Annotated in this window: 207 protein-coding genes, 1 tRNA gene, 1 pseudogene and 1 riboswitch (2 of these 210 only partly in view); of the genes and pseudogenes, 107 read left to right on the top strand and 102 right to left on the bottom strand. The window is 68.0% G+C overall.

Annotation, left to right across the window (positions count from 1 at the left end; translation table 11 throughout):
* The 6 genes from CAL11_RS23510 to CAL11_RS23485 form a co-directional block, all read left to right on the top strand.
* Positions 1–2,251: the 3' portion of a hypothetical protein gene (locus CAL11_RS23510; RefSeq protein WP_244172883.1), read on the top strand. The gene continues 128 nt to the left of window position 1, outside the view; the window shows 2,251 of its 2,379 coding nt (coding positions 129–2,379); its start codon lies off the left edge, out of view; it ends in the stop codon at positions 2,249–2,251.
* 55 nt (positions 2,252–2,306) lie between these two features.
* Complete coding sequence (locus CAL11_RS23505; RefSeq protein ID WP_086094420.1) at positions 2,307–4,943, top strand: glycosyltransferase; 2,637 nt, start codon at positions 2,307–2,309, stop codon at positions 4,941–4,943.
* Between the two features lie 100 nt (positions 4,944–5,043).
* Positions 5,044–6,954 (top strand): asparagine synthase (glutamine-hydrolyzing), encoded by a 1,911-nt coding sequence (gene asnB, locus CAL11_RS23500; protein ID WP_086094419.1) that lies wholly within the window; start codon positions 5,044–5,046, stop codon positions 6,952–6,954.
* Positions 6,955–6,982: 28 nt separating this feature from the next.
* Positions 6,983–7,924, top strand: coding sequence for an NAD-dependent epimerase/dehydratase family protein (locus tag CAL11_RS23495; RefSeq protein ID WP_003807090.1), 942 nt, complete (start codon positions 6,983–6,985; stop codon positions 7,922–7,924).
* A gap of 4 nt (positions 7,925–7,928) precedes the next feature.
* Positions 7,929–8,861: an NAD-dependent epimerase/dehydratase family protein gene (locus tag CAL11_RS23490; protein ID WP_003818383.1), complete on the top strand. Its 933-nt coding sequence runs from the start codon at positions 7,929–7,931 to the stop codon at positions 8,859–8,861.
* Positions 8,862–8,865: 4 nt separating this feature from the next.
* On the top strand, positions 8,866–9,939 hold the full coding sequence (locus CAL11_RS23485; protein WP_086094418.1) for an SDR family oxidoreductase: 1,074 nt from the start codon (positions 8,866–8,868) through the stop codon (positions 9,937–9,939).
* Between the two features lie 374 nt (positions 9,940–10,313).
* On the opposite strand, the gene CAL11_RS23480 is transcribed toward CAL11_RS23485, so the two are convergent.
* The 3 genes from CAL11_RS23480 to asnB (CAL11_RS23470) form a co-directional block, all read right to left on the bottom strand.
* Entirely contained in the window at positions 10,314–11,498 is a 1,185-nt protein-coding gene (locus CAL11_RS23480) for a transglutaminase domain-containing protein (protein ID WP_086094417.1), read from the bottom strand.
* Positions 11,499–11,612: 114 nt separating this feature from the next.
* Positions 11,613–12,506, bottom strand: coding sequence for a hypothetical protein (locus CAL11_RS23475; RefSeq protein WP_244172882.1), 894 nt, complete (start codon positions 12,504–12,506; stop codon positions 11,613–11,615).
* Between the two features lie 163 nt (positions 12,507–12,669).
* Positions 12,670–14,556, bottom strand: coding sequence for an asparagine synthase (glutamine-hydrolyzing) (asnB, locus tag CAL11_RS23470; RefSeq protein ID WP_086094416.1), 1,887 nt, complete (start codon positions 14,554–14,556; stop codon positions 12,670–12,672).
* Between the two features lie 61 nt (positions 14,557–14,617).
* On the opposite strand from asnB (CAL11_RS23470), the gene CAL11_RS23465 reads away from it, so the two are divergent.
* Positions 14,618–15,718: a glycosyltransferase gene (locus CAL11_RS23465; RefSeq protein ID WP_086094415.1), complete on the top strand. Its 1,101-nt coding sequence runs from the start codon at positions 14,618–14,620 to the stop codon at positions 15,716–15,718.
* Positions 15,719–15,818: 100 nt separating this feature from the next.
* A complete protein-coding gene (locus tag CAL11_RS23460; protein WP_244172881.1) occupies positions 15,819–16,925 on the top strand; it encodes a glycosyltransferase in 1,107 nt (368 codons plus the stop codon).
* A 32-nt stretch (positions 16,926–16,957) separates the two neighbouring features.
* Here CAL11_RS23460 and wlbL read toward each other — a convergent pair whose 3' ends face one another.
* From wlbL to wlbA, 11 genes are all read right to left on the bottom strand, one after another.
* On the bottom strand, positions 16,958–18,832 hold the full coding sequence (gene wlbL, locus CAL11_RS23455; protein WP_033465923.1) for an O-antigen biosynthesis protein WlbL: 1,875 nt from the start codon (positions 18,830–18,832) through the stop codon (positions 16,958–16,960).
* A gap of 48 nt (positions 18,833–18,880) precedes the next feature.
* Positions 18,881–20,191 carry a hypothetical protein gene (locus tag CAL11_RS23450; protein WP_244172880.1) on the bottom strand — a complete coding sequence of 437 codons (1,311 nt, stop codon included), beginning with the start codon at positions 20,189–20,191 and terminating at the stop codon, positions 18,881–18,883.
* Positions 20,178–20,882 carry an O-antigen biosynthesis protein WlbI gene (gene wlbI, locus CAL11_RS23445; RefSeq protein WP_086094413.1) on the bottom strand — a complete coding sequence of 235 codons (705 nt, stop codon included), beginning with the start codon at positions 20,880–20,882 and terminating at the stop codon, positions 20,178–20,180. Before wlbI ends, CAL11_RS23450 begins: the two co-directional genes overlap by 14 nt.
* Positions 20,879–22,051 (bottom strand): O-antigen biosynthesis protein WlbH, encoded by a 1,173-nt coding sequence (gene wlbH / locus CAL11_RS23440; RefSeq protein ID WP_208617567.1) that lies wholly within the window; start codon positions 22,049–22,051, stop codon positions 20,879–20,881. The genes wlbI and wlbH overlap by 4 nt, the downstream gene beginning before the upstream one ends.
* Before the next feature lie 195 nt (positions 22,052–22,246).
* A complete protein-coding gene (gene wlbG / locus CAL11_RS23435) occupies positions 22,247–22,840 on the bottom strand; it encodes an O-antigen biosynthesis protein WlbG (RefSeq protein WP_086094411.1) in 594 nt (197 codons plus the stop codon).
* On the bottom strand, positions 22,837–24,024 hold the full coding sequence (wlbF, locus tag CAL11_RS23430) for an O-antigen biosynthesis aminotransferase WlbF (protein WP_157668874.1): 1,188 nt from the start codon (positions 24,022–24,024) through the stop codon (positions 22,837–22,839). The genes wlbG and wlbF overlap by 4 nt, the downstream gene beginning before the upstream one ends.
* 62 nt (positions 24,025–24,086) lie before the next feature.
* Positions 24,087–25,346 (bottom strand): O-antigen biosynthesis protein WlbE, encoded by a 1,260-nt coding sequence (gene wlbE, locus CAL11_RS23425; RefSeq protein ID WP_086094409.1) that lies wholly within the window; start codon positions 25,344–25,346, stop codon positions 24,087–24,089.
* A gap of 23 nt (positions 25,347–25,369) precedes the next feature.
* Positions 25,370–26,458, bottom strand: a complete 1,089-nt coding sequence (wlbD, locus tag CAL11_RS23420) for an O-antigen biosynthesis protein WlbD (protein WP_086094408.1) — start codon at positions 26,456–26,458, stop codon at positions 25,370–25,372.
* Between the two features lie 7 nt (positions 26,459–26,465).
* A complete protein-coding gene (gene wlbC, locus CAL11_RS23415) occupies positions 26,466–27,566 on the bottom strand; it encodes an O-antigen biosynthesis protein WlbC (RefSeq protein WP_086094407.1) in 1,101 nt (366 codons plus the stop codon).
* Positions 27,567–27,569: 3 nt separating this feature from the next.
* Positions 27,570–28,145 (bottom strand): O-antigen biosynthesis protein WlbB, encoded by a 576-nt coding sequence (gene wlbB / locus CAL11_RS23410; protein ID WP_086094406.1) that lies wholly within the window; start codon positions 28,143–28,145, stop codon positions 27,570–27,572.
* Positions 28,146–28,148: 3 nt separating this feature from the next.
* Complete coding sequence (gene wlbA / locus CAL11_RS23405; protein ID WP_003807115.1) at positions 28,149–29,201, bottom strand: O-antigen biosynthesis protein WlbA; 1,053 nt, start codon at positions 29,199–29,201, stop codon at positions 28,149–28,151.
* Positions 29,202–29,331: 130 nt separating this feature from the next.
* Between wlbA and waaC the strand changes: the two genes are divergently transcribed.
* Both waaC and CAL11_RS23395 read left to right on the top strand, forming a co-directional pair.
* Positions 29,332–30,339: a lipopolysaccharide heptosyltransferase I gene (waaC, locus tag CAL11_RS23400; protein ID WP_033465942.1), complete on the top strand. Its 1,008-nt coding sequence runs from the start codon at positions 29,332–29,334 to the stop codon at positions 30,337–30,339.
* A 1-nt stretch (position 30,340) separates the two neighbouring features.
* On the top strand, positions 30,341–31,627 hold the full coding sequence (locus tag CAL11_RS23395) for a 3-deoxy-D-manno-octulosonic acid transferase (protein WP_086094405.1): 1,287 nt from the start codon (positions 30,341–30,343) through the stop codon (positions 31,625–31,627).
* A gap of 16 nt (positions 31,628–31,643) precedes the next feature.
* Here CAL11_RS23395 and CAL11_RS23390 read toward each other — a convergent pair whose 3' ends face one another.
* The 3 genes from CAL11_RS23390 to CAL11_RS23380 are packed head-to-tail and all read right to left on the bottom strand — an operon-like array spanning position 31,644 to position 33,490.
* On the bottom strand, positions 31,644–31,799 hold the full coding sequence (locus tag CAL11_RS23390) for a hypothetical protein (protein WP_033465948.1): 156 nt from the start codon (positions 31,797–31,799) through the stop codon (positions 31,644–31,646).
* Positions 31,800–31,823: 24 nt separating this feature from the next.
* Positions 31,824–32,627 (bottom strand): type III pantothenate kinase, encoded by an 804-nt coding sequence (locus tag CAL11_RS23385; protein WP_033465950.1) that lies wholly within the window; start codon positions 32,625–32,627, stop codon positions 31,824–31,826.
* Complete coding sequence (locus CAL11_RS23380) at positions 32,624–33,490, bottom strand: biotin--[acetyl-CoA-carboxylase] ligase (RefSeq protein WP_086094404.1); 867 nt, start codon at positions 33,488–33,490, stop codon at positions 32,624–32,626. Before CAL11_RS23380 ends, CAL11_RS23385 begins: the two co-directional genes overlap by 4 nt.
* 74 nt (positions 33,491–33,564) lie before the next feature.
* On the opposite strand from CAL11_RS23380, the gene CAL11_RS23375 reads away from it, so the two are divergent.
* The 10 genes from CAL11_RS23375 to lipA all read left to right on the top strand — a co-directional run bounded on the left by CAL11_RS23375 (position 33,565) and on the right by lipA (position 42,176).
* Positions 33,565–34,695: an MlaE family ABC transporter permease gene (locus CAL11_RS23375; protein WP_167382572.1), complete on the top strand. Its 1,131-nt coding sequence runs from the start codon at positions 33,565–33,567 to the stop codon at positions 34,693–34,695.
* On the top strand, positions 34,695–35,534 hold the full coding sequence (locus tag CAL11_RS23370; protein WP_086094402.1) for an ABC transporter ATP-binding protein: 840 nt from the start codon (positions 34,695–34,697) through the stop codon (positions 35,532–35,534). The genes CAL11_RS23375 and CAL11_RS23370 overlap by 1 nt, the downstream gene beginning before the upstream one ends.
* On the top strand, positions 35,521–36,468 hold the full coding sequence (locus CAL11_RS23365; RefSeq protein ID WP_086094401.1) for an MlaD family protein: 948 nt from the start codon (positions 35,521–35,523) through the stop codon (positions 36,466–36,468). Before CAL11_RS23370 ends, CAL11_RS23365 begins: the two co-directional genes overlap by 14 nt.
* Positions 36,468–37,073 (top strand): ABC-type transport auxiliary lipoprotein family protein, encoded by a 606-nt coding sequence (locus tag CAL11_RS23360; protein ID WP_015064729.1) that lies wholly within the window; start codon positions 36,468–36,470, stop codon positions 37,071–37,073. Before CAL11_RS23365 ends, CAL11_RS23360 begins: the two co-directional genes overlap by 1 nt.
* 29 nt (positions 37,074–37,102) lie before the next feature.
* A complete protein-coding gene (locus CAL11_RS23355) occupies positions 37,103–37,756 on the top strand; it encodes an alpha/beta hydrolase (RefSeq protein ID WP_015064728.1) in 654 nt (217 codons plus the stop codon).
* A gap of 132 nt (positions 37,757–37,888) precedes the next feature.
* Positions 37,889–39,145: a D-alanyl-D-alanine carboxypeptidase family protein gene (locus CAL11_RS23350; RefSeq protein WP_015064727.1), complete on the top strand. Its 1,257-nt coding sequence runs from the start codon at positions 37,889–37,891 to the stop codon at positions 39,143–39,145.
* 47 nt (positions 39,146–39,192) lie between these two features.
* Entirely contained in the window at positions 39,193–40,092 is a 900-nt protein-coding gene (locus tag CAL11_RS23345) for a D-amino acid aminotransferase (protein ID WP_208617566.1), read from the top strand.
* A 75-nt stretch (positions 40,093–40,167) separates the two neighbouring features.
* Positions 40,168–40,443, top strand: a complete 276-nt coding sequence (locus CAL11_RS23340; RefSeq protein WP_015064725.1) for a YbeD family protein — start codon at positions 40,168–40,170, stop codon at positions 40,441–40,443.
* A 7-nt stretch (positions 40,444–40,450) separates the two neighbouring features.
* Positions 40,451–41,113, top strand: coding sequence for a lipoyl(octanoyl) transferase LipB (gene lipB, locus CAL11_RS23335; RefSeq protein WP_086094399.1), 663 nt, complete (start codon positions 40,451–40,453; stop codon positions 41,111–41,113).
* A gap of 61 nt (positions 41,114–41,174) precedes the next feature.
* Positions 41,175–42,176 carry a lipoyl synthase gene (gene lipA / locus CAL11_RS23330; protein ID WP_033470725.1) on the top strand — a complete coding sequence of 334 codons (1,002 nt, stop codon included), beginning with the start codon at positions 41,175–41,177 and terminating at the stop codon, positions 42,174–42,176.
* A 14-nt stretch (positions 42,177–42,190) separates the two neighbouring features.
* On the opposite strand, the gene rfbC is transcribed toward lipA, so the two are convergent.
* The 5 genes from rfbC to CAL11_RS23305 all read right to left on the bottom strand — a co-directional run bounded on the left by rfbC (position 42,191) and on the right by CAL11_RS23305 (position 46,375).
* The gene (rfbC, locus tag CAL11_RS23325) at positions 42,191–42,739 is read right to left on the bottom strand and encodes a dTDP-4-dehydrorhamnose 3,5-epimerase (protein WP_033470722.1); all 549 of its coding nucleotides are present in this window, start codon (positions 42,737–42,739) and stop codon (positions 42,191–42,193) included.
* A 57-nt stretch (positions 42,740–42,796) separates the two neighbouring features.
* Positions 42,797–43,693, bottom strand: coding sequence for a dTDP-4-dehydrorhamnose reductase (rfbD, locus tag CAL11_RS23320; protein ID WP_086094398.1), 897 nt, complete (start codon positions 43,691–43,693; stop codon positions 42,797–42,799).
* Positions 43,690–44,751, bottom strand: a complete 1,062-nt coding sequence (rfbB, locus tag CAL11_RS23315; protein WP_086094397.1) for a dTDP-glucose 4,6-dehydratase — start codon at positions 44,749–44,751, stop codon at positions 43,690–43,692. The genes rfbD and rfbB overlap by 4 nt, the downstream gene beginning before the upstream one ends.
* A 35-nt stretch (positions 44,752–44,786) precedes the next feature.
* Complete coding sequence (locus CAL11_RS23310) at positions 44,787–45,347, bottom strand: cob(I)yrinic acid a,c-diamide adenosyltransferase (protein WP_033465971.1); 561 nt, start codon at positions 45,345–45,347, stop codon at positions 44,787–44,789.
* Positions 45,348–45,442: 95 nt separating this feature from the next.
* The gene (locus tag CAL11_RS23305; RefSeq protein WP_086094678.1) at positions 45,443–46,375 is read right to left on the bottom strand and encodes a dihydrodipicolinate synthase family protein; all 933 of its coding nucleotides are present in this window, start codon (positions 46,373–46,375) and stop codon (positions 45,443–45,445) included.
* A 363-nt stretch (positions 46,376–46,738) separates the two neighbouring features.
* Here CAL11_RS23305 and CAL11_RS23300 point away from each other — a divergent pair, with 363 nt between their 5' ends.
* On the top strand, positions 46,739–47,044 hold the full coding sequence (locus CAL11_RS23300) for a copper-binding protein (RefSeq protein WP_033465973.1): 306 nt from the start codon (positions 46,739–46,741) through the stop codon (positions 47,042–47,044).
* Between the two features lie 42 nt (positions 47,045–47,086).
* Here the strand turns inward: CAL11_RS23300 and hslU are convergent, their stop codons facing one another.
* The 5 genes from hslU to CAL11_RS23275 all read right to left on the bottom strand — a co-directional run bounded on the left by hslU (position 47,087) and on the right by CAL11_RS23275 (position 51,633).
* Positions 47,087–48,421 carry an ATP-dependent protease ATPase subunit HslU gene (gene hslU / locus CAL11_RS23295; RefSeq protein ID WP_015064722.1) on the bottom strand — a complete coding sequence of 445 codons (1,335 nt, stop codon included), beginning with the start codon at positions 48,419–48,421 and terminating at the stop codon, positions 47,087–47,089.
* A gap of 21 nt (positions 48,422–48,442) precedes the next feature.
* A complete protein-coding gene (gene hslV, locus CAL11_RS23290) occupies positions 48,443–48,982 on the bottom strand; it encodes an ATP-dependent protease subunit HslV (RefSeq protein WP_033465975.1) in 540 nt (179 codons plus the stop codon).
* Positions 48,983–49,131: 149 nt separating this feature from the next.
* Positions 49,132–49,596, bottom strand: coding sequence for an RNA polymerase-binding protein DksA (dksA, locus tag CAL11_RS23285; protein WP_003807164.1), 465 nt, complete (start codon positions 49,594–49,596; stop codon positions 49,132–49,134).
* A 142-nt stretch (positions 49,597–49,738) separates the two neighbouring features.
* A complete protein-coding gene (locus tag CAL11_RS23280) occupies positions 49,739–50,854 on the bottom strand; it encodes a CobW family GTP-binding protein (protein ID WP_015064721.1) in 1,116 nt (371 codons plus the stop codon).
* A 275-nt stretch (positions 50,855–51,129) separates the two neighbouring features.
* Positions 51,130–51,633, bottom strand: a complete 504-nt coding sequence (locus tag CAL11_RS23275) for a Fur family transcriptional regulator (RefSeq protein WP_015064720.1) — start codon at positions 51,631–51,633, stop codon at positions 51,130–51,132.
* A gap of 327 nt (positions 51,634–51,960) precedes the next feature.
* Here CAL11_RS23275 and aztA point away from each other — a divergent pair, with 327 nt between their 5' ends.
* The 6 genes from aztA (at position 51,961) to CAL11_RS23245 (ending at position 58,325) form a co-directional block, all read left to right on the top strand.
* Positions 51,961–52,683: a zinc ABC transporter ATP-binding protein AztA gene (aztA, locus tag CAL11_RS23270; RefSeq protein ID WP_033470713.1), complete on the top strand. Its 723-nt coding sequence runs from the start codon at positions 51,961–51,963 to the stop codon at positions 52,681–52,683.
* Complete coding sequence (locus CAL11_RS23265) at positions 52,680–53,576, top strand: metal ABC transporter permease (protein WP_033470710.1); 897 nt, start codon at positions 52,680–52,682, stop codon at positions 53,574–53,576. Before aztA ends, CAL11_RS23265 begins: the two co-directional genes overlap by 4 nt.
* Positions 53,573–54,544 carry a metal ABC transporter substrate-binding protein gene (locus tag CAL11_RS23260; RefSeq protein WP_086094396.1) on the top strand — a complete coding sequence of 324 codons (972 nt, stop codon included), beginning with the start codon at positions 53,573–53,575 and terminating at the stop codon, positions 54,542–54,544. The genes CAL11_RS23265 and CAL11_RS23260 overlap by 4 nt, the downstream gene beginning before the upstream one ends.
* 47 nt (positions 54,545–54,591) lie before the next feature.
* Positions 54,592–55,173 (top strand): DUF1007 family protein, encoded by a 582-nt coding sequence (locus CAL11_RS23255; protein ID WP_235202704.1) that lies wholly within the window; start codon positions 54,592–54,594, stop codon positions 55,171–55,173.
* Positions 55,164–56,132: a nickel/cobalt transporter gene (locus CAL11_RS23250; protein WP_033467266.1), complete on the top strand. Its 969-nt coding sequence runs from the start codon at positions 55,164–55,166 to the stop codon at positions 56,130–56,132. The genes CAL11_RS23255 and CAL11_RS23250 overlap by 10 nt, the downstream gene beginning before the upstream one ends.
* 108 nt (positions 56,133–56,240) lie before the next feature.
* Entirely contained in the window at positions 56,241–58,325 is a 2,085-nt protein-coding gene (locus tag CAL11_RS23245; RefSeq protein WP_050485083.1) for a TonB-dependent receptor domain-containing protein, read from the top strand.
* Between the two features lie 11 nt (positions 58,326–58,336).
* Here the strand turns inward: CAL11_RS23245 and xerC are convergent, their stop codons facing one another.
* Genes xerC through CAL11_RS23220 form a run of 5 tightly spaced genes read right to left on the bottom strand, consistent with a single transcriptional unit; the run spans position 58,337 to position 62,757 of the window.
* A complete protein-coding gene (gene xerC, locus CAL11_RS23240) occupies positions 58,337–59,317 on the bottom strand; it encodes a tyrosine recombinase XerC (RefSeq protein ID WP_015064714.1) in 981 nt (326 codons plus the stop codon).
* Positions 59,318–59,331: 14 nt separating this feature from the next.
* A complete protein-coding gene (locus CAL11_RS23235; RefSeq protein ID WP_015064713.1) occupies positions 59,332–60,024 on the bottom strand; it encodes a DUF484 family protein in 693 nt (230 codons plus the stop codon).
* Positions 60,025–60,050: 26 nt separating this feature from the next.
* On the bottom strand, positions 60,051–60,962 hold the full coding sequence (gene dapF / locus CAL11_RS23230) for a diaminopimelate epimerase (protein WP_033470704.1): 912 nt from the start codon (positions 60,960–60,962) through the stop codon (positions 60,051–60,053).
* Positions 60,963–61,003: 41 nt separating this feature from the next.
* Positions 61,004–61,894 (bottom strand): lysophospholipid acyltransferase family protein, encoded by an 891-nt coding sequence (locus CAL11_RS23225; protein ID WP_033467274.1) that lies wholly within the window; start codon positions 61,892–61,894, stop codon positions 61,004–61,006.
* Positions 61,891–62,757 (bottom strand): lysophospholipid acyltransferase family protein, encoded by an 867-nt coding sequence (locus tag CAL11_RS23220; protein ID WP_033467277.1) that lies wholly within the window; start codon positions 62,755–62,757, stop codon positions 61,891–61,893. The genes CAL11_RS23225 and CAL11_RS23220 overlap by 4 nt, the downstream gene beginning before the upstream one ends.
* Before the next feature lie 282 nt (positions 62,758–63,039).
* Here CAL11_RS23220 and metK point away from each other — a divergent pair, with 282 nt between their 5' ends.
* From metK to metF, 6 genes are all read left to right on the top strand, one after another.
* Positions 63,040–64,203, top strand: a complete 1,164-nt coding sequence (metK, locus tag CAL11_RS23215) for a methionine adenosyltransferase (RefSeq protein ID WP_033467280.1) — start codon at positions 63,040–63,042, stop codon at positions 64,201–64,203.
* A 111-nt stretch (positions 64,204–64,314) separates the two neighbouring features.
* Positions 64,315–64,563: a DUF1289 domain-containing protein gene (locus tag CAL11_RS23210; protein WP_033470701.1), complete on the top strand. Its 249-nt coding sequence runs from the start codon at positions 64,315–64,317 to the stop codon at positions 64,561–64,563.
* A 79-nt stretch (positions 64,564–64,642) separates the two neighbouring features.
* Positions 64,643–65,683 (top strand): glycosyltransferase family 4 protein, encoded by a 1,041-nt coding sequence (locus CAL11_RS23205; RefSeq protein ID WP_033470698.1) that lies wholly within the window; start codon positions 64,643–64,645, stop codon positions 65,681–65,683.
* A gap of 57 nt (positions 65,684–65,740) precedes the next feature.
* Positions 65,741–65,861: riboswitch (S-adenosyl-L-homocysteine riboswitch) on the top strand.
* 101 nt (positions 65,862–65,962) lie between these two features.
* Positions 65,963–67,381 carry an adenosylhomocysteinase gene (ahcY, locus tag CAL11_RS23200; protein ID WP_033467289.1) on the top strand — a complete coding sequence of 473 codons (1,419 nt, stop codon included), beginning with the start codon at positions 65,963–65,965 and terminating at the stop codon, positions 67,379–67,381.
* Positions 67,382–67,451: 70 nt separating this feature from the next.
* A complete protein-coding gene (locus CAL11_RS23195; RefSeq protein ID WP_033467292.1) occupies positions 67,452–67,787 on the top strand; it encodes a phage holin family protein in 336 nt (111 codons plus the stop codon).
* Entirely contained in the window at positions 67,787–68,629 is an 843-nt protein-coding gene (gene metF, locus CAL11_RS23190; protein ID WP_086094395.1) for a methylenetetrahydrofolate reductase [NAD(P)H], read from the top strand. The genes CAL11_RS23195 and metF overlap by 1 nt, the downstream gene beginning before the upstream one ends.
* 39 nt (positions 68,630–68,668) lie before the next feature.
* Here the strand turns inward: metF and CAL11_RS23185 are convergent, their stop codons facing one another.
* The 5 genes from CAL11_RS23185 to CAL11_RS23165 all read right to left on the bottom strand — a co-directional run bounded on the left by CAL11_RS23185 (position 68,669) and on the right by CAL11_RS23165 (position 74,191).
* A complete protein-coding gene (locus tag CAL11_RS23185) occupies positions 68,669–69,676 on the bottom strand; it encodes a tripartite tricarboxylate transporter substrate-binding protein (protein ID WP_050485082.1) in 1,008 nt (335 codons plus the stop codon).
* 127 nt (positions 69,677–69,803) lie between these two features.
* Positions 69,804–70,775 carry a LysR family transcriptional regulator gene (locus CAL11_RS23180; protein ID WP_033467297.1) on the bottom strand — a complete coding sequence of 324 codons (972 nt, stop codon included), beginning with the start codon at positions 70,773–70,775 and terminating at the stop codon, positions 69,804–69,806.
* 64 nt (positions 70,776–70,839) lie between these two features.
* On the bottom strand, positions 70,840–71,859 hold the full coding sequence (locus CAL11_RS23175) for a histone deacetylase family protein (RefSeq protein ID WP_033467299.1): 1,020 nt from the start codon (positions 71,857–71,859) through the stop codon (positions 70,840–70,842).
* 1 nt (position 71,860) lies between these two features.
* Positions 71,861–73,234 (bottom strand): MFS transporter, encoded by a 1,374-nt coding sequence (locus CAL11_RS23170; RefSeq protein ID WP_086094677.1) that lies wholly within the window; start codon positions 73,232–73,234, stop codon positions 71,861–71,863.
* A 276-nt stretch (positions 73,235–73,510) separates the two neighbouring features.
* A complete protein-coding gene (locus tag CAL11_RS23165) occupies positions 73,511–74,191 on the bottom strand; it encodes a 5-formyltetrahydrofolate cyclo-ligase (protein WP_086094394.1) in 681 nt (226 codons plus the stop codon).
* 12 nt (positions 74,192–74,203) lie between these two features.
* On the opposite strand from CAL11_RS23165, the gene CAL11_RS23160 reads away from it, so the two are divergent.
* Both CAL11_RS23160 and CAL11_RS23155 read left to right on the top strand, forming a co-directional pair.
* On the top strand, positions 74,204–76,324 hold the full coding sequence (locus CAL11_RS23160; RefSeq protein WP_086094676.1) for a transglycosylase SLT domain-containing protein: 2,121 nt from the start codon (positions 74,204–74,206) through the stop codon (positions 76,322–76,324).
* Positions 76,321–77,415: a CCA tRNA nucleotidyltransferase gene (locus tag CAL11_RS23155; RefSeq protein ID WP_086094393.1), complete on the top strand. Its 1,095-nt coding sequence runs from the start codon at positions 76,321–76,323 to the stop codon at positions 77,413–77,415. Before CAL11_RS23160 ends, CAL11_RS23155 begins: the two co-directional genes overlap by 4 nt.
* Before the next feature lie 14 nt (positions 77,416–77,429).
* Here CAL11_RS23155 and CAL11_RS23150 read toward each other — a convergent pair whose 3' ends face one another.
* The 6 genes from CAL11_RS23150 to CAL11_RS23125 form a co-directional block, all read right to left on the bottom strand.
* Positions 77,430–78,689 carry a class I SAM-dependent methyltransferase gene (locus tag CAL11_RS23150; protein ID WP_086094392.1) on the bottom strand — a complete coding sequence of 420 codons (1,260 nt, stop codon included), beginning with the start codon at positions 78,687–78,689 and terminating at the stop codon, positions 77,430–77,432.
* Positions 78,690–78,708: 19 nt separating this feature from the next.
* Entirely contained in the window at positions 78,709–80,481 is a 1,773-nt protein-coding gene (locus CAL11_RS23145; protein ID WP_086094391.1) for a DEAD/DEAH box helicase, read from the bottom strand.
* 236 nt (positions 80,482–80,717) lie between these two features.
* The gene (locus CAL11_RS23140) at positions 80,718–81,470 is read right to left on the bottom strand and encodes a uracil-DNA glycosylase (RefSeq protein ID WP_086094390.1); all 753 of its coding nucleotides are present in this window, start codon (positions 81,468–81,470) and stop codon (positions 80,718–80,720) included.
* 36 nt (positions 81,471–81,506) lie between these two features.
* Positions 81,507–82,199, bottom strand: a complete 693-nt coding sequence (locus tag CAL11_RS23135) for an HAD family hydrolase (protein WP_033467318.1) — start codon at positions 82,197–82,199, stop codon at positions 81,507–81,509.
* Between the two features lie 90 nt (positions 82,200–82,289).
* Positions 82,290–82,511 (bottom strand): DUF7661 family protein, encoded by a 222-nt coding sequence (locus CAL11_RS23130; RefSeq protein ID WP_086094388.1) that lies wholly within the window; start codon positions 82,509–82,511, stop codon positions 82,290–82,292.
* The gene (locus tag CAL11_RS23125; RefSeq protein ID WP_086094675.1) at positions 82,508–83,248 is read right to left on the bottom strand and encodes a 5'-methylthioadenosine/adenosylhomocysteine nucleosidase; all 741 of its coding nucleotides are present in this window, start codon (positions 83,246–83,248) and stop codon (positions 82,508–82,510) included. The genes CAL11_RS23130 and CAL11_RS23125 overlap by 4 nt, the downstream gene beginning before the upstream one ends.
* Positions 83,249–83,405: 157 nt before the next feature.
* On the opposite strand from CAL11_RS23125, the gene CAL11_RS23120 reads away from it, so the two are divergent.
* Positions 83,406–84,221 (top strand): DUF899 domain-containing protein, encoded by an 816-nt coding sequence (locus tag CAL11_RS23120; protein WP_086094387.1) that lies wholly within the window; start codon positions 83,406–83,408, stop codon positions 84,219–84,221.
* Positions 84,222–84,312: 91 nt separating this feature from the next.
* Here CAL11_RS23120 and nhaA read toward each other — a convergent pair whose 3' ends face one another.
* A complete protein-coding gene (gene nhaA / locus CAL11_RS23115; protein WP_086094386.1) occupies positions 84,313–85,509 on the bottom strand; it encodes a Na+/H+ antiporter NhaA in 1,197 nt (398 codons plus the stop codon).
* A gap of 190 nt (positions 85,510–85,699) precedes the next feature.
* On the opposite strand from nhaA, the gene CAL11_RS23110 reads away from it, so the two are divergent.
* Positions 85,700–86,050, top strand: coding sequence for a hypothetical protein (locus CAL11_RS23110; protein WP_086094385.1), 351 nt, complete (start codon positions 85,700–85,702; stop codon positions 86,048–86,050).
* Entirely contained in the window at positions 86,034–87,167 is a 1,134-nt protein-coding gene (locus CAL11_RS23105; RefSeq protein ID WP_086094384.1) for a glycosyltransferase family 4 protein, read from the top strand. Before CAL11_RS23110 ends, CAL11_RS23105 begins: the two co-directional genes overlap by 17 nt.
* Before the next feature lie 9 nt (positions 87,168–87,176).
* On the opposite strand, the gene CAL11_RS23100 is transcribed toward CAL11_RS23105, so the two are convergent.
* The 4 genes from CAL11_RS23100 to CAL11_RS23085 form a co-directional block, all read right to left on the bottom strand.
* Positions 87,177–87,641 (bottom strand): HIT family protein, encoded by a 465-nt coding sequence (locus tag CAL11_RS23100; protein ID WP_033467334.1) that lies wholly within the window; start codon positions 87,639–87,641, stop codon positions 87,177–87,179.
* Positions 87,638–88,087, bottom strand: coding sequence for a GNAT family N-acetyltransferase (locus CAL11_RS23095; protein ID WP_033467336.1), 450 nt, complete (start codon positions 88,085–88,087; stop codon positions 87,638–87,640). Before CAL11_RS23095 ends, CAL11_RS23100 begins: the two co-directional genes overlap by 4 nt.
* Before the next feature lie 32 nt (positions 88,088–88,119).
* Positions 88,120–89,586: a polyphosphate:AMP phosphotransferase gene (gene pap / locus CAL11_RS23090; RefSeq protein ID WP_167382569.1), complete on the bottom strand. Its 1,467-nt coding sequence runs from the start codon at positions 89,584–89,586 to the stop codon at positions 88,120–88,122.
* Between the two features lie 70 nt (positions 89,587–89,656).
* Positions 89,657–90,526, bottom strand: coding sequence for an MBL fold metallo-hydrolase (locus tag CAL11_RS23085; RefSeq protein WP_086094382.1), 870 nt, complete (start codon positions 90,524–90,526; stop codon positions 89,657–89,659).
* Between the two features lie 105 nt (positions 90,527–90,631).
* Between CAL11_RS23085 and CAL11_RS23080 the strand changes: the two genes are divergently transcribed.
* The 3 genes from CAL11_RS23080 to CAL11_RS23070 are packed head-to-tail and all read left to right on the top strand — an operon-like array spanning position 90,632 to position 91,813.
* On the top strand, positions 90,632–90,967 hold the full coding sequence (locus CAL11_RS23080; RefSeq protein WP_086094381.1) for an ArsR/SmtB family transcription factor: 336 nt from the start codon (positions 90,632–90,634) through the stop codon (positions 90,965–90,967).
* The gene (locus CAL11_RS23075; RefSeq protein WP_033467343.1) at positions 90,964–91,395 is read left to right on the top strand and encodes a YeeE/YedE family protein; all 432 of its coding nucleotides are present in this window, start codon (positions 90,964–90,966) and stop codon (positions 91,393–91,395) included. The genes CAL11_RS23080 and CAL11_RS23075 overlap by 4 nt, the downstream gene beginning before the upstream one ends.
* Position 91,396: 1 nt before the next feature.
* The gene (locus tag CAL11_RS23070) at positions 91,397–91,813 is read left to right on the top strand and encodes a DUF6691 family protein (protein WP_086094380.1); all 417 of its coding nucleotides are present in this window, start codon (positions 91,397–91,399) and stop codon (positions 91,811–91,813) included.
* A gap of 19 nt (positions 91,814–91,832) precedes the next feature.
* Here the strand turns inward: CAL11_RS23070 and CAL11_RS23065 are convergent, their stop codons facing one another.
* The 7 genes from CAL11_RS23065 to CAL11_RS23035 all read right to left on the bottom strand — a co-directional run bounded on the left by CAL11_RS23065 (position 91,833) and on the right by CAL11_RS23035 (position 100,300).
* A complete protein-coding gene (locus CAL11_RS23065; protein ID WP_086094379.1) occupies positions 91,833–93,098 on the bottom strand; it encodes a phenylacetate--CoA ligase family protein in 1,266 nt (421 codons plus the stop codon).
* A 68-nt stretch (positions 93,099–93,166) separates the two neighbouring features.
* The gene (locus tag CAL11_RS23060) at positions 93,167–93,997 is read right to left on the bottom strand and encodes an ABC transporter ATP-binding protein (protein WP_086094378.1); all 831 of its coding nucleotides are present in this window, start codon (positions 93,995–93,997) and stop codon (positions 93,167–93,169) included.
* 60 nt (positions 93,998–94,057) lie between these two features.
* Entirely contained in the window at positions 94,058–95,389 is a 1,332-nt protein-coding gene (locus tag CAL11_RS23055; protein ID WP_167382568.1) for an ABC transporter substrate-binding protein, read from the bottom strand.
* Between the two features lie 118 nt (positions 95,390–95,507).
* Positions 95,508–96,572, bottom strand: a complete 1,065-nt coding sequence (locus tag CAL11_RS23050; RefSeq protein WP_033467357.1) for a branched-chain amino acid ABC transporter permease — start codon at positions 96,570–96,572, stop codon at positions 95,508–95,510.
* 10 nt (positions 96,573–96,582) lie between these two features.
* Complete coding sequence (locus tag CAL11_RS23045; protein ID WP_086094376.1) at positions 96,583–97,512, bottom strand: branched-chain amino acid ABC transporter permease; 930 nt, start codon at positions 97,510–97,512, stop codon at positions 96,583–96,585.
* A 10-nt stretch (positions 97,513–97,522) separates the two neighbouring features.
* Entirely contained in the window at positions 97,523–98,320 is a 798-nt protein-coding gene (locus tag CAL11_RS23040; RefSeq protein ID WP_086094375.1) for an ABC transporter ATP-binding protein, read from the bottom strand.
* A 3-nt stretch (positions 98,321–98,323) separates the two neighbouring features.
* Positions 98,324–100,300, bottom strand: a complete 1,977-nt coding sequence (locus CAL11_RS23035; protein ID WP_086094374.1) for an AMP-dependent synthetase/ligase — start codon at positions 100,298–100,300, stop codon at positions 98,324–98,326.
* 166 nt (positions 100,301–100,466) lie between these two features.
* Here CAL11_RS23035 and CAL11_RS23030 point away from each other — a divergent pair, with 166 nt between their 5' ends.
* Positions 100,467–101,177, top strand: a complete 711-nt coding sequence (locus tag CAL11_RS23030) for a Crp/Fnr family transcriptional regulator (protein WP_033467367.1) — start codon at positions 100,467–100,469, stop codon at positions 101,175–101,177.
* A gap of 2 nt (positions 101,178–101,179) precedes the next feature.
* Here CAL11_RS23030 and CAL11_RS23025 read toward each other — a convergent pair whose 3' ends face one another.
* Positions 101,180–101,815 (bottom strand): LysE/ArgO family amino acid transporter, encoded by a 636-nt coding sequence (locus tag CAL11_RS23025; protein ID WP_033467369.1) that lies wholly within the window; start codon positions 101,813–101,815, stop codon positions 101,180–101,182.
* 129 nt (positions 101,816–101,944) lie between these two features.
* Here CAL11_RS23025 and CAL11_RS23020 point away from each other — a divergent pair, with 129 nt between their 5' ends.
* The gene (locus CAL11_RS23020; protein WP_086094373.1) at positions 101,945–102,844 is read left to right on the top strand and encodes a LysR family transcriptional regulator ArgP; all 900 of its coding nucleotides are present in this window, start codon (positions 101,945–101,947) and stop codon (positions 102,842–102,844) included.
* Between the two features lie 112 nt (positions 102,845–102,956).
* Complete coding sequence (locus CAL11_RS23015) at positions 102,957–103,442, top strand: copper chaperone PCu(A)C (RefSeq protein ID WP_033467374.1); 486 nt, start codon at positions 102,957–102,959, stop codon at positions 103,440–103,442.
* Positions 103,443–103,487: 45 nt separating this feature from the next.
* Here CAL11_RS23015 and CAL11_RS23010 read toward each other — a convergent pair whose 3' ends face one another.
* Positions 103,488–104,453, bottom strand: coding sequence for a Bug family tripartite tricarboxylate transporter substrate binding protein (locus tag CAL11_RS23010; RefSeq protein ID WP_033467377.1), 966 nt, complete (start codon positions 104,451–104,453; stop codon positions 103,488–103,490).
* 235 nt (positions 104,454–104,688) lie between these two features.
* Positions 104,689–105,468 carry a YggS family pyridoxal phosphate-dependent enzyme gene (locus CAL11_RS23005; RefSeq protein ID WP_086094372.1) on the bottom strand — a complete coding sequence of 260 codons (780 nt, stop codon included), beginning with the start codon at positions 105,466–105,468 and terminating at the stop codon, positions 104,689–104,691.
* 221 nt (positions 105,469–105,689) lie between these two features.
* On the opposite strand from CAL11_RS23005, the gene CAL11_RS23000 reads away from it, so the two are divergent.
* Positions 105,690–106,931 (top strand): PLP-dependent aminotransferase family protein, encoded by a 1,242-nt coding sequence (locus CAL11_RS23000; protein ID WP_033467379.1) that lies wholly within the window; start codon positions 105,690–105,692, stop codon positions 106,929–106,931.
* A gap of 113 nt (positions 106,932–107,044) precedes the next feature.
* Positions 107,045–108,061: an amino acid ABC transporter substrate-binding protein gene (locus tag CAL11_RS22995; RefSeq protein ID WP_033467382.1), complete on the top strand. Its 1,017-nt coding sequence runs from the start codon at positions 107,045–107,047 to the stop codon at positions 108,059–108,061.
* A 34-nt stretch (positions 108,062–108,095) separates the two neighbouring features.
* Here CAL11_RS22995 and CAL11_RS22990 read toward each other — a convergent pair whose 3' ends face one another.
* From CAL11_RS22990 to CAL11_RS22975, 4 genes are all read right to left on the bottom strand, one after another.
* Positions 108,096–108,572: a membrane protein gene (locus tag CAL11_RS22990; protein WP_033467385.1), complete on the bottom strand. Its 477-nt coding sequence runs from the start codon at positions 108,570–108,572 to the stop codon at positions 108,096–108,098.
* A 141-nt stretch (positions 108,573–108,713) separates the two neighbouring features.
* Positions 108,714–109,622: a hydroxymethylglutaryl-CoA lyase gene (locus tag CAL11_RS22985; protein ID WP_003807291.1), complete on the bottom strand. Its 909-nt coding sequence runs from the start codon at positions 109,620–109,622 to the stop codon at positions 108,714–108,716.
* Positions 109,623–109,739: 117 nt separating this feature from the next.
* Positions 109,740–110,852: a DNA-processing protein DprA gene (dprA, locus tag CAL11_RS22980; RefSeq protein WP_086094371.1), complete on the bottom strand. Its 1,113-nt coding sequence runs from the start codon at positions 110,850–110,852 to the stop codon at positions 109,740–109,742.
* A gap of 100 nt (positions 110,853–110,952) precedes the next feature.
* The gene (locus CAL11_RS22975; protein WP_033467391.1) at positions 110,953–111,438 is read right to left on the bottom strand and encodes an Lrp/AsnC family transcriptional regulator; all 486 of its coding nucleotides are present in this window, start codon (positions 111,436–111,438) and stop codon (positions 110,953–110,955) included.
* Between the two features lie 137 nt (positions 111,439–111,575).
* Here CAL11_RS22975 and kynU point away from each other — a divergent pair, with 137 nt between their 5' ends.
* From kynU to fmt, 3 genes are all read left to right on the top strand, one after another.
* On the top strand, positions 111,576–112,826 hold the full coding sequence (kynU, locus tag CAL11_RS22970; RefSeq protein WP_086094370.1) for a kynureninase: 1,251 nt from the start codon (positions 111,576–111,578) through the stop codon (positions 112,824–112,826).
* Between the two features lie 100 nt (positions 112,827–112,926).
* Entirely contained in the window at positions 112,927–113,439 is a 513-nt protein-coding gene (def, locus tag CAL11_RS22965) for a peptide deformylase (protein WP_068924580.1), read from the top strand.
* 65 nt (positions 113,440–113,504) lie between these two features.
* On the top strand, positions 113,505–114,443 hold the full coding sequence (gene fmt / locus CAL11_RS22960) for a methionyl-tRNA formyltransferase (RefSeq protein WP_086094369.1): 939 nt from the start codon (positions 113,505–113,507) through the stop codon (positions 114,441–114,443).
* A 22-nt stretch (positions 114,444–114,465) separates the two neighbouring features.
* Here fmt and CAL11_RS22955 read toward each other — a convergent pair whose 3' ends face one another.
* Genes CAL11_RS22955 through CAL11_RS22940 form a run of 4 tightly spaced genes read right to left on the bottom strand, consistent with a single transcriptional unit; the run spans position 114,466 to position 116,938 of the window.
* Positions 114,466–115,092: a pyridoxamine 5'-phosphate oxidase family protein gene (locus tag CAL11_RS22955; protein ID WP_033467403.1), complete on the bottom strand. Its 627-nt coding sequence runs from the start codon at positions 115,090–115,092 to the stop codon at positions 114,466–114,468.
* On the bottom strand, positions 115,089–115,745 hold the full coding sequence (locus CAL11_RS22950) for an HAD hydrolase-like protein (RefSeq protein WP_086094368.1): 657 nt from the start codon (positions 115,743–115,745) through the stop codon (positions 115,089–115,091). Before CAL11_RS22950 ends, CAL11_RS22955 begins: the two co-directional genes overlap by 4 nt.
* Positions 115,742–116,344, bottom strand: coding sequence for a hypothetical protein (locus CAL11_RS22945; RefSeq protein ID WP_033467409.1), 603 nt, complete (start codon positions 116,342–116,344; stop codon positions 115,742–115,744). Before CAL11_RS22945 ends, CAL11_RS22950 begins: the two co-directional genes overlap by 4 nt.
* Positions 116,345–116,350: 6 nt before the next feature.
* Positions 116,351–116,938 carry a TIGR00730 family Rossman fold protein gene (locus tag CAL11_RS22940; RefSeq protein WP_033467412.1) on the bottom strand — a complete coding sequence of 196 codons (588 nt, stop codon included), beginning with the start codon at positions 116,936–116,938 and terminating at the stop codon, positions 116,351–116,353.
* Between the two features lie 208 nt (positions 116,939–117,146).
* On the opposite strand from CAL11_RS22940, the gene CAL11_RS22935 reads away from it, so the two are divergent.
* Positions 117,147–117,689 (top strand): ferritin-like domain-containing protein, encoded by a 543-nt coding sequence (locus CAL11_RS22935; RefSeq protein WP_033448365.1) that lies wholly within the window; start codon positions 117,147–117,149, stop codon positions 117,687–117,689.
* A gap of 70 nt (positions 117,690–117,759) precedes the next feature.
* Here the strand turns inward: CAL11_RS22935 and rimO are convergent, their stop codons facing one another.
* Together rimO and CAL11_RS22925 are read right to left on the bottom strand one after the other, a co-directional pair.
* Positions 117,760–119,079, bottom strand: a complete 1,320-nt coding sequence (gene rimO / locus CAL11_RS22930; RefSeq protein WP_015064698.1) for a 30S ribosomal protein S12 methylthiotransferase RimO — start codon at positions 119,077–119,079, stop codon at positions 117,760–117,762.
* 106 nt (positions 119,080–119,185) lie between these two features.
* Entirely contained in the window at positions 119,186–119,377 is a 192-nt protein-coding gene (locus CAL11_RS22925; RefSeq protein WP_015064697.1) for a 4-oxalocrotonate tautomerase, read from the bottom strand.
* A 250-nt stretch (positions 119,378–119,627) separates the two neighbouring features.
* Here CAL11_RS22925 and CAL11_RS22920 point away from each other — a divergent pair, with 250 nt between their 5' ends.
* The 3 genes from CAL11_RS22920 to CAL11_RS22910 all read left to right on the top strand — a co-directional run bounded on the left by CAL11_RS22920 (position 119,628) and on the right by CAL11_RS22910 (position 122,825).
* Positions 119,628–121,001 carry an NAD(P)/FAD-dependent oxidoreductase gene (locus CAL11_RS22920; RefSeq protein ID WP_086094367.1) on the top strand — a complete coding sequence of 458 codons (1,374 nt, stop codon included), beginning with the start codon at positions 119,628–119,630 and terminating at the stop codon, positions 120,999–121,001.
* A gap of 72 nt (positions 121,002–121,073) precedes the next feature.
* On the top strand, positions 121,074–122,066 hold the full coding sequence (locus tag CAL11_RS22915) for a tripartite tricarboxylate transporter substrate binding protein (protein WP_086094366.1): 993 nt from the start codon (positions 121,074–121,076) through the stop codon (positions 122,064–122,066).
* 84 nt (positions 122,067–122,150) lie between these two features.
* On the top strand, positions 122,151–122,825 hold the full coding sequence (locus tag CAL11_RS22910; protein WP_068924586.1) for a GntR family transcriptional regulator: 675 nt from the start codon (positions 122,151–122,153) through the stop codon (positions 122,823–122,825).
* Positions 122,826–122,857: 32 nt separating this feature from the next.
* Here the strand turns inward: CAL11_RS22910 and CAL11_RS22905 are convergent, their stop codons facing one another.
* Entirely contained in the window at positions 122,858–123,706 is an 849-nt protein-coding gene (locus CAL11_RS22905; protein WP_086094365.1) for a VOC family protein, read from the bottom strand.
* Between the two features lie 133 nt (positions 123,707–123,839).
* Here CAL11_RS22905 and CAL11_RS22900 point away from each other — a divergent pair, with 133 nt between their 5' ends.
* Both CAL11_RS22900 and CAL11_RS22895 read left to right on the top strand, forming a co-directional pair.
* Positions 123,840–124,616: an aspartate dehydrogenase gene (locus CAL11_RS22900; RefSeq protein WP_086094364.1), complete on the top strand. Its 777-nt coding sequence runs from the start codon at positions 123,840–123,842 to the stop codon at positions 124,614–124,616.
* Between the two features lie 137 nt (positions 124,617–124,753).
* A complete protein-coding gene (locus CAL11_RS22895; protein WP_033467425.1) occupies positions 124,754–125,656 on the top strand; it encodes a LysR family transcriptional regulator in 903 nt (300 codons plus the stop codon).
* Here CAL11_RS22895 and CAL11_RS22890 read toward each other — a convergent pair.
* The 4 genes from CAL11_RS22890 to CAL11_RS22875 all read right to left on the bottom strand — a co-directional run bounded on the left by CAL11_RS22890 (position 125,653) and on the right by CAL11_RS22875 (position 130,403).
* Positions 125,653–127,416 carry an IlvD/Edd family dehydratase gene (locus CAL11_RS22890; protein ID WP_033467428.1) on the bottom strand — a complete coding sequence of 588 codons (1,764 nt, stop codon included), beginning with the start codon at positions 127,414–127,416 and terminating at the stop codon, positions 125,653–125,655. The two genes, CAL11_RS22895 and CAL11_RS22890, sit on opposite strands and share 4 nt — an antisense overlap.
* A gap of 55 nt (positions 127,417–127,471) precedes the next feature.
* Positions 127,472–128,473 carry a Bug family tripartite tricarboxylate transporter substrate binding protein gene (locus CAL11_RS22885; RefSeq protein WP_068924590.1) on the bottom strand — a complete coding sequence of 334 codons (1,002 nt, stop codon included), beginning with the start codon at positions 128,471–128,473 and terminating at the stop codon, positions 127,472–127,474.
* Between the two features lie 230 nt (positions 128,474–128,703).
* Positions 128,704–129,687 carry a 2-hydroxyacid dehydrogenase gene (locus CAL11_RS22880; protein WP_086094363.1) on the bottom strand — a complete coding sequence of 328 codons (984 nt, stop codon included), beginning with the start codon at positions 129,685–129,687 and terminating at the stop codon, positions 128,704–128,706.
* An 86-nt stretch (positions 129,688–129,773) separates the two neighbouring features.
* Positions 129,774–130,403 (bottom strand): LysE family translocator, encoded by a 630-nt coding sequence (locus CAL11_RS22875; RefSeq protein ID WP_033467436.1) that lies wholly within the window; start codon positions 130,401–130,403, stop codon positions 129,774–129,776.
* A gap of 107 nt (positions 130,404–130,510) precedes the next feature.
* Between CAL11_RS22875 and rsmB the strand changes: the two genes are divergently transcribed.
* The 7 genes from rsmB (at position 130,511) to CAL11_RS22840 (ending at position 138,988) form a co-directional block, all read left to right on the top strand.
* A complete protein-coding gene (rsmB, locus tag CAL11_RS22870; protein ID WP_033467439.1) occupies positions 130,511–131,845 on the top strand; it encodes a 16S rRNA (cytosine(967)-C(5))-methyltransferase RsmB in 1,335 nt (444 codons plus the stop codon).
* A gap of 18 nt (positions 131,846–131,863) precedes the next feature.
* Entirely contained in the window at positions 131,864–132,475 is a 612-nt protein-coding gene (locus CAL11_RS22865; RefSeq protein ID WP_080704187.1) for a DUF4390 domain-containing protein, read from the top strand.
* Complete coding sequence (plrS, locus tag CAL11_RS22860; protein WP_086094362.1) at positions 132,472–134,781, top strand: two-component system sensor histidine kinase PlrS; 2,310 nt, start codon at positions 132,472–132,474, stop codon at positions 134,779–134,781. Before CAL11_RS22865 ends, plrS begins: the two co-directional genes overlap by 4 nt.
* 10 nt (positions 134,782–134,791) lie before the next feature.
* Positions 134,792–135,481: a two-component system response regulator PlrR gene (gene plrR, locus CAL11_RS22855; RefSeq protein WP_003818497.1), complete on the top strand. Its 690-nt coding sequence runs from the start codon at positions 134,792–134,794 to the stop codon at positions 135,479–135,481.
* A complete protein-coding gene (gene trkA, locus CAL11_RS22850) occupies positions 135,478–136,857 on the top strand; it encodes a Trk system potassium transporter TrkA (protein ID WP_033448375.1) in 1,380 nt (459 codons plus the stop codon). Before plrR ends, trkA begins: the two co-directional genes overlap by 4 nt.
* A 48-nt stretch (positions 136,858–136,905) precedes the next feature.
* Complete coding sequence (locus CAL11_RS22845; RefSeq protein ID WP_086094361.1) at positions 136,906–138,375, top strand: TrkH family potassium uptake protein; 1,470 nt, start codon at positions 136,906–136,908, stop codon at positions 138,373–138,375.
* A gap of 145 nt (positions 138,376–138,520) precedes the next feature.
* Positions 138,521–138,988, top strand: coding sequence for a MarR family winged helix-turn-helix transcriptional regulator (locus CAL11_RS22840; protein WP_370448380.1), 468 nt, complete (start codon positions 138,521–138,523; stop codon positions 138,986–138,988).
* 7 nt (positions 138,989–138,995) lie between these two features.
* Here the strand turns inward: CAL11_RS22840 and CAL11_RS22835 are convergent, their stop codons facing one another.
* On the bottom strand, positions 138,996–139,991 hold the full coding sequence (locus tag CAL11_RS22835) for an XdhC family protein (RefSeq protein WP_086094360.1): 996 nt from the start codon (positions 139,989–139,991) through the stop codon (positions 138,996–138,998).
* Positions 139,992–140,073: 82 nt separating this feature from the next.
* Between CAL11_RS22835 and CAL11_RS22830 the strand changes: the two genes are divergently transcribed.
* The 6 genes from CAL11_RS22830 to CAL11_RS22805 all read left to right on the top strand — a co-directional run bounded on the left by CAL11_RS22830 (position 140,074) and on the right by CAL11_RS22805 (position 145,322).
* Positions 140,074–140,724 (top strand): nucleotidyltransferase family protein, encoded by a 651-nt coding sequence (locus CAL11_RS22830; protein WP_086094359.1) that lies wholly within the window; start codon positions 140,074–140,076, stop codon positions 140,722–140,724.
* 323 nt (positions 140,725–141,047) lie between these two features.
* Positions 141,048–142,010: an amidohydrolase family protein gene (locus tag CAL11_RS22825; protein ID WP_086094358.1), complete on the top strand. Its 963-nt coding sequence runs from the start codon at positions 141,048–141,050 to the stop codon at positions 142,008–142,010.
* Positions 142,011–142,035: 25 nt separating this feature from the next.
* Complete coding sequence (locus tag CAL11_RS22820) at positions 142,036–142,788, top strand: maleate cis-trans isomerase family protein (protein ID WP_068924594.1); 753 nt, start codon at positions 142,036–142,038, stop codon at positions 142,786–142,788.
* Positions 142,789–142,807: 19 nt separating this feature from the next.
* On the top strand, positions 142,808–143,629 hold the full coding sequence (locus CAL11_RS22815) for an alpha/beta fold hydrolase (protein ID WP_086093414.1): 822 nt from the start codon (positions 142,808–142,810) through the stop codon (positions 143,627–143,629).
* A gap of 27 nt (positions 143,630–143,656) precedes the next feature.
* The gene (locus tag CAL11_RS22810) at positions 143,657–144,688 is read left to right on the top strand and encodes a 2,5-dihydroxypyridine 5,6-dioxygenase (RefSeq protein ID WP_033464892.1); all 1,032 of its coding nucleotides are present in this window, start codon (positions 143,657–143,659) and stop codon (positions 144,686–144,688) included.
* 16 nt (positions 144,689–144,704) lie between these two features.
* On the top strand, positions 144,705–145,322 hold the full coding sequence (locus CAL11_RS22805; RefSeq protein WP_086093413.1) for an isochorismatase family protein: 618 nt from the start codon (positions 144,705–144,707) through the stop codon (positions 145,320–145,322).
* 68 nt (positions 145,323–145,390) lie between these two features.
* Here CAL11_RS22805 and CAL11_RS22800 read toward each other — a convergent pair whose 3' ends face one another.
* Genes CAL11_RS22800 through CAL11_RS22785 form a run of 4 tightly spaced genes read right to left on the bottom strand, consistent with a single transcriptional unit; the run spans position 145,391 to position 148,824 of the window.
* Entirely contained in the window at positions 145,391–145,906 is a 516-nt protein-coding gene (locus tag CAL11_RS22800) for an aromatic-ring-hydroxylating dioxygenase subunit beta (protein ID WP_033460118.1), read from the bottom strand.
* Positions 145,907–145,920: 14 nt separating this feature from the next.
* A complete protein-coding gene (locus CAL11_RS22795) occupies positions 145,921–147,210 on the bottom strand; it encodes an aromatic ring-hydroxylating dioxygenase subunit alpha (RefSeq protein WP_086094357.1) in 1,290 nt (429 codons plus the stop codon).
* Between the two features lie 35 nt (positions 147,211–147,245).
* The gene (locus CAL11_RS22790; protein ID WP_086094356.1) at positions 147,246–148,508 is read right to left on the bottom strand and encodes an NAD(P)/FAD-dependent oxidoreductase; all 1,263 of its coding nucleotides are present in this window, start codon (positions 148,506–148,508) and stop codon (positions 147,246–147,248) included.
* A gap of 4 nt (positions 148,509–148,512) precedes the next feature.
* Positions 148,513–148,824, bottom strand: coding sequence for a non-heme iron oxygenase ferredoxin subunit (locus CAL11_RS22785; RefSeq protein WP_033460111.1), 312 nt, complete (start codon positions 148,822–148,824; stop codon positions 148,513–148,515).
* 468 nt (positions 148,825–149,292) lie between these two features.
* Between CAL11_RS22785 and CAL11_RS22780 the strand changes: the two genes are divergently transcribed.
* From CAL11_RS22780 to CAL11_RS22735, 10 genes are all read left to right on the top strand, one after another.
* On the top strand, positions 149,293–150,396 hold the full coding sequence (locus CAL11_RS22780; protein ID WP_033460109.1) for a TRAP transporter substrate-binding protein: 1,104 nt from the start codon (positions 149,293–149,295) through the stop codon (positions 150,394–150,396).
* Between the two features lie 29 nt (positions 150,397–150,425).
* The gene (locus tag CAL11_RS22775; RefSeq protein ID WP_086094355.1) at positions 150,426–152,804 is read left to right on the top strand and encodes a xanthine dehydrogenase family protein molybdopterin-binding subunit; all 2,379 of its coding nucleotides are present in this window, start codon (positions 150,426–150,428) and stop codon (positions 152,802–152,804) included.
* The gene (locus CAL11_RS22770) at positions 152,801–153,637 is read left to right on the top strand and encodes an FAD binding domain-containing protein (RefSeq protein WP_086094354.1); all 837 of its coding nucleotides are present in this window, start codon (positions 152,801–152,803) and stop codon (positions 153,635–153,637) included. The genes CAL11_RS22775 and CAL11_RS22770 overlap by 4 nt, the downstream gene beginning before the upstream one ends.
* Positions 153,634–154,815 (top strand): xanthine dehydrogenase family Fe-S subunit, encoded by a 1,182-nt coding sequence (locus CAL11_RS22765; protein ID WP_086094353.1) that lies wholly within the window; start codon positions 153,634–153,636, stop codon positions 154,813–154,815. Before CAL11_RS22770 ends, CAL11_RS22765 begins: the two co-directional genes overlap by 4 nt.
* 34 nt (positions 154,816–154,849) lie before the next feature.
* A complete protein-coding gene (locus CAL11_RS22760; protein ID WP_033460101.1) occupies positions 154,850–155,878 on the top strand; it encodes an ABC transporter substrate-binding protein in 1,029 nt (342 codons plus the stop codon).
* Complete coding sequence (locus tag CAL11_RS22755) at positions 155,875–156,663, top strand: ABC transporter ATP-binding protein (RefSeq protein ID WP_033460099.1); 789 nt, start codon at positions 155,875–155,877, stop codon at positions 156,661–156,663. The genes CAL11_RS22760 and CAL11_RS22755 overlap by 4 nt, the downstream gene beginning before the upstream one ends.
* Positions 156,660–157,433: an ABC transporter permease gene (locus CAL11_RS22750; protein WP_033460097.1), complete on the top strand. Its 774-nt coding sequence runs from the start codon at positions 156,660–156,662 to the stop codon at positions 157,431–157,433. The genes CAL11_RS22755 and CAL11_RS22750 overlap by 4 nt, the downstream gene beginning before the upstream one ends.
* A gap of 31 nt (positions 157,434–157,464) precedes the next feature.
* A complete protein-coding gene (locus CAL11_RS22745) occupies positions 157,465–158,094 on the top strand; it encodes a TRAP transporter small permease subunit (protein WP_068924604.1) in 630 nt (209 codons plus the stop codon).
* A gap of 2 nt (positions 158,095–158,096) precedes the next feature.
* Positions 158,097–159,755 (top strand): TRAP transporter large permease, encoded by a 1,659-nt coding sequence (locus tag CAL11_RS22740; RefSeq protein WP_086094352.1) that lies wholly within the window; start codon positions 158,097–158,099, stop codon positions 159,753–159,755.
* 348 nt (positions 159,756–160,103) lie between these two features.
* Entirely contained in the window at positions 160,104–161,345 is a 1,242-nt protein-coding gene (locus CAL11_RS22735) for a YbdK family carboxylate-amine ligase (RefSeq protein ID WP_033462757.1), read from the top strand.
* Positions 161,346–161,360: 15 nt separating this feature from the next.
* Here the strand turns inward: CAL11_RS22735 and CAL11_RS22730 are convergent, their stop codons facing one another.
* Entirely contained in the window at positions 161,361–162,338 is a 978-nt protein-coding gene (locus tag CAL11_RS22730; protein ID WP_167382566.1) for a methyltransferase domain-containing protein, read from the bottom strand.
* 36 nt (positions 162,339–162,374) lie between these two features.
* On the opposite strand from CAL11_RS22730, the gene CAL11_RS22725 reads away from it, so the two are divergent.
* On the top strand, positions 162,375–163,106 hold the full coding sequence (locus CAL11_RS22725; protein ID WP_347876362.1) for a phosphoribosyltransferase family protein: 732 nt from the start codon (positions 162,375–162,377) through the stop codon (positions 163,104–163,106).
* A gap of 76 nt (positions 163,107–163,182) precedes the next feature.
* Positions 163,183–163,653: a tRNA (cytidine(34)-2'-O)-methyltransferase gene (locus tag CAL11_RS22720; RefSeq protein WP_033462755.1), complete on the top strand. Its 471-nt coding sequence runs from the start codon at positions 163,183–163,185 to the stop codon at positions 163,651–163,653.
* 35 nt (positions 163,654–163,688) lie between these two features.
* On the opposite strand, the gene CAL11_RS22715 is transcribed toward CAL11_RS22720, so the two are convergent.
* From CAL11_RS22715 to CAL11_RS22695, 5 genes are read right to left on the bottom strand one after another with little or no spacing between them, the layout of a single operon-like run.
* Positions 163,689–164,684: a Bug family tripartite tricarboxylate transporter substrate binding protein gene (locus tag CAL11_RS22715; protein ID WP_086094349.1), complete on the bottom strand. Its 996-nt coding sequence runs from the start codon at positions 164,682–164,684 to the stop codon at positions 163,689–163,691.
* A 54-nt stretch (positions 164,685–164,738) separates the two neighbouring features.
* Positions 164,739–165,794: an NAD(P)H-dependent glycerol-3-phosphate dehydrogenase gene (locus tag CAL11_RS22710; protein WP_086094348.1), complete on the bottom strand. Its 1,056-nt coding sequence runs from the start codon at positions 165,792–165,794 to the stop codon at positions 164,739–164,741.
* A 15-nt stretch (positions 165,795–165,809) separates the two neighbouring features.
* Positions 165,810–166,337 (bottom strand): protein-export chaperone SecB, encoded by a 528-nt coding sequence (secB, locus tag CAL11_RS22705; protein WP_033462752.1) that lies wholly within the window; start codon positions 166,335–166,337, stop codon positions 165,810–165,812.
* Positions 166,338–166,390: 53 nt separating this feature from the next.
* On the bottom strand, positions 166,391–166,651 hold the full coding sequence (gene grxC / locus CAL11_RS22700; protein ID WP_033462751.1) for a glutaredoxin 3: 261 nt from the start codon (positions 166,649–166,651) through the stop codon (positions 166,391–166,393).
* A 33-nt stretch (positions 166,652–166,684) separates the two neighbouring features.
* Positions 166,685–167,107 (bottom strand): rhodanese-like domain-containing protein, encoded by a 423-nt coding sequence (locus CAL11_RS22695; RefSeq protein WP_068924610.1) that lies wholly within the window; start codon positions 167,105–167,107, stop codon positions 166,685–166,687.
* Between the two features lie 151 nt (positions 167,108–167,258).
* Between CAL11_RS22695 and gpmA the strand changes: the two genes are divergently transcribed.
* The 6 genes from gpmA to CAL11_RS22665 all read left to right on the top strand — a co-directional run bounded on the left by gpmA (position 167,259) and on the right by CAL11_RS22665 (position 174,104).
* The gene (gene gpmA, locus CAL11_RS22690; RefSeq protein WP_086094347.1) at positions 167,259–168,011 is read left to right on the top strand and encodes a 2,3-diphosphoglycerate-dependent phosphoglycerate mutase; all 753 of its coding nucleotides are present in this window, start codon (positions 167,259–167,261) and stop codon (positions 168,009–168,011) included.
* A gap of 3 nt (positions 168,012–168,014) precedes the next feature.
* The gene (locus CAL11_RS22685; RefSeq protein ID WP_086094346.1) at positions 168,015–169,580 is read left to right on the top strand and encodes a murein hydrolase activator EnvC family protein; all 1,566 of its coding nucleotides are present in this window, start codon (positions 168,015–168,017) and stop codon (positions 169,578–169,580) included.
* Positions 169,581–169,606: 26 nt separating this feature from the next.
* Complete coding sequence (gene cptA, locus CAL11_RS22680; protein ID WP_033465405.1) at positions 169,607–171,052, top strand: protease CptA; 1,446 nt, start codon at positions 169,607–169,609, stop codon at positions 171,050–171,052.
* Positions 171,049–171,843 (top strand): HesA/MoeB/ThiF family protein, encoded by a 795-nt coding sequence (locus tag CAL11_RS22675; protein WP_086094345.1) that lies wholly within the window; start codon positions 171,049–171,051, stop codon positions 171,841–171,843. The genes cptA and CAL11_RS22675 overlap by 4 nt, the downstream gene beginning before the upstream one ends.
* Before the next feature lie 136 nt (positions 171,844–171,979).
* On the top strand, positions 171,980–172,675 hold the full coding sequence (locus tag CAL11_RS22670; protein WP_086094344.1) for a FadR/GntR family transcriptional regulator: 696 nt from the start codon (positions 171,980–171,982) through the stop codon (positions 172,673–172,675).
* A 16-nt stretch (positions 172,676–172,691) separates the two neighbouring features.
* Complete coding sequence (locus CAL11_RS22665; RefSeq protein WP_086094343.1) at positions 172,692–174,104, top strand: FAD-binding oxidoreductase; 1,413 nt, start codon at positions 172,692–172,694, stop codon at positions 174,102–174,104.
* A gap of 88 nt (positions 174,105–174,192) precedes the next feature.
* Here CAL11_RS22665 and thiC read toward each other — a convergent pair whose 3' ends face one another.
* Positions 174,193–176,106: a phosphomethylpyrimidine synthase ThiC gene (gene thiC, locus CAL11_RS22660; RefSeq protein ID WP_086094342.1), complete on the bottom strand. Its 1,914-nt coding sequence runs from the start codon at positions 176,104–176,106 to the stop codon at positions 174,193–174,195.
* Between the two features lie 318 nt (positions 176,107–176,424).
* Here thiC and CAL11_RS22655 point away from each other — a divergent pair, with 318 nt between their 5' ends.
* Together CAL11_RS22655 and CAL11_RS22650 are read left to right on the top strand one after the other, a co-directional pair.
* Positions 176,425–176,994 carry a SecDF P1 head subdomain-containing protein gene (locus CAL11_RS22655; RefSeq protein ID WP_033465395.1) on the top strand — a complete coding sequence of 190 codons (570 nt, stop codon included), beginning with the start codon at positions 176,425–176,427 and terminating at the stop codon, positions 176,992–176,994.
* A gap of 64 nt (positions 176,995–177,058) precedes the next feature.
* Positions 177,059–178,063 carry a HindIII family type II restriction endonuclease gene (locus CAL11_RS22650; protein ID WP_086094341.1) on the top strand — a complete coding sequence of 335 codons (1,005 nt, stop codon included), beginning with the start codon at positions 177,059–177,061 and terminating at the stop codon, positions 178,061–178,063.
* Between the two features lie 14 nt (positions 178,064–178,077).
* Here the strand turns inward: CAL11_RS22650 and CAL11_RS22645 are convergent, their stop codons facing one another.
* From CAL11_RS22645 to CAL11_RS22635, 3 genes are all read right to left on the bottom strand, one after another.
* Entirely contained in the window at positions 178,078–180,273 is a 2,196-nt protein-coding gene (locus CAL11_RS22645; RefSeq protein ID WP_086094340.1) for a DUF1156 domain-containing protein, read from the bottom strand.
* Between the two features lie 72 nt (positions 180,274–180,345).
* Positions 180,346–180,789, bottom strand: coding sequence for a helix-turn-helix domain-containing protein (locus CAL11_RS22640; protein WP_208617565.1), 444 nt, complete (start codon positions 180,787–180,789; stop codon positions 180,346–180,348).
* Between the two features lie 118 nt (positions 180,790–180,907).
* Entirely contained in the window at positions 180,908–181,351 is a 444-nt protein-coding gene (locus tag CAL11_RS22635) for a helix-turn-helix domain-containing protein (RefSeq protein ID WP_033465389.1), read from the bottom strand.
* A gap of 62 nt (positions 181,352–181,413) precedes the next feature.
* On the opposite strand from CAL11_RS22635, the gene CAL11_RS22630 reads away from it, so the two are divergent.
* Entirely contained in the window at positions 181,414–182,208 is a 795-nt protein-coding gene (locus CAL11_RS22630; protein ID WP_086094338.1) for a response regulator transcription factor, read from the top strand.
* A 170-nt stretch (positions 182,209–182,378) separates the two neighbouring features.
* Here CAL11_RS22630 and proB read toward each other — a convergent pair whose 3' ends face one another.
* From proB to rplU, 4 genes are all read right to left on the bottom strand, one after another.
* Positions 182,379–183,515 (bottom strand): glutamate 5-kinase, encoded by a 1,137-nt coding sequence (gene proB, locus CAL11_RS22625; RefSeq protein WP_033465385.1) that lies wholly within the window; start codon positions 183,513–183,515, stop codon positions 182,379–182,381.
* Between the two features lie 71 nt (positions 183,516–183,586).
* Positions 183,587–184,720, bottom strand: coding sequence for a GTPase ObgE (gene obgE / locus CAL11_RS22620; protein WP_033465383.1), 1,134 nt, complete (start codon positions 184,718–184,720; stop codon positions 183,587–183,589).
* A 150-nt stretch (positions 184,721–184,870) separates the two neighbouring features.
* Positions 184,871–185,131, bottom strand: a complete 261-nt coding sequence (gene rpmA, locus CAL11_RS22615; RefSeq protein WP_033465381.1) for a 50S ribosomal protein L27 — start codon at positions 185,129–185,131, stop codon at positions 184,871–184,873.
* Positions 185,132–185,165: 34 nt separating this feature from the next.
* Positions 185,166–185,477 (bottom strand): 50S ribosomal protein L21, encoded by a 312-nt coding sequence (rplU, locus tag CAL11_RS22610; protein WP_003807462.1) that lies wholly within the window; start codon positions 185,475–185,477, stop codon positions 185,166–185,168.
* 413 nt (positions 185,478–185,890) lie between these two features.
* On the opposite strand from rplU, the gene CAL11_RS22605 reads away from it, so the two are divergent.
* The 3 genes from CAL11_RS22605 (at position 185,891) to CAL11_RS22595 (ending at position 188,241) form a co-directional block, all read left to right on the top strand.
* Complete coding sequence (locus CAL11_RS22605; protein WP_086094672.1) at positions 185,891–187,039, top strand: fumarylacetoacetate hydrolase family protein; 1,149 nt, start codon at positions 185,891–185,893, stop codon at positions 187,037–187,039.
* A gap of 114 nt (positions 187,040–187,153) precedes the next feature.
* A complete protein-coding gene (gene ispB, locus CAL11_RS22600) occupies positions 187,154–188,119 on the top strand; it encodes an octaprenyl diphosphate synthase (protein ID WP_033465379.1) in 966 nt (321 codons plus the stop codon).
* A 45-nt stretch (positions 188,120–188,164) separates the two neighbouring features.
* Positions 188,165–188,241: transfer RNA gene (locus CAL11_RS22595), tRNA-Pro, on the top strand.
* Between the two features lie 144 nt (positions 188,242–188,385).
* Here CAL11_RS22595 and CAL11_RS22590 read toward each other — a convergent pair.
* Complete coding sequence (locus CAL11_RS22590) at positions 188,386–189,297, bottom strand: LysR substrate-binding domain-containing protein (RefSeq protein ID WP_086094337.1); 912 nt, start codon at positions 189,295–189,297, stop codon at positions 188,386–188,388.
* A gap of 131 nt (positions 189,298–189,428) precedes the next feature.
* Between CAL11_RS22590 and CAL11_RS22585 the strand changes: the two genes are divergently transcribed.
* The 5 genes from CAL11_RS22585 to CAL11_RS22565 all read left to right on the top strand — a co-directional run bounded on the left by CAL11_RS22585 (position 189,429) and on the right by CAL11_RS22565 (position 197,466).
* Complete coding sequence (locus tag CAL11_RS22585; protein ID WP_086094336.1) at positions 189,429–191,477, top strand: hydantoinase/oxoprolinase family protein; 2,049 nt, start codon at positions 189,429–189,431, stop codon at positions 191,475–191,477.
* A gap of 17 nt (positions 191,478–191,494) precedes the next feature.
* Positions 191,495–193,492: a hydantoinase B/oxoprolinase family protein gene (locus tag CAL11_RS22580; protein WP_086094335.1), complete on the top strand. Its 1,998-nt coding sequence runs from the start codon at positions 191,495–191,497 to the stop codon at positions 193,490–193,492.
* Positions 193,493–193,526: 34 nt separating this feature from the next.
* Positions 193,527–194,864, top strand: a complete 1,338-nt coding sequence (locus CAL11_RS22575) for an NAD(P)/FAD-dependent oxidoreductase (RefSeq protein ID WP_086094334.1) — start codon at positions 193,527–193,529, stop codon at positions 194,862–194,864.
* Between the two features lie 92 nt (positions 194,865–194,956).
* The gene (locus tag CAL11_RS22570; RefSeq protein ID WP_244172878.1) at positions 194,957–195,931 is read left to right on the top strand and encodes a Bug family tripartite tricarboxylate transporter substrate binding protein; all 975 of its coding nucleotides are present in this window, start codon (positions 194,957–194,959) and stop codon (positions 195,929–195,931) included.
* A 53-nt stretch (positions 195,932–195,984) separates the two neighbouring features.
* The gene (locus tag CAL11_RS22565; protein WP_033465371.1) at positions 195,985–197,466 is read left to right on the top strand and encodes an NAD-dependent succinate-semialdehyde dehydrogenase; all 1,482 of its coding nucleotides are present in this window, start codon (positions 195,985–195,987) and stop codon (positions 197,464–197,466) included.
* A gap of 9 nt (positions 197,467–197,475) precedes the next feature.
* Here the strand turns inward: CAL11_RS22565 and CAL11_RS22560 are convergent, their stop codons facing one another.
* From CAL11_RS22560 to CAL11_RS22520, 9 genes are all read right to left on the bottom strand, one after another.
* Positions 197,476–198,936: an N-acyl-D-amino-acid deacylase family protein gene (locus tag CAL11_RS22560; protein ID WP_086094332.1), complete on the bottom strand. Its 1,461-nt coding sequence runs from the start codon at positions 198,934–198,936 to the stop codon at positions 197,476–197,478.
* Between the two features lie 78 nt (positions 198,937–199,014).
* Positions 199,015–199,926, bottom strand: a complete 912-nt coding sequence (locus CAL11_RS22555; RefSeq protein ID WP_086094331.1) for a MurR/RpiR family transcriptional regulator — start codon at positions 199,924–199,926, stop codon at positions 199,015–199,017.
* Between the two features lie 4 nt (positions 199,927–199,930).
* Positions 199,931–201,202 (bottom strand): amino acid deaminase, encoded by a 1,272-nt coding sequence (locus CAL11_RS22550; RefSeq protein ID WP_086094330.1) that lies wholly within the window; start codon positions 201,200–201,202, stop codon positions 199,931–199,933.
* Positions 201,203–201,253: 51 nt separating this feature from the next.
* Entirely contained in the window at positions 201,254–202,225 is a 972-nt protein-coding gene (locus tag CAL11_RS22545; RefSeq protein WP_086094329.1) for an ABC transporter ATP-binding protein, read from the bottom strand.
* Positions 202,222–203,265 carry an ABC transporter ATP-binding protein gene (locus CAL11_RS22540; RefSeq protein ID WP_086094328.1) on the bottom strand — a complete coding sequence of 348 codons (1,044 nt, stop codon included), beginning with the start codon at positions 203,263–203,265 and terminating at the stop codon, positions 202,222–202,224. The genes CAL11_RS22545 and CAL11_RS22540 overlap by 4 nt, the downstream gene beginning before the upstream one ends.
* Positions 203,262–204,128 (bottom strand): ABC transporter permease, encoded by an 867-nt coding sequence (locus tag CAL11_RS22535; RefSeq protein WP_015064674.1) that lies wholly within the window; start codon positions 204,126–204,128, stop codon positions 203,262–203,264. The genes CAL11_RS22540 and CAL11_RS22535 overlap by 4 nt, the downstream gene beginning before the upstream one ends.
* Positions 204,125–205,078, bottom strand: coding sequence for an ABC transporter permease (locus CAL11_RS22530; RefSeq protein WP_086094327.1), 954 nt, complete (start codon positions 205,076–205,078; stop codon positions 204,125–204,127). The genes CAL11_RS22535 and CAL11_RS22530 overlap by 4 nt, the downstream gene beginning before the upstream one ends.
* A gap of 18 nt (positions 205,079–205,096) precedes the next feature.
* Positions 205,097–206,656, bottom strand: coding sequence for an ABC transporter substrate-binding protein (locus tag CAL11_RS22525; RefSeq protein WP_086094326.1), 1,560 nt, complete (start codon positions 206,654–206,656; stop codon positions 205,097–205,099).
* 309 nt (positions 206,657–206,965) lie between these two features.
* Positions 206,966–207,526, bottom strand: coding sequence for a toxin-activating lysine-acyltransferase (locus CAL11_RS22520; protein WP_086094671.1), 561 nt, complete (start codon positions 207,524–207,526; stop codon positions 206,966–206,968).
* Positions 207,527–208,030: 504 nt separating this feature from the next.
* On the opposite strand from CAL11_RS22520, the pseudogene CAL11_RS22515 reads away from it, so the two are divergent.
* The 10 genes and pseudogenes from CAL11_RS22515 to CAL11_RS22470 form a co-directional block, all read left to right on the top strand.
* A pseudogene (locus CAL11_RS22515) lies at positions 208,031–213,155 on the top strand (anthrax toxin-like adenylyl cyclase domain-containing protein).
* A 73-nt stretch (positions 213,156–213,228) separates the two neighbouring features.
* Entirely contained in the window at positions 213,229–215,367 is a 2,139-nt protein-coding gene (gene cyaB / locus CAL11_RS22510) for a cyclolysin T1SS permease/ATPase CyaB (protein ID WP_086094325.1), read from the top strand.
* Positions 215,364–216,689 carry a cyclolysin T1SS periplasmic adaptor subunit CyaD gene (gene cyaD, locus CAL11_RS22505; RefSeq protein WP_086094324.1) on the top strand — a complete coding sequence of 442 codons (1,326 nt, stop codon included), beginning with the start codon at positions 215,364–215,366 and terminating at the stop codon, positions 216,687–216,689. The genes cyaB and cyaD overlap by 4 nt, the downstream gene beginning before the upstream one ends.
* A gap of 1 nt (position 216,690) precedes the next feature.
* A complete protein-coding gene (gene cyaE / locus CAL11_RS22500; protein WP_432206079.1) occupies positions 216,691–218,109 on the top strand; it encodes a cyclolysin secretion protein CyaE in 1,419 nt (472 codons plus the stop codon).
* Positions 218,110–218,199: 90 nt separating this feature from the next.
* Positions 218,200–219,108: a LysR family transcriptional regulator gene (locus CAL11_RS22495; RefSeq protein WP_015064671.1), complete on the top strand. Its 909-nt coding sequence runs from the start codon at positions 218,200–218,202 to the stop codon at positions 219,106–219,108.
* A gap of 63 nt (positions 219,109–219,171) precedes the next feature.
* The gene (locus CAL11_RS22490; RefSeq protein ID WP_033465363.1) at positions 219,172–220,086 is read left to right on the top strand and encodes an amino acid ABC transporter substrate-binding protein; all 915 of its coding nucleotides are present in this window, start codon (positions 219,172–219,174) and stop codon (positions 220,084–220,086) included.
* Positions 220,087–220,167: 81 nt separating this feature from the next.
* Positions 220,168–220,926, top strand: coding sequence for an amino acid ABC transporter permease (locus CAL11_RS22485; RefSeq protein WP_086094322.1), 759 nt, complete (start codon positions 220,168–220,170; stop codon positions 220,924–220,926).
* Positions 220,923–221,606 (top strand): amino acid ABC transporter permease, encoded by a 684-nt coding sequence (locus CAL11_RS22480; protein ID WP_033465360.1) that lies wholly within the window; start codon positions 220,923–220,925, stop codon positions 221,604–221,606. Before CAL11_RS22485 ends, CAL11_RS22480 begins: the two co-directional genes overlap by 4 nt.
* A 16-nt stretch (positions 221,607–221,622) precedes the next feature.
* Positions 221,623–222,366, top strand: a complete 744-nt coding sequence (locus CAL11_RS22475) for an amino acid ABC transporter ATP-binding protein (protein WP_086094321.1) — start codon at positions 221,623–221,625, stop codon at positions 222,364–222,366.
* 29 nt (positions 222,367–222,395) lie between these two features.
* Positions 222,396–222,867, top strand: partial view of a D-amino acid aminotransferase gene (locus tag CAL11_RS22470; protein WP_086094320.1) — the 5' portion only. 389 nt of this gene lie beyond the right edge of the window; the window shows 472 of its 861 coding nt (coding positions 1–472); its start codon is at positions 222,396–222,398; the stop codon falls past the right edge of the window.

Below are 222,867 nucleotides of genomic sequence, written 5' to 3'. Positions count from 1 at the left end.
CAACGCGATGACGGTCTATCGCGCGAGCGGGGGAGGCGTTGCGGTAGGCGCTGGCGCGACGGTCGCGCTTCGTGAGGCGGCGACCTTGTTCCGCCAGGCTATGCCCCGTTATGTGCATCTGCTTGTCGCGACCGATGAGCACGTAGCGGCCACCTATCGCCGGTATGGGGAGTATGCGGGTCGTATCGAGGTATTGGCGGATGCCTACGGGTCGAATTTCGGTCAATATCTGAGCGTACCGCAGGAGGCAGTACCGTCGAGATCGGTTCTTTACCATGGCCCGATCGACGACGCGCTCGACTATGAACTCTTGCATCAATTGGTGCATCTGCTGCCCGACTGGAAATTCGTTTTTTGCGGCGCCGCCGATGATCAACTGCCGGCTTGGCGGGGATTGGTTGCGCATGACAATGTGTCACATACGCCAACGCCGAGCGCTGCGGATTTTGGCGCGCAGTGTGCGGATGCCATGGCTGGCATCCTGCCTTTCAACATGGACGCTCGTTGGACGTCGCGTCGGAGGGCTGCACGGGCTTTATATGAAGCGGCCGGGCTGCCAGTCCTGGATAGGGCCGAGGGTGAGTGCCAGTTGCAGGCGCAGGCGTGGGTGGCGGCGCTGCATAGCTCGTTGGCGGAAGGGCGGGCGGAGGCAGGTGCCGATCAGGAGCCCGGCTCCTCGTTGCTGGATGCGACAAGCCATGGCGCGGTGCTTGGCGCAATGGTGGAGGACGCCTACCTGGCATTGTTGCGGCGGCCTCTCGATCACCGCCTGAACATTCTTGTGTTGTACGACGATCGTTGGACGCATATTGGAACCGTCGAAGAGCACCTGGGTTCTTTTCAGAAATATTCCCGCCACAACATATTCTATCTCCCGGTGACTCGACAGTCGCCCGAGCAGGATCGGCGCCTGGCGGCGGAGATCGACCTGTCGGTTTTCGATGTGGTCATCATTCATTATGCCGTTCGCCTGTCGTTGAAGGATTATTTGCCCGAGCCCATGGCGCTGCGAATCCGGCGCTTCACCGGGCTGAAGGTCCTCTTCATCCAGGATGAATACGATACGACCAATACGGCGAAGGCCTGGATCAAGCGCCTGGCTCTCGACATGGTCTATACCTGCGTGCCGCCGGCTGGCCGCGAATATGTCTACCCCGCCAGCGACTTCCACCGGACCGAGTTCCTGTCTACCCTGACGGGCTACGTGCCCGAGGATCCATCGCTGGGTCAGTACCTGCTTCCTCTGCGTGAGCGCGAGATCCTGGTGGCATATCGCGGCCGAATGTTGCCATATTTCTATGGCAGCCTGGGATGGCAAAAGTATCGGATAGGTGTGGACGTGAAGGCATTGGCGCAAGAGCGCGGGTTGCCGGTCGATATCGAGGTCGACGATACAAAGCGAATCTACGGTACGGACTGGTATCGCTTCCTGGGTTCGGCGCGCGCAACGCTGGGTACGGAAAGCGGATCCAACGTCTTTGATTTCGATGGCAATGTGCGCAGCGAGATAGAACGGCGTCTCGCGCAGAATCCCGATCTGCCATTCGCGGAACTCTATAACGAGTTGCTCGAGCCGCTGGAGCGGAATATCCGCATGAACCAGATTTCGCCCAAGATATTCGAGGCGATTCGTTTGCGAACGGCATTGGTCCTGTTCGAAGGGGAATACTCTGGCGCGCTGACGCCCGGCGTGCACTATATTGCGCTGAGCCAGGACTACGCCAATATCGATGAAGTCTTCGCGCGCCTGCAGGACCTGGATTTCCTGGAAAGGATGACGGAGCGGGCCTATGAGGACATCGTGGCCAGCGGGAGATACTCGTACCGCAGTTTCGTGGAAGGGGTGGACGCGGATATCGAGCAACGGTGGCTGTGCGGGCCGCGCGCCCGCATTTATGCGGCGCCGGTACTGGCTACAGACCGGCACGGCGCTGCCCATGTGATCATGCCCTCCGGCACGTCCGGCTGGTGCCTGTCCACTTCCATTCTGTCAGGTAGCCTGCAGCGCGAGCAACTGGCTGGACATATGTCCACCGCCATGGGGAATTGGGCGCAAATCATGCTTGCCGAACGCAAAGCGGCCCGGCGCGCATACTTGCGCGCACAGCCGCGGCGATATGCCGGGGCGGCTTACCGTCGCAGCATTGCATTGGCAAGGAGGGTATGGCATCGCATCCCGATGCCGGCGGCCTTCCGTCGCCAGGTCGTACGTGGCGTACGTGCCGTTAAAACCCGCTTGATGGGGCGCTGAGCATGTGCGAAGGCCAAGCTGAACTCGATGGCGCGCCACGCGGGAGGATGGCGCGATGAGACGCGTGGAACGTTTGCTGCTCGTCTGCTACTACGATCCAAATGGGATCGAAACCGTTCTCGACAACATCGGGTACGTCAAGGCGTATTCGGCCTTCCACGTCGATATCCTGAATCTCTTTGGCGCCGCCTCCGCCCTGACGCGCGGTGAAGGATATCGTCTGGAGGCCTATGATGGCGTCATTATTCACAACACGATTTCCTACAATCCTGCCAACCTCGAGTCGATAGACCGCCAGTTTGTTCCGGCATTGAGTCAGTATGAGGGCGTGAAGATAATCTTCAAGCAGGATGAGCAATATCGCACCCTTGCGGTGGCCGAGTTCATCGGCAGCCGCGCTTTCGATCTGGTGTTCACCTGTGTGGACGCGCAGGAACGTGCCAAGGTATATCCTCCTGACGTGGTTGGCGACCGGGTCGTTTTTCGGCAGATGTATACCGGATACGTGACGCCGAAGCTGCGTGCCCGGACGACGACCGGAGTTGAACGCGACATCGATATTTCTTATCGTGGCTCGTTGCAGCCGCTGTATTTTGGCCGGCTGGCATACGACAAGCGCCGCATCGGCGACGAGGTCTTGCATGCCGCGCAAGGCACCGGCCTGAAAACGGATATTTCGAGTCGCTGGGAAGACCGGCTCATGGGCGAAGACTGGTTTCGCTTCCTCGCTAGATCGAAGAGCACGCTGGGTGTTGAATCAGGAGCCAGCATCTTCGACTTCGATGGTGCGGTCGAGAAATTGTGCGGCGAGTTGGAGCAGCGTCGCGGCGATTTCACGGACGAACACAAGTACAGTGAATGGGTTCTGCAGCAGCTGGAGCCCTACGAAGGAAACGTCTACTACAACCAGATATCGCCGCGCCACTTCGAGGCGGGCGCTGCCCGTACATTGCAGGTCATGTACGAAGGCCGCTATTCCGACATTCTCCAGCCGTGGAAGCATTTCGTGCCGCTGCGCAAGGATCTCGGTAATTTCCAGCAGGTGTGCGAGTATGTGCTCGATCCACGGCTACGGGGTGAAATCGTCGATCGCGTCTATGACGAAATTATCGCCAATCCGATCTATTCGATGAAGCATTTCATCGGGGAGTTGGATCAGGCTGTGGCCGAGGCGTTGGAGCGCAAGCCGAACCGCGCGGCGCCTACTCGGCGCGTGCCGGCTGACGGGCGTGACAACGTGTTGTTGCTGTGTGCGCATCCGCCCGCCGCCGACCCACGGATAGGCTGGGTTGCCGATTTCGCGCCTGCCGGCATTCGCGTGCATGTGATGGGGGTGGCGGACGATATCGCCGTTCCCCTTGTCCGCCAACGCGCGCAGGGCGGGTTGGAAATCACGCAGCCCAGGGGCACTGGCGCCGACTGGGAGCGGTTGGCATTGATGCAGGATGAGCAGGGGGCCGGATTGGATGTCCTTTGCCGCTTGCGGATGCTGGAGCAGATGTCGCAAGCCCAGTTGAACGTGCTGGTGGACGGCGGTGTGACCGCTGAGCGGGCCTATGAGTTCAACTGGATGTGCAGTTATTTGCGCCGTACGAGCCAGGCGCTTATTGCTGCCGCAATGAATGCGTCCGGATACTCGGCAATAGTCGCTGCAGATTTCGACTCCTTGATCGCCGCTGTCGTGCTCAAGCGGCTGTATGGCATCCCGGTCCTGTACGACGCGCACGAGTTCTGGCCTACTTCACTGGGACCTGCCACGGCGCCCTGGGAGGTTGCATTGTGGCAGCGCCTCGAGCGTCGCCTGCTGTCGGAAGTGGACAAGTCGATTTCGGTGTCGCCTCAACTGGCCGCGCACATGTCGAATTTTTATGGCCATTCCTTCGAGGCGGTGCCCAACTGCGAGCCACTCCAGGCCGCAACGGAGGCGGCGCCGCACCATGCGCCAAGGGACGAGTGCGTGTTTCTGTTTCAGGGGAACTTCATGCCCGGCAGGGGGCTGGCGTTGCTCATCGAGGCGTGGGGCCGTACCCATCCGAGTGCGATCCTGCAATTGCGCGGACCGGACCGGCCCTATAAGCGCGAACTGGAGCGGTTGGCCGAGCGGACAGGCTTGCTGGGTACCCGGATATTCTTTCCCGAGGCTGTTGCCGAAAACGCATTGGTCGCGGCAGCAGCGCAGGCGGATGTCGGGCTGGTGCCGTACGAGCCGACTACGTTGAACAGCAAATATTGCAGTCCAAACAAGCTGTCGCAGTATATGGCGGCGGGCTTGCCCATATTGGCCAATAGGTTGGAGTTCGTGGCGCAGGAGATTTCCCTGGCGGGGTGTGGAAGCGTTGTGGATTTTGCGCACGGTGACGAACTGGTGCGCGTCATCGACCATTACGCTGTCGACTCCCAATTGAGACAGCGCGAGGGCGAGTGTGGCCGGCGATACTTCCGGCAGCATTTCCACTGGGAGGCGGTAAGCGCGCCGCTGTACACTGCGTTGGCATCTCTGTCGGCCCTGCCAGGAAAGCATGAGTCGTTCAGTATCAATGTGGCCGGTATTGGGGACGGAGTTGGCGCTGGTGTCGATCCTCGCCAGGTCTGGAAGCGCACCCTGTCCCGCTTGTGGGGGATGTTACCGACGCCGGCCAAGTCGGCGTTGAAGCCAATGCTGTTGAAATTGATCGCCAGGTTTCGCGGCTAGCCGCTGCCTTACAGGATCGGACGACTTGCTACACTCGTGCCTGCCGTGGCCTGAAAGGGCTGGCAAGCTATTTTCAGACAATCAGCCTTATTGACAATATATGTGCGGAATATTCGGCGCTCTTTGGCACCAGGGGAAGTCGGTCAGTGCGATCGAACAACAGCTTCAAGTAGGTATAGCACGCCAGCAGCATCGAGGCCCCGACGGGCATGGCACATGGATAGACCCGCAGGGGCGATTGGGCTTGGCACATGTGCGTCTGTCTATTATCGACCTGGTGTCGGGCGCGCAACCCATGCGCGGCAATTCGGGTAACGTCATAACGTATAACGGCGAAATCTATAACTATATAGAATTGCGTCGAGAACTCGGTGAGGACAGTTTCGAGACTACCTCGGATACTGAAGTCATTCTGCGTGCGTACGAGAAGTGGGGCGAACGCTGCGTGGATCGTCTGGAGGGTATGTTCGCCTTCGCGATCTGGGATGCGAAGCGCGGTGAGATGTTCGTGGCGCGCGATCGCTTCGGCATCAAACCTTTCTACTATGCCTGTGTCCAGGGCGGGTTCTATTTTGGATCGGAGGTCAAAGCGCTGACGCCGTTCCTGAATCGCGTCGAGACTGATGCCAATGCGCTGCATGACTATTTTGCCTTTCAGTTCTGTCTGGGTGAGAAGACGCTATTTGCTGGTGTGCGCCAGCTCAAACCGGCACACTGCGGCTATGTTGGGCGCGACCTGGAACTGAAACAGCGGCAATACTGGGAAGTGCAATACGATCTCGACTGGGATCATACCGAAAAGTATTTCGTCGAACAGGTGCGAGAGAAGCTGCAGCATTCGGTCGATATGCACATGCGCAGCGACGTCGAGGTTGGCGCCTATATCAGTGGTGGTGTCGATTCGAGCCTTGTCGCGGCGATGGCGCGTCATGGGCGTAGGAGCTCCCGTTTCCAGGGATTTACGGGGAAATTCGCTCTGGGCGACGCCTTCGACGAGTCTCGTTATGCGCAGGCCCTGGCGGACGAGCACGATATCCTGTTGCATCAGGTGGACATCACCGAAGACGACTTCGTCAACGATATCGCGAAGGTAATTTATCACCTTGACCAGCCGGTGGCCGGGCCTGGTTCGTTCCCCCAATACGCTGTGTCACGCCTGGTCAAGGATCATGTCAAGGTGGTATTGGGCGGACAGGGCAGCGACGAGATGTTCGGGGGTTATGCCCGGTATCTGATCGCATACTGGGAACAATGCATCAAGGGTGCCTTGGACGGCACCATGCACAACGGCAATTACATCGTCACCTATGAATCCATCATTCCAAATCTGCGTACGCTGCGCAATTACAAGCCCCTGATTCAGGAGTTCATGGCTGAGGGGATTTTTGATTCACGGGACAAGCGCTATTATCGTCTGATCAACCGCTCCAATACCTTCGGAAACGTCGTCAACTGGGGGATGTTCGAGGGTATCGCATCCTCGTTCGATGATTTCAAGCAGATATTCTGGGGCAAGAATGTCGGCAAGGAATCATACTTCGATTCGATCACCCATTTCGATTTCAAGACGCTGCTGCCAGCCTTGCTGCAGGTAGAAGACCGGATGAGCATGGCGCACGGCATCGAGTCGCGCGTGCCGTTCCTTGATCACAAGCTGATCGAATTGGTCGCGACGGTGCCCGCCAATGTGAAATTCCAGAACGGCGAATTGAAGCGCCTGCTGCGCGTCGCTTTCCAGGATATGCTTCCCCAGGCGATCCGTGAGCGCAAGGACAAGATGGGATTCCCCGTTCCGCTGCAAGTCTGGATGCGCAAAGGCGGCAAAGCGCGCGAGTTCATTCTTGACACGTTCCGGAGCCAGAATGCGCGCAGCCGCGCCTATTTGGCTCCCGGTTTCGATATCGAGAAAATGATGGAGCAAGAGGGGCTGTTCAGTCGCAATATCTGGGCATTCCTGAGCCTGGAACTTTGGCAACAGCAGTTCCATGATGTACACAGGCAAACAATCTAGGCAACAAATCAAGCATTGAGGCACAGTCATGAAGAAAGTATTTATTACGGGTATTTGCGGCCAGATCGGCTCGCACATCGCGGAGCTCCTGCTCGAGCGTGGCGACAAGGTGGTTGGGATCGATAATTTCGCCACCGGCCGTCGCGAGCACCTCAAGGACCATCCCAATCTCACGTTCGTCGAAGGGTCGATTGCCGACCACGCCCTGGTCAACCAGCTGATCGGCGACCTGCAGCCCGACGCAGTCGTGCATACCGCCGCGTCGTACAAGGATCCCGACGATTGGTACAACGATACGCTGACCAATTGCGTCGGCGGTTCGAACGTCGTTCAAGCGGCGAAGAAGAACAATGTCGGCCGCTTCGTGTATTTCCAGACCGCCCTGTGCTACGGCGTCAAGCCGATCCAGCAGCCGGTGCGCCTGGATCATCCGCGCAACCCGGCCAACAGCAGCTATGCGATCTCCAAGTCGGCGAACGAGGATTATCTGGAGTATTCGGGCCTGGATTTCGTGACTTTCCGCCTGGCCAACGTGGTCGGTCCGCGCAACGTCAGCGGCCCGCTGCCGATCTTCTTCCAGCGCCTGTCCGAAGGCAAGAAGTGCTTCGTGACCAAGGCCCGCCGTGATTTCGTCTTCGTCAAGGACCTGGCCCGCGCGACGGTGCGTGCCGTCGACGGCGTCGGGCACGGCGCCTATCATTTCTCGTCGGGCACCGACGTCGCCATCAAGGAACTGTACGACGCCGTCGTCGAGGCAATGGCCCTGCCGTCCTATCCGGAACCCGAGATCCGCGAGCTGGGGCCGGACGATGCGCCGTCGATCCTGCTGGATCCGTCGCGCACCATCCAGGACTTCGGCAAGATCGAGTTCACGCCGCTCAAAGAGACCGTCGCCGCCGCTGTGGCGTATTTTCGCGAGTATGGTGTTTCGGGCGGCTACACCCATTTGAAGATCAACGAGAACAAGTGATCCCATGCGTATTCTGATCACCGGAGGCGCGGGTTGCCTGGGCTCGAACCTGATCGAGCACTGGTTGCCGCAGGGCCACGAAATCCTGGTCATCGACAACTTCGCGACCGGCAAGCGGGAGGTTCTGCCGCCCGTGGCCGGATTGAGCGTCATCGAAGGCTCGGTCACGGACGCCGGCTTGCTCGAACGCGCGTTCGATTCGTTCAAGCCGACGCATGTCGTGCACAGCGCGGCCGCGTACAAGGATCCCGACGACTGGGCCGAGGACGCCGCGACCAATGTGCAGGGCACGATCAACGTGGCCAAGGCGGCATCGAAGGCCGGCGTGAAGCGCCTGTTGAATTTCCAGACCGCGCTGTGCTACGGACGCCCGGCGACGGTACCGATTCCGATCGACAGCCCGACGGCCCCCTTTACCAGCTACGGCATTTCCAAGACGGCAGGTGAAGCGTTCCTGATGATGAGCGACGTGCCCGTGGTGTCGCTGCGCCTGGCCAACGTCACCGGGCCGCGCCTTGCCATTGGCCCGATCCCGACCTTCTACAAGCGCCTGAAGGCGGGGCAGAAGTGTTTCTGCAGCGATACGGTGCGCGACTTCCTCGATATGTCGGATTTCCTGGCGATTGCCGACCTGAGCCTGGAAGAGGGCCGGCCGACGGGCGTTTTCAACGTATCGACGGGTGAAGGGCATTCGATCAAGGAAGTGTTCGACGTTGTGCTGGACTATGTCGGCGCTACCTTGGCGGAGCCCGTGCCTGTCGTTCCTCCCGGGGCCGATGACGTGCCCAGCGTGGTCCTCGATCCTTCCAGGACCGAAGCCGAATTCGGCTGGAAGGCCAAGGTCGATTTCAAGGACACGATTACCGGGCAACTGGCCTGGTACGACAAATATGGTGTGACGGACATTTTCAGCCATCTGTCCGCGCCCAAGACCTGAAGAGTTGCCAGTCATCATGAATGCATCGAAATTAGCCAATACCAACGTCATGGTCGTCGGCGGCGCCGGCTTCGTGGGAAGCAATCTGGTCAAACGCCTGCTCGAGCTGGGTGTGAACCAGGTGCACGTCGTCGACAATTTGCTGTCGGCCGAGAAAATCAATGTGCCGGATCACCCCGCCGTGCGCTTCTCCGAAACGTCCATTACCGACGATGCCCTGCTCGTGTCGCTGCAGGACGAATACGACTACGTGTTCCACCTCGCGACCTATCATGGCAATCAGAGTTCCATCCATGATCCGCTGGCCGATCATGAGAACAACACGCTGACGACGCTGAAGCTGTATGAGCGCTTGAAGCATTTCAAGCGCTTGAAGAAAGTCGTGTATTCGGCCGCGGGTTGTTCGATCGCGGAGAAGACCTTCGACGACGCCAAGGCAACCGAAGAAACCGACATAGTGTCGCTGCACAACAACGACAGCCCGTATTCGATGTCGAAGATTTTCGGCGAGTTCTACTCCGTCTATTATCACAAGCAGCACCAATTGCCGACGGTGCGCGCGCGCTTCCAGAATGTGTACGGTCCGGGAGAAATCCTGGGTGCGGGCCGCTGGCGCGGCACGCCCGCCACGGTGTGGCGCAACGTGACGCCGACCTTTGTCTACAAGGCTCTCAAGGGAATGCCCTTGCCGTTGGAGAACGGCGGCGTGGCGACTCGCGACTTCATTTTCGTCGAGGACGTGGCCAACGGGTTGATCGCCTGTGCGGCGGACGGCACGCCGGGCGGTGTCTACAACATCGCCAGCGGCAAGGAAACCAGCATTGCGGATCTGGCTGCCAAGATCAATGAGATTACCGGGAATGAAACGGAGCTGGATCGTCTGCCGAAGCGTCCCTGGGATAATTCGGGCAAGCGTTTTGGCAGCCCGGAGAAGGCGCGTCGTGAGTTGGGTTTTGCCGCCGAGGTGTCAATTGACGAGGGCCTGCGCAGGACCATTGAGTGGACCAAGGCTAACTTGGCCATAATCGAACGGATTATGCAGAAGCATAATTCGGAGTTGGCCGCTTACGGCAAGTAAGAGTCCGGGATAGACTCCGGAGCCCGAACAGTTCCCGGCCCGGCAAACTCAGCATGGTCTTCTCAAGAAAGAGGAGGCATGCCATGATGGCCTGGGTCCGGGGGCGCATCAATGATCTGGCGCTCAGGGATAAGCTGCTTTGGATGCTGGGTTGCCGGGGAGACGAATGAACGACGACCGGAAGGCGCCACGCGGGCAAATTGTGTGGAGGCCGGTCCCATCTTGCTGACGTAAAGCGGCGCACAAAGTCTCACCCAGAGCGGCGCTGGCAACGTCGACTTGGCGATGGGTAGGAGGCCCGGCCCTACCCGAACCGTCGCGCTTCCTGCTCTTCGCAGATAGACGGGGTTCATGCAGGAGTGGCCCTGGCCGACCTAGTGCTGGGCGCTAGCGCGTTTCACCGATCGTACTGACTCGATCGACGAGAGGACAACGTAACAATGTGGATCGGGGCCATCGATCGAAATACGATCCTGCTGTTGGAACGTATTGGTACGTATGGTACCGGGGCGAATATCGAACTTCTCGTCGCCGATCTGTAGATACGACTGCGTACAGCCTGCCATGCCCGAAATACTGACCTGCAGTTCAGCGTTTTTGCGGCTCGATGAGACCTGCATTTCCAGCGGGGCGCGTTCCGGGACGGTGCCCACATAATTCGGCATGTGCGCAAATTTCTCTGCTTGGTCAGCCAGCCTTATTTGAAGTAAACCCCCTCCATCTCGCGTTATCTGCAGGTCGCGACCTTTCATGTAGATGAAGGGGTCGTATTTGACCATTCGTTGCGCGATATACCAGACATCCGTGGTTCCAGTAAACCGATGACCTTTGCCGGCCAGAACCTCGTCCAACGAGATGGCCGACAGTAAATCATTTTGTTTCGCGAGCCATAGCGAACCCCAGGTAATGTCTACATAGCGCCATTTCTTGTCAATGAATACCTCCGCCGCTGCATGACTGGCTCTGCTATTGGAATTGGGGTCTGTGTACCAGAATCCTACCGATCTGGCCTCTATGCCGAGGCGTTGCATGAACTCGAGAAAGAGGTATTGATGGTTGCCGCAAATGCCAAAGCCACCGTCCAGGCAAATTTCCTGCTGGGACATGTTGGGCTTGATGAAATCTGCGCCTAGCGTGCTTTGATTCCAGCTGTAGCGTGCGCTGCTGGCCAGTGTGCGGATAAGGTTCATCGCTTCCGTTACCACAAACATCTGTGCCAGAGGCGTGATGCTGCCTGGTTCGCTCTTGCCTCCGGGCGTAACGTTGGCTGCACCTTCGCCCGCAGTTCTGATCAGACAAGCGTAGCGTTCCATCGATTCCTTCTGAGTACAGGGGAGCCGACTGCCGTCATAACCTGAAGGCATGGCAAGTCCGGGCCCCGGTAGGGGAGCGCCGGTGTGCACACCATCGGAGGCAGTGGATTCAGCCGTGGTGGCCGGCGCCGTGGAATCGGATGCGGCGGGCGTTGCTGATGTGGCGCGTTGAACAGCGTAGCCGCCGAAACCGGAACAGACCAGTAGAGTCAGCAGCAAGCCGATGGTGTAGCTCTTGCGATTCATGGTAGATACAGTATTGAGAGCGTTGAGACCGACGCTCTTTAAGCCTAGAAATGATCCTGATCGTCAACGCCAAGCACGCCACTAATACAGGCTGCTCAATGTCCGTCGCATTAGCTAGGGAGTTGCCTGCTTGTGCTGAGCTTGGGCTTTTGCCAGCGAAGCTGCGCCCGGGGTAGGGAACCGCAAGAGTGGCGGGTATGTATTTCTTAGTTGAGTAGCGGGAATAATTCCATTGAAGGCCATGAAATATTCGGGGCTAAAAAAGTAATACAACAAATCGGATGGCTTGTACAGGCCATTGTAGACAGAGTTGGAGATTCTTTTCATCACGGCGGTAATGCCGGGGTCGTCGTGCATATAGGCGATTACGAAGTCGCGCGCTGCGGCCCGGTGACCACTCAACAAATCGTCGAATCCGATTTTCACTACCATCCCGACGGTGGGGTCGAGCAGCAAACTGGTTCCCGCGAGGCTGATCATCCCTTGCGCATAATTGCCCGCCGCGCCGCCGTCAAAGCCTAGCATTCGCATTTGGCCTCGCCTGGGGGTCACGTGCAGAGCGTCCAGATAGTTGCCGAGCAACAGCAGATAATTGTCCGAGGTCAAAGAGGGCGCCGTCAGCAGATCGGGTAGCTTATAGGCGGAGAAGCTCCCAAAAGGTGCCGAAGCGTTTGTGGCGATAGTGGCGAAAACCACCCGATGGCCCAGATCGTCGAGTTCCATATTCTTGGTGCGCTCGATGATTTCGGCACGGCACTCATTATAGGCGTCGGTGATATTGGGGAGATCGGTTTTGATTTGCCGAACCAACTCCGGGGTCATACAGCTCAACCCTGCCGTGTCGACGGTCAGCGTTTTCATGGAACGGCTGGAACCCTGGCCTGAGCGGTCGTCTTGCGCCTCAAGGGCCGGTGCGGTCAGAAGGCCCATCAGCAGAAGCCCCACGGCGATAATTGTTGCCACAACAATGGCAGGTTGGCTGGATGGGGTGAGTTTTTGCAGTTTCATGTCTCCTCCTATTTCGCTTTATTCGGCGAACTTGTGCATGGATTCGACAACGAAATCCTCTGCCTTGGCGGCGTATGAGCAGGCATCAGCGCCGTTCCCTTGCGTTCGATGCGAAGACACCGGTTTTTCGCCGGCTGCCCGTCGCTGTGCAGCCGTACTTGCCTTAGGACAAAACCGCGGCGTGCTGCATCCACCGCTGGAAATTCACCCAGCGCCATGCCTGCCAGGAAAACGGCGTTGCGCCGGCGATCATGGCGTCGAACTGCGTCGTGACTTCGGCGTTGCGCAGAAATGGAATGTCCGCGGCGTCCACCAGCCATTGGCGCATCTGGGGCGCTGTAGCCTGCATCCACTGTTGCTCAGGGGTCGCGAAGCCGATTTTATCATCCCTATCCAGGATCAAATCCGGAACAATCCCACGCATTGCCTTGCGGAAAATGTGCTTGGTCTGGCCGTCGTCAGAGACGAGGTAGCGTTCCGGAAGGCCAAGGGAGAATTCCGCCAGATCCTGGGTGAGAAAGGGCACGCGGCTTTCGACGGAGAAGCGCATGGAGTTCCTGTCGCCATGCCGCAGCAGGGCGCCCAGGCCGCGGTGATACAGCGAATGCGCCAGTTCGTTGGCGAGGCGGCGCCCGCGCCGGGGCGTGGCGGCTGCCCAGGCATGCACGGGTTCGCGCATGATCACGCCATGGTCGCGCAAGACCCGCGCATCCAGCCATGAGGGAGCGTGTTGTCTTCCCGTGGCATGCCGCAGGTTGGCCAAGTGGCGGCTGCCGGCGGCCAGGGCGGCGGCCTGCGCCAGGCGGGCGGCCGCGCCGCGGCCTTGCTGCCTCAGCAGTCTGGCGGCGGCGCCAAGGCGGCCGGTCTCCAGAAGGCTGGCGAGACGCTCGGTCGGGTATCCGCCGTACCCGCCCAGCAGTTCGTCCGCGCCCTGGCCATCCAGGGTCACGACGACGCCATGTTCGCGCGCCAGTTTGAAAACCCGGTACTGGGCGTAGATGCTGGTGCTGCCCACGGGTTCGCCCTGCACGCGGATGAGGTCGTCCAGATCGTCCAGCAGTTCGTGCGGGGCAATATGTATCTTGTGGCCGGTAGCGCCGCAATGCTGGTTCACCAGGTCGACCCAGCGCTCTTCCGAGCGACGCGTATCGCCGGAGATGAAGCTGAACGTCTGGATGGGCAGGTCAGGTTCCAGCCAGCGCATGGCACATACGATGGCCGACGAGTCGATACCGCCGGACAGCGCCGCCCCGATCGGGACGTCGCTGCGCAAGTGCAGGCGGACATTGTCCAGGAAGCGGGCGCGCAGTTCCTCGGCCGCCTCCTGGAACCCGATGGGCCGGCATTCCTGCGACGCCGGGGTATCCCACGCCATGGGTTCGTCCGCCTGGCCCGTGCGCAGGTCCAGCGTCAGCAGGTGGCCGGCCGGCAGTTGTCGGATGCCGGCGATGAAGGTATCCGGCGGCTGGTCGTACTGTCCATACGCCAGGTAGTCATAGGCGCGTTGCCAGTTCAGGCGCGGGGCGTGCGGCAGCAGGGCCTGGACGGCCGGCAATTCCGAACCGAACAGCAGGCGTTCCGGGGCCGCGTGGTAGTACATCGGCTTGATGCCGAAGGCATCCCGCGCCAGGGTGAGCGTCTGTTGCCGGCGATCGTACAGCGCGAAGGCGAACATACCCTTGAAGCGGCGTAGCGCGGCGGCGCCCCACTGTTGCCAGGCTGCGAGCAATACCTCTGTGTCGCTGTCGCCGCGGAAGATTGCGCCAATTTGTTGCAGCTCGGATCGCAGTTCCCGGTAATTGTAGATTTCACCGTTGAATACGACGGTCAGGCGATCGGCGTCGCCATGCATGGGTTGGTGGCCGGCTGGGCTCAGGTCGATGACCGCCAGCCGGGTATGGCCCAGCGACAGGCGTCCGCTGGGCGCTGCAAACTGTTCGCTGCCGCAATCGTCGGGGCCCCGGTGGGCCAGCTTCCGTAGTCCGGCGGCAAAGCGCGCGTCGTCGCGATCGTCGTGGTGTCGCCACCAGGCGCCCAATACACCGCACATGATTTCAGGACGTAAGCAAGGAGATGTCGGCCATTGAGTAGGAAATGGGCCTGTATATTGAGTGAGCGATGCTATCATGGCCGGGCTTTGCTGGCGCGGCGACATGAGAATTGCGTACCTGACCTTCGAATTGCCGGACACCCGGACGGGCGTTGGTAAAAAAATACTTGCCCAGGCAAATTTCTGGCGCGCAGCTGGGAATCAGGTGCGGCATTTCGTGCTGCGTTCGCCGGCCTCGTCGGCTCTCGGTGAGGTTGAGTTTCTTTGCCAGCGCCGCCCAGGTGGTCCGATGGTGGGGGCCATGCTGTCCAGCGGGCGTATCTCCGACTCCCTACAAGCCTGGCGGCCTGACGTGATTTATGCTCGGCAAATGCTGTGGTGGCCGGGGGCGTTGCGCGCGCTGCGGGGCGCGCCGCTGATAATCGAATACAACTCGATTGCCAGGAACGAATATCGTTCCAGTTCGAAAATCAAGTATCTGCTGGAAATTATTTCGTCAAAGTATTTTCCACGGCAAGCGCGGGGTATTATCGCGGTCACGCCGGAATTGCTCGCCACGGTGCCGGCGACGCAGGCGGAAGGCGTGGTCATCAGTAATGGCTACGATTTTACGGCGGCAGTGCCGCGCGCCGCGCCGATTAATACGCGAGCGAGGCTGTTGCTGGTGGGCTCTCCTGGCCAGCCGTGGTTGGGAGCGGACAAGATGGTACGCCTGGCAACGCTCATGCCTGAATATGATTTTGACGTGGTGGTTCCTGGTCTGAAGCTGGCGGGCCCGCCGAATCTGTATTTCCACGGCGCGTTGTTCGACGAAGACCTGGCGGCCCGCTATGCCACCACCGACGTTGCGCTGGGCACCTTGGCCTTGCACCGCAAGGGCATGGAGCAGGCCGCGCCGTTGAAGACACGCGAATATCTGGCGCATGGAATTCCGGTGGTGGGCGGTTATGATGACCCGGATCTCGACGGCGCTGCCTATTGGTTGAATATAGGCAATACTGAAGACAATATTGATCGGAATATTGAGAACGTCCGCAATTTCGTGACGCAATGGCGAGGCAGATTGCCTGATCGCGGGGACATCGAGTCCCGGCTGGGTTTTTCGGGCAAGGAGTGCGCGCGGTTAGATTTCTTTGAGCGAGTCCGCCAGCATGCCGGTTAGACGCATTGCGCTGATTACCAATGGATACCCCGACATCTATGCACGGGAGCGGTCGTTCATCCTGCCGGAACTGAGGGCATTGCTGGCGTATGGGCACCAGGTGACGCTCGTCCCCGTGCGCGAGGTGACCGAGGTCGATCCGGACCTGCCCGAAGGGGTAGGGGTGGAACGGCGTCTGGCGCACTTGTACCGCCCTTGGCAGCTACCCGCTACGGTCCTGTGGATGATGTTCCGCGGTTATTTCTGGCGCGAGGCCTGGCGGTGCCTTGGACGCGGCCGGCTGCGCTACCTCGGGCACTTTTTCAAGGAAAGCGTGCGGGCGACCAACACGTTGCGCATGCAGTCGGCATTGCGCGACTACGACGTGCTGTACACATACTGGTTCAAAGGGGAGTCGACTGGCATATCGCTGCTGCCGGGAACCCACGCGCGGCGGCTGACCCGTGCGCATGGCTACGACTTGTACGAGGATCGCCCCAATAATGAAGGTTATATCCCCTACCGTGAAATGACGCTACCGCGGCTGGACCGGGTCGTGGTGCTATCCGAAGAGGCGCGTGCCTATCTGGAGCAGCGCTACCCGGCCTCGGTGGGCCGCACCGTGGTTTCTCCGCTGGGCGTTGCGCACGAGTCGGACGAGAACCCCGGCCCGGAAGCGGGCCGTATCGTGCTGGTTTCCTGTTCGTATCCCACGCCCAATAAGCGCCTGCCCTTGATCGGTCAGTTGGCGGCGGCCGTGGCCGAGGCTCAACCGTCGGTCAAGGTGGTATGGGTGCATTTCGGTTGCCGGCGCGAAGAAGCGGGTCTGCCCGTGGATTTCGCGGGCCCCGCCAATCTGTCGGTGCAGTTTGCCGGCGAGGCCCCCAACGAGCATATCCGCCGCTGGTATGCCACCCGGCCGGTCAGCTTTTTCGTGAACCTGAGCCAGTCCGAGGGGCAGCCGGTTTCGATCATGGAGGCGATGGCGTTCGGCATTCCCGTCATGGCCACGGGCGTGGGGGGCATACCCGAGATGCTGCGCCACGGTGGCGGCCTTACGCTGCCCGAGCAGCCCGATGTGGACGCCGTGGCGCGCGAGATGCTGCACCTGCTGGACGACCCGCAGCGCTACCAGGCGATGCGCGAGGCGGCTCGCGAGACCCAGCTGGCCTATTTCAATACCAGCGCCAATCACCGGACCCTGGCCGACCTTATCGGCGAGTTCTAGGGCCTTGCGCGGGGGTGGCGAAGCCTGGCTGGCTAGGCGTACGTGACCGAAGCATATTCCCGTACGATCTGGCCCAGCAATTCCGCCGCTTGCCGCGGACTGCACATTTGCAGCGAACGATCGAGCATGCGCAATTGCCCCATGAGGGTTTCGTACGGAAGGCTGTATTCCGTGGCGCGCATGATGCGGGGATGCAGGGTTTCGCGGGAGTCTTCCCCGATCAGCAGTTCTTCATACAGCTTTTCCCCGGGCCGCAGGCCGGTAATGCGGATCTCGATATCGCCATCCGGCTGGTCCGAGTTCTTTACCGTCAGTCCGTACAGGCGCACCATGCGTTCGGCCAGCTCCCGGATCAATACCGGTTCGCCCATGTCCAGCACGAATACCGAGCCGGATTCGCCCATGGCGCCGGCCTGCAATACCAGTTGCGCGGCTTCGGGTATGGTCATGAAGTAGCGCGTGATCTCGGGGTGGGTGAGCGTGATCGGCCCGCCGTCCAGGATCTGGCGCCGGAACAACGGGACGACGCTGCCGGAGCTGCCCAGCACGTTGCCAAAGCGCACCATCGAGAAGCGGGTCTTGTCCTGGATCTGCGCGTGCGCCTGCAGGATCAGTTCGGCCAGGCGCTTGGAGGCGCCCATGACATTGGTGGGGCGCACGGCCTTGTCGGTGGAGATCAGGACGAAATCGAGCACGCCTGCCTGGATGGCGGTTTCAGCCATGTTGAGCGTGCCGAAGGCATTGGTGCGTATGCCCTCGGAGACATTGTGCTCGACGATGGGCACGTGCTTGTACGCGGCGGCGTGATAAATGGTCTGTACGCCGTGTTCCTGCAACTGGGCCAGGCAGTGGGCCGCGTCGCGCACCGATCCCAGCACGCCGGCGATTTCGATGTTGCGCTCGCCGACGCGCTGCCGCAGATCCTGTTCGATGGCGTAGAGCGCCGGTTCGGCGATCTCGAAAAGCACCAGCTTGCGGGGCCGCAAGGCCAGGATCTGGCGGCACAGTTCGGAACCGATGGAGCCGCCGGCGCCCGTGACCATGACGACCCGGTCGGTGACGCAGCGGCCCAGCAGGGTGTCGATGGGCGCGACCGGATCGCGTCCGAGCAGGTCCTCCACCTGTACGTCGCGCAGGCGCACGCCGTTGGTGGGGTCGATGAGTTCGCGCATGCTTGGCACCAGCCGGATGCGCAGGCGATACGGCTCGGCGGCCTCGACGATGCTGCGGATCTGCTTGGGGGGCGCCGAAGGCATCGCGATCAGCAACTGTCGGATGTTGTGGCGGTCGATCAGCTTGGGCAGCTGCTCGGGCGGGTAGACCCGCAGGCCGTTGACGACCAGGCGGTGCTTACGCTTGTCGTCGTCCAGCATGGCGACGGGACGGTAATGCGGCCCCGCGCGCAGCGCCATGGCCAGCTGCGACCCGGCCCCGCCCGCGCCGTAGATCAGCACCGGCGTGCGCGGATCGGCCATGTGGTGGTCGGCGGGAAACAGCAGCTTGCGGGCAATCAGCCGCACCCCGATCAGGCCCACCAGGGCGAGCGCGGCATACAGGACCAGCACGCCACGCGAGATGGTGGCCAGTTGCAGGAAGGTGTTCCCGGCGGTCACGACCATGACCGAGACCACGATTCCCCCCAGGATGGCGGCCAGCACCCGCTCGCTCATGTAGCGCAGGATATAGAGGTAGACGCCGAACGCCGCCAGGGCCGCAATGCCGCCCGCGCAGGCCAGCAAGGACAGGAACAGATACTGGTCGGTCAGGAAGAACAGCTCGAAACGCAGCCATAGCGCCAGGTGGAAAGTACCCAGCAGGATTACGGCATCCAGCACGATCGCCAGCATCTGCTTGAACGGTCGCGGCAGGTCGACGAAGAGGCGCCGGATGGCATAGGGGAGAGTCATGACTGCGGCGAACGATGCGATAAGGGGGAAGCAAGCGGTTTGCGGATTTTACCGACTAGCGTGCTGTGGAAATGCGCCTGGACGGGCCGGGGCGCCATTTTTCTGTGGCAAGACCGCCACGCAGACGCCGACCAGAAACCAGAAGGGCTGCAGGTAAATCATGGAACTCGGGGCCATGCCGGCAATCGCGGCGGTTATCAAACAGATGCGTCCGGTACTGTCCGAGCGCACCAACAGCCACCCAAGGAATACCACCCACAGCAGGCCCAGATGAAAAAACATTTCGAACCAAAAGAAATGGGGCGATGCCCATTGGGCGTCCGTCGCCGGCCACATCAGGTTCAATTGTCCCAGGCCCAGGCCCAATGCCCATTGCCACCACGGCATCTCGCGGATTTGCGCGTACATGTCCAGCAATAGCTGGACCCGATAAGCGGTCGAGTGGTCGCCGTTATTGGCGACTACGCCGATCTTGTCCACGGGAGGCATGTCCTCGCTGGCCTGAACGGATTGGACTGTCTCGCTCGCGGCGGCGGTGGATGCCGGCGTCAGTACGGCGCCGGCCCCCACCTGGGCCCTGGGCGCCAGGGAGGGGAGGGTGCCGAACTGGAAGTTGCCATGGTGCAGCACCAGGGCCGCGGCCGAGGTCGCAAGCAGCGCGCCGGCCAGCAGCGCCCGGTTGCCGTGTCCAAGGCGCCGCGCGTAGCCCAGCAGGTACAGCAGCCCCAGCACGCTTGCGGCCAGCAGGATGGTGCGGCGGTTCATGGCCAGGGCATAGAACCAACAGGTTAGGTACAGCGGGAACGACAGCTTGCGCTTGATCAGGAGCCAGATGAGATTGGCGAAAACCAAGGCCGTGGCCATGTCGTTGATGTTGTACCAGACGCCGCCGGTCAGGGGATAACTCATCCGGAAGCGGCCGGAACCGGTCCAGGCGTCGTAGATGGGTATGGCGGCTGTGATCAGCCAATAGAGGACAATGGGGTACAGGCCCTCCACGAAATCAACGCGGCGGCGGACCATTGCGTCGGCGAGCACGGCGTAGCAGGCGCCTGTCAGCAGGAAGGCCAGGAAACGCAGATAACGGTCCGTATGCTCCACCCACAGCAGCTGGATCAGCAGGACCGCGGCGGTTGCCGCCAGCCAGCGGGTCAGGGCGCTATCGAGGACGGCATGGCGCCATTGCCGGTCCAGCGCGATCAGGGCCAGGATCAGCGCGGCGCCGAAATGAAAGGGTCGCAGCGGCGCCAGCACATAGATGGACGAGCCGGAAAAGCCCAGTGCGACGGCGCACAAGGCCAGTGGCGTGGACAGGTTCGGCCAAGCCAGAGCTCGGGTCGGCGCGCTAGACAAAGCCAATACAAACTCCGAAGAAAAGAGCGGGCGCCAACAAACCGATCGCGATCAAGCGGCCATTCAGCATGGCCTGGATGGCATGGTAGACGTCATGGGTCGGGCGCGCGTCCACGATGCCGGCAATGCGGGGTTCCAGGACAAAGGTGAGCAGGACGGTCGCAACACCGTTGATCAGCCCCGACAGTTGCGAAATCGTACTTCGATACTCGTGAAATACCAGCGCGAAAAAGTATGAAAGTAATACGCCCAGGCAATAGCAAAGGAAAACGATTGCGGCCAGCAGGGCGATGCGTTTCTTCGGCAGGCTGGCCGGCGTCTCCAGCGCGGCCCGGATTTCTTCAACGCGCAGCGGCGCCTGCCCCGCGCGTTTGCGCACGGCATTGGTCAGCAGCGCGATCCAGGAGTAGCGCAGCCAATAGCCCACCAGGGACAGCAGCGCCGCGCCAAACATGGCGGCCAACCCCATTTGCAGGTAGAGCGAGGTGGGCACCTGCTTGTCGACCAGGAAACCCAGCAGCGGCATCAGGGCGAGGTAGAAGAACCGGGTGATCGTGGTGGTGGCGTTCTGGATGGCATAGCCGGTGACGGGCTTGCCCGCCATGCGGCCCGCGACGCGCGCGTAGTAGCTCAGATACTCGAGCAGGTGAATGATCGAATAGCTGGCGATGACCAGCAGGGGAAGCAGGGTCATCATACGGAGGCGGGCTGGTTCGCACGGTAAAGCCTGGCTGTTTCGGCGTAGGCGTCCAGCATCATGTCCAGGCTTTTGCTCCAGGTATATTCGCGGAGCACGCGGGCTCGTCCGGCGGCGCCCAGGCGTTGCCGCAGCTCCGGGTCCAGGACCAGTTCCTGCAGCCTGTCGGCGGCGGCGTGGGCGTCCTCCCGGGCCACGATGTAGCCCGTCTGGCCGTCCACCACGACCTCGGCCGGGCCATCGGCGTTGGACACCACGACCGGCAGGGCGCACGAGCAGGCCTCGAGAATGGCGACGCCGAAGCTGTCCATGCGGCTCAAGGCCACATACACATCCAGCGCTCGCAAGGCTTCGGGCACATCGGCGTGCGGGATGCGTCCCTTGAATTCCACCAGATGCGCGATGTGGGCGGCCTGGGCCTGCTCGCGCAAGCGCTGCAACTGGCTTCCCGCGCCATAGATGCGCAACACCAGGCGTTCGGCCATGTCGGGCTGGCTGGTCGCCAGGGTCTGCCTGAGCAGCGCAAAGGCCTGGATCAGCGTGTCGATGCCGTAGTGGGTTTCCAGCGCCTTGACGGTGCCTATCACGATGGGACCGTCCGCGGCCGGCGCCTGGGCGGATTGGGCCGGTTGAAACAGCGCTTCGTCGATGCCGAACGGGGTGACAAAGATCGGTCGTCTCGTCAGGCCGCGCATTTCGCGCTGCATGGCGTGACTGGTGGCCGCCAGGGCGGTCGCATGGTCGAGATTGCGCTGCAGCAATGCCTTGTGCCACGTGCTGGCGTTCGGAAACTCGTAAATGTCGCTGCCCCAGGCGGACAGCAGCACAGGGGAGAAACGGGCGCGGCGCGCCAACAGGCCGTAGCCGGTGGCGTAGTGAACGTTGAGCAGGTCCGGTTCGATGCGTTTGAGCAGCGCCCGCAGGCGCGGCGCGGCTAGAAAATAGCCCAGCGGCGCGCGCCAGGGAAGCCGATACTGCGTGATGCGTTCGTCGTACAGCGAGGGATCGGGTGTTTCCAGCGAAAGCAGGTGCACTTGCAGGCCGCGACGAGCCAACCCGTTTGCCCAGCGGATGGTATGGATACTGCGCGCCGGCCCCAGCAAGGCAATCCTGGCAGGAGTGCCTTGCGCGAAGTCTGGCGACTGGCGAGTGGGTGCGTTACTTAGCAAGATTAATCGTCGAACCATCGTGGGCGCGCACGGCCGAGCACACCCTGAGGAACGCTGGATGGGGGGAAGCCGCTGCATTGGCACGCAACGACACGGCACTGCCGGGAGCGCGCCATCGAGTGCGAGTCAAATTAACACAATCTCCAGAAAGCGGCGTGCCGTACCCACGAAGTAAGCGTATCAAATAGTTTCCGATTATCTGGCGACGGCCAGCAGGGTTTGCGCAATTATTTTCAGATCACCTGAAAAGGTCCGCGTGCGGACATATTCGGCCTGGATGCGCAGCTTTTCGGGAAGTATGACCTCGCGGTATGTGCGCTCGGGGTCCGCCGATTGACCCAGGATTTCGTTTTCGTTGCGAAAACGTATCGACGCGGGGTCGGTAATTCCCGGACGCACCGAGAGAACCAGGTCGCGCAACGCGTCCGGATACAGGGCCACATAGCGGGGCACTTCGGGGCGCGGGCCGACCAGGCTCATGCTGCCGGTGAAGACATCGATCAATTGGACCAGCTCGTCCAGCTTCCACTTGCGGATCCACTTCCCTATGCGGGTTATGCGTGGGTCGGCGCCCACCGTGATCTGCTTCGCCTGCGGGTCCTGGCGCACGCTCATGCTGCGCAGTTTGTGGATGCGAAATGGCACGCCGCCCTTGCCGACACGTTCCTGGCGGAAAAACACCGGTCCCGGGCTGTCCAGCTTGATGGCAATCGCGATCAGGGCGAGCAACGGCAGAAGCGCCATCAGACCGAGGCCCGAGCAAACGACGTCAAACAGCCGTTTGATCATGGGCGCAGAAGCTGCCGTACCGATTCGGTGACCCGCCGCACGTCGGCGTCGCTCATGCGCGAGTAGATCGGCAGGCTGACCATGCCTTCGAACGCGGCCTGGGAATGCGGATACATGTCCGGCGTCAGTCCATATCGGTCGCGCCAATAGGGCTGCAGGTGCAGCGGCACGTAGTGCACGCTGCAACCGATGCCGTTCTCGGTCATGCGCACGATGAAGTCGTCACGCTTGAGCGGCGCCTCTCGGTGGATGCGGATGGCATACAGGTGCCACGAGTGCTCGTCGTCGCCGCGGTGGGCCACGCGTTCGACGCCCGGCGTGCGGCCAGGGCAGGGGGGCAGCGTCAGCGGCAGGTCGGCGAAGGCCTGGTCATAGGCCGCGGCGATCCGCGCGCGCCGGTCGCGCATTTGCTGCACGCGTCGCAGCTGGACCCGGCCCATCGCGGCGGCCGTGTCGGTCATGTTGTACTTGAAGCCGGGGGCGACGATTTCGTAGTACCACGCCGGCTTCTTCGAGGTGAAGCGATCGAAGGCGTCGCGGTCGATGCCATGCAGCCGCATGACACGGCAGCGCTTGGCGAGGGCCGGGTCGCGCGTGACCACCATGCCCCCTTCGCCGGTGGCCAGCGTCTTGGTGGCGTAAAAACTGTAGACGGTCAGATCGCTTCGCAGGCTGCCGATACGCTGGCCTTGCCAGGAGGCCGGCAGCGCGTGGGCGGCGTCCTCGATGACCTTCAGGTCGTGCTTGCGGGCGATGGCCAGGATGCTGTCCATGTCGCAGGACAGGCCGCCGTAGTGCACCGGCACGATGGCGCGGGTGCGCGGCGTGATGGCGCGTTCGATGGCGGCGGGCGAGATGCACAGCGTGGCCTGGTCGATATCGACCAGGACGGGTTCGGCGCCCAGGTAGCGGGCGACTTCGGCGCTGGCGGTGAATGTATGCGTGGTGGTGATGACTTCGTCGCCTGGTCCGATGCCGATGGCTTCCAGGGCCAGGTGCAGGCCGGCGGTGGCCGAGTTGACGGCCACGGCCTCGACGTCGGCGCCGACGTAGCTCGCGAACTCGCGTTCGAATTCGCGGGCATTGGGGCCGGTGGTCAGCCAGCCCGAACGCATGGATTCGGTGACCGCTTGGATTTCGGCCTCGCCGATATCGGGCAGGGCAAAGGGCAGGAAGTCGCTCATGGTGCTGGATCGCTGTAGAAGTGAGGGGCGCGCCGCCGGCGGCACCGGCCAATTCTCGCAGATTAGCGCGAGGCTGCGCGCCGTGGCGTGACAGATTGCACGGCGTCGAGGAATTGTTGCGCCAGTACCGGGTAGTCGTGGTGCGCGAGCACGTAGTCACGGCCGCGCCGGCCCATGGCATGGCGCTCGGCGGCGGGCAGGGCGCGCAGGCCGTGCAGGGCGGCGGCCAGGGCGGCCGGGTCTTCCGCGGGCACGGACACGCCGCAACCGGCGTCGGCCACGATATCGTTGCCGCTTTCGATCGATTGCACCACCGGGCAGGCCGACAGCATGTAGTCGAACAGCTTGTTGGGGCTGACGCCGAACTGGAACAGCGGGCTGCGCCGCAGGCCGATATAGGCCGCGTCGATGTCGGCCATCACGGCCTGCACGGCGGGGCGGGGCACCGGGTCGGCGAAGGCGATGTTGCGCAGGCCGAGCTGGCCGGCCAGGCGCTTGAGCTCCGGCTTGTCGGGGCCGTCGCCCAGCAGCAGGAGGCCGATGGGTTGGTCGCGCAGGCGCGCCATCGCCTGCAGCAGCATGTCCAGCGCATTGGCGTGGCCGTGCGTGCCGGCGTAGGCAAGCACGAAGTCGCATTGTTCGCGCAGTTGGCGGATCTGTTCGCGCACCCGCAGGTAATCGGGATTATCGAAGTCGGGCGAGCTGTACTCCGCCACCGGCACGCCGTTGGGCACGTGCGCATACCGCCGCGGGTCCAGCCCGCGCTCGCGCATGTAAGGCAGCGCGCACGGCAGCATGGAAACGGTCAGGTCGGCGTGCCGGTATGCGTAGTCTTCCGCGTACTGCATCGACGCGATCATCGGATGCCAGGCCTTGAAGCCGCCCAGCAGCCTGGGCGTGAGCGGCCACAGGTCGTGCACTTCGAACACCAGGCGGGCGCCAGTCTGGCGGGCCAGGCGCGCCGCCGGCAGGACGTCGTAGGGGTGCGTGGAGGAGGCAATGACAATATCCGGCCGCCAGTTGCCAAGGTCGCGGCGCAGCCCGTAGAGGCGCGCGCTGAACTGCAGCATATTGAGCAGGCGGCGCGCGCCGTTGCCTTGGTAAGGCAGCGTGGCATACCAGAGATACTCGATGCCATCGACGTCCTCGCGCGTGAGCCGGCCGGACGCCTGGGGGGCGCGCGCCCGGATGTGCGAGACGGTGCTGGCCGCCACTTTCACCTGATGTCCCCGCTCGATCCATTCGCGGCCGAAGTAATACGGCCGGAACTCCATGCCATAGCGGGGCGAGCCTGCGTAATGGTTGATCAGCAGGATATTCATGGCGGTGCGTGTACTGCGTTGGATCAGCGGGCGGCCAGGGCGTCCACGATGCGCCGTGCGGCCTGGCCGTCGCCGTACGGCTGCACGTCGCGCGGCTGTTCGCTCAGCGCGTCCTGGACCGCTTGCGCGACAACGGTGCTGGACACCGGCGGCGCCAGGCGATTCCAGCCGGCCTCGACCAGCTCGGTCCATTCGGTTTCGTCGCGCAGCGTGACACAGGGAATGCGATGGAAAAACGCTTCTTTCTGCACGCCGCCGGAGTCGGTGGCGATGAGGGCGGCGTACTTTTCCAGCTGGACCATGTCCAGGTAGCCGACCGGTTCGAGCAGGGTGACGGTGGACGCCAGCTCGTCGAGCAGGCCCATGCGGGCCAGGATGCCGCGCGTGCGCGGGTGCAGCGGCCAGACGACCTGGCGTTCGGCGGCCAACGCCTGCAGCGCGCGCACGATGATCGTCAGGCGTTGCGCGTCGTCGGTATTTTCCGCGCGGTGGATCGTGGCCAGCACATAGCCGCCCGGCTTCAGGCCGTGGGCCGCCAGGGCCCGGCCGTCGGCGGTGACCCGCGCGCCGTGGTGCAGCGCAACGTCGTACATGACATCGCCGACCTGTACGACTTTCTCGCCCGATTGGCCTTCCGCGGCCAGGTGGCGCGTGGCGCTGTCGGTGGGCGTGAACAGCCAGCGCGAAATGCGGTCGGTCAGGATGCGGTTGACCTCCTCGGGCATGCGCAGGTTGAAGGAACGCAGGCCGGCCTCCACGTGGGCGACCGGAATATGCAGCTTGACCGCCGCCAGCGCGCCGGCCAGGGTCGAATTGGTGTCGCCATAGACCAGCACCACGTCCGGCTTTTCCGCCTGCATCACCTGTTCGAGCGCGATCAGCATGCGGCCGGTCATGTCGCCATGGCCGCCGCCGTGGATGTCCAGTTGATGGGCGGGCGCCTGCATGCCCAGTTCGTCGAAGAAGACGTCGGACATGTTGGCGTCGAAATGCTGGCCCGTGTGGACCACGACTTCCGTCAGTTCCGGGCGCTGCGCAATGGCTGCGGAGACGACGCTCGCCTTGATGAATTGCGGGCGGGCGCCCAGTACGGTCAGTATCTTCTTCGGCATGACGAAATCAGTTCAGGGCCTGGCGCAGCGCGGCAACAATCTTGTCCTGGGTGGCTTCGTCCAGATCCGGGTGCATCGGCAGGCTCATGACGCGCGCGGCCAGGTCGTCGGAAACCGGCGTGGCGCCGGCGCCCTCGGCGTACTGCTCATAGGCCGGTTGCGCGTGGATGGGACGCGGATAGTGCACGGCGGTGGGAATGCCGGCTTCCTTGAGCTGGGCGATGACGGCTTCGCGGTTGGGCACCATGACGGTGAACTGGGCCCAGACACTGTCGCGGTCGGGGCGCACGGTCACGGTACACGCGCCGTTGGGCAAATCGGCCAGCAGTTGCTGGTAGCGCGCGCCGATCTTGATGCGTTGGGCGATTTCCCAGTCGAAGCGCTCCAGCTTGCCCAGCACCACGGCGCATTGCAGCGTGTCCATGCGGCCGCCCACGCCGATGCGGGTGTGGTAATAGCGGCCCGATTGGCCGTGCACGCGGATTTCGCGCATGGCTTGCGCCAGCTCGTCGTCGTTGGTGAACAGCGCGCCGCCGTCGCCGTAGCAGCCCAGCGGCTTGCTCGGGAAGAAGCTGGTGCAGCCGATGGTCGACAGGTTGCAGCTCTTGCGGCCCTTGTAGCTGGCGCCGAAGCTCTGCGCGGCGTCCTCGATGACAGGCAGGCCATGCTTGGCCGCGATCGCGTTGACCTCGTCCATGTCGCCGCATTGGCCGTACAGCGACACCGGGATGATGGCCTTGGTGCGCGGGGTGATCTTCGCCTCGATCTCGGACGCCTTGATGTTGCAGGTGTCCGGTTCGACGTCGACGAACACGGGCTTGGCGCCCAGCAGTGCGATGACTTCAGCGGTGGCCACGAAGGTGAACGACGTGGTGATGACTTCGTCGCCGGCCTTCACGCCCAGCGCCATCAGCGAGATCAGCAGCGCCTCGGTGCCCGAGGCCACGGTGATGCAGTGCTTGGCGCCGGTATAGGCGCACAGGGCGGCCTCCAGTTCCTTGACTTCCGGGCCCATGATGAACTGGCCGTGGTCCAGGACGGCCTGGATGCGCGGGTTGATGGTGTCGCGCAGCGCTTGGTATTGGGTTTTCAGGTCAATGAATTGCATGTCTCACTCGCCCAGCCGGCAGGCGCCGTTTTCCAGGATGTAAAGGTCGCCCGTATGGGGGCAGCGCGCCTGGCCATTGCCGGTCAGGGGCAGGTCCAGCTGTTCGCCGTGGCGGCTCATCCAGCCGATCTGGCGCGCCGGCACGCCGACCACCAGCGCGAAATCGGGGACGTCCTTGTTGACGACCGCGCCGGCGCCGACAAAGGCGTAGCGGCCCACGGTCGCACCGCAGACGATGGTGCAGTTGGCGCCCAGCGTGGCGCCCTGGCGCACCAGCGTGTCACGGTATTCGTTCTTGCGTTCGATGGCGGCGCGCGGGTTGTAGACGTTGGTGAACACCATGCTCGGACCGCAGAACACGTCGTCTTCCAGGACGACGTTGTCGTATACCGACACGTTGTTCTGGATTTTCACGCGGTCGCCGATCCGCACGCGGTTGCCCACGAAGACATTCTGGCCCAGCGAGCAGCCCGCGCCGATTTCGGCGCCGCCGCAGACGTGGACCCAGTGCCAGATGCGGCTGTTGGCGCCGATGCGGGCGCCGTCATCGACAATGGCGGTCGGATGGATGGTGGTCATGCTTCAGTCCAGCGGCAGGGGAATGCGCACGCCGTCGCGCGCGGAACGGTAGATGGCGGTCAGCAGGGCCAGCGATTGCAGGCCTTCGCGGCCATCGGTTTCGGGTTCGCAGTCGCCGCGCAGGCAATTGATGACATTGTCGTAGTACAGCGGGTGCCCGAAGCCGTAGACCGAGGTGGTCTCGTAGTTGGCTTCGCGGATCTTGTCATCGTCCGGGTGCGGTTCGGCAAACTTCCACTCGTCGATGCGGTTGACCGCAACGCCTCCCACGCGAACCGTCCCCTTTTCGCCGAGAATGGTGATCGAACCTTCCAGGTTCTGCGGATAGGTCAGCATGGTGACGTTGATCGAACCCATCGCGCCGTGGCGCCAGCGCAGCGCCGCCACGCCGGTGTCCTCGGCTTCGATGCGGCGCGCCAGCGTGGCCGTGTAGGCGTATACGCTCTCGACCGGGCCGACCAGCCAGTCCAGCAGGTCCACATAGTGGCTGGCCTGGTTCATGAAGGCGCCGCCGTCCCATTCCCACTTGCCGCGCCAGCGGGCGGCGTCGTAATACTCCTGCGGCCGGGTCCAGAAGACGTTGACCGTCACCATGTAGATACGGCCGAAGCGGCCCTGCTCGATGGCTTTCTTGACCAGTTGCAGGGTGGCGTTGCGGCGGTTCTGCTTGACCACGAACAGGCGCACCCCGGCTTCGTCGCAGGCCTTGACCATGCGCTTGCCGTCTTCCCAGCGGGTGGCCATGGGCTTCTCGCTGACCACGTGGCGGCCGGCCTGGGCGACTTCGATGGCTTGCCACGGATGCAGTCCGGACGGCGTGGCCAGCACCAGTGCGTCGGCATTGCCCTGGGCCAGCATGTCGCTCAGCGAGGAGAATGGCCGCGCGCCGGTGGCCGCCTCGGCGGCCTGCAGCGCCTCGGGGTTGGTGTCGCAGATTTCGACCAGCTCGGCGCGGTCGCCGTGCTGCGCGATCGCGCCGATGTGGTTCTTGGAAATGCGGCCGCAACCAACTAAGCCGAAACGGATTTTTCGATCGGTGATGGGAAGTGAGCTCATGAACGCCGAGGTATTGAGGTAAATTGCCGAAATTCTTCTTATGCCGCCCCGGACAGCAGCGGGCGAAAATAAGCGGCAATAATACCGCGAATCCCGTAGGGATTTTCCTGACAAATCTCGTTGGTTATTGATGCCAAATCGTATTCTCATCGTCCGCACCTCGTCGCTTGGCGACTTGGTGCACATGCTGCCCGCTATTTCCGATATCGCTCGATACGTTCCCGATACCCAGATCGACTGGGTTGCGGAAGAGGCTTTTGCCGATATCCCGAAATGGCATCCGGCGGTCAATGAGGTGATCAAGGTGGCGCATCGGCGCTGGCGCAAGGCCTGGTGGTCCGAGCCTGTGCGCCAGGAACGCCGCGCGCTGGCCGAGCGCCTGCGCTCGGTGGCCTACGACGTCGTGCTGGATATGCAGGGGCTGCTGAAATCGGCCTGGCTGGTGCGGCAGACCCGCGGTGTGCGCCATGGCCTGGACTGGCGCTCCGCGCGCGAACCGTTGGCGTCGCTGTTTTACAACGTCCGGCACCGGGTGGAGTTCTGGCAGCCGGCCGTGGTGCGCCAGCGCAAGCTGGCCGCGTTGACCTTTGGCTACAACTACGCGGGCGCGCCCGACTTCGGCTTGCAGGCATTCGGCCGGGCCGCGCAGCCCGACGATGCGCCGGCCGATTCGGGCCGCCGCATGCTGCACCTGGCGGCCGACCGGGGTTATGCGGTGATCATGCCGTCGGCCAGCCGCGACGACAAACTGTGGCCCGAGGACGATTGGCGTGCCGTATTCCGGCGGCTGCAGGATGCCGGCTGCGCCCTGCGCCTGCTGGCCGGCAACGAGCAGGAGGCCGAGCGCGCCCGCCTGCTGGTCGCCGGCATGGAGGGCGTGGAAGTGCTGCCGCGCATGGATTTGACGTCGGTGGCGCAGGTGCTGGCCGGCGCCCGTCTGATGGTGGGGCTGGATAGCGGCCTGACGCACCTGTCGGCGGCGCTGGGCCGTCCCACCATCGGCATCTATCGCGCCTCGACGCCGGTGCGCACGCCGCTGGTGGGGCCCAACTACACGGCCAGCCTGGGCGACCGTGGCGCCTCGCCATCGCGCGAGGCCGTGCTGGCCTCGGTCGAGCAGGCCCTGGCGGCGGCCTGATATGGGCCGCGGCGTCTATACCCTGGCGTTGCGGGGCCTGGCGCCATTGATCTGGCTATGGATGTGGCGCCGCGCGCGGCGCGCGGGTGGCCAGTGGGAGTTGTTCGCGCCGGCCCGCTTCGGCCGCGCCGGTTCGCGCGAGCCCGCGCCGCTGGCCGCGCCCGTCTGGGTGCACGCGGTCAGCCTGGGCGAGACGCGCGCGGCGCAGCCGCTGGTCCAGGCCCTGCTGGAACGGGGCCTGCCCGTACTGTTGACCCATACCACCGCCACCGGCCGGGCCGAGGGAGCGCGCCTGTTCGGCCCGGCGCTCGAGCGCGGGCAATTGCAGCAGGCCTGGCTGCCCTACGATTTTCCTGGCGCGACGCGGCGCTTCCTGGCGCGCCATGCGCCCCGCTGCGGCCTGCTGATGGAGCGGGAAATCTGGCCCAATCTGCTGGCGGCGGCGCGCGCGCAGGGGGTGCCGATGGCGCTGGTCAGCGCGCGCTTTTCCGCTGCGTCGCTGCGCCAGGCCGGCTGGCTGGGCCAGGCGCTGCGTGAAGCCCTGGCGGGGCTGGACCGGGTGCTGGCGCAGACCGAGGAGGATGGCGCGCGCCTGTGCCAGGCCGGCGCGAATGCCTGCACCGTGACCGGCAGCCTGAAGTTCGACGTGGCGCTGCCCGAGGCGCAATTGCGGGTCGGACACGCCTGGGCCGGGGCGACGGGCCGGCCCGTGATCGCGCTGGCGAGCACGCGCGAGGGCGAGGACGCCATGTTCATCGAGGCGATAGGCGCCTTGCAGACACATCGCGCCGCCACGCCGCGGCCGCTTATCCTGCTGATTCCCCGCCATCCCCAGCGTTTCGACGAGGCGGCCGCCCGGTTGCAGGCCGCCGGCCTGGCCTATGCGCGGCGCTCGGCCGGCTCGGGCGAGCCCGGACCGCATATCGACGTGCTGCTGGGCGATACCCTGGGCGAAATGCCGTTCTACTACGCCGCCGCCGATGTCGCCATCGTGGGGGGCAGCTTCGCCAGGCTGGGCGGGCAGAACCTGATCGAGGCCTGCGCGGCCGGCACGCCGGTCATCGTCGGCCCGCATACGTTCAATTTCAAGGATGCCGCCCGGGACGCCATCGCGGCGGGGGCGGCGCTGCGCGCGCCCGACGCGCGCACCGCGCTCGATTGGGCGCTGCAGTTGCTGGCCGAACCGGTCCGCCGGCAGGCCATGAGCGAGGCCGCGCGCGCCTGGACCGCCGCGCATGCCGGCGCCACGCGGCGCACGCTGGATGCGCTGGAGGATTGGCTGGGATAGTCCGCCGTGCGGGCCGTCAGGACCGCAGCACCTTGACCTGGTCGGCCTTCATTTCCTGGTTCAGGCGTGCCGCGTCGCGCCCTTCGTCGGCGGGACGCAGGCCCAGCCAGCCCTGGCCTAGCGCATAGACCCACAGGTTGGCCGCGACGATCAGGAGGAACAGGATGCGCATGGGTAGTCCGCCAGGTGTGGAGGGTCAGGCCGTTGGCGCGCCTTGCGCGGCGAGCGCCGCCAGGCCGTCGAGCACGGGGCTGTCGAGATAGGTGGGCCGCGGCGTGGCGCCGAAGGCGGCGCCGGTGGCCGCCAGCAGGCGTTCGGCTTCCTGCCGCACCTCGGGCCACCCGCCGCCGGCGACATAGATCTCCGGCGCCTGGCCGTAGCGTTGGCGGCCGGCCAGCCATTGCCGCACGATCGCGCCGGCCTGGGCGGCGGCGATGCCGCTGGCGATGGCCTGGTGGGTGTCGACGGGGTAGTCGGTAACCAGGCCGTCGGCCAGGGGCAGGTGGGCGGTGCCGTGGGCCAGCGCGCCGCGCATCATGGCGGGGCCGGGCAGGATCAGCCCGCCCGGAAAGACATTGTCGGGCCCGATGGTATCCAGCGTGGTGGCGGTGCCGAAACTGGCCACCAGCAGCGGCGGGTGCACGGACGGCTGGCGCGCCAGCACGCCCACCATGCATGCCCAGCGGTCGGCGCCCAGCTGGTCGGGATTGCGATAGTCGTTGCGCAACCCCATGGCCAGGGCTTGGGCCCGCAGCCACCGGATGTCGCAACCGCCCGCGCGCAGCGTGGCGGCAATGGCCTGGCCGCGGGCCAGGCCGGCGACGTTCACGCCCAGCGCCCGTTGCGGGCGCCTGGGCAGCGTGGCCAGCCAGCGGCCCAGCGCGTCCAGGTCGAGATTGTCGAAGGCGACGGGGGCGGGCTCGCGCGCGGCCTGCGGCGCGTCCGGGTCAAACCAGCCAACCTTGAGGCGGCTGTTGCCGGAGTCGATGAGAATAATCATGCTTGGGGCCGGATCGAAATTTCGCCCACGGAAACGGGACGCAGGCCGTCGGCGGCCCGCACCAGCAGGCGGCCATGGTCGTCCACGCCGCTGGCCGCGCCGGTGTAGAGGATTTCGCCGCGGTCGATGACGTTGACCGGCCGTCCGGCCAGGGCATCGACCCGGGCAAAGCGCGCGCCGAAGGCGGCAAAGCCTTCGCGCTGCAGCGTATGGGCGGCGTCCTGCCAGGCTCGCGCCACGGCGGCGACCAGCTCGGCCGCCGCGTCCGGGCCTTTTTCGCCGGGGCCGGCGACGTCGTTCCAGTCGGCCACCGCACGCTGCAACGCCTGCGACAGCGCATCGCCGCCATGCAGGTTCAGGCCCATGCCGATGACGACGGTGTGGCCCGCGCCGGCCGGATTGCGGACCGATTCGACCAGCACGCCGGCCAGCTTCGCGTCGTGCCACTGCACGTCGTTGGGCCACTTCACCAGCAGGCCGGCGGGTTGGCCGACCAATTGGCGCAGCGCCTCGCAGGCTGCCATGCCGGCCAGCGGCGACAGCGCGGGCAGTTGCGACGGCGGCAGGTCCACGTCGAAGGCGCACGAGAACATAAGGGCCGCGCCCACCCGGTTCTGCCAGGGGCGGCCGGCGCGGCCGCGCCCGGTTTCCTGCAGGTGCGCGCCGAGCAGGCAGGGCCGCGCCCCGCCGCCGGCGCGTGCGCGCGCCAGCAGGTCGGCATTGGTCGAGCCGGTGCTTTCGACCCAGGAGACACCCTGGAACGCAGGCAGGCGAGCGGCGATGGCCCGGGCCAGCGCAGCGGGCTCGGGCAGCGAGAGGGAGCGGACTTCGGCTGGCATGGGCGCGATTGTAATGGCACCCATTGCCGGGGCGGGACGTATATCATTCGTTACGATCGTTCGAATTCCTGTGTATCCGCGCATTTCCGCGATTGCCTATGCCTAGTTTGCCGAGTACCGCCGGCGCTGCCGCATTGCCGTTGAATCTGGACCATGGCGTATGCCATGTGTCGGGCGACTGGTCCATGCAGGCGCTGGCAGCCCCGGGTGAAGTGGCGCGCCGCCGCGCGGCGCTGGCCCGCGTCGGCGCCGACCAGCGCTGGGATTTGCGCGGGGTCGAGCGGCTCGACACCATCGGCGCCCACTTGCTCTGGGGCGCCTGGGGGCAGCAGCTGCCCGAGCGCGTGCGCTGGTCCGACGGCCAGCGCGAGGTGTTCCAGACGCTGCAGCGCAACCGCGGCGAGGCGCTCCCGGCGCCGGCGCCGGCGGACCGCTGGAGCTGGGTGCGCGCGATCGGCGACGCGGTCTTCGACGCCGGCCGCAATGGCCGCGCATTGCTCATCATGTTCGGCCAACTGGTGCTGGACCTGGGCGCGTTCCTGCGCCGCCCGTCGCGCGGGCCGTGGCGCGAGATTTCGGCGCAGGTCTACCGCACCGGGGCGCAGGCGCTGGGCATTACCGCCCTGGTCGGTTTCCTGATCGGCGTCGTGCTGTCCTACCTGTCGGCGCAACAGCTTCAGATGTTCGGCGCCGACCGCTTCATCGTCCGTTTGCTGGGCGTTTCCATCGTGCGCGAGCTGGGGCCGGTGCTGGCGGCCATCCTGGTGGCGGGGCGATCCGGTTCGGCCATCACGGCCCAGATCGGCGTGATGCGGGTCACGCAGGAACTGGACGCCATGCTGGTGATGGGCATCTCGCATGGCCAGCGCCTGATCCTGCCGCGCGTGATCGCCCTGGCGATCACCATGCCGCTGCTGGTGGTCTGGACCGATGCCATGGCACTGCTGGGCGGGATGCTGGCGGCGCAGATGCAGCTGGGCGTTTCGGCGCAGTGGTTCCTGACCTCGCTGCCGGATGCCATTTCGCTGACCAATTACTGGATCGGCATGTTCAAGGGCGTGTCGTTCGGCATCCTGATCGCGCTGGTGGCCTGCCATTTCGGCCTGTGCATCCAGCCCAATACCGAAAGCCTGGGACGCGGCACCACCACCTCGGTGGTGACCTCGATCACGGGCGTCATCCTGGTCGACGCACTGTACGCCGTCATTTTCAGCTCGATAGGCATCTGATGGGCAGCGTGGCACAGCAGAACCTGTTCAGCGCGACCGACCTGGCCGTGGCGCCAGTCATCGCGGTGCGCGGCTTGCGCACCGCGTTCGGCGACCACGTGGTGCACGACAATCTGGACCTGTCGGTCTACCCGGGCGAGATCCTGGCGCTGGTGGGCGGCTCGGGCACGGGCAAGACGGTGCTGCTGCGCCAGATCATCGGCCTGGAGCGGCCGGCCGCCGGCACCATCGAGGTGCTGGGCCGCCGGGTCCAGGAGCTCGAGCCGGCCGAACGGCGGCGCCTGTCGCACCGCTGGGGCATGTTGTTCCAGGCCGGCGCGCTGTTTTCGTCGCTGTCGGTGTTCGATAATGTGGCCCTGCCGCTGCGCGAGCTGCGCACCGTGCCGGAAGACCTGGTGTGCGACGTGGTGATGTGCCGGCTGGCGATGGTGGGCCTGACGGCCAAGGACGCCGACAAGCGGCCGGCCGACCTGTCCGGCGGCATGGTCAAGCGGGTGGCGCTGGCGCGCGCCCTGTCGCTCGACCCCGAACTGTTGTTTCTCGACGAGCCGACGGCGGGCCTGGACCCCCTGCGCTCGGACGAATTCGTCGACCTGGTGCGCAGCCTGCACCGCCAGTTGAGATTCACCGTGGTCATGGTGACCCACGATCTCGACACCTTGCTGGCGCTGGCCACGCGCGTGGCCGTATTGGCCGACAAGCGCGTGATCGTCTGCGACACCGTGCGGGAAGTGCTCAAGGTCGACCACCCCTTCATCCGCAGTTTCTTTCTGGGCGAGCGCGGCCGCCGCGCACTGGGAGATCTTGCACCTAAGGAAACGGGCCATGGAAAACCGTAGTCATGCCCTGCTGGCGGGGCTGTTCACGCTGGCGTTGCTGGTCGCCGCCGCGCTGGTGGCCATATGGGTCGGGCGCGATCGCGCCGCCCTCAAGCCCTATGTCATCGTCTCGTCCACCTCGGTCAGCGGGCTGTCGGCCCAGTCCACCGTGCGCTACCAGGGCGTGCCGGTGGGCAAGGTGCAGTCGCTGGGGTTCAACCCCGACAAGCCCGCCCAGGTCCGCATCAGCATCGGCGTGGCGCCCAGCACTCCGATCACCGAGTCCACCTGGGCCGAACTGGGCGTGCAGGGCGTGACGGGGTTGGGCAATATCGAGCTGCGCGACGACGGCACCTCGACCCGCAGGCTGGCGTCCAGCGCTGCCATGCCGGCCACCATCCCGCTGCGGCCGGGTTTTTTCCAGCGCTTCGAGCAGCGCGGCGGCGAGATCCTGCACAACGTCGAGCAGGTGTCCGCGCGGCTCGAACGCCTGCTCAGCAATGAGAATGTGCAGGCCACGACGGCCACGCTGCAGAACATCGCCGCCATCACCACCGACCTGCGCCAGGCGGCGACCGACCTGCGGCCGGCGCTGGCGCAGGTGCCGCCGCTGGTCGATTCGCTGCAGGCGATGTCGCGCAACACCGGCCAGGCGGCCCGGGAGATCGCCGGCCTGGCACAGTCGGCCCGGCAGGCGCTGGCGCGGCTGGATGCGCCGGACGGGCCGCTGGCCATGGCCACGCGCAGCATGCGCGATATTGCCTGGGCGGCCGCCCGGCTCGACGCGCAGACCCTGCCGGCGGTCTCGGGCATGGCCAGCAGCATCGATTCGGCGGCCCGCAGCGCCACCACGACATTGCGGCGCGTGGGCGATACGCCCCAGTCGCTGCTGTTCGGCCCGCCGCCTGCCGTGCCCGGGCCGGGCGAGCCGGGTTTCGCGGGATTCGGGAGGTAATGGATATGAAGAAGGCCATCATCGTGTTGTCGACCCTGTTGCTGGCCGGCTGCGGCGCCGGCCGCATGGCGGCGCCGCCGGCGCTGTTCGACCTGGGGGCCGACGTGGCGGCCACGCCCGCCTTGCCGGCGCGCCAGCCGATCGTGCTGGCGTACGAGGCGGTGCCGTATCTGTCCGATACCGGCGTGATCTGGCGGGTGGGCGACAGCGCCAGCCCGCACGCTTACGCGCGTTCGCGCTGGGCGAGCGCGCCGGCCGAGCTGGTGCGCCAGCGGCTGGTCGAGCGCCTGTCGCGCCAGGGACCGGTATTGGGCGCCGGCATGGGGCCCGGCCTGGCGCAGGTGCAGGTCACGCTGACGCGTTTCGAGCAAGTCTTCGCCGCCGACGGGCAGGCCAGCGTCGGCCATGTGGCGATGCAGGCCGTGTTGCTGCAGGATCGCCAGGTGGTCGGCCAGGTGCGCATCGCGCGCGAAGCGCCGGCCGCCACCCAGGATGCCGCCGGCGGCGTGCAGGCCTTGCGCCAGGCCACCGATGCCGCGGCCGACGAGCTGGCCGGCTGGCTGGCTGGCCGCGTCGCGGCCGCCGGCGCGCGCGCCGGCAGTTAACATGCCCTTTTGTTCCACTTGGCTCCGTCATGTCCGCACGTACCGAAACCCAAATATTCACTGGCGCCGCCGGCAGCATCGACTGCGCCATCGATTGGCCCGCCCATGCGCCGCGCGGCTGGGCGCTGGTGTTGCACCCGCACTCGCTGCAAGGTGGCGCGCGCGACAACAAGGTGGTCACCACGGTGGCGCGCGCCTGCGTGCAGCACGGGCTGGCCGCGGTGCGGCCGAATTTCCGCGGCGTGGGCGAGTCGGCCGGCGAGTTCGACAAATCGATCGGCGAGACCGAGGACATGCTGGCGCTGGTGGCGCAGGTGCGCGAACGCTATCCGGAGTTCGCCGCGTCGCCGTGGGTGCTGGGCGGGTTTTCCTTCGGCACCGCGGTCGCCGCGCAGACCTATGCGGCCCTGGCCGCGGCCGGCGATCCGTCGCTGCCGCGCGCGCTGATGCTGATGGGGCCGGCGGTCAACCGTTTCGAGCGCTCGGCCACCGAGGTGCCGGCCGATACCATGCTGGTGCATGGCGAAGAGGACGACGTGGTGCCGCTGACCGAAGCCCTGGACTGGGCGCGGCCGCGCTCCCTGCCGGTGGTGGTCGTGCCGGGGGCCTCGCACTTTTTCCACGGCAAGCTGCTGGTGCTGCGGCAACTGGTGCAGGATCGCCTTCGCATTGCGCTGGATTGACCCGGTTCGCGTTGCATCGCGTTGCATGTTTGTAAGCGCAACGGAACGTTCTCGCCAGGGGCGTGTCGGATACGCTGCCTATAATTGTGGGCCTCTACCTGCCCTGGCGGGCCCCACCTGAACTCCTAGCCGATGAAGACCTTGCCTGATACTGCTATTGCCCCCGTCGTTCTTTCCCGTCGCGTATTGGCCAGCGCCGTGCTGGCCGCCATGCTGGCCGCTTCGGCGCCGGCCGGGGCCCAGCAGCAGGCCGCGCCCGCCGCGCCGGTTGCCGCCGCCGCGCCCGCCGCGGGCAGCGCGGTAGGCGCCGTGGGAGAGCTGGCGGCCGTGCCGGTGCCGACCATCGCCGCCAAGGCGTGGATCACCGTGGACGTCAACAGCGGCCAGGTGCTGGCAGCCTCGAACGCCGACATGAAGGTCGAGCCGGCGTCGCTGACCAAGATCATGACCGCCTATGTGGTGTTCAACGCGCTGCAGGAAAAGCGCCTGACGCTGGAGCAGCAGGTTCCGGTATCCGAGCACGCATGGCGCACCGGCGGCTCGCGCATGTTCATCGAGCCGCGCAAGCCGGTGACGGTCGACGAACTGAACCAGGGCATGATCGTCCAGTCGGGCAACGACGCATCGGTGGCGCTGGCCGAGGCGGTCGGCGGCAGCGAAAGCGCCTTCGCGGCCCTCATGAACCAGGAGGCGCAGCGCCTGGGCATGCGCAACACGCATTTCATGAACTCCACCGGTCTGCCCGATCCGCAGCACGTCACCACGGCGCGCGACCTGGCCACGCTGGCGGCGCACCTGATTTCGGATTACCCCGACTACTACCACTACTACAAGCAGAAAAGCTACACGTACAACAAGATCACCCAGCCCAACCGCAACCGCCTGCTGTGGGCCGATCCGTCGGTCGACGGCATGAAGACGGGGCACACCGATTCGGCCGGCTACTGCCTGGTGTCGACCGCCATGCGCGGCGACCGCCGTATCCTGACCGTGCTGGTGGGCGCCGACAGCGAAGCCACGCGCGCCGAGGAAAGCCTCAAGCTGCTCAATTGGAGCTTCCAGAACTTCGATACGGTCAAGCTGTACGACCAGAGCCAGCCCGGGCTGGACGCGCGGGTCTGGGAAGGCAAGGTCGAGAACGTCAAGCTGGGCCCGCCCAACCCGGTGTGGCTGGCGGTGCCGCGCGGCAAGGCGGCCGAGATCAAGCCGGTCGCGCAGCGCACCGACCCGCTGGTGGCGCCGCTGACCAAGGGACAGCAGGTCGGCACGCTGCAGCTCACGCTCGACGGCAAGACCTTGCGCGTCGAGCCGCTGGTGGTCCAGGAAGACGTCGAGCGCGCCGGTTTCTTCGGCCGCATGGCCGACACCGTGAAGCGCTGGTTCCAGTAACCATGAAAGCCGCGCCGGTGGCGGCGCGGCGGCACCGGCGGGCTGCCATGTCCGCCCCTATCCTCTCCAAGGAGCTCCCCATGATTCCGGGCATGCCGGGCGACAGCCAGGTATATCTCAACGGCGAATTCACGCGCCTCGACGAAGCCAAGATTTCCGTGCTCGACCGCGGTTTCATCTTCGGCGATGGTATCTATGAAGTCGTGCCGGTCTACGACGGCAAGGTGTTCCGCATGACCGAACACCTGAATCGCCTGGACCGCAGCCTGGCGGCGCTGCGCATCGTCGCGCCGATGGACCGCGCGGGATGGGAGTCGGTGATCGCCGGGTTGATCGCCCGTTCGGCCCAGCCCACCTGCATCATCTACCTGCAGGTCACGCGCGGCGTCTGCAAGCGCGATCATGCCTTTCCCACCGAGCCGGTCGCGCCCACGGTGTTCGGCATGGCCGCGGCCTTCAGCCCGCCGGGGGCCGCGCAGCGCACCCAGGGCCTGAGCGCGATTGCCATCGACGACGAGCGCTGGCTGCATTGCGAGATCAAGTCGGTTTCGCTGCTGGGCAACGTGCTGGCCAAGCAGCAGGCCGTGGACGCCGGCGTCGACGAGGTGGTGCAGTTTCGCGACGGTTGGCTGACCGAGGGTTCGTCGACCAATATCTGGGTGGTTTCCGGCGGCAAGCTGCTGGCCCCGCCCAAGAACAACCTGATCCTCGAGGGCATCCGCTATGGCCTGATGGGCGAGCTGGCCGAGGCGGCCGGCCTGCCGTTCGAGGCGCGCCGGATCTCGCGCGAGGAAGTGGCCGCCGCCGACGAATTGATGCTGACCTCGGCCACCAAGGAAGTGCTGCCTATCGTGCGCCTGGACGGCAAGGCGGTGGGCGCGGGCAAGCCCGGCCCCGTTTATGAGCAGTTGCGCGCGGGTTATGATGCGCGTATCGCCGCCCTCTAGCGGCCGGCAGGCGGGCGGCCTTGGCGCCGCCCGCGTTTCGCGTCCTTCACGACGCCGCCATCCAGGCAGACGCAGATGCACAATATTCCCCCGGAAGAGTCCCTGATCGAGTATCCGAGCGACTTCCCCATCAAGGTAATGGGCAAGCAGCATCCGGAATTCGCCCAGACCCTCACAGAAGTCGTGCTGCAGTTCGACCCGGGTTTCGATCCGGCCTCGGTCGAGATGCGGCCCAGCAAGGGCGGCAACTACATGGGGCTGACCTTCACGGTGCGCGCGACCTCGCGCGAACAGCTCGACTCGCTGTACCGCGCCCTGCACGGCCACCCCATGGTGTCGATCGTCCTGTAGCCTTGTCATGATCAAGTGGCTTGCGCGCCCGGCCGACTACGGCGCGGTCTGGGACGCCATGAAGGCGTTCACCGCCGCGCGCGGTCCCGGCACCCCCGATGAAATCTGGCTGTGCGAGCATGCGCCGGTCTACACCCTGGGCCAGGCTGGGCGGCCCGAACACCTGCTCAATCCCGGCCTCATCCCGGTCGTGCACTGCGATCGCGGCGGCCAGGTCACCTATCACGGCCCGGGCCAGGTGCTTGCCTACACCTTGTTCGACCTGCGCCGCGCCGGGCTGTACGTGCGCGAGTACGTCGACATGCTCGAAGAGGCGACCCTGGCCACGCTGCGCGAGCTGGGCCTGGAGCAGGCCTGTCGCAAGCCGGGCGCGCCCGGCGTCTACGTGCCCCAGCCGGGCGGCGAACTGGCCAAGATCGCCGCCCTGGGCGTGAAAGTGCGCAATGGCTACGCCTATCATGGCCTGGCGCTGAACATCGATATGGATCTGTCGCCGTTTCTCGGTATCAATCCCTGTGGCTACGAAGGCCTGCGCACCATCGATCTGGCTGCCTGTGGCGTGCGCACCAGCGTGGAGCAGGCCGGCGAATTGCTGGCCGCGCAGCTGGCGCGAGCCCATGGCCGGGCGGTGCGGCAGCGCGCCGCGGCGCTGGCGGGCGTGCCGGGATAGTAGAATGGCTTTTTTGTCTCGAACCGGACCGCGCCTGGCGTTCCGGTTGTGAAGGTGCTCAATGTCCACGCTCGTCGAGTCCCCCGTCCCCTCGAACGACTCGCAGGCCGCCGCGCCGGCCGCCTACGATCCCACCCAGAAGCAGAAATCGCAGGCCAAGACCGCGCGCATTCCGATCAAGGTGGTCGCGGCCGAGAAGCTGAAGAAGCCGGAATGGATCCGCGTGCGCGCCGCTGCGCCGGGGTCGCGCTTCTACGACATCAAGCGCATCCTGCGCGAGCACAACCTGCATACGGTGTGCGAAGAGGCATCCTGCCCGAACATCGGCGAATGCTTCGGCAAGGGCACGGCCACGTTCATGATCATGGGCGACAAGTGCACGCGCCGTTGCCCGTTCTGTGATGTGGGCCACGGCCGTCCCGATCCGCTGGACACGCAAGAGCCCGAGAACCTGGCGCGCACCATCGCCGCGCTCAAGCTGTCCTACGTGGTCATCACTTCGGTCGACCGCGACGACCTGCGCGACGGCGGCGCCGCCCACTTCGTCGACTGCATCGCCAAGGTGCGCGAGTATTCGCCCAGCACCCGCATCGAAGTGCTGGTGCCCGACTTCCGCGGCCGGCTGGATCGTGCGCTGCACATCCTCAACAGCGGCCCGCCGGACGTCATGAACCACAACCTGGAAACCGTGCCGCGCCTGTACAAGCAGGCCCGCCCGGGCTCGGACTACGCGCATTCGCTCAAGCTGCTGGCCGAGTTCAAGAAGCTGCACCCCGAAGTGCCCACCAAGTCGGGCCTGATGCTGGGCCTGGGCGAGACGGACGAGGAAATCCTGCAGGTGATGCGGGACATGCGCGAGCACAACGTCGACATGCTGACGATCGGCCAGTACCTCCAGCCGTCGGAGCACCATCTGCCGGTGCTGCGCTACGTGCATCCGGACACCTTCGCCATGTTCGAGCGCGAGGCCTACGCCATGGGCTTCACGCATGCGGCCGTGGGCGCCATGGTGCGCTCGTCGTACCACGCCGACGAGCAGGCGCACGCCGCCGGCGTCAACTGAAGGCGCGCGGGCCGCTACGCATAGGTATCGGCCCGCGCCAGCGCCACGCCCTGGCGGTCTTTCACCGACAGGATGGGCGCCCGGCCCTGCAGCGGCCAGTCCACCTTGAGCTGCGGGTCGTCCCAGCGCACGCAGCGCTCGTGCTCGGGCGCGTAGTAGTCGGTGGTCTTGTACAGGCACTCGGTATCGTCGGACAAGGCCAGGAAGCCGTGCGCAAACCCTTCCGGGATCCACAGCTGATGCCGGTTGCGCGCCGACAGGTAGGCGCCGGTCCAGCGCCCGAAGGTGGGCGAGCCGCGGCGCAGGTCCACCGCCACGTCATAGGCCTCGCCCGCCACCACGCGCACCAGCTTGGCCTGTGGCTGCAGGATCTGGTAGTGCAGGCCGCGCAGCACGCCCGCGCGCGAGCATGAGTGGTTGTCCTGCACGAAGCGGATGCGCCGTCCCAGTTGCGCGTCCAGGCGGTCCTGGTTGAAGCTCTCGAAGAAACAGCCGCGTTCGTCGCCGAACACTTGCGGTTCGATCAGCACGACGTCCGCGATGGCCAAGGGGGTGAGTTTCATGACGCCTCCGAAATCTTGCCCGGCGGGTTTACTGTAATCCCGGCGCCGGGTGCGGCGCTACAGGGCATGCGCACGCGCGGCCAGCGCATCCACGACCGTATCCAGGTCGAGCTGCCATTCGGGCAGTTCGGGCTCCAGGGCGTCGCGCAGCGCGCCGCAGTCCAGCCGCGAATTGGCCGGCCGTGGCGCCGGTAGCGGATATTGCGCCGCCGTGACGGGCCGGATGTGCGCCGGGTCCAGGCTCAGCGCCAGCCCGGCGCGCCGGGCCCGCGCCACGATGTGGCAGGCCAGCCCGTGCCAGCTGACATGGCCGCCCGCGCTCAGGTGCCACAGGCCGTCGGGCAGGCGGCGGCGCCGGTGCGCATCGATCGCCTGCCAGGTGACGGCGGCGATGCGGCCGGCCCAGGTGGGGGCGCCGTGCTGGTCGGCGACGACGGACAGCTCGGCGCGGGTGCGCGCCAGGCGCAGGATGGTCTTGACGAAATTGGCGCCATGGCTGGCGTAGACCCAGCTGGTGCGCAGTACCAGGTGCGGGCAGCCGCTGGCCGCGATGGCCTGCTCGCCGGCCAGCTTGGAGCGGCCGTAGGCGTTCAGCGGATGCGCGGCGTCGGTTTCCCGGTAGGCGCGGGCGCGCGTGCCGTCGAATACGTAGTCGGTGGAATAGTGGACCAGCAGGGCGTTGTTGCGGCGCGCGTAGTCCGCCATGACCGCCACCGCCTGGGCATTGATGCGCAGCGCCAGCTCCGGCTCGGCCTCGGCGCGGTCGACTTCGGTATAGGCGGCGGCATTGATCAGTATCCGCGGCGCGTAGGCATCGAGCACGGCGGCCAGCCGGCCCAGGTCGCGCAGGTCGGCCTGGCGGCGGTCCAGCGCGGCCAGCCGCGCCCATGCCGGCGGATGCGCCAGCAACGCGTCGCCGATCTGTCCGGTGCGGCCCAGCAGCAGGATATTCATGTGCCGTAATGCGTATCGAGCCAGTGGCGGTACGCGCCGCTGGCGATGTCCGCCACCCATTGCGGATGGTCCAGGTACCAGCGTACCGTCTCGCGCAGGCCCGCCTCGAACGGGGTCGCGGCCCGCCAGCCGAGCTCGCGCTGTATCTTGCCGGCGTCGATCGCGTAGCGCCGGTCATGCCCGGGCCGATCGGGAACGAAGGCGATGCCGCCGGCATGCGGTAGGCCGTCCGGGCGGGCGCGCCATTGGTCCAGCAGCGCGCAGACCGCGTGCACGACTTCCAGGTTGGTGCGTTCGCAGTGCGCGCCGATGTTGTAGGTCTGCCCGGGCTGACCGTCGCGCAGCACGCATTGGAGGGCGGCGCAATGGTCGGCCACGTACAGCCAGTCGCGTACGTGCATGCCGTCGCCATACAGGGGCAGCGCGCGGCCGGCCAGCGCATTGTGGATCACCAGCGGGATCAGCTTCTCGGGGAACTGGCGCGGGCCGTAGTTGTTGCAGCAGTGCGTGGTGATGGCGGGCAGCCCGTAGGTGTGGCGGTACGAGCGCACCATGTGGTCGCTGGCCGCCTTGCTGGCCGAGTACGGGTTGTTCGGCTGGTAGGGATGGTTCTCGGCGAAGGGGGCGGCCTGGGGCGCCAGCGACCCGTACACCTCGTCGGTGGAGACATGCAGGAAGCGGAAGGCCGCCGCCGCGGGGCCGTCCTGTTCGGCGCAATAGGCGCGCGCGGCCTCCAGCAGGGTGAAGGTGCCCACTACATTGGTCCGCACGAACGCATCGGGGGCCCGGATGGCGCGGTCGACATGCGATTCGGCGGCGAAATTGACGATGGCGCGCGGCCGGTGTTCGCGCAGCAGGCGGCGCACCAGGGCCGCGTCGGCGATGTCGCCATGCACCAGCAGATGGCGCGGATGGTCGCGCAGCGCGGCCAGGTTGGCCGCATTGCCGGCGTAGGTCAGCAGGTCCAGGTTGACAACCGGCTCGTCGCCGCTGGCCAACCAGTCCAGCACGAAGTTCGAGCCGATGAAGCCGGCGCCGCCGGTGACGAGAATGCTCATGCAGCGATTTTACGGCCGGCATGCCGGCCGTGGGGCTAGTCGGCCGGACGGGCGTGGCGGCTGGCCCAGTACACGTCGCGCGCGCCCTGCGCCTGGTTGACGTGGCGCGCCAGGACGAACAGCAGGTCGGACAGGCGGTTGAGGTACTGGCGGACGGGCGCGTTGACCACTTCGGCGCGCGCCAGCGCCACCACGCTGCGCTCGGCGCGGCGGGCCACGGTGCGGCCCAGGTGGCACAGCGCGGCGGCGCGCGAGCCGCCGGGCAGGATGAATTCGCGCAGCGGCGCCAGGCCGGCGTTGTAGTGCGCCAGCCGAGCGTCCAGATGGGCGACCTGCTCGTCGGCCAGCGCGATGTGGCCCGGGATGCACAGCTCGGCGCCCATGTCGAACAAGTCGTGCTGCATGGTCGACAGGTCGGCGTCCACCTCGGCGGGCAGGGTCTCGGCCCGCAACAGGCCGAGCACGCTGTTGAGTTCGTCGACATCGCCCAGCGCCGCGATGCGGGCGGTATCCTTGCCGACGCGCGAGCCGTCGCCCAGGCCGGTGCTGCCGTCGTCTCCGGTACGGGTGGCAATCACGGACAAGCGGTTGGCCATGGCGGGAAATCCTGGAGGTGGAAAATGTCAGGCCGCTATCCTAGCATCGCGCCCGCCGCGGGGGGCGGCGGATACGGGGCACGGAGGCGCCGGACTCAGCCCGCCAGTGTCGCGGCGTCCTCGATATCGAATCCCAGCGTGTCCAGCTCCTGGCGCAGGCCGGCCGTTTGCGCGGCATCCAGCTCCACCAGGGGCGGACGTACGGCGGCCCATTGGCGGTCGTTGGACTTCCAGGCGATCGCGGCCTTCATGGCCGGAATCATGGGAAGCCGCTGGAAAGCGGCGCGCGTCGCGTCCAGGCGGGCCTGGCGCTGGTCGGCGTCGGGTTCGCGCCAGCGGCGAAACAGCTCGACGATGGGCGCCGGGTTGACGTTGCCGGTGGCGGTGATGCAGCCCGCGCCCCCGCCGCGCAAGGTCTGCAGCAGGAAAGTCTCGCTCCCGCAAAAGACCTGGAACCCGCGCGGGGCGTGGCGTTCGAGCATGGCGGCCGTGTTGCTCCAGTCGCCCGAACTGTCCTTAACGCCGGCCACGATGCCGGGAAAGTCGTCCAGCAGCCGATCGATCAGCGTCAGGCTGATCGGCACCTGCGCCACCGGCGGGATGTGGTACAGGTACACGCGCAGGCGCGCATCGGCCACGCCTTCGATCAGGCCGGCGAAGTAGCGGTACAGCCCTTCGTCGGAGACGCCCTTGTAGTAGAACGGCGGCAGCACCAGCACGCCGGCGCAGCCGGCCTGTACGGCCTGGCGCGTCAGGGCGACGGCGTCGGGCAGGGCGCAGGCGCCGGTGCCCGGCATCAGCGCCGCCGGTTCGATCCCGCCTTCCAGCAGGGCGTCGAGCAACGCGTGCTTCTCGTCGCGGCTGAGCGAATTGGCTTCGGAATTGGTGCCGAACACGGCCAGGCCCACGCCGCGTGCGCGCAGCCAGCGGCAGTGATTGAGAAAGCGCTTGGCATCGGGGCGCAGGGCCGCGTCGAAGGGGGTCAGCACCGGCGAAAACACGCCGGTCAGGCGGGAATCATGGCTCATGGCGTACTCGTGCGGATGGATGGACGGCGCGCCGCCACCGTGCAGGTACGGGCCGGACCACAACGATTGTGGCATGCTGCCTGCGCGGAAAACAGGGTGGTTTGCTGTGTTCAGACACAAAAAATATTGCGCTCCGGGGCATGCCGGGCGGCGGCAGGCGGCGCGTATGCTTACGCGCCGGGAACCGACTGGCACAGCATGCGTCGATCCGTAAGCGGGCCGCCCCGTATCGGCCGCGGCCGCGCAGAAATGTCAGGATTGTTGCGTTTTGCCTCTGGCGCGTCCGTGCCGGCGCGGTATCCTGGCGATGATGCGCGTGCAGGGGCCGGCAATCGCGGCCCCCGCGCGACTTTGGAGGAATACATGGCTTTTTCCCGCAAATACTCGTCCCGGATGGCCGTAGCCACGGCCATGGCCGTGGTATCGCTGGCCACCCCGCTGGCATTTGCGCAGCAGGCCGACGCGACCGGCGAGGTGCGGCGCGTCGATGCCGCCGCCGGCAAAGTGTCGATCAAGCACGACGCGATCAGCGCGCTGGATCTGCCGGCCATGACGCTGGTCTATCAAATAGATCCCACGCTGTTGGCCGGGATCAAGCCGGGCGACAAAGTGCGCTTTACGGCCACGCGCAAGGACGGCCGCTACGTCGTCACGGCCATATCCAAGTAAGGGCGGGGCCGCGGCGCCCAGGCAGGCGCCGCGGCCGCCGCGCTACAGCACGTAGCGGGCCAGGTCCTGGCTGCTGGCCGTCTCGGCCAGTTGCAGGTCGACATAGGCTGCGTCGATGGTGATCACTTTGCCCGAGCTGGCGCTGGCATCGAACGACAGTTCTTCCAGCAGTTTTTCCATCACCGTGTACAGGCGCCGGGCGCCGATGTTCTCGGTGCGCTCGTTGACCGAGAAGGCCAGTTCGGCCAGCCGGCGGATGCCGTCGTCGGTGAACTCCAGCTTCACGTCCTCGGTGCCGAGCAGGGCGGTGTATTGCTTGATCAGCGAGGCGTCGGTATCGGACAGGATGCTGACGAAGTCCTCGGCGCTCAGCGAATCCAGTTCGACCCGGATGGGAAAGCGCCCCTGCAGTTCAGGAATCAGGTCCGAAGGGCGGGCCAGGTGGAAGGCGCCCGAGGCGATGAACAGGATATGGTCGGTGCGCACCATGCCGTAGCGCGTGTTGACCGTGGTGCCTTCGACCAGCGGCAGCAGGTCGCGCTGCACGCCCTGGCGCGACACGTCGGCGCCGCCCGCTTCCTGGCGTGCGGCGATCTTGTCGATCTCGTCCAGGAACACGATGCCGTTCTGTTCGACGTTGGTGATCGCGGCCGCGCGCAGATCGTCTTCGTTGACGCGCTTGGCGGCTTCTTCCTCGACGATCAGCTTGAAGGCTTCCTTGACCTTGATCTTCTTGGCCTTCTTCTTGTCGCGCGCCAGGCCGGCGAACATGCCGCGCAACTGCTCGGCCATTTCTTCCATGCCGGGCGGCGTCATGACGTCCATCTGCGGCATGGGCTGGGCGATTTCGATCTCGATCTCCAGGTCGTCGATCTTGCCCTCGCGCAGGCGTTTGCGGAAAGTCTGGCGCGCGCTGTTGTCCTCGCCGCGCTCGGGCTCGCCGGAGGCGCCGCGCGGCGGCGGCACCAGCGCGTCGAGGATGCGGTCCTCGGCCGCGTCCTCGGCATGGCTGCGCACGCGCCGCATTTCCAGCTCGCGCGTCTGCTTGATCGAGTACTCGGTCAGGTCGCGGATGATGGTGTCGACGTCGCGGCCCACGTAGCCCACCTCGGTGAACTTGGTCGCTTCGATCTTGATGAACGGGGCATTGGCCAGCTTGGCCAGGCGGCGGGCGATTTCGGTCTTGCCCACGCCGGTCGGCCCGATCATCAGGATGTTCTTGGGGTGGATTTCATGGCGCAGCGGCTCGGCGACCTGCTGGCGCCGCCAGCGATTGCGCAGCGCCACCGCGACCGCGCGCTTGGCGCGATTCTGGCCGATGATGAATTTGTCGAGTTCGGAGACGATCTCGCCGGGGGTCATGTGATTTGCGGACATGGGGTCGGTCCTTCGTGACAGCTACGCGCCTAGCGTTTCGATCACGTGATTCTGGTTCGTGTAGATGCACAGGTCGCCGGCGATCTCCAGCGACTGCTTGACGATGGTTTCGGGCGGCAGCTCGGTGTTGCGCAGCAGCGCCAGCGCGGCCGATTGGGCGTATGCCCCGCCCGAGCCGATGGCTGCCAGTCCATGCTCGGGTTCCAGCACGTCGCCGTTGCCGGTGAGCACCAGCGTGTGCTCGGTATCGGCCACGATCAGCATGGCTTCCAGGCGGCGCAGCACGCGGTCGGTGCGCCAGTCGCGCGTCAGTTCGACGGCGGCGCGCATCAGGTGGCCCTGGTGCTTTTCCAGCTTGGCTTCGAAGCGTTCCTGCAGCGTGAATGCATCGGCGGTGGCGCCGGCGAAACCGGCCAGCACCTTGTCGTGGTACAGGCGGCGGATCTTGCGGGCCGTACCCTTGATGACGATATTGCCCAGCGTGACCTGGCCATCGCCGCCCAGCGCGACATGGTTGCCGCGTCGTACGCACACGATGGTGGTGGCGTGAAATTGTTCCATTCGTTCCTTCCTTTGAACGGTTCAGATGGGGGTGGCGAGGCCGATTTCAAGCTGGCCGGGTCCGAAAAAACAAAAGGGCTATGCCTTGGAGCATAGCCCTGGTAATGCGTTCGGCCGGTGACCGAAGAATACGGGACAGGTTCGGAACCTCAGTCGCCGTACAGCTTCTGGCGCATTTCACGGCGTTCCTGCGCTTCCAGCGACAGGGTTGCCGTGGGGCGGGCCAGCAGGCGCGGAACGCCGATGGGCTCGCCGGTTTCCTCGCACCAGCCGTATTCGCCGCTGTCGATGCGCGCGATCGCCTGCTGCACCTTCTTCAGCAGCTTGCGCTCGCGGTCGCGCGTGCGCAGTTCCAGCGCATGCTCTTCCTCGATGGTGGCGCGGTCGGCCGGATCCGGGACGAACTGCGTTTCGCGCAGGTGCTCGGTGGTTTCGCCCGCGTTGGCCAGGATGTCCTGTTCGAGTTGTTTGAGCCGTTCCTTGAAGAACGCCAATTGGCGATCGTTCATGTAGTCGGCCTCGGGCATGGCCAGCAATTCCTGTTCGCTGGGCAGATCAATCGCCGTATCGCTCGTCGACTTGCTTGATTTTTTCGTTGCTGCCTTCGTAGCCATGTAAACACTCCACTATGAATCGATCCGGGCGCGGCCCGAATATTCGCGCCTGGCTGGCCGTATAACCGTTGTACTTGCGCTAGCTTGTCCTCGCAGTACGGTTTTTACTCTGGGTTTCGCATACGCTTCGATCAGAGGTGCGTTATCCGACCAGGCACTGCTCAAGACCCCGGGTGAAAATCTCCTGGGGCAGCTTGCGGCCGATGAACACCATCTTGGTGGATGGCTTTTCGGCCGCGGTCCATGCTTTGCCGGGTTCGGCGCCCATCATCATGTGCACACCCTGGAACAACATGCGGCGGTTGATGCCCTTCATGTACAGGATGCCCTTGTAGCGCAGCAGGTCGGGACCATAGACCTGCACCACGCCGCCCAGGAATTCTTCCAGCCGGGCTGGATCGAAGGGCTTGTTCGAGCGGAACACGAACGCGCCGATTTCGTCATCGTGGTGGGCGTGGTGATGATGGTGGTGATGGTTGCAATGGGCCCCGCACTCGCCTTCGTGATCATGATCGTGCTCATGGCCGTGGTCGTGGCCATGGTCGTGGTCATGATGGTGGTGGGCGGCGTCGGGGTGCTCGTCGGCCAGGAAGGCCGGGTCGATGTCCAGGATCGAGTTCAGGTTGAAGCCGCTGATGTCGATGATGGACTTGAGGTCGGCTTCGCCGAAATGCACCGGCGTGATCGGCGCGCGCGGGTTGATGCGCACCAGGCGCTGGTGCAGCGCTGCGTAGTCGACGTCGTTGACCAGGTCTTTCTTGGAAACCAGGATGCGGTCGGCGAAGCCCACTTGCTTCTGGGCTTCTTCCTGGGCGTCCAGGGTCGCCATGCCATGCTTGGCGTCGACCACCGTCACCACCGCGTCCAGGCGGTAGTACTCGGCGATGTCGTCGTCCATGAAGAAGGTCTGGCACACCGGGCCGGGGTTGGCCATGCCGGTGGTCTCGATGATGACGCGCTCGAACGACAGGTCGCCCGCTTCGCGCCTGGCGCGCAGGTCCGACAGCGTGCGCATCAGGTCGCCGCGCACGGTGCAGCAGACACAGCCGTTGGACAGCTCGATGATTTCTTCGTCGCGATCCTGCACCAGCAGGTCGTTGTCGATGCTCTCGGGCCCGAATTCGTTCTCGATCACCGCCACGCGCCGGCCGTGGTATTCGGTCAGGATGCGCTTGAGCAGGGTGGTCTTGCCCGCACCGAGAAAGCCGGTGAGGATCGTGACGGGAACCATTTTGTCCAGACTGCGCGCGGTGTTCATGGGCGAAGCGAAAGCAAAGGTCGAGTCGCGCAGGCCGCGGCTCGGATGTTGGGGCTGCGAGGGGCCGCCATTCGCGGCCGGACGCAGGATTACAGCACAGACGGGGGCCAGGGGCAAACCCCGGAGCAACCCTGGCGCGAGGGCCGAAAATCAGGCCTGGCGCGCCGCTGCGCGGACATCGTTTATCGATGCAATGAATGAAGATGGGGGCGGAAATTCCATCTTCAAGAGGGGACGGAGCGGCGCCAGGAATTGTTACCTGTCGGCGCCCCGCTTCAGTGATGCGAATGCGTGTGGCCGTGCGCCTGCGCCGGGCGGTTCTGCTGGCACTGCGGGCACAGGGCGCGGATTTCGGTTTCGTGCGTGGCCAGCGCGAAGCCGGTGCGGGCCACGCGCTCGGCCAATTGCCGGCTCATGTCGGGGTCGCTGATTTCGGCCACCGCGCCGCATCCGGTGCACACCACCAGCAGGTCGTGCGGTTCGCCGGCCGCGTCATGGCAGGCGCTCCATGCGTTGACCGCGTCCAGACGATGGATCAGGCCTTCGTCCATCAGGAAGTCGAGCGCGCGATAGACCGTGGGCGGCGCCGCGCCGGGATGTTCGGCGCGCATCGCCTCGAGCAACTCGTACGCCTTGAGGCTGCGGCCGTGGACCAGCAGCAGCTCCAGTACCTTGCGGCGGATGGGTGTCAGCCGCCGGCCGCGCTGCGTACAGAGGGATTCGGCCAGATCGAGCTGGGCGCCGACGGTATCGGCGCGGGAAGGGCGAGAGGCGGACATAACGGTCAAAAGGCGGGTAAGTGGCCAATCCGGGCCGTAATGCGTTGAAGGTATCAGAAATCCGCCAACGGCGCGCCGTGCGAATGTCCATGCCATGGTGCGCCGCCTTTATTGTTATGATATAACATAATGATTCTTGCGCTGCCCGGCCTGAACTTACCGCGCCTTTCCCGTGCCCCTGTCCCGTTTTTCCCGCTTTTTCACCCCCTCGCGTCGCGGACCGCGCCCGCCGCACTCGGTGCTGCGCGCCGGGGCCGGCGCGCGGCTGGCGGCCGCGGCGCTGGCCGCCGCCGCGCTCTGGGCCCTGACGCTCTGGGCCCTGGGGGCATGGCCATGACCGCGCCCGGCATCGCCCTGCGGGGGGCGGCCTTCGGCTGGCGCGGCCGCGCGGCCGTGCATGGCCTGACCGGCGAGTTTTCCCGAGGCTCCATGACCGCCATCGTCGGTCCCAACGGCGCGGGCAAGTCGACCTTGCTCAAGGGGCTGGCGGGAGTCCTGCGGCCGCTGGCCGGCAAGCTGGAGTGCGAGGCGGACCTGCGGCGCCGGCTGGCCTGGCTGCCACAGGCCGCCGAAGTGGAGCGTGGCTTTCCCATCACGGTTGCCGACATGGTGGCCCTGGGCGCCTGGCGCCGTGTCGGCGCGTGGCGGCGTTTCGATGCCGACGAGACGGCGCGCGTGCACGCCGCGCTGCGCCGCGTCGGCCTGCAGGACCTGGCAGGACAGGCGCTCGCAACCCTGTCGGGCGGCCAGATGCAGCGGGCGCTGTTCGCGCGCCTGCTGCTGCAGGATGCGCCCCTGTTGCTGCTGGACGAGCCTTTCAGCGCGATCGACGCGGCGACCACGGACGTCCTGCTGGACCTGCTGCGCGAGCAGCACGCCGAGGGCCGTACCGTCATCGCCGTGCTGCACGATCTCGACCTGGTGCGGCGGCATTTCCCGCGCACCCTGCTGCTGGCGGGGCGGCAGGTGGCCTGGTGCGAGACGGGCCAGGCGCTGGACGCTGCCAACCTGGCGCGCGCTCGCGGGCTGGCCATGAGGGAGGCGGCATGACACTGGCCGAATGGCTGGCCGGCCCCTTCGCCGATTACGGCTTCATGCGCCGCGCCCTGGCCGGCGCGGTGGCGCTGTCGGCGGGCGCGGCGCCGCTGGGCGTGTTCCTGGTGCTGCGCCGCATGAGCCTGATGGGCGATGCGATGGCGCATGCCATCCTGCCCGGCGTGGCGGCCGGCTACCTGCTGTCGGGCCTGTCGCTGGGTGCGATGATGGCCGGCGGTCTCGTCACCGGGCTGGCCGTGGCCCTGCTGGCTGGCCTGGTGGCGCGCCTGACGCCGCTGCGCGAGGACGCCAGCTTCGCGTCCTTCTATTTGATTTCGCTGGGGCTGGGCGTACTGCTGGTTTCGCTGCGCGGCTCCAACATGGACTTGCTGCATGTGCTGTTCGGCACGGTGCTGGGCCTGGACGATGCCGCCCTGCTGCTGGTGACGGCCGTGGCCAGCGCCACCCTGTGCGTCCTGGCGCTGGCGTACCGGCTGCTGGTGGCCGAGTGCCTGGATCCGGGGTTCCTGCGCGCGGCCGGCGGGCGCGGGGCCTGGGTGCACATGCTGTTCATGGGCCTGGTGGTGCTGAACCTGGTGGCCGGGTTCCAGGTATTGGGCACGCTGATGGTGGTGGGCCTGATGATGCTGCCGGCCGCCGCCGCCCGATTCTGGGCCGGCTCGGCGCCCGGGCAGATCGCCCTGGCCGCCGGTTCGGCCTGCGCGGCCAGCGCCGTCGGCCTGCTGGTTTCGTTTCATGCAAATGTGCCGGCCTCGCCCGCCATCATCCTGGCCGCCGGCGCGTTCTACCTGTTTTCGGTCGCATGCGGGCCGCATGGCGGGCTGCTGGTCGCAGCCCGGCGTGCGCGCCTCGCGCGGCCATGGCAACCCGAAGGAGATCCTCCATGAAATCGCGCATCCTGGCGCTGGCCGCGGCTGTCCTGCTGGCCCCGCTCGTCGCCGCGGCCCAGCCCCTGCAGGTCGTCGCCAGTTTTTCCATCCTGGCCGATATCGCCACCCAGGTGGGCGGTCCGGACGTGGCCGTGCGGAGCCTGGTCGGTCCGGACGGCGACGCGCACGAATACGAGCCGACCCCGGCCGACGCCCGCAAGCTGGCTGCCGCGCAGGTGCTGGTGGTCAACGGCCTGGATTTCGAAGCCTGGCTGCCGCGCCTGCAGAAGGCCGCCGGCTTCGCGGGCCGCACCGTCGTGGCCTCCAAGGGCGTCGAGCCGCGCAGGCTGGATGACGCCCACGAGGAACACGAGGAACACGAGGCGCACGGCGACCACGACGACCGCCACCACGATCACGACCATGGACACCACGGCGAGCATGACCATCATCATGGCGACCTTGACCCGCATGCATGGCAGGACCTGGCCAATGGCGCGATCTATGCGCGCAACATCGCGCGCGCCTTCGCCGAGGCCGATCCCGCGCATGCACAGGCCTACCGGCAGCGCGCCGATGCCTACGTGGCGCGCATCGAGGCGCTGGACCAGCGCGTGCGGCAGCTTTTCGAAGCCATCGAGCCGGCGCGCCGCAAGGTCGTCAGTTCGCATGACGCCTTCGGCTACTTCGGCCAGGCCTATGGCGTGCGCTTCATTGCGCTGGCCGGCGTATCCACCGACGCCGAGCCGTCGGCCGCCGACATGGCGCGCATCATCGAGCAGGTGCGCCGCGAAAGCGTGCCGGCGGTGTTCGTCGAAAACATCGCCAACCCGCGGCTGGCGCAACAGTTGACGCGCGAAACGCAGGCCCGGCTGGGGGGCACGCTGTATTCCGACGCGCTGGCCCGGCCCGGCGAGCCGGCCGGCACCTATCTGGGAATGTTCGAATGGAACGCGCAACAACTCGCCGCCGCCTTGCGGCCCTGACGGCGCTGGGCGCGCTGTGGACGGCCGGCGCCGGCGCGCATCCGCATATGTGGATCGATGCCCGGGCCGTGGTGGAGTTCGACGATGCCGGCCGCATCGCGGCGGTGCGCCAGGTATGGCGCTTCGACGATATGTTTGGCGCCTACGCCACCCAGGGCCTGTCCAGGCAGGCCGGCGGCGGGCTGGCCCCCGAGGTGCTGCGGACCATGGCCGAGGACTGGATGAAAGCGTTGGGCGAGCCGGTGTCGCACTACTTCACGCGGGTCACGCAGGGCGGACGCACCTTGCCGTTCGGCCCGCCGCGCGATGCCGCCGTCAGCTTCGAGGATGGCCGGCTGGCGCTGGCCTTCACGCTGCCGTTGGCGGCGCCGGCGCCGGCCGGCGGCGCGACGGCGGTCGATATCTACGACCCCACCTATTTCGTGGCCTATGCCTTCGACGAGGCGGGCGCGACCACGTTGCGCGGCGCGCCCGCCGGATGCAGCCAGGCTTATCGGCCGCCGCGTCCGCTGGATTGGGCCACCATGCAGCAACTGGCGGCCATTCCTGCCGACCCCGAGGCGCTGCCGGAAGAGCTGTTCGCCATTACCAAGGGTTTGACGCATCGTATCGAGGTGACATGTCCGTAGTTCGAGCAGGCGCATTGGCCGCGCTGGTATTGGGTTGCCTGGCTGCGCTGCCGGCGGCCGCGCAGGGAGCGCATCCGTTCGGGGTGCCCGAGGCGACCGGGGCGCCAGGCTGGCTGGCCGGCTGGTTCGGCCAGGTGGCGGCGTGGCAGGCGCACTTCTACCGGCAATTGACTGGCGCGGTGCGGGCCTGGCAGGCCGAGGGCGGCGCGGCCTGGATGTTGATCGGTTTGTCGTTCGCGTATGGCGTCTTCCATGCACTGGGCCCCGGCCATGGCAAGGCGGTGATCGCTTCCTATGTGGTGGCCAATCGCCAGACGGCGCGCAACGGCGCCTGGCTTGCCCTGTTGTCGGCGTTGGCGCAGGCGCTGGTGGCCGTGGCGCTGGTCACGGTGCTGGCGGCGGTCCTGGGCGCCACGGCCGCGTCGATGAACCGCGCGACGCAATGGCTGGAAACCGCCGCGTACGCGGTGGTGAGCCTGCTGGGCGCGTGGCTGGTCTGGCAGAAGGCGTTGCGGCCGTGGTGGGCGCGCGGCGGGGGGCATGAACATGGACACCACGCGCATCGTCACGCGCAGGGATGCGCTTGCGGGCACGCGCACGCGCCCGCGGCGCGGCAGGCAGCCGGCCCGCTGAACGTCCGCAAGGCGTGGGCCGCCATTCTGGCGGTGGGGTTGCGACCGTGCAGCGGTGCGCTGATCGTGCTGGTGTTCGCGCTGGCGCAGGGGTTCTTCCTGGCCGGCGTGGTGGCCACCCTGGCCATGGGGCTGGGCACGGGCTTGACCGTGGCCGCGCTGGTGGCGCTGGCGGCGGGCGCACGCGATGCCGCGACCCGGCTGGGCGCGCGCCTGTCGACCCGTCGCGCCGCGATGCTGCGCCAGGCGATCGAAGCCTTGGCGGCCGTGGCGGTGCTGCTGCTCGGGCTGTCGTTGCTGGGAGGGCAATTGGCGGTCTTGCGCTAAGGCTTGCCGGCATCGGGAGGGATATCACGCTGCCTTGATGCCGGATTGATTTGTGATGTTATATCGTTTCATCAATAGAATGTTATATCGTTTCATATTGGAGGGAAAATGCGATTCGAACGGCATCCGTTGAGCGCCGCCCTGGCGCTGGCGTTGGCTTGGCAAGGCGCGCACGCGCAGGCGACGCAGGGCGGCACTCCCGAGGCGGCCACGCTGGCGCCAATCACGGTTTCGGCCAGCCCGCTGGCCGGCGACCTCGACAGCATGACGGCGCCGGCGGCGGTGCTGGCGGGCGATCAACTGCTGCTGCGCCGCCAGGGAACCCTGGGCGATACGCTCGATGGACTGCCGGGCGTGCACGCCGATACGTTTGGCGGCGGGGCGAGCCGGCCGGTCATCCGCGGCCAGACCGCGCCGCGCGTCAAGGTGCTGTCCGATGGGTCCGAGCTGATGGATGCCTCGGCCATTTCACCGGACCATGCCATCACCACAGAGCCGCTGCTGGCCGAAAAGATCGAGGTGCTGCGCGGACCGGCCACGTTGCTCTATGGCGGCGGCGCGATCGGCGGGGTGGTGAATGTGCTGGACCGCAAGATCCCCACCGCGGTGCCGGAGCAGGGCATCGAGGCCGAGGCCGAGCTGCGTGGCGCGACCGGCACGAAGGAGCGCGCCGGCGCTATTGGCATTACCGCCGGCAGCGGCAATTTCGCGGTCCGCGTCGAGGGCCTGAAGCGCCGCAGCAGCGACTATCGCGTGCCCGACTGGCCCGACGGCAAGCTGGCCGGTTCGTATAGCGAATCGGGCCAGGGTACGGTCGGCATGTCATGGATCACGCCGCGCGGCTACGTCGGCGTGGCATTCACCCATCTCGAAAGCAAGTATGGCCTGCCCGGCCACAACCACGAGTACGAGGGCTGCCATCCGCACGGTTCGCACCTGCATTGCGGCGGCCATGACGAGCACGGCCACGGGCACGACCACGACGCGGATGCGGGCGAGGCGGAGCACGACCATGAGCACGAGCATGGCGCGGGCGACGTGCCCTATGTGAAGTTGCGCAGCAACCGTACCGACCTGCGCGCCGAATACACCGACCCCTTCGCCGGCTTCGAGAAAATCCGCTTTCGCGGCGGGCTGACCGACTATCGCCATGACGAGATCGAAGGCGGGCAGGTGGGCACGCGTTTCCAGAATCGCGGCTACGACGCGCGCCTGGAACTGACGCACCGGCCGCTGTACGGCTGGCATGGCGTGGTGGGCGTGCAGACGTCGTACAGCGACTTCCGCGCCACGGGCGAAGAGGCGTTCCTGCCGCGCAGCAAGACGCGCGCCCACGGCCTGTTCCTCCTGGAGGAGTACCGCTGGGCCGACTGGCGTTTCGAACTGGGCGCGCGGCAGGACTGGCAGCGCGTTTCGCCGCAAGGCGGCGCGCCGGCGTCCCGCACCTCCGGCACGTCGCTGTCGGCGGCCGCCATCTGGGACTTCGCGCCGCAGTACTCGCTGGCCCTGTCGGTGTCGCGTTCGCAGCGGCTGCCCTCGGCCCAGGAGCTGTATGCCGACGGCGTGCACCTGGCCACCAATACCTACGAAATCGGCGACCCGGGGCTGGACCGGGAAACCTCGCGCAATGTCGACCTGACGCTGCGCAAGCACAGCGGCGATACCACCTTCAGCGTCAGCGCCTTTCACAACCGGGTGAAGAACTATATCTACGCCAACACGCTGGACCGCTACGAAGACTTCCGCCTGATCGAGTACACGCAGCGCGATGCCGAATTCACCGGCGTCGAGGGCGAAATCCGGCACCGTTTCGGCAAGGTGTTCTCGGCGGCCGTGTTTGGCGATTATGTCCGCGGACGGCTGACGGGCGGCGGCGGCAACCTGCCGCGTATCCCGGCCGCGCGCCTGGGCGTGCGCGCCGATGCGCAATGGCAGAACTGGGCGGGGGGCGTGGAGTACTTCCACGTCTATCGCCAGGACGATATCGCGGCCTACGAGTCGTCCACGCCGGGCTACGACATGGTCAACGCCACCATCCGCTATCGCGGCAAGCTGGACCGCACCGCCTACGAGGTCTACCTGCGCGGCAACAACCTGCTGAACAAGCTGGCGTTCAACCATGCGTCGTTCATTTCGACGGTGGCGCCGCTGCCGGGGCGCAGCGTATTGCTGGGCGTGCGGCTGACGTACTGAGGGCGCAGGGTTCAGCGCGAGGTCTTGCGGCCGGCGCGCGGGTGCGCCTGGTCGTAGGCGCGCGCCAGGTGCTGGAAATCCAGCCGCGTGTAGACCTGGGTGGTCGATATGTTGGCGTGGCCCAGCATTTCCTGGACCGCGCGCAAGTCCTGGGCCGATTGCAGCACATGGCTGGCGAAGCTGTGGCGCAGCACGTGCGGGTGCACATGCGCCGGCAGCCCGGCCGCCTGGGCCAGGCGCGCCAGCTGCAACTGCACCACGCGCGGCGCGATGCGGCGGCCGCGTGCGCCGACGAACAGCGCTGCCGCATCCTGCGGACCGGCGCCGGCGGCGGCCAGTCGCGGGCGCGCCTGCAGCCATTTGTCCAGCGCGGCCAGCGCGCTTTGCCCGACCGGCACCGAGCGCCGCTTGCCGCCCTTGCCGACGACGATCACCTCGGCATCGTCGCGGTTGAGCCAGCTGCGGGATTCGTACTCGGGCGTGCGCTCGTAGCGCAGGTCCAGGCCGACCAGTTCGGCCAGCCGCAGGCCGCTGGAATACAGCAGTTCGAACATGGCGTGGTCGCGCAGCGCGGCCGGCTCGGTGGCCAGGCGCGCGGGGGCGTGATCCAGGAGCGCCTGGGTCTGTTCGACCGAGAGCGCCTTGGGCAGGCCGCGCGGCGCCTTGGGGGCGCGCACGCCGGTGGCCGGATTGCCGGGCAGGCCGGCGGCCGGGGCCCACCATTGATAGAAGCCGCGCCATGCCGCCAGCGCGCGCGCCAGGCTGCGCGGCCCCAGGCCTTGCGCGTGCAGGCGGGCGACGAAGTGGCGGATATGGCCGTTGGCGATGCGCTCCAGCGGCAGTCCGGCCGCGGCTGCCTGTTGCGCCAGTTGCCGCAGGTCGCGCGTATAGCCGTCGAGCGTGTGCGCCGAGTAGCGGCGGTGCGCCTGCAGGTGCCGCAGCCAGTCCGCCATGGGCTGGGGCAGGGGGCTGGCGGCGGGGGCGGCGCTCATGCGGTCCGGCAGGGTCAGGCGGCGGCCAGCGGTGGCGTGCCCAGGCGCCGCAGCGCGGCCGAAGCCAGCTTGCCGATGGCCTCCAGGAACGCGGTGCCCATGTCGGGGGCGAAGCGCGCGGCGTCGTCCGAACCCAATACGAGCAGGCCGATGGTCGGCGCGTCGGCGTCCGGACGCAGCGCCACCAGCGCCAGCGATTTGGGCTTGGCGTCCAGCCAGCTCACCGCTTCGAATTCGGTATCGGTGCCGCAATACGGCGTCTTCAGGCTGTCGGCGAAGGTGCGCACATCGTCGGAGACGGGCTCGCCATAGCCGCTTTCCGGCAGGCCATCCAGGCGCCACAGGCGCAGCGCCACGTGGTTGAGGTCGAACTGCTCGGCCAGGCCCAGGGCGATTTCGCCCGGGACGTGCTGCGCATCGGCCTCGGCCAGCATGCGGCAGCACCACTGCGACAGATGGTCGCCGATGGTCTCGTTGCTGTTGGCGTTGCGGATCAGCTCGTTCAGGCGCCATTCGAGTTCGCGGGTGCGTTCGCGCAGCGTCTGGATCTGGCGCTCGCCCAGCGAAATGGCGCGCGAGCCGTGCGGGTTGGGAATCTGCAGCGTGGCGAACACGTCGGCGTGTTCGATGAAGAAGTCGGGGTTGTGTTGCAGGAATTCGGCAACAGCGTGGGCGTTCAGGGGCTCGGTGGGGGTGTGCGCAGTCATGGGGACGCTGATCTCGTACTCGCTGGCTAACGGTGCAGGCCGCTGGTGAATACCAGGCGGTCGATATCGACCCGGCCGCTGAAAACGGAAATGGCCGGACCGGTCATGCGCAGGCGCTCGCCGTTCCAGTCCACGGTAAGCACGCCGCCGCGCGTGTGTACGCGCACCGGCGAATCGAGCAGGCCGCGCCGCACGCCGGCGGCGACGGCGGCGCAGGCGCCGGTGCCGCAGGCCAGCGTTTCGCCGGCGCCGCGTTCGTAGACGCGCAGGCGGATCTGGTGGCGGTCGACGACCTGCATGAAACCGACGTTGACGCGGCGCGCGAAGCGCGGGTGCGATTCGACCAGCGGGCCGATCACACCGACCGGGGCGGCGTCGACATTGTCGACCACTTGCACGGCGTGCGGGTTGGAAATGGCCACGGTCGAGATCGCCACGCTGCGCGGCAGGCCGGCCGGCGCGTCGATCTCCAGGTTCCAGACCGTATCCTGGCCCTGCGTCTGGGCGCTCAGGCCGGTGGAGTCGAACGGCAGGGACGGCGGGTCGAAGCGGGTGCTGCCCATCTCGACCGTAACCTGCTCGTCTTCGCCCTCGTCCAGCACGATGACGCCGGTCACGATCTCGGCGCGCAGCGGGTTGCGCGTCGACAGGCCCTGCTCGTGCACGAAACGCACGAAGCAGCGCGCGCCGTTGCCGCAGTGTTCGACTTCGCTGCCGTCGGCATTGAAAATGCGGTAGCGGAAATCAGCGTCGGCCCGCGTGGCCGGTTCGACCAGGAGGATCTGGTCGGCGCCGATGCCGAAATGACGGTCGGCCAGCGCGCGCGCGCGCTCGGGCGTCATTTCAATGTCTTGACGGACGCCGTCGAGCACGACGAAGTCGTTGCCCGCGCCGTGCATTTTGGTGAAGTTCCACATCATGCATGGATTATCACCCATTCCGACGCGGAAAACCCTGGGCCCCCGGGATGGCCGCCGTTTCAGTACAGCTTGGGCTCGCCCAGCGGGCGCGTCTTGAAGCGGCGATGCACCCAGTAATACTGGCTGGGGCAGCGCAGCACCCAGGACTCCAGCTCGCGGTTCAGGCGCGCCGTGGCGTCTTCCAGGGAACCGTCGCCCGGGAAGTCGGGCAGTTCGGGCAGGACTTCCACGTGGTAGCGCCCGGTGCGGGGATCCCAGAAATCGAGGATGGGCAGCACCGCGGCGTTCCATTTGCGCGCCAGCTGGGCGGTGGCCAGCAAGGTCGCGGCCGGCACGCCGAAAAAGGGTACGAAGACCGAACCGGCGCGTCCGAAATCCATGTCGGGCAGGTAGTACACCGGGCGCGGTTCGCGCAGGTGGCGCACCAGGTCGCGCACGCCGTCCTTGCGGCTGACCAGGAATACTTCGTTGAAGCGCGCCCGGCCGGCGCGGACGATGGCGTCGACCGCGGGATCGCTTTGCGGCGTGTACATGGTGGCGCCGCTGGGCACTTCCATGGTCAGGCGGGTGGCCGCCGCGTCCAGCGCCACGAAGTGGGGCGCGAGCAGGATGACGGGGCGGCCCGCCGCGATCAGGGCGTTGATGCGTTCGGCGCCGGTCTGGGTGACCATCTCGCGCACGGCCTCGGGCGAGCCGTACCACAGCACGCCGCGATCGACGATGGACTGGCCCAGGGCGCGGAAATGCTCGCGCGCCCAGCGTTCGCGCACCGCCTCGGGCTGGTCGGGAAAGCACAGTTCCAGGTTGCGCCGCACGATGCGCACGCGCGAGCGCGCCAGCCGGTAGCTCAGCCAGCCCACCAGGGCGCCGGCCCGTTGGCGCGTGGCCGGGCGCATGCGCGCGAAGCCGCGCAGCATGGCGGTCAGCGCGCGGGTCTTGAATTGGCTCATTGTTCGGGTTCCTGCCGCGCGCTGTCGGGCGCCGGCGGGGCGCCACGCGGGACTTTGTAGCGGTTGTATCCCCACAGGTATTGCTCGGGGAAGCGCCGGATCAGCGACTCCATGGCGCCGTTGATCAGGGCGGCCTGCTCCTGCGGGCTGTCGGGCAGCGGTCCGGGCACGCGGGCATAGTGGATGCGCCAGCCGCGCCCGCCCGGCAGGCGTTCGCCGGCGGTCAGGATGACGGCCACGCCGGTCTGGCTCGCCAGCTTGCCCGGCAGCGTCATGGTGTAGGCCATGCGGCCGAAGAACGGCGCCCAGACGCCGTCGCCCACGCCGGGCGCCTGGTCGGGCAGCATGCCTACCGATTCGCCGCGCCGCAGGGTGCGCACGAACTCGCGCACGCCCTGCATGGTGGCCGGCACGGCATTGACCGCCGAGGTGTTGCGCGCCGTCTCCAGCACCGGGGCCAGCAGGGCCTTGCGCGGGGGGCGGAACATCACCGTCATGGGCATCTGGCGCGCCAGGTAGCGCGCGGTGATTTCGAAGCAGCCCAGGTGCGGCGTCAGGAACAGGATGCCGCGCCCCTCGGCGCGCGCCGCCTCGACGATGGCGTAGTCATCCGACACCACTTTTCCCAGGCTTTGTTCGTTGCGAAACCACACTCTGGGCATTTCCAGGATCATGGCCCCGATTTCGCCGGCGGCGCGGCGGGCGAAGGCGGGCTGGGGATAACCGGCCTGGGCGGCGTTGGCGCGCAGGCGGTCGCGGTATTTGCCGGGAAAGGCGTACGCCAGCCGTCCCAGCAGCCGGCCGGCCGCATGCAGGAACGGCAGCGGCAGGGCCGCGACCATACGTAACAGGGTGACGAGCATCGATGCGAATGAAAGGGCGGTACGTTGGGTGTTGGCCGGGAATGTCCGCTATTTGTATAGAAGGACTCTCCAAGCATAAAGTGCGCATTTTCGCCTAAAATACTCGGGTCGCCGAGTTAACCGACAACTTGCGGGGCGACAGTGGGGGTGGCGCTGGTGCGCCAAGTCCGCGCAAAATCCGCTAAAGCGTCGCGCCCAGATCTTCCGTACACAGCGATCCCGGGGTGCAGCGCGCCTCGTAACCTGTGCGCCGGCTTCATGCCGGTACGTGAGGAAGTATCTGTGGCCAACAACGATTTTCTGTTTACCTCCGAATCCGTCTCCGAAGGGCACCCCGACAAGGTCGCCGACCAGATTTCGGACGCGATCCTCGACGCGATCTTTACGCAGGATCCCAACGCCCGCGTAGCCGCCGAAACGCTGTGCAACACCGGTCTGGTGGTGCTGGCCGGCGAGATCACCACCACCGCCAACGTCGACTACATCCAGGTCGCGCGCGACACGATCCGGCACATCGGCTATGACAATACCGATTACGGCATCGACTACAAGGGCTGCGCGGTGCTGGTCGCCTACGACAAGCAGTCGCCCGACATCGCCCAGGGCGTGGACCGCAGCTCGGAAGACTATCTGAACCAGGGCGCCGGCGACCAGGGCCTGATGTTCGGCTACGCGTGCGACGAGACCCCCGACCTGATGCCGGCCCCGATCTGGTACGCGCACCGCCTGGTGCAGCGCCAGAGCGAACTGCGCAAGGACGGCCGCCTGCCGTGGCTGCGTCCCGACGCCAAGTCGCAGGTGACGTTCCGCTACGTCGACGGCCGCCCGGCCGAGGTCGACACCGTGGTCCTGTCCACCCAGCACTCGCCCGAGATTTCGCAGGCCTCGATCCGCGAGGCGGTGATCGAGGACATCATCAAGCCCAGCTTTCCCGAGGGCCTGATCACGCCGAAGACCAAGTTCCTGGTCAACCCGACCGGCCGCTTCGTCATCGGCGGCCCGCAGGGCGATTGCGGCCTGACCGGCCGCAAGATCATCGTCGACACCTATGGCGGCGCGTGCCCGCATGGCGGCGGCGCGTTCTCGGGCAAGGACCCGTCCAAGGTCGACCGCTCGGCCGCCTACGCCGCCCGCTACGTGGCCAAGAACGTGGTGGCCGCGGGCCTGGCGCGCCAGTGCCAGGTGCAGGTGAGCTACGCCATCGGCGTGGCCGAGCCGATCAACATCACGGTGTACACGGAAGGCACCGGCGTGATTCCCGACGAGCAGATCGCCAAGCTGGTGCGCGAGAACTTCGACCTGCGCCCCAAGGGCATCGTCAACATGCTGGACCTGCTGCGCCCCATCTACACCAAGACCGCTGCCTATGGGCACTTCGGCCGCTCCGAGCCGGAGTTCTCCTGGGAGGCCACCGACAAGGCGGCCGCGCTCAAGCAAGGCGCCTGAGCCGTTCACCCGGTGTCGCAGAACGCCCCGCCTGGCGGGGCGTTCTGCTTGGCCGCGCCGGTGGCAGGGATATCGGAACCGGGACGGGGTCCCGATGCTAAGCTGTCGCCCATGACCGATGCTTCTTTTCCCGTCGCGCCACGGGTCGAGTCCGACGAGACGTCCGACCCGCCGGCGCGGGTTTTCACCGCCACCGACTCGCCCTGCGTGGCGGTGTGCTCCACCCTGTTCGACGATATTTGCCGCGGCTGCGGCCGCACCGCGATGGAAGTCGCCAACTGGGTGTTCATGAGCGACGAGGAAAAGCGCGAGGTCTGGGCGCGCATCCGGGCCCAGGGGTATCCGCGCCGCAACAACTGAGCGGCGCACGGCGGCCTGTCTTGGCCATGTCACATCGCGCGGGCTAAATCGCGGCATTGTCCACCTGCCGTCCCGCACCATGCGCATCGTACTCGTCACGGATGCCTGGCATCCGCAAGTCAACGGCGTGGTCCGCACCTGGACCACCATGCAAGGCCTGCTGCAGGATTGGGGGCACGAGCTGATCGTGGTCAGCCCGCAGGGCAGCCGTACCGTGCCGGCGCCGTCCGAGCCGGACTTGCGCCTGTGCCTGCAGCCCGGGCGCCAGTTGCGCCGCGTGCTGGGCGATATCGTGCCCGATGCGCTGCACATCGCCACCGAAGGGCCGCTGGGCCTGGCCGCGCGCCGCATGGCGCTGCGCCGCGGCTGGCGCTTCACCACCTCGTTCCACACCATGTTTCCCGATTACCTGCAGGCGCGCATGGGCATTCCGGCGGGCCTGCCGTGGCGCTACCTGCGCTGGTTCCACCGGCCATCGCAGCGGGTCCTGGTGCCCACGCCCACCGTGCGCGACATCGTGGCGCGGCGCGGCCTGGGCAATCTGCAGGTCTGGTCGCGCGGCGTCGACGCGCGCCGTTTCGCGCCCGGGCCGCGCGATTTCCTGCCCGAACTGCCGCGCCCGCTGTTTCTCTGCGTGGGCCGCGTGGCGCGCGAGAAGAATCTGGATGCCTTCCTGTCGCTGGCGCTGCCGGGCAGCAAGGTGATCGTGGGCGGCGGCCCCGACGAAGCCCGCCTGCGCAGGAAGTTCCCGGCCGCGCATTTCGCCGGCCCGCAGGCCGATGACCGCCTGGCGGCCTACTACAACGCCGCCGATGTATTCGTCTTTCCCAGCCTGACCGACACCTTCGGCCTGGTGATGCTGGAGGCCATGGCCTGCGGCACGCCGGTGGCGGCCTTTCGCAGCGAAGCGCCGCTGGCCGTGGTGCAGCAGGGCGCCACCGGCTTTCTCGACGACGACCTGGCGCAGGCCTGCCGCGCCGCGCTGGCGCTGGATCGCGACGAGGTGCGGGCGCACGCGCTGACGCGCACCTGGGACGCGGTGGCGCGCGACCTGCTGGCGGCGTTCACGCCGCTGGTCGAGGCGCCGCTGGCCCTGCCGCCGGCCGCCCAGCGCATATGACGCGGCATGCATGCGTCACCGTTTGCGAGGCCGCGGCGAGCCGGTACAATGCCGCCTATCCCTGAGGAGCGCTGCGACGATCCGGGCCGTGTCCACGGCATGCCGGTCGCCAGGCTCAGGAAATCCTTGTTTACGCGCCGCGCATCGCGCGGCGCCGCAGCAACGGCGCTCACCTTTGTCGCATGAAGCGGGAAAGGCGAGTACGCGCCGTGCGGATCATGGTGCTACGCGTTGCCCGGCTTCATTGCGCGCCGTTCGACTTTCACGTGGAGCCACACCATGAATGCTGTAACCGATAAATCCGTTGCCGACTACATCGTCGCCGATATGGCGCTGGCCGGCTGGGGCCGCCGCGAGCTGGCCATTGCCGAAACCGAGATGCCCGGCCTGATGGCGATTCGCGACGAGTACGCCGCCAGCCAGCCGCTCAAGGGCGCGCGCATCGCCGGCAGCCTGCACATGACCATCCAGACCGGCGTGCTGATCGAAACGCTGGTGGCGCTGGGCGCCGAAGTGCGCTGGGCCTCGTGCAACATCTTCTCGACCCAGGACCACGCCGCCGCGGCCATCGCCGCCACAGGCACGCCGGTGTTCGCCATCAAGGGCGAAACCCTCGAGGAGTACTGGCAGTACACCCACAAGATCTTCGAGTGGCCCGAAGGCCGCCATGCCAACATGATCCTGGACGACGGCGGCGATGCGACCCTGCTGCTGCACCTGGGCGCGCGCGCCGAGCAGGACATCTCGGTCCTGGCTAAGCCCGGCAGCGAAGAAGAGCGCGTGCTGTTCGCGGCCATCAAGGAAACCCTGGCGCGCGATCCGAAGTGGTATTCGACCCGCCTGGCCCAGATCAAGGGCGTGACCGAGGAAACCACCACCGGCGTGCACCGCCTGTACCAGATGTCGCAAAAGGGCGAGCTGGCCTTCGCCGCCATCAACGTCAATGACTCGGTCACCAAGTCGAAGTTCGACAACCTGTATGGTTGCCGCGAGTCGCTGGTCGACGGCATCAAGCGCGCCACCGACGTGATGGTGGCCGGCAAGATCGCGGTGGTGGCCGGCTATGGCGACGTGGGCAAGGGCTGCGCCCAGGCGCTGGCCGCGCTGCGCGCGCAAGTGTGGGTGACCGAGATCGATCCGATCTGCGCCCTGCAGGCGGCGATGGAAGGCTACAAGGTCGTCACCATGGAAGAGGCGGCCGCGCACGCCGATATCTTCGTGACCGCCACCGGCAACTACCACGTCATCACGCGCCAGCACATGGAGGCCATGAAGGACCAGGCCATCGTGTGCAACATCGGCCACTTCGACAACGAGATCGACGTCGCCGGGCTGGAAAACTGCCAGTGGGAAGAGATCAAGCCGCAGGTCGACCACGTGATCTTTCCCGACGGCAAGCGCATCATCCTGCTGGCCAAGGGCCGCCTGGTGAACCTGGGCTGCGCCACCGGCCACCCGTCGTTCGTGATGTCCTCGTCGTTCGCCAACCAGACCATCGCGCAGATCGAGCTGTTCACGCGCAACGAGGCCTACACCACGGGCCAGGTGTACGTGCTGCCCAAGCACCTGGACGAGAAGGTGGCGCGCCTGCATCTCAAGAAGCTGGGCGCCAGGCTGTCGACGCTGAGCAAGCAACAGGCCGACTACATCGGCGTGCCGGTCGAAGGGCCGTTCAAGCCGGGCCACTATCGCTATTGATGGATGTAGCACAATAGGGGCGGGGCCGCGCCATCGTGGCGCGGGCCGCCTCATCCCAAGGAGATCGAACATGGCTCTGCTTCTGGTCTGGATCCTCAACGCAGTTGCGCTGCTGGCGGTGGCCTACCTGCTGCCCGGCATCACGGTGGCCAGCTTCGGCTCCGCCCTGGTGGCGGCGCTGGTGCTTGGTTTGCTGAACATGCTGGTCAAGCCGGTGCTGGTCCTGCTGACGCTGCCCATCACCATCGTCACGCTCGGCCTGTTCCTGATCATTCTCAACGCCCTGTTGTTCTGGTTCGCCGGCTCCGTGCTGCGCGGCTTCCAGGTCAACGGGTTCTGGTGGGCCGTGGCGGGAGCGATCCTGTACAGCATCATTGCCGGCCTGCTGACCAAACTGATCCCCTGATGACCCAATCCACTGCTCCCGCTTTCAGCCTGGAGTTTTTCCCGCCGCGCGACATCGCCGCCCAGGAGCGGCTGGTGCGCGCGGCCAAGCAGATGCTGGCGATCCAGCCGCGCTACGTCAGCGTCACCTTCGGCGCGGGCGGCTCCACGCGCGCCGGCACGGCCGACACCGTGCGTACGCTGCGCAACCTCGGTTGCGACGCGGCGCCGCACCTGTCCTGCATCGGCGCCACGCGCGACCAGTTGCGCGACATCCTGGCGGCCTATCGCGAGCAGGGTGTGCGCCGGCTGGTCGCCCTGCGCGGCGACCTGCCTTCGGGCATGGGCGGCGACGCGGGCGAGCTGCGCTACGCCAGCGATCTGGTGGCCTTCATCCGCCAGGAAACCGACGACTGGTTCCATATCGAGGTGGCCGCCTACCCCGAGATGCATCCGCAAGCCGAAAGTCCGTCGGCCGATCTGGCGCATTTCGTCAACAAGGTGCAGGCTGGCGCCGACGCGGCCATCACGCAGTACTTCTTCAATCCCGACGCGTATTTCGATTTCGTCGAGCGCGCGCAGGCCAAGGGCGTGACGATACCCATCGTGCCGGGCATCATGCCCATCACCAACCACACCCAGCTGGTGCGTTTCTCGGAGATGTGCGGGGCCGAAATCCCGCGCTGGATCCGCCTGCGCCTGGCCGAGTACGGGGACGACAAGGCCTCGATCCGCGCCTTCGGCCTGGATGTCGTGTCCGAGCTGTGCCAGACCCTGCTGGACAACGGCGCGCCCGGCGTGCATTTCTACACGCTCAACCACGCCGAAGCCACGCTCGGCATCTGGAAGGCGCTCAACGCCTAGCGTCCGGCGCCCGGCCGCGGGGCCGGGCGCGCGGGCCCGTCAGTCGGCGTAGACGCCGGCCTTGCGGATCATGGCGCCCCATTTCTCGGTTTCGGCCTGCAGCCAGGTCTGCAGGCCTTGCGGCGTCTGCTTCTCGGGCGGCACGATATCGGCGCCCAGTTCGGCCATCTTCCGGGTGAACGCCGGGTCTTTCAGCGCGGCGCGCAGCGCGGCGTTGAAGGTTTCGATGGCCGCCGGCGGCGTGCCCTTGGGCGCGTAGATGCCGTGCCACACCTTCACTTCGAAACCCTTCAGCCCGCTCTCGTCGAGCGTCGGCGTGTCGGGCAGCGTCTTGATGCGCTGCAGCGTGGTCACGCCGTACAGCTTGACATTGCCGGCCTTGATGTGGGGGATCGTCTGCGTGGTCTGGTCGCACAGGATGTCGACCTGCCCGCCCAGCAGCGCGCTGAGCGCCGGAGCGGTGCCCGCGTACGGGATGGCGGTCAGCTGCACGCCGAGGGCTTCCTGCAGCAGCATGCCGCACAGCTGCGATACGGCACCCGGCCCGGCGTTGGCCAGGTTCAGCTTGCCGGCGTTGGCATGGGCGTACTTCACGAAGGCCGGCATGTCGTCCGGCGGCAGGTCCTTGCGGCCCAGCAGGGTCATGGGCACGTCGGCAACCTGGCCCACGTAATCGAAATCGGCCAGCGGCTTGTACGGCAGCTTGCGGTACAGGGCCGGGGCCGTGGCCATGCCGTTGTGGTGGATCAGGAAGGTGTAGCCGTCGGGCGTGGCGCGCGCCACGTGGTTGGGCGCCAGCGTGCCGCCCGCGCCGGTGCGGTTCTCGACCACGATGGACTGGCCCAGGGTCTTGCTCATGGACGCGCCCAGCGTGCGCGCCACCACGTCGGTCGGACCGCCGGCGGCGAAGGGCACGACCAGGGTAATGGCGCGCGTGGGGTACGAGGGCTGGGCCCAGGCGCCGCCGCACAGGGCGGCCAGCGCCAAGGGCGCGACCGTGCGCGACAGCGTCGCGCGCCAGCGCGCGCGGATCGGTGGGGCAACCATGGTGGGTGTCTCCGGTCTGTAATTATGGAGACGCCAGTTTGGGCGAGACTGCCGGCGGCGGGAATTAGCGGTTGCCAAAGGCGCGCTTAGCGCGGGCCGAATGGGGGATTGCCCTAAGGGAATGGGGTCAGCGCGCCCGCATCTCCAGCGGGGTGCGGTGCAGGAAGCGCTCGAACGCGGCCAGGAAGGCCTGTTCGGCGGCGCTCAGCTTGCGCTGCCGGTGCCAGGCGAGGAATACATCGATCTCGGCTACGTTGTGCTCGGGAGGAAGGCGGCGCAGTTCGCCGGCCAGCACGTCTTGGCGGATGAGGTGTTCGGGCAGGAAGCTGAGCCCCACGCCGGCCACGACCATGCGGCGGATTTCCTCGAGGTAGGGCGAGGTGCCCACGATGCGGCCGGTAAAGCCCTGCTGGTCGCGGAAGATCGTCAGCGGCGACAGCGTGTCGCCCAGCTGGTCGCTGGCGAAGCAGACGAAGTTCTGGTCCATCAGGTCCTCGACGCGCACGTTGCGGCGCGAGAAGAACGGATGGTGGCGGCCGCACACCACCACGTAGCGATGGCGCAGGAACAGGCGCCGTTCCAGCGTGTCGATGGCCTTGCGGCACAGGCACAGCCCGAGCGCCGGCACCCGCTTGGTCAGCGCGTCCAGAATGGCGGCGCTTTGCATGACGTCGACGTAGAACTCCACCCTGGGATAGCGGCGGTGGAAGTGCGCCAGGAAATCGTCGTAGGCCGTGCTCTGGATCTTGCTCATCACCAGCAGCCGCAAGGTGCCCGCGATATCGTCCTCGTCCTGGATGGCGGCTTCCTCGACGCGCGCCACCATGCCGTACATCTCGCGCGCCAGGCGATAGATTTCCTCGCCCAGGTTGGTGAGGCGGAACTCGCCGCTGCGGCGGTAGAGCAGCATCCCGCCCACCGCCTGCTCCAGCCGCTTGAGCGCCTGGCTGACGGCGGGCTGGCTGAGGTGCAGCGCGGTCGCGGCGCGTCCGACGCCGCGTTCCTGCACCACGAACATGAAGGTGCGCAACAGGTTCCAGTCCAGGCGTTCGGGGGCAAGCGCGGCGGCGGATTTCTTGGGGGCGGGGCTGGCGGACATGGTTTGCGGAAGGCATGAAAAAAGGCGGCCGCGGCCGCCTTTTCCGGATGGACGGGGCTGGACCTCAGGCCTTGGCCAGGCCCGCGAAGAAGCGTTCGGCGTTGTCTTCCAGGCCCTCGATATAGTAGCCGCCTTCCTGCACGATCAGCGTCGGCAGCCTGAAGGCGCCGATTGCCTGGCCCAGGCGCTCGAAGCCATTGGCGCTGACCGCGACCATGGCTTGCGGGTCCTTCTCGAATACGTCGAAGCCCAGCGACAGCACCAGGGCGTCGGGCTGGAACAGCTCGATGGCGCGCTGCGCCTGCTGCAGGCGGTCGAAGAACACGGGTTCGGGCGAGCCGTGCGGCATGGGCAGGTTGACGTTGTAGCCATAGCCTTCGCCCGCGCCGCGCTCGTTCTCGAAGCCGGCCACCACCGGATAGAAGTTCTCCGGGTCGCCATGGATGGACACGTACAGCACGTCGCTGCGCTCGTAGAAGATTTCCTGGATACCCTGGCCATGGTGCATGTCGGTATCGAGGATGGCCACGCGCTTGTAGCGCTGCGTGAGCATCTGCGCGGCGATGGCGGCGTTGTTGAGGTAGCAGAAGCCGCCGGCGGCGTCGCGCCGCGCATGGTGGCCGGGCGGGCGGCACAGGGCGTAGGCATGGCGCTCGCCGTCGAGCAGGGTCTGCGCGCCGGAGATGGCGCATTGCGCCGCCCAGTAGGCCGATTGCCAGGTATGCGGGCCGACCGGGCAGCTGCCGTCGGCCAGGTAGCGGGCCGCCTGCGCCAGCACGCCGCGCAGGGCGTTGGGTTCGCGCACGAAGACGTTCGACACGACTTCGTCGCCCCAGTCATCGGGCAACTGCTTCCAGCGCGCATGCGCTTCCCGCAGAAAGCGCAGGTAATCCAGCGAATGGACCGCGCCGATCGCGCCGGCGCCGGCGTCGACCGGCTCGCGCACGTCGAACTTCAGCTTGCGCGCGGCCTCGGCCAGGGCGTCCAGGCGCGCCGGCACTTCCTGGGGCGTGCGCATCTTGCCGCGCGAGAAATAGGTTTGCGGGTGGTGCAGCTTCTGGTCGGGATGGTAGAAGGCTTTCATGTCAGGCGCTCCGCAGCGGGGCCGTCACCGCATCGGCGCGATGGTTGGCCAGGAAGATTACCGAAATCATCGACAGCAGCGAGATGCCGCTGAACAGCAGGGCCAGCGGCCACCAGTGGCCCTGGAACTTCTCGGCCAGGATGGTGCCCAGGATGGGCGTCAGGCCGCCGAAGATGGCGCCCGACAATTGGTAGGCCATGGAAATGCCGGTGTAGCGGATGCGGGTGGGAAAGCTGTCGCTCACGTAGCCCGCGATCACCGCATAGTAGGCGCCCAGGCAGACCACGGCCAGGCCCACGCCCAGCGTCAGGCTGGTCAGCGTGCCCTGGTCGACCATGCTGAACATCACGTACGGCGTGAAGATCGACAGGAACGAGGTGATCAGCAGGAAGCGCCGATTGCCGATGCGGGTGGCGATGTGCGCCGACAGCGGCGTGATGATGAATTGCATCACCGATACCACCAGCAGGCAGTCGAGGATGACGCCGCGGCTCAGCCCCACGTACTGCGTGGTGTAGGCCAGCATGAACGTGTTGGTGAAGTAGAAGCCGGCGATGCCCAGCACGTTGGCGCCCACGGCGAGGGCCAGCAGGCCGGAGGCGCCGCGCAGCACTTCCACGATGGGCGCCTTGTCGGCGGCCTGCTTCGCGGCGCCGTCCTTCAGGCGCGCCTTCTCGGCCTGCTCGGCCAGGAAGTCGGGCGATTCGTTGACGCTCAGGCGGATCGCGAAGCCCACCACCAGCAATGCGGCGCTGAACAGGAACGGCACGCGCCAGCCCCAGTCCATGAAGGCGGCGTCGTCCAGCGAGGTCACCAGCTTGAACATCAGCATCGACAGGATCAGGCCGGCCGGGCTGCCCAGCTGCGCGAACGAGGCGAAGAAGGTGCGCTTGCTGCGGTCGGGCGAGTGTTCGCCGGCCATCAGGACGGCGCCGCCCCATTCGCCGCCCACGGCAATCCCCTGGATGAAGCGCAGCGCCACCAGCAGGATCGGGGCCCAGACGCCGATGGAGGCATAGGTGGGCAGCAGGCCGATCAGCACCGTGACCGTGCCCATCAGCAGCAGCGTGATGACCAGCGACTTCTTGCGGCCGATGCGGTCGCCGATGTGGCCGAACACCGCGCCGCCCAGCGGACGCGCCAGAAAGCCCACGGCGAAGGTGCCGAACGCGGCCAGGGTGCCGTAGAAGCCGTCGACCGATGGGAAGAACAGTTTGCCGAATACCAGGGCGGCTGCCGTGGCGTAGATATAGAAGTCGTACCACTCGATCATGGTGCCGACGAATGCGGCGATGGACGCGCGCACCGGCTGATGGGTAGCCGTTTTGTGATTCCCCTGCATGTTTCTCTCGTATGACTGGCGGATGGCCGGCACGATTGCCCGGTGGCCGCCGTTGTTATACGGCCACCGCCGCATATAAGAAAAATTCTATTTATTTATTCGCCATATTCGTTTGATTTATGTGGCGCGCGCGACGCGCCGCCGTGGCGGTTGTTTTGCGCCGTGGTCGAACGAAAATTGCTTGTGAATCAACACATTGTGGCGTTGCCGCCAGCCCGGCCGCAGCGTTGGGCGCGGCCGGCGCCGGAAACGGGGGGCGCGTCTACCCTAGGGAAAACCCCTGGGGGCGGGCCGCCCGGGACGGCGGGTTCAGCGCAGCAGGAACCGGCTGCCGGCGCTGTGGTGGCCGGCCGCGGCGCCGCTGGCCACCAGGGGCGCGCCCGGCACCCAGCCGTCGGGCGTGAGGATGGCGTCCAGGGCGATGTCGTGCGCGGCGGCCTCGTAGTCATCCGGCAGCAGGCCTTCCGACCAGGCGATGCCGATGGTGGTCGGCGGTGCGCCGGCAGCCTGCAGGGCGGCCAGCGTACGGTCGTAGTAGCCGCCGCCGTAACCCAGCCGATCGGCGTCCAGGGTGTAGCCCAGCGTCGGGACCAGCACCACGTCGGGCACCACCGCCGGGCCGTCCGCGGGCTCCTGGATGCCATACGCGCCGGTGCGCATGGCGCTGTCGGGTGTCCAATCCCGAAACGCCAGCGGGGCGTCGCGCTCCTGGACGGCGGGCAGGCAGACGGCGATGCCGGACTCGACCCATTGCTCCAGCAGGGGCAGCAGGTCGGGTTCGTCTTCCATGGGCCAGAAGGCGGCCACGCGGGAAAGGGGGCGGCCCTGGGCGGCGGCCTGTTCGCGGGCGAGGTTGAGCCAGGTGAACAGGCGTCCGCGCATCAGCAGCGCTCCACGGCTGCGCTGGCTGCTGGTCAGTTCGGCCCGGGACTGCCGCAATCGCGCGCGCAGCGCGGCTGCGGTATTCTTGGCGGTATTTTGAGTGTGCATGCGGGCCTGGCGATGAAACGAGTGCTTGAAGCAAGACGGTATCAGAAATTGGCGCTCCGTGACGCGGCCGACGGCATGCGCGGCTGGCTGCCGGTGTTGGCGCTTTTCACGGCGGCCTGTGCGCCGGTGGACGCGCAGCAGCGCGCCAGCGCCGCGCCCGCCGCGGTGTCGATGCAGGCCGCGCCGGATGCCGAACAGGCCAGGCGGCCCATCGCGGTGCCGCCGGCGGTGCTGGCCGGCTTGCCGCCGGCGCCGCAGACGCCCGCCCAGCAGGCCGTGGTGGCGGCGCGCGAAGCGTCCCAGCGCAAGCAGTGGTCCGTGCTCGGCGCGCTGGCGCCGCAGGCCAAGACCGATCCGCTGGGCATGTATCCGGAGTACTGGCTGCTGCGCTACCAGCTCTGGAGTCCGCCGGGCGGCCGCCGGCCGGACGCCGAACTGCAGCGGTTTCTGGCCGCGCATGCCGGCAGCTACCTGGAGGACCGCCTGCGCGGCGACTGGATCCAGGCGGCGGCGCGCGCCGGCGACTTCGAAACCGTGCGCCGCCTGGGGCCGGTCAAGCAGGGCAATGCGCAGATCGCCTGCGCCGGGCTCGACGCGCGCCACATGACCGGGCAGCGCGCCAGCGCCGCGGAGGCCGTGGCGGCGTTCGCGCCGGGCACGGCCTGTTGGGCCCTGTACGATCAACTGGTGGCCGATGGGGTGCTGGGCTGGGACGAAATCCAGCCGCAGCTGCGTGACGCCATCGAGGCCGGCAAGCTGTCGGATGCGCGCAAGCTGGCGCAGTACATCTTCGAGCCGAAAGACCAGAAGATCTACGACCAGATGATGAAAGACCCGATGAAGTGGCTGGTCCGCCAGGACAAGTCGCCGGTCGGGCGCAACGAGAAGGAACTGGTCACGCTGGCCCTGGCTCGCCTGAACAAGCCGGACGTGAGCGTGGCGGACTCGTACCTGCGGCGCGAATGGGCGCGCCACCTGCCCAGGCAGAACCTGGCCTGGGTGCGCAGCCAGTACGCGCTGGTGGCGGTGCTCAACCAGGATCCGCGCGCGTACGAGTGGTACCGCGAAGCGGGCGCGGTGCGCATGACCGAGTACAGCCATGCCTGGAAAGTGCGCTCGGCCTTGCGTCAGCCGCGCATCGACTGGAAATGGGTCATCGAGGCCATCGACGGCATGCCGCCGTCGCAGCAGGCCGAGCCCGTGTGGGTGTATTGGAAGGCTCGCGGGCAGGCCGCGCTGGGCCGCGACCAGCAGGCCGGCCAGGCTTACGCCAGCATTGCCGACCAGTTCAATTTCTATGGCCAGCTGGCCGCCGAGGAGCTGGGCCGCCGCATCACCGTGCCGCCGGCGCCGGCGCCGGTCACCGATGCCGAAATCGCCGAGGCCCGCGCGCATCCCGGCCTGCGCCGCGCGATCTACCTGTTCCGGCTGGGCTGGCGCGCCGAAGCCGTGCCGGAGTGGAATTTCTCGCTGCGCGGCATGTCCGATCGCCAGCTGTTCGCCGCCGCCGAGCTGGCGCGCGCCGAAGGCATCTACGACCGCGTGGTCAATACCTCCGAGCGCACCGCCGAGCAGTTCGACTTCAGCCAGCGCTTCATCGCGCCCTTCGAAGGCCGGGTCAGCGCCAAGGCGCGTGCCATCGACCTGGACCCGGCCTGGGTGTATGGCCTGATCCGCCAGGAGTCGCGCTTCATCATGGATGCGCGCTCGCACGCCGGCGCGTCCGGCCTGATGCAGCTGATGCCGGCCACCGCCAAATGGGTGGCGCGCAAGATCGGCATGAGCGATTTCCAGCCCGGCTCGGTCAACGATTTCGACGTCAACACCGAGCTGGGAACGCAGTACCTCAACATCGTGCTGCAGGGGCTGGATGGCTCCCAGGTATTGGCCAGCGCCGGCTACAACGCCGGGCCGGGCCGTCCGCGCAATTGGCGCGCCTCGTTCGGCCACCCGGTCGAAGGCGCCATCTTCGCCGAAACCATCCCGTTCAACGAGACGCGCCTGTACGTCAAGAACGTCATGTCCAACGCCGTGTACTACGCCGCCATGTTCAGCGGACAACCGCAATCGCTGAAGGAGCGCCTGGGCAGCATCGTGCCGCCGCAGCCGGCCCTGGCCGCCAGCCAGCGATGAGCACGACCGACGATCCAGGCGTTGCCGGGCTGCAGGTCTATATCGTCGGCGGCGCGGTGCGCGACGACCTGCTCGGCTTGCCGGCGGGCGACCGCGACTGGGTGGTGGTGGGCGCCACGCCGGAGGACATGGCGCGGCGCGGCTTCATCCCGGTGGGCGGCGATTTCCCCGTGTTCCTGCACCCGCGCACGAAAGAGGAATACGCGCTGGCGCGCACCGAACGCAAATCGGGGCGCGGCTACAAGGGGTTCACCTTCTACACCGGCGCCGACGTCACGCTGGAGCAGGACCTGCAGCGGCGCGACCTGACGGTCAATGCGATCGCCCGTACGCCGCAGGGCGAACTGATCGACCCCCTCGATGGCGTGGCCGATGTACGGGGCCGCGTGCTGCGCCACGTGGGCGAGGCTTTTGCCGAGGACCCGGTGCGCATCCTGCGCCTGGGCCGTTTTGCCGCGCGTTTTGGCGACTTCAGCATCGCGCCGGAAACCATGCGGCTATGCCGTCGCATGGTCGAGGCCGGCGAAGCCGATGCGCTGGTGCCGGAGCGGGTCTGGAAAGAGGTGTCGCGCGGATTGATGGCGCAGGCGCCGTCGCGCATGCTGGACGTGCTGGCCCAGGCAGGCGCGCTGGCGCGCGTGATGCCCGAGTTGCACGACGAGGCGGCCGTGCGCGCCGAGATCGATCGCGCCGCGGCCGCGGGCCTGCCGCTGGCGGGCCGCTATGCCTTGCTGTGCCGCCATACGCCCGAGCGCGACGCGCTGGGCCGCCGCCTGCGCGCGCCGGTCGAGTGCATGGACCAGGCGCGCCTGCTGCCGCTGGCGGTCGAGGCGCTGGCGTCCAGCGCGACGCCGGCCGCGCAATTGGACCTGATCGAGCGCTGCGATGCCTTGCGCAAGCCCGAGCGTTTCGACGCCCTGCTGCAGGCGGCAGCGATCGTGGCGCCGGTGGACCTGCCCGCCTGGCGCGCGCGCGTGCAGGCCGTGCGCGCCATCGACGCCGGCGCGATCGCGCGGCAATGCGCCGGCGATCCGGCGCGCATCAAGCCGGCGCTGCGCCAGGCGCGCTTGCAGGCCCTGGGCGGCGCGTAGGAATTTCGCAGGCCTTACAGCGTGCCGCGCCGGTCGCCGCGGGCAAAGCCCAGCAGGGGTTCGGGCATGTCGCGGCCTACGGCCAGCACCTTGAACAGTTCGCCCATTTCCGCCTCGGACAGCAGTTTCTGCACCGGCGCCACGGCTTGCGCGTAGGTGCGCGCATCGGTCGGATCCAGCTGTGAAAGCGTGTCGAGCAGGCCGGCGTTCACCAGGAAGCGCGCCTGCGAGAGATAGCCCAGCACCTGCAGGCCGCCAGCCAGCGCGGCATCGGCCATGGCGGTGAAATCGACGTGGCTGGTGATGTCCTGCAGGCCCGGCGCGACGAATGGGTCCGCGTGCGCATGGTGGCGAAGGTGGCACATCAGCGTGCCGCCGGCGCGTTGCGGGTGGTAGTACTCGCTGCGCGGAAACCCGTAGTCCAGCAGCAGCGCCGCGCCGCGTTGCAGCCACAGGCCCATGCCGCGGACCCAGGCCTCGGCCTGCAGGTTGATTTCGGATACGTAGCCGGGCAGCGGCGGCATACGCTGCGCCACGGCTTGCGCGAGAGCGGCGTCGGCGTCGCGATCCCGCCAGGCGAATGCGCCGTCGGCATCCAGGATGACGCCGCGCTCCTGCACCGTGCCGGCCTCGCTCCAGCGAAACAGCGTGGCCGGCATGGCGTCGAGCACTTCATTGCCGAGCACGCAGCCGGCGAAGGCATCGGGCAGCTGGTCCAGCCATTGCACTTGATCGCCGAATGGCGCCAGGCGGGACTGCTGCCGTTGCCGCAGATCGGCCGAGACTTCCACGATCAGGTAGCGCGCCGGGCAGTCCATGCCTGCGAGCGCGCGCAGCACGCCTTCGGCCAGCGCGCCGGTGCCCGCGCCGAATTCGAGCACGCTGGCGGTGTCCGTTGCGCGCAGGACCTGCGCGACCTGGCGCGCCACGGTGGCGGCGAACAGCGGAGTCAGTTCAGGGGCGGTGACGAAGTCGCCGGCCGGCAAGGCCGGGCCTTGCGCATCGGCGGGCGAGGCCAGCTTGGCGGCGCCCGCGGTGTAATAACCCAGCCCGGGCGCATACAGCGCGGCGGACATCCATTGCGAGAACGGCAGCCAGCCGCCGGCAGCGGCGATGGCGGCACGCAGGTGCCGGGCCACGCTGGCGCTATGCGCGCTGGCGGCCGGGTCGAGAGGGGGAAGCGAGGAGGAAGCAGGGCGTTGCATGGCTGCTATTTTCCCATGAAGGGAAAACGCCCGGTGGAGCGCAGCGGCGCGGGCAGGCCCGCGCCGCATGGTCCGGATGGTTCAGGCCTTAGCCGCGGCGGGGCGCGGCCGGCTTGGCGAAGCGCTTGGCGGGACCGCCGGGGCGCTTGTCGAACGAACGGCCTTCGCGCGGGGCGCCGTGCCAGCCGCCTTCGCGCTGGGGACGGTCGCCGAAGCTGCGCTGCGGGCGGTCGCCGAAGTCGCGTTGCGGACGGTCACCGAAGTCGCGCTGGGGGCGGTCGCCGTAGGGGCGCTGGGGACGGTCGCCGAAATCGCGCTGCGGGCGGTCGCCGAAGCTGCGCTGGGGACGGTCGCCGAAGTCGCGCTGGGGGCGGTCGCCGTAGGGGCGCTGGGGCCGATCGCCGAAATCGCGCTGGGGGCGGTCGCCGAAGCTGCGCTGGGGCCGATCGCCGAAATCGCGCTGCGGACGGTCGCCGTAGGGGCGCTGGGGCCGGTCGCCGAAGCTGCGCTGCGGGTGATCGCCGGCGTCGCGCTGGGGCCGATCGCCGAAGTCGCGCTGGGGACGGTCACCGTAGGGGCGCTGGGGCCGGTCGCCGAACTCGCGCGGCGCGCCGTAGCCGCCGGGACGCTTGCCGCCCATCGGCTTGCCGCCGCGGCGCGGGCCGCCGGTGCTCGGGCGCGGGGTGCGTTGCGGCTCCAGGCCGGCGATGACTTCGGCGTTGATCGACTGGCCGATGTAGTGCTCGATGCGCCGCACCTTGTGGCGTTCGGCGTGCGTGGCCAGCGTGAACGCCTGGCCGTCGCGGCCGGCGCGGCCGGTGCGGCCGATGCGGTGCACGTAGTCCTCGGCCTGCAGGGGCAGGTCGAAGTTGACGGCGTGGCTGATGCCTTGCACGTCGATGCCGCGCGCGGCCACGTCGGTCGCCACCAGCACGCGCAGCTGGCCGCGTTGCAGCTGGCCCAGCGTACGGGTGCGCTGGCGCTGGTTCATGTCGCCATGCAGCGCGGCGGCGGCAAAGCCCTGGTCGGCCAGGCGGTCGGCCAGGTCGTCGGCGCCACGCTTGGTGGCGGTGAAGACGATGGCCTGGTCCAGGCGCGCATCGCGCAGCACGTGGTCCAGCAGGCGCATCTTGTGCGCGGCGTCGTCGGCGTACAGCAGGCTTTGCGTGATGTTGGCGTGCTTCTGGCGATGGCCGGCGATTTCGATGCGCTGCGGCTCACGCATCATGCGTTCGGCCAGGCGCGCCACGCTGCCGTCCAGGGTGGCCGAAAACAGCAGGGTCTGGCGCTCTTGCGGCAGGCGCTCGATGATGGTTTCGATATCCTCGATGAAGCCCATGTCCAGCATGCGGTCGGCTTCGTCCAGTACCAGGGTGTGCACGGTATTCAGCTTGACGCGGCCGGCCTTCAGGTGGTCGATCAGGCGGCCCGGGGTGGCCACCAGCACGTCGACGCGGCGCGACAGCGCCTTGAGCTGCGCGCCATAGGGCATGCCGCCCACGACGGTGGCGGTGCGCAGGCCGGGCAGGTTGCGGCCATACGACGCCGTGGCGTCGGCGACCTGCAGCGCCAGTTCGCGCGTCGGGGTCAGCACCAGCACTTGCACGCCGACGCCCTTGTTGCCGGGCTGGTGGGCGATGCGGTTGAGCGCCGGCAGCATGAACGCGGCGGTCTTGCCGCTACCGGTTTGCGAAGAGACCATCAGGTCGGCGCCGGCCATGGCCTGGGGGATGGCCGCGGCCTGCACCGAAGTGGGTTCGGTGAAACCGGCCTCGCTCAGGGCCGAGAGAATAGTGGGCGCCAAGCCCAAGTCTTCGAAAGACATAGCTTTTCCTTGCCGCGTATAGCGGCGCATATGCATGCGCGGCCGAACAAGGGAAAAGGTGTCGGTCCGGGCAGCGGTTGATGGAGCATCGTGCCGACCGAATCAACCGTGCGCGGATTGCGCTTTCAAATTCAAGCGCGGGGCGAAAGGAAAGAGGTCAGGAAGCGATGAGCTTCGGCATGGGCCGGTGGCGTGTAGCCGTGCCGGAAAGACTGCGTTGAAGGCGCATCAAGAGCGCGCGTATGCCGAATCTGGTTTGTGCAGTGCAGCGATCATAACGCGAATTCCCCTTGACGGGAAGCATTATTTTGCTCGCCCGACCAATCCACCGGTTTTTTGCCGTGTTGTTGCAACCACGCATTGGTCTGGCGGAAATGCCCGCAGCCGACAAACGGCACCGGGGGGCGGCGCGCCGACAGGGGGGACGGGTGGTTGGCCGCCAGCACCAGGTGTCCGGCGTCGGCCGGCACCAGCGCCTGCTTGGCCTGCGCATGCGCGCCCCATAGCAGGAAGACCTTGGGGGACGGGTCGCGCGCCACCTCGGCGATCAGGGCGTCGGTGACGGTTTCCCAGCCGCGCTTGGCGTGCGAGCCGGGCTGGCCGTCTTCCACCGTCAGCGACGTGTTGAGCAGCAGCACGCCCTGGCGCGTCCAGGCCGACAGGTCATGGCGTGTCGGGCGCGGATAGTCCACCGCGATTTCGTTGAAGATGTTGCGCAGGCTGGGCGGGCACTTGCAGTCGTCGGGCACCGAAAAGGCCAGGCCCTGGGCCTGCCCGGGGCCATGGTATGGGTCCTGGCCCAGGATCACGACGCGTACTTGCGCGGGCGCGAGCTGGTCCAGGGCGCGAAAGGGCGCGGCCGGGTAGACCACGGCGCCCTCGGCCAGGCGTTGTTCGACGTGGCCGAGGACGGATGCGAAGGCGCGCGCCACCGCGGGTTGCTCCAGGACGTGGCGCCAGGCGGCGGGCAGGGCGGCCGCCTGGGCGGCGAGGGAGGCGGGGGCGAGGCGGTTGTCGTTCGGCATGGACGCGATTGTGGCACAGGCCGGGTGGCGTTCCGGCTAGGCGGCGGCCCGCCAGGCGGCCAGCACCGATGGCAGTTCGGCCATGTCGGTCAGCACATGGACCGCGCCGGTCGCGAGCAAGGATTGCGCGTCGCTGTGGCCTGCCTGGCCGGGCGGGCTGTAGCCGAACACGGTCGCGCCCGCTGCCACGCCGGCGGTGGCGCCGATGACGGAATCCTCCACGATCGCGCAGCGCGATGGCGCCACGTCCAGCGCCTGCGCCGCCGTCAGGTAGACATCGGGAAACGGTTTGCTGCGCGGCAGTTCCTGGCCGCTGAACACGCGGCCGGCGAAACAATCGGCCAGCCCCACCTTGGCCAGCTGCATTTCCACCTTGAGGCGGTCCGCGCCCGAGGCCACGGCAACGCGGCCATCCAGGGCGGCGTGCAGGGCGCGCACGGCCTGTGGCGCGCCGGGGATCTCGACCAGTTCGCGATCCAGCGCATCGTTGCGGCGCTGGCGGAACTCCCGGAACCATTCGTCCGTCAGGCGCGTGCCGGTGCGCGCTTCGATCAGCGGCAGTTCGTCGCGCACCGCCTTGCCGGTGAAGATCCGCATCGTTTCTTGCGGACTGAGTTCCCAGCCCAGTTCGCCCAGCATCTGGCACAGCACGCGGTTGGTGATGGGTTCGGAGTCGACCAGCACGCCATCGCAATCGAACAGCACGGCGTCGAACGGAAAATCAGTCATTGCGGCGATATGGGGGAGAGTTTGCAAAGCGTCCAAGCATACCCCGTCCGGCGCTCTCGTCGCCGCGCCTGGCATCGCGCCCTCACGGAGTCAGCCGCCTGCGGCGCTCAGCGCGGTGATGCGGCGGCCGGGCGCGGCCAGTTCATGCAGCAGGTCGTCCAGGTACTCGGCCAGCTGGTCGGCCGCCAGCGCGGCGGGGATGACGATGTCGTAGGCGCGAGCACGCTTGCCGGCTTCGGATCGGTAGGCCACCCAGGCTTTGCCCTCGCGCACGATGTCCAGTTGGTAACGGCCATAGATGTCAAATTTCATGGGTGTTTCTCCTTGCGCGGCATGTCGAGGAACCCGCGCAGCACGCCTGCCGAGTAGACGCTGGCCACTTCGCGCAGAAAGTCCTGGAAATCCATCATGGCGCTGCCGTCGGCGCGGTCCGAGACGGTGCGCATGACGGCGCAGGGCACGCCGAATTCATGGCAGACCTGCGCCACCGCCGCGCCCTCCATTTCGACGCACAGCGCGTCGGGCAGCGCCGCCTTCAGGCCGCGCAGCGTATCGGCGCGGTTGACGAAGCAGTCGCCGGTGGCGATCAGGCCGCGATGCACGCTGGGCGCCACCGCGCGGCCGGCCGCATGGCCGGCCAGGAATCCCGTGGCGCATCGATGCAGCCGTTCGGTCAGCCAGGCGTCGGTGGCGAAATGCGAGCGTTCCAGCAGCGGCACCTCGTATTGCGGAAAGAGCGGGCGGGCGTCCAGATCGTGCTGGATGAGGGCCGTGCCGATGACGATATCGCCCACGCGCACCGAGTCGTGCAGCCCGCCGGCCAGGCCGGTGAATACCACGGCGTCGACGGGAAACTCGCGCAGCAGCGTGGCCGTGGTGGCCGCCGCGGCCACCTTGCCCACGCGGGTGAGCACCAGCACGCAGGGCTGGCCGCGCAATTCGCCCACATGGTAGTCGCGCATGCCGATGCGCCGCGTGACGGCGCCCGGCCCCATTTCTTCGAGCAGCGCCCGGATTTCGTCGGCCAGGGCGGCCAGTATTCCCAGCATGGACATCTCTCGCGCCGGGCTGGCCGGCAAAGCCTGCATTATGGCCGTTGCCGCGCTTGCGTCCTAAAGTCCTGATTTGCAATTTGTTGGTTGTAATTCAGGACTTCGAGAGTTATACCGCAATGACGGGCCGCGGCCCGCTCGCACGGAGGCGGATATGCAGACATCGATGGAAGGTCATGAAGTGGTATCGCGGCAGGCCTGGCTCGAGCGGCGCCGGGCCCTGCTGGCGCGCGAGAAGGCGCAGACGCGGCTGCGCGATGAACTGGCCGCGCAGCGGCGCGCCTTGCCGTGGGTGCGGGTGGACAAGCCGTACGCGTTCGAAACCGCGCGCGGCCGGCGCACCCTGGCCGATCTGTTCGACGGCCGCAGCCAGTTGATCGTCAAGCATTTCATGCTGGGCCCGGGTTGGGGCGAGGGCTGCGTGGGCTGTTCGTTCGAGGTGGACCATGTGGAAGGCGCGTTGCTGCACTTGCGGCACCATGACGTCAGCTATGTGGCCGTGTCGCGCGCGCCGCTGGCCGAGATCGAGGCATTCAAGCGCCGCATGGGCTGGGGCTTCGAGTGGGTGTCGTCGTATGGCGACGATTTCAACTTCGATTACCACGTGTCGTTCACGCCGCAGGACATGGCGCGCGGACGCGGGCTGTACAACTATGCCGAGACCGAGCTGCCGATCGACGAACTGTCAGGCCTGAGCGTGTTCTACCGCAATGCGGCCGGCGAGGTGTTCCATACTTATTCGGCCTATGGCCGCGGGGCGGAGGAGGTGCTGGGCGCCTATATGCTGCTCGATCTCACGCCCAAGGGGCGCAACGAGACCGGACCGCGCCACAACCTGACGGACTGGGTGCGCCATCACGATCGTTATGGAGCGGCCGGCCAGGTGGCGGCCACCGGGCGCTATGAGGCGTCCGGCGGGCAGGCGCCTCCCGATGCCGCGCCGGGTTGCTGCGGCGCGCCGCATCCGTAGGCGTTCGTGGAACATGGGCAGGGCGTGGACGCCCTGCTCGCACGGGTTGAGTTGCGTCAGCCGGATGTCGAACAGCTGCCCGGAGGCGGGCTCAGTCGGCCGGCGGCAGCACGCGCAGCAGCGCGTAGCCCAGGACGGCCGACACCAGCGAGCCGGTCAGCACGCCGATCTTGGTGGCGTCGATCGTGGCCGCGTCGTTGAAGGCCAGCGCGCCGATGAACAGGCTCATGGTGAAACCGATGCCGCACAGCAGCGCGACGCCGTAGAGCTGCGCGAACGAAGCGTGACGGGGCATGCTGGCCAGGCCGGTCCGGATGGCCAGCCAGGCAAAGCCGAATACGCCCAGCTGCTTGCCCAGGAACAGGCCCAGCGCGATGCCCAGCGGGATGGGCGCGGTCAGGCTGTCGATGCCCATGCCGTCGAATGACACGCCGGCGTTGGCGAACCCGAAAACGGGAACGATCAGCAGGGCCACCGGACGGTGCAGGGCGTGTTCCAGCGCATGCAGGGGCGAATGCTCGGCGCCCGGCTGGCGCGGGTCCTGGCGGCGCAGCGGGATGGCCAGCGCCAGCGCTACCCCGGCCAGCGTGGCGTGCACGCCGGATTTCAGGACGAAATACCACAGCAGCGCGCCCACCAGCAGATAGGGCGCCAGGCGCAGCACGCGCAGGCGGTTCAGCGCGCACAGGGCCGCCAGCAAGCCGCCGGCCGCGGCCAGCGCGGACGTGTTGAGCTCGGCCGTGTAGAACACCGCGATGATGGCGATGGCGCCCAGGTCGTCGAGAATGGCCAGCGCGGTCAGGAAGATCTTCAGCGACGTGGGGACGCGGCTGCCCAGCAGCGCCAGGATGCCGAGCGCGAAGGCGATGTCGGTGGCCGCCGGGATGGCCCAGCCGCGCAGCCCGGCCGGATCGCCCTGGTTGATCAGCAGATAGACGAGGGCCGGCATCAGCATGCCGCCGGCCGCCGCCACGCCGGGCAGCACGATGCGCGATGCGCCCCGCAACTGGCCGTCGAGCATCTCGCGCTTGATTTCCAGGCCGACCAGCAGGAAGAACACCGCCATCAGGCCGTCGTTGATCCAGTGCAGCACCGATTCCTTGAGGGTGAAGGCTTCCGATGCATAGCCCAGCTTGGTGCCCAGCAACTGGAAATAGGCCGGCGCCAGCGGCGAATTGGCCACGATCAGGGCCAGTACGGCGGCGATCATCAGCACATAGCCGCCCAGGGCTTCGGAGCGCAGGAAAGCCTGCAGGAGGGATGGGGCGCGGGAAGGAGTCGTCGGCACTGTTCTCGGCAATGGTTTTGTCAGGAAACTGAATTTTAGCTGAACGTTTCTGAGTGTTCGCGGAATTTTGCCGGCAAGATGCGTACGAAGATGCGGAATCGGGTTTGCCGCGCCCAGGGAGGCGGGGTGGTTGCCTAAGCTGTCCACGGTCGCCGCCCGACAGGCCGGGCGGCCGGACACGGAGACACGCATGGCAGGCACATTGGCGCCCATCCGGGCGCTTTTCTTTTGGTCGGAGGGGGCGGCGGCGCCACGGCTGGTCGATGCCGGGCCGCATCTGCGGGCGCCCGGGGGCAACGGCTATCAATTGCGCCTGCTGCGTCCGTCGCTGGCGCTGCGCCGGCTGGCCCGCGGGCAGGCGCGGGTGAGCGTCCGGCACGGCGTGCTGCGGATCTGGCAGGGCGATACCCTGCGGGCCGTCGAGCCGGCCCATGCCGGACCGCGAGCGCGCGCCCTGACGGCGGCCGAACTGCGCTATCTCGCGGCCTGGCTGCACCAGCAGGGCCTGCGCTGGAACACGCTTCATGAAGCGGATCTCTGAGCCGGCCGTGCCAGCCTTGCGCATTCTGCACACGGAGGCGGCGACCGGCGCCGGAGGCCAGGAAGCCAGCATCTACCGGGAAATGCTGGCCATGCGCGCGCGCGGCCATCACCTGGAGGTGGCCTGCCAGCCGGGCGCGCCGCTGGCGCGTCGGCTGCGCGCGGCGGGCTTTCCCGTGCACGAGCTGGCCATGGACGGCGTGGTGGCCGGGGTGCGTGCGGCCTGGCGGCTGCGCGCGCTGCTGCGCGGGCGCTTCGATGTCGTCAATACGCACAGCCGCCGCGATACGGTGCTGGCTGCCTGGGCGGGGCGGATGGCCGGCGCGCCGCTGATCGTGCGCACCCGCCACCTGGCCAAGCCGGTGGGGTCGCTTTATACGTACACCTGGCTGCCGCATCGCGTCATCGCGGTCAGCGAGCACGTACGCGGCCAGATCCTGCGCGCGGGCGCGCGCGCCGCGCACGTCGAGGCCATTGCGTCCCCGGCGACCCTGGCGCCGGCGCCGCCGGCGTCCAGCCTGCGCGCCGAACTCGGCATTGCGCCGGCGGCGCAGGTCATCGGCTGCGTGGCCGTCATGCGGGCGGACAAGGGGCTGGACGATCTGCTCGATGCCTTCGCGGCGCTGGCAGGCCGGCATGCCGACGCGCACCTGGTGCTGGTCGGCGAGCCGGGGGCCATCGGCGCCATGCTGCGCGAGCGCGCGCGGCGCCTGGGACTGGGCGCGCGCGTGCACCTGACGGGGCAGCGCGACGACATCCCCAATGTGCTGGCGGCGTTCGACGTGTTCGCCCTGCCGACCCGCAGCGAGGCCCTGGGGCTGGCCATGGTCGAGGCCGCGGCCGCGGGCCTGCCGGTGGTCGCCGGCAACGTGGGCGGCGTGCCCGAGGTGGTGCGCGATGGCGCGACCGGCCTGCTGGTGCCGCCGTCCGACCCGGCGGCGCTGGCCGCGGCGCTGGAGCGCCTGCTGGCCGATCCGGCGCTGCGCCGGGCGATGGGGCGGGCCGGCAGCCGCATGGTCAGGGACGAGCGCGACTTCTCGCCCGAGCGGCAGGCCGCCCGCGTGGAGGCCGCCTATTGCCGCTGGCTGGCGCAGCGCGGCCGGCCAGTCTCGTGCTGAGCGGGCCGTTCAGTGCCAGAGCAGCGCGTTCATGGCTTCGACCACCCGATTGCGGTAGCGTGGCAGCAAGGCCGCGGTGTCTGCCCGCGCGGCGCGCCAGGCTTGCGGTTCCGCGCCCGGGGCAACGCGCGGCGCGGCCCAGATGGCGTCGGGGAAATGGCGGTCGTCGCGCCAGCGCGGGATCACGTGCCAATGCAGGTGCGGCACCATGTTGCCCAGCGCCGCCAGGTTGACCTTGTGCGGATGCAGTACGTCGCGCTGGGCCTGTTCCACCGCCCATACCGCGCGCATCAGCAGCTCGCGCCCGTGCGTCGACAGGCTGGTCATTTCGGCGATGTGGGCGTTCCAGACCACGCGGGTGAAGCCTGGGTAGTCGGGGTCGTCGACTTCGATCACGCGCAGGTGCGACCCGCGCCACAGCAGCTTGCCGCCGTCCTGCTGGCACAGCGGGCAATCGGGGTGGCGCGTGCTCAAGCCAGCACCTTGCGGTACTGCAGGAAGCCCGAGCGGTCGGCGATGTGGTCGTACAGGTGCATGGCGTCGGTATTGGTTTCGTGCGTCAGCCAGTACACGCGCGCCGCGTCCCGGGCACGCGCGTCGGCGTAGACGTGTTCGATCAGCGCCCGGCCGGCGCCGCTGCCGCGCACGTCGGGAGCGACGAACAGGTCCTGCAGATAACAGTAATCGCCGGTGGTCCAGCACGAGCGGTGGAAAATCCAGTGCACCATGCCGATGGCCTTGCCGTCGCGCCAGGCCAGCGCGGCGTGCATGGGTTCGGCCGGGTCCAGGAAGCGCCGCCACGTCTGCGCGGTGGCGGCGTCGGCAAGCTGGACCTTGTAGAACTCCTGGTAGCCCCTCCAGAGGGGCAGCCAGGCGTCGTAGTCGTCGGCGGACAGGGGGCGGATCTCGGTAGGGGTCATGGCAAGCGTCGGCTGGAAGGGGTTGAAGGAAGTCAGAGTTGGTCTTCGAGGGTTTCGACGATGTGGCGCAGCACCTGCAGCCGCGCATAGCGCTTGTCGTTGGCCGATACCAGGTGCCAGGGGGCCTCGCGCATGTCGGTGCGGCACAGCATTTCGTTGGCGGCGTCGGCGTAGGCCCGCCATTGCTTGCGGTTGCGCCAGTCGTCGGGCGTGATCTTGAAATTCTTGTAGGGCGATTTCTCGCGTTCGCGGAAGCGTTCGAGCTGCACGGCAGGGGTGATGGCCAGCCAGAATTTCAGCACGATGGCGCCGTGCCGGACCAGCTGGCGCTCGAAATCGAGGATTTCACCATAGGCGCGCCGCCAGTCGGTGGGCGCGGTGATGTTTTCCACCCGTTCGACCAGTACCCGGCCATACCAGGAGCGATCGAAGATGGCGATGCGGCCCTGCCGGGGAATGCGCCGCCAGAAGCGCCAGAGGTAGGGGCGCGCCAGTTCGTGGCGCGCCGGCGCCGCCACCGGCGTGATGTCGTACTGGCGAGCGTCGAGCGCGCGGGTGACGCGGCGGATGGCGCCGCCCTTGCCGGCGGCGTCCTGGCCCTCGAACACCAGCACCAGCGAGCGCTCACGGAAGTCGTCGCGGCGCACCGCGCGCGCCAGCCGGCCCTGCAGCAGGCCCAGCTCGGCTTCGTAGTCGTCCTTGTCTTCCTTCGCGTCGTAGTCCAGCGCGCCCAGGCGGTCGACCAGGTGTACCGCAGGGCTGGGCGCGCCGAAGGCGCGCACGCTGCGCGGCGTGGCGCGCCGGCGCATGGCGGCCAGCACCGCCTCGGCGGTGCGCACCGCGCGCAGCTCGTCGTCGGCGCTGGGAATGACCCGCCACGGCGCGTGCGCGGCATCGGTATGGGCTATAGCCACCTGGCCGGCGTTGCGCAGGCGGTCGTATTTTTTCCGCACCTTGCGGTCGGCGGGCGTGACCTGCCAGGCCGTCTCGGGGCTGGCCAGCAGCCGCTCGGTGCGTTCGGCCTGCGCCTGGGCCGACAGGTGGTACCACAGCTTGACGATTTGCACGCCTTCGGCGGCCAGCATGGCCTCGAAGCGGCGGATCTGCGCGGCATGCGCTTCCAGCAGGGCAGCGTCGGGCTTCTTGCGCACGGCCTCCAGCAGCAGCGGCACGTACCACGAGCCGAACACGATGCCGGTGCGGCCCTTGGGCGGCAACTCGTTCCAGTAGCGCCACATGGGCGGGCGCGCCAGTTCCTCGGCGTCGGGCAGGCCGAACGCCATCGTATGGATGTGGCGCGGGTCCATCCACTCGTTGAGCATGTTGATCGTGTCGCCCTTGCCGGCGCCGTCGATGCCGGCCACCACGATCAGCAGCGACTGTTCGGCGCGCTGCAGGCGTTCGTACTGGGCCTTGAGCAAGGCCGTGCGCAGGCGCGCCTCGCGCGCCTTGTACTGCGCTTTCGACAGGCTGGGATCGGCTTCCGCTTCGATGAACATGGCGCAGTGCGTGGATGGCGACTGTCCGATGGTGCGGGATATCCCGCCGTTACGCAAGCCGGCGGCGCGGCTACAGCGCGTCCAGGGGGATCTTCAGGTAGCGTGTGCCGTTGGCCTCGGGCGCCGGCAGCTCGCCGGCGCGGATGTTGACCTGCAGCGCCGGCAGGATGAGCGTGGGCATGTCCAGGGTGGCGTCGCGGGCGGTGCGCATGGCGACGAATTCGCTTTCGGAGATGCCGTCGCGCACATGGATGTTGCCGGCGCGCTGCGCCGCCACGGTCGTCTGCCAGGCCGCCGCGCGGCCGGCCGGCGGGTAGTCGTGGCACATATACAGCCGGGTGTCCGGCGGCAGCGCCAGCAGGGTGCGGATCGAGCGGTACAGGGTGCGGGCGTCGCCGCCGGGGAAATCGCACCGCGCCGTGCCCACGTCGGGCATGAACAGCGTGTCGCCGACGAAGGCCGACAGGCTGTCGCCGTCGTCGATCAGGTAGGCCAGGTCGGCCGGCGTGTGGCCGGGCACGTGCAGGGCGCGCACGCGCAGCGCGCCGATGGCGAAGGTCTCGTCGGGCTCGAACAGGTGGCCGAACTGCGATCCGTCGCAGGCGAAGCCGTCGAGGTTGTACAGCTTGCCGAACACCGATTGCACGTCTCGGATATGGCCGCCGATGCCGATGACGCCGCCCAGCTGGCGCTGCAGGTAGGCGGCCGCCGACAGGTGGTCGGCGTGGGCGTGGGTTTCCAGCAGCCATTGCGTGCGCAATGCATACTGGCGCACGAAATCGGCGATGCGGTCGGCCGACGCGGTCGTGGTGCGGCCAGATTTCGGGTCGTAGTCCAGCACCGGGTCGATGACCGCGCATGCGCCGCCCGGCGCCTCGTAGAGCACGTAGCTGAAGGTGGCGGTGGCGGGGTCGAAGAATGGCTGGATATGTGCGGACATGCGGCGCTCCCGGAACAGCGGTGGAAGGGGATCAGGCATCATCTTATTATTTGATATTATATTTTTCAATATAATGATCGAAACCATGCATCCCTGGCATTTCTTATGGACGATACGCTGACCGATTGCGAGATATCCGCGTTGCGCGCCTCCGCGGCCCAGGCCTGTGCGCTGCTCAAGGCCCTGGCCAACGAGGACCGCCTGTTGCTGCTGTGCCAGCTGGTGGTGGCCGAGCGCAACGTGGGCGAGCTCGAAACGCTGACCGGCATACGCCAGCCCACGCTGTCGCAGCAACTGGGCGTGCTGCGCGACGAGGGGCTGGTGATCACGCGCCGCGCAGGCAAATATGTGTACTACCAGCTGGCCAGCTTCGAGGTCAGCCAGGTGATGAAGACCCTGTCGTCGCTGTACTGCGGCAAGGCCGCGAAGGAGCAATCATGACGATCGATTGGGCGGCGTTCACGCCATGGTCATCGCTGGGCGGCGGCATGCTGATCGGCGCGGCGGCGGCCTGGCTGATGCTGGGCGCGGGGCGCATCGCCGGCATCAGCGGCATCCTGGCCGGCCTGTTGCCGCCGCGCGCGGGCGCGGCATGGCGGCTCTGGTTCCTGGCCGGGCTGCTGGCCGCGCCATGGCTGTATCGCCTGTTCGAACCCATGCCGGCCGTGCGCATCGAGGCAGGCGCGCTGCAGTTGGTCCTGGCCGGGCTGCTGGTCGGGGTGGGCACGCGCTATGGCTCGGGCTGCACCAGCGGCCACGGGGTATGCGGGCTGGCGCGCGGATCGCGGCGGTCGCTGGCGGCGGTGCTGGCCTTCATGGCCACGGGCTTTGCCACGGTGTTCGTGCTGCGGCACCTCATGGGAGCCTGAGATGGGCAATGCCTACAGTTTTGCCGCCGGGTTGATCTTCGGCCTGGGCCTGCTGATTTCAGGCATGGCCGATCCGGCCAAGGTGCTGGGCTTCCTGGACCTGGCCGGCGCCTGGGATCCGTCGCTGGGCCTGGTCATGGCGGGCGCCATCGGCGTGGCCGCGCCCGCGTTCGCGCTGGCGCGCCGCCAGCCGCGCGCCTTCGACGGCGAGCCCATGCAATGGCCGGCGGCCAAGGCCATCGATCGGCGCCTGCTGGGCGGCAGCGCGCTGTTTGGCGTGGGCTGGGGGCTGGCCGGGCTGTGCCCGGGTCCGGCGCTGCTCAATGCCGGCGCAGGCTACGGCCAGGCGTGGCTGTTCGTGGCGGCCATGGCGGCGGGCATGGCGCTGCATGGGGCGCTGCAGCGCCGCGGCGGCTAGCCGCCGCGCGGCGCCTCATTCATTCGTACGAGCGTACGTCGTCGATGACCTTGCCGTCGTTGGGCAGCGCGCCCTCGTCGGCCCATTGCACGTCGGCGCGCAGCTTGGTGACTTCGCGCACCGAATCGGCGATGCGGCCGGCCAGTTGCGGCGAGCGCTCGCGCGCCTGCACGTGCAGCACCATGCGGTCGGCGCCGGTGGCGCCGCTGACGACCAGCCGCGCGCGCACGATTTCCGGGTGGCGGCGCACCACGTCGGCCACTTGCGAGGGATGCACGAACATGCCGCGCACCTTGGTGGTCTGGTCGGCGCGGCCCAGCCAGCCGCGTATGCGGATGTTGGTGCGTCCGCACGGCGACTGGCCGGGCATGATGGCCGACAGGTCGCCGGTGCCGAAGCGCACCAGGGGATAGTCGGGGTTCAGCGTCGTGACCACGACTTCGCCCACTTCGCCGTCGGGCACGGGCTCGCCGGTGCCGGGGCGCACGATTTCCAGGATGATGTCCTCGCCCACCACCAGGCCTTCGCGCGCGGGCGTCTCGAAGGCGATCATGCCGAGGTCGGCGCTGCCGTAGGCCTGGTAGCCTTCGATGCCGCGCGCGGCCAGCCAGTCGCGCAGCGAGGGCGGGAACGCCTCGCCCGACACCAGCGCGCGGCGCAGCGAATCCAGCCGGATGCCGAGTTCGTCCGCCTTTTCGAGAATCAGCTTGAGGAAGCTGGGCGTGCCGGTATAGCCGCTGGGCGCGAGGTCATGGATGGCGCGCACCTGCTGTTCGGTCTGGCCCGTGCCGCCGGGAAACACCGTGCAGCCCACGGCATGGGCGGCGGTTTCCATCATCGAGCCGGCCGGCGTGAAATGGTAGGAAAAGCAGTTGTAGGCCAGCTCGCCGGCGCGAAAGCCGGCCGCGTAGAGGGCGCGCGCGAAACGCCAGTAGTCGGCGCGGTTGCCTTCGGGCTCGTAGATCGGGCCGGGCGAGGCGAATACGCGCAGCGCCTGGCCCCAGCCCACGGTCGAGAAGCCGCCGAAGGCCTTGGCCGCGCCCGCCGGGCCGGCGCCGTCGCGGCTGTGCTGCTGGCGCTCCAGCAGTTCGTGCTTGCGCAGCACCGGCAGGGCGGCCAGCGCGGCGCGGTTGTCCACGCTACGCGGGTCGATGCCGCGCAATTGCCCGGCGATGGCCGGCGCCCGGGCCATGGCGCGCTCGATGGCGGCCGGCAGCGCCTGCATCAGGTCGCGCTCGCGTTGCGCCGGTTGACGGGTTTCCAGTACGTCGAAAAACTCGGACATGGGTGCGCACCCTCTCGTGTGCGGGACTGCGGTTGTTGCGGCCCGGCGCTCGCGTGGCCGGGCGGGGATTACGCCAGCCAGCGCTTGCGGCGCCGGTAGAACTTCTGTTCACGAAAACTCTTGCGCTCGCCGCTGGATATGCCCAGGTAGAACTCCTTGACGTCCTCGTTCTGCGCCAGCTCCGCGGCAGCGCCGTCCATCATCACGCGGCCGTTTTCCAGGATGTAGCCATAGTCGGCATAGCGCAGCGCGATGTTGGTGTTCTGCTCGGCCAGCAGGAAGCTGACGCGTTCGCGCTGGTTGAGATCGCGCACGATCTCGAAGATCTCCTCGACGATCTGCGGCGCCAGCCCCATGGACGGTTCGTCGAGCAGGATCATGGTGGGGCTGGCCATCAATGCGCGGCCGATGGCCGTCATCTGCTGTTCGCCGCCCGAGGTGTAGCCCGCCTGGCTGGCGCGGCGCTGCTTGAGGCGCGGAAAATACTGGTACACGCGCTCGAGCGCCGCGTCGATGTCGCCGCGGCTCAGCTTGCGCGTGTAGGCGCCGGTCAGCAGGTTTTCCTCGATGGTCAGGTGGGCGAAGCAGTGGCGGCCTTCCATGACCTGGACCACGCCGCGCTTGACCAGCTCGGCAGGGGAGAGCCGTTCGATGCGTTCGTCGCGGTACTGGATATAGCCCTTGGTGACGTCGCCGCGCTCGCCCTTGAGCAGGTTGGACACCGCGCGCAGCGTGGTGGTCTTGCCCGCGCCATTGGCGCCCAGCAGCGCGACGATGCGTCCTTCGGGCACGCGCAGGGAAACCCCCTTGAGCACCAGGATGACGTGGTTGTAGATCACCTCGATGCCGTTCACATCGAGCAGTACTTTGTCGGCGGAGACGGTGTTGGCAGCGGTCATGGCAGGTTCCTGCTAGGGACTGGCGGCCGCCGGCGCCCGTGCGCCGGCGGCCAGTTCACGTCAGCCTGCGCAGTTGCGCGGGGTGACGTTCTTCTCCTTGGCGTATTTCGCCGCGGCTTCCTTGACCATGGGGTCGAGGACGGACTTGTCCGACTGGTACCAATCGGACACCACCTTGAACTTGCTGCCGTCCCACTGCACGATGCGCGCCCAGTCGTCGCCCATGTGGTTGGCGCACGAGGTCTTGACCGGACGCATGATCTCGCCGAAGCCGAGCTGGTCGAGACGCTCCTGCGTCAGGTTCAGGTTCTCGAAGCCCCAGCGCACCTGCTCCGGCGTGAGCGCCTTGCCCTTGCCGTATTTTTCCTGGGCGGCGCGGATGGCCTCGACCTGCAGCATGGAGATCATCATGCCGCGCGTGTGGGCGATGGTGCCCAGGGTGGTGTTGCCGGACTTGTCCGAACCCTGTCCCTTGTCGTAGACGTGCTTCTTCAGGTCTTCGTAGACCTTGCCGGTGGCGGCGCTGTTGTGGATGGTGACCGCGTTGTAGCCCTTGGCCACGTCGCCCAGGTCCTTGACGTCGCCTTCCGAGCCGGCCCACCAGATGGCGTAGATCTTGTCGCGCGCATAGCCGCTGGCCTGGGCTTCGCGGATGGCCGTCGGCGTCATGATGCCGGCGCTCCACAGCAGCACGTAATTGGGGCGCTGCTGGCGCACCTGCAGCCAGGTCGATTTCTGCTCGACGCCGGGCGCGGTGACCGGATAGAGCAGCAGTTCGAAACCCTCCTTGGCGGCGCGCTTCTGCAGCAGCGGGATCGGCTCCTTGCCATAGGGCGAGTCGTGGTAGACCAGGGCGATCTTCTTGCCCTTGAGCTTGTCCATGCCGCCTTCTTTCTTGGCGATGTCCTGGATCATCACGTCGGCGGCGGTCCAGTAGGTGCCCAGCAGCGGGAAGTTCCACTGGAAGACGCTGCCGTCGACCGATTGCGACAGCCCGTAGCCCATGGTTTCCACGGGCACCTTGTCCACCATGGCCTTGTCGCTGACCGCGAAGGTGATGCCGGTGGACTGGGTGTCGAAACCCGAGGCGCCGGTGCCGCGCGTCTTCAGGCGCTCGTAGCATTCCACGCCGCGGTCGGTGGCGTAGGCGGTCTCGCACTCTTCATACGTGATCTTCACGCCGTTGACGCCGCCGTCGCGCTCGTTGACCAGTTTCAGGTAGTCCAGCTTGCCGTCGGCCCATGGAATGCCCAGCGGGGCGAACGACCCGGTGCGGTACACCAGCAGCGGCACGAATTGCTCTTCGGCCGCCATGGCGGGCGCGGTGATGGCGCCCAGCGCGCCGGCTGCGGCGATCATGGCCGCCGTCAATCTCAGGTTAAGACGCTTCATCTCCAATTACCTCCTGCGTGGTGCCTTGTCTGAACACCGGGGTTGGCCCGGTCTTTAGCCGGGTATTCGGGAAGCGCGGTCCGGCGCTTTTGCCGCCGGGCCGCACGCTGAACCAGATTCAATGCGGGAACGGCCAGATGCGCAGCTTTTCCTTGGCGATGCTCCACAGCCGCGCCAATCCGTGCGGCTCGGCGATGAGGAAGAACACGATCAGCGCGCCGAACACCATGTGCTCGATGTGCGCGGCGGTGTCGACCGACAGCGACAGGCCCAGCAGATGCGGGACATTGGTCAGGGCCACCGGCACCAGCACGATGAAGGCGGCGCCGAAGAAGCTGCCCAGGATCGAGCCCAGGCCGCCGATGATGACCATGAACAGCAGCTGGAACGAGCGCGCCAGGTCGAAGGCCAGCGGCTCCCACGAGCCAAGGTGGACGTAACCCCACAGCGCGCCGGCCACGCCGACGATGAACGAGCTGACCGCGAACGCCGACAGCTTGGCGTACATGGGCCGGATGCCGATCACCGCCGCGGCGACATCCATGTCGCGGATCGCCATCCACTGGCGGCCGATGGCGCCGCGCACCAGGTTCTTGGCCAGCAGCGTGAACACCACCACGAAGCCCAGCACCAGCAGGTATTTCTCCAGCGCCGATTGCACCGGCAGGCCGAAGAACGTCATGGGCGGCACCGATACGCTGCCCGAGGACGAATAGTTGGTGAAGAACGGAATGCGCAGGAACGCCCAGTCGACGAAGAATTGCGCGGCCAGCGTGGCCACCGCCAGGTACAGTCCGCGGATGCGCAGGCTGGGGATGCCGAAGATGACGCCCACCAGCGTGGCGAAGCAGCCGCCCAGCAGGATCTGCGCCACCAGCGGCATGCCGGGAAAGCGCACGCCGAAGTTCCAGGCCGCGTAGGCGCCCACCGCCATGAAGGCGCCGGTGCCCAGCGAGATCTGGCCGCAGTAGCCCACCAGAATGTTCAGCCCCACCGCGGCCAGGGCCAGGATCAGGAACGGGATCAGGATGGCGCGCAGCAGGTAGTCGCTGGCGGTCAGGGGAACGACGACGAACACCACCGCCATCAGCAGCGCGATGAAAATGCGGTCCTGGCGGATCGGAAAGATCTGCTGGTCGGCGCGATAGCTGGTCTTGAACTGGCCGTTTTCGCGATAGAACATGAGTTTTTCCTCAGACCCGGTCGATGATCTTCTCGCCGAACAGCCCTTGCGGACGGAACAGCAGGAACACCAGCGCCAACACATAGGCGAACCAGATTTCGATGCCGCCGCCTACGAGCGACCCCAGGTACACCTCCGACATCTTTTCGCCCACCCCGATGATCAGGCCGCCCAGGATGGCGCCGGGCACCGAGGTCAGCCCGCCCAGGATCACCACCGGCAGCGCGCGCAGCGCGGCCGTGGACAGGGTGAACTGCACGCCGAACTTCGAGCCCCAGATGATGCCGGCCACCAGCGCGACCAGGCCCGCCACGCTCCAGACAATGACCCAGATGCGGTTGAGCGGAATGCCGATGGACTGGGCCGCCTGGTGGTCGTCGGCCACCGCGCGCAGGGCGCGGCCGGTCGAGGTGTACTGGAAGAACAGCGCCAGCGCGGCCACCAGCAGGGCCGCCACCACGGCGGCGGTCAGGTCTTCCAGGTTGATCAGCAGGCCGCCCTCGAACATCGTTTCGAGGATGATGGCCGGATCCTTGGGCATGCCCACGTTGATCGAGTAGACCGAGCTGCCGAAGGCGATCTGCCCCAGGCCGTCGAGGAAGTAGCTGATGCCCAGCGTGGCCATCAGCAGCGTGGTCGCCTCCTGGTTGACCAGGTGGCGCAGCACGAAGCGCTCGACCGCGACCGCCAGCACGAACATGACCAGCGCGCTGACGATGAAGGCCAGCACGTTGGCCAGCAGCATGTTGTCGAAGCCCAGCCACTGCGGAATCCATTCGGAGAACCGCGCCATCGACAGCGCGGCCACCAGCACCATGGCGCCCTGGGCGAAGTTGAACACGCCCGAGGCCTTGAAGATCAGCACGAAGCCCAGGCCGATCAGCGCGTACAGCATGCCGCTCATCAGGCCGCCGAACAATGTTTCGAGGAAGAATCCCATGTCTGTCGCCTCAGTGCGCCACGCCGAGGTAGGCGCGGATGACGTCTTCGTTGGAGCGGACTTCGTCGGGCGAGCCGTCGCCGATCTTCTTGCCGTAGTCGAGCACGACGACGCGGTCCGAGATGTCCATCACCACGCCCATGTCGTGTTCGATCAGCACGATGGTGGTGCCGAACTCGTCGTTGACATCGAGGATGAAGCGGCTCATGTCCTGCTTTTCCTCGATGTTCATGCCCGCCATGGGTTCGTCCAGCAGCAGCAGGCGCGGCTCCATGGCCAGCGCGCGGCCCAGGTCGACCCGCTTCTGCAGGCCGTAGGGCAGGCGCCCGACCGGCACTTTGCGGTAGGCCTGGATCTCCAGGAAGTCGATGATGTTCTCGACGTATTCGCGGTGGGCGATCTCCTCGCGCTCGGCCGGCCCCAGGCGCAGCGCCTGGGCCAGCAGGCCGGACTTCATGCGCAGATTGCGGCCGGTCATGATGTTGTCCAGCACGCTCATGCCCTTGAACAGGGCCAGGTTCTGGAAGGTGCGGGCGATGCCCATCTCGGCCGCGCGGCGCGGGCTCATCCGCGAGAAGTGCTCGCCGCGCAGCATGATGGCGCCGTTCTGCGGCGTGTAGACGCCGTTGATGACATTGAGCATCGAACTCTTGCCGGCGCCGTTGGGGCCGATGATGGCGCGGATTTCATGTTCGCGCACGTTGAACGAGATGTCCGTCAGCGCCTTGACCCCGCCGAACGACAGCGAGATGTTCTGCATGTCCAGCATGACGTCGCCAATGCGTCGCGCACGGGTTTGGTTGCTCATGGTTTACGCGGCCTTGGCGGTGATGGCGGGAAAAGTGCGCGCGGCGCGGATCTTCAGGTCGGCCGAGATGCGGCCCACGCGGCCGTCCTCGAACTTGACCTCGGTTTCGATGAACTGCGTATCCTTGCCGCCGTACAGCGCATCGACCAGCACGCCGTACTTCTGGCCGATGAAGGCGCGCCGCACTTTGCGGGTGCGGGTCAGCTCGTCGTCGTCGGGGTCCAGTTCCTTGTGCAGGATCAGGAAACGGCCGACCTGCGAGGCCGCCAGGCGCGCGTCGCCCGCCAGGTCGGCGTTGACCTTCTCCACGCAGTCCTGCAGCAGGGCGTAGACCTCGTCCTTGCCGGCCAGGTCGGTATAGCCCGCGTACGGCAGTCCACGGCGCTCGGCCCAGTTGCCAACCGCCTCGAGGTCGATGTTGATGAAGGCGCACACGTCGTCGCGTCCGTTGCCGAAGGCTACCGCCTCCTTGATGTAGGGGAAGAACTTCAGCTTGTTCTCGATGTACTTGGGCGCGAACAGGCTGCCGTCGGCCAGCTTGCCCACGTCCTTGGCGCGGTCGATGATCTTGAGCTGGCCGTCGCTGTCCAGGTAGCCGGCGTCGCCCGTGTGGAACCAGCCTTCGTCGTCGCGCGCCTCGGCGGTGGCCTCGGGGTTGCGGTAGTACTCCTTGAACAGGCCGGGGCTTTTCACCAGGATCTCGCCGTTGTCCGCGACGCGGATGTCCACGCCCTCGACCGGCGGACCCACCGTGTCGTCGCGCACCTGGCCGTCGGGCTGCACGCACACGAACACCGAGGTTTCGGTCGAGCCATAGAGCTGCTTCAGGTTGATGCCGATCGAACGGTAGAACACGAACAGGTCCGGGCCGATGGCCTCGCCCGCCGTGTAGGCCACGCGTACGCGGCTCATGCCCAGCGCGTTGCGCAGCGGCCCGTAGATCAGCACGTCGCCCAGGCGGTAGCGCAGGCGATCCCACAGGCCGACCGGCTGGCCGTCGAGGATGCGGGTGCCGACGCGCCGAGCCAGGTTCATGCAGGCGTGGAACAGCTTGCGCTTGATGTAGCCGGCGTCTTCCATGCGGATCATGACGTGGGTCAGCAGGCCTTCCAGCACGCGCGGCGGGGCGAAATAATAGGTGGGACCGATGTCGCGCATGTCGATCGACACCGTGTCGGGCGATTCGGGATGGTTGACGGTGAAGCCCGACACCAGCAGCTGCGTGTAGGAGAACATGTTCTGGCCGATCCAGGCCGGCGGCAGATAGGCCAGCACGTCTTCCCGGTCGGTCAGGTTCTCCATCTCGGCGACGGCGCGCGCGCGGTCGATCAGCGCGTGGTGCGTGAGCACGACGCCCTTGGGCTTGCCCGTGGTGCCCGAGGTGTAGAACATGGCGCCGGCGTCGTGCGGACGCACCGCCGCGACCGCCTGCTCGAAAAAGCCGGGGTGGCTGGCGGCGTGCGCGCGGCCGGTGTCTTCCAGCTGCTCGAACGACCGCAGCAGCGGATCGCTGTAGTGGCGCATGCCGCGCGGATCGTCATAGACCACGTGCGCCAGCGCCGGGCACTGCTCGCGCACCTCGAGCATCTTGTCGGCCTGTTCCTGGTCCTCGACCACGACCACGCTGACTTCGGCGTCCTGCAGCACATAGACCATTTCCTGGGCGACGGCGTCCTGGTACAGGGGCACGGGAATCGCGCCCAGCGCCTGCGTGGCCATCATCGCGATGTACAGGCGCGGACGGTTCTCGCCGATGACGGCCACATGCATGCCGGGACCGATGCCCAGCGCGGCCAGGCCGTGCGCGGTCAGGCGCACGCTATCGGCGACCTCGGACCACGTAAGGGTTTGCCAGATACCCAGGTCTTTTTCGCGGATCGCGGGCCGCGACCCGCGTACGCTGGCGTGTTCGAGCAGCAGCGCAGGGAAAGTCTGCGCGGCCGCCGGCACCGTTGCCGATGCGGGCAATGATTGCGCCACGATGTCTCCTCCGGTTCGGGCGCCCGGGATGATGGCGGCATGCAGCGGCCGCTATTGAGGCGCCAGACCAGTTCGTTTTAGATTTACGGCAGGACTTAAGGTATAAGGTTGGGTTGCCACCAACTGTCACCATCACGACATTCGAGGGATTTTTAGGGTATTCCCGATGCAGCTAGCCGATTCCCTGTACCTGGCCGCGGCGTGGTTCCGCGTACTCGACGCCGCCCAGAAGCTGCGCGTCGAGCGCGACATCGCGGTGCAGCACGTACAGGCTGGCACGATCATAGAGCGGAAAGGCGAGCTCGCACAGGTCTGGATCGGCGTGCTGTCCGGCCTGGTGAAGGTGTCGGTGGGCAATGCCGAGGGCAAGGTCGCATCGCTGACCGGCGTGCCCGCCGGCGGGTGGATCGGCGAGGGCTCGCTGCTCAAGCGCGAGGTGCGCAAGTACGACGTGGTGGCGCTGCGCGATTCGGTGGTGGCGCGCCTGCCGGCGGGCACCTTCGACTGGCTGCTCGATAGCAGCATCCCCTTCAACCGCTATCTGCTGCACCAGCTGAACGAGCGGGTCGCGCAGTTCATCGGCAAGGCCGAATACGACCGCTTGCTGGATCCGGACGCGCGCGTGGCGCGCTGCCTGGCCGAGCTGTTCAACCCGCTGCTGTATCCCGGCATGGGCATGCGCCTGACCATCACCCAGGAGGAGGTCGGCTACCTGGCCCGGGTATCGCGCCAGCGCGCCAACCAGGCCTTGCGCAAGCTGGAGGAGGCCGGACTGCTGCAGGTGGAGTATGGCGCGGTGCGGGTGCTGGACCTCGACGGCCTGAAAGGCTACGGCGCGGACGTCGACGCCGCCGGCGCCCTGGACGAGGCCGGCTGAGCCTAGCCGGCCAGCCCGCCAAGGGCCAGCCGAACCGCCAGCAGGGCCATGACGGCGGCGATCAGGCCATCAAGCACGCGCCAGGCGCGCGGGCTGGAAAACAGCGGCGCGAACAGGCGCGAACCCACTCCCAGGACGGCCAGCCACATCACGCTGGCGGTCAGCGCGCCGGCGGCGAACGCCAGCCGGGCGTCGGCGAAGCCATGCGCCAGCGAGCCCACCACCATCATGTCCAGCCAGAAGTGCGGATTGAGCAGGGAGAAGCCGATCGCGCCCAGCAGCGCGGCGCCGCGCGAGGGAATGGCCTGGCGGGCGAGCTCCAGCCCGCCGTCCTGGCGCAGCGCGCGGCGCGCCGATTGCAGCGCATACCAGGCCAGGAAGGCCACGCCGAACCACAGGATGGCCTGGGTCAGCCAGGGAAACCAGCCCGTGAGTGTCTGCAGCCCCCAGACGCTGCCGAAGATGAAGACGGCGTCGATCAGGGCGCACACGGCCAGGATGCTCAGCAGGTGCGCGCGCATCAGCCCCTGGCGCAGGATGAAGGCGCTTTGCGCGCCGACGACGGCAAACAGGCCCAGGCCGGTGGCGGCGCCACTGGCCCAGGCGGTGACATAGGCGGGTACGGACAAAGTGAACATGGCGGCGACAGCGGTTTTTATTGTGGTGCGGACCGGCGGCCTGCATTGGGCCGCCGAACGTCATTCTCGCTTGCCGTCGAGATGAAATACAGCTAATTTCCTTTAACCATATTAAGTATTTCTAATCTGATGAAACTCGATCACGGCAATCTACGCGCGCTGGCCGCCGTGGTGCGCGAAGGCAGCTTCGAGCGCGCCGCGGCCGCGCTGTCCGTCACGCCCTCGGCCGTCTCGCAGCGGGTCAAGGCGCTGGAGGACCGCATGGGGCGCCTGCTGGTGCAGCGCACGGTTCCGGCGCGGGCCACCGACGACGGCCAGGTGCTGGTGCAGCTGGCCGAGCAGGCCGCGCTGCTGGAGCATGACGCGCTGAACCGCCTGGGCGTGGCCGAGGACGAAGTGCCGCATGCCAGCATCCCGGTGGCGGTCAACCACGACAGCCTGGAGACCTGGTTCGTCGACGCGGCCGTGCGCTTCGCGGCCCGCTCGCGCGCCACGCTGGACCTGCAATCGGAAGACCAGGACCATACCGCCGCCCTGTTGCGCAAGGGGGCGGTGCTGGGCGCGGTGACGACGCTGGCCGATCCGGTGCAAGGCTGCCGCATCCATGCCCTGGGAAGCATGCGCTACGTGGCCTGCTGCACGCCGGCGTTTCACCAGCGCTACTTCGCCCAGGGCGTCAGCGCCCGTACGCTGGCCTGCGCGCCGGTGCTGGTGTTCAACCGCAAGGATGCTCTGCAGGCGCGCTATGCGCACCGCATCATCGGCCGCGCCGCCTGGGAGCCGCCAGTGTGGTGGCTGCCGTCGTCGCGGGCCTTTGTGCAGGCCACGCTGGGCGGGCTGGGCTGGACGATGAACCCGCTGCCGCTGGTGCAGGCCGAGCTCGACGCCGGGTTGCTGGTGCCGCTGCGCGCCCGCGCCTGGGAGGACGTGCCGCTGTACTGGCAGCATTGGCGGGTAAACTCGCAGGCGATGGAAGCCTTGACCGACGCGGTCCTGGCGGCCGCCCGCACCCTGGTGCGGCGGCGCTAGGCGCCGCCCGGCGTTGGAGCCGGCCACGGACGGCATGCATCGATGTGGCCACCTTGCGTGGCGCTAACCCGGTTCGCCGCAGCGCGGCGAACGCGTATCAGGAGGACAAGCAATGAACATCCGCAAATGGGGCGTGGGCGCAGTACTGGGGCTGAGTGTGGCCACCACCGCCTGGGCGGCCGATTTCAAGGTGGGTCAGATCGAGGTCGATGACCTCTGGGTGCGCGCCTCGGCTCCCGGCCAGGCAAACGGCGCGGGCTATATGGAAATCGAGAACGACGCCAAGGCGGCCGACCGCCTGGTATCGGTCAGTTCGCCGGCCGCCGAGCGGGTCGAGTTGCACAACGTCGTCACCGAGAACGGCGTGGCGCAGATGCGCCAGGTCGATGGCGTGGCCGTGCCGGCCGACGGCAAGGCCAAGCTGGCGCCGGGCGGCTATCACGTCATGTTCCTGAAGCTGAAGGCGCCCTTCGCCGAAGGCGGCGAAGTCCCGGCCACGCTGAAGTTCGAGCAGGCCGGCGAGGTGGCGGTGAAGTTCAAGGTCAAGCCGTTGGGCCACAACCCCGGCATGGCCGGCCATGGCCACATGAAGCACTGATGCGGCAAGGGGCGGCGGCTCGCAAGCCGCCGTCCCGCGTACCGTTCATTCCAGGCGGATATTCGCCTTCTTGATGACATCTGCCCAGGCGGCGCGCTCTTTCTCGGCGTAGGCCTTGAAGTCCTGCGGCGTCATCGGCATGGGCATGACGCCCATGTCCAGCAGTTTCTGCGACACGGCGGGCGATTTCAGGCTTTGCTCCAGTTCGCCGCCCAGCTTCTTGACGGCTGCCTCGGGCATGCCGGCCGGCCCGACCAGCCCCTGCCAGGCGTAGGCGGTGAAATCGGCCACGCCCTGTTCGGCCATGGTGGGCGCGTCAGGCAGCACGGCCAGGCGCTCGGGCGTGGCCGTGCCCAGTACGCGCAGCTTGCCTGCCTTGATATTGGGCAGGCCCGCGGCCAGGTCGATGAACATCATGTCCACCTGCCCGCCCAGCAAGTCCTGGATGGCCGGGGCGGCTCCCTTGTAGGGCACGTGCAGCACGTCCACGTTGGCGCGCTGCTTGAAAAGCTCCAGCGCCAGGTGGTGCGGCGAGCCGGCGCCGGCCGAGGCGGCGGTCAGCTTGGCGGGCTCCTTGCGGGCCGCCTGCAGCACGTCCTCCACCGACTTGTACGGCGAATTCACGTTCACCGCCAGCATCAGCGGGAATCGGGCGATGCCGCCGATATACGTGAACTTGGCCGGGTCGTACGACAGTTTGGCGTACAGCGAGGGATTGAAGGCCAGCGTGCCGGAGTCGGCGGTGCCGACGACATAGCCGGCCGGATCGGATTGCGCAATGGCGGTGGCGCCGATGATGGTGGCCGCGCCGGGGCGGTTCTCGACCACGATGGTCTGGCCCAGCGGTTTTTCCAGGCTGCCGGCGACGGTGCGCGCCACCACGTCCGTGCCGCCGCCGGCCGGGTAGGGCACGATCCAGCGCAGCGGCTGGCTGGGCCAGTTCTGCGCCGCGGCGCCGGCGGCAAAGGTCAGAGCGGCCAGCGCCAGCAGGCGCTTTGCATGCTTGTGCATGATGTCTCCTCGAGTGCGGAATATGGGAATGGGCGCGCCGGACGGCGCGCCATTATTACGGGAGCTATTATGCCTCGCGTGCGGGGCGCAGGGCCTGTCCCGCATGGGGCGGCGCCTGTGCACGTTCCCGGCGTGCCAGTCCCCGCCGGGACAGATGCCGTCTTGGCAGTCAACGGTTCATGGCGTAGAGCGGTGTGCCTGTCCCAGTGGGGACAGGCACACCTCGCCGCGGCTGTCAGCGCCCGTCCGGCGACAGGCTCGCAGGGGGAGAGGGGGCCTGCCGGGCGCCGAACAGCGCGCTGCCGATACGGATTTCGGTGGAGCCTTCCTCGATGGCGATTTCGAAGTCGCCGCTCATGCCCATGGACAGGCGATCGAGCGCCACCCCGGGCACGCTGTCGCGCGCGCGGTCGCGCAGCTCGCGCAACAGGCGAAAGCACGCGCGCACGGCTTGCGGATCCTCGTCGTTGACGGCCATGGTCATCAGGCCTTGCACCCGCAAGGCCGGGAAGTCGCTGACCAGCGTGCGCAGGAAGCCGGACAGCAGTTCGGGCGCCAGTCCGTATTTGCTGGGTTCGGGCGAGGTTTTCACCTGTACCAGCACGTCGAGGGAACGGGCCTCCATTTCCAGGCGGCGCTGCAGCGCGTCGGCCAGTTCGAGCCGGTCCAGCGACTGGACTTCGGCGACATCGCGCGCCACGTCCTTGGCCTTGTTGGTCTGCAGGTGCCCGATCATGACCCATTGCAGGTCCAGGTCGGCCAGCTCCGGCGCCTTGTGGCGGATTTCCTGGGTCTTGTTCTCGCCGAAACGCCGCAGGCCCAGCGCCGCGGCCTGCCGGATTGCCTCGACGGGAAAGGTCTTGCTTACCGGCAGCAGCGCCACGCTTTCCGGCGCGCGCGCGCTGCGTTCACAGGCGGCCCTGATGCGGGCCTGGATGGCAGCCAGCCGGTGCGGCATCGAATCTACTTCTGTCATGCGGTATCTCTCGTATGCGCCGCGGCGGTCCGCGGCCATGTCATCCAAAGCACCCATAGTTTAGGGCTTGGCCGCGCGCGGCGCTGCGGGGCCGCGCCGCGCGGGTTGCGCCGATGCCGCACCCGGGCCGGCGCGCGTTGACCCTGCTTTGTCCCCCTCTTAGAATCGTCGGGTATTCGTTTAGATTTCAACATTCTGAGCGGCCCGCCGTCTGCCTGCCCGGCGCCACGCCTTCCTTACCCTTTCCGCCTCCGCTTCCCATGCCCCTCGCCGCGCCCGATTACGCGTTTGCCACGCCTTTCCAGCATCCGCCCGCCTCGCCGATCCGCTCGCTCATGCCCTATGCCATGCGGCCGGGCACCATTTCGCTGGCGGGAGGCTACCCGGCCCAGGAACTGTTCGACGTCGAGGGGCTGGCGGCCGCCGCGCGCCAGGTGCTCGAGCGCCTGGGCGCCTGCCTGCAGTATTCGAACATCGACGGGCAGGCCAGCCTGCGGCACGAGCTGGCGCGCCTGAGCGCCGGACGCGGCCTGCACTGCGACGCCGACACCGAGCTGGCGGTCACGGGCGGGTCGCAGCAGGCGCTGGCGCTGCTGGCCCGGGTGATGCTGCAGCCGGGCGACGCCGCCGTCATCGAGACGCCGGCCTTTCCCAATTCGGTGCAGGCGTTGCGCTACACCGGCGCCACGGTGCATACGGTGCCGTCCGGGCCGAGCGGCATCGATCTCGATGCGCTCGATGCGCTGGCCGCGCGGGTGCGTCCCAAGATGGTCTGCGTGGTGGCCTCGTTCTCCAATCCATGCGGGGCCACGATCAGCCGCGAACGCCGCCTCAGGCTGCTGGAGCTGGCGGTCAGGCATCGGTTCCTGATCGTCGAGGACGACCCTTATGGCGAACTGCGCTTTGCCGGCGAGACGGTCCCGCCCATCGCGGCCCTGGCCGAGGGGCAGGCGCGCCATTGGGCCGTGTATATCTCCAGCATGTCCAAGACCATGGCGCCGGCGCTGCGCATCGGCTGGGTGGTGGCGCCTGCCGAGGTGCGCCGCCGCGTGGTCGGGGCCAAGGCGGCCGACGATATGGCCTGCTCGGCCTGGACCCAGGAAATGGTGGCCCAGTACCTGGCCGACGGCCGCTATGCGCAGCATGTGCCGCGCATTCGCGCCGCCTATGGCGCGCGTTGCGACGCCATGGCCGCGGCGCTGGAGCGCGAACTGGGCGAGCGGGTCGTGTTTCGCAAGCCCGAGGGAGGCATGTTCTTCTGGGCGCGCCTGAACGGCGCGGTCGACGCGACGCGCCTGCTGCCCTACGCTATCGAACACGAAGTCGTCTATGTGCCGGGCAAGGCGTTCTACGCCGACCCGGCCCAGGCCGATCTCAATGCCTTGCGCATGTCGTTCGCCACCATGAACGAGGCGCAGATCGCGCAGGGCATCATGCGCCTGGGCCGCGCGCTGCAGGCCTGCGAGGCCAACGCGCCGGTATCGATTTCGCTGGCGGCCTGAGGCCGCGGGCATATGGTTCGAACGCCCGGTTATTTGCCGGTGCCTGCCGGGCTGGGTAATCTTGCGGGTTTGGCCGGCGCCGGGAGCGCCGCAACGCAACGGAGGGCAGGAACATGAAGATCGCACAAGGATTGGCCGCGGCCGCGCTGCTGGCCGGCATGGTGGCCGGCGCGCAGGGCGCCACGCTGGATGTGGTGAAAAAGCGCGGCACGGTGGTGTGCGGCACCACGACCGGTTTCGCCGGCTTCTCGGCGCCCGACAAGCAGGGCACCTGGCGCGGCCTGGACGTCGACCTGTGCCGCGCCGTCGCCGCGGCGGTGTTCGGCGACGCCAGCAAGATCAAGGTCGTGCCGCTGAACTCGCAGCAGCGCTTCACCGCCCTGCAATCGGGCGAAGTGGACGTGCTGACCCGCAACACGACGGTGACGCAGCAACGCGACACCGCGCTGGGCATCATCCACGCCGGCATCAATTTCTACGACGGCCAGGGCTTCATGGTGCCCAAGTCGCTCGGCGTCAAGAGCGCGAAGGAGCTCAACGGCGCCACCATCTGTCTGCAGACCGGCACGTCCAACGAGAATACGCTGGCCGACTGGGCGCGCGCCAACCAGGTCAGCTACAAGCCGGTGGTGATCGAGACCTTCAACGAAGTGGTCAATGCCTTCGCCTCGGGACGCTGCGACGTGTTCAGCACCGATGCGTCGGGCCTGGCGTCGATCCGCATCTCGCGGCTCGAGAAGCCCGATGACTACGTCGTGCTGCCGGAAATCATCTCGAAAGAGCCCCTTGGCCCCTTCGTGCGCCAGGGCGACGACGCTTGGCTCAATGTCGTGCGCTGGTCGCTGTCGGCCATGATCGAGGCCGAGGAGTATGGCGTGACCACGGCCAATGTGGACGAGCAGCTCAAGAGCGAAAACCCCAACATCCGCCGCATCCTGGGCGTGACGCCGGGCGCCGGCGCCAACCTGGGCCTGGATGAAAAGTGGGCCTACAACATCATCAAGCAGGTCGGCAACTACGGCGAGAGCTTCGAGCGCAACGTCGGCCAGGACAGCCCGCTGAAGATCCGGCGCGGCCTGAACGCGCAATGGACCCAGGGCGGCCTGATGTACGCGCTGCCGATCCGCTGACGCATCGCCCGGCGGCCCGTGGCGGGCCGCCGCCTCAGCGCTTGCGGCGATACAGCAGCGAAATCTTGGCGAACGCGACCTGCAGGTCGCGGGTGCCGCCCTGGAACACGATGGGGCGGCCGCGGCGGGTGAAGACCACCAGCCGCTTGGAAAACAGCAAGGGCACGAACTTGGCGAACTGGATGTCCTGCCAGGCGACTTCGCGCCGGGTGATCCAGGTCTGGCGCAGGCCCGATTCGTCGATGCGGGTGACCGAAATCTGCATGTGCCACGACACCAGCGCCAGGCCGAGGAAGCACAGGATGATGGTGCCGGCCAGCACGGGGTTGACCTGCCCGGGAGGCAGGCGGATGGCGGTCGTCACGATCTGCACGCCGATCACGGCCAGCACGATCCAGGCCAGGATGCGCACCCAGTCGGGCCAGGCCTGTCCGGACAGCGGCAACGGGCCGATTTCCTGCAGCAAGGCGGCGTGTTCTTCCGGGGTCGGTGCGGCGAAGAGATTGTTCATGAATGGAACGGGCGATGCGGCGAGGCCGCGTAGCATGAGGAGGGCGTATGGGCGCCCTGGCGTCGTTGCCGCGAAGCTCCGGCGCGGGGCCTGTGCGGGTGCTCCTGCGGGTCGTGCATTCTACGCGGCCTGGTCCCTGGCTCAGGCCGCGCGCTTGGCCGCCACGGCGTTGCCGGCGCGGCTGGAGCCCTTGCGCTGCAGGTGGCCTGAAATCCACTGGCCGATATCGACCACGGCGTCGAAATCGATGCCCGTTTCGATGTCCAGGCCGCGCAGCATGTATAGCACGTCCTCGGTGGCGACGTTGCCGGTCGCGCCCTTGGCGTAGGGACATCCGCCCAGGCCCGATGCCGATGCATGGAAGATGGCGATGCCGGTCTCCAGGGCCGCCAGGATATTGGCCAGCGCCTGGCCGTAGGTGTCGTGGAAATGGCCCGAGACCCGCGCCGGGTCGACCACGCGCGTGACGGCGTCCATGACTTCGCGCACCCGGCGCGGCGTGCCCACGCCTATGGTGTCGGCGACGTCGATTTCATCGCAGCCCAGCGCCAGGAAGCGCCGGGCCACGTCCACCACGGCTTCGACCGGCACCTCGCCCTGATAGGGGCAGCCCAGCGCGCAGCTGATGCTGCCGCGCACCCGCACGCCGGCCTGCCTGGCGGCGGCGGCCACCGGCTCGAAGCGCGCGATGGATTCGGCGATCGAACAGTTGATGTTCTTCTGCGAAAACGCCTCGCTGGCCGCGCCGAAAATCACGATCTCGTCGGCGCGCGCGGCCAGGGCGCCTTCCAGCCCTTTCATGTTGGGCGTCAGCACCGAATAAATCGTGCCCGGCCGGCGCGCGATGCGCGCCATCACCTCGGCGCCGTCGGCCATCTGTGGCACCCACTTGGGCGATACGAACGAGGCGGCCTCGACATTCTGGAAGCCGGCCGCGCTCAGGCGGTCGACCAGTTCCACCTTGATGTCGGTGGCGATGAACTCCTTTTCGTTCTGCAAGCCATCGCGGGGCGAGACTTCGACGATCTTGACGCGGCTGGGCTGGGACATGGCTGTTCCTGTGGATGGGGCGGCTGCCCGCGCGGGCGGCCGTGATTCGCGCTCAATGAACAATATTAGTACGTTCCGCGAGGCGGGCGCCGCCTCGCCCGCGGGGCGGCGCGGCCGCTAGCGCAGGCGCTGGAACCGGCCGCCTTCGACGCGCGCGACGCGGCCATCGAGTTCCAGCTCCAGCAACTGGGCATTCAGGGCGGCGGCGTCCATGCCGGTGCGGGCTTGCAGCGCGTCCAGGTGCAGGGGGTCGAAGCCCAGCGCATCGAGCAGGGGATGGGGCGGCGCCAAGCCGGCCGGCGGGGCGGCGCGCGTCGCCGCTGCCGGGCCCGCCCCGCCCAGTTCGTCGGCAATGTCCTGCGCGGTTTCGACCAGTTTGGCTCCCTGGCGGATCAGGGCATGGCAGCCGCGCGACAGGGGCGAGTGGATGGAGCCGGGGATGGCGAACACTTCGCGGCCGCTTTCGCCGGCCAGCCGCGCGGTGATCAGCGAGCCGCTCTGGCGTGCCGCCTCGACGACCAGGACGCCGCGCGCCAGGCCCGCCACCAGGCGGTTGCGGCGCGGGAAATGGTGGCGCTGGGCGCCCGTGCCCAGGGGCAGCTCGCTGACCAGCGCGCCGTGCTGGGCGATGCGGTGCGCCAGGTCGCGGTGCGCGGCGGGGTAGATGCGGTCGATGCCGGTGCCCATCACGGCCACGGTGCCGGCGCCCTGCGCGCCGGCCAGCAGCGCGCCTTCATGCGCCGCCGCGTCGATGCCCAGGGCCAGGCCGCTGACGATGCACCAGCCCTGGCCGGCCAGGTGGCGCGCAAAGGCGCGCGCGTTGTCCTGTCCGCCGGGGGTGGCGTTGCGCGCGCCCACCACCGCCATGGCCGGCCGGCGCAGGCAGGCGGGGTCGCCGTTGACGTACAGCAGGATCGGCGGGTCGGCGATGGTCAGCAGCTGTTGCGGATAGGCGGGGTCGGCCAGGGTCAGGATGTGGTGGCCGGGTTGCTCGGCCCATTGCAGCGATTGTTCGATCAGCGCCGCCGCCTCGTCGGACAGCGGCGCGCGCAGCTGGCGCGCGACGTCCTGCGGCACGTGGCGCGCCAGCGTGGCGCTGCCTTGGGCGTAGATCTGCTCGGGCATGCCCAGCGCGGCCAGCAGCGCATAGGCGGCGGCGGGACCGACGCCGGGTTCCTGCGACAGGCGCAGCCAGGCGGAGAGTTCGGCACGGGTGTGCGTGAGCGGCATGGCGTGGGAAAGAAATCGGACAGCCGTAGTGTCGCATGCGGGCGCGGTCCGCGCGGACGCGGGCGCGACTTTGCCGCCACGCCCGGCTGCTGCCGGGCCGCTATGGCCCGGCTTGGCCGGCCGGGCCCATGGGCAGCACGCCGCCGCAATCCTTCACCTTGCGCATGACGATGTGCGAGTGGATCTCGCGCACGCCGGCGATGCCGTTGAGCTTGTCCACCACGAAGGCCGAGAACGCCGCCAGGTCGCGCGTGCGCACCTGCAGCACATAGTTCGACGAGCCTGTCACGATGCTGGCCTGGCGCACTTCGTCCAGCCCGGCCAGGCGGGCGACGAAGGCCTCGTGCCAGCCCGCCTGGGATTGGTCCAGCGAGACGTGCACGATGGCCTCGAAGTCCAGGCCCAGGCGGCGCGGGTCCAGCACCGCCCGGTAGCCCTGGATGACGCCGCCGTCTTCCAGGGCGCGCACGCGCCGCAGGCAGGCCGACGGCGACAGCGCGACCCGGTCGGCCAGGTCCTGGTTGCTCAGGCGGCCTTCCGCCTGCAGGATGTCGAGGATGCGGTGATCGATGGCGTCCAGTTGCATGAGCAATTTTCTTTCGTGCTGTTCGAGTTGGTTCGCATATTCGTGCAAATCGGCCCCGCCGCCATGGCGATTTTGCAATCAATGGCGGGCCGCCCGCTGCTACCATATTTGATATTTCAAGTATCGGGAAGAACGCAATGACGACGCGCCAGGCTTGCCTGGAGGCCGACCGCGGCGATCCGCTGGCCGCCTTCAGGGACGAGTTCGAACTGCCTGCCGGCCTGATCTACCTGGACGGCAATTCGCTGGGCGCGCTGCCCCGGGCGGCGGCGGCGCGCGCCGCGCAGGTCATCGGCCAGGAATGGGGCCAGGGCCTGATCCGCAGCTGGAACACCGCCGGCTGGTTCGAGCTGCCGGCGCGGCTGGGCAACAAGCTGGCCGGGCTGCTCGGCGCAGGGCAGGACGAGGTCGTCATGACCGACAGCACCTCGCTGAACATTTTCAAGGCGCTGGCCGCCGCCTTGCGGCTGGCGCAACGCGCCGCGCCGCGGCGCAAGGTGATCGTGTCCGAGCGCGACAACTTCCCCACCGACCTGTACATGATCCAGGGCATGATAGACCTGCTGCGGCAGGGCTACGAACTGCGCCTGGTCGACGCCGGGCTGCCGCTGGAGCAGGCGCTGGACGACGACGTGGCCGTGGCGCTGCTCTCGCACGTGAACTACCGCACCGGCGCCATGCACGACATGGCCGCCGTCTCGCGGCAGGCGCACGCGCGCGGCGCGCTCATCATCTGGGACCTGGCGCACGCCGCCGGCGCCGTGCCGGTGGCGCTGGACGCCGATGGCGCGGACTTCGCCGTGGGCTGCACCTACAAGTACCTCAATGGCGGCCCGGGCTCGCCGGCCTTCATCTGGGTCGCGCCGCGCCATCGCGACGACTTCTGGCAGCCGCTGTCGGGCTGGTGGGGGCACCGCCAGCCGTTCGAAATGGCCGACACCTACGTGCCCGCGCAAGGCATTCGCCGCTATCTGTGCGGCACCCAGCCGATTGTCTCGCTGGCCACCGCGGAATGCGGCCTGGATATCGCCCTGCGGGCCGATATCGCGCAGGTGCGCGCCAAATCCCTGGCGCTGGGCGACCTGTTCATCGCGCTGGTGGAAAGCCGCTGCGCCGACCATCCCCTGACCCTGGCCACGCCGCGCGAGCATGCGCGGCGCGGCAGCCATGTCAGCTTCCTGCACCCGCACGGCTACGCCGTGATGCAGGCGCTGATCGCGCGCGGAGTCATCGGCGACTACCGCGAACCCGAGCTGCTGCGTTTCGGGCTTACGCCGCTGTACCTGAGCCACGCCGATATCTGGGATGCCGTCGAAATCCTCAGGGAGGTGCTGGACACCCGCGCCTGGGACCATCCCCGATACCGCGAGCGCGCCGCCGTGACCTGAAGCCGGCATATCCCCGGTTTAGGAGAAACCTATTAGAAATCAAGTCTCTAATGAATTATGATATGAGTCTGCATACATAGACTTTGGCACTTGATCCTTCATGGCTCTGCTTTCCATCCTTCGTTATCCCGACCCGCGCCTGCACAAGAAGGCCAAGCCGGTCGCGGTAGTGGACGACCGCATCCGGCAGCTGGTTCGCGACATGGCCGACACCATGTACGACGCGCCGGGCGTCGGGCTGGCGGCCACGCAGGTCGACGTGCACGAGCGCGTCGTGGTGATCGATGTCTCGGAAGAGGGCAACGACCTGCGCGTGCTGATCAACCCCGAGATCACCTGGAAGAGCGACGAACGCCAGACCTACGAGGAAGGCTGTCTGTCGGTGCCCGGCATCTACGACGAGGTCGAGCGCGCCGCGCGCATCCGCTGCAAGGCGCTGGACCAGCAAGGCCAGCCCTACGAGTTCGAGGCCGACGGCCTGCTGGCCGTGTGCGTGCAGCACGAGATCGACCATCTCGATGGCAAGGTGTTCGTCGAATACCTGTCCAACCTCAAGCAGAACCGCATCAAGACCAAGCTCAAGAAGGCCGAGCGCGAGGCCGAGCGCGCCTAGGCGGCGCGCCCGCGCTTGATGTCCGCGGCGCGCGCGCCGCGCCCTGACCCGTTTCCGACCGTCCCATGCGCCTTGTTTTCGCCGGCACTCCCGAATTCGCCCGTATCGCGCTCGATGCGCTGCTTGCCGCCGGCCACGACGTGCCGCTGGTGCTGACCCAGCCCGACCGCCCGGCCGGCCGCGGCTTGAAATTGACGCCCAGCCCGGTCAAGCAGGCGGCCCTGGCCGCCGGCATCGAGGTCGCCCAGCCCCGCAGCCTGCGGCTCGACGGCCGCTATCCGGACGAGGCGGCCGCCGCGCGCGCCCAACTGGAACGCGTGGCGCCGGATGTCATGGTGGTGGCCGCCTACGGCCTGATCCTGCCGCAATGGACGCTGGACCTGCCGCGCCTGGGCTGCCTGAACATCCACGCCAGCCTGTTGCCGCGCTGGCGCGGCGCGGCGCCCATCCAGCGCGCCATCGAGGCGGGCGACGCCGAGACGGGCGTGACCATCATGCAGATGGACGCGGGCCTGGATACCGGCGACATGCTGCTGCAGCGCGCCGTGCCCATCGGCGCGCAGCAGACCGCCGCGCAATTGCACGACGAACTGGCCCGCGTGGGCGGGCAGGCCATCGTCGACGCGCTGGCCGCGCTGGCCCAGGGCGGCTTGGCGCCGCGCCGCCAGCCCGACGCAGGCGTGACCTACGCGGCCAAGCTGGACAAGGCCGAGGCGGCGCTCGATTGCCGCCTGCCGGCCGCCGTGCTGGCGCGTCGCGTGCGCGCTTTCAACCCCGTGCCGGGGGCGACCATCCGCCTGCCCGGCCTGGACGATCCGGTCAAGGTATGGCGCGCCCAGGCGCTGGAGCAGGCCGCCGGCGGCGCGCCCGGGACCGTGCTGCGCGCCGATGCGCAAGGCATCGATATCGCTGCCGGGCAGGGCGTGCTGCGCCTGCTGGAATTGCAGAAGGCCGGCGGCAAGCGCCAGCCGGTAGACATCTTCGTGCGCGGCTGGCAGCCCTGAGGCGCCCGCCGCCGCAAGCCTGCTAGTACAGCGTCGCGCGCACGCGTTCGGGCAGTTCGCGGTCGTAGCGCTCGCCATCGAGCGTCCCGGCGCTCAGCGCGCCGAGAATCTGGCCGGCGCTGGGCAGGCTGGCGCGGTCCACCCGGGCATCGGGGTCCCACAGGGCCGACCGCACGATGGCGCGCGAACACTGGAAGAACACCGTTTCCACGCGCACGCGCAGCACGCTGCGCGGCGGCTTGCCGTCGACCGCGAAGCGCGCCAGCAGCGCCGGTTCGACGCTGATCTCTGCCTGGCCGTTCACGCGCAGCGTCTCGCCCACCCCCGGCACCAGGAACAGCAGGGCGACACGCGGATCGGCCACGATGTTGCGCAGGCTGTCGATGCGGTTGTTGCCGCGCCTGTCCGGCAGCAGCAGCGTGCGGTCGTCCTCGATGACGACGAAGCCCGGGCCGTCGCCGCGCGGCGAGGCGTCCAGCCCCTGCGGGCCGCTGGTGGCCAGCACCACGAACGGCGCCGCTTCGACGAAGGCGCGGTAATGGGGATGCAGGTAATCGACTTCCTTGGTCAGCGAGTTCGGGGCCGGCGTGCCGTAGCGGGCCTGCAGGGTGTCGAGGTCGGTGATGCGATGCGTGGGATCGGAGCTCATGGCGTCGGTGCAATGTTGGGAAAACCGGGCGCGAGCACGGCGGTCAGATCGGCCACCTGCTCGAAGACTTCGTCGGGGGCGTGGGCGCGCAGCGCGTCGACGTGGTTGTAGCCCCAGGCCACCGAGCCGGCCATCACGCCGGCCTTGCGCGCGGCGTCGATGTCGCGCATTTCGTCGCCGATCAGGATGCACCGGGTCCGTTCCACGCCGTGGCGGGCCATCAGGCGCGCCAGCTTGGCCGGCTTGCCGAACAGGTCGGCGCCGCATTCGTAGTCGTCGATCAGCGCGCCGGTCTGCGGGCCGAGCACACGGCGCACGTTGTCGAGCGAGTTCGAGCTGCACACGGCCAGCCGCAGGCCGGCCGCCTTCAGTTGCGCGAGCGCGCCCGGGACGCCGGCGAACATGCGCACCGCCGGGTCGATCTCGCGCATCAGCTGGCGCACATGGGCCATGATGGCCGGCAGCTTCCATGGCGGCACTTCCAGGAACGCCATGATCTCGCGCGTGCTGCGGTGGCGCAGCTGCGCCTTGTCGGCGGCGCTGGCCTTGCGGAATCCGTACTTGTCGGCCACCCCGTCCATGACGGACTCGAACCAGGGCAGGGTATCGGCCAGCGTGCCATCGAAATCGAACGCGGCCAGCCGGTATTTCATGCCATGCCGCCGGTGGGATCGGCGCGGCGCACGTCGCGGCGCAGCCAGTACATGATCGGCGCCAGGCTCTCGATGGGCGGCGCGCTGGCCACCACGCGCTGCGCGTCGGTCCACGGGTAGGGCAGCGCGGTCAGCCAGCCGAACACGGGGCCGGCCGTATCGGCGGGCAGCGTCAGCATCGATTCGATGGTGATGGTCAGGCGCTTGACCAGGTGCGGCTCGGCCTGGAACACCCAGTCATAGCTGCCACAGCCCACGCGGACCTCGCCGCTGGCCTTGTCCGTCATGCCCACCATCCAGTCGCACGAGAACTCGGGCAGCACGGCGTGCTCGCCCGGATGCGACAGGTAGAAGGTGTAGACGTTGTCGTAGGTCTGGCCGAACTTGCGCGACAGCGTGTCGGCGATGGCCGCCAATCCGTGCGACTCGGGCGGAAAGGCGATGGCCTGTGTACGCAGCGCCATCTTCAGCACTGCGTCGGGCGCGAAGGCGCGGGCCATGTACAGCGGCCGGTTTTCGTCCTTGGCGCGGAAGTAGTCGCGCAGCAGGCTGGCCGTGGTGCGTGGGGCAGCGGGTTGGGTCGGCATGGCGTGGGTCATCGCGGGTCAGTGTTCGCCCGGCGCGATCCACTTGGAAACCGTGGGCGCGACGTAGCTGGCGAAGTGGTCCAACAGGGCTGCCGGGTCGTGGTCGATGGCAAGCATGGCGCGATGTTGCGGGCGCATGAAGGCTTCATCCACCGTGTGATTCAGGAACTGACCCAGCAGGTCGTAATAGCCGGCGATGTTGAGCAGGCCGCATGGCTTCTGGTGCATGCCCAACTGCGCCCAGGTCCAGATTTCGAAAATCTCTTCCAGCGTGCCGGCGCCGCCGGGCAGGGCGACGAAACCGTCGGCTTTCTGCGCCATCAGCGTCTTGCGCTCGTGCATCGACTGCACCACATGCAGCTCGGTCAGGCCGCGGTGCGCCAGCTCCTTTTTCATCAGCGCCTCGGGAATGATGCCGATGACCCGGCCGCCTTCGGCCATCACGGTATCGGCCACCGCGCCCATGATGCCGACGCTGGCTCCGCCATACACCAGTCCCAGGCCGCGCTTGACCAGCTCGCGTGCGAAGCCTTGCGCCTGCTCGATGTACTCGGGTTGGCGGCCGCTGTTCGAGCCGCAGTACACACAGATGTTCTGAATTTTCATAACTCGTTCGAGAGTCCATGCGCTCGTTACCAGTTGCATCGCGAGCGCGGGCCAGGCCCTAGTTTACGCAAACTGGGGCGGGGGCCGTCGCGGGTGCCCACGGGCAATGTCTTGACACAGCGCGGCGCGTCCAGGTCTGTACACTGGATCGAGAGGGGCGCTTGAACATACAGCGTCGTTTTGTCTTCTGTTTTTGGGAGCCAGCGATATGGAACAGTCAGCCACCCAACCACGCGGCGCATTCGCCGTGGATGTGCAAGCCATCCGGGCCAAGGCGCGCCGCGATATCGAGTCCGGCGCCGTGACCGAGGGATACCGCGCCGACCGCGCGACCGTGCTGCGCCTGCTCAACGAGGCCCTGGCCACCGAAGTGGTCTGTTGGCTGCGCTACAAGCGCCATGCCTTCATGGCGCGCGGCTTGAGCGCCGAGCCGGTTGCCGCCGAGTTCGCCGAACATGCCGCCCAGGAGCAGGGCCACGCCGACCGCCTGGCCGAACGCATCGTGCAGCTCGGCGGCGAACCCAATTTCTCGCCGGTCGGCCTGCTCGACCGCAGCCACGCCGAATACGTGGAAGGCAAGGATCTGAAGGACATGATCAAGGAGAACCTCATCGCCGAACGCATCGCGATCGACAGCTATCGCCAGATGGTCGACTATGTCGGCGAGGCCGACCCGACCACGCGCCGGCTGCTCGAGGACATCCTCGCCATGGAAGAGGAGCACGCCGACGACCTGTCGGACCTTCTGTGATCCCGCCATGAAGGCGGTGCCGTGTTGATTCGGTGCCTGTCCCGGCGGGGACAGGCACCTGTGCTTTCGATCAGGCGATCCGTTCGCCCCAGAGGTCGTACTCGTCGGAGTCGGTGACGCGCACGCGCACCATGTCGCCGGCCTTCAGCGGCTGCTCGCTGTCGACGTAGACACAGCCGTCGATCTCCGGCGCGTCGGCGCTGGAGCGGCCGACCGCGCCTTCCTCGTCCACGCTGTCGATCAGCACGTCGATCTCCCGGCCCACCCGCGTGCTCAGGCGCGCGGTCGAGATGGCCTGCTGGTGTTCCATGAAGCGCTCCCAGCGCTCCTGCTTGACTTCGTCCGGCACGGGGTTGTCCAGCGCATTGGCCGGCGCGCCTTCGACCGGCGAGTACTGGAAACAGCCGACGCGGTCGAGCTGGGCTTCGCTCATCCAGTCCAGCAGGTACTGGAAGTCTTCCTCGGTCTCGCCCGGAAAGCCCACGATGAACGTCGAGCGCAGCGTCAGGTCGGGGCACTCCTCGCGCCAGCGCTTGATGCGCGCCAGCGTCTTGTCCTCGAACGCCGGGCGCTTCATGGCGCGCAGGATGCGCGGGCTGGCATGCTGGAACGGGATGTCCAGATAGGGCAGCACCTTGCCGTCGGCCATCAGGCCGATCACTTCGTCCACGTGCGGATACGGATAGACGTAATGCAGGCGGGTCCACACGCCCAGCTCGGACAGCGCGGCGCACAGCTCGGTCATGCGCGTCTTGACCGGCCGGCCATTCCAGAAGCCGCTGCGGTATTTGATGTCCACGCCATAGGCGCTGGTGTCCTGCGAGATGACCAGCAGTTCCTTGACGCCGGCCCGGACCAGCCGCTCGGCCTCGCTGAGCACGTCGCCCACCGGCCGGCTCACCAGGTCGCCGCGCATGGAGGGGATGATGCAGAAGCTGCAGCGATGGTTGCAGCCTTCGGAAATCTTCAGGTAGGCATAATGGCGCGGCGTCAGCTTGACGCCTTGCGGCGGGACCAGGTCCAGGTACGGGTTGTGGTCCTGGCGGGGCGGCGCCACGCCGTGCACCGCGCGCACCACTTCCTCGTACTGCTGCGGTCCGGTCACGGCCAGCACGCTGGGGTGCACCTGCCGGATGACGGATTCTTCCACGCCCATGCAGCCGGTCACGATGACCTTGCCGTTCTCGGCGATGGCCTCGCCGATCGCTTCGAGCGATTCGGCCTTGGCGCTGTCGATGAAGCCACAGGTGTTGACCACGACGACATCGGCGTCGTTGTATTCGGGCGTGACCTCGTAGCCCTCGGTGCGAAGCTGGGTCAGGATGCGTTCGGAATCGACCAGGGCCTTGGGACAGCCGAGGCTGACGAAGCCGACTTTGGGGGAAGACATGGGAAAACCTCGATGGGCGCGACCGCGCCACGGTCGAAAACCGTCGATTTTACCGTGGCGCGGCGCGGTCGCGGCGGTCGCGGCCCGGGACGGGCCGCGACGATGCTCAAGCCGGAGGCTGGGCGTAGAACTTTCCGCCGTGGGCCCAGTCGGTCGGCGGGATTTCGATGAAGATGACATCCACGCTCTCGACCGGACACTTGAGGATTTCCACCGTCAGGCGCGTGACTTCCTGCATATAGCGGGTTTTCTGTTCGGCGCTGCGGCCGGGGGAGAGTTCGACGCGTACGGTGGGCATGTTCGGGATCCATGTAGGGTGGCCGGGCAGGGGCGTCCGGTCGCCATGTTCGTATACGATTATATAAAATAATATACATTCATGGTATCGTGCCGGCCTAGGGATTTCACCAGCAGCGCGGATATTCGTATACGATATAAGATTCACGTATACGTATGACAACGCATACGGATAGCGGGCGCCGCGCGTTGCGCAAGGCGCCTCGCATGGACCACTCGGGCATCATGGCTGACAGCAAGACGAAACACGGATGGACCGCCCGGCGCAGCGCGCCGCGGCAAACCCGCGCGTGCGGCGCGCCGGCGAGGGCGCGGGCGCGATGAATCCCGACCGACTGCTGGGCGAACCCTTGCGGTTGCCCGATTCGCTGTGGGCGGCCACCGCGCCGGCGGCGCCGGCGCTCTCGTCCCTGGACGGGCGCCATGCCGCCGACGTGCTGATCATCGGCGCCGGGTTCACCGGCCTGTCGGCGGCCATACGCCTGTGCCGCGAAGGCCGGCGGGTGATCGTGCTGGACGCGGCCGAGCCCGGCTGGGGGGCATCGGGGCGCAACAACGGACAGGTGATCGCCGGCCTGAAGCAGGACCCCGAGGTGATCGAGACGCTCTACCCGGGCGAGGCCGGCCGCCGGCTGGTGCGCTTCGGCAGCGAGGCGCCGGGCGTCGTATTCAGGCTGATCGACGAATTCGGTATCGATTGCGCCGCCGGCAACAAGGGCTGGATCCAGCCTGCGTTCACCCGCAGCGGGCTGCGCGCCGTCGAGCGCCGCTGCCAGGCCTGGGGCGAACGTGGCGTGGCCACGCGCATGCTGCAGGCGGACGAACTGGCGCGTCTGCTGGGCACGTCGCGCTATCGGCTGGGCTGGCTGGACCCGCGCGGCGGCCATGTGCAGCCCCTGGCCTACGCGCGCGGGCTGGCGCGCGTGGCCCTGTCGCTGGGCGCGACGATCTTCGGCGGCGCGCGTGCCGAGGAATTGCGCCGCGAAGCCGGGCAATGGCTGGCCCGCTGCCAGGCTGGCCAGGTCAGAGCGCCCAGCGTGATCGTGGCCACCGGCGGTTATGCCGATCGGCTGGTGCCGGGCCTGCGCACGTCCATCGTGCCGGTGCGCACGGCGCAGGTCGCCACGCGTGTGCTGCCCGAGGCGATGCGCCGCGAGATCCTGCCGCAGGGGCATGTGTCCAGCGATACGCGCCAGTTGCTGACGTCCTTCCGGCTGTCTCCGGATGGCCGCCTGGTCATGGGAGGCGCTGGCGCGACCGCGGGCCTGGAGCACGCGCGCATCGTGCCGTTCCTGCACCGCGCGGGCGCGGAACTGTTCGCGCATCTGGGCAAGCTGGACTGGGAGTACCACTGGAGCGGCTACTTCGCGGTCACCACCGATCACCTGCCGCATGTGCACGAGCCTGCCGCGGGCATGCATGTTTCGTTGGGTTGCAACGGCCGCGGCATTGCCATTTCGACCGCGCTGGGCATCGAGCTGGCCGAGCGGGTGCTGGGCGCGCCGGCCGAATCGCTGTCGGTGCCGGTCAGCGATCTGCGATCGGTGCGCCTGCATGCTTTCCGTCATCTGGGGGTCGCCGCCGCGACCCGCTACAAGCGGCTGCAGGACAGGCTGGCGATGTAGCCGGGGCGGCCGCGCGCCTGCGCGGCCCTCTGCGCATGACACTTCTTCAACGCAGTACCGGGGGTAATAAAAATGAAACGACATGCAAGGGAAAACAGGCGCCGCACGCTGCTGGCGGCGGCGCTGGCCGGGTGCCTGCTGGCCGGCGCGGCGGCTCATGCCGACGAGTCCGCGGACAAGCGGCCCATCCGGCTGATCGTGGGCTTTTCCGCGGGCGGCTACACCGACGTGATCGCGCGGATCCTGGCCGAGCAGCTGGGGCAGTCGCTCAATCGATCGGTCATCGTCGAGAACCGGGCCGGCGCGAACGGCGCGATCGGCGCCACCGCGGTGGCGCGCTCGGCCAAGGACGGCGCCACGGTGCTGCTGTCGCCGCCCGGCCTGATCACCAACACGCTGATCTCGCCCGAGCTCTCGTATTCCATCCAGGATTTCGCGCCGGTGGCGCGTGTGACCAGCCTGCCCAATGTGCTGGTGGTCTCGGCCAACAGCAAGTACCGTTCGCTGGCCGAGCTGCTGGACGGCGCGCGCAAGGCCGACGGCAAGCTGACCTATGGCTCGGGCGGAGTCGGGTCGAGCAACCATTTGTCCATGGAACTGTTGATGCGCCAGGCCAAGGTGCGGATGCTGCATGTGCCGTACAAGGGTAGCAGCCTGGCTGAAACCGACGTCATGGCCGGACACGTGGAGTCGATGTTCTCCGGCGCGGCGTCGGCCATTCCGCATGTCAACGGCGGCCGCTTCCATGCCCTGGCGGTGTCGGGCGACAAGCGCATCGGCGCCCTGCCCGACGTGCCCACGGTGGCCGAGGCCGGCGTGCCGGGCTATTCGCATGGCACCTGGCTGGGCTTGTTCGTCGCGGCGGGCACGCCGGCGCAGGCGGTGGCCGGGCTGAACCAGGCGGTCAACAAGGTGATGGCCGATGCGCGCGTCCAGGCCCGCATGACGGAACTGGGCGCCGATGCGTTCCAGGCCAACACGGTGGACGAGTTCACGGCTTTCGTGCAGTCCGACCTGGCCGCCCAGAAGACGTTGATCGGCAATGCCAGCCTGAGCGCGAATTGAGCGATGGACACGACGGCGGCGCCGGGCCGATGGCGGCCGGCGCCGCCGCCGGCCAGGCGGGCTGTTGTTAGAATCCCCTTCGTCATGAACCTGGTCGCCCCCATGCCCGAAACCGCTCAGAGAAAAGTTGCCGGTACAGCCACCGAGCGCGCGTATGGCGAGCTGCGCAAGCGCATTCTCGACGGCAGCCTGGCCGAGGGGGCGCCGATCCGCCAGGACGAGGTGGCGGCCGATCTGGGCATCAGCAAGATCCCGGTCCGCGAAGCCCTGGTGCGCCTGCAGTCGGAGGGCCTGGTGGTCTTCACGCCCAACGCCGGGGCGACGGTCGCGGTGCTGACCGCGGCCGATTATGTCGAGATGCTGGACCTGCGCCTGGCCATCGAGTGCCGGGCGCTGGAGCTGGCGGTGCCCAACATGGCGCCGTCCGACCTGGCGCAGGCGCGTCGCCTGCTCGACGCCTACAGCAAGCGCGAGAACGCGCCCGAGTGGAGCGAGCTGAACGCGCAGTTCCACGATTGCCTGTATGCGCCGGCCAACCGGCCGCGCCTGCTGGCCATGATCCGGTCGGTGCGCGATCACATGGGCAAGCTGATGCGGCTGCGCGTGACCGAGGCCGCCGGGCATGATCGTTCGCACCAGGAACACCTGAAGATCCTCGCGGCCTGCGAGGAAGGCAACGCCGCGCGCGCCGTGGCCCTGCTGCGCAAGCACATCGAGCACACCCAGCGCGAGGTCCAGGCGTATTTCCGCAAGGCCTAGCGCCCGGCCTGGGCCGGGCGCCGGATGCGGGTTCAGGCCTGCTTGAAATACAGGTGCGCGCCGCAGGCGTCGGCGGGGTCGACTTTCAGTTCGCCGCCGGGCTGGCGGGCAAAGCGCACGCCATTGGCTTCGAACAGGGCGGCCGTGGCGGCCGCATCCTTGACCAGCAAGGTGGCCGAGGCCAGGTAGGCGTCGCCGAGCTGCGGCTGGGCATCGCCGCGGCGTTGCGCCTCGGCCGGGCCGATCAGTTCGATGTCGGCGCCTTCGCCGAAGTCGAGCAGGATATTGGCGGCCCCGCGCGTGACGTTCCGCGCCCCGATCAGCCGGGTATAGGCGGCCGCGGCCGCGTCGAAATCGGACACCACGCCCACCAGGCGCCCGAACGCCAGCACGCCGTTGGGGTGGTCGGTCCAGCCGGGCTGGCGCAGCGTGTCGGCCGTGAGGTGCTGGCACAGATTGGCGTGCGTCAGGCCGGGATACAGGTCGTGCCCCAGCATGACCGTCTCGAAGTGCAGGTCCAGCGTGCGGTCTTCCAGCACCAGCTTGCGGTTCAGGTGGCGCGGCGGTTCGATCTCCAGTCCGGCCGCGAGACCGGCCTGGTAGCTTTCCCGGGCCGAGGCTGCATTGAACGCCACGCTGTACAGGCCTTCGCCCTTGGCGAGGAATTTGTCCACGCCCGCCAGGAACTTGTTCGGGTCGCCGATGCCGCGGATTTCGAGATAGTCGCCGGGGAACATGATGCACAGGTTCTCGGTGCCCCATTCCTGGTGTTTGCCGCTGGGCGGCACCACGAACCCCAGCTTCCTGTATTGCTGGCTGGTTTGCTCCAGGTCGTGCACGGCTACGACCGGATGATCAACTCTACCGACTCTGGCGGTCATCTCCACTCCTGTTCATGCGCGGGCGGCTGCCCGTCTGTGTGGCAAAGATTATACTATTGAATAGTATCGTATACTAATTTTGCGAATGAGCCGCGGCGCGGCGCCGGCGGCGATCCAGCGAGGAAAATCGACAATGAATGCACCGTTGCGCGTGGGTATCGTGGGATGCGGCGTGCTGGCCAATGCGATGGCCGGCCATCTGGCCCGCCAGTCGCGGCCCGTGGAGATCGTAGGCTGCCTGGTGCGCGACCCGGCGCGCGCGCGCGGCGAGCTGCCCTGCCACGCCAGTTGGGAGGCATTGCTGGCGCGACGGCCCGAGGTGGTGGTCGAATGCGCGGGCCAGGCCGCGCTGGCGCAATATGCCCAGGCCGTCCTGGCCGCAGGGGTGGACCTGGTGCCGGCGTCGGTCGGCGCCCTGGCCGATGACGCGCTGCGCGGCATGCTGCTCGACACCGCGGCAGCCGCCGGCGCGCGCATCCGCATTCCCAGCGGCGCCATGGTGGGCATCGACGGCCTGGCCGCCGCCCGGCACGTGGGCGTGGCGGAAGTCCTGTATCGGGGCACCATGCCGCCGGTGGCGTTGCAGCGCTATGTAAGCGGGCCGCTGCCGGAGCGCGGGCTGGCGTTCGCGGGCTCGGCGCGCGAGGCCGTGGCCCGGTTTCCCAAGAACGCCAACCTGACCGGCACGATCGCGCTGGCCGGCATCGGCTTTGACCGTACGCGGGTCGAGATGCTGATCGATCCCGATGCGACGGCCAACGTCCACGAACTGCTCGTGCGGGGCGAGTTCGGCGATTTCCACGCGCGCGTCAGCGGCCTGCGGATTGCCGAATCGTCGCCGTCGTCGCGCATCGTGGCCGGCAGCCTGGCCCAGGCGGCGCTGGGCTCGGGTTTTCTCGCTCTGTCCTGACGCGGCGGGCGCAGCGGGCCTCGACACCGAAGAAAAATCCCGTCCTGCTACTATCGAAGCGCAAAATTTTTCAGGATCGGGCCGCGCCAGTTCCGCGCGGCCCGCGTTGCCGTGTTCCACCAGCGCGCGAGACCAGCATGGACACCCGATATCTGCAAAGTTTCGTCACGGTCACCGAAAGCGGATCGTTCGCGCAGGCTGCGCGCCGCCTGGACCTGACGCCCACGGCCGTGGCCGCGCGCATCAAGGCGCTCGAAGAGACCCTGGGCCTGTCGCTGATCAAGCGCGCGGGGCGTTCGGTGCGGCCCACCGAGGCCGGCGTGCGCATCCTGGAGCGCGCCAGGGCGCTGCTGCGCGACGCGCGCGACCTGGCCGCCCTGGCCGAGGACGGCGCGACGTACGGCGAACTGCGCCTGGGCGTGTTCGTGTCCGCCATGACCAGCGTGCTGCCGCCGGTGCTCAAGCGGGTCTACGACCGTCATCCCAGCCTGTCGGTGTTCGTCATGCCGGGTTCGTCGATAGAACTGTGCCGTGGCGTCGAGGCCGGCGACCTCGATGCCGCCATCGTGGTCGAGCCGCAGTACGCCATGGGCAAGGCCGTGCGCTGGCAGGGCATCATGGACGAGCCGCTGGTGGTGGTGGCGCCGGCCGCCATGGAAAAGCGCGACGCGCACGAACTGCTGCGCACGCAGCCCTTCATCCGCTACGACCGCTCCGTGCTCGGTGGACAACTGGCCGACCGCTACCTGCGCGACCATGGCATCGTGCCGCACCAGCGCCTGGAGATGGACAGCCTGCTGGGCGTGGCGGCCCTGGTCGACCAGGGCCTGGGGGTGGCGCTGTTGCCGGACTGGTCTTCGCTGTGGTCCTCGCGCTATGCCTTGACCCGCATCCCGTTGCCGGGCCGCGCGCCGGTGCGGCGCGTCGGGCTGGTGTGGCAGGCGCGCGGCGCGCGCCGCGCGCTGGCCGACAGTTTTCTCGAGCAGGCCCGGGCCGTGTTCGGCCCGGGCGCGCCGCGGGCGGGCCAGGCCGCCGACTAGGGCTTGCCCACCGGGGTGCTGCCGTTGTCGCGCGGGCTGCGCAGGAAGTCGAAATCGCAGCCCTGGTCGGCCTGGGTGACCGTGTCCAGGAACAGCTTGCGATAGCCGCGCTCGTCGGCCGCGCTGGCCGGTCGCGGGCGCCAGCCGGCCTGGCGGCGGGCCAGTTCGGCGTCGTCGACCAGCAATGCGAGTTCGCGGCGGCTGACGCTCAGCCGGATGCGGTCGCCCGTGCGCACCAGCGCCAGCGGCCCGCCTATGGCCGATTCCGGGGTGATGTGCAGCACGATGGTGCCCGACGCCGTGCCGCTCATGCGGCCGTCGGAGATGCGCACCATGTCCTTGACGCCGGCGCGCGCCAGTTTCCTGGGGATGGGCATGTAGCCGGCCTCGGGCATGCCCGGCGCGCCGACCGGCCCGATGTGCTTGAGCACCATGAAATCGTCGGCGTGGATGTCGAGCGATTCGTCGTCCAAGCGCCTGGCCAGGTCCTCCAGGTCCTCGAAGACGACGGCGCGGCCTTCGCGCTCCATGAGTCCGGCGGTGGCGGCCGATTGCTTGATGATGGCGCCGCCCGGCGCCAGGTTGCCGCGCAACACCGCGATGCCGCCTTGCGCGTACACGGGCCGGTCGAACGGGCGCACCACGTCCTGGGCAAAGGGCGGCGGCGCGGCGTCGAGCTCCTCGCCCAGGGTGCGGCCGGTCACCGTCATCGCGTCCAGGTGCAGCAGCGGCCGCAGCTCGCGCAGCAGCGTGCGCAGCCCGCCCGCCTTGTGGAAGTCCTCCATGTAGTGCTGGCCGGACGGCTTGAGGTCGACCAGCACCGGCGTTTCCTTGCCGATGCGGTCGAACGCCTCCATGTCCAGGCGGATGCCCAGGCGGCCGGCGATGGCCGTCAGGTGCACGATGCCGTTGGTCGAGCCGCCGATGGCCAGCAGCACGCGCAGGGCGTTCTCGAACGACTTGGCCGTGAGGATGCGCTCGGGCGTCAGGCCGCGGCCTATCATCGCGACGGCCTGCGCGCCGGTGCGTTCGGCGATCCGGATGCGGTCGGCGGTGACGGCCGGCGGCGTGGCGCCGCCCGGCACCGACATGCCCAGCGCCTCGGCGATGCATGCCATGGTGCTGGCGGTGCCCATCACCGAGCAGGTGCCCACGCTGGCCACCAGCTGGTTGTTGACGTCGGCGACCTCCACGTCGTCGATCTCCTCGGCGCGATAGCGCGCCCAGAAGCGCCGGCAGTCGGTGCAGGCGCCGACGCGCTCGCCGCGGTGCGAGCCGGTCAGCATCGAGCCGGTCACCAGCTGGATGGCCGGCACGCCGGCCGAGGCCGCGCCCATCAGCTGCGCGGGCACCGTCTTGTCGCAGCCGCCGATCAGCACCACCGCGTCCATCGGCTGCGCGCGCACCATTTCCTCGGTGTCCATCGACATGAGGTTGCGCAGGAACATGCTGGTGGGCGAGGAAAAGCTCTCGTGCACCGAGATGGTGGGAAACTCCACCGGCAGTCCGCCGGCCAGCATCACGCCGCGCTTTACCGCCTCCACCAGTTGCGGCATGTTGCCATGGCAGGGGTTGTAGCCGCTGCCGGTGTTGGCGATGCCGATGATGGGGCGCTCCAGCGCCTCGTCCGTGAGCCCCGCGCCTTTGATGAAGGCCTTGCGCAGGAACAGCGAGAACCCCGTATCGCCGTAGCTGGTCAGGCCCTTGCGCATGCCGCTGGCCGGATCATCATCGTTGGGGGGACAGGACTTCGAAGACATGGATTTCCTTCTGGCGTTGAAACGGGTGATGCGAGGTGGCCGGCGCCGGCGGCGCTCAGTCCACGGTGATGTTGGCGTCGGCGATGACCTTGGCCCACTGGTCGACCTCGGCCTGCAGGCGTTGCCGCGCCGCGTCGGCCGAGGCCGGCGCCACCGCGTAGGCGCCTTGCTGCAACAGCTTTTCCTTGGCGTCGGGCTCGACCAGGACGCGCGACAGGGCGGCATTCAGCTTGTCGATGACGGGCTTGGGCGTCTTGGCCGGGGCCAGGACGCCGAACATCGAAGCCACGGTGAAGTTCGGCAGGCCCGCCTCGGCCGCGGTGGGCGTGTCGGGCAGCATGGAGATGCGTTCCGGCGTGGTCACGGCCAGCGCGCGCAATTGCCCGCTCTTGATGAACGGAAGCGCGGCCGGCACCGTTTCCACCATGGTCAGCACCTGGCCGCCGACCAGGTCGGTCATGGCCGGGCCGCTGCCGCGGTAGGGCACGTGCAGGATGTCCACGCCGGCCTGGCGCTTGAACAGTTCGGCCGCCATGCGCTGCGGAGCGCCGGCGCCCGACGACGCGTAGGTCAGCTTGCCGGGGTTGGCCTTGGCGTAGGCGATCAGCTCGGAGAGGTTCTTGACCGGCAACTGGGGATTGACGACGAATACCAGCGGCACGGCGGCGATGGTCGCGACCGGCGTGAGGTCGCCCATCAGGTCGTACGAAATGCGTTTTTTCTCCAGCGTGGCCATGATGGAATGCGACGTGATGGCGCCCATCAGCAGCGTGTAGCCGTCGGGCTCGGCGCGCGCCACGGCGTCGGCGCCCAGGTTGCCGCCAGCGCCGCCGCGGTTCTCCACCACCACTTGCTGCTTCAGTTCGTCGCCCAGTTTCATGGCCAGGACGCGGCCGACCACGTCGGTCGCGCCGCCGGGTGGGTAGGGCACCACCAGTTTCAAGGGGCGGTCGGGATAGTCGCCGGCCAGGGGGGCGGTCAGCGGCAGGGCGGCCAGGGTCAGGGCGGCGGCCGTGGCCAGCAGGCGTCTGCGCGGCGCGGAAGCGATCCGGGGCATGGTTGTGTCTCCGTGTGTAGGTATGGGTTCCAGCGCCGCCGCGCCGGCCCGGCTCATGGTGGGCCGGCGGGCCCGCGCGGCGGGCGCTGGGCGGGACGTCCTGCTTCCTGGCAGGTCGGTCCGGATTCATTATTGACGCGCGGCCGGCGCCGAAACCAAGCAATTTGCTGGTTCAGAACGAAATTTTGGTGAGGTCTGGCGCCTCGGCCGGACGGGCGCCGCGCGCCGCTTCAGGTCACCGGCGTGGCGGGCTGGCGCCGCTCGAACCAGCCGTCGAGATTGCGCATGAACAGCTGCGCCATGGCCTGGCGGGTTTCCACGGTGCTGCCGCCCACATGGGGCAGCAGCACGACGTTGTCCATGGCGCAAAGCGCGGCAGGCACCTCGGGTTCGTTCTGGTAGACATCCAGGCCCGCGCCGCCCAGGCGGCCGTCGCGCAGCGCGTCCACCAGCGCGGCCTCGTCCACCACGCTGCCGCGCGCCACGTTGATCAGCACGCCATCGGGGCCCAGCGCATCCAGGATGGCGGCGTCGACCAGTCGATGGGTTTGCGCGCTGCCCGGCACCGCCAGCACCAGGAAGGCGCTGCGGGCCGCCAGCGTCGGCAGGTCCGGGCAATAGCGGTAATGCGCCGGCGCGTCCTGGCGCGGCCGGCGGTTGTGATAGGCGACTTCCATGCCGAAGGCCTCGGCGCGCCGGGCGATTTTCAGGCCGATGCTGCCCAGCCCCAGGATGCCGCAGCAACGGCCCGCCAGCCTGCGCCCCAGCGGGGGCGTGGCCGCGCGCCAGCCGCCGGAACGCACGAAGCGATCGAGCTCGCAGATGCGGCGCGCAACCGACAACACCAGGGACATGGCGGTGTCGGCCACGCAGTCTTCCAGCACGCCCGGGGTATTGGTGACGACAATGCCGCGTTCGCGCGCGGCGTCCATGTCGATGGGGTCCAGGCCCACGCCGAAACTGACGATCACTTCGAGCCGCGGCAGGCTTTCGATCAGCGCGCGCGTGGCGCCGAACCGGGCCGTGGTGACGATGGCGCGGATGCGCTCGCCATGCTCGGCCAGCAGGCGCGCGGGGTCGGCGGCCTCCCACCAGTGGTGCGCGCGGTAGCGTTGGCGCACCTCGGCCGCCAGCGCCGGCAGCAGCGGTCCGACCATGAGCACGTCGATGGCGGCGGTCTGGCCGCCGGCGGGGGAGGGACGCGGATCCGGCATGGGCAGGGCACCTTCTTGAAAGCGTGGGGAGCGCGCATGATGCGCGCGCCCCGGACGCGGCGCAAGCGCGCGCCGCGCGGTCCGCCTCAGCCGGCGCGCCGGTATAGCGCCACCGTGCCCGCCAGCACGACCAGCATGCCGCCGCACAGGCGGTTGATCCAGCGCAGGCCGCCGGTGCGCAATACCCGGACCAGGCGCGCGCCCAGCGCCGCATAGCCCAGCATGGCGGCCAGGTTCAGCACGGCCAGCACCAGCGCCAGCGCGCCGTACTGCGGCGCCAGCGCCGCGGCCGGGTCGATGAACTGCGGCAGGAAGGCCGACATGAACAGCAGCGCCTTGGGGTTGGTCAGGGCGACCAGGAAACTGCGCGAGAACAGCGCGCCGGCGCCGCCGTCGCCGCCGCCCGCGGCCGGCGCGGGCAGCACCAGGGCGGCGTCGCTGCGCAGCAGCCGCCAGCCCAGATAGGCCAGGTAGCCGGCGCCGATCCACTTCAGGGCCTGGAAGGCCGGTTCGGACGCCGCCAGCAGCATGCCCAGTCCGCTGGCGACGGCGGCCACCAGCACCAGGTCGGCCAGCACCGCGCCGGCCATGCCCCAGCAGGCCCGCCGCACGCCGTGGCGCGAGCCGTTGCTGAGCGCCAGCAGCACGGTCGGGCCGGGCGTGACGATGATCAGGCCGGAGGCGAGAACAAACAGGGCGAGGGTGGCAAGCGTCATGGCGGGCTCCGCGCGGCATGGCCGGGCAAGCGTGCAGTGTGACGCCGGCCGCCGGCGGCGTCCAGTGTCCGGCTACCATATCGGTCCCGCCGTCAGAAACGTTTCATATGCCTTCCCCTGCCGATTCCTCCGTCCTGGCCCCGCCCCTGTCGGCCGTGCTGCTGGGCGCCGCCGCCGCCGTGCAGGCGGTGCGCAAGGGACGCTCGCTGACCGATGCGCTGGCCGAGACCCCGCCGGCGCTGCGGCCGGCCGTGCAGGCGGTCAGCTTCCACGCCATGCGGCAACTGGGCTGGGCCGACGCGCTGGCCGAGACGCTGGTGCGGCGCGCGCCCGGGCCCTTGTTCGACGCGCTCCTGCGCGTGGCGCTCAGCCTGCTGCGCGACGCGCCCGGCGCGGCGGCGCAGCCCGGCGCGCCGCAGTACGCGCCGCACACGGTGGTCGACCAGGCGGTGACGGCGGCGGCCGGCCAGCGCAAGCTGGCCGCCTACAAGGGCCTGCTCAATGCCAGCCTGCGGCGCTTCCTGCGCGAGCGGGCGGCCTTGCAGGACGGCGTGGCCGATCGCCCGGCGGCGCGCTGGAACCATCCGCGCTGGTGGGTGGAGCTGCTGGAGCGCGCCTATCCGGACCAGTGGCGCGACATCCTGGCCGGAGCCAACGTGCCCGCGCCGCTGACCCTGCGCGTCAATCGCCGCCGCGCCACGGTGGAGCAGGCGCGCCAGGCGCTGGCGCAGGCCGGCGTGGCCGCCGTGCCGACGGGCCAGGCCGGCCTGGTGCTGGCCGAGCCGCGCCCGGTGCCGCAGTTGCCGGGCTATGACGCGGGCTGGTGGTCGGTACAGGATGCCGGCGCGCAACTGGCCGCGCCGCTGCTGGCGCCGGCCGACGGCATGCGGGTGCTGGACGCCTGCGCCGCGCCGGGCGGCAAGACCGCCCACCTGCTGGAGCTGGCCGATATCGACCTGCTGGCCCTGGACGCGGACCCGCAACGCCTGCAGCGGGTGGACCAGAACCTGGAACGCCTGGGCCTGCGCACGCCGCGGGTGCGGCTGGCGGCCGCCGACGCCAGCGACCTGGATGCCTGGTGGGATGGCCGGCCTTTCGATGCGGTGCTGGCCGACGTGCCGTGCACCGCGTCGGGGATCGTGCGTCGCCACCCGGATATCCGCTGGCTGCGCCGCGCCGAGGACGTAGCGCGCACCGCCGCCCTGCAGGCGCGCATCGCCGACGCCCTGTGGCGCACGGTCGCCCCGGGCGGGCGCCTGCTGTACGTGACCTGCTCGGTGTTTCCGGCCGAAGGGCGCGAGCAGGCCGAGGCCTTCGCGCGCCGCCATGCCGACGCCACGCCCCTGGCCGCGCCCGGGCAACTGCTGCCTGTTGCCATCGATGCAACACCGCAGGCGCAACACGACGGTTTTTTCTATGCCTTGTTTGCCAAGCGGACCTGAATCGCCAAGAATAGGGTCATGCTGCCGCGCATTTGCCGTATGTCGATGATTCTTCGCCTATTTTTCGCGTTGTTGCTGGTATTTGGCTCGTTCTCGCCGATTACGGGCGGGCTTGCCCATGCCGCCGATCCGCACGTCCAGCGCATCGAGCCGCTGGTGCGCGACGGCAAGCTGGAGCTGAGCGCCGATGTCCATTTCGAACTCAACGACCAGCTGCGTGACGCGGCGCAGCGTGGCGTGCCGCTCTATTTCACCGCCGACCTGCAGATCACCCGCTCGCGCTGGTGGTGGTTCGATCACACCCTGGTCGACAAAAGCATTACCTGGCGCATTGCCTACAACGCCCTGACCCGCCAGTGGCGGGCCGGCGCCGGCGAGCTGTCGCTGCCGGTCGCCTCGCTGGACGACGCCATGGACCTGGTGCGCCATATCCGCAACTGGGAAGTGGCCGATGCGTCCGAGTTCGACCCCGGCGTGCGCTATGGCGGCCAGCTGCGCGTGCGCCTGGACACCTCCCAACTGGCGCGGCCGTTCCAGGTCAACGCCCTCAACAGCAGCTCGTGGTCGCCGGCCACGCCGTGGGCGGAGTTCTCCTTCGCCCTGGCCGAGCCCGTGCGAGACCCCTCATGAGAATGTTTCTACGCCTTGCCCTGGTGGTCGGCGGCGTCAGCGGCCTGGCCCTGCTGGGCCTGCTGGCCTGGTCCACCGGCAATGCGTCACGCTTTGCGCGCTATTACGACACCCTGCTGATTCTCAACGGTATTTTCGCGTTCGCGCTGTTCGTCTGGGTGGTGGCCCTGACCGTGCGGCTGGCGCGCCAGATCCGCCGGCGCCAGTTCGGCGCCCGCCTGACGGCCCGTTTCGCGCTGGCCTTCGCCCTGATCGGGGTGGTGCCCGGCGCGCTGATCTACACCCTGTCGGTGCAGTTCATGTCGCGCTCGATCGAGTCGTGGTTCAACGTCCGCGTCGACAGCGCGCTGGAGTCGGGCCTGAACCTGGGCCGCGCCGCGCTCGATTCGCAGCTGGCCGACATGGATGTGCGCGCCCGCGCCATGGCGGCCGAGCTGAACAACATGTCCGATAACGACATTCCGCTGGCGCTGACACGGCTGCGCGAGGCCAACGGCGCGCAGGAGGCCACCGTGTTCACCGGCAGCGGACGGGTGCTGGCCTTTTCCACCAATACCTATGGGCAATTGCTGCCGCCCAGCCTGCCCGCAACCTTGCTCAACCAGCTGCGGCTGGCGCGCGGCTATTCGGCCGCCGAGGCCGACGACCCGGCGATTCCGGGCGCCGAGGGCGGCCTGCACCTGCGCGTGGTGATCCCGCTGTCGGCGCCGGCGCGCTTTGACGGCATCCTGGGCGGGGCGGCCGAGCCGCGCTGGCTGCAGTTGATGCATGCCGTGCCCGACCAGATCGCCCACAACGCCAACCGGGTGCAGCAGGGCTTTCGCGACTACCAGGAGCTGGCGCTGTCGCGGCTGGGCCTGCGCAAGCTGTACGGCATCACCCTGACCCTGGCCCTGCTGCTGGCGGTGTTCGCCGCCATCGCGGTGGCGCTGTCGCTGTCCAAGCGGCTGGTGCGGCCCCTGCTGCGGCTGGCCGGCGGCACCCAGGCGGTGGGCGTGGGCGATTTCCGGCCGCTGCCCGAGCCGCCCGAGCGCGACGAAGTCGGGCAACTGACTCGTTCGTTCAACGCCATGACACGCCAGCTCGAGGAGGCGCGCCAGATGGTGGAAAGCAACCGGCGCCAGCTGGAGCGCTCCAACGTCTACCTGGAAAGCGTGCTGTCCAACCTGTCGTCCGGGGTGATCGCCTTCGACGAAGGGTTCCGCGTCACCACGGTCAACCAGGGCGCCCAGACCATCCTGCAGGCCGACCTGCGCTCGGTCATCGGCCGGCCGCTGGAAACCGTGGACGGCATGCTGGAGTTCGCCCAGGTGGTGCGCCAGGCCTTCGCCGCCCACGCGGCGGTGGGTTCGGAACGCCTGCACTGGCAGCAGCAATTCGAGATCACCCCGGGGCTGGGCGAAACGGGCGGGCAGCCGGTGACGCTGCTGGCGCGCGGCACCCACTTGAGGGTGGACGGCCGCGGCAACGGCTACCTGGTGGTGTTCGACGACATCACCGAGGTCATTTCGGCCAACCGCACCGTGGCCTGGGGCGAGGTGGCGCGCCGCCTGGCCCACGAAATCAAGAACCCGCTCACGCCGATCCAGCTGTCGGCCGAGCGCCTGGCCATGAAGCTGGCCGACCGGCTGCAGCCGGCCGACGCGCAGATGCTGATCCGCTCCACCAACACCATCGTCAACCAGGTGGGCTCGCTCAAGCAGATGGTCGACGACTTCCGCGAGTACGCGCGCACGCCGCCGGCCGTCATGCAGCGTATCGACCTCAATGCGCTGGTGGCCGACGTGCTGTCGCTGTATGGCTGGGATCCGGGCGACGGCGGCGGCCGCGGCGCGGCGCGCGTGCTCAACCTGGACGTGGATCTGGCGCCCGGCGTGCCCGACATCGAGGGCGATCCGACCCAGCTGCGCCAGGTCATCCACAACCTGCTTTCCAACGCCCGCGACGCGGTCGCCGAGCAGGGCGGCGAGGGGCGCGTGAAGGTCACCACGCAGGTCGTGCAAAGCGAGCAGCCCGACGGCGGGCAGCAGCGCGCGGTGCGTTTCACCGTGGCCGATACCGGCCCGGGCTTTCCGCCGCAGGTCATGCAGCGCGCCTTCGAACCCTACGTGACGACCAAGGCGCACGGGACTGGGTTAGGATTAGCCATTGTGCGCAAGATCGTTGAAGAACATGGCGGCCGCATCGATCTCGCCAATCGCAAGGAAGGGGGCGCGCGGATCTCCATATTGTTGACCCGCCTGGCGTTGCCGTCCGATACTATGGACGCGACCGCGCAAGAAAAGGATAATGCGGCTACGCAATAGGTGAGAGGTTATGGCCAGAATTCTGGTGGTCGACGACGAAGTTGGCATTCGCGAGCTGCTGTCCGAGATCCTATACGACGAGGGGCACACGGTCGAACTGGCCGAGAACGCGGCGCAGGCTCGCGCCGCGCGCTTGCGCATGCGCCCGGACCTGGTCCTGCTCGACATCTGGATGCCAGATACCGACGGCGTCAGTCTGCTCAAGGAGTGGGCGTCGCAGGGCTTGCTGGATATGCCGGTCATCATGATGAGCGGCCACGCCACCATCGACACGGCCGTCGAGGCAACCCGCATCGGCGCCATGGACTTTCTCGAAAAGCCCATTACGCTGCAGCGCCTGCTCAAGACCATCGAAGCCGGCCTGGCGCGCGGGCGTGCGCCGCGCGCCGCGCCGCCGCTGGCGCATGCCGCCGCGGCGCCGGTGGCCGTCGCGCTCGAGGACGAGCTCGACCCGCCGCAGCCATTCCAGGCGCCGGTCGAGGCGCCGGCCGCATCCAACGGCCAGCTGGGCAGCATCTCGCTCGATCAGCCGCTGCGCGAGGCGCGCGACGAGTTCGAGCGCATCTACTTCGAATACCACCTGGTGCGCGAGAATCACAGCATGACGCGCGTATCCGAACGCACCGGCCTGGAACGCACCCACCTGTACCGCAAGCTCAAGCAGCTGGGCATCGAATCCGCGCGCAAGCGAGGCACATGAAGATCCTCATCATGGGGGCGGGCCGCGTTGGCACCAGCGTGGCCGAAAACCTGGTGTCCGAGCAGAACGACATCACGGTCATCGACACCGACGTCAACCAGTTGCGCTACCTGCAGGATCGCTTCGACCTGCGCGTGGTGCAGGGCGACGGCATCCAGGTGTCGGTGCTGGAGTCGGCCGGCGCCGACGACACCGACCTGTTCATCGCCTGCGCGGCTTCCGATGCGGCCAATCTGGTGGCGTGCAAGATCGCGCGCGAAGTCTTCAACGTGCCGCGCCGCATCGCCCGCATCCGCATGCCCGAGTTCGCCGACCATCCCGAGCTGATGGGCGACGAGGGCTTCGCCATCGATGCGCTCATCAGTCCGGAGCGCAGCGTCACCACCTACCTGCACAGCCTGATCGAGTTTCCCGAGGCGCTGCAGGTGGTCGAGTTCGCCGGCGGACGGGTCAGCGTCATCACTGTCCGGGTGGGCCACGGCAGTCCCATGGCGCATCATCCCGTCGACGAACTGCGCGAGGTCTGGCCGGACGTCACGGCCCGCATCGTCGACGTGCTGCGCGACGGACGCCCGCTGCACGCCGGGACGGGCACGGTGGTGGCGCCGGGCGACGAGGTCGTGCTGGCCGTCGATACCCGGCATGCGCGGCGCGCCGTGCGCCAGCTGCGCGAGGCCGAGAAGACCGTGCACCGGGTCATGATCGCGGGCGGCGGCAACATCGGCCTGCGGCTGGCGCGCCAGCTGGCCGAAGAAGGCTATAGCGTGCGCATCATCGAGCACGATGCCAAGCGCTGCGAATACCTGGCCGCCGAGCTGCCCGACAATGTGCTGGTGCTGCATGGCAACGGCACCGACGAAGCGCTGCTCGAGCGCGAGAATATCGAGGACATGGACACCTGGCTGGCCCTGACCAGCGACGACGAGGACAACATCATGTCCTCGCTGCTGGCCAAGCGGCTGGGCGCGCGCAAGGTCATCGCCCTGATCAACCGGCAGGCGTATGGCGAGCTCATGCAGGGCAGCCACATCGACGTGGCGGTCTCGCCGTCGCAGGCCACCATGAGCGAGCTGTTGCGGCATGTGCGGCGCGGCGACGTGGTGGCGGTGCACCGGCTGCGCCAGGGGGTGGCCGAGGCCCTGGAGGCCGTCGCCCATGGCGACCGGTCCACCTCGCGCGTGGTCGGCCGCACGGTGGGCAAGATCGGACTGCCCAAGGGCGCGAGCATCGGCGTGCTGGTGCGTGGCGACGAGATCATCGTTCCCGACGCCGACACCGAAATCCAGTCGGACGACCATGTCATTGTTTTCGTGCCTTCGCGCCGGCAGATGCCGCGCGTCGAGAAACTGTTCCAGGTGTCGGCTTCCTTTTTCTGAACCACGCGGCCGCGCTCGGGCGCCGGGCCATGACGTCGAGCGGTATTCATGAAGCGTTTGCTGGCGACCTTTTACGTGCTGGGCCTGACCATGGTGGTGTTCGCGCTCACCATGGTGATTCCGCTTTCGGTCGCCTACATCGGCCAGGACGCCGGCTTCACCGCCTTTCTCGAAGGTTTCCTGCTGGCGCTGGGCATAGGCGCGGGCACCTGGCTGGCGACGCGCCGCGGCCGCAGCGAGCTGCATGCGCGCGACGGCTTCCTGCTGGTGTCCACCGTATGGGCCGCGCTGCCCGCGCTGGCGGCCATTCCGCTGCTGCTCTATTACGACGACGTGGGCATGCCGCTGTCGTTCACCGACGCCTATTTCGAGGCCATGTCGGGCCTGACCACCACCGGCGCCACGGTGCTCAGCGGGCTCGACGCCTTGCCGGCCTCGATCAACCTGTGGCGCGCCACGCTGATCTGGATCGGCGGCATGGGCATCCTGGTGCTGGCGGTGGCCATCCTGCCCTTGCTGGGCGTGGGCGGGCACCAGGTGGTGCGGGCCGAGACGCCCGGGCCCATGAAGGACGAGCGGCTCACGCCGCGCATCGCCAGCACCGCCAAGGCGCTGTACGCGGTGTATTTCGGTTTCTCGATGGTATGCCTGCTGGCCTATCGGGCCGTCGGCCTGTCGTGGTTCGACGCCTGGTGCCACATGGCCACGACCATGGGGCTGGGCGGTTTCTCGACCTATGACGATGGCTTCGCGCACTTCGACTCGCTGTCGGTCGAGCTGGTGGCCATCGTTTTCATGACCATCTCCGGCATCAACTTCGCCACGCATTTCAACGCCTTGCGCCAGCGCAACTGGCGCGCCTACGTGGTGTGCCCGCAGACCATTCCGTACCTCACGGTCATGCTGGGCGCGGGCCTGGTGATCTCCGTGTTCCTCTATATCAAGGGCGTATACGGCGATCCCTGGGAGGCGTTGCGCTACGGCATGTTCAACACCATTTCGGTGGCCACCACGACCGGCTACGCCAATGTGGACTACGCGTCCTGGCCGCTGTTCGCGCCGCTCACCATGCTGTTGCTGTCGGCGTTCGTGACCTCGGCCGGCTCGACCGGCGGCGGCATCAAGATGATCCGCATCATCCTGCTGGTCAAGCAGGCGCGCAACGAGCTGGTAACCATGCTGCATCCCCACGCGGTCAGCCCGGTACGCATCGGCTCGCGCGTGGTCGACCAGCGCATCATGGCCTCGGTGCTCGCGTTCATGCTGGTGTACGGACTGTCGGTGGGCGTGCTGAGCAGCCTGCTGCTGCTGTCGGGGCTGGACCTGATCACCGCCTTTTCGGCCGTCATGGCCATGATCAACAATACCGGGCCGGGGCTGGGGCCGGTGGGGCCGATGGGCAACTTCTCGGTGCTCAACGATTTCCAGACCTGGGTATGCACCTTCGCGATGCTGATCGGGCGTCTCGAATTGCTGACGGTGCTGGTGCTGTTCACGCCGCTGTTCTGGCGCAAATAGCGGCGCGCGCGGCCGCTGCCCGCGCGGTGGTGTACTATTCAGTGTACTCACTAAATTTGGCGTAAGGCCTTTCTCTCCCATGCCAGAACCAGACAAGCAAGCAACGAGAAAGAAGCGCACAACGTCGTCCCTGACGGACAGTACGGTGTTCGATCCTGCCAAGCAGGTTCTGTGGTCGCGGCCCGGATACCTCGTGCGGCGCCTGAACCAGATCCACTACGCGCTGTTCTACGAAGAGTGCAAGACGCAGAACGTCACGCCGGTGCAGTATGGCGTGCTGACGGCCCTGTCGCTCAGCCCTTGGCTGGACCAGACCGCGATCGGCATGGAGCTGGGGCTGGACCGCACTACCACCGCCGACGTCATCAAGCGGCTGCAGGAGCGCGGGCTGGTCGAGCGCCGCGTCAATCCCAACGACAAGCGCTCGCGCCAGGCCGTGATCACGCAGGAAGGCCTGCGCATCATGGGGTTGCTGCAAGGCGGCATGGCGCGCGCGCAGCAACGGCTGCTCGAGCCGCTGTCGCCGCGCAACCGCGAAATCTTCATGAAGCTGCTGTCGACGCTGGTCGACGCCAACAATCAGTACAGCCGCACCGCGCTCAAGGCCATGTAGCAGGGCTTCAGCGCGCCGGCGCCAGCGCCGCGGGCAGCGGCGCGCCGGACGCCTCGCGATCGCCCAGGGTATTGCGCACCCAGACCAGCTCGGCGGCCACCGCCACGGCGATCTCGGCCGGCGTACGGCTGGCGATGGGCAGCCCGACCGGCCCGCGCAGCCGGGCGATGTCTTCGTCGCCCAGGTCGAACAGGCGCAGCCTTTCCCGCCGCTTTGCCTGGTTGGCGCGCGACCCCAGCGCGCCCACGTAGAAGGCGCGCGACTTCAGCGCCTCCAGCAGCACCATGTCATCCAGCTTGGGATCGTGGGTCAGCGCCACGATCGCGGTGCGTTCGTCGGTGCCGATCTCCAGCACCGTGTCGTCCGGCATGGTGGTGACCAGCGTGGCGTGCGGCGCATGCCAGGCTGCGTGGAATTCCTCGCGCGGGTCGCACACGATCACCTGGAAATCCAGGGTGGCGGCAATGTCGGCCAGCACCTGCGCGGTCTGGTTGGCGCCGATGATGAGCAGGCGCCAGTGCGGACCGTACACGGCACGGAACATGCGGCCGTCGAAATCCGGCCCTTCGGCCGGCGCGGCGGCTTCCAGCGTGGCCGCGCCGGTGTGCAGGTCGATCGTGCGGCGCACCAGGCGGTGTTCGGCAATCGCCTGCAGCACTTCGTCCAGCCAGGCATCGCGCGGCACCAGCGGCTCGGCCACCAGCCGCAGCGTGCCGCCACAGGGCAGGCCGAAGCGGGTGGCTTCGTCGCGCGTGACGCCGTAGGTCAGGCGTTCGGCGCGCTCGGGCAGGGTGCCGGCGCGCGCCCGCGCGATCAGGTCGTCTTCGATGCAGCCGCCCGACACCGAGCCCACGACCTGGCCATCGTCGCGCACCGCCAGCATGGCGCCCGCCTGGCGCGGCGCCGACCCCCACGTCTGCACGACGGTGACAAGGTGCACGCGCCGGCCGCTGGCAAGCCAGTCGCGGGCGTGCTGCAATACATCCAGATCCAGGGCGTTCATGGGGCTACTCTACTCGCGGACGGGTGGCGCGGCCAGCAATGCGCCGGCCCGCGCCTGGAATTTACTCACTATACTGAATACTATGCCACGCGTCGATCATGGTTCTCCCCAGGCTGATCCGCCCGCGCCCTGCGTGGGCATTTTGCTTGCGGGCGGCCAGGGCCGAAGGTTCGCCGCCGCTTCCGGGGGGCAGGACAAGCTCCTGGCCAGACTGCCCGACGGCACGGCCGTGGCCGTGCGCGCCGCGCGGGCCTTGCGCCAGGCCACCGACGCCGTGGTGGCGGTGGTCCGGCCGGAAAGTGCCGTCCTGGCCGCCTTGCTGCGCGAGCAGGGCTGCCATGTGCTGGAGAGCGAGCAGGCCCGCGAGGGCATGGGCGCCAGCCTGGCGGCGGCGGCCCGCTTCCTGTTGGCCGGGCAGGCGTCGGCCATGACGGGCCGGGCCGATAGCTGCCTGGTGGCGCTGGCCGATATGCCATGGGTGCGGCGCGACACCCTGTCGGCCGTGCGCGCGGCGGCGTCTCCGGACGGAATAACGGTGCCGGTTCACCGGGGGCGGCGTGGCCATCCCGTGGCGTTCGGGCGGCTGCTGTGGGGCGAGCTGGCGGCGCTGCGGGGCGACGTCGGCGCGCGGGAGCTGCTGCGGCGCCACCGCGTCGCCGCGGTCGACGTGGATGACCCGGGCGTGGCGGCGGACGTGGATACGCCGGCGGATCTGGCGGACAACCGCGCCTGAGCGGCGCCGGCCCGGGTGTTGCCGGGCGGGCTCAGGGTTGCCCCTAGGAGGCGTAGATTTTTCTTTTAATTGTCAGTATGCTGACTATAAAATCAGTGTACTGATATAAGTGCCGCCATTGGCGGCCGGACTGCCGCGGGCCGCTGGCCGGGCGCGTAAAGTCCCGCATGGCAAGGGTTTCGAGGCGTCCCGGGAGACGGCGCCCGCGCCCTGATCGCAAAGCCTGGCGGCGCGGACTTGATTCCATATAGTCAGTATGCTGATTAAAAAGGACGGCCTGGAAGCCGCGCCTTCACCCGACTCACCATCCAGGGAGCAGACGTATGACAAAAGTGCGCAAGATCGCCTTCGAGGAGCATTTCACGGCGGTCGGCTTTGGCGATTACTCCAAGGCATTCGTACAGCATCTCGATGCGGGCTTTGCCGCCGAACTGGGCGCGCGCCTGACCGACTTCGGCGCGGGGCGCCTGGCCGAAATGGACGCCGCCGGCATCGACTATGTGATCCTGTCGCAGACAGGCCCGGGCGTGCAGGGCGAGCCCGACGCCGCCGTGGCCTTGCGCCGCGCGCGCGAGAACAACGATTTCCTGGCCGAGCGCATTGCGCGGCATCCGGACCGCTTCGGCGGGTTCGCGACCCTGCCCATGCACGATCCCAGGACCGCCGCCGCCGAATTGACGCGCGCGGTGCGCGAACTGGGCTTCAAGGGCTCGCTGGTCAATGGCCACACCAACGGCGTGTACTACGACGATCCAGCCTACGACGCATTCTGGGAGCAGATGCAGGAGCTGGACGTGCCGCTCTACCTGCACCCGTTCGACGCCTACGTGCAGCCGCATGCCTACAAGGGCCATCCGGAGCTGGCCGGCGCGACCTGGGGCTGGGGCGTGGAAACCGGCACCCATGCGCTGCGGCTGCTGTTCGGCGGCGTGTTCGACCGCTTCCCGAAGCTGAAGATCATCCTCGGACACATGGGCGAAGGCTTGCCGTTCCAGCGCTGGCGCTTCGACAGCCGTTTCGCCGCCTACCCGTACGGCGTCAAGCTGCGGCGCGCGCCGTCCGAGTACATCGGCTCCAACATCCTGATCACGACTTCGGGCGTCTGTTCGCATCCGACGCTGGTCGGTGCGATCGCCGAAATGGGCGCCGAGGCCGTGATGTTCTCGATCGATTATCCGTACGAGTCGACCGCGCTGGCGGTCGAGTTCATCGAATCCGCGCCGTTGGACGCGGCGACGCGCGACCTGGTCTGCTACGGCAACGCCGCGCGCCTGTTCAAACTGTGACGCCCCTGCCTTGGAGAAACGAGTGATGCAGAAGACCTACCGCATTGGCCAGATCGTGCCGAGTTCGAATACGACGATGGAGACGGAGATCCCCGCGATGCTGCTGGCGCGCCAGCAGATTCGCGGGGAGCGTTTCACTTTTCATTCGAGCCGGATGCGGATGAAGAAGGTGGTCAAGGAGGAGCTGGCGGCGATGGACGCGGAGTCGGATCGCTGCGCGGTGGAGCTGAGCGATGCGCGGGTGGACGTGCTGGGTTATGCGTGCCTGGTGGCGATCATGGCGATGGGCCGGGGGTATCACCGTCAGTCGCAGGCGCGGCTGACGGCGCACACGGCGGCCAACGGGGGCGAGGCGCCGGTGATCACCAGCGCGGGGGCGCTGGTCGATGGGCTGAAGGTGATGGGGGCGAAGAAGATCGCGGTGGTGGCGCCGTACATGAAGCCGCTGACCGAGCTGGTGGTGGACTACATCGGCCACGAGGGCTACGAGGTGGTGGATTACCGGGCGCTGGAGATACCGGACAACCTGGATGTGGGACGCCATGATCCGGCGCGGCTGCCGGAGATCGTGGCGGGGCTGGACTACCGCGAGGCGGACGTGATCGTGCTGTCGGCGTGCGTGCAGATGCCGTCGCTGGCGGCGATTGCCAAGGTGGAGGCGCAGACGGGCAAGCCGGTGGTGACGGCGGCGGTGGCCACGACGTACGCGATGCTCAAGGCGCTGGGGCTGGAGCCGGTGGTGCCCGGGGCGGGCGCGCTGCTGTCGGGCGCGTATTGAGAGAGGAGGGGAGCGAGCGATGAGCAATTTTCAGTATGGCGGCAACGTGCAGGCCAACGGGATCCGGCAGCACTACCTGCGCTACGGGGGCGAGCGGGCCGGGCGCGATCCGGTGATCATCGTGCCGGGGATCACCAGCCCGGCGGTGACCTGGGGTTTCGTGGGCGAGCGCTTTGGCGAGCAGTTCGACACCTACATCCTGGATGTGCGCGGCCGGGGGCTGTCGCAGTCGGGGCCGCAGCTGGACTATGGGCTGGACGCGCAGGCCGAGGACCTGCTGGCGTTTGCGCGCGCGCTGGGGCTGTCGCGCTACAGCGTGGTGGGGCATTCGATGGGCGCGCGCATCGGGATCCGGGCGGCGCGCACGGGCGAGGCGGGGCTGGCGCGGCTGGCGATGGTGGACCCGCCGGTGTCGGGCCCGGGGCGGCGGGCGTATCCGGCGCAGCTGCCGTGGTACGTGGACTCGATGGCGCAGGCGCGCCAGGGGATGACGGGCGAGCAGATGAAGGCGTATTGCCCGAGCTGGACGGACGAGCAGCTGCGGCTGCGCGCCGAGTGGCTGCACACGTGCGATGAGCGGGCGGTGCTCGCCAGCTTCGAGGGGTTTCACCAGGACGACGTGCACGCGGACCTGCCGCGGGTGCGGGCGGCGCGGCTGCTGGTGACGGCGGCGCGCGGCGAGGTGGTGCGCGATGCGGACGTGGCCGAGATCGAGGCGCTGGCGCCGGGCACGGCGCACGTGCGGGTGGCGGATGCGGGGCACATGATTCCGTGGGACAACGAGGAAGGCTTTTACGCGGCGTTCGGGGAGTTCCTGGGGGCGCGCCTGCGGGCGGGCTGAGGCCGCGATGAGACAAGGAGAGTGGCGATGCCGGTAAGCGATTACGAGATGATCCGCGCCTGGACCCAGGTGCTGAGCCTGTCCAGGCTGCAGGCGGGGCAGACGGTGACGGTGCTCACCAGCGCGGCCACGCACCCGCAGACGCTGGGCACGGCGCTGGTGGCGGCGCAGTCGATGGGGGCGGTGGTCAATCGGCTGGACCTGCCGCCGGTCAATGGGGAGAAGGCGCTCAGCCGGGACGCGCTGGCGTACCTGGGGACCACGCCGCTGACGGGCAACAAGGCGGCGATCGCGATGCTCAAGGCCAGCGACCTGGTGTTGGACCTGATGACGCTGCTGTTCTCGCCCGAGCAGCACGAGATCCTGCAGGGGGGCACCAAGATATTGCTGGCGGTGGAGCCGCCGGAGGTGCTGGCGCGGCTGGTGCCCACCGAGGGCGACCGGCAGCGGGTCAAGGCGGCGGCGGCGCGGATTGCGGGCGCGCGCGAGATGACGGTGGAGTCGGAGGCGGGCACGCGGCTGCGCTGCATGCTGGGGGAGTTTCCGGCGATCAGCGAATACGGCTATGTGGACGAGCCGGGGCGCTGGGACCACTGGCCCAGCGGGTTCGCGCTGACCTGGCCCGACGAGGGGTCGGCCAACGGCACGATCGTGATCGACCGCGGCGACATTGTGCTGCCGCAGAAGTCGTACGCGAGCGAGCCGATCGTGCTGACGGTGGAGAACGGCTACGCGACGCGCATCGAAGGGGGGCTGGACGCGGAGCTGTTGCGCGAGTACGTGGCCACGTTCAAGGATCCGCAGGCGTACGCGATCTCGCACATCGGCTGGGGCCTGCAGCCGCGGGCGAGCTGGACCACGCTGGGGCTGTACGACCGGGAGGCGACCATCGGCATGGATGCGCGGGCCTACGAGGGCAATTTCCTGTTCTCGCTGGGGCCCAACAACGAGGCGGGGGGCAGCCGCACGACGGCCTGCCACATCGACATTCCGCTGCGCCGCTGCACGGTGCGCCTGGACGGGCGCGAGGTGGTGCGCGAGGGCAAGGTACTGGACTGAGGAAGGGGCAAGGACAATGAGCAATGATCTGGCCAGCTATGAACGCCAGGGGTTCGGGGCGCGGTTGGAGCCGCAGGCGCCGTACGGGCTGCTGATCGTGGACTTCGTCAACGGGTTCGCGGATCCGGCGCAGTTTGGCGGCGGCAACATCGCGGCGGCGATCGAGACCACGCGCACGGTGCTGGGGGCCGCGCGCGAGCGGGGCTGGGCGGTGGCGCACAGCCGCATCGTGTACGCCGACGACGACGCCGACGGCAATATCTTCAGCCTGAAGGTGCCGGGGATGCTCACGCTCAAGGAGCATGCGCCGGCCAGCGCGATCGTGCCGCAGCTGGCGCCTGCGGCCGGCGAGTACGTGGTGCGCAAGAGCACGCCGTCGGCGTTTTTCGGGACGATGCTGGCGGCGTGGCTGGCGCAGCGCGGGGTGCGCACGCTGCTGGTGGCCGGGGCGACCACCAGCGGGTGCGTGCGCGCCAGCGTGGTCGACGCGATGTCGGCGGGGTTCCGCCCGCTGGTGCTGTCCGACTGCGTGGGCGACCGCGCGCTGGGCCCGCACGAGGCCAACCTGTTCGACATGCGGCAGAAGTATGCCGCCGTGATGACGCACGACGAGGCGCTGGCAAAGACAACGTAACCCCTCAGGAGCCTGTCCCCGCAGGGGGACAGGCTCCTGCCGAATTAACAGGCACGCCAGGCGCGGGCTTACACGGGGTAAACCAGGTCGTTGGCCAGGATGGCGGTGTCGTAGATGACCTGGCGTTCCTGCAGCTTGAGGACGCCGTTCTCGCGCACGAAGCGGTCGTGGTAGCTGCCGGCAAGGTGCAGGGTGGTGGGGCCCTCGACCAGGGTCTGCATCAGCAGGAACGTGCTGGACGCGGCGATCTCGCCGTCCGGCGTTTCGCTGGTGACGCGGGTGTTGCTCACCATGTGCAGCATATAGCGCGGCGCGAACATCTGCGTGCGTGAAATCGCCACGGCGCGGTCGTGCATCATGTCGCGGCCTTCCGCATACACCAGGCCCACCGGCAGGTTCAGCTCGGCGTTCTCGCGCGCCGTCACGCGGTACAGCGCGGTTTCGGTGAAGAAATCCGGCCACGATTCGACCTGGCCGCCATCCAGGGCGGCGCAGTAGTCGGCGTTGAACTCTTCGACCTCCAGCTTCAGCGCGATGGCGCGGGCGGGGTCGATGGTGCGGGGAGGGAAAAACGTCTGGCTCATTGTGCTGTCCTGATTCAGAAGCCCATGACTTCGCGGTAGTAGCTGTACATCGAACGGATGGCCGCTTCGGAAATCAGCGTGTTCGAGGTGCCCTGCTTGCCCGATTCCAGCTTGATCACGTTGACGTCGGTGCTGGCGCGGCGCACGCCCTCCTGCACGAACTTCATCGCTTCGTTGTCTTCCAGGCCCAGGAAACCCGCCGGGCCCATCAGGTTGCCCTGGCGCAGGCGGTGGCGCTGCATCTCCTCGGTGTCGTCCTCGTATCCGAACATGGTCCATTGCATGATCATGCTGTCGGGGCCGTTGGGGATGATGTGGCGCACGCCCAGGGTGTTCATCTCGCGCTGCACGATCAGGTTGGGCCAGATGGTCTGCATCGTCACCGACCAGGGCGAGTCGAATTCCTTGATGAACTCCAGGAAGCGGTCGTTGCGCAGGCGCAGGCCATCGTGGAACGACCGCATTTCCTTCTTGTTCTCTTCGCTGACGGTGGCGTACTTGTCCTCGCTCTTGGCCGAGGCCATGGTGCCGTGGCGTCCATGGACCGAGTCGACCAGCATGGCGGACTTGTTGCCCGCCACCAACAGGCCGAACACCACCAGGAACGAATGCAGCAGCGTGGCGTGGTACGGATCCTTCAGGTTCTCGTGGTACATCTTCCAGTTGCAGGGCAACTCGTTGCGGTAGTAGCCGAGGATCTTCAGCTTCTTGCCGGGGAAGACGGCGTCGAAATCAGCTAGGATCTCGGGCGTCAGGTACTCCGCGATCGGTTCGACTTCGCTGCTGTAGGAGGCGAACACCACGCCGTTGCGCGTGGTCACGTGCAGGCGGCGCAGGCCGTGCTCTTCGTTCTTGAAATCCTTGGGCATGCCGCCTTCGCGGTTGACGCCGCGCTTGAACGGAATGCCTTGCAGGTTGCCCTTCAGGTCGTACGACCACTGGTGGTAGGGGCAGACGAATTCCTTGGCGTTGCCCTGGTTGTGGCGACAGAACTCGGCGCCACGGTGCGCGCAGCGGTTCTCGAACACGTTGATCGAGCCGTCCTCGGCGCGCGACACCACCACGGGCGTGGCGCCCACATACGAGCGCTTGTAATCGCCGGCATTGGGGATCTCGGCCTCCAGGGCGACGAAGTTCCAGGTCTTGCCGCGGAAGATCTTTTCCAGCTCCTGCTCGTAGACCGCGTTGTTCGTGTAGACCCAGTCGGGGATGAAGTGCAGGGCATCCTGCGGCCACGCGCATTCCGACAGCGGGGCGTCCTTGGCCGCCAGAGTACGGCCGATGACGGTTTGGGATTGGTACATGGAGACAGCTCCTGTGTGGGCGTTATCGAGTGCGGTCAGGCCACGGCGGCGGCGGCCTGCCAGGCCTTGACCAGGGGTTTGAGCGCTTCGGCCGGATCGGCCAGGCGGTGCGGCTCCACGGCGATGCCGCGTTCGAACAGCACCCGCAGCTGGCGCAGGTCGCCGCCGGCGTTGACCGCGATGCCATGGCAGGGCACGCCATCGCGCAGGCCGATCCACAGTACGCGCGCCGCCGCCTGGGGGTCCGCCTGCGGGCGGCAGATATATTGCAGCCCGGGTTGCGGCAAGCCCAGGATCTGGATGTTGCAGCCGTACTGGTCGGTCCAGAACCACGGATAGGGTTCGGCGGCGGGCTCCAGGCCCAGCATGGCCGAGGCTGCCGCGCGCGCCTGCTCGTTGGCGTTTTGCCACGATTCGAAGCGCGCGGCCGCGCCCAGGCAGGCGCGCGGCTGGCTGGCGCAGTCTCCGGCCGCGTAAATATGGGGGTCGGCCGTGCGCGCCCGCGCGTCGACGCAGATGCCGCCGTTGCCGTCCAGCGGCAGGCCGGCCTGCCGCGCCAGGGTGACTTCGGGCGCCAGGCCGATGCTGACCACGACCAGGTCGGCGTCCACCTGCGTACCGTCGGCCAGGGTGAGCGCATAGGGCGGACCGTCGCCGATGCGGGCGATCGCACCGCCCAGCCGCAGGTCGACGCCGCTGGCGCGCACGCGTTCGGCCAGCCAGTCCGACACGACGGTGGGCAGGGCGCGTTCGAGCAGGCGCGTCCCGCTTTCGATCACCGTGACTTCGGCGCCCAGTTCGCGGGCGGTCGAGGCCACTTCCAATCCAAGAAAGCCGCCGCCGATGACAGCCGCGCGTACGCCCGGGCGCAGCGCCGCGCGCAGGCCCAGGGCGTCGTCCAGCGTGCGGATGTAGTGCACGCCGGCGCGGCCGCGCGGCAGGGCCGGCAGTTCGCGCGCGTGGCCGCCGGTGGCCAGCAGGCAGCGATCGTATTCCAGCGTGCGTCCGTCGGCCAGCCGCACCGTGCGCGCGGCCGGATCGAGCGCGGCCGCCGCCGCCTGGGTAAGCAGGGCGATGTCGTTCTCGGCATAGAAGCCGGCGGGGTGTACGGCGGCCTCGGCATGCGTGGCCGTGCCCTGCAGGACCGCCTTGGACAGCGGCGGGCGCTCGTAGGGCGGGTGGGCCTCCTGGCCGATCAGGGTCAGCCCGCCGCGATAGCCCAGCTGCCGCAGGCTGGCCGCGGCGACCGCGCCGGCCTGGCCCGCGCCCACGATCACGATGGATTGGATCTCGTCCATGGTGTCAGGCTTGCAGGTCGACGTAGATGTCGTCGTTCTCGACCTTCAGCGGATAGACGCGGATGTCGGCCGTCGCCGGCGCGCACATGGCCTTGCCCGTCTTGATGTCGAACTTGGCCTGGTGCAGCGGGCATTCGATGCAGCCATCTTCCAGGTAGCCATCGGACAGCAGGGCATAGGCGTGGGTACAGACATTGTCCGAAGCGAAGTATTCGCCCTCGCTGCGATAAAGGGCCAGTTTCGCCTCGCCGGCGGTGACAGGCATGACCTCGTCGTCCTCGAGTTGGTCGGTAGTCGCGATCTTGATCCAGTTCATGGCTAAATATTCAGTGTGCTGAGTAAGTATGCGCAGTGTACTTCCTATAAAACGGAAATTTATCCTAGGGATTTCCCTGGTCGTGCCGGCCGGTCGCGGGGCTCGCGGGCCTGTCCCGGCCGGCATGCGCCAATCGCGCGCCAAGCCGCGCCGTTGCTGGACTTGCCGCGCGCCGCGTCGGCCCGCGAAAACGCGGGCGCGAGCGCGGCAGGACACCGGGGAAAACCTCGTTGACACTCAAAAACACTATCAGTATGCTGAATAAAACGTCAGCATACTTACTTTTTTTCGACGCGTTTCATGCGGCCGAAGCGAGCATGCCGGCAAGTCGTTCCAAACCGGGCTTCAGGTCCCGGACGCAGTTGGCGGTACAACCCGGCGCGCCGGCGGCCGGGGTTTCCCGGACGCGGCTGGTCGCGCCCAGACAAGCAGATATTCGCATTCGATTCGACAGCTCAGGAGCAAGTCATGCAACGACGCCGTTTTCTCGCACAAGCCGCCGGCGCAGCCGGCGCCGGTCTGGCCGCGGTGGGCATGCCCGCCATGGCGCAGGCCAACCCGACCGTCCGCTGGCGCATGTCGACCAGCTGGCCCAAGAGCCTGGACACGATCTACGGCTCGGCCGACGAACTGTGCAAGCGCGTCGGCCAGCTGACCGACGGCAAGTTCGAGATCCGCGCGTTTCCCGGTGGTGAGCTGGTTCCTTCCGCGCAGAACATGGACGCGGTCAGCAACGGTACGGTGGAGTGCAACCACGTGCTGAGCACGATGTACATCGGCAAGAACACGGCGCTGACGTTCGATACCGGCCTGTCGTTCGGCCTGAACGCGCGCCAGCACAACGCCTGGATCCACTACGGCGGGGGGCTGCAGCAGTTGCGCGAGCTGTACAAGAAATACAACATCGTCAACCATGTCTGTGGCAACGTGGGCGTGCAGATGGGCGGCTGGTACCGCAAGGAAATCAAGTCCACCGCCGACCTCAATGGGCTGAACATGCGTATCGGCGGCATCGGCGGCATGGTGCTGTCCAAGCTGGGCGTGGTGCCGCAGCAGATCCCGCCGGGCGACATCTATCCCGCGCTGGAGAAGGGCACCATCGACGCGGCCGAATGGATCGGGCCGTACGACGATGAAAAACTGGGCTTCAACAAGGTGGCGCCCTACTACTACTCGCCGGGCTGGTTCGAAGGCAGCGCCTCGATCACGTCCATGGTCAACGACAAGGCCTGGGCGGCGCTGCCGCCGGCCTACCAGGCGGCGTTCGAGGCCGCCTGCGGCGAGCAGACCATGAAGATGCTGGCGAACTACGACGCCCGCAACCCCCCGGCGCTGCGCAAGCTGATCGCCGGCGGCGCCAAGGTCAGTTTCTTCCCCAAGGAAGTCATGGACGCGGTATATAAGGCATCGCAGCAATTGTGGACCGAGCTGTCGGACAAGAATCCCGATTTCAAGGCCATTTATCCCGGTTGGAAGAAATTCCAGGAAGACGAAGCGGGCTGGTTCCGTGTCGCCGAGAACGCGTTGGATAACTACACCTTCGCGGCAGTGGCGCGGGCGCAGGCCAAGTAACAGACGTCATTCAGTTTCAAAGGGCAGTCATGACGACAGAACATACCGGCGCCGAGGTTGGCGCCGGTTCACGGCAAGGGGTCGGGGCGCGCGTTCCCCGCAAGGAGGACGCGCGCCATCTGCACGGCAAGGGCAACTTCGTGGCCGACATGGCCATGCCCGGGCTGTGCGAGGTGGCATTCCTGCGCAGTCCGCTGGCGCATGCGCGCATCGCCGATGTGCGGGTGCCCGAGGGCGTGCGCGACAAGGTCGTGCTGCGCTCGATGATGGGCGATGCGCGCGATATCGCGGCCGATTCGACCCTGCCGACCTACCAGGCCTCGGTGCAGCCGCCGTTGGCCAGCGGCAAGGTGCGCTTCGTTGGCGAGCCGGTGGCCATGACCTTCGCGCCGACGCGCGCCGAGGCGGAAGACCAAGCCGAGCTGGTGGAAGTCGATTATGACGACCTGCCGGTCTATGCCGACGTGGTCAGCGCGCAGCAGGCCACGTCGGACCTGGTGCACGAACATTGGCGCGACAACGTGTTCGTCACCTTGACCGCCGATCGCGACTTCGACGAACACGCCGCGCGCGCCGAGGTGGTAGTCAAGCGCAAGATCGACCTGGCGCGGCAATGCATGGTTCCCATGGAAGGCAAGGCGGTGCTGGCCTACTGGGACCACCAGGCCGACCAGCTGGTGGTGATCAGCGCCACGCAGGTGCCGCACATGATACGCAGCGTGCTGGCCCAGTGCCTGGACCTCGAGCAGGGCCGCGTGCGGGTGGTCTCCCCCGACGTGGGCGGCGCGTTCGGCTACAAGTGCGTGCTGCAACAGGAAGAGCTCTGTGTGGCCTGGCTGGCCAAGACGTACAAGCGCCCGTTCCGCTTCATCGAGGACCGCCGTGAACACCTGACCGCCGGCGCCAATTCGCGCGAACACCACTACGAGATGACCGCCTACGCGGACAAGCGCGGCAAGCTGCTGGCGCTGGACGCCCGTATCACGATCGACGGCGGGGCCTATTCGGTGTGGCCCTTCACCATCGGGCTCGAACCCGGCCAGGCGGTCGGCAACCTGCCCGGACCCTATGGCTTTCGCGGCTACCGCTGCGAGACGCGTTGCGTGGCCACCAACAAGCCCGGCTTCGTGCCGTACCGCGGCGTGGCGCGCACCGGCGTGTGCTTCGCCATCGAGCTGACGATGGACGCCGTGGCGCGCGAAGTGGGCCGCGAGCCCTGGGAGGTGCGCCTGGAGAACCTGGTGCAGCCCGAGCAGATGCCGTACGTCAACGTGACCAACAAGCACTTCGACAGCGGCGACTACCCGGCCAGCCTGCGCAAGGCGCTGGAAATGCTGGACATCGACGGCGTGCGGGCCCGCCAGGCCCGCGGCGAGGCCGACGGCCGGCGCATCGGCGTGGGCGTGGCCACCTATACCGAGCAGGCCGCGCACGGCACCTCGGTATTCGCCGCCTGGGGCACCCCCGTGATACCGGGCTTCGACCAGGCGACGGCGCGCGTGACGCCCGACGGCGGGCTGGAAGTGCGCGTGGGCGTGCACTCGCACGGCCAGGGCATGGAAACCACCTTCGCCCAGATCGCCCACGAGATCCTCGGCATCGATGTGGCGCGCATCAAGGTGCTGCATGGCGATACCGGCCAGACGCCGTTCTCCACCGGCACCTACGCGTCGCGCTCGCTGGTCATGTCCGGCGGCGCCGTGTCGCAGGCATGCAAGCGCCTGCTGCCGCGCATGCGGCACATCGCCGCGCACATGCTGGGCGTGGACGACGACGCGGTGACGCTGCAGGAGGGCATCTACCGGGCCGGCGCGAAATCGGTCAGCACCGGCGACGTGGCCGATGCCTGGTACCTGCGGCCGCAACTGCTGCCGCCCGACGTGGACCCGGCGGGCCTGGAAGTGAACGTGGGCTACAAGCCCAAGGTCGATACCGGTTGCTTCACCTACGCCAGCCACGCCGCCGTGGTGGCGGTGGACCCGGACACCGGCGCGGTCGAGATACTGGATTACGTGGTCGTCGAGGATTGCGGCACCATGATCAACCCCATGGTCGTGGAAGGCCAGACCATAGGCGGCATCGCGCAGGGTATCGGCACCGCGTTCTACGAAGAGACGCCCTACGACGCCAACGGCCAGCCGCTGGCGTCGACGCTGGCGGACTACATGCTGCCCGGCCCGACCGAGGTGCCCAACATGCGGCTGCATCATTTCGAGACGCCGTCGCCGCATACGGAATTCGGCGCCAAGGGCATGGGCGAGGGCGGCGCGATCGCACCGCCCGCGGTGCTGTTCAACGCAGTCAACGATGCGCTGCGCGGGCTGGGCGCCGCCGAGCTGTCGCGCACCCCGCTGACGCCGATCCGTGTGCTGCAGGCCATTGCGCAAGGCGCCAGGGAGGCAGCATGAAAGCGGCGCAGTTCGAGTATTTTCGCGCCGAGTCGACGCAGCAGGCGCTGCAGTGGCTTCGGCAGCATGACGGCCGGGCCAAGCTGATGGCCGGCGGCCAGTCGCTGGGTCCGATGCTGAACCTGCGGCTGGCGCGTCCGCCGGTGGTGATCGACATCTCGGGCGTGCCGGCGCTGCGCGAGGTTGGCGAGCGTGGCGGCCGCGTGCGCGTGGGCGCCGCGGTCACCCACGCCGAGATCGAGGACGGCGTGCACGCCGCGTTGCGCGGCTCGGCCTTGCAGCAGGTGGCGAGCGGCATCGCCTATCGCGCCATCCGCAATCGCGGCACCGTGGGCGGCAGCCTGGCGCATGCCGATCCGGCGGCCGATTGGGTGCTGACCATGGTGGCGCTGGGCGCCGATATCGAGATCGCCGGCGTGGACGGCGAGCGCATGGTGCCGGCCGAATCTTTCATGCAGGGCGCCTACACCACGGTGGTGGGCGACGGCGAACTGATTGCCGCCGTGCACGTACCGGCCATGACCGACGGCGCGCGCTGGGGCTACTACAAGTTCTGCCGCAAGACCGGCGAGTTTGCCGAGGCCAGTTGCGCGGCGTGGTTCGAGCCCGCCCGCCGGGTGGCCCGCATCGCGGTGGGCGCGCTCGACGGCGCGCCCTGCCTGCTGCCGGAACTGGCCGACGCGGTGGCGCGCCAGGGCGCGGCCGCGCTGCAGGCCCAGCGTATCGATGAAGCGGTGGCGCAGGCCATGCCCGGCAAGGATGCCCTGCATCGCAAATTGCATGCAACCGCCGTGGCGCGCTGCCTGAAGCAGGCGCTGGGCGTACAGGAATGACGATGGTTCAAGTAACGTTGGAAGTCAACGGCAAGCAGGTGGCCCACGAGGCGCCGCCGCGCATGCACCTGGGCGATTTTCTGCGCGACCAGGCGCGCTTGACGGGCACCCACCTGGGTTGCGAGCACGGCGTATGCGGGGCCTGTACCGTGCTGGTCGATGGCCAGCCGGTCCGTTCGTGCATTACCTATGCGGTGGCGTGCGAAGGCCGCCAGGTGACCACCATCGAAGGCTATGACGGTGATCCGGTCATGGCGCGCCTGCGCGCCGCCTTCACCAAGTACCATGCGCTGCAATGCGGCTATTGCACCCCGGGCATGCTGACGACGTCGCGCGATATCGTGCTGCGCCTGCCGGATGCCGACGAGGCGCGCGTACGCGTGGAGCTGTCGGGCAATCTGTGCCGCTGCACCGGCTACATGGGCATCGTGGGCGCCGTGATGTCGGTGCTGCGCGACCTGCGCGAACAGCCCGACGCGGCCGTGCAGGCCTTGCGCGCGGCCGCGGCCGACGGCCGCCTGCCGGCGCCGCGCGGCGAGCAGCCGATCGCTTTCCAGCCTTTCACGCCCAGCGCGCCGGCTGCGGCCCAGGCGGCGCCGCGCGCGGCCGCCGGCCCGGCCGGCGGCAAGGGCAACCAGATCATCGACGCGTTCACCGTGCCTTTTCCCGCGGCCGAGGTGTGGGCCTTCATGGTGGACCTGCCGGCCGTGGCGGCCTGCCTGCCGGGAGCGGTCATCGAGGAGACCGACGGCCAGCGCGTCAAGGGCAAGATTGCCATCAAGTTCGGCCCCATGGCTGCCGCGTTCAACGGCGCGGCCCGCCTGGAGCGCGACGAAGCGGCCATGCGCGCGGTTTTTCGCGGCGCCGGCCAGGATTCGCTGAGCCAGTCGCGCGCCACCGGCGATATTGCCTACCAGGTCGAGGCGGTGGCCGGGAACGAGACGCGGGTCAACGTGGACCTGCAGTACGCCCTGCAGGGGCCGCTGGCGCAGTTCTCGCGTTCCGGGCTGGTGCAGGATTTCGTGCGGCGCATGATCGCCGATTTCGGCAAGAACGTGACGGCGCGTCTGCGCCAGCCCGACGGCGCGACGCTGCCGCAGGCGCAGTTCAACCCGGTGGCGATGTTCTTCAGCGTGTTGTGGATGCGGATCAAGCGCTGGTTCGGCCGCGGCGGCTGAACGGCGCGCCGGCGTCGCGCGCGATTCCAGGGGGATGGAGATGCAGAAGGCAATCGGTAAGTGGTGGCGCCAGGCCGTGGGCAGTATCGCCCTGCTGGCGGCGGCGGGCACGGCCGGCGCGCAGGCGCCCGAGCCGCTGCGGGTGCGGCTGGACTGGACGCCCTGGGGCGTGCAGGCGGCCTTTCACCTGGCGCAGCAGAAGGGCTGGTACAAGCAGGCGGGCCTGGACGTCACGCTGGAGGACGGCAACGGCTCGGTCACGACGGTGCAGATCGTGGGCGGCAGCGACCGCTTCGACCTGGGGCATGCCGCCCTGGCGTCGATGATGATCGCGCGCGACAAAGGGCTGCCGGTCAAGGCGGTGGCCGTGTTCGCCCGCCACAGCGACATCGGCCTGCTGGTGCCGGACGATTCCGGCATCGACGGGCCGGAGCAGCTCAAGGGACGCAAGGTGGCCTATACCGCCGGCTCGCTCGAGGCGCCGTTCATCGATGCGTTCCTGGCGCGCGGCAAGCTGAAGAAAAGCGATCTGGAACTGATCAACGTCGATGCCGCCAGCAAGGCCTCCACCTATGCGGTGGGCCGCGCCGACGCGGCGTTCTCGACCATTCCGTTCTTCCTGCCCGTGGTATCGCAGAAACGCCCGTCGCGGGCCGTGCGCTTTGCCGACTTCGGCCTGGACATGCCCAGCTTCGGGCTGTTCGCCAGCGAAGACAAGCTGCGCGAGCGCGGCGAGGCCATCGGACGCTTTGCCAGCGTCAGCGCGCGCGCCTGGGAATACATCTACGCGGGCCACGAGGACGAGGCCGTGTCGGCCATCCTGGCGCAGCGGCCGCAGGCGCGCCTGGACCGCACGGTGCTGCGCGGCCAGATCGACGCCTTGCGCGGCTACTTCGGCCTGGCGGCCGGCCAGCGCGTGGGCGCGCCGGTGCCGGCCGACTGGGAGCAGGCGGTCAAGACGCTGTCCTCGGTGGGCCTGGTGCGCGCCGAGGCCAAGGCGGCCGATTTCTACGTGCCGGACCTGGTCCGGCCGCAACGCTACGACGCGCTGGTGAAACCGTGAGCGTGGCGGCGGTCAGCGCGGCCGGGGTGCGCAAGAAGTACCCCGGCGAACGCGGCGTGCAGGCGCTGGAAACCATTTCGGTCGATGTGCCGGCGGGCCGTTTCGTGAGCATTCTTGGCCCCAGCGGGTGCGGCAAAAGCACTTTCCTGCGTTGCGTGGCCGGCCTGGAGACGATCAGCGAGGGCGAACTGCGCGTGGCCGGCCAACCCGTCAAAGGACCGCCGGACGGCATAGGCATGGTGTTCCAGCGCGATGCCCTGCTTGAATGGCGCAACATTCGCCGCAACATCCTGCTGCCGGTGGAATTCGCCGGCAAGCCGGTGGCGCGCTACCGCGACAAGGTCGACGCGCTGCTGCGGTTGACGGGCCTGGCGGCGTTCGCCGACAACTATCCGCGCGAACTGTCCGGCGGTATGCGCCAGCGCGCCGCCATCTGCCGCGCGCTGGTCGACGACCCGGCGCTGCTGCTGATGGACGAGCCGTTCGGCGCGCTGGACGCCCTGACGCGCGACCAGATGAATGTGGAACTGCAGCGCATCTGGATGGAAACCCGCAATACCGTGATGTTCGTCACGCACGGCATCGCCGAGGCGGTGTTCCTGGGCGACGAAGTGATGGTGTTCTCGCCGCGTCCCGGACGGGTGCTCGAGACCATCCGCATCGACCTGCCGCGTCCGCGCCCGCTGGCGGTGCGCGAGACGGCCGAGTTCGGCCGGTATGTGCGACATATACGCGGCCTGTTCGAGCAGATGGGCCTGATCGACGAAGGAGGGCGTGCGTCATGACAGCCACGGGTCGCAAATGCCTGCACGCGGCAGCGGGCGTCGTATCGCTGGCGGTGTTCCTGCTGCTGTGGGAAGGGCTGGGGCGGGCGCTGGAGGTGCGGCCCATCATGCTGCCGCTGCCTTCGCAGGTGGCGCTGGAGCTGGCCGCGGAATGGCGCTGGTATGCCGACCAGGCCTGGTACACGCTGATGACCACCGTGGCCGGCTTCGCGGTCGCGGTGGTGGGCGGGGTGCTGATCGCCGTGATGCTGGTCAGTTCGCGCTGGTGCGAGAGTTTCCTGTACCCGCTGATCGTGGCGCTCAACAGCGTGCCCAAGGTGGCGATCGCGCCGCTGTTTGTCATCTGGCTGGGCACCGGGGCCGAACCCAAGATCGCCATTGCCTTCCTGATCGCCGTGTTCGCCGTCATCGTCGACACCGTGCATGGCCTGAAGTCGGTGCCGCAGGACGTGCTGGACCTGGGGCGCGTGCTCAAAGGGTCGCGGCGCGATTTCTTCTTCAAGGTGCGCCTGCCCGGCGCCTTGCCGTCCATCGTGACCGGCATGAAGGTCGCCGTGTCGCTGGCGCTGGTGGGCGCCATCGTCGGCGAGTTCGTTTCCTCCCAGCGCGGGCTGGGCTACGTGATCATGAGCGCGCAAGGCACCTTCGACACCGTGCGGGTGTTCGCCGCCTTGACGGTGCTGGCGGTCATGGGCATGGCCCTGTTTGCGCTGCTGGTGTGGTTCGAGCGCAAGGCCACGCCGTGGCGCACGCCCGTCGAGGGCCATTGAGCAGGTTTTTCATACTTATATCGGGGAATACATGCAGGCATTGCTTGCCTTATCGCGCGGCATAGACGCGCTGAACCTGCGGGTCGGCCGGGCCGTGACGTGGGTCACCTTGCTGGTGGTGCTGGTCAGTGCCGGCAACGCCGTGGTGCGCAAGGTGTTTCATACCAGTTCGAACGCCTGGCTGGAGTTGCAGTGGTACATGTTCGGCGCGATGTTCCTGCTGACCGCGGGCTACACGCTGCTGAAGAACGAACACGTGCGGGTGGACATTCTGTCCTCGCGGCTGCCGCGCTCCAAGCAGATCTGGATCGAGATCTTCGGGGTGGTGTTCTTTTTGCTGCCGGCGTGCACCCTGATCATGGTGCTGTCGTGGCCGGTGTTCATGGATTCGTACCTGAGCGGGGAGCTGTCGTCGAACTCGGGCGGGCTGATTCGCTGGCCGGTCAAGCTGTTGATTCCGGTGGGGTTTGCGCTGCTGGTGCTGGCCGGGCTGTCGCACCTGATCAAGTGCATCGGGTTTTTGCGCGGACTGTGTCCGGACCCGACCGCGCGCGAGGGCAGCAAGAGCGCCGAGGAGCTGCTGGCCGAGGAGATTGCCCGCGAAGCGCTGGAGCGCGAGTCGGCCGCCCAACAACAACGTCATAACAACGAAGGCCGCTGATCATGGAGTTTCTGATAGCCAATCTGGCGCCGATCATGTTTGCGACGCTGGTGCTGTTTCTGCTGCTGGGTTTTCCGGTGGCGTTCGCGCTGGCGGCCAACGGGATTCTGTATGGTCTGGTGGGCATCGAGCTGGACCTGCTCAGCCCGGCGCTGTTCCAGGCGTTGCCGCAGCGGGTGTTCGGCATTATTTCCAACGACACGCTGCTGGCGGTGCCGTTCTTTACCCTGATGGGGCTGGTGCTGGAGAGATCGGGCATGGCCGAGGACCTGCTCGAGACGATCGGCCAGGTGTTCGGTCCGTTGCGCGGGGGGCTGGCGATCGCGGTGGTGTTCGTGGGCGCGATGCTGGCGGCGACCACCGGCGTGGTGTCGGCCTCGGTGATCTCGATGGGGCTGATTTCGCTGCCCATCATGCTGCGCTACGGGTATGACAGGCGGCTGGCCAGCGGGGTGATCGCGGCCTCGGGCACGCTGTCGCAGATCATTCCGCCCTCGCTGGTGCTGATCATCCTGGCCGACCAGCTGGGCCGCTCGATCGGGGACATGTACCGCGCGGCGATGGTGCCGGGGTTCGTGCTGGCGGGGCTGTACATCGCCTACATCGTGATCGTCTCGCTGATCAAGCCCTCGGCGGCGCCGGCGCTGCCCGAGGAGGCGCGCACGTTTCGCGAGCCCAACGGCTCGCGCGGGGGGCGTTCGCTGCTGGTGCTGATGCTGATCTCCTCGCTGTCGGCCTACGTGCTGGGCCAGTGGCTGGAGAACGACACGGCGCCGGTCGATGAGCAGGTGGTGGTGAGCCTGCTGCTGTGGGGTCTGACGGCGTTCGTGATCGCGATCGCCAACAAGGTGTTTCGCCTGAGGATGCTCTCGGCGCTGGCCGAGCGGGTGACCTTCGTGATGATCCCGCCGCTGTTCCTGATTTTCCTGGTGCTGGGCACGATCTTCATCGGGGTGGCCACGCCCACCGAGGGCGGGGCGATGGGGGCGGTCGGGGCGATCATCATGGCGCTGATCCGCCGGCGGCTGACGCTGGACCTGCTCAAGCAGGCGATGGACACGACCACCAAGCTGTCGTGCTTCGTGGTGTTCATCCTGGTGGGCTCGACGGTGTTCGGGCTGACCTTCCGCGGCGTCAACGGCGACCTGTGGGTCGAGCACCTGCTGATCGGGCTGCCGGGCGGGGAGTGGGGGTTCCTGATCGTGGTCAGCGTGCTGACCTTCGTGCTGGCGTTCTTCCTGGACTTCTTCGAGCTGGCGTTCATCATCGTGCCGCTGCTGGGCCCGGTGGCCGACAAGATGGGCATCGACCTGATCTGGTTCGGGATCATCCTGGCGGTGAACATGCAGACCTCGTTCATGCACCCGCCGTTCGGCTTTGCGCTGTTCTACCTGCGCTCGGTCGCGCCCAAGGACGCCTACAAGGACAAGATCACCGGCAAGATCATCCAGCCGGTCACCACCGGCCAGATCTACTGGGGCTCGGTGCCGTTCATCGTGATCCAGCTGTTCATGGTGGCCGCCGTCATGCTCTTTCCCGGCATGGTCATGCACTACAAGGGCGGCCAGTCCACCGTCGATCCGGCCAGCGTGAAGATCGACGTGGAGGGGGGGTACGGCGGCAGCGTATACGGGGGAGGCGACGCCACGCCATTCAAATAGTGGTTACCCGCCGGGCGTTTGGTAACGCCTGTTTTGTCTAAGGGAAAACCCTCGATGCGGGTTTCCCCTGATCCCCCAAGGGCCGCGCTACGCGGCCCTTTGCGTGCCTCGCTGCCCGCTCGTCCGCGCCAGTACTTGAGTGTGAGTGTTTGCTCACATGACTGTCACAGGTAAAAAATCTCCGATTCATGATGTTGCGCATAAATGTCACGAATTTCAATCTTCTTGCCACAAAGTTGCGGCTATCATGCCTTCATAAGACGCCGTCGAGTGCTCCCCGGGCAGTTTCCGGGCTTCAAAGCCGAATGGCGCGTTCCCTCAATCGAAAGAACACGCAAGGAGTCGGAGATGGAACAGATCCCCTTCGTTTCGTCAGCCCCCAACACCTTGGGTATCGAGCTCGAATTGCAGTTGGTCGATCCCCGCAGCTTTGACTTGGCTGCCGCGTCGGACGAGTTGTTGGCCCAGTTGGCCAACCATCCCATCGCCGATCGGGTCAAACCCGAAATCACCCGGTCGATGATCGAGCTGAATTCCTCGGTGCACGAGCACCCGGCCGGCTTGCTGGCCGAAATGCGCGAAATGCGCGATGTCCTTTGCGAAGCCGCCGACGCGGTCGGCGTTGGCGTCACGGGCGGTGGTGCCCACCCCTTCATGCGCTGGCAGGACCGCGCCATTTCCGATACGCCGCGCTTCCAGTACCTGGCCGAGATGTACGGTTACCTGGCGCGCCAGTTCACGGTATTCGGCCAGCATATCCACCTGGGCGTGCCCTCCGGCGACGCGGCGGTGCGCATGGTGCGCGGGCTGTCGCCGTATGTGCCGCATTTCATCGCCCTGTCGGCCGCCTCGCCCTATTGCGAAGGCGTGGACACCCTGTTTTCGTGCTGCCGCCTCAACGCGGTCAACAGCTTCCCGCTGGCCGGCCACATGCCCGCCGACGTGACCGACTGGTACCGTTTCGAGGCTCACCTGGCCCAGTTGCGCGCCAGCGGCCTGGCCGAGAGCATCAAGGACCTGTACTGGGACATCCGGCCCAAGCCCGAGTACGGCACGGTCGAAATCCGGGTCTGCGACACGCCGCTGACCGTCGAGCGGGCCTGCCAGCTGGCCGCCTTCGCGCAGGCGCTGGCGGTACAGGTGGCGCGCGACCCCGAGCCCGGCCAGCAGGCCTGGCTGGCCTATCGCAGCAACCATTTCCAGGCCTGCCGTTTCGGCCTGCACGGCAGCTACGTCACCCCCGACGGGCAGCGCGTGCGGCTGGTGGACCACCTGCGCGCACTGTTCGACCGGCTGGCGCCGGTGGCCGAAGAACTGGGCACCGGCGACATGCTGCAGGCCCTGCGCGACGAGATCCTGCGCAATGGCAACGATGCGCGCTGGCTGCGCGGCCAGTTCCTCAAGGTGCGCGAACTGCCCCTGCTGGTCGAGTCCATGGCGCAAAACTGGCGCGGCCAGGCTGTCCAGGACACACCGCCGTCGGCGGTGCGGCGGCGTATCCGCGCGACTTCCGAGCCGGTGGGAGGCGTGTGCGCCCTGAGTACGCCGCAGGGCGATCCGCTGCCCGGCTGGGCCGAGCGCCTGCACTGACGCAGGCTGGCGGCCTCAGCCCGCCCGGCGCCCGCCGATGGCGCTGACCGAGAGATGGGTTTCGCCGGGCGCGGCGCGCCGCGCCGGCGCCCGCCAGGCGTGGCCGTAGGCCACTTCGATGCTCAGGCTGATGCGCCCTTGCGGGCCGCGCCGCGCTTCCAGCGCCGCGTGCAGGCGATCCAGCCAGGCGCGGCCGACCAGGCCGGCGCGCCGGCCGCGCGCCGGGTTGCCGCCCAGGGCGCGCACGTCTTCCAGCAGGCGCTGAGGGGTTTCGTAGGTCAGCGTCAGGGTTTCCTGGTCCATCACCGGATCGGCAAAACCGTTCTCGACCAGCAGATCGCCAAAATCGTGCATGTCCACGAAGGTCGGCGTGGCCGTGCGCAGGCCGGCGTCGGCCAGCGCCTCGCGCAGCTCGCGCAGCGTTGCCGGGCCCAGGCAGGAAAACATCGCCAACCCGCCTACCTTGAGGATGCGGCGCCATTCGGCCAGGACCGCGTGCGGCTCGGGATGCCAGTGCAGTGCCAGGTTGGACCACACCAGGTCCAGCTGCTCGGGCGGCAGCCCGGTGGCGGCCAGGTCGGCGCGCACGAAGGAGACGGCGGGCTTGCCGCGCTGGGCCAGGCGCCCCAGCCAGGCCGCCACGCCGCCCGGCGCCCAGGCCTGGCGCGCGTGGGCCAGCAGCGGCTCGGCGGCGTCCAGTCCGGTATAGGCGGCGTTCGGGAAGCGGTCGCGCAGCAGCGGCAGGCTGGCGCCCGCGCCGCAGCCGGCGTCCAGCAGCGCGGCCGGTTGCAGCCTGATATAGCGCAGCCGGCCCATCATGCGCTGCGCCACTTCGCCATACAGGAACTGGGCCTCGGCGAGATCGCCGCGGCGGGAGAACTGGCGCACCACGTCGGCGGCCAGGATGGGAAGCGGAGGCAGGGAAGAAGGCAAGGACATTTGTATCGCGGTGCCGCCCACGGGCGCGGGCAAGCATGATGTGATCAGGGCCATCGGGCGCGGGCCCGCATCGCGGGAGCTTGGCGACCCATGACCCACATTATTGCGCATTCGCGGCGCTGGCTTGCCCGGCTGCCGTCGGACTGCCCGCTTTGCGGCCTGCGCGCCGCCGGCGGCCGCCTGTGCGAGCCCTGCGCCGCCGAGGCCATGGCGGCCCTGGGGCCGGCCACGCCGCGCTGCCTCCGCTGCGCGGTGCGCCTGGCGCCGCGGGCGCGCCATTGCGCCGATTGCCTGCGCCTGCGGCCCGCCTATCGGCGCGTGGTGGCGGCGCTCGATTACGCCGGGCCCTATCGCGGGCTGATCTCGCGTTACAAGACCGCGTGCCGGCACGTGCTGGCCCTGGCGCTGGCCGACCTGATGCTGCGCGCGATCCGGCAGGCCGATCCGCCGTTGCGCGGCCCCTGCCTGCTGGTGCCCGTGCCGGCCAGCGCGGCGTCGCTGCGCCTGCGCGGCTTCAACCCGGCGGCGGAATTGGCGGCCGCGCTGGCCGCGCGCCTGGGTTGGCCGCTGGCACGGACCCAGCTGCGCCCGGCCCGCGCGCTTGCCGGCAGGCAAACGCTGCGCGGCCGCCGCGATCGGCTCAGGGGCGCCACGGGCCGGTGGCGCGCCCTGCCGCTGCCGGCTGGCGCCACCGTGGCCCTGGTCGACGATGTGGTCACCACGGGCGCCACCGCGCATGGCGCCGCGCGCGCCCTGCTGGCCGCCGGCGCCGGCAGCGTCATCGTGCTGGCCGCGGCGCGCACGCCGGCCTCCCATGGCTGAGGGCCTGGCCGCGGCCGAGGCTGGCAAAATGGCGGTTTTCCCGTCATGCACGCGGTGTCCGCGCGCCCATCCCGCCATGTTTCACGTCGTCCTGGTCTGTCCGGAAATCCCGCCCAACACGGGCAATGCGATACGCCTGTGCGCCAATACCGGCGCGCAGCTGCATCTGGTGCGCCCGCTGGGGTTCGAGCTGGACGATGCGCGCCTGCGGCGCGCCGGACTGGATTATCACGAGTGGCAGCCGGTGCAGGTGCACGACACGCTGCCGCAGGCGCTGGCGGCTACCGGGGCGGCGCCGGCGCGCATTTTTGCGCTGACCACGCGCGCGTCCGCCAGCCTGGCCGAAATGGCGTTCCAGGCGGGCGATGTGTTCGTCTTCGGGCGTGAAACCGCCGGGCTGTCCGAGGCGCACATGGCGCTGTTCGGGCCGGCCCAGCAACTGCGGCTGCCCATGCGGCCGGGCCAGCGCAGCCTCAATCTGTCCAACGCGGTGGCGGTGACGGTGTTCGAGGCCTGGCGCCAGCTGGGTTACGCCGGCAGTATCTGAGGGGGGGCGGCCGCGCCGGATGCCGCGATGCCTGCTCAGTCCAGCGACAGGTTCAAGCGCCCGATCACCTGGTCCCAGCGCGCTTTTTCAGCCTGGATGCGTTCGGTCAGCGCCTGCGGGCTGGACGGGGCGGGCGTGAAGTACTGCACGGCCAGCTGCTTGCGCACCGCGTCGCTGTCGATGATGGTGGCCAGTTCGCGGTTCAGGCGCTCGATGATGGGCGCTGGCGTGCCGGCCGGGGCCAGGATGGCGTTCCAGGAAATGGCCTCGAAGCCGGGATAGCCCTGCGAGGCCATGGTCGGAATGCCGGGCAGCGCGTCGCTGGGCTCCAGGCTGGTGACGGCCAGCGTCTTGACCTTGCCGTCGCGCGCGTGCGGCATGGCGATGGCGGGCACCATGAAACCGGCGTGCACGTCGCCGCCGATGATGGCCGTGATCACCTGCGGAAAGCCCGGGTACGGGATCTGCGTGAGGTCGATGCCGGCCTCGTGCTTGAACATTTCCATGGCCAGGTGGGCCGAGCTGCCGGGGCCGACCGAACCATAATTCAGCGCGCCGGCGCGCTCGCGCGCCAGCTTGACGAAGTCCTGCACGTTGTCGACGGGCAGGCTGGCCGGCACCGTCAGCACATTGGGGCTGGTGGCCACCAGCGTGACCGGCGCGAGGTCCTTCAGCGGGTCATAGCCGAGCGTGCGCTTGTACAGGGTCGGGGCGGTGACCAGCGGGCCGTTGATGGTGTAGAGCAGGGTGTAGCCGTCCGGCTTTGCCTGCGCCACCATGCGGGTGCCGATATTGCCGCCGGCGCCCGGTTTGTTGTCGATCACGATGGATTGCTGCAGCGCCTGCGACAGCGGCTCGGCGATGGTGCGCGCCAGCAGGTCGGGCGAGGAGCCCGGCGGGAACGGCACCACAAGATGGATGGGCCGTTCGGGCCAGGCGGCGTGGGCGGCGGCGGGCAGCAGGGCGGCGATGGCCAGCGGGGCGCACAGACGGCGCAGCAGGCGGCCAGCCTGGGCAAGGCGTTCAAGCATGAAAGGACTCCTCGGTTCTCAGGGCGATACGGACGGTTTTCGGGCGTGCGGGCGTTATGGCGTCGGGCTTTCGGGGCGCGCCTCGCGCGCCAGCAGGGCCGATACTGCGGTCATGGGCGACAGTCCCTCGAACAGCACGGCACAGACCGCCTCGGTGATCGGCAATTCGATGTTCAGCGCGCGGGCGCGGTCGAGCGCGGCGCGCGCGCAGCGTACGCCCTCGGCGGTCATGCCGCTGGCCAGGATGTCGGCCAGCTTGCGGCCGGCGCCGATTTCCAGCCCGACCCGCCGGTTGCGCGACAGCTCGCCGGTGGCGGTCAGCACCAGGTCGCCCAGGCCGGTAAGGCCGGCGAAGGTTTCCTGCTGCGCGCCCAGCGCGGCGCCAAAGCGCGCCATCTCCGCCAGGCCGCGGGTGATCAGCGCGGCGCGGGCGTTGGTGCCCAGCGCCAGGCCGTCGCAGATGCCGCAGGCCACGGCAATGACGTTCTTGAGCGCGCCGCCGACTTCGACGCCGACCACATCGGTGCTGGCGTAGATGCGCACGGCCGCGCCGTGCAGGGCGGTCGTGACGGCGTCGCGCACGGCCGATGAGTCGCTGGCGATGGTCAGGGCCACGGGCAGCCCCTGCGCGACCTCGCGCGCGAACGAGGGGCCCGAAAGGACGCCGGCGGCCAGGCCGGGCATGGCGCCCAGCGCGGCCTGCACGGTTTCATGGGGCAGGCGCGCGGTCTGCTCCTCGAAGCCCTTGCAGGTCCATACCAGCGGCACGGCCTGCAGCCCCAGGGCGGGCAGGCGGGCGGCCAGTTCGGTGCACAGCGGCGTCATGCCGGCGACCGGCACGCCCAGGATGATGAGGGCGTGGGCGGGATCCTGCGCCAGGTGCGTGAGCGCCTGCGTCAGGTCGGCGCTGACCTGCAGGGCGGGCGGCAGCGCCACGCCAGGCAGGTAGCGGGTGTTTTCGTGCCGGGCCGCCATGGCCTGCGCCTGGGCGCCATCGCGCGCCCACAGGACGGTGGGGTGGCGCCGGCTGGCCGCGGCAGCCAGGGCGGTGCCCCAGCTGCCGGCGCCCAGCACGGCGACGCGCAGCGTGGCGGGGCGTGCTTGGCTCATGGCTTGGCCGCGGACTTACTGGCGCGTGGCGCCCGGGGGCAGGATGATGCCCGAGTCGTTGCTGTTGGCGGCGCCCGATTGCTGCTCGGCCATTTCGGCCAGGCGCTGCTCGTACAGGGCCTGGAAATTGACTTCGGCCAGGTGCAGGGCCGGCAGCGAGGTGCGCGTGATGGCGTCGGCCACGTTGGCGCGCAGGTACGGGTACAGCATGGTGGGGCACACGATGCCCAGCAGCGGGTCCATCTGCTCGGCCGGGATGTTGGCCAGTTCGAAAATGCCGGCCTGGGTGCCCTCGACCAGGTACAGCACCTTGTCGTTGACGCGGGTGGTGACGGTGACGGTCACGGTGGACTCGAACACGGTCTCGGCCAGGCGCTGGCCGCCCACGTTGATGCTGACCTCGACTTGCGGCGCTTCCTGTTCCAGGAACACGTGCGGCGCATTGGGCATTTCCAGCGACAAGTCCTTCAGGTAGACGCGCTGCAGATTGAACGAGGGCGCGTCCGAGCCCGCTTGCTGGTTGGTTTGGTCCTGATCAGCCATGAGAATTTCCGGGTGAATGAAAAACGAGTGGAATGGCGGCGCGGCAAGCGCCTTCAGCCGCCGTTGAGCAGCGGGAGCAGGCCGCCTGAGCGGTCCAGCGCCTGCAGGTCGTCGCTCCCGCCGACATGGGTCTCGCCGATGAAAATCTGCGGGACCGTGCGCCGGCCGGTGCGCTCGATCATGATGTCGCGTTGCGAGGGATCCTGGTCGATACGGATGATTTCGAGATCGGCGACGCCGCGCTGCTTGAGCAGCGCCAGGGCGCGCGCACAGTAGGGACAATAGTCCTTGCTGTACATCACTACTTTCTGCATGGTGGCTCCGGGTGGGGATGGGATGGCGGGCACTCAGCCTTTCTGGGTGACCGGCAGGCCGGCGGCAAACCAGGCGCGCATGCCGCCCTCGAGCACCGACACTTCGGCAAAACCTTGCGAACGCAGGCGCGCGGCGATGCGCGCCGCGTCGCGGCCCTGTTCGCACACGACGATCAGGGGCTTGTTCTTGGGCAGCGCGCCGGCCTTTTTCTCGAGGTCGGCGGCGGGCAGGCTGCGGGCCTGCGCGATGTGGCCGGCCTGGAACTGCTCGGCCGGGCGTACGTCGACCCAGACGGCCTGGCGCTGGTTGACCATCTGGATGGCTTCGGACGTACCCACCGCGGCGCCGGCGCGGCCCTTGCGCAGGGCCGGCAGCATCAGCATGATGCCCGAGACCACGGCCACGGCGACGATGAAGACGTTGTTTTTATCGATCAAGAATTGCAGTAAATCCACGGGGCATCCTATGGGGCGGCGCGAGCCTGGAAACGACGGCCCGGCCGCGCCGCGAAACAGGGCGGGCCAGGGGGAAAAGCAGAGAAAAACCAGTCAATTATAAAATGACCGCATTGTTCAACTTTAACCCGCTCAGGTTGCGGCCTACACCATGTACAAACTTGTTCTGATGCGCCACGGCGAAAGCCAGTGGAACCTGGAAAATCGTTTCACGGGCTGGACCGATGTGGACCTGACCGAAACCGGCCGCGAGCAGGCCCGCAAGGCGGGCGAATTGCTCAAGCGCGAAGGCTACGCCTTCGACCTGGCCTATACCTCGGTGCTCAAGCGCGCCATCCGCACGCTCTGGATCGCCCTGGACGCCATGGACGCCATGTATACCCCGGTGGGCATCAACTGGCGCCTGAACGAGCGCCACTACGGCCAGCTGCAAGGCCTGAACAAGGCCGAGACCGCCGCCAAGTACGGCGACGAGCAGGTGCTGATCTGGCGCCGCGCCTACGCGATCGCGCCGGAGCCGCTCGACCTGGACGACCCGCGCCATCCGCGCTTCGATGGCCGCTACGGCAAGATCCCGGCCGACCAGCTGCCGGCCACCGAATGCCTGAAGGATACGGTGGCGCGCGTGCTGCCGTTCTGGAACGAGTCGATCGCCCCGGCCATCCGCGCCGGCCGCCGTGTCCTGGTGGCCGCGCATGGCAACAGCCTGCGCGCGCTGATCAAGCACCTCGACAATGTTTCCGATGATGACATCGTGGGTGTGAATATTCCGACCGGTCAGCCCCTGGTGTATGAATTGGATGAGGACCTGAAGCCGATTCGCCACTATTATCTGGGCGATGCCGCCGAGATCGAGGCGGCGATGGCTGCCGTGGCGGCGCAGGGCAAGGCGAAAAAGGACTGATTCATGCGGGTCGCGGCGGGTTTGCTGGTGTGGGCGGCGGTGGCGGTGGCGCCACCGGCGGCCTGGGCGGTTTCGGACCTGGCGGGCCGCCAGTCCGAAGCCGAACGACAGCAGGCCGCGCTGCGCGACCGCATCGACGCGCTGCAGAAAGAGATCGACACGCGCGAGGCCGCCCGCAAGGAGGCCGCCGACGCGTTGAAGGAATCCGAATCAGCCATTTCGCGCATCAATCTCCGGCTGCGTGAATTGGGCGAGGCCAGCCACAAGGCCGAAGCCGAACTCGCCAGCCTGGAAAAGCAGGTGGCGGCGCAGCAGGCGGTGCTGCAAAAGCGCCGCGCCGAGCTGGCCGACCAGTTGCGCACCCAGTACACCAGCGGCCTGTCGCCCTGGACGGCCCTGCTGTCGGGCGACGACCCGCAGCAGCTGGGCCGCAACCTGGGCTACCTGGACTATGTGTCGCGCGCCCGTGCGCAGGCGGTGCATGCGCTGCGCCAGGATATCGCCCGGCTGGCGGCGCTGCAGCAGCAGGCCGATGCCCGCCGCGACGATATCCAGACGCTGGTGGCCGAGACTTCCAGCCAGAAGACGGCGCTGGTCGAACAGCAGAAAACCCGCGCCACCCTGTTGGCGAAATTAGAGGGACAGATTGCGGCGCAACGCGCCGAGGCCGGCAAGCTGGGCCGCGACGACCAGCGGCTGTCGCACCTGATCGACGACCTGGGAAGCGCCATCGCGCGCCAGGCGGAGGAAGATGCCCGCCGGCGCGCCGCCGAAGAGGCCCGCCGCAAGGAAGAGGAAGCCCGCCAGGCTGAGGCGGCGCGCCGCGCCGAGGCGGCGCGCCAGCAGGAAGCGGCTCGCCAGGCCGCCGCGGCCCGCGAGGCCGACGCCCGGCGCCAGGCCGAGACGGCCCGCCAGGCGCAGCAGGCGCGCGATGCCGAGGCGCGCGACGCCGCCGCCGCGCGCGAGCAGGCCGAGGCTGCCGCCCGCCAGGAGCGTGGCCCGGTGGCGCTGGCCGATCCCGATGCCGCCGGCCTGCGCCAGGTCGAGGGCGGCCGGCTGGTCGATCCGCAGGCCGCGCCGCGCCGCGAAACCCGTCCGGCGGCCCGCGCCGAGCCGGCCGAACCGGCGCCGCGCGAGGCCGCGCCCACCCGTACGGCGTCCGCCGCGCCGGCTGGCGGGGGCAATGGCCTGCGGCGCGGGTTGCCGATGCCGGTACGCGGAACGATCCAGGGCCGCTTCGGCGTCGACCGCCCCGATGGCGGCGTGTGGCGCGGGCTGGTGCTGCGCACCGCCGAGGGCACGCCGGTCAAGGTGGTGGCCCCCGGCACGGTGGTCTACGCCGAATGGCTGAGGGGTTTTGGCAATCTCATCATTGTCGACCATGGACAGCAGTACCTGACGGTATACGCTTACAACCAGAGCCTGCTCAAACGGGTGGGCGACCGGGTGGCGGCAGGCGATACTATTGCTACGGTAGGCGCGACCGGCGGCCAAGTGGAATCGGGCCTATACTTTGAAATTCGCCATCGTGGCGCACCGGTGGACCCGGCCCAGTGGCTGGCCCAATAATCCGGCATCAATATCGGGAAGTGTGCATGAGCACTCGCAAGTTTCGTGGTTTCGGTCTGGTAGCCATCGGTGCGGTGGCGGGCATCCTGCTGAGCGTGGGCGTGTCCGCGGTCGCGCAGCGCGGCAGTCCCCTGCCGCTCGATGAACTGCGGCAGCTCAGCAATGTGTTCGCGGCCATCAAGAACAACTATGTCGAGGCGGTCGACGACAAGACGCTGATCGGCAACGCGATCTCCGGCATGGTGTCCAACCTGGACCCGCACTCGGCCTACCTGGACGCCGACGCTTTCCGCGAAATGCAGACGGCCACGCAGGGCGAGTTCGGCGGGCTGGGCATCGAGGTCGGCGCCGAAGACGGCTTCGTGAAAGTCATCTCGCCCATCGAGGACACGCCGGCCGCGCGCGCCGGCATCCAGGCGGGCGACCTGATCATCAAGATCGACGACACGCCCACCAAGGGCATGTCGCTCAACGACGCGGTCAAGCTGATGCGCGGCGCGCCCAAGTCGCCCATCACGCTGACGATCATGCGCGCCGACCGGCCGCAGCCCATCGTGGTCAAGATCGTGCGCGACATCATCAAGGTGCGCAGCGTGCGCAGCAAGATGCTGGACAACAACGTGGCCTACCTGCGCATCGCGCAGTTCCAGGAGAAGACCGGTCCCGATCTGGCGCGCCATCTGAAGGACCTCGGCGCCAAGGGCGCGCCCAAGGGCCTGGTGCTGGACCTGCGCAACGATCCGGGCGGCTTGCTGACCAGCGCCATCGGCGTGGCCGGCGCGTTCCTGCCGCCCGATGCCCTGGTGGTGTCGACCGACGGCCGTACGCCCGATTCACGCCACAAGTACCGCGCCACGCCCAGCGAATACGCGCGCGGCGAGGGCAATTACCTCAACGACCTGCCGGGCTGGGTCAAGACCGTGCCGATGGTGGTGCTGGTCAATGTGGGTTCGGCTTCCGCCTCCGAGATCGTGGCGGGCGCGCTGCAGGATCACAAGCGCGCCAAGGTGCTGGGCAACCGCACGTTCGGCAAGGGCTCGGTGCAGGTCATCCTGCCGCTGAGCGAAAGCACGGCGGTCAAGCTGACCACGTCGCGCTACTTCACGCCCAGCGGCCGTTCGATCCAGGCCACCGGCATCGAACCCGACTACGTCGTGGCCGATACCGCCGATGGCGACCTGTTCCGCCTGCCGCGCGAAGCCGACCTGCAGCGCCACCTGTCGAACCAGCAAAGCCCCGACGCGGAGGTCAAGTCGAACAACGACGACAGCACCGAAGTGGCCGGCAAGGCGTTCGAGTTCGGCGGCAAGGACGACTTCCAGCTGCAGCAGGCGCTGAACCTGCTGGCCGGCAAGCCGGTGCAGAAAGGTTCGGCCCGTGCGCAGGCCAAGGCCGACATCAAACCCAGCGAAGGCAAGACCCAGCGCATGACGATCACGCCGACTGGTGTGGAGCCCGCCAAGAGCAAATGAACGACCAGCAGCTGCTGCGCTACGCCCGCCATATCCTGCTCGACGAACTCGGTATCGAGGGGCAGGAGCGGTTCCTGGCGGCGCGTGTGCTGATCATCGGCGCGGGCGGCCTGGGCTGCCCGGCCGCGCTTTACCTGGCCACGGCCGGCGTGGGACACATCACGCTGGTCGACGACGACGTGGTCGAACTCAGCAACCTGCAGCGCCAGATCCTGCACGCCAGCGACAGCGTGGGCCGCGCCAAGGCCGAGTCGGGCCGCGACATGCTGGCCCGCTTCAATCCGGAAACGCAGGTGGAGGCGCGCGTCGAGCGCCTGGCCGGCGCCGCCCTGGATGCCGCCGTGGCGCAGGCCGACGTGGTGCTGGACTGCTCGGACAACTTCGCCACCCGCCACGCCATCAACCGCGCCTGTGTACGGCACCGCAAGCCGCTGGTGTCGGGGGCGGCCATCCGCTTCGATGGCCAGGTCAGCGTGTATGACCTGCGCGATGCGCAGGCGCCGTGCTATCACTGCCTGTTCCCCGAGGCCGACGATGTCGAGGAACTCAGCTGCGCCACCACCGGCGTGTTCGCGCCGCTGGTGGGCATCATCGGTAGCGTGCAGGCCGCCGAGGCCCTGAAGCTGCTGGCCGGCATCGGCCAGAGCCTGGCCGGGCGCCTGCTGCAGCTGGACGTGCGCAGCATGCAATGGCATAGCGTCAACGTGCCGCGCGATCCCGATTGCGCGGTGTGCGGGCAGGGCGGGCACGCCGCCGAGCATGCGCGCGGCGACGCGGCGCACTGCGCCTAGCCGGCGCGCATCCGGCGGCCACGGCCGCCACCCCTTGCTTCGATGACGGGCATGCGCCGCCGCGGCGGCGCGCCAATCCGTCCATACTGTCCGAAAAGTTTTCATATAACCTGATAAATCGGCCTATAATTCCGCCATGCTTCAGCCCACTCCCACGCTTACCGACCAGGTCGCCGGCCAATTGGCCCGCGCCATCGCCGATGGCGACTATGCCGTCGGCGCCAAGCTGCCGACCGGGCGCGCGCTGGCGCAGCAATACGGCGTGAGCGCCGCGGTCATCCGCGAGGCGACCGAGCGCCTGCGTGCGCAGGGCCTGGTGCAAAGCCGGCAGGGCTCGGGCTGCACGGTGGTGGCCCGCACCCCGGCCGGCGGTTTCCAGGTGCCCGCGGGCGGCCTGGACCGCGCGCATCTGGCGCGGGTGTACGAGCTGCGCATGGAGCTCGAGGGCGGGGCGGCCGCGCTGGCGGCGCGCCGTCGCGGCGCCGCGGACCTCGACCGCATGCGGCAGGCCCTGCAGGCGCTGCAGCGCGAGCCCATCGAGCCCGAGCAGGGCGTGGCCCACGACGTCGGTTTCCACGTGGCCATCGCCACGGCGACCGCCAACCCCTATTACCTGCAGTTGCTGCAATATCTCAACCTGCAATTGCGCCAGGCGGTGGAGACCGCGCGCGCCAATACGCGGCGCCAGGGCGACCCCGTGCACGCGGTGCACGAGGAACACCTGGCGATCTACCGCGCCATCGAACGCGGCCAGCCCGAGGCGGCGCGCGCGGCGGCGCAACACCATCTGCTGGGCGCGGCGGCGCGCCTGCAGCTCGACATGAACCTTTGACCGTGCGGCCCCGAACATGAGCGCATCCGAATTCCCGCAACGATTGACCCAGGCGCTGGGCGCCGACGTGGTGGTGACCAGCCCGGCCGATATCGAGCCCTGGCTGAGCGACTGGCGCGGCATCTACCGCGGCCAGGCCCAGGCCGTGGTGCGGCCGCGCACGACCGACGAGGTGGCGCGCTGCCTGGCGCTGTGCCAGCAGGCGGGCGTGCCGGTGGTGCCGCGCGGCGGCAATACCGGCCTGTGCGGCGGCGCCACGCCCGATGCCGCGCAGGCCAACGTGGTGCTCAGCCTGGAGCGCATGAACGCGATCCGTGCGCTGGATACCGTGGCCAACACCATGGTGGCCGAGGCCGGCTGCATCCTGGGCAACCTGCGTCGCGCCGCCCAGGACGCCAACCGCCTGCTGCCGCTGTCGCTGGCGGCCGAGGATTCGAGCCAGATCGGCGGCAACGTCGCCACCAATGCCGGCGGCGTCAACGTGGTGCGCTACGGGATGGCGCGCGAACTGGTGCTGGGCCTGGAGGCGGTGCTGCCCAACGGCGAAATCCTGCATGGGCTGCGCACGCTGCGCAAGGACAACACCGGCTACGACCTCAAGCAATTGCTGATCGGCTCGGAAGGCACGCTGGGCGTGATCACCGCCGTGGCGCTGCGGTTGTTTCCGCGCGCCGATACGCGTACGGTGGTGCTGGCGGCGGTGGAGTCGCCGCGCCAGGCGCTGCAGCTGTACGAACTGCTGTTCGAGCAATGCGGCGCGCGCCTGCAGGCCTTCGAGTATTTCAGCGGCGATTGCCTGGATCTGGTGCTCACGCACGTCGACGGCCTGCACGAGCCGTTCGCGCAGCGCTATCCCGCCTACGTGCTGGTCGAGCTGGCCGACACGATCGGCGAGGCCGCGCTCAATGCCCTGGTCGAGGAGGTGATCGGCGCGGCGCTGGAGCGCGAGCTGTGCCTGGATGCGGCCGTCTCGGCTTCGCTGGCGCAATTGCAGACGCTTTGGCGACTGCGCGAGGAAATCTCGGAGGCGCAGCGCGCCGACGGGCCGCACCTCAAGCACGATGTGTCGCTGCCGATCGAGCGCATTCCCGAATTCATGGCAACGGCCGAGGCGCGCGTGCGCGAGCGCTATCCGGATATCCGGCCGTTCATCTTCGGCCATTTCGGCGACGGCAACCTGCACTACAACCTGTCGCGTCCGGCCGGCGCGCCGCGCGAGTGGGCGGCCGAGCAGGGCGATGCCGTGACCGACCTGGTGCTCGACGAAGTGCTGCGCTATGGCGGCAGCATCAGCGCCGAGCATGGCATCGGCCAGCTCAAGCGCGATCACTTCCTGCAGAGCAAGGATCCGCTGGAGCTGCGCCTGATGCGCGAGATCAAGCGGGTGCTGGATCCGGCCGGGATCATGAATCCGGGCAAGCTGCTGTAGCCTCGCCCGCGCGCGGGCGGCGGCCGTCGATTTGCCGGACGGGCGCCCCGCGGGGCGCCCGTTGTCCGAACCGGGCCCTGCCCGGGGCTCAGGTCCGGTGATAGACCTCGGCGCCCTTCTTGACGAACTCCACCGCCTTTTCCTGCATGCCCTGCTGCAGCGCGTCCTTTTCGCTGACGCCCTGTGCGGCGGCATAGTCGCGCACGTCCTGCGTGATCTTCATGCTGCAGAAATGCGGCCCGCACATCGAGCAGAAGTGCGCCACTTTCATCGAGTCCTTGGGCAGGGTCTCGTCGTGGAACTCCTTGGCGGTGTCCGGATCCAGGCCCAGGTTGAACTGGTCGTCCCAGCGGAACTCGAAGCGCGCCTTCGACAGCGCGTTGTCGCGGATGGCCGCGCCCGGATGTCCCTTGGCCAGGTCGGCGGCATGGGCGGCGATCTTGTAGGTGATGATGCCGTCCTTGACGTCCTTCTTGTTGGGCAGGCCCAGGTGCTCCTTGGGCGTCACGTAGCACAGCATGGCCGTGCCGTACCAGCCGATCAGGGCCGCGCCGATCCCGGAGGTGATGTGGTCGTAGCCGGGCGCGATGTCGGTGGTCAGCGGGCCCAGGGTATAGAACGGCGCCTCGTCGCAGTGCTTGAGCTGCAGTTCCATGTTTTCCTTGATCATCTGCATCGGCACGTGGCCGGGGCCTTCGATCATGACCTGCACGTCGTGCTTCCAGGCCACCTGGGTCAGCTCGCCCAGGGTCTTGAGCTCGGCGAACTGCGCCTCGTCGTTGGCGTCGTAGCCCGAGCCGGGGCGCAGGCCGTCGCCCAGCGAGAAGCTGACGTCGTAGGCCTTCATGATTTCACAGATTTCCTCGAAGCGCTCGTAAAGGAAGCTCTCCTTGTGGTGCGCCAGACACCACTTGGCCATGATCGAGCCGCCGCGCGAGACGATGCCGGTCATGCGGTCGGCCGTCATGGGAATGAAGGGCAGGCGCACGCCCGCATGGATCGTGAAGTAGTCCACGCCCTGCTCGGCCTGCTCGATCAGCGTGTCGCGGAAGATTTCCCAGGTCAGCTCCTCGGCCTTGCCGTCGACCTTCTCCAGCGCCTGGTAGATCGGCACCGTGCCGATCGGCACCGGCGAATTGCGGATGATCCATTCGCGCGTTTCATGGATGTGCTTGCCGGTCGACAGGTCCATGACCGTATCGCCGCCCCAGCGGATCGCCCAGGTCATTTTCTCGACTTCCTCGCCGATGCCGGAGCTGACGGCCGAGTTGCCGATGTTGGCGTTGATCTTCACCAGGAAATTGCGGCCGATGATCATCGGTTCGATTTCCGGGTGGTTGATGTTGGCTGGGATGATGGCGCGGCCGCGGGCGACTTCCTCGCGGACGAACTCGGGCGTGATGGCCGACGGGATGGCGGCGCCGAACGACTGGCCCGGATGCTGGCGCAGCAGGCGCTTGGCCAGTTTCTCGCCATCCGGGCCGCTGGCGCGCAGCGTCTCCAGGTAGTGCTCGCGGCGCAGGTTCTCGCGCAGCGCGATGAATTCCATTTCGGGCGTGACGATGCCGCGGCGCGCATAGTGCATCTGCGTCACGTTGGCGCCGGCGCGCGCGCGGCGCGGCGGGCGCTGCAGGTCGAAACGCATCGCCGTCAGCTTCGGATCGGTCAGGCGCTGCTTGCCGTAGTCGCTGGTCGGGCCGTCCAGCACTTCGGTGTCGCCGCGCTCTTCGATCCAGGCCCGGCGCAGGGCCGGCAGGCCGCGGCGGATGTCGATGCTGGCCTGCGGGTCCGTGTACGGGCCGCTGGTATCGTAGACGGTCAGGGGCGGGTTCTTCTCGCCGCCGAACATCGTGGGCGTGTCGGCTTGCTCGATTTCGCGAAACGGCACGCGGATATCCGGGCGCGAGCCGGTTTCGTAGACTTTGCGGGACTTGGGCAGCGGCGCGACGGCGGCGGCGTCGACCTCGGCGGTGGCGGCCAGGAACTTGGGGTTCGCGTTCATGGAAAGCTCCAATCAAGAAGGTTTGGAGCCGAATCGGGATGGATTCCGTGCTGGCGCGAGGGCCGGCATCTGGAATACGCTCCCAGCATCGGCATTATCCGTACTGGTACGAAGGGACTCTCTCAACACGCTGCCGGCCGTGAAGGCGGGACAGCGAGTACCCCTGCGTGATCCTGGAGTATAGGCCGTATTGCGTCTTTACATCTGGAAGCAGTCTCGACTATCGGCCTTGCGTGGGGACCTGTACACTTTTTTGTAACGCCGTGGCCAGTGCGTCCGGCGCGTCAGCCTCTCTGCAAACTGAAGAAGGAAACCATCATGCAACTGACCATTCGCAAACTGGCTTACACGCTGGCTTTTTCCACGCTGGTGCTGGCCGGGTGCACCACCGCGTCCAAGAAGACCGACGGCCAGGCGGCCACGCCGGCGGACCAGGCTTCCTCGCAGCAGGCAAGCGCGGCGTCGGTCGAGTTCTACGTGGCCCAGGCCAAGGCCGGCGAAGGCCTGATGGAAGTCAAGGTGCCGGATGGTTCGCTCTACATGCAACGGCAGCCGGTCCTGACCCGCGCCGACCTCACCGAGGCCGCCGCGCTGGTCGACCGCCAGGGCCAGAACTTCGTGGGCCTGCGCTTCACCGAGGCGGGCGCGCGCAAGCTGAATGACATCAGCAGCAAGAATATCGGCAATATGCTGGCATTGGTGATCGATCGCGAACTGGTCGCCGCCCCGCGCATCGCGGAACCCCTGAATCGCGGCGTGCTGGCCTTCGGCGTGCCGTCGGCCAAGGCGGCTTCGGAAATCGCCGCCAAGATCCGCGGCGACTCCGGCGCACCCGCGGCCGGCGCGCCGGCGGCACCGGCACCGGCCGCGCCGGCTCCCAAGCCTTGAGCCCGGGCCGGCCGTTCGCGGCCGGCCGGCGCAACCGGGGCAGCCTCGCGGGGCTGCCTTTTTCATGGGCGGGCGAAGCCGTGGGGCGGCCCGCCATGGCGGCGGCAAGCGTGTTGTACAGTGCCCCCCTATGCTTACCACTTCTCATCCCTTGCCCCATCCTTTGCTGCACGATGGCGTCGTGGCGGCCGTGGTGCGCCTGTGCGCCGACGCCGCCCTCGACTTTCCCGCGCGTTGCGCCCGCCTGGAAGCGGCCATCCGCGCCTGCACGCGCGACCAGATCATCGAACACCTGCAGCACGGCGGCGTGATTTCCGAATGCATCGGCCATGACTCGTCGGAAGAAAAGCTGCTGGCCAAATACAGCGACGTGCTGCTGGCTTGCGCGCTGGGCGAGCTCGGCTTCCAGGCCCGGGTGCTGGCCGAACGCAGCGACGCCGCGGACGTTTACGCGGAATGCGGCGACCAGCGCATCGTGGGCGATGGCAAGATCTTCCGCCTGAGCCGCACGGCCCTCAATCCCAAGGACTACAAGGTACCGTCGCTGAAGAAGTGGCGCCAGGGCGCCGGCTACAGCGCCGATTATTCGGTGCTGCTGGCGCCGTCGTTCCAGTATCCGCTGAGCCGCAGCCAGCTGTACGCGCAGGCGATCGACAACAACGTGCTGCTGCTGTCGTTCGAACAGCTGGCATTCCTGGTGCGGCACCACCAGCCCGGCCGCGATTATCGCCAGCTGTGGGAGTACGCGGGCACGCGCGCCGGCCTGGAGACGGCGGCCTGGAAAGAGGCGCGCCAGTACTGGCATGGGTTGAACCAACTGGTGGCCCGCCTGGCGGGCCAGTCCGAGCAGGCGCTGCGCGACAGCTACGCCGCGCGGCGCCAGTTGCTGCAGCGCCAGTTCGACGACGAGATCGCCCACTGGGACGCCGAGGCGCAGCGCATTCGCGGGCTCAGCCGCGAGCAGGCCATCGCGGAACTGCTGGTCAGCAAGAAGATCCAGGCCCGCGTGGACCTGATGCGCGGAGCTCAGCGCCAGCTGACCCTGCAACTGGACGATGCGCGCGCCTAGGCGCGCGGCGCGCGCTAGAGCGAGGCGCGCTGCTTGATCGAGAAGCCTGGCAGCAGGGCGCTGACCTGGCCGGCCATGTCGGCGATCAGCGCCTCGGTGTCGGCGTCTTCCACGGCGGCGCAGTTCGCCAGCAGGGCCACGCCCTGGGCGATCAGCGCCACGCCGGCATCGTGCTCGTGCCAGCCGGCCCGCAACAGGCTGCGATGCAGGCCGCCGCGCAGGATGGCGTCGAACTGCGCCTGCAGCGCCGCGCGCGCCAGCACCGGCCGGGGCGCCTGGGCGCGGCGCGCCACGAAAGTGGTGCAGGTATTGACGGCCTCCGATGTCATGGCGCGCGGGCGCGCCTTGCGTTCGATGCTCAACGGTTGCACGCTGTTGATCGCGAACGGCGCGGCGCGGAAGGCCGCCACCAGGGCGGCCCAGCCCAGCACCGAGGCATGGCTGTAGACGAAGGCCAGCAGGCCGTCGGGCTTGAGCACCCGGGCTGCTTCGCGCAGCGCCTGGCCCAGCCGTGTGCAGTATTCGTCGTGGGCCGCGCGCGCGCTGCCACCGGCGCGCTGCCGCGAGGCCACCAGCTCGTCATGGCCGCCGTTGGCGGTAGGCGCATGGGGCGGCGCGGTTGGGCGGCCTTCGATGGCGTCGATGAGCGGTTTCTTCCATGCGTAGAAGAAATCCGCCAGCACGCTATAGAAAATATTGTCGTAATAGGGCGGGTCGGTGACGATGGCGTCGAAGCTGTCGTCCGGATAGGGCAGCGCGGCGGCCGAGGCGCGCTGCACCTGCACCGGCCGGCGCAGCAGCGCCAGCGCGTCGATGCCGGCGCAGATGCGCTCCAGCTTGGCGTGGAGGTTGCCCGGCCCGGCGCCGACCGGGTCGACCTCGGCATAGTCCCACAGCATGGCCACGCCCGGGCCGCAGAAGGCGCGTCCGACCTGCTCGTTCTGCGGAATCCACATCGACAGGCGGCAGTTCCAATCCACCATCTGGTCGATCAGGCCGCTGAGCGCGGCGCTGACGAAGCGCGCGACATCGGCGCCATGCGCGGCCTGCAGCGCACGATGTTCGGCCAGCAGTTCCTCCAGCAGCATCAGCGTGACCAGGCGCTGGCGCGGATTGAACAGATCGGCGTGGCCGCGCATGCCGTAGAGCGCCGGGTTGACGATGCCCGACCAGGCCGGCAGGGTGGTCGCGGGCAGTGCCAGGCCGGTGCGCCGCAGCAGCGCGTCTTCCTGCTCGCGCAGCAGGGCGGCTTCGGGCAGCGCATCGTCGCGCAGGGCGAATTGCTTGCCCACGCCGGCCGACGTGACCACCGCCACGCAATGGTCGGCGCTGTCGGCGATGCCGGGCGTGGCGGCGGCGCCGCAGCGCGGGCAGGCCGTCGCGCCGCGTCCGGCCCAGCGGGATGGGGGCGGCTCGCCATCCGGCAGGGACACCATGTCGACGCCGTCGCCATCGGGGCCGGGCGCCGCCACCATGGCCAGCGCCTTGCCGGCCTTCTTCGACAGCCAGGGCCGCCGCGACAGCGTATAGGCGTAGCCGCACTGCGGACAGGGATGGCGGTAGGTCCAGAGGTAGACGATGGGCTTTTCCGCCTGGCTGGCCAGGCGGCCGCGCAGCGGATACAGGGCCTCGGTGCGCCGGGCCAGCCGTTGCAGCACCGCCTGGCCATGGCGCTGCGCCAGCTGCTTGAGCAGGCCATGGTCCAGCGTGGCGCCGTAGGTCAGGTTGGCCTGCTGCAGGAATACCGCGAGCTCATTGACGTCGATGGAGTGGGCGTCGCAACCCAGCAGCGCCGCCTCGAAGGCAATCGTGCCGCCGCCGCCGAACATGTCCAGCACGCGCGGCGCGCCGCCGTACTGGCTGGCCAGCTCCGCGGCGGCCTCGGCCAGCAGCCCGGGCTGCGGCACGGGCGTGGCGCCCAGTTCGGACAGGCGTGCCGCGGCGCGCTTGTCGGCGGGCGCGCTCAAGGCGGCGTAGACCAGCGCGCGCATGGCCGAATGCGGGCGGCGCGCCCACCATACGTGGATGGTGTGCGGCGTTTCGCCGCGCCCGTAGCGTTCGGCCTTGCCGGCCAGCGACGCTTCGTAGAACGACAGTCCTTCGTCGATCAGCCGGCCCGGCCCGGCCACCGGCGCCAGCCGCGGGACGGGGGCGGCGGCGGGTCGGCGGACGCGGCGCGGCGCCGCGGGCTTGCGGGAGGGGGACGGCATGTATCTCGCTGAAATAGAGGCGCGCGCCCGGCGGGGCGCGGCAGGGGCATTATTCCATATCGCGGACCGCGTTCAGCGCTCGCGTGGCCACGGCGGCGCGCGGCCGTAGTCCGCATGGCAGGCGTCGATGAAGGTGCGCACGAGCTGCTCGAGCAGCAGCTTGTCGCGGGCGCTGAGCGCCTGGTAGCGGCTGTGGGCGACGGCGCGAAACGGCCATGGCGGGGCCGGCCGCGCGGCGGTCGCGCGCTCGCCGTCCGGTTCCATCAGGCCGGGGCGCCTGGCCGCCTGGCCGCTGGGATAGGCGTCGAGCTCCATCGGACCCACGCCGGTTTCGAGCCAGTCCAGGTTCACCTGCAGGGCGCTGGCCAGCTTGCGCATCGAGCGGCTGGATTGCCGCAGGCCATTTTCGTAGCTGGCCACGGCGCTTTGCGACAGGCCGCTGATGTGCGCCAAGTTTTCCTGCGAGAGCTGGCGCAGTCTCCGAGCATGCTTCAATCGGTCCGAAAATTTCTTCACTGGCCGATTGAATCTTGCCAATCCAGTACTATGGTAGTTGGAAAATTACTTTGGTGTTGATATGCTCGGGCTTCGGTTCCAGGCGGGCGCGAGGCGCACACCAGCATCGGCGCTTGCATCAGTGCTTGCGCGAACGGCCGCGGCCGTCGGCGTATTCGGCATGGCAGGCTTCGACAAAGCTGCGCAGCATCTGTTCAAGCAGGCGTTTGTCGCGGGCGGCCAGCGCTTCGTACTGCGCACGTGCAATGGTCGCGAACGGCCACGGCGGCAGTGCGCGCGGCGGCGTTTCGCCACTGCCCGGTTCCATCAGGTAGTAAGCGCCGCCAACGGGCGAAGGGCTGTAGTCGGCCAGGCCCTCCATCGAGCCCTTGCCGGTCTCCAGCCAGTCCAGGTTCACCTGCAGGGCGGCCGCCAGCTTGCGAACCGAACGGCTGGATTGCCGCTGGCCGTTCTCGTAGCTGGCTACCGCGCTCTGCGACAGGCCGCTGGCGCGCGCCAGATCCTGTTGCGTTAGCGAACGCAGTGCTCGCGCATGTTTCAATCGGTCTGAAAATGTCTTCACGGCCTGATTGAATCGTGCGAATCAAGCACTATGGTGGTTGAATTTATTACGTTAGTGTTGAAATGTCCACCTATTCCATTCCTGACGATTCCAGCGCCGGCCGCATATTGTTGGCGTTCAGCAGCGTGATGATCGAAGCGCGTGTCCGGCTCGAGGCTGGCTGGCGGCAGGCCGGCTGGACTGTCGACTGGTGCGAGGGCCAGCATGCGCTGGCGCGGCTGCTGGCCATGCACCCGCCCGATGCGGTGGCCCTGTGCGGCGTTGCCGGCACGCTGTCCGGCCTGGTGCGCACCACCCGCACCAGCGTGCCCGCCGCCGTGGTGGTCGCCTTGCTGTCCGAAGGCGGCCTGCCGGAGCGTATCGCCATGATGCGCGCCGGCGTGGACCTATGCTTGCCGATCGAGACGCAAGTCGAAGAGATGGCCGCGATGGTGGGCGCGTTCGCGCGCCGGGGCACTGCCTCGGCCGCCGCGGCCAGCGCATGGTACCTGAGCAATGCCGGCAGGGTCCTGGCGGGGCCTGGCGGCGTGCGCCTGCCCCTGACCGTGGCCGAGCGCGAGTTCATGGCGCGCCTGCTGGCCGCTCCCGGCCATCGCCTGGCGCGCCAACAGCTTGCCTGCGGTTTGAGGCAGCGCGGCCCGCGGGACGGCGCGCCCGTTTCGTCCGAGGTGCTGCCTTCGTGGACGGCCCATTCTTCGCATGTCGCGTCGTACGAGGCGGCCGCTGGCCTGTCGCGCAACGTCGACGTCATGGTCTCGCGGCTGCGCGCCAAGGCGCAGCGCATGGGCATCAACCTGCCCTTGCTGTCGGTGCGGCGCTGGGGGTATCTGTTCATCGCCGACAGCGACGCGGGCTGATCTGGCGCGTGGGGGCCGCAGTCCGTACTGTCTGGTCAAGGCTACCCGGGGCATGAGGTGCGCACGGAATTTACCTACACACGGCCTGCCAATGATGGCCAGGAATACGAGACAGATCGGAAGGTGGCCTGCCCGGCATGTTGGCCAATGTTGCCGGGCGGCCCGGCGGCTCAGGTAACGACCAGGTTGTCGCGGTGCATCAGTTCCGGGTCTGTCATGCTGCCCAGGATGCGCGCGATCTGGTTCGATGGCTGGCGCAGGATGCGCCGGGTATCGGCCGACGAATAATTGATCAGTCCGCGCGCGCATTCGCGTCCATGCATGTCGACGCAGGCCACCACGTCGCCGCGCTCGAATTCGCCCTGGACTTCGGCCACGCCGATGGGCAGCAGGCTCTTGCCTTCGTGCAGCAGGGCGTGCACGGCGCCATCATCGAGCACCACGCGGCCGCGCAGGCGCAGGTGGTCGGCCAGCCATTGCTTGCGCGCCGACCATACCGGCAGCACCGCGCGCAATTCCGTGCCGATGCATTCGCCTTGCGCCAGGCGGGTCAGCACATTGCGTTCGCGGCCCGAGGCGATGACGGTATGGGCGCCGCTATGGGCGGCCCGCTTGGCCGCCAGGATCTTGGTGAGCATGCCGCCGGTGCCCACGCCGCTGCCGGCGCCGCCGGCCATGGCTTCGAGGGCGGCATCGCCGGCCTGCGCATGCGCCACGAAGCGCGCGGCCGGATCGCGGCGCGGGTCGGCTTCGTACAGGCCGCGCTGGTCGGTCAGGATGATGAGCGCATCGGCTTCGATCAGGTTGGTGACCAGGGCGCCCAGGGTGTCGTTGTCGCCGAAGCGGATTTCGTCGGTGACGACGGTGTCGTTTTCGTTGACGATGGGCACCACGCCCAGTCGCAGCAGGGCGAACAGGGTCGAGCGCGCATTGAGGTAGCGGTGCCGGTCGGCCAGGTCTTCGTGGGTCAGCAGGATCTGCGCGGTGCGCAGGCCGAACTCGGCGAAGGCGGCTTCATAAGCCTGGCACAGGCCCATCTGGCCCACGGCGGCGGCGGCCTGCAATTCGTGCATGGCCGAAGGGCGCTTGCGCCAGCCCAGCCGCGCCATGCCTTCGGCAATGGCGCCGCTGGAAACCAGCACGACTTGCTTGCCCTGCTGGTGCAGGGCGGCGATCTGGGCGGCCCAGTGGCCTACCGCGGCGCGATCCAGGCCGCGGCCTTCGTTGGTGACCAGCGAGGAACCCACTTTTGCGACCAGCCGATTGGCCGCGGAAATGACAGAAACGGCAGAGGTTTGGGCAGTCATGGCGATGACCGGGTATGGCGTTTCGAGGGCTGCCGCGCATTGCGCGGCGGGTGACGGAGTGCGGGAAAGGGTTATTCGTCACCGCCAGGCGGCGTGGCGGGCGCGGCGCCGCCACGGCTGGCGTCGAAACGCGGATCTTCGAACACATAGGTGCCGTCGGCCTGGTCCTGGGCGTCCTGGTCCTTGCGCTTTTCGGCGTCGAGGTAGTCCTGCAGGGCCCAGATCAGGTCCTGGGTGCCTTCGCCATTGAGGCCGGAGATCGCGAAGACCGGGCCGGTCCAGCCGAACTCGGCGCAGAAACGCTGCTGGGCGTCCTGGGCGTCGGGCACCATGTCCAGTTTGTTGAGCACCAGCCAGCGCGGCTTGGCGGCCAGCTCGGGATCGTAGCGGCGCAGTTCTTCGACGATGGCGTTGGCATCGACGACCGCCTGCGCGATGGGGTCGGCTTCCGGGTCGGGGCTGGAGATATCGACCAGGTGCAGCAGTACGCGCGTGCGCGCCAGGTGGCGCAGGAACAGATGGCCCAGGCCGGCGCCCTCGGAGGCGCCTTCGATCAGGCCGGGAATGTCCGCCACCACGAAGCTGCGCGAGGGCGAGGTGCGCACCACGCCGAGATTGGGGTGCAGCGTCGTGAAGGGGTAGTCGGCGATCTTGGGCCGCGCATTCGAAATGCGGCTGATCAGCGTCGACTTGCCGGCATTGGGCAGCCCGAGCAGGCCGACGTCGGCCAGCACCTTCAGTTCCATGCGCAGGCGGCGCTGTTCGCCTTCCTTGCCGGGCGTCCATTGGCGCGGCGCGCGATTGGTGCTGGACTTGAAATGGATGTTGCCCATGCCGCCGGCGCCGCCCGCGGCCAGCGTAACCTTCTGGTCGTGGCGGTCCAGGTCGAACAGCACTTCGCCGGTATCGGCGTCGTGCACCACGGTGCCCACCGGCACGCGCAGGGTGATGTCGGGGGCGGCTGCCCCGTATTGATCCGAGCCGCGGCCGTTCTCGCCATTCTTGGCGCGATGCAGGCGGGCGTAGCGGAAATCGATCAGGGTGTTGATATTGCGGTCGGCCACGGCATAGATGCTGCCGCCGCGTCCGCCGTCACCGCCGTCCGGGCCGCCCTTGGGGATGAATTTTTCGCGGCGAAAGCTGGCCACGCCATTGCCGCCTTTGCCGGCGATGACTTCGATGGTGGCTTCGTCTACGAATTTCATGATCTATGGTGGTATTCGGTGTCTGCCCGCCAGGCGGGCGGATGTTGCGCCGCGCCGGCGCGCGGCCGTGCGGTTCCGGCTATTCTGCCTGAAAACAAAAAGCCCTGCCGCGTGCGGCAGGGCTCGCCGTTCCGGGGAACGCGCGGCCGATTACTCGGCGGCGACCACCGAGACGGTGGGTTTGTTCAGGGCACCCTTGACGCTGAAGTGCACCTTGCCGTTGGACAGGGCGAACAGGGTGTGGTCCTTGCCCACGCCGACGTTCACGCCGGGGTGAAAGCGCGTGCCACGCTGGCGCACGATGATCGAGCCAGCCAGGATGCTTTGGCCGCCATACACCTTGACGCCCAGTCGTTTCGATTCCGAGTCGCGGCCGTTCCGGGTAGAACCGCCGCCCTTTTTCTGTGCCATGTTTAGCTCCTGCTAATTAGGTACCGGGGCCGTATCAAGCCGTGATGGCTTCGATGCGGATCTCGGTGTAGTTCTGACGGTGGCCTTGGTGCTTCTGGTAGTGCTTGCGACGGCGCATCTTGAAGATCTTGATCTTGTCGTGCCGGCCATGTGCAAGAACCGTCGCCTTGACCACAGCGCCGGAGACGAGCGGCGTGCCAACTTTCAGCTGGTCGCCTTCGCCCACGGACAGCACTTGGTCCAGGGTGATTTCTTGCCCAATGTCAGCAGGTATCTGTTCTACCTTGAGTTTTTCGCCGGTGGCAACGCGATACTGCTTGCCGCCGGTTTTTATGACCGCGTACATGGGATATATCCTTAAATTAAATGTGGATTGCAGGCATTTGCATGGGGCCTGCGGTGCAGCACTGGCTCTCGCAAGGCGCGCCAGGCTTGGCCGGCGCACCCGCGCGTTTCCCAGTAATGCCCATCCAGGCACCGTGCGGTGCGGGCAATCCAGGCGCAATTCGGCCAAAGACCGAATCGACGATTCTAGTCCGCCCCTGTGGAAAAGTCAAAAAGCCGTTCTGGGCTAAGGGCTTAGGGGGCGCGGCGGGCCGCGTGCTGTGGCGTGCGGCCAACAGGCGGCGCGCCAGCGCGCCGCGGGCGCCGTCTTGCGCGACGCCGGGCGCGGCCCTAGACTCGCGCGATTCTTCCTGGCGGCCCTGCCGTTTGCAACGGCCGGCGGTGCCCCTGGCGCCCTCTTGGAGATTGCTGGCCATGGCGGTACCTCATGACGACTTGCCCGAAGACCTGGAGCGCGCCTTGCTGGTTGGCCGCGTGTGGCGGCCGGCGCCCGTCGACGGGCCATGCGTGGTGGCGGTGCGGGGCGGGTTGCTGTACGACCTGACCGCGGCCGCGCCGACGCTGGCCGACCTGCTCGATCGCGGCGACCGCGTCGCGCTGGCGCGCAGCGCCGCGGGCGAATGCCTGGGGCAGGCGGCCGACTGGCTGGCCGGCCGCGCCGCCGGGGCGATGCTGGCTCCTTGCGACCTGCAGCCGGTCAAGGCCGCCGGCGCGACCTTCGCGGCCAGCCTGGTCGAGCGGATCGGCGAGGAGCAGGCTGGCGGCGACGCCGGCCGCGCCGCGGCGGTGCGCGAGCGCATCGCCGGGCTGATCGGCACGGACCTGTCGCAACTGCGCCCGGGCTCGCCCGAGGCGGCGCGCCTGAAGGCCGTGCTGCAGGCGCGGGGGATGTGGTCGCCATACCTCGAAGTGGGACTCGGCCCCGACGCCGAGGTGTTTTCCAAGGCTCCGCCCATGGCCTCGGTGGGATACGGGGCCTGGATCGGGCTGCTGCCGGAGTCGGAGTGGAACAATCCGGAACCGGAGATCGTGCTGGCGGTGGACGCGCGCGGCCAGGCGGTGGGCGCGACCCTGGGCAACGACGTCAACCTGCGCGATATCGAGGGGCGCAGCGCGCTGCTGCAGAACCGGGCCAAGGACAACAACGGATCGTGTGCCATGGGGCCGTTCGTGCGCCTGTTCGACGCCGGCTTCGGGCTGGGCGATGTGCGCCGCGCCGACGTGCGGCTGCGCGTCGAGGGGCAGGAGGACGGCTTCGTGCTGGACGCCACGAGCCATATGCGCGAGATCAGCCGCGACCCGCTCGAACTGGTGCGCCAGAGCTGCGGCGGCCATCACCAGTATCCGGATGGGTTCATGCTGTTCCTGGGCTCCATGTTTTCGCCCACCCAGGACCGCGCCGTCGCCGGCCGCGGTTTCACGCACCGCCCGGGCGACCTGGTGCGCATCGCCTCGCCGCGGCTGGGGGCGCTGGTCAATCGCGTCGGCCTGGCCACCGCCATCGCGCCCTGGACGTTCGGCGTGCGTGCGCTCTATGCCAATCTGCGCCGCCGCGGCCTGTAGCGGTCCGGCCGCTCCTGGGCAGACCGTATAATTCGGCCGACGTGTACCGGCGCCGCGTGCGCCGGGTATGAGTGTGCGAGCCGCCGGCCGGCTCCCTTACCTGTCGGATACGCCTTGAATCTCCCTGAGTTGATTGCCCCTATTGCCGACGACATGAAGGCTGTCGACGCGGTCATCCGCGACCGGCTGAACTCCGACGTCGTGCTGATCCGCACCATCGGCGACTACATCATCGGCGCCGGCGGCAAGCGCATGCGGCCCGCCATGGTGCTGATGGTGGCGCGCGCGCTTGGCTACCAGGGCACGCACCACCAGTTGCTGGCCGCGGTCGTCGAGTTCATTCACACCGCCACGCTGCTGCATGACGACGTGGTCGACGAGTCGGACCTGCGCCGCGGCCGCGATACGGCCAACGCCGTGTTCGGCAACGCCGCCAGCGTGCTGGTGGGCGACTACCTGTATTCGCGGTCGTTCGAGATGATGGTCGAGGCCGACTCGATGCGCATCATGCAGATCCTGTCGCAGGCCACCACGGTGATCGCCGAAGGCGAGGTGCTGCAGCTGCTCAACGTGCACGACCCCGATGTGTCGCAGGAGCGCTACCTGCAGGTGGTGCGCTACAAGACCGCCAAGCTGTTCGAGGCCGCCGCCCAGGTCGGCGCGGTGCTGGCCGGCGCCAGCCCCGAGCAGGAGGCCGCCGCGGCCGCCTATGGGCGCCACGTCGGCACCGCCTTCCAGCTGGTCGACGATGTGCTGGACTACAGCGGCGATGCCCATGCCCTGGGCAAGAACGTGGGCGACGACCTGCGCGAGGGCAAGCCCACGCTGCCGCTGATCCGCGTCATGGAGACGGGCACGCCCGAGCAGCGCGAGCTGATTCGTGAGGCGATCAAGACCGGCCAGGCCGACTTCGCCGCGGTGGCCCAGGCCATCCAGGCCACCGACGCGCTGGCGCATGCGCGCCAGGCCGCCGAAAACGAGGCAGAACTTGCCCGGCAGGCGCTGTCTGTCTTCCCGGTTTCCCTTTATCAAAAATCTCTGCTAGAATTCTGCGCTTTCGCGGTGAATAGAGATCGTTGATCGAAATCCAGGCGCCGGGGAAGAAAAAGCAAGACAGCAAGAAATCGGGGCGTAGCTCAGCCTGGTAGAGTACTGCGTTCGGGACGCAGGAGTCGGAGGTTCGAATCCTCTCGCCCCGACCAACTTTCGTTGGTCGAATTTCCCGGGTGGCGCCATGTGCGTTGCCAGCCCACAAGCTGCACAGCGACGGGGCGCACAGCGAAGGCCGATACCGCAAACGTGGTGTCGGCTTTTTTGCGTTCACGCCCGTTTCGGGCGCGGCGGGTTCAGCCCGCCTGGCGCCGCGCCCGCCTGCGGCTGGCGCTGATTTCATAGCATTCGCAGAAGGTCTGGGCCAGCAGGCTCAGCGGGCTGCTGGACGGATATACCAGGTATGTCGCGAAGCGGATGTCCGGCGCGAACGGCTTGATGGCGATATCCAGCGAGCGGAAGCCGTCGGCCACGTCCGGATTGGCGATGCTCACGCCCAGCCCCAGGCCGACCATGTGGCAGATAGCGGCGGCGAAGTGCGATTCGTACGACAGGATGCGGCGGTCCCCCGCGGCGGCGAAGACCTTGTCGATTTCCTTGCGCATGGCATCGTTGGGCGAGAGCGAGAGAAAGCGCTCGCCGGCCAGGTCCGCCGGGGCGAGGGCGCGCGGCAGCGCGGCCAGCCGGTGGCCGGCCGGGACGATGCATACGCCCAGCGCCTCGCTGGCCACGTGGTGGCCGATGCCGGGGCTGCTGAAGATGTCCGAAGCCACGCCGATGTCGCTGTAGCCCGCGGCGGTCCATTGGCACACCGTGATCGAATCGGCCACGTGCATGGACACCGTGACGTCGGGGAAGCGCTCGGCGAACAGCTGCAGGGCCTCGGGCACCGTGACCAGGGCGGGCGAGGGCACGGCCGAGATGCGCAAGTGGCCGGTGCCGCGCCTGCGCAGAGTGGCGGCGGAGCTTTCCAGGCTGCGCAGGCCGGCGAACGTCATCTCGACGTCGCGGAAGAACACCTCGCCTTCGCGGGTCGGCACCAGCTTGCCGGCCACGCGTTCGAACAGGCGCAACCCGATGCGCGCCTCCAGCTGGGCGATGACCCGGCTGACGTTGGGCTGCGTGGTGTGCAGGTCCTTGGCCGCCTGTGTCATGGAGCGCGTCAGCATGACCGCCCGGAAGGTCTCGACCTGGCGAAAGTTCAGCATGGGTCATATCAATTCTGCATGGACCCTGATGATAATCCAATTAGTCATATGGGGTGCGAGTCCATAACATGGCCGCATCGACAGCAGAGGGGGGCTGCCACAGGCCTCCCGACTTTAAGGAACGTGCCCCAATGAGCCTTCGGATCGGAGTGGATATCGGCGGGTCCTTCGCGGACTTCGCCGTGCTGGATGAATCCACGCGAACAATTCAAACTCTGAAAGTCTTCTCCCGCCCGGACGCGCCGGGCAGCGAAGTCCTGGCCGGCATCGAGCAGCTGAAGGCACGGCATGGCCTGGATCCGGCCCAGGTGTCGTACTTCACGCATGGCACGACGGTGGGGGTCAATGCCGTGGTGCAGCGCCGCGGCCTGAAGCTGGCGCTGATCACCACGCGCAACTTCGAGGACGTGCTGGACATCGGCCGGCTGAAGATTCCCGACATGTACCACCTCATGTCCAAGCGGCCGGCGCCGCTGATTTCGCGCGACCGGGTGTTCGGCGTGGACGAACGGCTGGGCGCCGACGGCAGCGTGGTCGCGCCGGTGGACGAGGCCAGCGTGCTGGCGGCGGCCGAGGCGCTGCGCGAGGCGGGCTGCGAAGGCGTGGTCGTCTCGCTGCTGCATGCCTACCGCAATCCGGCCCATGAGCAGCAGGTCAAGGCGATCCTGCGGCGCGCGCTGCCGGGGATGTTCGTGTCCTGCTCGCATGAGGTCTGGCCGATCATCCGCGAATACGAGCGTACGCTGACCGCCACCATCGGGGGCTACGTGCAGCCGCGCGTCTCGCATTACCTGGAAAGCCTGCAGGGTGCGCTGCGTGAGAGCGGGGTGCCGGTGGACCTCAAGGTCACCAAGTCCAACGGCGGCGTGATGAGCGCCGAGCACGGCAAGGCCAATTGCGTGCAGATGATCCTGTCAGGCACCGCCTCGGGGGTGATCGGCGCGGCCTACATCGCCGACCTGTGCCATATCCCGAACTGCATGAGCCTGGACATCGGCGGTACGACCGCCGATATCGCCCTGATCGTCGACGGCAAGCCGCAGTTCGCCACGGGCGAGTACATCGGCGATTTCCAGATCCATATCCCCTCGGTGTCGGTGTCGTCGGTGGGCGATGGCGGCGGATCGATCGCCTGGGTGGACGAACTGGGCGTGCTGAAGGTGGGGCCGCAGAGCGCGGGCTCCACGCCCGGGCCGGTGTGCTACGGCAAGGGCGGCACCCAGCCCACCATTACCGACGCGTTCGCGGTCATGGGCGTGATCGGCTCGCAGCAGCTGGGCTACAACGCGGTGCAGGTCGATGTCGAGGCGGCGCGCCGGTCGATCGAGCCGCTGGCCGAGAAACTGGGCACCGATGTGCTGCGGACCGCCGAGGCCATCGTCAACGTGTCGGTGTCCAGCATGTACGCGGGCGTGAGCCGGGTGATTTCGCGCTTCGGCATCGATCCGCGCGTGTTCAGCCTGATGCCGTTCGGCGGCGCCGGCCCGATGCTGGCCTGCTACCTGGCCAAGGCCCTGAAGGTGCAGAAGCTGCTGGTGCCCACCACGCCGGGCGTGCTGAGCGCGCTGGGCGGGCTGATCGCGGATGTGAAGAACGATTTCGTGCGCACCACGTATTGCGATCTCAATGCCGCCACCGTGGGCTCGCTGGCCCAGGCGGCCAGCGAGCTGGAGGCGCAGGCGCGCGCGTGGCTGGTGGCCGAGGTCGGCACCGATGCCGGCGCCGAGATCGATATTTCCGCCGACATGCGTTATCGCGGCCAGTCGTTCGAGATCGATACCCCGGTCGAGCGCGCCTGGCTGGAGGCGGGCGCCATCGACAGCCTGAGCCAGGCCTTTCACAAGGAGCACGAGCGGCTGTATGGGCACGGCGACGCCAGCGCGGGCGTGCAGGTCGTGGCTATGCGGCTGGTCATTACGTCCAGGACGCCCAAGCCCGAGCTCAACCATATCGCCAAGGGCGCCGGCGTGCCGCCGCGCGAATCCACCCTGCGCATCTGGCTGGAGGGCCAGTACCGCGACGTGCCGCTGTACCGGCGCGAGAAGCTGCTGGCCGGCCAGGCCTTCAGCGGTCCCGCCATCGTGGCCCAGGACGATTGCACCACCTGCGTGCTGCCGGGCTTCGACGCGCGCGTCGATACCTACGGCAACCTGGAACTCACCGCGCTCGAGCTGAACTGATCTGGACAGGGCATCACATGAACTTCGACAAGACCGTACTGCAGATCTTCGCGAACTACTGCGTGGCCGCCGCGGAAAGCATGGCGCACACGCTCATGCGCACCGCGCACTCCGCGTTCGTGAAGGAAACCGAGGACTTCTCCTGCACCATCATGACGCCGCAGGGGCAGACGTTCGCCTCGCCCAAAACGCTGGGCGCGACCTGGTACCCGGGCCTGGATTTCAGCGGAGCCATCGAGATGATCGACGGCTACGAGCCGGGCGACATCTGCATGACCAACGATGCGTACAGCGGCTACGTGGCCACGCATACGCCCGACATCATGATGTGGAAGCCGGTGTACTACCAGGGCGAGATGGTGTGCTTCGTGGGCGGCCACATCCACAACACCGACATGGGCGGGGCGGTGCCGGCGTCGCTGTCGCGCACCCTGACCGAGGTGCACCAGGAAGGGATACGCTTTCCGCCCACCAGGATCGTGCGCCGCGGCGTGCTCAACGAAGAACTGATGCGCCTGATGGAGCTCAACGTGCGCTCGCCCGAGCAGAACCGGGGCGACCTGCAGGCCCAGACGGCCATGCTCATGACCGGCGAGCGCCGCATCATCGAGATCATCGAGCGCTTCGGGCTGCAGGCCTTCAAGGAAGGCATGGCGGCGATGCTCGATTATTCGGAACAGCAGGCGCGCGCCATCGTGCGCGCCATGCCCGACGGCGATTACTTCTTCGCCGAGTACGCCGACGAGGATTCGCTCAACGGCAAGCCGCTGCGCGTGGCGATCACCTTGCGCATCCGCGGCGACGAGCTGGAGTTCGACTTCACCGGCAGCGATCCGCAGCTGACCTCGTCGCTGAACATGCCCACCGGCGGCAAGGAGCGCCACGTGCTGGCCCTGGTCGGCCTGAACTACGTGCTGTATTCGCTCAACCCGGAAATCCTGCTCAATGCCGGCATGCTGCGCGTGGCGCGCTGCATCCTGCCCGAGGGCTCGGTGGTCAATCCGCTGGCGCCGGCGGCGGTGGGCATGCGCAGCCTGACCTGCAAGGTGGTGCAGTACGCCACCATGGGGGTGTTCTCGCAAGTGGTGCCGGACCGCCTGCCCGCCTCGCCCGCCGGCGGGATGAGCATCGTCAACGTGAAGACGACCGATCGCGACGGCAAGACCATCATCGCCGCCATCGGGCCGGTGGGCGGCGGCGCGGGAGGAGATCCGTACAGCGACGGCGCCGACGCGTCCGGGGCCATCGTGGCGTTCCTGCGCAATACGCCGGTCGAGATCAACGAGACCGAAGTTCCCATCCGCATCACCCGCTACGGTATGGTGCCCGACAGCGGCGGCCCGGGGCGCTACCGCGGCGGCCTGGGCACGTGCATGGAGTTCCAGGTGTACACGCCCAATTCGGCGGTCACCGCGCGCAACCGCGACCGGTCCCGTTTCGCGTCCTGGGGCGTGCTGGGCGGCAAGGCCGGCACCGTGTCGCGCTTTCTGCGCAACCCCGGCACCGCCCACGAGGAGGACCTGGGCGTGCACGATTTCATCCAATGCCAGCCGGGCGATGTGATCCGCCTGGAGGGCTGCGGCGGCGGCGGCTACGGCTCGCCCTACCAGCGCGATCCGGCCAGGGTGCTGCACGATGTGCGCTGCGGCTACGTGTCGGTCGAGAACGCCCGCGGGCAGTACGGCGTGGTCATCGAGGGCGGCGAGGTCAGCCGCGATGCCACGGCGCGGTTGCGCGCCGAACTGGCCGGGCGCGATCCGGCCGGCGCGCATTATGACCACGGCGCCGGCCGCGACGCCTTCGAGGCGGTCTGGACGCTGGCTCGCTACGAACGCATGACCCATCACCTCGCCGGCGTGGCGCCCATCTGGCGCCACTTCCTGAAGATCAAGATCTTCGACGCGCTGGACCAGCGCCTGGGCGGCGACGTCGCGGACACGCGGCCGGAAATCATCGACGAGATTTTCGCGCAACTGGTCAAGGCCTATCCCCAGCTGCAGGCCGCCAGCGCCTGAGGCGCCGATCGCAACGCTACCGATACATACCGTCATGCAACAACTGAAACAGGCATTGCTGCGCATCGACACGCCCCACACGCCGCCGGCCGAGGTGGACGTGGCCATCATCGGCGCGGGCGCGGCCGGGGTCGCGACCGCGCACGAACTGACGCGGCTCGGCGTGCGGGTCGCGGTCATCGAAAAGGGCTGGGTGGCCGCCGAACAGAGCAGCCGCAATTGGGGCTGGTGCCGCACGCTGGGACGCGATATCCGCGAGCTGGAGCTGGCCAGGCTGAGCGTCGAGCTGTGGCGCGGCGTGCAGGCCGATACGGGCGTGGACGCGGGTTTTCGCGAGACCGGCGTGGTGTTCGTGACCGACGATCCGTCCGAACTGCGCACCTGGGAGCGCTGGCAGCAGGCCGCCGCCGCGCGCGGCGTGCCGGCCCGGATGCTGTCGGCGCGCGAGGCCAATGCGACCCATGCCTGGAGCAAGACGCCCTGGATAGGCGGCATCCGCACCGAGCGCGACGGCTATGCGGAACCGGAGCGCGCGATTCCGCTGCTGGCGCGCCACGCGATGGACAACGGCGCGCAGGTCATCCAGCAATGCGCGGTCAATGAGCTGCTGGTCGAGGCCGGCCGCGTGGCCGGCGTGCAGACCGAGCGCGGCCTGGTGCGCGCCAGCCAGGTGGTGGTGGCCGGCGGCGCCTGGTCCTCGCTGTTCTGCCGCAAGCACAAGCTGCCCTTGCCCATCCTGCAGGTGCATTCCTCGGCCTCGCGCAGCAGGCAGTTCGACACCGGCGGCGCGGCGCCGGCAAGAGCGACGCATTTTTCGTTCCGCCATCGCGAGGACGGCGGGCTGACGCTGGCCAAGAGCGGCCGGGGAACCATGCACGTCGTGCCCGACCTGCTGCGCTACGGCATGAAGTTCCGCTCGCTCTACCGCGCGCGCAAGGCCAACGTCAGATTGTCGATCGGCAGGCAGTTCTTCGCACAGTGCTGGGACGAGTTCCGCTACTTCCACCTCGACAAGCCTCCGTACGCCCGCCATCGGGTGCTGGATCCCACGCCGGACATGGCCCTGGTGCGCAGCGCCTACGAGGATGCCGGAGCGGTGTTTCCCGGCATGGGGCCGGACCTGATCGACCAGGCTTGGGGCGGCGTCATCGACAACACGCCCGACGGCATTCCCGTCATCTCCGACGTGGCCCGGATGCCGGGCCTGTATTTGTGTACCGGTTTCAGCGGCCATGGGTTCAGCTCCTCCCTGGGGGCCGGCCGCTGCCTTGCGCAATGGATCGCGCGGGGGCGCTCCGACCTGTCGCTGGACGCGTTCTCGTACGCGCGCCTGGTCGACGGGCGGCGGCTGCAACCCAGCATTCTGTATTGAACGGCCGGCACGTACCGGCGGTCTTGGGCAGTCATCACTTCTGCAAGGGGAATACCAATATGCGATACAACCGAAGAGCGTTCCTGGGCGCCATGGCCGCGTTGCCTGCGGCATTGGGCGCCGCGCGCCTGGCAGCGGCCTCGCCGGCCGGCGAAGCCGGCTATCCGGACCGGCCGATCAAGTTCCTGGTGCCTTTTTCCGCCGGCAGCAGCACCGACATCGCGGCCCGCGCGTATGCCGAGGTCACCACCAGGGCGATCAAGGGCGCGTCCGTGGTGGTGGAAAACCGCGCGGGGGCGGGCGGCAACGTGGGCGCGGCGGTCATCGCGCGCTCGGCGCCGGACGGCTACTCGCTGCTCTACAGCGCCGCCACGCCTTATGCGATCGCGCCGTTCGTCTATCCCGACCTCTCGTATAACCCGATACGCGATTTCGCGCCCATCGCCGTCACGATCAGCGTGCCGGTGTTCGTGGTGGTGGCCGGCGACAGCGACATCCATACGATGGCAGACCTCGCCGCGCACATGAAGGCCGGACAGCAGGCGGTCAGCTACGGCTCCAACGGCGTGGGCACGTCCAGCCACATCATCTGCAAGCTGATCGCCATGGAGCTGGGATACCCCGAGGTGCTGCACGTGCCGTATCGCCAGGGATCCCAGGGCGTCATGGCCGATGTCATCGGCAAGCGCCTGACCTATGCGGTCGATCCCTGGTCGGTCGTCGGACCGCTGGTGCAGTCCGGACGCCTGCGCGCCATCGCCACCACCAACGGGCAGCGCCTGTCGGTGGCGCCGGACATCCCGACCCTGAGCGAAATCTTCAAGAAGGACTTCGCCGTCGTGACCTGGAATGGCCTGTGGGCGCCGGCGGGCACGCCGCAGGGCATCGTGGACCGGCTCGGCAAGGCGTTCGAGTCGGCGCGCGAGAACCAGGAGCTGGTCAGGCAGTTCGAGAGCCAGGGCACGCCGCTGATGCCGGCCATGTCGCTGGCGCAGACCAAGACCTTCATGATCGGCGAAGTCGAGCGCTGGAAGCGTTTCGTGCAGGCTTCCGGCATCAAGCTCTAGCCAACCGGCGCCGCGGTCCGCGGCGCCTCCTTCACATTGCAAAGGAAGACCTCATGCCCCTATCCGTCGGCAACGCCGCGCTGCTGCCTGGCCGCAACCTGATTGGATCGGAATGGCGCGAAGCGGCGCTGGGCGCGCGCTTCGCGGTTTCGGATCCCGCCACCGGCAAGGTGATCGCGCATGTGCCCGACAGCGGCGCCCGCGATGCGAGCGCGGCCGTCACGGCGGCGCACCTGGCCTTCGCGGACTGGCGCCGGACTCCCGCCAAGGTCCGCGCGCAGGTCATCAAGCGCTGGAATGCCCTGTTGCACGAGAACGCCGAAGACCTGGCCCGCCTGATTTCCTCGGAGCAGGGCAAGCCGCTGGCCGAGGCGCGCGGCGAAGTGGGCTATGCGGCCAGCTATGTCGAATGGTTTGCCGAAGAGGCCACGCGCGCCGACGGCGACCTCATCCCCAGCCCGGCGCCAGGGCGGCGCATGTTCGCGCTGCGCGAGCCGGTCGGCGTGGTGGCGGCGATCACGCCGTGGAACTTCCCGGCGGCCATGATCGCCCGCAAGATCGCCCCGGCCCTGGCGGCAGGGTGCACGGTCGTGTGCAAGCCGGCCGAGGACACGCCGCTGACGTCGCTGGCGCTGACGGCCCTGGCGCGGCAGGCGGGAGTGCCGCCCGGCGTGCTCAACATCGTGACCGCCTCGCGGGGCCGGGCCGCCGAAGTCGCCGACGCCTGGCTGGACGATCCGCGCGTGCGCAAGATCACCTTCACGGGTTCGACCCCCGTGGGCAAGCACCTGGCCAGGCGCAGCGCCGACACCTTGAAGCGGGTCTCGCTGGAGCTGGGCGGCAACGCGCCTTTCATCGTGTTCGACGACGCCGACCTGGACGCCGCCGTCGAGGGCCTGATGGTGTCCAAGTTCCGCAATGGCGGCCAGACCTGCGTCTGTCCCAACCGCATCTTCGTGCAGGCCGGCGTGCACGACGCGTTCGTGCGCAAGCTGGCGGCGCGCGTGGAGGCGCTGGTCGTCGGGCCGGCCAGCGACCCGGCTTCGCAGATCGGGCCGATGATCAACGCGCGCGCCGTCGAGAAGATCGAGCATCACGTCGCCGACGCCCTGGAGCGCGGCGCGCGCCTGCAGGCGGGTGGCCAGCGCATCCACTCGGCCCGTTGCGCCGGCGACCACTATTACGCGCCGACCGTGTTGACCGGGGTGGACGAGACCATGGCCTGCTTCCGCGAGGAAACCTTCGGGCCGGTCGCGCCCATCGCCGTCTTCGCCAGCGAGGCCGACGTGGTGGCGGCGGCCAATGCGACCGCGTTCGGCCTGGCCGCCTACTTCTATTCGACCGACGTGCGGCGCATCTGGCGCCTGGCCGACGCGCTGGAGACCGGCATCGTCGGCGTCAACGAGGGGGCGCTGGCCGCCGAGGCGGCCCCGTTCGGCGGCGTCAAGGATTCGGGTTACGGCCGCGAAGGCTCGCGCCATGGCCTGGCCGAGTACATGCAGATCAAGTACGTCTGCCAGGGCCAGCTGGACTGAGGGCGCGGCTTACGGGGCCCGGCCCTGGCCGGCCCGGCGTCCCACCCGCGTGCCGGTGCGGCTGCCGGTGCCGGCCCCCTGGGTCCATGCCAGTTCGCCGTTGACCAGCACGTGGGCGATGCCGTGCGCATGGGCGGTCTCGCTGCCGTAGTCGGAGCCCGCGTCGATGGTGTCGGCGTCGAAAATGGTGATGTCGGCGAACGCGCCGGGCCTGATCAGCCCGCGATCCGGGAAGCCGAAATTGCCGGCCGTCAGGCCCGTCATCTTGTGGACCGCGGCTTCCAGCGAGAACAGCCCGCGCGTGCGCACGTAGTGCCCCAGGATTTTCGGGAAGGCGCCCCACAGGCGGGGGTGCGGCCTGGCGTCGTGAGGCAGGCCGTCCGAGCCTATCATGGTCGGGTCGAACGACAGGATGCGTTCGACGTCCTGTTCGTCCATCTGGAAATAAATGGCGCCGCCCGGCATCAGGCGTTCGGCGGCCGCTTCGCGGCTTATCCCCAGCTCGGCGGCGATGTCGTCGAGTTCGCGGCCCGCGAATTCCGGATGCGGCGTCGACCAGGTGATGATGACGCGCTCGCAGCGCTGTATGCGCCATACTTCCAGCACCGTGGAGCCGGCCAGGTACGGGTAGCAGTCCAGGCACACGGGCTGGGTCTGCATGGTGCGCTGGATGAAGGGCAGCGTCTCGCGGGATCGCCCGAAATTGCGCGGGCCGGTCAGCTTGTGGTGCGAGATCACCACCGGCACATCCAGGCGGCGGCCGATCTCGAAGGCTTCGGCCAGGGACTCCATGCTGTGGTCGGATTCGTTGCGCATGTGGGTGCAGTAGATCCCGCCGAACGCGCGCAGGCTGGCGCAGACCTGCACCACCTCGTCCGTGGTGGCCGGCATCGCGGTGGTGTAGGCCAGCCCGGTCGAAATGCCGATGGCGCCGGCTTGCAGCGCCTGCTCGGCCAGCTTGCGCATGTGCGCGATCTCGGCGTCGGTGGCTGGCGCCAGGACGTCGTCCATCGCCACGACCCGCAGCGTGGTGTGCCCCACCAGCGGCGCGAAGTTGATGGCCGGCGGCGCGTCGCGCAGCGTCTCCAGGTACTGCGCGAAGCTGTCGAACCGGTACCACTGCCCGTCGCGGTCGAGCAGGTCCAGCGGCGGCGTGACCGGCTGCGGCACCGGCCGCGGCATGGGCGCGAGCGAAATGCCGCAGTTGCCGGTCACCACCGTGGTGACGCCTTGCGACAGCTTGGGCGTCATGTCCGGGCTGGACAGCAGCAGGCGGTCGTCGTGGGCGTGGGCGTCGATGAAGCCGGGCGCGACGATCAGGCCGGCCGCGTCGATTTCCTCGCGGGCCGGCTCGGCCGCCAGGTCGCCGACGGCATGAATGCGTTGACCGACAATGCCGACGTCGGCGCGCGCGCGCGCCGCGCCGCTGCCATCGATGACGGCGCCGTTGCGGATGATCAGGTCGAACATGATGCTCCTCTCCCCATGGGTTTGCGGTCTTGGTCCATCAGCGCTGGCGCGGCGTCGTCCGGGTCGCCCGCCTGCCGGCTATGCCTGGGTGCCGCGGTCCGCCGGGCGCTCCACCACGTCGATATAGGCGTCGCTGTCCAGGCCGTGCTGCTGCAACAGCTGCTTGAAGCCTTGCAGGCCGTGGACCGCCACCGGGCCCAGTTTCTGGGCAAGCCGCACCATCAGGATCTCGATCACCACCAGGTGGGCCAGCTGGGTCTCGGTGCCCACGCGGCGCAGCGGATCCTGCGGGCCCGAGACCGCCAGCACCAGGTCGGCGGCCGCGGCCAGCGGCGTGCCGGGCTGGGTCAGCGCGACCACCGTGGCGCCATGCTCGCGTGCGTAGCGCGCGGCTTCCAGGGTGTAGGGCATGCGCCCCACATGGGAAATGACGAACGCCACGCCCTTGGCGCCCAGGGTGCTGGCCGACATCAGTTGCTGGTGCATGTCGAAGAAGGTGTTCGACCTCAGCCCCAGGCGGAACAGGCGGCTGTGCAGTTCGTGGGCGATGAAGGTGGAGGCGGCGCCCACCGAATAGCAGTCGATGCGCTCGGCCTGCGCGACGCGCTCGGCGACCTTGTCCAGCGTGATGACGTCGAGATCGCGATCCAGTTCGCTCAGCGACGAGATCGCGGCGTGGATGACCTTGCTGGATACGTCGGCGACCCCGTCGTCGGCCAGCACGCTGCGATGCAGCAGCGAGCTGGTGGCCGCGTAGCTCTGCGCCAGCGCCACCATGAAGTCGCGCACCGAGACGAAGCCGAAACTGCGGCAGGTGCGCACGATGGTGGGCATGGACACGCCGGCCTTCTGGGCCAGTTGCTCGACCGTCGCAAGCACCGCCGCCTGCGGATCGTCCAGGATTACCCGGACGACCATCTTCTGGGCCGGAGAGAGTTCCGACGAGCGTTCCTGCATCTGCTGCAGCAGATTGTGCGTGTGTTGAGTCATAGAGTCAGAATCGCGTACTGATGGCGCCCGTGATGGCGCCGTCGTCGTCGACCAGCGCCATCCAGCGCCATTTGTCGAAAGTGGTGCAAGGGTGGGAAATCCCCAGGGCCACCCGGTCGCCCACCTGCGGCGCCGGGCCGGCCGGGTCGAAGCGCAGGTAGGCGTGCTGGTCGTTCAGGGCGCTGACGGACCAGCCGGCCGGCGCGTCGTCGGCCCGGCGCGCCGCGCGCCGCGCAAAGCGCACCGGCCGGGGCATTTCCAGGTCGTAGGAGATATCACGCCGGCCGCAGGTCAGCAAGGCCAGCCCGGGTTCGGGCACGGATTGCACGTGGGTCCAGACTTCCAGCGCCGGCCGCAGGGACGCGTCCAGTCCTTCGCGCTGTTCGAGCAGGTGGAGAAAGCGCGCGTACTTGCCATGGTCGTGCGTAATGTAGCACCCGGAGCGCAGGACTCCCAGGACGGGGCGGGACAGGTCCTGCGCCCGCAGCAGGGGCATCACGAGGTCGAACACCGCCGAGCCGCCGGCGCTCAGGATGATCTCCGGATGCGCGTACAGGTTCTGCTCGTCGCATTGCCGCGCCACATCCAGGACGCGGCGTATCAGCGCGGTGACCGCCGCGGTGTCGCGGTCGCTGTCGCAGCTTGCGGCGCCGCCTTCATAGCATTCGATGCCGCCCAGCCGCGTCGCCGGCGAGGCGGCGACGGCTTGCGCGAGCGCGAGCGCGTCGGCGGCCGTGCGGCAGCCGGTGCGCTGGCCCGGGATGCCGATCTCCAGCAAGGTGTCGAAGCGGATGTCCGCCTGGCGGCGCTGGCGCCAGTCTTCGATCAGGCGCAGTTGTTCGATCGAGTCGACCAGGAACCACACGCGCAGGTCCGGGTGAGCGGCCAGCAGGGCGCGCAGTCCGTCGAGGTCCGCGTCGGACACGACCTGGTTGGCGATGATGCAGCGGCGCGCGCCGGCGCGCACGCCATGCGCCAGTTGGTAGACCGTGGCGAAGGTCAGGCCCCAGGCGCCCGCGCCGAGCTGCAGCCTGAACAGTTCCGGCGACATGGTGGTCTTGCCGTGCGGCGCCAGGGCGACGCCGTTGCGCCTGGCATAGTCCTGCATCCATGCCAGGTTGTGGGCCAGCGCGGAGGCGCGCAGCACGGCCAGCGGGAAGGGCAGGTCGTCGGCCAGTACGTGCCAGCCTTTTTCGGCCAGCATGCCGGGTCGGCAGGGCGATGCGGTGGCGGGATAGCTCTTGCAGCGGTGGTCGAGGATGAAGTCGTCGGTCATGGCGGTGACAGGGTAGGGTACGGCGCCGCGGCGCGGCGTGGGCGATACGGTTCAGGTCGAGGCCTTCCAGCAGGCGTGCCAGTGGCCGGGCCGCGCCTCGCGCAGCGGCATCGGGCCGTTGGCGCAGCGCGCCTCCGCCATGCGGCACCGGGTGCGGAAAACGCAGCCTGAAGGGGGATGGCGGGGGCTGGGCAGGTCGCCGCCCAATGGCGCGATATCGCGCCGCTGGGCCGGATCGGGCACCGGAGCGGCCGCCAGCAGGGCCTGCGTGTAGGGATGGCGCGGCTGCGCGTACAAGGCGGCGGTGGGCGCGATCTCCATCACCTTGCCGAGATACAGCACCACGACGCGGTCGCACAGGTATTCGACGACGTCCAGGTCGTGCGAGATGAACAGCAGGGTCAGGCCGAGCTGGGCTTTCAGGTCGCTCAGCAGATTCACGACCTGTGCCTGGATGGAGACGTCCAGGGCCGACAAGGGCTCGTCGGCGACGATGAACTGCGGCTGCACGGCCAGCGCCCGCGCGATGCCGATGCGCTGGCGCTGGCCGCCCGAGAACTCGTGCGGGAAGCGTTCGGCGTGCTCGGGCTGCAGGCCCACCTGCTGCAGGAGGGCGTGGATGCGCGGCAGCCGCGCGGCGCCCTGCGCCAGGCCATGCGTGCCGAGCGCCTCGGCCAGCACGTCGCGGATGCGCATGCGCGGGTTCAGGCTTGCATAGGGATCCTGGAAAATGATCTGGATCTTCGAACGCAGGGCGCGATACTGCGACTGCGACAGGCGCGCGAGGTCCTGGACGCCCGGCTCGCCGTGGTAGCGCATGCTGCCGCTGGTGGGGTCGAGCAGGCGCGTGATCATGCGTCCGATGGTGCTCTTGCCCGAACCCGATTCGCCCACCAGCCCCAACGTCTCGCCGCGATGGATCGTGAAACTGACCTCGTCGACAGCCCGTACCGGGTGGCTGCCCTTGCCGAAGAACTTGCGCAGCCTATCGATTTCCAACAACGGCATGCTGGCGGCGGTCATCTTGCGCTCTCCACGTGGATGCAACGCACCATGCGTTGCGCGGCATAGTCATGCAGGCCGGGCATGGCCTGGTCGCAGGCGGGCGTCTTCTCGGCGCAGCGTGGCGCGAAGGCGCAGCCTGGCGGGATCGCCGCGGGGCTGAATACCTGGCCTGGGATGGCGCTCAGCTTGCGCCCGGCGCCGCGCCGGCGCGCCACGCCGGGCAGGCAGGCGAGCAGCCCGCGCGTGTACGGGTGCGCCGGCTGGCCGAACAGGGCGTGCACATCGGCCGATTCCACGATGCGTCCGGCGTACATGACGGCGACGGCGTCGGCGTACTGCGCGACCACGGCCAGGTTGTGGGTGATGAACAGCAGGCTCATGCCTGTTTCGCGCTGCAGGCGGCCCATCAGGGCCAGGATCTGGGCCTGGATCGTCACGTCCAGCGCGGTGGTCGGTTCATCGGCGATCAGCAGGCTGGGGTTGCAGGCCATGGCCAGCGCAATCATGACCCGCTGGCGCATGCCGCCCGAGAGCTGGTGCGGGTATTCGCCCAGGCGTTGCGCGGCGGCCGGGATCTCCACCAGCTCCAGCATGCGCCGTGCGTGCGCGCGCGCGGCGCCACGATCCATGCGCAGATGCAGCCGGACGGACTCGGCAATCTGCTCGCCCACCGTCAGGACCGGATTCAGGCTGGTCATGGGCTCCTGGAAGATCATGGCCATCTCGTTGCCGCGCAGGCTGCGCCTGGCCGCTTCCGGCAGGGCCAGCAGGTCCACCCGGCTTGCGTCGCGCCGCTCGAACCAGGCCTGCCCGCTGACCTGGGCCTGCGATGTCTTGGCGTGCAGGCCCATCAGGCTCAGGCTGGTGACGGATTTGCCTGACCCGGACTCGCCGACCAGGGCCAGCGTCTGGCCCGGCATGATCGAGAACGAGACGTCGGCAACGCTCTGGATGCGCCCCTGCCCGGTGGCGAACGAGGTGGAGAGGTTGGCGACCTGCAGGCGCGGCAACGCCGGCTCGGCGCTTGCCTGCGGGGGCAGTCCTGGCGCGGTGCTCATAGGGCCCTCCGGAGTTTCGGGTCGAGCAGGTCGCGCACGCCGTCGCCCAGCAGCTGCAAAGCCAGGGCGGTGACCACGATGGCCAGGCCGGGTGCGAAGATGGTCCAGAACGCGCGATCGGCGTACTCCACGCTGCCGGCGATCATCGTGCCCCAGGTGGGAATGTCGGGCGGGACGCCCACGCCCAGGAAGGACAGTCCGGCCTCGGCCAGGATCGCGTGGGCGAAGCAGAACGTCAGTTGCACCAGGATCGGCGACATGAGGTTGGGCAGGATATGCCGCACCAGTATCCAGGGCGTGCGCACGCCCAGCGCCCGGGCGGCGTCGACGAACAGCAGCTCCTTGAGCACCAGGGTGCTGGAGCGCACGACGCGCGCCACGCGCGGGGTGTACACGATCACCAGGGCCAGCATCACGTTCCACAGCGATGCCCCGAGAATGGACACCAGCGCGATGCCCAGCAGGATGTCGGGAAAGGACATCATGGCGTCGACCACGCGCATCAGCAGGCCGTCGAGCCGGCGGAAGAAGCCCGCCATGATGCCCAGCACCGTGCCGAGCACGACGGCGCCCACGGCGGTCATGAAGCCGATCAGCAGCGAATAGCGCGCCCCGTAGACGATGCGCGCCAGCACGTCGCGGCCCAGCTCGTCGGTGCCCGCCAGCGCGCCCAGCGCGGGCGCGCGCAGGCGTTTGCTGGGTTGCATGGCGTTCGGATCGGCGCCGGACAGCCAGGGGTAGACGACGGCGACGGCCACCAGCAGCAACAGGACGATGGCGGCGATCAGCACGACGCGGCGGGCGAACAGGCGTGCGAGCAGGGCCGCGAACTGCCTGGCGGCGCTGTGGCTGGCGGGCGTCATGCGGAGCCCTCCAGGCGGATGCGCGGGTCGACCAGGGTGTAGATGATGTCGATGCTGAAGTTAATGAATACGTAGATGGCGGCGATGACCAGCAAGGTGCCTTGGATCACGGGGTAATCCCGGCGCAGCACCGCGCGCACCACAAGATTGCCCACGCCGGGCAGGTTGAACACCGTTTCCGTCACGACCGTGCCGCCGATCATCACGGCCATGGTCAGGCCGAGCACCGTGATGATGGGCACGAGCGAGTTGCCCAGCACGTGCTTGATCATGACGGTGGCCTCGCCCAGCCCCTTGGCGCGGGCCGTGCGCACGTAGTCCTCGCCGAGGATGTCCAGCATGGCGGCCCGCGTGAAGCGGATGATGAGCGCCGAGTTGACCAGGCCCAGGACGATCGCCGGCAGCAGCAGGTGGCCCAGCCGTTCGCTGAAGCCGGCGCTGGGGTCGCCGTATCCCGAGGCGGGGAACCAGCCCAGCTGGACCGCGAAGACCTGGATCAAGGTCAGGCCCAGCCAGAAGCTGGGAACGCTGGCGCCCAGCATCGCCAGGCTGCTGAACGCCTGGTCGGCGGCGCTGCCGCGCCAGATGGCCGCCGCCATGCCGGCCGGGATGCCGATCAGCGCGGCGATGCCGACGGCGAAGATAGCCAGGAACAGCGTCGGCTCGGCGCGGTCCAGCAAGGCCTGCGCCACGGGCTGCTGCAGGAACAGCGATTGCCCCAGGTTGCCCTGCAGCAATTGCTCGACCCACAAGGCGAACTGGGTCGGCAGCGGCTGGTCCAGGCCGTACTGGGCGCGTACGTGCTCGATATCGGCGATGCTGGCCTGGTCGCCCAGCAGCAGGGCGATCGGATCGCCGGCGGCCAGCCGGCTCATGATGAAGACGATGACCGCGACCAGCACGAGCACCAGTACGGCGCCCGCCAGGCGGGCGAACAGGAAGCGCAGCATGGAAATGTCCCGTGGAGGCTAGGCGCGCAGGCTGGTGTTCCAGAAGAACGGCCAGTTCATGGGCGTGAGCCCTTCCAGCTGGTTCGAGCGCGCCGCCAGGCTGTTGAAGTTGCCGACCCTGAGGAACGGCACCTCCTCATAGACCAGCTTCTGCACCGAGCCCCACAGGGCGCTGCGTTCGGCCGGGTCGGTCGCCGCGTTGAACTTCCCCAGCACGGATTTCTTGGCGTCGCTTTCCCACCAGCCCGGCGCGCCGGAGCTGAACTGCGGCGGCGCCAGCATGGGCTCGGGCTGGCTGTTGGCGTGGCTGAAGAAAATGTCCCACAGCTTGGCGTCGGCGCGGCGCTGTATCAGCGTGGCCCAATCGACGATTTGCAGTTCCGTCTTGAAGCCGGCCTTTTTCAGCTGCTCGGCGAAAACCAGCGCCATGTTGTAGTGAAAGCCGTACTGGCGGCTCGCCAGGATACGGATGGGCTGGCCCTTGTAGCCGGCCTGGGCGGCCATCTCCTTGGCCATTTTCGGATTGTTGTTGTCGTACAGCTCGGCGCCGGCCATCGAGTAGAACGGCGTGCCTTCGGGAAAGAAATTCGGCCCGACACTGTAGAAGCGCTTGTCGCCGAATCCGGCGTCCATCAGCTCGCGGTTGTTGACGGCGGCCTGCACCGCGCGGCGCATGGCCTGGGAAACCAGCACGCCTTGCTTGCTGTTGAGCACGATGTAGGGAAAGCCGAAATCCTGGATGATCACCGGCACGGCGACCGAACCGCTGGCCTGCAGGCGCTCGGCGGACTCCACCGACAACTGGTCGGAGAAGTGGAATTGCCCGGACAGGGCGCCCTCGACCCGCGTGTTGGGGCTGGGCACGGGGATGAAGCGCAACTCGTCGAGCAGGGCCTCGCGCCGGCCGGCGTAGCCACTGGGCGCCTCGGTGCGCGGGTGGTAGCCGTCGAAGCGGACCAGGACGACGAATTGGTCGGGGCGCCGCTCCTTGAACCGGTACGGTCCGGTGCCGATGATTTCCGTGACCTGGGGACCCAGGCTTTCCTTGGCCATGATGGCCGCCATTCCGCTGGTGGCCGCCAGTTGCGACACGAGCGGCGCATACGGCGCTTTCAGCGCGATGCGCACGGTGGCGGGGTCGGGCGCGCTCAGGCTTTCCACTTCCAGCTTGACGGCTTTGCCGCGCGGCGAGATATCCAGCCAGCGCTGCAGCGACGCGACCACATCGTCGGCGTCGAGGTCGCGGCCGTTGTGCAGCTTGACTCCCTTGCGCAGCGCAATGGTGTAGACCTTGCCGTCCTCGCTGATGGCCGGCATCGCTTCGGCCAGCATGGGCGCCAGGTTCCAGCGCGCATCGACCGTGTAAAGCGGCTCGTACACGTGCTGCATGATGGTGCCGACCAGGTCAGCCGTACTGATCATCGGATCCAGTCCGGGCGGCTCGGCCACGACGGCGATATTGGCCGCGCCGCCCTTGCGCGCCGTGCCGGCGGGCGCGGCTTGCCCCCAGGCCGTGGCGCCGGGCAGCGCGCACAGCGGCGCCGCGGCGGCCGCGCTCAGCCATTGGCGCCGGCTCAATGCAAAACCGTCATGGGGACTTGCCGCGGGGGTGTTGGTACAGGAGGAAGACGACGGGGAAAGGGCAGGCTTGGGAAAAGGCATCGGTCACCCATTAGGTAATTAAATTACATAACTGGATAGGCTCAGTGCTGCGCGGCCTCGATAAAGCGGTGTTCCCATACGCTTTTGGCGCATTTTTGCGTGTTTCTTAACCAGATTGCCGGCGTTGTCCATAGGCAGATGTAATCCTATTACATGGGTGCGGGCTTTCATGTCGGTGCAAACCCTAGGTGCCGGGTTGCCGCCGGGGTAGGTGGGGCGGTCGGATCAGGCCGTGGCGTCGTCGCCGCGCACCGCGTGCGCGCCGCCGCACGCGCGCAGCCTGGCGGCCAGTTCGGCGTGATAGCGGTCCAGCAGCGCCCGCGCCTGGGCGGGAGCCAGCGCGCGGCCCCGATGCTCCATGATGCGCGCGGTCTGGCTGCCTGGCCGCACGCGCAGCGAACGGCCGACCTGATCCGGCAGGCGTTCGGCCAGCGCGCGGCGCAACGCATTGTTGTCGCTGCGCGAGAACGGTGCGATCCAATCGATGATCCAAAGCCGATCGCCGCAGTTCCAGGCGCGCTCCTCCAGCGATGCGGGATCCAGGACGTAGGCAAGCTCGCTGTCGGCGTCCATGCGGGCCCAACTGCAATAGGCCGTCGGTACGCCGTCGCGCCGCAGCAGAATGTACTGGCCTCGCAGGATGGGCGCGAGCGTATTGCGTGCCAACAGATGCACCGGCCAATCGCGGTGCATGGGCGAACTCATCCATAGCCAGGCGATGTCGCCCAGTGCGGCGAAATGGTCCGGATGGCCGGAGGCATCGGCCGCCTGGGTCGAGGAGAGCATGGACATTGAACGCCTGGGCGCCTGGTTCCGGGGGGCTTGCATGTTCCGCCCTGCGCGGGCGGCTGGCAAGCGTGTCTTGTGCGTTCTCGAGGTGTGGCTGCGTCGGCCTACATATTCTTGGGACTTGGCTGCGTCGTTGCGGCCGCACCGTCCAGACAGGTTGTGGGATAGCGCCGTCGCGCATCCAGATCGCTCAATGGAGCGTTGCGAAGCAGTGGGTAAAGGCTAGCCCGGTTCTTGCATGCGCAAAGGAAAGTCTGGTGAGTCGCCGCGCGATTTCTGTTTATGCATGTGATGCATGTGGTCGGTTTGTGGGGGCGGTCTGTATTGCTTGTCGTGGGTGGGTTTCCGACGTTTTCCGAGGCGATTGCATTAATAATGCGGCCCGGCCTCACGCCGCGAGCCAGACGTTTTCAGTTCCCTGGAGGCGCTGCGGTACCGGACATGGAACGCAGGTCGTGCTGGCGCGCATACGTTCACTGATGCACTCGGGGAAACCAGGATATGCAGCAACCACAACAGACAGGCTATGCCAATGCCGCCGACCGGGAATCGGGTATCCCCACCGCCGTGCTCGAGGGCATCAAGGCCGTGGCGAAGGAAAAAAACGCCACATTGATGTTCCGGCTGGTCAACCCTCATTCCACCAGCCTGATCGCCGAAGGGGTGGCCACCAAGGGATTGGGCGTACACGCCAAGTCCTCCGACTGGGGATTGCAGGCGGGCTACATTCCCGTCAACCCGAATCTTTCCAAACTGTTTGGCCGTGCGTCCGAAGTGATCGAGCGGGCCAACAATGACGTCAACAGCAGCCTGGAGCATGGCCATACCGCGGTCGAGCTGACGCTGTCGAAAGAACGCCTCGACTATCTGCGGCAAGCGGGCCTGGTCACCGGCATGGCCGAGGGCATGGTTGCGAGCAACCATGCCGGCTACGAGCAGTTCGAGTTCCGTGTGAGGGAAACCTCGGACGGGCGCTATGCCGTGCAGTACCGTCGCAAGGACGGCGGCGATTTCGAGGCGCTCAAGGTGATCGGCAATGCCGCTGGCATCCCGTTGACGGCGGACATCGACATGTTCGCCATCATGCCGCATCTGTCCAACTTCCGCGACTCGGCGCGCAGTTCGGTGACCAGCGGCGATTCGGTGGGCGATTACCTGGCGCGCACGCGGCGGGCCGCCAGCGAGGCAACGCCCGGCCTCGATCGAGAGCGCATCGACCTGCTGTGGAAAATCGCCCGCGCCGGCGCCCGTTCTGCGGTGGGTATCGAGGCGCGCCGCCAGTTCCGCTACGACGGCGACATGAATATCGGCGTCATCACCGATTTCGAGCTGGAAGTACGTAATGCGCTGAACGAGCGGGCGCACGCCGTCGGCGCGCAGGACGTGGTTCAGCACGGCACCGAGCAGAACAATCCTTTCCCGGAGGCCGATGAGAAGATTTTCGTCGTATCCGCCACCGGTGAAAGCCAGATGCTCACGCGCGGGCAATTGAAGGAATACATTGGCCAGCAGCGCGGCGAGGGCTATGTCTTCTACGAGAACCGCGCCTACGGCACGGCGGGGAAAAGCCTGTTCGACGACGGGCTGGGAACCGTATCCGGCGTGCCGGGCGGGCGTTCGATGTCCTCGCCGGATGTGCTGGAAACGGCGCCGGCCTCACCCGGATTGCGGCGGCCGTCGCTGGGCGCAGTTGAACGCCAGGATTCCGGCTATGACAGCCTTGATGGGGTGGGATCGCGATCGTTTTCGTTGGGCGAGGTGTCCGACATGGCCGCCGTGGAAGCGGTCGAACTGGAAATGGTCCGGCAAGTCCTGCGCGCCGGGGCGCCGCAGGACGATGCCGAACCGGCCGCCAGTGGCGCGTCGGCGCTCTGGGGGCAGCGGGCCCTGAAGGGCGCCCAGGCGGTGGCGGCCGCGCAGCGGCTGGTGCATGCCATTGCTCTGATGACGCAGTTCGGCCGGGCCGGTTCCACCAACACGCCGCAGGAAGCGGCGTCGTTGTCGGCGGCCGTATTCGGCCTGGGCGAGGCCAGCAGCGCCGTGGCCGAAACCGTGAGCGGTTTCTTCCGTGGCGCTTCGCGCTGGGCCGGCGGCTTCGGCGTGGCCGGCGGCGCGATGGCGCTGGGCGGCGGCATCGCCGCGGCCGTGGGCGCCGGGATGTCGTTGACCGATGACGCGCCAGCCGGGCAGAAGGCCGCTGCTGGCGCCGAGATCGCGCTGCAGCTGACGGGCGGCACGGTCGAGCTGGCATCGTCCGTCGCATTGGCGCTGGCGGCCGCGCGCGGCGTGACCAGCGGCTTGCAGGTGGCGGGGGCGGCGGCCGGGGCGGCCGCCGGCGCATTGGCCGCCGCGCTCAGTCCCATGGAGATCTATGGCCTGGTGCAACAATCGCGCTATGCGGACCAGCTGGACAAGCTGGCGCAGGAGTCGAGCGCATACGGTTACGAGGGCGACGCCTTGCTGGCCCAGCTGTATCGCGACAAGACGGCCGCCGAGGGCGCCGTCGCCGGCATCTCGGCCGTCCTGAGCACGGTGGGGGCGGCGGTGTCGATCGCCGCGGCGGCCAGCGTGGTAGGCGCCCCGGTTGCGGTGGTCACTTCCCTGCTGACCGGGGCGCTCAACGGAATCCTGCGCGGCGTACAGCAGCCCATCATCGAGAAGCTGGCCAACGACTACGCCCGCAAGATCGACGAACAAGGCGGGCCGCAAGCGTATTTCGAGAAAAGCCTGCAGGCGCGCCACGAACAGCTGGCCAATTCGGAGGGCATGCGGAAAATGCTGGCCGACCTGCAGGCCGGTTGGAACGCCAGCAGCGTGATCGGGGTGCAGACCACGGAGATCTCCAAGTCGGCGCTCGAGCTTGCCGCCATTACGGGCAATGCGGCCAACCTCAAGTCCGCCGACGTGTTCGTGGACCGCTTCATCCAGGGAGAACGGGTGGCCGGCCAGCCGGTGGTACTCGATGTCGCCGCCGGCGGCATCGATATCGCCAGCCACAAGGGCGAGCGGCCGGCGCTGACGTTCATCACGCCGCTGGCCGCGCCGGGAGAGGAGCAGCGCCGGCGCACGCAGACTGGCAAGAGCGAGTTCACCACCTTCGTCGAGATCGTGGGCAAGCGGGACCGCTGGCGCATCCGGGATGGCGCGGCCGACACGACCATCGATCTGGCCAGGGTGGTGTCGACACTGGTCGACGCCAACGGCGTGCTCAAGCGCAGCATCAAACTGGATGTGATGGGCGGGGACGGCGATGACGTCGTGCTGGCCAATGCATCGCGCATCCACTATGACGGCGGCGCGGGCGCCAACACGATCAGCTACGCCGCCTTGGGCCAGCAGGACTCCATTGCCGTGTCGGTAGACGGGGAGCGTTTCAACGTGCACAAGCAGTTGAAGGACGCCAACGTGTACCGCGAAGGCGTGGCCACCCAGAAAACCAGCTATGGCAAGCGCACCGAGAATGTCCAGTACCGCCATGTCGAGCTGGCCCGCGTCGGAACGCTGGTGGAGGTTGATACGCTGGAGCATGTGCAAAACATCATCGGCGGCGCGGGCAACGATTCGATCATCGGCAATGCGCGCGACAACTTCCTGGCCGGCGGGCCGGGCAACGACAGGCTGGACGGCGGGGCCGGCAACGATACGCTGGTCGGCGGCGAGGGCTACAACACGGTCAGCGGCGGCGCCGGCGATGACGTATTCCTGCAGGACCTGGGCCCATGGAGCAACCAGCTCGACGGTGGCGCCGGCGTCGATACCGTGAAGTACAACGTGTACCAGCCTTCCGAGCGGCGCCTCGAACGGATGTTCGACACGGGCATCCATGCGGATCTCCGGGCGGGCACGGTGGAGAAGTGGCCGGCCCTGAACCTGTCGAGCGTCGACCATGTCGGGAATATCGAGAATCTGCACGGGTCCGAGCTGAACGACCGCATTGCCGGCGACGACCGGGATAACGAGCTCTGGGGGGCACGATGGCAACGACACGATACGAGGCCGGGGCGGCGACGATATCCTGCGCGGCGGCCTGGGCCTGGATTCGCTGCATGGCGATGACGGCAACGACCTGTTCCTCCAGGACGACGAGAGCGTCAGCGATGACATCGACGGCGGCGCGGGGCTGGACACCGTTGACTACACCGCCCTGATCCATGCGGGCAAGATCGTTGCGCCGCATGAGCACGGCTTCGGCATCGAGGCGGATCTGTCCCAAGAGTGGGTGCGCAAGGCCTCCCGGCTGGGCATGGACTACTACGACAGCGTCCGCAATGTCGAGAGCGTCATCGGCACGAGCATGAAAGACAGCCTCATCGGCGACGGTCAGGCCAATACCCTGATGGGCCAGGGTGGCGACGATACCGTGTACGGCCGCGAGGGCGACGATCTGCTGTTCGGCGGCGACGGCAACGACATGCTGTATGGCGAGGCCGGCAACGACACCCTCTATGGGGGGCTGGGCGACGACACGCTGGAAGGCGGCGAGGGCGACGATTGGTTCGGCCAGACACAGGCGCGCGAGCATGACGTGCTGCGTGGCGGAGCCGGGGTGGATACCGTCGACTACAGCCAGGCTGGGGCGCACGCCGGCGCCGCCGCGGGCCGCATCGGGCTGGGTATCCTGGCGAACCTGGACGCCGGCCGCGTGGACAAGCTGGGCGAGGCCGGCAGCACTGCCTACGATACGGTTTCAGGCATCGAGAATGTGGTGGGCACGGAGCTGGCCGACCGCATCACGGGCGATGCGCAGGCCAATGTGCTGCGCGGCGCGGGGGGCGCCGACGTGCTGGCGGGCGGCGGGGGCGACGACGTGCTGCTGGGCGGCGACGGCGACGACCGGCTGTCGGGCGACGCCGGACGCGATCGCTTGTACGGCGAAGCCGGCGACGACTGGTTCTTCCAGGACGCCGCCAATGGCGGCAATCTGCTCGATGGCGGTGACGGCAGCGATACCGTGGATTTCAGCGGTTCGGGCGAGGAGGGCGCCGAGGCCGGCGGAAAGGGCGTATTCCTGAGCCTGGGCAAGGGGTTCGCCAGCCTGATCGACGAGCCCGAAACCAGCAACGCGCTGCGCCATATCGAGAACGCCGTGGGCAGCGCGCGTGACGACGTGCTGATCGGCGACGCGGGCGTCAACGTCCTCAATGGCCTGGCGGGCAACGACGTGCTGTCCGGCGGCGCCGGCGACGATGTGCTGCTGGGCGACGCGGGCTCGGATCTGCTAAGCGGCGATGCGGGCAACGACGACCTGTTCGGCGGGCAGGGCGATGATACCTATTTGTTCGGGACTGGGTACGGGCACGACACGATCTACGAATCGGGCGGCGGCCATGACACCATTCGTATCAACGCCGGGGCGGCGCAGCTATGGTTCGCGCGCCAGGGCAACGACCTGGAGATCCGCATTCTCGGCACCGACGATGCGCTTACCGTGCACGACTGGTATCGCGGCGCCGGCCAGCGGGTGGAAACCGTCCATGCCGCCAACCAGGCGATAGATCAGGCAGGCATCGAAAAGCTGGTCGAGGCGATGGCGCAGTACCCAGGCCCCGGCGCGGCCCAAGCGAGCCCGCCGGCGACGCGCGTGCCGGACACGCTGATGCAGTCCCTTGCCGTCAACTGGCGCTGAAGCGCCGCGAATCATGGCCCGCCTGCCCCGCGCGGCGGGGCCGTTTCCCCGTGTCTTCCCTGAGGTATTTCCCATGAGGTCGCCCGTGGCGCAATGCGTCGGCGAGCCCGATTCCGGGCTGCTCTGCCTGGTCATGCTGGCCCGCTATCACGGACTGGCGGCCGATCCCGAACAGTTGCGGCATGAGTTCGCCGCGCAGGCATTCGGCAGCGAAACGATACAGCTGGCGGCGCGCCGCCTCGGCCTGAAAGTGCGCCGGCACCGACCCGCGTTGGCGCGGCTGGCCCGCGCGCCGCTGCCGGCCATCGCGCTGGACCGGCAGGGCGGCTACTTCGTGCTTGCCCGCGTCGAGCCCGGCGCGGACCAGGCGGTACTCATCCAGCGTCCCGGCCAGGCGCCTGCACGCCTGAGTCGGGCCGGGTTCGAGGCGCTATGGGCGGGGGAGCTGCTGCTTTGCGCCTGCGCGGCCGGCCCGTCGGAGGCCCTGGCGCGCTTTGACTTCAGCTGGTTCATCCCGGCGCTGGTCAAGTATCGCCACCTCATCGGCGAGGTGCTGCTGATTTCGCTGGTGCTGCAGCTCATTGCCCTGTTGACGCCCTTGTTCTTCCAGGTGGTCATGGACAAAGTGCTGGTCAACAACGCCATGGAAACGCTCAATGTCATTGCCGTGGGGTTCCTGGCGGCAATCCTGTTCGAGGCCCTGTTGACCGGCATACGTACCTATCTGTTCGCGCATACCAGCAGCAAGCTGGATGTGGAGCTGGGCGCGCGCCTCTACGCGCATCTGCTGCGCCTGCCGCTGGCGTACTTCCAGGCGCGCCGGGTGGGCGACTCGGTTGCCCGCGTGCGCGAGCTGGAGCATATCCGCGCCTTCCTGACCGGCAATGCCATGACGGTGCTGCTCGATGCGGTGTTTTCCGTGGTGTTCATCGCCGTCATGTTCTTCTACAGCATGAAGCTGACGCTGGTCGTGCTGGCGGCGCTGCCTTGTTATTTTCTTCTGTCGCTGGCGCTGACGCCGGTGCTGCGCCGCCGCCTGGATGTCAAGTTCAACCGTGGCGCCGAGAACCAGGCCTTCCTGGTGGAGACTGTCAGCGGCATCGATACCGTCAAGTCGCTGGCGGTCGAGCCGCAGTGGCAGCGGCACTGGGACCGTCAGCTGGCCGGCTACGTCGTGGCCGGACTGTCGGTGGCCAACGTGGCCATGCTGGCCAATACCGGCGTGACGCTGATCAGCCGTCTGGTCGCGCTGGGGGTCCTGTGGGTGGGCGCCACCGAGGTGGTCGCGCAGCGCATGACCGTGGGTGAGCTGGTGGCTTTCAACATGCTGTCCGGCCATGTGACGCAACCCGTGATCCGGTTGGCGCAGCTGTGGAACGACTTCCAGCAGACCGGCGTTTCGATGCAGCGTCTGGGCGACATTCTGAACTGCCGAACCGAGGCGGCCGGCGATAAGGCGCAATTGCCGGCGCTGCGCGGCGCCATCGAACTGGACCGGGTATCGTTTCGCTATCGGCCGGAGGCCGCCGATGCGCTGCGCAACGTCAGCCTGCGCATTGCGCCGGGCGAAGTGGTGGGCGTGGTGGGGCGTTCCGGGTCGGGCAAGAGCACATTGACTCGGCTGATACAGCGCATGTTCGTCGCCGACCGCGGCCGCGTGCTGATCGATGGCCATGACATCGGCATCGTGAACGGCGCATCGCTGCGGCGCCAGCTGGGCGTGGTGCTGCAGGAAAGCACGCTGTTCAATCGCAGCGTACGCGACAACATCGCGCTGACGCGGCCCGGGGCGAGCATGCATGAAGTGGTGGCGGCGGCGCGGCTGGCGGGAGCGCACGAATTCATCTGCCAGTTGCCCGAAGGCTACGACACCATGCTGGGCGAGAACGGCGTGGGATTGTCGGGCGGCCAGCGCCAGCGCATCGGCATCGCCCGCGCACTGATCCATCGGCCGCGCGTGCTGATCCTGGACGAGGCCACCAGCGCGCTGGACTACGAGTCGGAACACATCATCCAGCGCAATATGCGCCACATCTGCGAGGGCCGCACCGTCATCATCATCGCCCACCGGCTCTCCGCCGTGCGTTCAGCCGATCGCATCATCGTGATGGAGGGCGGAGAGGTTGCCGAGTGCGGCAGCCACGAAGAGCTGCTGGCCGCGGGCGGCCTGTACGCGCGCCTGCAGGCGTTGCAGGCGGGGGCGGCGGGATGAGACTGGCCGGACTGCGCGAACTTGCCGGCCGCCATGGCCGGGTGCTGGCGGCCAGCTGGCGCCAGCGGCACCGGCGCCCGGCGGGCTGGTTCGATCCGGTGGAGACCGAATTCCTGCCTGCCGCGCTGTCGCTGCAGGAGCGCCCGGTCTCGCCCACGGCGCGCTGGCTGGCCCGCATCCTGATGGCGCTGGCGGCGGGCGCGCTGGTCTGGTCTGTAGTGGGCAGGACCGAGATCGTCGTGCATGCAGCCGGCAAGGTGGTTCCCGTGGGCCAGAGCCAGATCATCGCGGCGTCCGACACCGGCCGCGTTGCGCGCGTGCTGGTCGCCGACAATAGCCGCGTGGCCGCCGGCGACGTGCTGCTGCGGCTCGACGCGGGCGTGACGGACGCGGAGGAGCGCAAATGGCGTGTCCAGGCTGCGCAGGCGCATCAGGACGAGGCCCGCTCGCGCGCCATGATCAGGGCGCTGGATGCCGGGCGCGCGCCGGTATTGTCCGGGTTGCCGGCCGACCCCGGCATGGTGGCGGCCCAGTCGTACCTGGACAGCCAGTATGCCGATTATCAGGCGCAATTGCGCGCCGTCGAGGCGGCAATCGCCACTTATCGGCGCGAGCTCGATCTGGTGACGAAGATCGCCCATGCGCACCGCAGCCTGCGGCGCGATGGCGATGTGTCGCAACAGGCCTACCTGGAAAAAGAGCAGGCGCGCGTGACGCTGGAAGGCCGGCTGCGCCAGAGCGAGGCGCAGCGCGTCGCGCTGCAGACCCAGACGCGACGCCAGGCGTTCGAGACGCTGGCCCTGGCGCGCAAGCTGGCGGAGCAGGCCGAGCAGGAGATCGCGCGTACGCGCGCCCAGCGCAGCCGGCTGGTGCTGACCGCGCCTGTCGATGGTGTCGTGCAGCAGCTGGTTGCGCTGACCGAGGGTACCGCGGTGGCCGCGACCCAGCCCTTGATGATGGTGGTGCCCAGCGGCGCCGGCATCCAGGTCCAGGCCCAGCTCGACAGCAAGGATATCGGCTTTGTCAGGGCGGGCGCGCCCGCCACCGTCAAGGTCGGCGCTTACGACTATACGAAGTACGGCACGCTGGAAGGCACGGTGCTGTATGTGTCGCCGGACACGGTGGTCGACGACAGGCAACAGCATTCGTACCGCGTGACGATCGCGCTGGCGCGCGCCGCCCTGGAAGTGGACGGCAAGCCGCAGCCGCTCAAGGAAGGCATGGCGGTGCAGGCCGATATCCGGACCGGCTCGCGGCGCCTCATCGAATACCTGCTCAGCCCGGTGGCGCGGCATGCAGGCGAAAGCCTGGGGGAGCGCTAGCATGCTCGGAGTGCGGTGGCGTGGCCGGACCTTGGCGATCATCTTGTGGGCCGGGCTCGCGCTGAGCGTGGGGGGCGGGGCGCGGGCGCGCGATGGCCTGGCAATGCCGCCCGCGCTCGAGGCGCTGCCGGCGCCCGCCGCCCCGTGGTCTTGCCCGCCTCCGGCGGATCGGCTCGACGACCTGGCTTTGCTCGAGGCCATCGACCTGGCGTTGTGCCACAGCCCGGCGCTGCGCCAGGGTTGGGCGCGGATCAAGGCGCGCTCGGCCGAGGTCGGGCTGGCGCGCGCGCCCTATTATCCCAGCATCGCGTTGAGCGCCGGCCGTTCGGCGCAGCGGCGCAGCACGGGGCAGGGCGAAAGCGGGGTTCGCAACCATGTGATGGCGGCAACGCTGGCCTGGCGCCTGTTCGACTCGGGAGCCCGTTCGGCCGCCCTGCGGGCGGCACGGGCGCAACTGGACGAGGCTGCGCAGGCCTATGGCGCCGTGCTGCAGGACAAGCTGGCCGAAGTGGCCGGCGCCTATTACGAGGCCGCCACGGCGCAGCAGGCGCTGCGTACCGCGATGGAAGACACGGGAATCGCCCGGCGTTCGGCCAGTGTCGCGGCGCGCCGCGCGCGTAGCGGCCTGGACAGCCACGGAGATGTCCTGCACGCCCAGGCGGCGCTGGAGCGCGCGCGTCTGGCGCAGGCGCAGGCCGAAGGCGCGCAAGCGCGCGCGCTGGCCGGCCTGGCGCAGGCGCTGGGCGTCGATCCGGCTACGCCGATCGTTCTGACGCCGGGGCCGCTGGCACCGCAAGGGATCGAAGAACGCGAGCTGGCTCAATGGCTGCGTGACGCCCAGCAGCGCCATCCCGCGATCAAGGCGGCGCGGGCCGGCCTGGAGGCCGCCACCGCCCAGGTCGATGTGGCGCGGGCCACGGACATGCCGACGGTGGACCTTGCGCTGGGCCATTACCGCAACAGCAGCGAGAACGTCTCGGTGTTCGCCGGTTCGTCGCGCAGCGTGTCCGCCAGCCTGAACCTGAGGATTCCGCTGTTCGACGGATTTGCCCGGGGACATCGGATCCAGGGCGCGCGCGCCGAGGCGCAGCGTCGGGCAGCCTTGCTCGAGCAGGCCCGTCTGGCGACCGGCGCGGCCGTGGCGCGTGCCTATGCCGATCTGCGCACCGCGCGCGCCAGCCATGAGGCAAGCGGGCGCTGGATGAAGGCCGCGCGGGCCGCTTACGAGTCGGATCTGCGCCGCTACGAGGCGGGGGTGGGCGGCATTGCGGAGCTGCTGCGCGCGCAATCAGACTGGCTGCTGGCCCGCCAGCGCCACGTGCTGTATGCCGCGCAACTGCGCGCCCGCGCCCTGGCCCTGCTGGCCGCGGCGGGGGAGCTGGGCCGTTCGACGATCAACGGCGATCCGTCTAAGGAGTAACCCTGCAAATCGCCGCGTTATGCAAATTTCGCATAACCGGTCGGACCCTCATCCCTATACTGCCCTGCATTCGGCGCTTCCGATGACGCGGTGATGGTGATGGATCTACGTTGGTTCCAGGATTTTCTGACCCTGGCCGAATGCGGCCAGTTCACGACGGCTGCCGAGTTGCGCCATGTGTCGCAGTCGGCCTTCAGCCGCCGCATCCAGTCGCTGGAGACCTGGGTGGGCACGCCCCTGATCGACCGGGGCTGCTTCCCGACACGCCTGACGGCGGCGGGCGAGCAGTTCCGCTCGGCTGCCGCCGAGATCGTGCGCAAGGTGATCGACGCGCGCGGCGAAGCGGGCGCCACCGGGCACGACAGCATGGTGCTGCGCGTGGCCATGCCGCATTGCCTGGCGACCTCGCGCTTTCCCGCGTGGTGCGCGCGCTGGCAGCAGATTGGCGGCGCGGAGTCGCTGCGCCTGCACGTGGGCAATGTGCACGACTCGGTCGAATGGCTGGCCGCCGGCGTGGTGGATCTGCTGGTCTGTTTCCGCCATGCGGTGGAGGACATCCAGCTCGATGCGCAGACCTATATGAGGGCAGGCGTCGAGGCCGATGTCCTGCGCCTGTACCGGCCGGCGGGCATGGCGCTGGACGAGGCCGAGCTGGCGTGCGAGGCGCCGCGGGCGCGCTATCCCTATGTGTCGTACGCGCAGGGCGCCTATTTCCGGCGCCTGATCGAGCTGTCGTGCGGACCGCTGCTGCAGCGCGCCGTGCTGCAGCGGGTGTGCGAGACCGATTTCGTCGATGGCGCGCGCGACCTGGTGCGCGCCGGCGTGGGGCTGGCGTGGCTGCCCGATTCGAGCGCCTGCTCGGCCGTGGAGCGCGGCGAGATCGTCGCGGTGGCGGACCGGCGTTGCGCCATTCCGATGGAAATCTGCATGTACGCGCGGCGCCACGGCCCTGCCCAGGACGCCGTGGAACGCGTGTTCGACCAGTTCGGGCGCGGCTAGCGCCTGATTGCCGGCGCGGCCGGCATCGCGGTTCATAACAACAGCCTTATAGGAGACACCACCATGAAACGCTTTCTCAACGCGCTGACGGCAGCGCTGGCCATCGGCGCGGCGGCGGCCGGCCAGGCCCACGCCGCCGACCTCGACGGGACCCTGAAGAAAATCTCCGATACCGGCGTCATCACCATCGGGCATCGCGAGACGTCGATCCCGTTCTCGTACTATGACGCCAACCAGAAGCCGGTGGGCTATTCGATCGACATCTGCGCGCGTATCGTCGACGCGGTGAAGGCGCGTATCAAGCGCGACGATATCCAGGTCAAGTACCTGCCGGTGACCTCGGCCACGCGCATTCCGCTGATGGGCAACGGCACCATCGACCTGGAATGCGCCTCGACTTCCAACACGCTGGACCGCCAGAAGCAGGTGGCTTTCTCGGTGACGACCTTCGTGACCGGCAACCGCTTCATCAGCCTGAAGTCGGCCAACCTGAAGACCATCGACGACCTCAAGGGCAAGACGGTGGCCTCGACCTCGGGCACGGCCAACATCCGCCAGGCCAACGAGATCAACGAGGCGCGCGGCCTGGGCATGAAGGTGGTGCCGGTCAAGGAGCACGCAGAGGGTTTCCTGATGGTGGAGACCGGCCGCGCCGCCGCATTCATCATGGATGACATCCTGCTCTACGGCCTGGCCGCCAACGCCAAGGAACCGGACCGCTATCAGGTGTCGGGCGATTCGCTGTCGATCGAGCCGTACGCCATCATGCTGCGCCGCGACGACCCCCAGTTCAAGGCCCTGGTCGACGACACCATCAAGTCGCTGTATGCCAGCGGCGATTTCGAGGCCTTGTACAAGCGCTGGTACCAGAGCCCGCTGCCGCCCAAGGGCATCAACCTGAACGTGGCCATGAGCGAGGTGCTCAAGCGCGTGGTCGCCACGCCGACCGACTCGGGCGATCCGGCCGACTACAAGTAAGAAGCAAGGCCGCCATGCAGGCGTGGCGCCGGCCCCCCGGGGGGCCGGCGGCAGCGTGCGGCCTGGATACAGAGAATCACCATGGGATATCAATGGAACTGGGGCGTGCTGTTCGCCCTTTCCCCGGATGGCGGGCAGACCTATCTGCAGACGCTGCTCGATGGCCTGGCGGTCACGGTGCAGACCGCCGCGCTGGCGTGGGCGCTGGCGCTGGGCCTGGGCATCGCCGTCGGCGTGGCGCGCACCCTGCCGTATCCAATCGTCAAGAGGCTGGCGGCCGTCTACGTGGAGGTGTTTCGCAACATCCCGCTGATCGTCCAGATGTTCCTCTGGTACTTCGTGCTGCCCGAGCTGTTGCCCAGGGCGCTGGGCGACTGGATCAAGCAGCTGCCCGAAGGGTCGTTCTATACGGCGGCGCTGTCCATCGGGGTGTACATGTCGGCGCGCATCGGCGAACAGTTGCGCGCCGGCATCGAGGCGTTGCCGCCGGGCCAGCGCCAGGCCGGCCTGGCGTTGGGTTTGACCCTGCCGCAGCTGTACCGCCATGTGCTGCTGCCCAACGCCTTGCGCATGGTGCTGCCGACCATGACGTCCGACTGCCTGAACACCATCAAGAACACGTCGGTGGCGCTGACCATCGGCCTGGCCGACCTGACCGCGCAGGCGCATGCCATGCAGGAGTACTCGTTCCAGGTGTTCGAGGCCTTCCTGACCGCGACCGTGGCCTACCTGGCGCTGAACCTGATCGTGATCGTGGCGATGCGCGCGCTGGAGCGCTGGGTGAGCATCCCCGGGCAGTCGCCGCGCCGCGCGCAGGCCGCCAAGGGAGGGCGGGCATGAGCAACTTCGACTATCAGGCCATCATCGACGCGTTGCCGTATCTGTTTCTCACCGGCTTGCGCTTCAGCCTGCTGTTGACCCTCTCGTCGGCGGCCGGCGGGGTGGTGCTGGGCGCGCTGCTGGCCATCGCGCGCCTGTACGGCCGGCGCTGGTTGGCGTGGCCAGCCGCCATCTACGTGAACCTGTTCCGCTCGCTGCCGCTGGTGCTGGTGATTTTCCTGATCTATTTCATCCTGCCCTATCTGCTGCAGTGGATCACCCAGGCCGAGCGGCCCATCGTGCTGGGCGCCACCGGTTCGGCCTTCGTGACCTTCATCCTGTTCGAGGCCGCGTATTTCTCGGAGATCATCCGCGCTGGCATCGGCAGCGTGGGGCCGGGGCAGTACGCCGCCGGCAGCGCCCTGGGCCTGACGCATGGCCAGGTGCTGCGCAAGGTGATCCTGCCGCAGGCCGTGCGCAACATGCTGCCGGTGCTGCTGACCCAGGTGATCGTCATCTTCCAGGAAACGGCGCTGGTGTACGTGCTGTCGCTGCCCGACTTCCTGGGCGCGGCCACCAAGATCGCGCAGCGCGACAACCGGCTGGTCGAGATGTACGTGCTGGTGGCGGTGGTGTTCTTCGTGCTCTCTTTCACCGCCTCGCGCGGGGTGCGCGCCTTGCGCGCGCGCCTGGGCGCATGAGGGCGGGCGTATCCATATGGAGTTGTTGTCCATGATAGAAATAGAACGGCTCGGCAAACGCTACGGCGATCTGTCGGTGCTCAGGGATTGCTCGCTGAGCGTGGCGCGCGGCGAGGTGGTGGTGGTGTGCGGCCCGTCCGGCTCGGGCAAGTCGACGCTGATCAAGTGCGTGAACCGGCTCGAACCGTTCGAGTCCGGCCGCATCGTGGTCGATGGCACCGACGTGGGCGCGCCGGGCACCGACCTGCCGGCGCTGCGCGCGCGCGTGGGCATGGTGTTCCAGCATTTCGAGCTGTTTCCGCACCTGAGCGTGCTGGAGAACGTCTGCCTGGGCCAGATGAGCGTGCTGGGACGCAGTCGCGCCCAGGCCCGGGCCAAGGCGGCGACGCTGCTCGAGCGCGTGGGCGTGGCCGCGCACCGCGACAAGCATCCCGGGCAGTTGTCCGGCGGCCAGCAGCAACGCGTGGCGATCGCGCGCGCCCTGGCGATGGACCCGGTGGTCATGCTGTTCGACGAGCCGACCTCCGCGCTCGACCCGGAAATGATCGGCGAAGTGCTCGACGTCATGACCGGCCTGGCGCGCGATGGCATGACCATGATGGTGGTCACCCACGAAATGGGCTTCGCGCGCCGGGTGGCCGACCGCATCGTCTTCATGGAGGACGGCGAGATCATCGACGACGTCGCGTCGGCCGAGTTCTTCGGCAGCGCCGCGTCGCCGCGTTCGCGCGAATTCCTCTCGCGCATCATCAGCCATTGACCGATATCCAACACCCAGGCGGTAGCCTCATGTCTTCCCTTTTCTATATCAACGGCAGTTTCGTGCCTGCCGAGCAGGCGCGCGTCCCGGCCATGGACCGGGGGTTCCTGTTCGGCGACGGCGTCTACGAGGTCATGGCGGTCATCGACGGCATGCTGCTCGAGTTCGAGCGTCACGCCGCCCGCCTGGCGCGCAGCCTGGGCGAGATCGGGATCGCCAACCCGCTGCCGCGCGAGCGCCTGCTGGCCGTATGCCGCGAGCTGGTCGGCCGGGCCGGGCTGCGCGAGGGGTCGGTCTACGTGCAGGTGACGCGCGGCGCCGACACCAGGCGCGATTTCGCGTTTCCGGCCGGCGTAGAGCCTACCGTCATGCTGTTCACCAGCGAGAAAGGCCTGCGGGTCAATCCGCTGGCGCAAAGCGGCGTGCAGGTGGCCAGCGTGCTCGACCTGCGCTGGCAGCGCCGCGACATCAAGAGCGTGTCGCTGCTGGCCCAGGTGCTGG

The organism is Bordetella genomosp. 6 (genome assembly GCF_002119705.1).
Classification (GTDB): domain Bacteria; phylum Pseudomonadota; class Gammaproteobacteria; order Burkholderiales; family Burkholderiaceae_B; genus Bordetella; species Bordetella bronchiseptica_F.
The sequence above is the reverse complement of the archived record's forward strand: the minus strand, read 5'-3'. Positions and strand labels throughout refer to the sequence as shown.

What these genes read in the sequence shown, in the direction of transcription:
- CAL11_RS23225 (WP_033467274.1), bottom strand. Translation starts at nt 61,894, where the DNA reads ATGAGCCAATTCAAGACCCGCGCGCTGACCGCCATGCTGCGCGGCTTC.
- CAL11_RS23110 (WP_086094385.1), top strand. Translation starts at nt 85,700, where the DNA reads ATGGCAGGCACATTGGCGCCCATCCGGGCGCTTTTCTTTTGGTCGGAG.
- obgE (WP_033465383.1), bottom strand. Translation starts at nt 184,720, where the DNA reads ATGAAATTCGTAGACGAAGCCACCATCGAAGTCATCGCCGGCAAAGGC.
- CAL11_RS22880 (WP_086094363.1), bottom strand. Translation starts at nt 129,687, where the DNA reads ATGCCGGATCCGCGTCCCTCCCCCGCCGGCGGCCAGACCGCCGCCATC.
- CAL11_RS22955 (WP_033467403.1), bottom strand. Translation starts at nt 115,092, where the DNA reads ATGAGCTCCGATCCCACGCATCGCATCACCGACCTCGACACCCTGCAG.
- CAL11_RS23265 (WP_033470710.1), top strand. Translation starts at nt 52,680, where the DNA reads ATGACACTGGCCGAATGGCTGGCCGGCCCCTTCGCCGATTACGGCTTC.
- CAL11_RS23395 (WP_086094405.1), top strand. Translation starts at nt 30,341, where the DNA reads ATGGGCCGCGGCGTCTATACCCTGGCGTTGCGGGGCCTGGCGCCATTG.
- wlbF (WP_157668874.1), bottom strand. Translation starts at nt 24,024, where the DNA reads ATGAGCGACTTCCTGCCCTTTGCCCTGCCCGATATCGGCGAGGCCGAA.
- CAL11_RS23020 (WP_086094373.1), top strand. Translation starts at nt 101,945, where the DNA reads ATGAAACTCGATCACGGCAATCTACGCGCGCTGGCCGCCGTGGTGCGC.
- lipA (WP_033470725.1), top strand. Translation starts at nt 41,175, where the DNA reads ATGTCCACGCTCGTCGAGTCCCCCGTCCCCTCGAACGACTCGCAGGCC.
- plrR (WP_003818497.1), top strand. Translation starts at nt 134,792, where the DNA reads ATGGCCAGAATTCTGGTGGTCGACGACGAAGTTGGCATTCGCGAGCTG.
- CAL11_RS22815 (WP_086093414.1), top strand. Translation starts at nt 142,808, where the DNA reads ATGAGCAATTTTCAGTATGGCGGCAACGTGCAGGCCAACGGGATCCGG.
- CAL11_RS22565 (WP_033465371.1), top strand. Translation starts at nt 195,985, where the DNA reads ATGCCCCTATCCGTCGGCAACGCCGCGCTGCTGCCTGGCCGCAACCTG.
- CAL11_RS23005 (WP_086094372.1), bottom strand. Translation starts at nt 105,468, where the DNA reads ATGGCCGCGGACCGCCGCGGCGCATACGAGAGATACCGCATGACAGAA.
- CAL11_RS22785 (WP_033460111.1), bottom strand. Translation starts at nt 148,824, where the DNA reads ATGAACTGGATCAAGATCGCGACTACCGACCAACTCGAGGACGACGAG.
- CAL11_RS22605 (WP_086094672.1), top strand. Translation starts at nt 185,891, where the DNA reads ATGGCGGTACCTCATGACGACTTGCCCGAAGACCTGGAGCGCGCCTTG.
- wlbB (WP_086094406.1), bottom strand. Translation starts at nt 28,145, where the DNA reads ATGACCACCATCCATCCGACCGCCATTGTCGATGACGGCGCCCGCATC.
- metF (WP_086094395.1), top strand. Translation starts at nt 67,787, where the DNA reads ATGACCCAATCCACTGCTCCCGCTTTCAGCCTGGAGTTTTTCCCGCCG.
- CAL11_RS22480 (WP_033465360.1), top strand. Translation starts at nt 220,923, where the DNA reads ATGAGCAACTTCGACTATCAGGCCATCATCGACGCGTTGCCGTATCTG.
- CAL11_RS23155 (WP_086094393.1), top strand. Translation starts at nt 76,321, where the DNA reads ATGAGCACGACCGACGATCCAGGCGTTGCCGGGCTGCAGGTCTATATC.
- CAL11_RS23380 (WP_086094404.1), bottom strand. Translation starts at nt 33,490, where the DNA reads ATGGGTGCCATTACAATCGCGCCCATGCCAGCCGAAGTCCGCTCCCTC.
- CAL11_RS23030 (WP_033467367.1), top strand. Translation starts at nt 100,467, where the DNA reads ATGCAGCTAGCCGATTCCCTGTACCTGGCCGCGGCGTGGTTCCGCGTA.
- wlbE (WP_086094409.1), bottom strand. Translation starts at nt 25,346, where the DNA reads ATGAATATCCTGCTGATCAACCATTACGCAGGCTCGCCCCGCTATGGC.
- CAL11_RS22545 (WP_086094329.1), bottom strand. Translation starts at nt 202,225, where the DNA reads ATGACCGCCGCCAGCATGCCGTTGTTGGAAATCGATAGGCTGCGCAAG.
- CAL11_RS22575 (WP_086094334.1), top strand. Translation starts at nt 193,527, where the DNA reads ATGCAACAACTGAAACAGGCATTGCTGCGCATCGACACGCCCCACACG.
- CAL11_RS22985 (WP_003807291.1), bottom strand. Translation starts at nt 109,622, where the DNA reads ATGTCCCAGCCCAGCCGCGTCAAGATCGTCGAAGTCTCGCCCCGCGAT.
- CAL11_RS22950 (WP_086094368.1), bottom strand. Translation starts at nt 115,745, where the DNA reads ATGAAATACCGGCTGGCCGCGTTCGATTTCGATGGCACGCTGGCCGAT.
- CAL11_RS23165 (WP_086094394.1), bottom strand. Translation starts at nt 74,191, where the DNA reads ATGCACACTCAAAATACCGCCAAGAATACCGCAGCCGCGCTGCGCGCG.
- CAL11_RS23095 (WP_033467336.1), bottom strand. Translation starts at nt 88,087, where the DNA reads ATGACCCCTACCGAGATCCGCCCCCTGTCCGCCGACGACTACGACGCC.
- CAL11_RS23050 (WP_033467357.1), bottom strand. Translation starts at nt 96,572, where the DNA reads ATGTTCTATCGCGAAAACGGCCAGTTCAAGACCAGCTATCGCGCCGAC.
- CAL11_RS23255 (WP_235202704.1), top strand. Translation starts at nt 54,592, where the DNA reads ATGTGGATCGATGCCCGGGCCGTGGTGGAGTTCGACGATGCCGGCCGC.
- CAL11_RS22940 (WP_033467412.1), bottom strand. Translation starts at nt 116,938, where the DNA reads ATGAAAATTCAGAACATCTGTGTGTACTGCGGCTCGAACAGCGGCCGC.
- CAL11_RS23495 (WP_003807090.1), top strand. Translation starts at nt 6,983, where the DNA reads ATGAAGAAAGTATTTATTACGGGTATTTGCGGCCAGATCGGCTCGCAC.
- CAL11_RS22535 (WP_015064674.1), bottom strand. Translation starts at nt 204,128, where the DNA reads ATGACGCCCGCCAGCCACAGCGCCGCCAGGCAGTTCGCGGCCCTGCTC.
- CAL11_RS22775 (WP_086094355.1), top strand. Translation starts at nt 150,426, where the DNA reads ATGACGACAGAACATACCGGCGCCGAGGTTGGCGCCGGTTCACGGCAA.
- rfbD (WP_086094398.1), bottom strand. Translation starts at nt 43,693, where the DNA reads ATGAATATCCTGCTGCTGGGCCGCACCGGACAGATCGGCGACGCGTTG.
- CAL11_RS22725 (WP_347876362.1), top strand. Translation starts at nt 162,375, where the DNA reads ATGACCCACATTATTGCGCATTCGCGGCGCTGGCTTGCCCGGCTGCCG.
- CAL11_RS23175 (WP_033467299.1), bottom strand. Translation starts at nt 71,859, where the DNA reads ATGAAAGCCTTCTACCATCCCGACCAGAAGCTGCACCACCCGCAAACC.
- CAL11_RS23080 (WP_086094381.1), top strand. Translation starts at nt 90,632, where the DNA reads ATGGACGATACGCTGACCGATTGCGAGATATCCGCGTTGCGCGCCTCC.
- CAL11_RS22540 (WP_086094328.1), bottom strand. Translation starts at nt 203,265, where the DNA reads ATGAGCACCGCGCCAGGACTGCCCCCGCAGGCAAGCGCCGAGCCGGCG.
- CAL11_RS23360 (WP_015064729.1), top strand. Translation starts at nt 36,468, where the DNA reads ATGGATATGAAGAAGGCCATCATCGTGTTGTCGACCCTGTTGCTGGCC.
- CAL11_RS22945 (WP_033467409.1), bottom strand. Translation starts at nt 116,344, where the DNA reads ATGACCCACGCCATGCCGACCCAACCCGCTGCCCCACGCACCACGGCC.
- grxC (WP_033462751.1), bottom strand. Translation starts at nt 166,651, where the DNA reads ATGCAGAAAGTAGTGATGTACAGCAAGGACTATTGTCCCTACTGTGCG.
- CAL11_RS23120 (WP_086094387.1), top strand. Translation starts at nt 83,406, where the DNA reads ATGCAGACATCGATGGAAGGTCATGAAGTGGTATCGCGGCAGGCCTGG.
- pap (WP_167382569.1), bottom strand. Translation starts at nt 89,586, where the DNA reads ATGTTCATCGAAGCGGAAGCCGATCCCAGCCTGTCGAAAGCGCAGTAC.
- CAL11_RS22915 (WP_086094366.1), top strand. Translation starts at nt 121,074, where the DNA reads ATGAAACGACATGCAAGGGAAAACAGGCGCCGCACGCTGCTGGCGGCG.
- cyaE (WP_432206079.1), top strand. Translation starts at nt 216,691, where the DNA reads ATGCTCGGAGTGCGGTGGCGTGGCCGGACCTTGGCGATCATCTTGTGG.
- CAL11_RS22655 (WP_033465395.1), top strand. Translation starts at nt 176,425, where the DNA reads ATGCAACTGACCATTCGCAAACTGGCTTACACGCTGGCTTTTTCCACG.
- CAL11_RS22890 (WP_033467428.1), bottom strand. Translation starts at nt 127,416, where the DNA reads ATGTCTTCGAAGTCCTGTCCCCCCAACGATGATGATCCGGCCAGCGGC.
- CAL11_RS22820 (WP_068924594.1), top strand. Translation starts at nt 142,036, where the DNA reads ATGCAGAAGACCTACCGCATTGGCCAGATCGTGCCGAGTTCGAATACG.
- CAL11_RS22675 (WP_086094345.1), top strand. Translation starts at nt 171,049, where the DNA reads ATGAACGACCAGCAGCTGCTGCGCTACGCCCGCCATATCCTGCTCGAC.
- kynU (WP_086094370.1), top strand. Translation starts at nt 111,576, where the DNA reads ATGACGACGCGCCAGGCTTGCCTGGAGGCCGACCGCGGCGATCCGCTG.
- CAL11_RS22935 (WP_033448365.1), top strand. Translation starts at nt 117,147, where the DNA reads ATGGAACAGTCAGCCACCCAACCACGCGGCGCATTCGCCGTGGATGTG.
- CAL11_RS22570 (WP_244172878.1), top strand. Translation starts at nt 194,957, where the DNA reads ATGGCCGCGTTGCCTGCGGCATTGGGCGCCGCGCGCCTGGCAGCGGCC.
- CAL11_RS23355 (WP_015064728.1), top strand. Translation starts at nt 37,103, where the DNA reads ATGTCCGCACGTACCGAAACCCAAATATTCACTGGCGCCGCCGGCAGC.
- thiC (WP_086094342.1), bottom strand. Translation starts at nt 176,106, where the DNA reads ATGAACGCGAACCCCAAGTTCCTGGCCGCCACCGCCGAGGTCGACGCC.
- CAL11_RS23350 (WP_015064727.1), top strand. Translation starts at nt 37,889, where the DNA reads ATGAAGACCTTGCCTGATACTGCTATTGCCCCCGTCGTTCTTTCCCGT.
- CAL11_RS22520 (WP_086094671.1), bottom strand. Translation starts at nt 207,526, where the DNA reads ATGCTCTCCTCGACCCAGGCGGCCGATGCCTCCGGCCATCCGGACCAT.
- plrS (WP_086094362.1), top strand. Translation starts at nt 132,472, where the DNA reads ATGAGAATGTTTCTACGCCTTGCCCTGGTGGTCGGCGGCGTCAGCGGC.
- CAL11_RS22885 (WP_068924590.1), bottom strand. Translation starts at nt 128,473, where the DNA reads ATGCCCCGGATCGCTTCCGCGCCGCGCAGACGCCTGCTGGCCACGGCC.
- CAL11_RS22875 (WP_033467436.1), bottom strand. Translation starts at nt 130,403, where the DNA reads ATGACGCTTGCCACCCTCGCCCTGTTTGTTCTCGCCTCCGGCCTGATC.
- CAL11_RS23475 (WP_244172882.1), bottom strand. Translation starts at nt 12,506, where the DNA reads ATGAAACTGCAAAAACTCACCCCATCCAGCCAACCTGCCATTGTTGTG.
- CAL11_RS23040 (WP_086094375.1), bottom strand. Translation starts at nt 98,320, where the DNA reads ATGAGCAACCAAACCCGTGCGCGACGCATTGGCGACGTCATGCTGGAC.
- CAL11_RS23065 (WP_086094379.1), bottom strand. Translation starts at nt 93,098, where the DNA reads ATGTCCGAGTTTTTCGACGTACTGGAAACCCGTCAACCGGCGCAACGC.
- CAL11_RS22920 (WP_086094367.1), top strand. Translation starts at nt 119,628, where the DNA reads ATGGACCGCCCGGCGCAGCGCGCCGCGGCAAACCCGCGCGTGCGGCGC.
- hslV (WP_033465975.1), bottom strand. Translation starts at nt 48,982, where the DNA reads ATGGAACAATTTCACGCCACCACCATCGTGTGCGTACGACGCGGCAAC.
- asnB (WP_086094416.1), bottom strand. Translation starts at nt 14,556, where the DNA reads ATGTGCGGTGTATTGGGCGCCTGGTGGCGACACCACGACGATCGCGAC.
- rimO (WP_015064698.1), bottom strand. Translation starts at nt 119,079, where the DNA reads ATGTCTTCCCCCAAAGTCGGCTTCGTCAGCCTCGGCTGTCCCAAGGCC.
- CAL11_RS23345 (WP_208617566.1), top strand. Translation starts at nt 39,193, where the DNA reads ATGTCCGCCCCTATCCTCTCCAAGGAGCTCCCCATGATTCCGGGCATG.
- wlbA (WP_003807115.1), bottom strand. Translation starts at nt 29,201, where the DNA reads ATGAGCTCACTTCCCATCACCGATCGAAAAATCCGTTTCGGCTTAGTT.
- dapF (WP_033470704.1), bottom strand. Translation starts at nt 60,962, where the DNA reads ATGGGTGATAATCCATGCATGATGTGGAACTTCACCAAAATGCACGGC.
- CAL11_RS22730 (WP_167382566.1), bottom strand. Translation starts at nt 162,338, where the DNA reads ATGGCCCTGATCACATCATGCTTGCCCGCGCCCGTGGGCGGCACCGCG.
- CAL11_RS22560 (WP_086094332.1), bottom strand. Translation starts at nt 198,936, where the DNA reads ATGTTCGACCTGATCATCCGCAACGGCGCCGTCATCGATGGCAGCGGC.
- CAL11_RS22780 (WP_033460109.1), top strand. Translation starts at nt 149,293, where the DNA reads ATGCAACGACGCCGTTTTCTCGCACAAGCCGCCGGCGCAGCCGGCGCC.
- CAL11_RS23075 (WP_033467343.1), top strand. Translation starts at nt 90,964, where the DNA reads ATGACGATCGATTGGGCGGCGTTCACGCCATGGTCATCGCTGGGCGGC.
- CAL11_RS22750 (WP_033460097.1), top strand. Translation starts at nt 156,660, where the DNA reads ATGACAGCCACGGGTCGCAAATGCCTGCACGCGGCAGCGGGCGTCGTA.
- aztA (WP_033470713.1), top strand. Translation starts at nt 51,961, where the DNA reads ATGGCCATGACCGCGCCCGGCATCGCCCTGCGGGGGGCGGCCTTCGGC.
- CAL11_RS22900 (WP_086094364.1), top strand. Translation starts at nt 123,840, where the DNA reads ATGAATGCACCGTTGCGCGTGGGTATCGTGGGATGCGGCGTGCTGGCC.
- wlbL (WP_033465923.1), bottom strand. Translation starts at nt 18,832, where the DNA reads ATGACTCTCCCCTATGCCATCCGGCGCCTCTTCGTCGACCTGCCGCGA.
- CAL11_RS23490 (WP_003818383.1), top strand. Translation starts at nt 7,929, where the DNA reads ATGCGTATTCTGATCACCGGAGGCGCGGGTTGCCTGGGCTCGAACCTG.
- CAL11_RS22760 (WP_033460101.1), top strand. Translation starts at nt 154,850, where the DNA reads ATGGAGATGCAGAAGGCAATCGGTAAGTGGTGGCGCCAGGCCGTGGGC.
- CAL11_RS23390 (WP_033465948.1), bottom strand. Translation starts at nt 31,799, where the DNA reads ATGCGCATCCTGTTCCTCCTGATCGTCGCGGCCAACCTGTGGGTCTAT.
- CAL11_RS23025 (WP_033467369.1), bottom strand. Translation starts at nt 101,815, where the DNA reads ATGTTCACTTTGTCCGTACCCGCCTATGTCACCGCCTGGGCCAGTGGC.
- cptA (WP_033465405.1), top strand. Translation starts at nt 169,607, where the DNA reads ATGAGCACTCGCAAGTTTCGTGGTTTCGGTCTGGTAGCCATCGGTGCG.
- fmt (WP_086094369.1), top strand. Translation starts at nt 113,505, where the DNA reads ATGCGCCTTGTTTTCGCCGGCACTCCCGAATTCGCCCGTATCGCGCTC.
- wlbI (WP_086094413.1), bottom strand. Translation starts at nt 20,882, where the DNA reads ATGATGACCCTGCTTCCCCTGCTGGTCATCGCCAGCTATTCGATCATT.
- CAL11_RS23070 (WP_086094380.1), top strand. Translation starts at nt 91,397, where the DNA reads ATGGGCAATGCCTACAGTTTTGCCGCCGGGTTGATCTTCGGCCTGGGC.
- CAL11_RS22550 (WP_086094330.1), bottom strand. Translation starts at nt 201,202, where the DNA reads ATGACCGACGACTTCATCCTCGACCACCGCTGCAAGAGCTATCCCGCC.
- CAL11_RS23145 (WP_086094391.1), bottom strand. Translation starts at nt 80,481, where the DNA reads ATGCATATGCGCCGCTATACGCGGCAAGGAAAAGCTATGTCTTTCGAA.
- rsmB (WP_033467439.1), top strand. Translation starts at nt 130,511, where the DNA reads ATGCCTTCCCCTGCCGATTCCTCCGTCCTGGCCCCGCCCCTGTCGGCC.
- CAL11_RS23385 (WP_033465950.1), bottom strand. Translation starts at nt 32,627, where the DNA reads ATGATTATTCTCATCGACTCCGGCAACAGCCGCCTCAAGGTTGGCTGG.
- CAL11_RS22645 (WP_086094340.1), bottom strand. Translation starts at nt 180,273, where the DNA reads ATGCCGTCCCCCTCCCGCAAGCCCGCGGCGCCGCGCCGCGTCCGCCGA.
- CAL11_RS23010 (WP_033467377.1), bottom strand. Translation starts at nt 104,453, where the DNA reads ATGCACAAGCATGCAAAGCGCCTGCTGGCGCTGGCCGCTCTGACCTTT.
- def (WP_068924580.1), top strand. Translation starts at nt 112,927, where the DNA reads ATGGCTCTGCTTTCCATCCTTCGTTATCCCGACCCGCGCCTGCACAAG.
- CAL11_RS22710 (WP_086094348.1), bottom strand. Translation starts at nt 165,794, where the DNA reads ATGAGCCAAGCACGCCCCGCCACGCTGCGCGTCGCCGTGCTGGGCGCC.
- CAL11_RS23365 (WP_086094401.1), top strand. Translation starts at nt 35,521, where the DNA reads ATGGAAAACCGTAGTCATGCCCTGCTGGCGGGGCTGTTCACGCTGGCG.
- CAL11_RS23260 (WP_086094396.1), top strand. Translation starts at nt 53,573, where the DNA reads ATGAAATCGCGCATCCTGGCGCTGGCCGCGGCTGTCCTGCTGGCCCCG.
- CAL11_RS23125 (WP_086094675.1), bottom strand. Translation starts at nt 83,248, where the DNA reads ATGCTGGGAATACTGGCCGCCCTGGCCGACGAAATCCGGGCGCTGCTC.
- proB (WP_033465385.1), bottom strand. Translation starts at nt 183,515, where the DNA reads ATGACTGCCCAAACCTCTGCCGTTTCTGTCATTTCCGCGGCCAATCGG.
- CAL11_RS22630 (WP_086094338.1), top strand. Translation starts at nt 181,414, where the DNA reads ATGTCCACCTATTCCATTCCTGACGATTCCAGCGCCGGCCGCATATTG.
- CAL11_RS23370 (WP_086094402.1), top strand. Translation starts at nt 34,695, where the DNA reads ATGGGCAGCGTGGCACAGCAGAACCTGTTCAGCGCGACCGACCTGGCC.
- rfbB (WP_086094397.1), bottom strand. Translation starts at nt 44,751, where the DNA reads ATGAGCATTCTCGTCACCGGCGGCGCCGGCTTCATCGGCTCGAACTTC.
- CAL11_RS23205 (WP_033470698.1), top strand. Translation starts at nt 64,643, where the DNA reads ATGCGCATCGTACTCGTCACGGATGCCTGGCATCCGCAAGTCAACGGC.
- CAL11_RS22590 (WP_086094337.1), bottom strand. Translation starts at nt 189,297, where the DNA reads ATGCTGAACTTTCGCCAGGTCGAGACCTTCCGGGCGGTCATGCTGACG.
- rfbC (WP_033470722.1), bottom strand. Translation starts at nt 42,739, where the DNA reads ATGAAACTCACCCCCTTGGCCATCGCGGACGTCGTGCTGATCGAACCG.
- CAL11_RS23180 (WP_033467297.1), bottom strand. Translation starts at nt 70,775, where the DNA reads ATGTCCGCCAGCCCCGCCCCCAAGAAATCCGCCGCCGCGCTTGCCCCC.
- CAL11_RS23210 (WP_033470701.1), top strand. Translation starts at nt 64,315, where the DNA reads ATGACCGATGCTTCTTTTCCCGTCGCGCCACGGGTCGAGTCCGACGAG.
- wlbD (WP_086094408.1), bottom strand. Translation starts at nt 26,458, where the DNA reads ATGCCGAAGAAGATACTGACCGTACTGGGCGCCCGCCCGCAATTCATC.
- CAL11_RS23160 (WP_086094676.1), top strand. Translation starts at nt 74,204, where the DNA reads ATGAAACGAGTGCTTGAAGCAAGACGGTATCAGAAATTGGCGCTCCGT.
- CAL11_RS22905 (WP_086094365.1), bottom strand. Translation starts at nt 123,706, where the DNA reads ATGACCGCCAGAGTCGGTAGAGTTGATCATCCGGTCGTAGCCGTGCAC.
- cyaB (WP_086094325.1), top strand. Translation starts at nt 213,229, where the DNA reads ATGAGGTCGCCCGTGGCGCAATGCGTCGGCGAGCCCGATTCCGGGCTG.
- hslU (WP_015064722.1), bottom strand. Translation starts at nt 48,421, where the DNA reads ATGTCCGCAAATCACATGACCCCCGGCGAGATCGTCTCCGAACTCGAC.
- cyaD (WP_086094324.1), top strand. Translation starts at nt 215,364, where the DNA reads ATGAGACTGGCCGGACTGCGCGAACTTGCCGGCCGCCATGGCCGGGTG.
- CAL11_RS23130 (WP_086094388.1), bottom strand. Translation starts at nt 82,511, where the DNA reads ATGAAATTTGACATCTATGGCCGTTACCAACTGGACATCGTGCGCGAG.
- CAL11_RS23185 (WP_050485082.1), bottom strand. Translation starts at nt 69,676, where the DNA reads ATGGTTGCCCCACCGATCCGCGCGCGCTGGCGCGCGACGCTGTCGCGC.
- CAL11_RS22665 (WP_086094343.1), top strand. Translation starts at nt 172,692, where the DNA reads ATGAGCGCATCCGAATTCCCGCAACGATTGACCCAGGCGCTGGGCGCC.
- CAL11_RS22715 (WP_086094349.1), bottom strand. Translation starts at nt 164,684, where the DNA reads ATGCTTGAACGCCTTGCCCAGGCTGGCCGCCTGCTGCGCCGTCTGTGC.
- rplU (WP_003807462.1), bottom strand. Translation starts at nt 185,477, where the DNA reads ATGTACGCGGTCATAAAAACCGGCGGCAAGCAGTATCGCGTTGCCACC.
- CAL11_RS22990 (WP_033467385.1), bottom strand. Translation starts at nt 108,572, where the DNA reads ATGAACAATCTCTTCGCCGCACCGACCCCGGAAGAACACGCCGCCTTG.
- wlbC (WP_086094407.1), bottom strand. Translation starts at nt 27,566, where the DNA reads ATGCAATTCATTGACCTGAAAACCCAATACCAAGCGCTGCGCGACACC.
- CAL11_RS22835 (WP_086094360.1), bottom strand. Translation starts at nt 139,991, where the DNA reads ATGAACGCCCTGGATCTGGATGTATTGCAGCACGCCCGCGACTGGCTT.
- CAL11_RS22580 (WP_086094335.1), top strand. Translation starts at nt 191,495, where the DNA reads ATGAACTTCGACAAGACCGTACTGCAGATCTTCGCGAACTACTGCGTG.
- CAL11_RS23480 (WP_086094417.1), bottom strand. Translation starts at nt 11,498, where the DNA reads ATGAATCGCAAGAGCTACACCATCGGCTTGCTGCTGACTCTACTGGTC.
- CAL11_RS22770 (WP_086094354.1), top strand. Translation starts at nt 152,801, where the DNA reads ATGAAAGCGGCGCAGTTCGAGTATTTTCGCGCCGAGTCGACGCAGCAG.
- CAL11_RS22735 (WP_033462757.1), top strand. Translation starts at nt 160,104, where the DNA reads ATGGAACAGATCCCCTTCGTTTCGTCAGCCCCCAACACCTTGGGTATC.
- waaC (WP_033465942.1), top strand. Translation starts at nt 29,332, where the DNA reads ATGCCAAATCGTATTCTCATCGTCCGCACCTCGTCGCTTGGCGACTTG.
- CAL11_RS22910 (WP_068924586.1), top strand. Translation starts at nt 122,151, where the DNA reads ATGAACCTGGTCGCCCCCATGCCCGAAACCGCTCAGAGAAAAGTTGCC.
- dksA (WP_003807164.1), bottom strand. Translation starts at nt 49,596, where the DNA reads ATGGCTACGAAGGCAGCAACGAAAAAATCAAGCAAGTCGACGAGCGAT.
- CAL11_RS22800 (WP_033460118.1), bottom strand. Translation starts at nt 145,906, where the DNA reads ATGAGCCAGACGTTTTTCCCTCCCCGCACCATCGACCCCGCCCGCGCC.
- CAL11_RS22975 (WP_033467391.1), bottom strand. Translation starts at nt 111,438, where the DNA reads ATGCAACTGGACGCCATCGATCACCGCATCCTCGACATCCTGCAGGCG.
- CAL11_RS23105 (WP_086094384.1), top strand. Translation starts at nt 86,034, where the DNA reads ATGAAGCGGATCTCTGAGCCGGCCGTGCCAGCCTTGCGCATTCTGCAC.
- CAL11_RS22740 (WP_086094352.1), top strand. Translation starts at nt 158,097, where the DNA reads ATGGAGTTTCTGATAGCCAATCTGGCGCCGATCATGTTTGCGACGCTG.
- CAL11_RS22670 (WP_086094344.1), top strand. Translation starts at nt 171,980, where the DNA reads ATGCTTCAGCCCACTCCCACGCTTACCGACCAGGTCGCCGGCCAATTG.
- CAL11_RS23135 (WP_033467318.1), bottom strand. Translation starts at nt 82,199, where the DNA reads ATGACTGATTTTCCGTTCGACGCCGTGCTGTTCGATTGCGATGGCGTG.
- rpmA (WP_033465381.1), bottom strand. Translation starts at nt 185,131, where the DNA reads ATGGCACAGAAAAAGGGCGGCGGTTCTACCCGGAACGGCCGCGACTCG.
- CAL11_RS23280 (WP_015064721.1), bottom strand. Translation starts at nt 50,854, where the DNA reads ATGAACACCGCGCGCAGTCTGGACAAAATGGTTCCCGTCACGATCCTC.
- CAL11_RS22475 (WP_086094321.1), top strand. Translation starts at nt 221,623, where the DNA reads ATGGAGTTGTTGTCCATGATAGAAATAGAACGGCTCGGCAAACGCTAC.
- CAL11_RS23195 (WP_033467292.1), top strand. Translation starts at nt 67,452, where the DNA reads ATGGCTCTGCTTCTGGTCTGGATCCTCAACGCAGTTGCGCTGCTGGCG.
- CAL11_RS22810 (WP_033464892.1), top strand. Translation starts at nt 143,657, where the DNA reads ATGCCGGTAAGCGATTACGAGATGATCCGCGCCTGGACCCAGGTGCTG.
- CAL11_RS23085 (WP_086094382.1), bottom strand. Translation starts at nt 90,526, where the DNA reads ATGTCCGCACATATCCAGCCATTCTTCGACCCCGCCACCGCCACCTTC.
- CAL11_RS22790 (WP_086094356.1), bottom strand. Translation starts at nt 148,508, where the DNA reads ATGGACGAGATCCAATCCATCGTGATCGTGGGCGCGGGCCAGGCCGGC.
- CAL11_RS23235 (WP_015064713.1), bottom strand. Translation starts at nt 60,024, where the DNA reads ATGACTGCGCACACCCCCACCGAGCCCCTGAACGCCCACGCTGTTGCC.
- CAL11_RS23140 (WP_086094390.1), bottom strand. Translation starts at nt 81,470, where the DNA reads ATGCCGAACGACAACCGCCTCGCCCCCGCCTCCCTCGCCGCCCAGGCG.
- CAL11_RS23150 (WP_086094392.1), bottom strand. Translation starts at nt 78,689, where the DNA reads ATGCGGCGCGGGCCTGCCCGCGCCGCTGCGCTCCACCGGGCGTTTTCC.
- CAL11_RS22895 (WP_033467425.1), top strand. Translation starts at nt 124,754, where the DNA reads ATGGACACCCGATATCTGCAAAGTTTCGTCACGGTCACCGAAAGCGGA.
- CAL11_RS22585 (WP_086094336.1), top strand. Translation starts at nt 189,429, where the DNA reads ATGAGCCTTCGGATCGGAGTGGATATCGGCGGGTCCTTCGCGGACTTC.
- CAL11_RS22795 (WP_086094357.1), bottom strand. Translation starts at nt 147,210, where the DNA reads ATGTACCAATCCCAAACCGTCATCGGCCGTACTCTGGCGGCCAAGGAC.
- CAL11_RS23310 (WP_033465971.1), bottom strand. Translation starts at nt 45,347, where the DNA reads ATGGCCAACCGCTTGTCCGTGATTGCCACCCGTACCGGAGACGACGGC.
- CAL11_RS22490 (WP_033465363.1), top strand. Translation starts at nt 219,172, where the DNA reads ATGAAACGCTTTCTCAACGCGCTGACGGCAGCGCTGGCCATCGGCGCG.
- CAL11_RS22825 (WP_086094358.1), top strand. Translation starts at nt 141,048, where the DNA reads ATGACAAAAGTGCGCAAGATCGCCTTCGAGGAGCATTTCACGGCGGTC.
- dprA (WP_086094371.1), bottom strand. Translation starts at nt 110,852, where the DNA reads ATGCCGCTCACGCACACCCGTGCCGAACTCTCCGCCTGGCTGCGCCTG.
- CAL11_RS22685 (WP_086094346.1), top strand. Translation starts at nt 168,015, where the DNA reads ATGCGGGTCGCGGCGGGTTTGCTGGTGTGGGCGGCGGTGGCGGTGGCG.
- CAL11_RS22925 (WP_015064697.1), bottom strand. Translation starts at nt 119,377, where the DNA reads ATGCCCACCGTACGCGTCGAACTCTCCCCCGGCCGCAGCGCCGAACAG.
- CAL11_RS23245 (WP_050485083.1), top strand. Translation starts at nt 56,241, where the DNA reads ATGCGATTCGAACGGCATCCGTTGAGCGCCGCCCTGGCGCTGGCGTTG.
- CAL11_RS22845 (WP_086094361.1), top strand. Translation starts at nt 136,906, where the DNA reads ATGAAGCGTTTGCTGGCGACCTTTTACGTGCTGGGCCTGACCATGGTG.
- CAL11_RS23220 (WP_033467277.1), bottom strand. Translation starts at nt 62,757, where the DNA reads ATGCTCGTCACCCTGTTACGTATGGTCGCGGCCCTGCCGCTGCCGTTC.
- lipB (WP_086094399.1), top strand. Translation starts at nt 40,451, where the DNA reads ATGATCAAGTGGCTTGCGCGCCCGGCCGACTACGGCGCGGTCTGGGAC.
- CAL11_RS22765 (WP_086094353.1), top strand. Translation starts at nt 153,634, where the DNA reads ATGACGATGGTTCAAGTAACGTTGGAAGTCAACGGCAAGCAGGTGGCC.
- CAL11_RS22650 (WP_086094341.1), top strand. Translation starts at nt 177,059, where the DNA reads ATGGGCGGGCGAAGCCGTGGGGCGGCCCGCCATGGCGGCGGCAAGCGT.
- CAL11_RS23055 (WP_167382568.1), bottom strand. Translation starts at nt 95,389, where the DNA reads ATGAAGCGTCTTAACCTGAGATTGACGGCGGCCATGATCGCCGCAGCC.
- CAL11_RS22995 (WP_033467382.1), top strand. Translation starts at nt 107,045, where the DNA reads ATGAAGATCGCACAAGGATTGGCCGCGGCCGCGCTGCTGGCCGGCATG.
- gpmA (WP_086094347.1), top strand. Translation starts at nt 167,259, where the DNA reads ATGTACAAACTTGTTCTGATGCGCCACGGCGAAAGCCAGTGGAACCTG.
- secB (WP_033462752.1), bottom strand. Translation starts at nt 166,337, where the DNA reads ATGGCTGATCAGGACCAAACCAACCAGCAAGCGGGCTCGGACGCGCCC.
- CAL11_RS23250 (WP_033467266.1), top strand. Translation starts at nt 55,164, where the DNA reads ATGTCCGTAGTTCGAGCAGGCGCATTGGCCGCGCTGGTATTGGGTTGC.
- CAL11_RS22865 (WP_080704187.1), top strand. Translation starts at nt 131,864, where the DNA reads ATGCTGCCGCGCATTTGCCGTATGTCGATGATTCTTCGCCTATTTTTC.
- CAL11_RS23275 (WP_015064720.1), bottom strand. Translation starts at nt 51,633, where the DNA reads ATGTCCGCCTCTCGCCCTTCCCGCGCCGATACCGTCGGCGCCCAGCTC.
- trkA (WP_033448375.1), top strand. Translation starts at nt 135,478, where the DNA reads ATGAAGATCCTCATCATGGGGGCGGGCCGCGTTGGCACCAGCGTGGCC.
- wlbG (WP_086094411.1), bottom strand. Translation starts at nt 22,840, where the DNA reads ATGATCAAACGGCTGTTTGACGTCGTTTGCTCGGGCCTCGGTCTGATG.
- asnB (WP_086094419.1), top strand. Translation starts at nt 5,044, where the DNA reads ATGTGCGGAATATTCGGCGCTCTTTGGCACCAGGGGAAGTCGGTCAGT.
- CAL11_RS23305 (WP_086094678.1), bottom strand. Translation starts at nt 46,375, where the DNA reads ATGAGCCATGATTCCCGCCTGACCGGCGTGTTTTCGCCGGTGCTGACC.
- xerC (WP_015064714.1), bottom strand. Translation starts at nt 59,317, where the DNA reads ATGAGCGCCGCCCCCGCCGCCAGCCCCCTGCCCCAGCCCATGGCGGAC.
- CAL11_RS22745 (WP_068924604.1), top strand. Translation starts at nt 157,465, where the DNA reads ATGCAGGCATTGCTTGCCTTATCGCGCGGCATAGACGCGCTGAACCTG.
- ahcY (WP_033467289.1), top strand. Translation starts at nt 65,963, where the DNA reads ATGAATGCTGTAACCGATAAATCCGTTGCCGACTACATCGTCGCCGAT.
- CAL11_RS22830 (WP_086094359.1), top strand. Translation starts at nt 140,074, where the DNA reads ATGCCACGCGTCGATCATGGTTCTCCCCAGGCTGATCCGCCCGCGCCC.
- CAL11_RS23000 (WP_033467379.1), top strand. Translation starts at nt 105,690, where the DNA reads ATGCCCCTCGCCGCGCCCGATTACGCGTTTGCCACGCCTTTCCAGCAT.
- CAL11_RS22720 (WP_033462755.1), top strand. Translation starts at nt 163,183, where the DNA reads ATGTTTCACGTCGTCCTGGTCTGTCCGGAAATCCCGCCCAACACGGGC.
- CAL11_RS23060 (WP_086094378.1), bottom strand. Translation starts at nt 93,997, where the DNA reads ATGACCGCTGCCAACACCGTCTCCGCCGACAAAGTACTGCTCGATGTG.
- CAL11_RS23375 (WP_167382572.1), top strand. Translation starts at nt 33,565, where the DNA reads ATGCCTAGTTTGCCGAGTACCGCCGGCGCTGCCGCATTGCCGTTGAAT.
- CAL11_RS23015 (WP_033467374.1), top strand. Translation starts at nt 102,957, where the DNA reads ATGAACATCCGCAAATGGGGCGTGGGCGCAGTACTGGGGCTGAGTGTG.
- CAL11_RS23300 (WP_033465973.1), top strand. Translation starts at nt 46,739, where the DNA reads ATGGCTTTTTCCCGCAAATACTCGTCCCGGATGGCCGTAGCCACGGCC.
- CAL11_RS22530 (WP_086094327.1), bottom strand. Translation starts at nt 205,078, where the DNA reads ATGCTGCGCTTCCTGTTCGCCCGCCTGGCGGGCGCCGTACTGGTGCTC.
- CAL11_RS23045 (WP_086094376.1), bottom strand. Translation starts at nt 97,512, where the DNA reads ATGGGATTCTTCCTCGAAACATTGTTCGGCGGCCTGATGAGCGGCATG.
- CAL11_RS23505 (WP_086094420.1), top strand. Translation starts at nt 2,307, where the DNA reads ATGAGACGCGTGGAACGTTTGCTGCTCGTCTGCTACTACGATCCAAAT.
- CAL11_RS23340 (WP_015064725.1), top strand. Translation starts at nt 40,168, where the DNA reads ATGCACAATATTCCCCCGGAAGAGTCCCTGATCGAGTATCCGAGCGAC.
- CAL11_RS22555 (WP_086094331.1), bottom strand. Translation starts at nt 199,926, where the DNA reads ATGACTCAACACACGCACAATCTGCTGCAGCAGATGCAGGAACGCTCG.
- CAL11_RS22485 (WP_086094322.1), top strand. Translation starts at nt 220,168, where the DNA reads ATGGGATATCAATGGAACTGGGGCGTGCTGTTCGCCCTTTCCCCGGAT.
- CAL11_RS22805 (WP_086093413.1), top strand. Translation starts at nt 144,705, where the DNA reads ATGAGCAATGATCTGGCCAGCTATGAACGCCAGGGGTTCGGGGCGCGG.